This window comes from Thermanaerothrix sp., assembly GCF_056331585.1.
The window spans coordinates 56,630-230,798 of record NZ_JBWGPQ010000001.1 but is presented as its reverse complement, the minus strand read 5'-3'; the positions used below and the strand labels follow the sequence as shown (position 1 = coordinate 230,798).

The following is a 174,169-nucleotide window of genomic DNA, read 5'->3' as shown; positions in this document are numbered from 1 at the left end:
CAACAAGTAGGATGGCTCAATTTTACCCAAAAATTAATTCTTTAAAAAGCCCTAACTCACGCCCACAAAACCTTGACAAATTTGAGACGAGTGATTAAGATAGCGGGCAATTCTACACCTGAGAATCGTTTTTACCCCATATGTCACGGTTCGCCTTTTTCTATTACTACTTTTATTGGGCCCCTCCTAGGAGCAGGTTGCTCCAAGAAGGTGGTTAGCCGTAGGTAGTGGTAGAAAAAGGCAACCCCTGGATTGGTAAAGAATGACGTGGAGCAACCTGCTCCACGTCATTTGTTTTATATCCGGAGGTAGCGTTTATGAACTTGGTTGCAATTCGTGGCGCAATCACTTGTTTTGAGAATACACCCGAAGCCATCTTATCTTCCACTCATCGTTTGATGAGCACACTAATCGAAAAGAATCGTCTTTCACCCGAAAATGTTGTCTCTATTATCTTCTCGGCTACACCAGATCTGAATGCCGTCTATCCGGCACAGGCTGTGCGGGAAATGGGATGGTCACAGGTCCCTATGTTGTGCCTGCAGGAGATGAATGTGGAGAACAGTTTAGCCCATTGCCTGCGCGTGTTAATTCACGCCACACTGCCTCTTCCCCCCCATCATGTTTATTTGGAACAAGCCCAATCCTTGCGCCCTGACTGGGCTCAGGATGAATCTTAAAGCAATCGAAAGGAGGATCGCGATGATCGTGGTTATGAAACCCAATGCCTCTGAGGAACAGATTCGGAAAGTGGCTCAACGGATTGAATCCTATGGGCTTAAGGTGCATTTTTCCCGAGGCACCGAGGTCACCGTTTTGGGGGTCATTGGAGATGATCGTATCATCAATCGTGATCAATTGGTTCACATGGAAGGTGTGGATAAGCTCATCCCCGTGCTCAAACCTTATAAACTGGCTTCACGAGAATTCCATCCAGAGAATACGGTGTTGGAGATTAATGGCATCCAGGTTGGGGGCGAACGTATTGTGGTGATTGCCGGTCCTTGTGCGGTCGAGAGTCGTGAACAAATTCTTGAAGCGGCTCAGAGAGTCAAAGAGGCGGGAGCTCATATGTTACGCGGTGGGGCTTACAAGCCGCGTACCTCACCCTATTCGTTTCAGGGATTAGGTGAGGAGGGCTTAAAGTTTCTCAAAGAGGCCAGCGAGCTCACCGGGCTACCGGTTGTAACTGAGGTGATGGATGTCCAAACCCTACCGTTGGTGGCTGAGTATGCCGACATCTTGCAGATTGGTGCCCGTAATATGCAAAATTTTCCTCTGCTTCATGCGGTGGGTGAATCCCAAAAACCCGTTTTACTCAAACGCGGGATGTCTTCAACTTTGGAAGAATTGCTCATGTCTGCTGAGTACATTCTCACCCACGGCAATCACCGCGTGATTTTATGCGAGCGGGGAATACGTACTTTTGAGAACTTCACTCGTAATACCCTGGACATCAATGCCGCGCCGGCGCTGAAGATGCTCTCGCACTTACCTGTGTTTATTGACCCCAGTCACGGTACCGGGCGGTGGGAATTGGTTGAACCGGTCTCGCGAGCAGCCGTCGCTGCCGGGGCGGATGGGCTGATCATTGAAGTACATCCGCGTCCCGATCAAGCGCTTTCGGATGGTGCGCAATCTTTAACCCCAGAGCGCTTTAGTGCACTTATGAAGAGTCTCGCTCCTGTAGCCCAGGCTGTAGGTCGTTCGCTATGAAATCTCTGTCTGAAACAGACTTTACCATCATCGGGTTGGGGCTAATGGGTGCATCGCTCGCGGCGGCTCTAAGGCCTCATTGTCATAGGATTTGGGGTGTTGATCAAGACCCAGAAGCCCTTCATTGGTGCTGCGCTCAGGGTTGGATTGATCGTGGTCATCAGAGGTTTGAAGATGCCGTTTCCCATTCTGAGGTAATTGTTTTGGCTACACCGGTTCGGACAATTTTAACCCTCTTGGAAGCCATTTCCTCATACCTAATGCCCGGAACCCTCGTTATGGATCTGGGGAGCACTAAAACAAGCATCTGCGAGAAAATGGAACATTTACCTTTGGGAGTGGAAGCCATTGGGGGTCATCCGTTGTGTGGACGAGAGGTTTCCGGTGCTCGTAATGCGGATGCAAGTCTATTTCGGGATCGCCTTTTCGTTCTTGTCCCAACGAAGAGAACATCACCTCGTGCTTTGGATCTAACAATCCAGCTTGTCAAGTCCATTGGTGCTCATCCTGTGCTTCTGGATGCCGCAACACACGATCATTTGGTTGCGACAAGTAGTCACTTACCCTACCTAGTGGCCTGCACCTTGGTTGCTACAGCTTCACGGATCACTGATCCAGAGAACTTTTTATGGCATCTGGTTGCCAGTGGATTTCGAGATACCTCACGTCTGGCGGGCTCGGATGTTCAAATGATGTTGGACATCTTGCAGACTAATCGCCCCAATATCCTTAGAAGTATGAAGACTTTTGCGCAAACCATGAACGATCTTATCCAGATCTTAGAGAGCGAAGACGAGGCACAACTTAAAGCCTGGTTGGAATACGTCCGGGAAGAAAGAAGGAGGCATCTTCAATGAGTCCGGTTCGTGTTTTCCAGTGTTCGAGGCTGGAAGGTACGGTTTATCTCCCGGGGGATAAATCTATCTCTCATCGCGCCCTGCTTCTAGGGGCTATAGCTCAGGGGACGACCACAGTGTCTAACTTTCTGCCAAGTGGGGATTGCCTAGCCACAGCGGGTGCACTACGTGACCTGGGGATTGAGGTGGTATTACCCGGTCTGCATACAGCCATTGTTCACGGACGTGGATTAAGGGGTTTTCGTTGCCCTGAAAAGCCGCTCAATTGCGTTCGTTCCGGAACGACTATGCGCTTACTAACGGGTCTATTGGCGACTCAACCTTTTGAGAGCACCCTTACTGGGGAGGAACAGTTACTTCGGCGTCCTATGGAACGTGTAGCTAGACCGTTGCGGCAAATGGGAGCACATATCTGCACAACGAATGGATATGCTCCTATCGCCATCACAGGGCAGAACCTGTGCGGTGCTCGCTTAGTGTTGGATGTACCAAGCGCTCAAGTGAAAAGCGCTATTCTGCTCGCAGCCATGTATGCCGATTCGCCTACTACGCTCCTTGAAACTGCCCCTGCACGTGATCACACCGAGCGAATGTTGGGGGCCATGGGGGTTAACCTAGACATCCGCAACTCTAAAGGAATACGTGAAATTACCTTGATCCCTCCTGCCCATCCTTTATCACCTTTAGAGATAAAGGTGCCAGGTGACTTTTCCTCAGCGGCGTTCATTCTGGCCGCTGCGTTACTTGCACCTCAATCCCGCGTCAGAATAAAGGATGTAGGAGTAAACCCAACCCGGATCGGGTTTTTAGATGTTTTGTATCAAATGGGTGCAGATATACGGATTACAGGTGAACGCATAATGGCTAACGAGCCGGTGGCTGATCTTGAGGTGCAGACCAGTGAGTTAGAAGCCGTAGAAATTGGAGGCGATTTGGTGGTGCGGATGATTGATGAGTTTCCCGTCCTGGCCGTTTTGGCAACTCAAGCACGGGGACGAACAGTCGTTCGCGATGCCTCAGAATTGAGAGTTAAAGAAACGGATCGCATTGCCACCGTGGTTAAGGAATTAAAAAGGCTCGGTGCTCGCATCGAAGAGAGACCGGATGGTTTTGAGATTTGGGGCCCCTCCCAATTAAGGGGCGTACCGGTTAGCAGTCATGGTGATCATCGCCTTGCTATGAGTCTCTTTGTGTCTGGTTTGGTGGCGCAGGGAGAAACTGTTATTGATGATCTAGATTGTGCTGCCGATTCGTTTCCAGGTTTTCTGACGGTTATGCAAAGCCTAGGAGCGCACTATGTCCAGTATTAATTCCCAGACCCAGATTGTGGGGATAATTGGCTGGCCATTGCATCACAGTTTTTCGCCCGTTATGCATAATGCCGCCTTTTCTCACTTAGGGCTCAATTGGGTTTACCTAGCCTTTCCTTTTCCCCCTCACTATTTAGATGATGCAGTGCGTGGATTACGGGTGCTAGGTATGAGAGGATTCAACGTGACAGCCCCATTTAAACAGGCGATATTTCCCTATCTGGATCAAGCAAGTGAAGTGGCTAAGGCATTGGGAGCAGTTAACACCGTTGTTGTTCGAGAAGATTCGAGTAATGGGAGAAGATGGCTTTATGGAGATAATACCGATGTAGACGGTTTTTTGCGGAGCACTTCTGCCTACCTCGAACAAATTTCCCATGACCACGCTATCATTTTAGGAGCCGGTGGAGCAGCCCGAGCGGTGGCTTATGCGCTTTGTAAAACCGGTTTCAGGGCGGTTTCCTTCGTAACGCGTCATTTAGAACGGGGTCAAACTTTGCTAAAGGAAATTGAGCGTTGGGAATATAGTACCACTTTCGATCTTGTCTCGTTCCAAGAAGTGGATCGGCTTGCTTGGGTCGAAGATGTATCAGTGTTGGTAAATGCCACACCGGTAGGCACATGGCCGGAAACAGATATCTCACCACTACCCGAATCGTTTAGCCTTCCAGCACATTGGCTGGTGATTGACTTGGTCTACAACCCCCAGAAAACGCATCTGCTTAAACAAGCCGAAAACGTGGGTGCTGTTGGAATAAACGGTTTAGGAATGTTGGTGCATCAAGGCGCGCTCTCATTTCGTGCTTGGTGTGGGTTAGATGCGCCGGTCGAGGTTATGCACCAGGCTTGTTTAGAAGCGATCTGTTCAACGAAGGAGGCATGACATGTTGCGGTTGCTCACAGCAGGTGAATCTCATGGGCCCTGCTTGCTGGCTATTGTTGAAGGATTGCCGGCAGGTCTACCTATTGATCTGGATCGGATAAATTTAGAACTTTCGCGGCGTCAAAGGGGTTATGGCCGTAGTCACCGCATGAAAATTGAGCAAGATCGTGCGGAAATTCTCAGCGGAGTTATCAATAAGATCACCACCGGCGCGCCGTTGGCGATACGGATAGAAAATCGCGATTGGGTGAATTGGAAAGACAAGTGGGAACAGGGGCTTTTAGAACCATTGACCGTACCTCGTCCGGGGCATGCTGATTACGCCGGGATGGTTAAGTATCGCTTAAGTGATGCTCGACCAATTTTAGAACGCGCAAGTGCTCGAGAGACGGCAGTTCGTGTTGCAGTTGGTGCTATTGCCAAACAATTATTAGCACAGTTTGATGTTATGGTTGGAAGTTATGTGTGTCAAATAGGGACAGTGGTGGCAAGGATCCCCTTACGCCCATATCCAGAGTTGTGGGTGGAGGCAGAAGCCAGTGAAGTTCGTTGCCCAAATCCAGAGGATGGAGAACGCATGAAATTGGCGATTGATGAAGCCCGCCGCAAAAAGGATACCTTGGGAGGTGTCTTTGAAGTCCAGGCGATCAATGTACCGGTTGGTTTGGGTTCGCATGTGCATTGGGATCGCAGGCTGGATGCTCGGATTGCCATGGCAATGATGTCTATCCAGGCGGTAAAAGGAGTTGAGATTGGTCCTGCTTTTGAAAATGCGGGGCTACCGGGCACCCAAGTACACGATGATATATTTCTTGATTCAAAAGGAGGGGTTACACGTTTCACCAACCGTGCTGGTGGAATCGAAGGAGGCATGAGTAATGGTAATCCAATCGTGGTTAGAGCAGCTATGAAACCCATTGCAACGACCGGTACCCCCCATCAATCTGTGGATGTTGTTAATGGCCGCGCTGCTACGCCGGTATATCAACGCTCTGATATCTGTGCCGTTCCGGCGGCTTCAGTCATTGGAGAAGCCATGTTAGCATGGGTACTAGCGGATGCCCTTTTGGAGAAGTTGGGGGGTGATAGCCTCGAGGAGATGAAGCGATGACGCAGCGAATAATCCTGACTGGGTTCATGGGAACAGGAAAAACAACGGTTGGTAAGCTTGTGGCTGAGAAGATGGGATTGCCATTTATGGATTTAGATGAGGAGATATGCAGGCGTACTGGTCAAAGCATACCGGAGTTTTTTGCTCAAAGGGGAGAGACTGCCTTTCGAGAGCTCGAGTCTCATATGCTACACAAGATTCTAAGGCAAGAGCGGTTGGTATTAGCAACTGGCGGAGGAACTCTTTTAAGGGACGAAAATCGAAAGTTGTGCGAGCAGGCAGGGACTGTGGTGTGTTTGACTTGTAATCTCGAAGTGCTTCAGCGGCGTTTGGATAATAAAGAAATGTCTTATCGTCCTTTGTTAATGAATGATGATTCTAAGAGAACTCTGGTTGAACTTTGGGAGAGACGCCGCGAAGTTTATCGTAAGATTTTCTGGCAAGTGGATACTTCGAGTAAATCGCCTCAACAGATTGCGGATACCATTATCGGTTTGGTCAATGCTTCTGTTGTTGATTTGAATTATCCGGATGGGGTCTGCAAAATCTTGGTGGGAAAAAGATTGTTTTCTTTACTGGATACACTTCTTAATTCCTTTGGCTTTTCAAATGCCATACGTATTGCTGTGATCTCAAACCATACCGTTGCTGTGCTTCATGGTGAACCTTTGCTAGCTGAGTTGCGAAGGATCGGCTATACCCCCTATTTAATTACCATCCCCGATGGTGAGGAGTATAAGAATCTTGAGACCGTTGCAGGCTTATACGACCGATTGTTGGAAGCACACATAGATCGTGGTGATCTGGTTATTGCCCTGGGAGGAGGTGTGATTGGGGACATCGTGGGATTTGTGGCGTCCACGTATATGCGCGGCTTGCCTCTTATCCAAATTCCCACTTCGTTGTTAGCAATGGTGGATGCTAGCATTGGCGGGAAGACCGGGCTCGATCTTCCCAAGGGAAAAAACTTAATCGGTACTTTTAAGCGACCCTTGGCGGTGTTAGTAGATCCAAAGTATTTAGATACATTACCAAGATCTGAGTTCCTTTCGGGGATAGCTGAGATCATCAAACATGCGGTTATTGCGGATCCACGCCTTTTTTCTTGGTTGGAGAGTGGGCCACAGAATGTATGGGTAGGCGAGAATTTGCTCCTGCGTGCTGTGTCGGTTAAGGTAAACGTGGTGCAGGCTGACCCATATGAAAATGGGCTTAGGGCAATTTTGAATTTTGGACATACGATTGGTCATGCATTGGAAACTCTAAGTAATTACACGATTCGTCATGGTGAAGCAGTAAGTATTGGGATGGCTGTTGAAACCAGACTGGCGAAACATCTTGGCCTCATTGCTTCAGATGAGGCGGAACGTATTATCAGTCTTATTAAGCAATGGTCGCTTCCAATCTATCATCCCTTGCTTGAAAAGAAGGACCTATTTAGCGTTATACAATATGATAAAAAACACAAGCAGGGTAAGTTGCGTTGGGCTTTGCCATCACGGATTGGAGAGGTAAGGCTGATTTGGGGAATTGATGAGTGGAGTGTAAGGAAGGCTATAACTTCCCTCAAGGAGGCAGTCAATGCTCAATGATCATTCTTTTCGCATCTTGGTAATGCATGGACCGAATTTGGGATTGCTGGGGCGGCGTGAACCTGAGGTTTATGGTAGTGTTACTTTGGAATGGATTAATAGCAGATTAAATGACTATGCGAATAGTCATAATGCCACACTACGGATTTTTCAAAGCAACTCCGAGGGGGAAATTATTGATCGCATAATTGCCAACATGGAATGGTTAGACGGCGTGCTAATCAACGCGGGAGGATATACCCACACCAGCATAGCCATACGCGATACCTTGGCAGCAATTGGTAAGCCCGCCATTGAGGTTCATCTCTCTAATATCTATGCCCGTGAGCCCTTTCGGCATACCTCCCTACTAGCACCAGTATGCGTGGGGCAGATTAGCGGCTTAGGATGGCGTTCTTATCTCTATGGCCTTATGGCATTGTTGGACCTTCTTACTGAGCGCAATTTATTAATTAACACCTGTATGAGGGAGCAGAATAAACAATGAAACACTTTGTGGTCGAGATCACATACACTTTGCCATTTGAACAAATCGCCCCAGTGGTGTCCGAACATCGCGCCTTCTTACAGGATGGTTACGATAGTGGGATGCTCCTAATGTCTGGGCCGATGAATCCTCGCATTGGCGGCATTGTTATTGCCCGTGCGGAGAATGAAGAACAACTTCGTGGTTATTTTTCACGTGACCCTTATTTTCTCAAGCACGCAGCCACATATCGATTTATCGAGTTTGATCCGGTTAAATACCAAGTGTTTATTGCAGATTGGGTAAACGGAAAATAATCCCGATTCCCAAATTGGTAACCAGAGATATAGTCATCATGAAAATAATAGCCTTTCAAGGTGAACACGGTGCCTATTCCGAAAGCGCGGCTATTGAATATTTTGGTTCTCAAATTGAGACCCTGCCATGCGAATCATTTGAAGCCGTGTTCGACGCTGTCGAACAAAAAATAGCAGATCAAGGTATTATTCCGATTGAAAATTCTCTAGCGGGGAGTGTACATCAGAATTATGATCTCTTGTTGTCTCGTTCGTTGCATATTATTGGAGAATACCATTTGAGGATTCAACACTGTTTGATCGGCTGGCCTAATGCGGATATCAAACACTTAAGAAAAGTGATTAGCCACCCTCAGGCACTAGCACAATGTCGTGATACCTTAAAACGCTTGGGGATTCCTTCTACCGAACCGGTCTATGATACCGCTGGCGCAGTGCGTTTATTACTGAGCCAGGCTGATCCCGCTGTGGCAGCCATTGCCTCGCGACGTGCTGCAGAGGTCTACAACATGGCCATTCTTGCCGAAGGGATCGAAGATCATTCGGCAAACTTTACCCGCTTCTTGATCTTGAGCCGCGAGTCCATTGAGCCTCCTCGTAACCAGGCCAAGACCTCGATTGTTTTTACCTTGATCAATCGTCCTGGTGCTTTGTTTCGGGCTTTGGCTGTCTTTGCTCTCCGCGAAATTGACCTGGCAAAAATTGAGTCTCGGCCAGTTTTTGGCAGACCAGGTGAATATCTGTTTTATGTTGATTTTTTCGGCTCCACAGCCAATAAAGTTGTCGAGCGGGCTTTGGAAAACCTGAATGAATTTGCAACTATGCTGCGAATACTTGGGTGCTATCCTTTTCACCCCCTCCCGTTATCATGATTACTCCCTATGTTGCAATCTATAATAATATGAAGGTGTTTGTTGGGACGGATTCTGCGGAGGGATGATGAAAAATTTGGGCTTTGTTTCCACCCGCTTTGCCGGTACAGATGGGGTGTCTTTAGAAAGCGAAAAATGGGCTATTGTGCTGGAGCGATTGGGGTATTCTTGTTTCTATTTTGCCGGGGAGTCTAATCGTCCGAACGATATCAGTTACATCGTTCCTGAAGCCTCATTTCATCACCCTGAAATTGTCAAGATCAATACAATTGTGTTCGGACACCGGATTCGCCCTCCCATTATAACCAAAGAAATCTCTCGGATAAAAGGTTACTTAAAAAATCATCTAAAACACTTCATCAAGCGGTTTCAGGTTGATATTTTGCTTGTCGAGAATGCTCTGGCCATTCCCATGAACATCCCTCTAGGGCTAGCGCTATGCGAACTTATCGCCGAGTCAGGAATTCCCACGATTGCTCATCACCATGACTTCTTTTGGGAACGTACACGGTTCATGGTGAATTGTGTCTGGGATTACCTTAACCAAGCCTTCCCCCCTAACCTTCCCTTTATTAGACATGTTGTTATAAACTCGTCTGCGGCTCACCAGTTGGCCCATCGAACTGGTGTAGCCTCGGTTTTGGTTGGAAATGTGATGGATTTCGAGAATCCACCAATTTTAGATAGTGACTATACGAAATATTTGCGACAAGATCTCGGGATTCACGACGATGAATTTTTCTTTCTTCAACCCACCCGTGTGGTTCAGCGCAAAGGCATTGAACATGCCATTGAGCTTATCCACCGTTTAGGACTTAAGGCTCGCTTAATCATTTCGCACGCTAGCGGCGATGAAGGACACGACTACGAGCAACACATCCGATGGCTGGCGCAGACCCTCAATGCATCCGTAAACTTTGTCTCTGACATTATTCGTGATCAGCGTGGGCAGACGCCTGATGGGCGCAGGATATACTCCCTTTGGGATGTTTATCCACAAGCGGATCTTGTAACCTACCCATCAACCTTTGAAGGCTTTGGGAACGCCTTTCTAGAAGCTGTCTACTTTCGCCGCCCCATTCTTATTAACAATTATTCAATCTATGCTTATGACATCAAACCCAAGGGCTTTCGCACGATTGAGTTTGATGGGTTTATTACTGACCGCACGATCAATCAAGTCGAGCATCTCCTAACTCACCCTGAGATTACGAGCGAAATGACCGAGCACAATTATCGTTTGGGTCTTAAGTATTACTCATTCAAAGTACTAGAGCACCGACTTAGAGATCTGTTATTATCATGGAATCCGTAAAGTGGATGGAATTTCGTTCGTCTGCATCACTTTGCGAAAATGAAATCCATAAATAGCCAGTGTGATTGCGTGAACAAACTTCTTGGGATATTTTATAAGAGTACGGAAGAGTAAATGCCAGAATTCCCGTCGCTCATCACCTTTAATTCCCAGTTCCCAAATCGCTTTGATAAAAGCCTTTATCTCTCCCCCCTTTATCGGAACACCTATCCGAGGTGGCACATAGTGATCCAAAAAGGTCATGATCCGTCTATAGAAGCCGTGTGGACTATATAGTTCTCTCAAAATATACTGATAACCCTCACGTAATTGATTGAGTCCCATCCTGGGGAGGATATTGGTAGTACCATCTGTGTTATCACCACTGATCTCGGCCTGCAAACGACCTTCAGCCGCCAATCGCTCATATAATGGCGTACCATAAGGGGCCTGAAGCATTCCCACCATTGCTGTAACGATCCCACTGCGTTGGATAAATTCAACCTGCTGTTTAAAAACCGTGGGTGGATCGTTGTCAAAACCTACAATAAAGCCTCCCATAACTTGTAAACCCGCTTGTTGCAAGCGGCGCACGCTACTCAATAAATCTCGGTGCATATTGTGCGATTTATGACATTCGCGTAAACTTTCTTCTAAGGGGGTTTCGATACCAATGAACACAGATACAAAACCCGCTTCACGCATCATGGAAATAAGTTCCGGATCATCCGCAAGATTGATAGAGGCTTCGGTAATAAAAGGGCACCCTATTTTGCCTTTGCGCCAAGTGATCAGTGCCGGTAATATTTCATCTTTTATTTGGCGACGGTTACCAATAAAGTTATCATCCACAAAGAAGATGTTTCGACGCCAACCCAGGTCGTAATACATGGTATTTAATTCCGCGACAATCTGCTCGGCACTTTTCGTGCGTGGGCGATGACCGAAAAGGGCGGTAACATTGCAAAACTCACAGTTGTAAGGGCAGCCACGGGAATACTGGATACTTAATGACTCGTAAGCAGAAATTTTAGCCAACTCCCACGCCGGTATCGGCGTTGCGCTCAAATCCGCATAGGAACTGGCCTGATATAGAGGAGCCGGATTCCCCTTTTCAAAGTCTTCCAAGAATTGAGGCAAAGTGACCTCACCTTCTCCCAGCACCAAATGATCAATCTCCGAGAATCTAAACCATTCTGCTGAAAATAACGGTCCTCCAGCAACAATGCGTTTTCCCGCTCGCCTGGAACGCTTTATGACCTCTTTGGCCGAGGAGCGTTGTACCACCATTGCTGAAATCATCACTATATCCGCCCTAGCGATGTCTTCATCAGTGAGCCGTTCGACATTCATATCCACCAAACGCTTGGACCAATTTGCCGGAAGCATAGATGCTACCGTCAGTAATCCTAACGGTGGCGAGGATGCCTTCCTTCCGATAAATCGCAAAGCATGTTTAAAGCTCCAAAAGGTATCTGGAAATTCCGGATAAACTAGGAGCACATTCATGACCTTCCCTCCCGCAGAAACTTCCCACACTTTGAGTGTAAACTCTTCTCTTGATCAGAGAATAGGAGTGAGGTCATACTTAAGCCCCATTTTCTCAATATGTAAAAAGTTCCGGATGTATAGGTCTTATAATTGAGTCACAATGACAAAAAGCAACCATTATTCTGTTTTCGCGGGCAGCGGGATCCATCTGGCTTTCTCTGTCATGGTGCTAGCGGCATTCTTCACCATGCTGAGCACAGTCCGAGACATTTCTATCCCTATCCTGACCATCACCCTGCTCATCGGAGTAATTTATTTAGGTATCGGGATTTACGGTTATCAATGGATCCTTACACACACTGACCTCTTCCGCCGTATCTTGTACTTTATAATTCAAATACCACTGGGAATGGGACTGGTCTTTCTCGATGGGCAAAGCGGTTTTGATTTTCTAGCCCTTCTCCCGCTTGTGGGTCAAAGTGTTATCTTGTTACAAGGGGTGTGGAGACAGGCAGTAAATGCCATTATTCTTGTCGGGTATGCTCTACTTACAATTATTGTTGGGGGTGGATGGCAAGTGGCTTGGGCAAATGCCCCAGTTTTCCTTGCCGGACAAATCTTTATCCTGGTATTCACTCAAATGGCTTTGAACGAAGAAAAAGCCAAGCAAGAAGTGCAACAATTGGTTCACGATCTTGAAAGCGCGAACCAGAGGTTACGCGAATACGCGCTTCAAGCCGAAGAGTTGGCCATAACCCGAGAACGCAACCGCCTTGCTCGTGAGATCCATGATGGTCTCGGCCACCATCTGACTGCGATCAATATTCAAATTCGTGCTGCCCAAGCTATTCTAGAGCATAATCCCCACCAAGCCATTGACCTACTCAACAAGGCCGAAGTCCTTACTCAACAAGCATTACATGATGTGCGCCAATCGGTGGCAGCGCTCCGCGCACCCTTAGCAGAAGGACCATTAATCCCCCAAATCCAACAGATTTTAGACGCAGGAAGTAACGGCGGCATCAGGACCTCACTCATCGTTACTGGCAACCCTCGCCCCATTTCACCTCAAATTGCCCTAACATTGCTACGGGCGATCCAAGAAGGCCTGAACAACACCCTTAAGCATGCCCATGCCACCGAGTTCCAGGTGACTTTGGACTTTGAATCCCCTTCAGCGATTTCTCTCACCATTCAAGACGATGGCGTTGGTGGAATGACCTCAACACAAAATGGATTTGGTTTGCTAGGGATGCACGAACGCGTAGCGCAACTCAATGGTCAACTTGATATTCAATCTATTGAAGGTCAGGGATTCTCTATTCGTATGGTATTACCGACCGAGGTAAATTATGACCAAAATAAAAATTATGCTGGTGGATGACCAGGCTCTCTTTCGAGAAGGTCTAAAAACGCTCTTAAATTCCCGTCCCGAATTTGAGGTCGTGGGGGAAGCTAGTAATGGCGAAGAAGCAGTTCGGCTTGCTCATTTGCTTCGCCCTCAGGTTATCCTAATGGATTTGAGGATGCCCATTTTGGATGGTGTTCAGGCAACCCAGCGCATTCGCAGCCTCCACCCCGATTGCAATATCCTTGTTCTCACGACCTTTGACGACGACGAGGATGTTTTTGAAGGACTTCGCGCAGGCGCTATTGGTTATCTACTTAAAGATGTGTCTTCGGAAAAATTGTTTGAGGCAATCCGCTCAGCCGCAAAAGGTGAATATTTCCTCCTACCCTCAATAACAGCCAAAGTCGTGGCTGAGTTTTCACGATTACCTCGTATCGCCTCTCATCCTATTGAAGCCGAAAAAATTCTTTCGCCGCGTGAGATCGAGGTTTTGCGATTGGTTGCTACGGGCATTTCTAACAAAGAGATCGCGGAACGTCTTTTTATTTCAGAAGGGACGGTGAAAAACCATCTTTCCAATATTCTGTCCAAACTAAATGTAAAGGACCGCCTTCAGGCAGTTATTCGCGGACGAGAATTAGGGATACTCCCCTAAACATCTCTCAATTATGTCTTAGGAGACCCCCAATAGATCAAAAGACGCATAAACTTAGGTTAATTAGCGTGATGACGTTCTTCCTGGTATCCTAATCATGAACGATAGCGATCTAATCGAGAAAAAGATTCGCCTTCCACCCCCTTGGCAAATAACCATAGGTTCAATACTGGTCATTGCCGGTTTATTAATCCTTGCCGATCCCTATCTATGGCCAGGCCATCTCAGATGGCTGGCTCTGATCATAAGTGGCCTCTTGCTCAGTGGATGGTCATTATGGGCGCGCCGAATTATTTTTTGGGTAGTGGGTTCCTTCCTGTTTAGCCTTGGAATAGTCTGGGAAGGTTATCTGTTTTTAGCTCCCTTGCCCTTTGAATTTATCATCTGGATTGGCGTAATCGCGGGGGGAGTAACGATAAGTGGCTTGATTATTGGTTTACTCACACCATGTTTCTTTACTCGTTCAATCGGGTGGGCGTTCATACTTGCGCCTTTGGGAGCAGTCACTGCTTATATTACTCTTTTTACCCCTGCCAAATTGAGTGATTTTGCATTTTTATTTTCCGTTGCTGGGGGCCTTTTTTTTATTATATTAGGTGTTCGCTATCATTCCGTGGGCTGGCTAATACCGGGTGGTCTTCTCTTAGGCATTGGGCCTGGGATTTATGCTCTCATAAGTCACCTCCCCACAGAACCAACCCTTACCGTGATTGGTTTATCTCTCCTCTGGTTTGCGTTCGGCTGGATCTTAATTTCTCTAACCAGTCGAACGATCAGGCAAAGCGCTCTTTGGTGGCCTCTCATCCCGGGCGGAATATTGGGCATCGCCGGCATATCGCTGTACATCGCAGGCAATCCTTCTGCAACCCCCACCTTGCTCAGCAACACTGGCTCAATTGCAATTATTGTTTTCGGTCTCTATCTTTTACTCATGCGACGCGGCGTGCAACGATAGTAGGATCAGCTATATTGTGACATAGATCACCCTATTTCAATGATAATCGTTCTGCTTTATTATTTGTGAAATTTGTAACAATGTACTAGAATCCATATTGTGAATTTTATCACAGATTATTAGGAGGTATCTGACAATGGTTACAACCACAATTTTCCCTGGACGTTATGTGCAAGGTTATAATGCCTTGGACCTCTTGGGTGATGAAAGCGCTCGATTGGGCTCTAAGGCTTTGTTGTTGGCCGATCCGTTCGTTCACGAAGCAATCCTTCCTGAACTGCTTCCGTCTCTTCAAAGACACATTAACACCCAAGTTGAAAAGTTTGGTGGAGAATGCTCAGACGAAGAAATTAATCGGTTAGTAACAGCAGGCCAAACTTTCGAGGCTCAGGTTGTCATTGGAATAGGGGGTGGAAAAACACTTGATACCGCCAAGGCTGTGGCATATTTTCTGCATCTTCCGGTCATCGTTGTTCCAACCATCGCTTCAACCGATGCCCCATGCAGCGCGCTTTCAGTTATCTATACGCCAGAGGGACAATTCAAACGTTACCTCTTCCTGCCTACCAATCCCAACGTTGTGCTGGTAGACACTCGCATCATTGTTAAAGCCCCAGTACGCTTCCTGATCAGCGGTATGGGCGATGCTCTTGCCACTTGGTTTGAAGCCGAGTCTTGCCAAATTAAACGCGCCCCTAATATGACAGGACGTCTTGGTTCAATGACCGCTTATGCTTTAGCCCGACTCTGTTACGAAACTTTGCTCACCTACGGTGTTCAGGCCGTGACCGCCAACCGCGCTGGCGTTGTATCCCCAGCTTTTGAAAAAATAGTTGAAGCCAACACCCTCCTCAGCGGTCTGGGATTTGAGTCGGGTGGTTTAGCAGCAGCCCATGCTATTCACAATGGCCTAACCGTTTTAGAACCCACCCATCATTACTTCCATGGCGAAAAAGTGGCAATCGGCACCCTAGCCTCCTTATTCCTCACCGGGAAAACCCCTGAGTCTATTGATGAAGTCTACTCTTTCTGTGAGGCGGTAGGACTTCCGACAACCCTCGCTGAAATTGGTCTAAAGAATATCAGTGACGACGATCTAATGCGTGCCGCCGAAAAAGCCTGTGCTCCTGGTGAGACCATTTTCAACGAACTTGGAGACATCACACCTCAATCTGTTTTCATGGCTCTAAAGGCCGCGGATGCCGAAGGTCGCCGCCGTAAAGGATTTTAACCAATTAGTTTAGCAAATTAACCTGCCCCACTCGTTCAATTAAGTTCGAGTGGGGCTTTAATTCCTTAGATATCAACCTGACGAAAAAATGCCCTATCGAATGACACAATGAACCCCACCCAATCTTATGAGTACCGCACTTTAAAAAATCCCCATAAGGCAACCATGACTGCCGAAGCATCAACAACGGTTATTTTTGCCCCTCAATACTTTAATTCTTTACGGCACAGGCCAAGGGATATTAACAGGTTGAGAGTAACCATGCTTTTCAACCGTATAAAGTACCCCTCCAGAGGGTTGAGCACACCCTGGCTCATCTGTAAACGTGTAATTAGTCTGATATTGGTCCGGTAATCCCACAGGCCACCAAATGAGGTTACCTTGTTGACAGACAAATACATCTAACATATACCCCCGATCATCGTCTTCCGTCATCGATACACGACTCCACGACACAGTAACCTGTGTTCCATCCCGGATCGCCTGGACATTACTCGGCGGAGGATATAAAACGCTCGGGCCAGGCAAACGCGGTTTGGTGAAGTAAACCCTGGTAATATCTCCGTTTACATCCACCACAGACGGCGAGACCCAGCAAAAGTAGTTGAGTTTATCGAATTTCACATATAACCAGGAACTATACTGAAATCGTCCTCGTACCGTACCACGATCTCCCGGATACAAATCAGCGGCATGAAGGAAAGCCTTGGCTGGTCCATAACGACAATGTGCTTGCATCTTAACCACAACATCGGGAAAATCAAACGTCGGGGTAAACGTGACGGTAAATGTAGCTGAAGGTGTTGGGGTGATGGTTATCGTAGGAGTTAGCGTCTGGGTGAAAGTGTGTGTTGGCCTCAGGGTTAACGTAGAAGAGGGCATAGGCGAAAAAGAAGGGATGGGCCCAGTGGTTCCTTCAGGAAGTGGTGGAAGGGTATTGGTGCTGATCTTATCCAGAAGATAATCATCCCCTTTAATAGGGGAACACGCAACAAGAAAAAGCAAACCTATAACTGCCCCAATAAGTAAACTTTTAATTCGCGAATTCGTTATCTTGAATCTTAAGTATCTCATGACATAGGCCATTATAACGGCATTTGCCAATTTGACATCTCACAGGCTTCTCTGTATAATCGGGTCAAATCTAATATCCAAGCCGCCAGAAGGAGTAAGTCGGGCAACCTCTGACAGAAAAAGAGGTCATTGGCTGAGAGCCTCAGCAGAGAGACCTGACCGAAGTCGTCTGGCATTATGGCCGAAGAAATCCCGCTTAGGGAGAGTAGACCGGCACGGGTAAGCCCGTTATCGCGAAAACCGGATGGTAGTCCGGGAAAGTGCGCTGGTCAAAAACCGGCGAAATGAGGTGGTACCGCGGAAGAGAACCTTTCGTCCTCATGCGAGGAGGAAAGGTTTTTCATTTCGATATGGGTTAGATTCTGAGAATTCAATGCCAAGAGGTGCACATGTCTGGTTACATTCTGCCCAAAACATATGATTTTTCTGCCATTGAAGAACCACTTTATAAATGGTGGGAAGAACGCGGTTATTTCAAGCCATGGAACGATCCCAACTTGCCCAATTTTGATCCCTCTCACAAACCGTTTGTTATCAGTATTCCCCCACCCAATGTGACAGGTGAACTACACCTCGGCCATGCCATGTTTGTAGCCATGGAAGATTTGATGATCCGTTATCATCGTATGAAAGGGGAACCCACCCTCTGGGTACCCGGCACCGACCACGCCGGAATTGCAACCCAACTTTTAGTTGAACGTGAATTGGCAAAAGAAGGCCTACGCCGCGAACAGCTCGGACGTGAGGCTTTCCTTAAGCGGGTATGGGCGTGGAAAGAGAAATACGGCGGCATCATTACGCGCCAGATTCGCCGTTTAGGTGCCTCGTGCGATTGGAGTCGTGAGCGTTTTACCCTTGACGAAGGACTTTCACGCGCTGTGCGTGAAGCCTTTGTGCGTTTGTATGAAAAAGGGTTGATCTACCGCGGTTTGCGAATGATCAATTGGTCGCCTGGCCTCCGTACTGCAGTTTCGGATCTTGAGGTAGAGTATTCTGAAGAGCCTGGCATACTCTATTATTTCAAATACGTTCTTGATGACGATCCCAATACCTATATCCCCGTTGCTACTACTCGCCCCGAGACCATCCTTGGTGATACTGCCGTAGCGGTTAACCCTCAAGACGAACGTTACACCTCTTTTATAGGTCGTAAAGTTCGAGTGCCCATTCTAGGGCGTCTTATACCAGTCATCGCCGACTCATATGTAGACCCCAGTTTTGGTACCGGAGCCCTCAAAGTCACCCCTGCCCATGATCCCAATGATTACCAGATTGCCTTACGCCATAATCTCGAAATCATCAACATTATGACCGAAGAGGCTCGAATTAATGAGGCCGGTGGACCATATGCTGGTTTAGATCGCTTCGAATGCCGAAAAAAACTTTGGGAAGACATGCGCGCAGCCGACTTGGTCATCAAAGAAGAACCATATACGATAACTGTACCTCGCTCTCAACGTGGCGGCGAAATCATCGAACCCCGACTCTCCGAACAATGGTTCGTTCGCATAAAGCCCTTAGCTGATGCTGCATTACAAGCCGTACGCGAAGGACGCATCCGAATCATACCCGATCGTTTCACCAAAATCTACTACAACTGGATGGAAAACATTCAGGACTGGTGTATCAGCCGTCAACTGTGGTGGGGGCATCGCATTCCGGTTTGGTATTGCGATGATTGTGGAGCTATGACCGTTGCCCGCGAAGATCCTACATCCTGCACCACTTGTGGTAGTCCACATATTCATCAGGATGAGGATGTTTTAGATACATGGTTCTCATCAGGATTGTGGCCATTCTCAACCCTAGGGTGGCCAGAAGAAACCCCCGATTACAAATATTTCTATCCCACCTCAGTTCTGGAAACCGGGTACGATATTCTCTTCTTCTGGGTAGCTCGAATGATCATGTTTGGCCTTGAGTTTACCGGTCGCGAGCCCTTCCATACGGTTTACTTACATGGTCTAATCCGTGATGAGCATGGACAGAAAATGAGCAAGACCAAGGGGAATGTAATTGATCCTCTTGAGGTCATGAAGCAAATGGGCACTGATGCCCTCCGCTTCACTCTGCTAGTTGGTTCAACTCCTGGAAATGATATCAATCTAAGTCTTAAGAAGGTGGAAGCCAATCGGAATTTTGCCAATAAAGTGTGGAACGCCGGAAGGTTCGTCATTGGAGCGCTTGAATCGTGCCCACCAGCCCCACAATCACCCCCCCAATGGACATTAGCCGATTCGTGGATTTGGGCACGCTTGCAGAACCTTCTCCGTGAGGTAGAGCGATTATTTGAATCCTACCAATTTGGCGAGGCCGGGCGACAAATTTACGATTTCTTCTGGTCAGAATTCGCCGACTGGTACATTGAGATCGCCAAACTTCAATTGGCTCAAGGGGGTGATCGGGCGTTTTATACGGCATATACCCTGGTACGTGTCCTTGATACTTGTCTAAGATTACTTCATCCTTTCACCCCCTTCGTCACTGAAGCTTTGTGGGGGCATCTAAAACAAGCTGTCCAATCAAAAAGCGAGTTGCTCGCCCCCAAAGAGGGTTGGGCGGAGGCATTGATCATCGCGCGTTGGCCTGAACCTCACCCCCCCGAGGATTGGGAAGAGGAAAAGACCGAACATTTTGCAATGGTACAGGACATCATCCGAGCGATTCGCAACGTTCGCACCGAGAAGAAAGTTTCTCCCGCCAAGAAGATACCCGCCGTAATTGTGGCAGGCGATCATGCTGAAATGCTTTATGAGCAATCTCAAATCATCGCTGCACTTGCTGGAGTCTCAACGGAAGAATTGCAAATTCTCAAGGATCGGACGAATCGCTCCGGCAACGAAATTGCTTTGGTCGCGAGGGGTATCGAGATTTACATTCCCCTGGCCAATTTGATTGACTTTGAGGAGGAACGGGCGCGCCTGCAGAAGGAATTGGCAGAAGCCGAACAACAAATTTCACGGTTGGAAGCGTTACTTGCCGGACCGTTTGCCGAGCGAGCACCAGCTCAGATTGTTGAAAAGGAACGACAAAAACTTGAAACCTTCCGCGAGACCGCCGCGCGCCTGCGTGATCAACTTCGAGCCTTAGACCAGTAACCCCCTTACCACAGAGCGGCCTCATCAATAATAAGGCCGCTCTGGTTTCTTAAGCAAGTCGTGCTCGTTCGTTGGAAAAAATTCGCTTCAAAATGGCAATGGTTGTTGCATAGGTTGAATCCATGCCAAAATAGGAGAGAGTACCTGCACCCAAATTCTTCCCTTTACTTAGTGGAGTGTCTGAAGCATAATGCAGAATTCCCAAATCAAAAGGAAGATTGTAAAGGCTTACAATCTCATTAACTGGATGCCGCTTAGGATGGGTCATTTCATAAATTGCCGAAAGGTAAGGACCGGCTTCCATCTCAACGTCGGTATAGCCTTCTCGATAGACTACATCCATAATCTGCGCATTTTGTAGAAATGTACCGAAAACGCTCACCGCTTTCTGATTATCTAACACCGTACCGAAAATTAAATAAGGCGCAACATCCGAAGCGCTAAAGCAGTTTTGAAATAGATAGGTGTTCTGGGAATGCTCGTCCTGGACCACATTAGGGATCATTACATCCCCTAAACGCCCATTTAAAGTGGCGGCTTTGCCCATAACATATACCCCCATAATAGGCTCAACATATTCGGCAATGAGAGTAAGAAGATTATATGCCCCAAGACCAAGGGGGTAATCAATATTGAGAATAAGCGCATTGCTTTGCTTCAGATAGTCCATATTTCCTGCACGAATGCGTGGATCAAAATTCGCGCTGTTTAGGGCAGATAACCGGATAACCTGAGCCTCAATATCAAAGTAATTTCCACTCGGAACGCGATATATCCCCCGTTCTTTCTCATACTCCAATTGCTCCTTAAGTGTGTACCGACCTTTTGAAGTTTGTTGATATTTCTTTAGAATGTAATACAAAAAGTTTTCTTCGCCCAAAGACTGGCGCTGTTCAATACTATGCCATTCATCAAGCCAATCTGAAAATTTTTCCTGATTTAGAAACCGAATCAACTCTTCACGCTTGGAAAGAGCATAACCAGAAAGCAAATTAGCCACACTATGAGTGTTACTAGAAATAAAGTAAACCGGCTTTTCCAGTAGCTCAGGATGAGTTCGCACAATATTTTCCCACCACGCTCGGGTGGCACGCCTGTATTCTATCAATGACCCACTGAGTAAACGCACACTTATATTACATGCGCGATGGGCAATTCGCTGTAAATTTACGGCAAACCGCGTTCCCCATACCGCCCGCAGGCGTTCTAAATCCTCCTCGCTTATTTTCAAAAGGTTAGCCAATTCTTGTGATAAAGCTGGTTCATTAACGAGTCTTTCCCAACTGATGTCTGCGGGCCGTCCTTGCAACAGGCGGTGGAGCTTATTCCATTCGATTTGAAAGGCAGTCAGGGTGGGGATCAAATCGTCAATATCCGAGCGACTTGCGATCAAACACGCCAGAGTATCGCGGTGGTTAAAATAGCACCTCCGACGCCGAGCACGGGCAGTAACCTGCTGCCATTTGTCTACATCAGGATAGCCATGTCGCGTAAAAACGTGTAAACTTTGTCCCAAGATAACCGTCTGAACCTCTGAAATACACTCCGGTAATCGGAGGAGACTATAAATAAAGGCCGAAGTGTCAGGCGTGGGCTTCCGTGCATCAGGATGAAGCGAAGAATTAGTGGCTAGATGAACTTCCTCCAATGCTCGAATCTGTACTTTTTCGGTAGATCTCAATAGAGAATAAATTGTTCGCAGGTAAAGGGCAATTTCCCCTGATGCTGTACTTGGGACCGTTCGCTCCATCTATATAACTCCATCAACTAGGAATTGTGAAATTTTAGCATAATGACAAAAATTATTTATAATTTTCGCATCTCCCCAACTTCTTTCAACCCAACTTATCTATACAGAATGGAGATTTGGCTTGTTTAGTGATATATTTATTAATGTGCCTTTTGAAGGGTTGAGAGATAATAGAGGGGAGACTGGACTATGAAGGGGGGCCAATCAGGGAGTTTTCATCTTTGCGCTAACAAAGTGCTTCTAGCCCTTGACACAAATACAACCCCATGATATAAACAGAACCAAGGAAACCAGTAAGTTCGCGGAATAAGAACGGCGGCTCACGGAATTTCCGTGAGCCTAATTGTTTGATCGTTCCGATGGAACAAGCTGAACACCTAAATACCTTTTTTCGCCTGAAGGAGGCAATTTACAATGTCTGAACGTTACATCGGTACGGTCAAGTGGTTCAATGGAAGTAAGGGTTATGGTTTCATCTCCCGCGAAGGTGGAAATGACGTTTTTGTTCATTTTTCTGCAATTCGTGGCGATGGCTACCGCACCTTAGAAGAGGGTCAGCTCGTCGAATTCTCGATCGAGCGCGGCCCTAAGGGTTTGCAAGCCAGCAATGTTGTTGTAAAACAATAAAACAATTCCTTAGAATTACCACAAGACCAAACAAGGCCAGCAATATTGCTGGCCTTGTTTTTTACAATCGCATACCATAGCACCGATTCTCAACTTTTTCGTTGACTATCCACTCCCACATGCGGGTCTTTCGTGCCTTAAGCAGAGAAAAACCAAGACTTTCATACACATGGCAGGCCGCCCGGTTTAAGTTAGTCGTTTGCAAATGAACGCCTGGCACCCCAAGGCAGCGCAAGTAATTTAGATAGCTCACTAATAGTCCTTTGCCAATGCCAAGGCCGCGCCACTGGGCATCCACGTTCACATGGAGATGAGAGGGGTATAGCATCTCATCCACCTTCGGTATCTCTCCTCGAATGAAAGCCAGGGCAACTTCGCGTAAGTATCTTCGCGTTTTGGGTCCAATTTGGTATTCACCTTGCCCAAGCCTTTTTATGACCGCGGGAATAATTTTGTGTGCCATTGTTCTTCGATACCTTTTTGGATCTAGGTTCCCCACTAGAAATCCAATCACCTTCCCATCGGCAACTGCCACCCAAGCATGTTCAGATTCATAGTCTGTGTAATACGAATAAAAGGCATCCAGAAAAAACCTTCGATCTTCCATGTAAGCCTCAATAGGATTACCGAAAAAAGCAGTATCCCCTGCAATCCGAAACAGGGCATCGCGATCATTAGGATAATAAGGATGAATATGCCACCTTGTGCTCATTGTCTATTCTCAAGAACTTCAGCGACTTTTTAATCTAAATCCTCGAAACCTTATCCCAATTTTACCGTTTAGTGCCAACCGATGGGTCCACAATAAAAAGAACAGATTTGCCAATGCTGCGCCATAAATTTCTGCAGTTGCTCCCTTTAGTAACCAATACAAAAGCAATCCGATCATACCAAAAATAACCGACCAGGCATCATGGTCAAAAAGAAAATAAAATATGGTTAGAAGGGAACCTAGAACAATAGGGCCTTCCCACATAGTTGCCCCAGTCCAAACCCCAAAGGTTGTCGCCACGCCCTTGCCACCCCTAAACCCCAAAAAAGGTGAAAATTGATGTCCCAATAAGGGAGCCATCATCACTGCAATTAATTTTCCTTCATTGATCCCCCATACCGAATAAGAAATGGCAACTGGCAAAACGCCTTTAAGGTAATCTAACAACAAAGCCAATATTCCGACCCTCCAATTACCAGCTCGAAAAACATTTGTGGCGCCAGGATTTCCATCGCCAATTTCTCGAATGTCTTGCGATAAGAATAGTTTCCCAATCCAAACAGAAAAAGGCAGACTTCCGGAGAGAAATCCCAAAACAAGAGCCAATATAAACACGCCTTATATCCCTCAAATAAAGCATTAGAATAGTACGATAATTTTTATTGTACTTCACACAATCTTCCCGTTTGTCTATCATGTAAAATATCCCAAACCATGTCAATCAAGAAAGCGAAGAAGTTCCTTTTTCCCATTGGTTTACCAAGGATTGAAGAAATCCTTTTCCTTGCCACATTACTTGGCGTCATAGGAATTGGACCACGATTGTTAAACCAGGACGGAGATTTGGGGCGACATCTAACCCTGGGCTACTATATCTTATCCTCCTACACCATCCCAACCCGAGATTTATTCTCACATTCCCTCTACGGACAACCACTTACCCCTCATGAATGGTTGGCCCAATTGATTTTTGCCCTAATTCACCAATGGGCTGGCTTAAACGGGATTGTCCTCTTCGTTGGAATGGTGATCGCCATTACTTGGTTGTTGATCTATCGCCAGGCGCTTACCGCAAGCCTTTTTCCTCTAACTTCTCTAATGGTGAGCCTCTTTTCATTTTCCGCGGCCAGTTTACACTTTTTAGCCAGACCTCACATTTTTACTTTTCTTTACCTTACGATTTGGTTAGGAATGTTAGAAAACCTTCGCCTCAGACGTCCCCTTCCCCTTTGGCAACCTCTCCTTTTGATGTTGATTTGGGTTAACACCCATGGTGCTTTCATTTCCGGATTTGCCTGTTTTATAGCCTATTGGGCAGAATTTTTTGGGGAGTATCTTAAGCACAGAAAAGACATCCCTTTTTTCCGCAGTCAATTGGCAAAATTCTCCGGCCTCGGAATTCTCTTATTTGTTATCTCCTTGATCAACCCTGTTGGTATCCGGCTCTGGGAAACCAGTATTGAGTACGTAACCAACCGCTACCTCATTAGCCATACACAAGAATATCTTCCCCCCAATTTTCAATCGCTCGCTACATGGCCCTTCCTGATAATGATTTTACTTTCCCTATGGTTAGCCATGTCACAAAGACAGCCTGTTCCAATGGCCCACCGTTTTCTGGGGGTGGGTTGGACAGCATTGGCGCTAATGAGCGCTCGCAATATTCCCCTATACGCTCTAATTATGACCCCAATTCTAAGTATGCAAATAAGAAGTTTCCTAACGGGAACCCGATGGGAAAATCGTGAAAAGGAATTTATCAGCCTGCGAACCAAGATTAGGTTACCCATCTGGGCAACCATAGGTTCATTAATCATTATCTACCTGATTCTATCTTCTCCTTGGTTCAAGGAACACAACCAATTTGATCCCAATGTATTTCCAGTTGAGGCTACAAACTGGATTATTGCTTCTTCACCCAATGGAAACATGATGAATTACTTTCCCTGGGGAGGCTATTTGCTATTCCGCCTTTGGCCAGAATATCGCGTTTTTATAGATGGACAAACCGATTTTTATGGAGAAGATTTGACGCGAACGTATGAGAAAATCTTAACCCTGGACGAAGGATGGAAGTTTTGGCTGGACAAATATCAAATCAATTGGGTAATTTTTCCACAAGATTCTCGCTTGATTATGGCTCTCCGTCAAGACTCGGGCTGGGAATGTCTATATGAAGACCATCTAGCAACGATTTGCCTTAGACACCATACCGCCCAACCATAATTCATGGAGAAACGGTGATGTCTTCAATTCGCGGCACCATCACAGCGACATCAGATTGCAAAACAAGAGCGACTTTATAATTCCGTAGCAGCGGCAAGACCACCCTCTCTACCCATACATTATTCTCTTCTGCAAACGCATCCTTCGTAGGGTCTTTTATTGGTATATTAGGAGTGCCAATAACGATCACATCAAATTTTTGTTGTTCTAGATCATTATAGAAACGACTGAGATAACGAGAATTGTTAGCCATTGCCATTTCCATTAACACCAGTAACTCATATTCTGGCTCCAGGGGCACCCCCTGTATGATCCCAAAGGTCAACAAATGACGTTGGTTAATGAATAATACTCTCCCCCCCTGAGCAGCGGCTTTTTGAGCCCAATCCCGAAGGATTTCAACATCCTGCCAGGCTATCTTTTCATCAGGCTTCATGATGGGATGCGCAAAATACATGTGCCACCCAACCGGCAGGAATCCTAATAGCAACAAAACAGGAATTGGACGCCATACTTGCAACAATCTCCCATCTGCAACGAGACAATGGGTTACAAGATATGCTCCAATTGTCATTAGAAAAATAAGATATGCATCCAAATTATGAATATTACTACCCCCCCCGATCTTAACGCTAACCACTAATCCCCCCACAAAGAAAATCATTATAATAGCCGCAATTCCCGCCCATCGCCAAATACTGATACTGCTAAAGTTACGTAAACCATTGACAGTAATAAGAATCCATAATGGCAAAGACACCCAGACGATACCACGAATAATCCCTATAGGATAGGTCGGGCTAGGGAGAAGACGATACCAAAGTAAATCCGAAGTAAATGTCGAATCATACATCCAGGATGGTTGCCCAGATAATGCAATATATACCGCTTGCGTAGCGAAGGCTACAGCCAAACCCAATATGCCAAATAGAAGAGGCCATTTGGAGTAAAGATAAAGGGGTTGTTCCCCGATAGGTTTTTCAAGCAGCCACAAGAAAATTGCCAGTGCCCCGGGCACAGGAAACCAATTAATACGGCAGACCCCTGCCCAAAGTGAGGTGATTAGGACTACCAACAAAGTACGCCGGGGCTTTTGAGCATCAAAAAATAATAATACGGGGATTACGCACAAGGTGAGGTGATAATATACCGGCCCCTGCAATAGGAACAATGCTCCCCAAATGACAGCCCCAAAACGCGCAAGCCGATTTCCTATTGGCAATCTTTTTACCAGAGCCGCTGAAGTAGCGAGGCTCGTTCCTAACCATAAGGCAATCTGCCAAAACCGATGTACCCATAACGGAAGATTGCCCAATGCAAACGGGATCGCCAACAGCATATAGCGGGCTGGATGAAGTGGCGAAAGAGGCACGGAAACTCCATAAATGCGCTTGGCAAAAAATAGTGAGCCATAATAATAACGACTGGCCTCAGACCAACCTAGAGAAAGAGGATAAGAACTAATCCCCGGTAAATATTGCAATAGGATAAATCCAATACCCGAAACCAAAGCGCTTCCTACCCATCCTAGCCAACCAATCTCATCATTCGTTATCAACGAGATTCCCATTCCACCGAAAAAGATGCTGGCGCTCAATAACATCAATCGTGCTGGAAAAGGTTCCCAAACTTCGGGATGTGGCAACCATCCACTTATGGCAACCACTGGAATCACCATAAAACCCAATGCAATGACAAAACCGCAAAAATGGGCTATCCACGACGTTATGGTTCGTTGTAACCACAAAGATGGTGTGATATCGTGAAAATAAGCAGCAATCAACAATCCTGCCCAAAGAATAGCCAGACCAATAAATCCCCCTAACCCCAATCGCCATTTCCAAGATATAACAAAAAAGCCCAGACCACTAACAGTCTGAGCCCAATGAACCAATCCCCAAACAAACACCAACCAAAGCAGTAGAGAGATAACTAAAAACAAGCGTTGACGTTGTTCGTTTTTGCTCTTCATAGATTCTTTGATCACTTCAACGTGCGTTGCTCAAGGATATCGGTTCCTCTACACCTTCTCGAATAATTCGTCTAACCGTGTATGTAGGCTTACCTTGAGATTCATGATAGGTTCGCACCAGTAATTCAGCAATTAACCCCATTAAAATAGATTGGAATCCTAAAATCCCGATCATCGTTGCCATTTGGAAAAACGGCGAGGTTAACACACCGATGCCAAAGAAAACACGGCGAATGAACAAATAGAGCAATAGCAGAGTGCTAAGAAAAATCAATATCGCGCCGGTGCCACCAAAAAGGTAAATAGGTTTATTAGCATAACTATTGAGAAACTTAACCGTAAACAAATCCAGGATCACCTTGAGAGTACGTTCAAGCCCATATTTTGCTTTTCCGAAACGCCGCGGGTGATGACGAACCGGCACCTCGATAATCTTGGCCCCCACCCCATGAGCATAAACCGGGATAAACCGATGCATTTCACCGTAGAGTTTGAACCCTGTAAGCACATCGCGCCGATAGGCTTTTAGGGTGCAACCATAATCGTGTAAATGGACACCAGTAACCCAAGAAATCAAGCCGTTGGCAATCCGTGAAGGCAAAGTACGAGTAAGAAATGCATCTTTTCGATGCACACGCCATCCGCTAACGACATCGTATCCCTCTTGAATTTTTTCCAGCATCATTGGAATGTCAGCTGGGTCATTCTGCAGATCAGCATCCATTAGGACAATGACATCCCCAAAAGCATGATCTATTCCAGCGGCAATCGCTGCCGTTTGCCCGAAATTGCGTCGCAATTCAACCACTCGCACGTGGTTAGGATCCGAAACGGCCAAAGACTCTAATACTTCCCCACTGCGGTCTTGACTTCCATCATTAACAAACACGACTTCCCACACCCACGGGATAGCCGCCATGGCAGAATAAATCGCCTGATACAAGAGAGGCAGGTTTTCTTCCTCGTTGAAAACAGGCACTACGATTGAAAGTCGCTCAAGTGTGGGCATAAGGAACGGACATTATTATACCCCAACCTGTCATTTGAATAGCAGTGGCAAATAGATTTGATTGCGAAAAGTAGTAGGAAAGATAAAAATTCGTCGAACGGTTTGGAGGTAAGTCTCTTCATTCAGTGTGTTAAGTGAAACATTTCCAGAATCATCCCAAACCTCTGCAAACACTTGGCTCAATTGATTTACCGGTAAACGACTAAAACTTAGAGTAACTGAAAATGGGTTTTCTGTATCTACGCCAAGAAGTTCATAATTATTACTCACGGGGTTCCACCACTGAAATCGCACATAATTTATGTCAGTATCATAAGTTGTGACCCCTAGAGTCACCGTATCCTCTCGCATAATATATATGCTTTCATTCCCTACCGGCTGAATCCAATCGGGAGGTAATGGACGAACGGAGTCAACCTGAATGGTCACTGTTGCAGGGGCTGAATACGCCTTACCATCGTAAGCTCGATAGGTGAACGAGTCGATTCCGTGATAGTCCGGAGTTGGGACATAGGTAAAGTCGCCATTATTACTTATATTCAGTATCCCATGGGTCGGGTTAGTCCAGAGATCTACCGATAAAGTATCTTGCTCCACATCTCTATCGTTTCCTAAAACATTCGGATCACTTACAAGGATTCCCAAGATATTCGCTCGATATGTATCATCAACAGCCACTGGCGGATCATTGATCGGATTTACAGTTAGCGTTACGGTTGCTGGATTCGAGCAGGCTAGATCATCATAAGCACAATAAGTGAACGAATCCAAACCGTAATAGTCTGCGCCTGGGATGTAAATAAAACCGCCGTTGGTGTTGAGAGTCAATGTCCCATGATCTACGTTGCTCACCAGCAAAGCACTCAACACGTCCCCATCTGCATCTTGGTCATTGGTCAATACACCCAGAGTAGTAACACTCAACGTCGTATCTTCGTCAACGGAAAAGACATCACTTAATGCGAGAGGCGCATCATTGACTGGAGTGACGGTAATGCTCACCGTGGCTACATTACTATCCACCTGACCATCACTTATCTTAAAAATGAACGAATCCGAACCGTTATAATCTGGATTGGGTGTGTATGTTAGACTTGGAGGTAGATCACTCAACGTCCCATGAGCCGGTTGGGTCACCACGGTGAATGTCAGTGCATCCCCATCCACATCCGCGCCTGTCAAAACAATGACAGTGCTACCGTCCTCTGCCACGGTTTTCGTTTGTGGGTTTGCGATTGGTGGATCGTTGACCGGGGTCACCGTGATGTTCACCGTTGCCACATTACTACTTAACTGACCATCGTTTGCGACATAAGTAAACGAATCCGTACCATAGTAATTAGCCGTTGGCGTATAAGTGAAACCACCAGTAGTGTTGAGGGTCAGTTCCCCATGGCTAACATTACTCACCAGTTGAACACTCAAAACATCTCCTTCAACATCTTGATCATTGCTCAACACACCAGGGGCAATTATATTCAGAACTGCATCCTCGTTAATCATATAGGTGTCGTTTGTTACTATCGGCGCATCATTGACCGCCGTCACCGTAATGCTCACAGTCGCTACTTCACTGTCTAACTGCCCATCATTGACTTTAAACGTGAACCAATCCAAGCCGAAAAAATTTGCATCGGGTGTGTATATCAAGGATGGAGGTGCTCCAGTTAATGCCCCATGAGTCGGTTGTGTTTCCACGCTAAATATTAATTCGTCATTATCCACATCTGAAGCGGTCAAGACAATCTCAACACTTTTATCTTCGGTTACAGTTATTTCTTGCGGGTTGGCTTTGGGTGGATCATTCACTGGCGTAATAGTTATGGTAACCACAGCCACATTACTATCGGCTTGACCGTCATTCGCTTTGTAAGTGAACGAGTCAGCCCCAACGTAATTTGTATCTGGCGAGTAAGTGAAACTACCATCGTTATTAAGCGTCAAGCTCCCGTGTGCTGGATTGCTGACTTTGATGGCGGTAAGCGGATCGCTCTCTAAATCTGTATCATTTTTCAAAATCCCCGGTGCTGAAACCGTTAAATCCCCATCTTCGGATATCAAGTAGGAATCACCAGATGCAATGGGTGAAGTATTGTTGATCTCGTCAATGCTGAGATTCAATAGCCACAATTTATTCTCATTTAGTGGGTACAATCCCAACTGCACCATCCCGTGATAGATGGGCAACATTAAAGCCAATGTTACTACGAGATACCTAAAGGCTATCTCAAGCATCCTGTGCTCCTAAATTGTTTTCTAGAGTGTGAAGAATTGATTTCTTAAGAAGTGGGAGTCTCTTCCAATGTTAAGGTAGGTTCAGGTGGTGGTACTGTTGGTGGAGGTGTAGGAAGAGGTAGGGTTGGAGACGGCGGGGGTGGCGGAAGGGTTGGTAAAGGGGTTGAGGTCAAGGTTGGCGGTACTGAGGTAGCCGTTGGACGGGGAGTATTGGAAGGCATTACTAAGGTGAAAGTAGGCGTTGGAATAAATGGAGGTGAGTTCTCACGCGAAGGCGGCGTGGGATTAAGAACCGAAGCCGGAACTCGGGCTCTTGTAGGTGTGCGTGTGAAAGTAGCAGTTGGGGTAGGCAAAGGGGGAACATAAAGTATTTCACCCGGACGGATTAGAGTACGTTCCCCTAAACAATTGGCTGATTGCAACACTTCAACACTGATGCGAAACAATAGACTCAACCGCAAAAGCGAATCGGTTGGTTTAACCAAATACGCCACCCATCCTTCTGGTGGATAACATTCAACTGGAACCCCCGAAGTCACCGTTATATTATCTGGCGAATTTACCACCCCCTTGGTCAAACTCATGGCTTCGGTTAACAGTAAAAGACCTTGAGAGCTTTCTCCTGGTTCGTTTATATCGCCCGTTTTGGGTATAATCCCACGACCCCCTATCTCGAATGCGCTCATCCCACCTACCATTAACCCACCAAGGATAAGTAATAAAAAAAGCCCCAAGATCACCCACCGCTGGCGCGTTTGACCAAAACTTGGCAGTAGTAAGTCCTTGGGGAGAGATTGTTCTTTTGATTGCTGATAAACGGGACAATTAACGTAGCGATCGGTTAGACATGATAAACGCTGATGTCTTAAGCTAACCGGTGCTATTGGTCGAGCGTGGTGACAATGGTTGCGCTCACTTGGAAATTCCAATACTGTACTTGGGTCTCGTCTAAGCCCAAGATAAGGACAGATGGACTGGGGCATGGGTTCCTCTCGCCGGGCAACACTAATCTTCGAGTAAGGTCAATTCGTCGGTTTCTTTAGCAATATAGGCATAAGACTTTAAGTTATGATAGTAGTAGTTGGAAATGGAATCCTGAACGCGATTGAGTACGGCTCCCACGACTCTCGCCTTTACTCGATCTAATTGTTCTAGCACCTCCAATGCTACACTTTGTGATGTGCTCCGGGCGCGTAGGACCAGCAATACCCCGTCCACTCGTGAAGCCAAAACGATGGCATCTGAAATTAAGAACGGTGGCCCATCCAAAATTACTTTATCATAGCGCGTTGCTACTTCGCTTAAGAGGTTTGCCATGCGTTCCGAGGAAAGGACTTCAGCCGGGTTGGGTGGCAATGTTCCACTCGTAAGGACATCAATGCCCTCTGTAGTTAGATGATGCAGACTCTCGTCCAGATTACTATGTTCACGCAAAACATCACTCAATCCTAACCGATTGGGTAAACGCAAGCGTTCATGGACTTGCGGTTGCCGCAAATCGGTATCCATCAACAAGACCCGACTCCCGGCTTGCGCCATCACAATTGCCAGATTTACTGCAACGGTCGTTTTTCCCTCATCTGGACTCGGACTACCAATGAGCAGAGTCCTTAACGGACGATCAATTTCCACAAACTCAAGGTTGGTGCGAATAGAACGAAACGCCTCAGTAACTGGAGAACGCGGCTGGGCAACTACATGAGGCGGATAAACCTCCTTGGGTAATTTTCCGTTCATTTCGCTGATGTACCCTAAAACCGGAAGATCTAGATTCTTTGTAACCGCTTCACCATTCCGAATTGAATCGTCCAGATATTCCATTAAGAAAACAATCCCACCTGCCAGGAGCAATCCAAGTATCCCTCCCAAGAGGATATTTGTGGTCGTTTGGGGACGCACCGGATGCGATGGAACTTGGGCTTCTTCCACTTGAACCACCTCTGGGGTGCTTTGTAATCGCGCTAAGCGAATTGCCTCATAATTGCTTAGTAAATTAGCGTAAATCTGCTGGTAAAGGACCAACGCCGCTTGAAGTTGATTATTGGTACCATTCTGGCTACTCTGGTTGGCAGGTGAAAATGACAAATTAACGTAGATTTGTTGATAGATATTCAACAACGATTTCAATTCATCTAAGCGACTGCGCTTCTGAGTAAGTTCAATTTGCTGATCTACAGTCAGCGTTGGCGTTACACGAGCGGGTTGTCCTAAGGCATTGACTCCCAGCATCGTCTCATGATCGGATTCCAGCCGGACAATATCCGCTTGTAATTGGTTAATCTCGGTTTGTATTCCTGAAATTATGTTGGTTACATCCTGTAAGCGTTTTTCGCTAGATTGTTCAGATGTCTGAGCCAATTGTTTTTGCAAATCTGCAATCTGTGCTTCTACTTGCTGTATCTGTGCTTGAAGACTCTCTTCTGATGCCGAGAACCGGCCGGATTGAATCTTGGCGTTCTGCTCCAAAAAAACCGTGACAAGAGTGTTGGCAATTTGAGCTGCCTTCTGAGGATCGTTATCCTCTGCAATGATCTGAATAAGTTGGGCTCCACGAACCTGCTGAACCCGAACCTGACTACCACTTATATAGTAACCTAACCGCTCCGAAGCGGCTTCCAAGACGGGCCGAGTAACCAATAGTTCTGTGAAAGTTTGGGAAAGCAATTCGGCGTTCTGGTTAAGAATGTCACTGAGACTACTTTGAGGTGCTCCCAACACCATAACTTTAGTGGTTGCTCGATATACAGGTTCCTGAACAAGGCTGTAGATCGTCCCCCCTATTAGTCCAATTAAAATACCAACGCCAAGCAACCACGCCCAACGCTTGGCTAAAAGCAAATAATCTCGAGGTTGCATTGTTTCCTTCTTTCTGCTGTGTATGAAAAATTAGGTAAAGTTAGCTAGTGATTCGGTTGCGTTTCAACCAATGTCTCAAAAATCGCCTCAACCACCTCGTCCACTTGGGCTTTTGTAAGCATAGGATAAAGCGGTAATGTAACTTCGCGATTGGCTATCGACTCTGTAAAATGCAAGTCCCTTCCTTGAATAAGGGTTATTCCTCGATAAGCACTGAATTGGTGTACAAGAGGGTAATGTATACTGGTTTGAATCCCTCGACGTTTCATGCCCTCCATAAAGTGTTCACGAGGAGTTTCACGAGGTAACAGGATTGGCATCAAATGATAAGAAGATTGGCCCGGGTGACTTTCAAAGGGCACCTCAATGTTAGGTACGCACTCACGAATTTTTTCCCGATAATATGCCACTAAATCTCCTCGGCGCTGATTATTAGCCTCTAGTTTACGCAATTGAACCCTACCAATTGCCGACCTCAATTCATCCAAACGATAGTTATATCCCAAAGCCACCACATCATAACTCCAGGCATGACCATGGTGGCGATCCCATGTCAAAGCCGTCATACCATGGGAACGCAACACACGGATCTTTTCTGCAATGTCTTGTCGGTGAGTCGTAACCATTCCACCTTCGCCAGTGGAAAGATTCTTGTTTGAAAAGAAAGAAAAACACCCTATGTCACCCCATACCCCTGCTCTTCGTCCTTCCAGGCTGGCGCCAGGCGAGTGCGCTGCATCCTCAATCACAAAAAGGTTATGTTGCCGAGCAATGTTCAAAATGGAGGGCATGTCGCACATATAGCCCCCATAATGCATCACGATAATAGCCCGAGTCCGTGGGGTAATACAATTCACTATGTCTTGGGGAGAAATTGTTAAATCCTTCTCTGAAGTTATCTCCACAAAACGCGGCGTTGCACCAACATAACGAACGGCAGCTGCTGTGGCCACAAAGGTTAGAGAGGGCACTAACACCTCATCACCAGGCCCAAGACCAAGCGCCAAACAAGCCAGGTGGAGAGCCACAGTACAATTGCTAACCGCATACGCAAACGTAGCACCAACATAATCGGCAAATTCCTGCTCAAAGTGCTGGGTCTCTTCTCCCATCGTCAACCAACGCCGGTCAAGGACTGCAAGCACCGCAGCCTTTTCTTCTTCTCCCAAATCAATATCCGCTAGAGGTATTCGCCAGGCACTCATTCTATGATCTCCGGTAAAAATTTTTGACGCAAATTGTGAAAATCCTCTGTTGCTTGTTCATAGTCATCTGGACGGCCCAAATCTTGCCAATAACCATCAAAAAGGTACCCAACGACTTTTTCCCCTTCCCCTAAAAGTTTGTGCACCAAATTAGGAAAATCGAGATACTTTCCCCGCGGGATAAAATTTAGCACCCTTGGCTCAAAAACGTAAATCCCCATGCTGACCTGGTAATCATAAGTAGGTTTCTCGATATACCCCACAACCCGTGAACCACCATCACAAAGAATGACGCCGAGATCAATCTTGACCTTGCGCTGATGCATAGCAATCGTGGCACTGGCGGCCATTTCTCGATGATATTGGATCAAATCACGAATGCTTAAATCCGTAAGCACATCTCCATTCATAACTAAAAAAGTTTCATCCAGACCATCCACTAATGCTAGAGGCCCTGCCGTACCCAAGGGTTGATCCTCAAAACTGTACCGAATCTTCAAACCGAAATGGCTACCATCGCCAAAGAACGCCCGCAACAATTCGGCTAAATGACCTACAGTCAAAATGACTTCGTCTACGCCCGCCCGTCGTAATTGGCGTACGATGACCTCCAATATCGGCATTTCCCCTACCGGCATCAATGGTTTAGGAAGAATCTTTGTATATGGAGCCAAACGCGTACCCTTGCCACCAGCCAAAATGACCGCCTTCATAATGTCCTCCTTCCTGACCCCGAATCCGCTATTAATCTCCGGGTAATCTATCCAGCAATATATTCGGCACTAAATCTCATATTGCCCAGTCTTAAAACGCCCTAAGTTCCCTTTGATCCATTCAATGGTTTCCTTTAAACCCTCACTAAGGGACACTTTAGGAGTCCAACCCAACACTTCACGCGCCCGCCGATTATCCGATAACAACCGTAAAACCTCCGATTTTTCAGGCCGTAATCGCTTTTCATCCTGAATGATCCGAGCGGGACTCCCAGTCAGAGTAAGGATCATTTGACATAATTCACTAATGCTAACCTCATAACCAGTACCCAAATTAAAAACGCCCCCCTCCACTCCACCCGCAACAATAGCACGCACAAAACCCTCAACGGTATCTGTTACAAAGGTGAAGTCGCGTCTAGTAGAAAGATTACCCAAACAAATGGTATCTCTTGTAAGCGCTTGAGTAATGATGGTCGGAATTACAGCTCGTGCCGATTGCCTAGGGCCATAAGTATTGAAAGGTCGGATTGTGACAACCGGTAGATCAAAGGCTCGATGAAAACTTTCGGCCAGCATATCTGCTCCTATTTTGCTCGCTGAATAGGGGGATTGCCCTTGCAATGGGTGTCGTTCATCAATGGGTATGTATTGTGCCGAACCATATACCTCACTGCTCGATGTATGGATTACTCGCTCAACCCCCACATCACGGGCTGCAATCAAAACATTAAGCGTGCCCATAAGATTGACTTGAGCAACCTCAAAAGGATGGAGGTAAGAGTAAGGAATTGAAATTAAGGCCCCAAGATGAATAACAATGTGAGTTCCCATAATAGCCTGACGCACTGCCTCCGGATCGCGCAGGTCCCCGAATATAATCTCTAAAGCCTGTTTCCGCTCAACCGGAAGGAGACTTAACCATCCCACATCGCCGCGCGAGGTGTAGCGCACAAGGGCTCTCACATCTGCCCCCAAAGTCTGTAATCGCTCAACCAAGTGGCTACCGATAAACCCTGCTGCTCCAGTAACCAAAATCTTTTTTCCTGTAAAAATAGTCTCTGTATTCAAAGAATGCTCCTCAAAGGACTAAAGTCGTAAATACATATCATAGAGGTCTTGTGTCTGCTGCGATTTTCATAGCTTGATACGCCCTCTCAAAAACACTTCCCTGGTCTTGAGAACCATCTAAACACGCAACACCCATGATCACCTCAACCCCCAACGGACCACGATCAGTCCAAACTGGAGCACTACTCAAGCGCACCTGTAAGCGTTCAGCCACGAGGTTTGCTCCCTCAATTGAGGTTTCTGGTAAAAGGATCCCGAAAATTTTTTCTTCCAATCGCCCTATTGCATCAATCTCACGAATATCACGCAAAGCCCGCTCAGAAACTGCCTTAAGGATCTGGGCAGTAACTGCTGCTGAACGGGTTGCCTCATTCGGCCAAGCGTAATCAACGCTCATGACGATCAAGGAAAGCGAATTACCATATCGTCTCGCCCTTTGAGTTTCGCGATCAAGCAAACGCAAAAAATGCTGCCGGTTATACACCCCTGTTAGACGATCATAGAGTGTGTTTCTCAAAACTTTTTCCGCCAATTCTTCTCGACTCTGCTCGCCCGTGGGGAAGTGAGCCTTCAAACTATCCAAGACTTCCGGCATTAGAATGAGTCGCGCATCTGTTTGTCGGCAAAGGTCTAGAATTCTTTCACTGTGTTCTGGACGAATATCACTGATGGCAAAAAGGATCAATCCTACATCATACTGTTTCACTAGAGTGGGGATTTGGTCAGTTCGAGCGATCACCGGTAAACCATCAACCAACACCCCAATCTTGCGCGGGTTGTCATCAATGAGTCCAATGGGGGTAAACGCTCGCGCCAGGTCTCCATTTCTAAGCAACCAGATACCAAAGCGGGCCGTCTGCCCTGCTCCTATAATCAATACGCGCTCACCTAACGTCTTGACCCTTTCCCCTCTTACTTGTAACCAACGTGTAACCAGACTACTAACCAGCCGATTCCGATAACGAGTTGCAACAAATCCGATGTAAGCGAACATGCCTGTTACAACCAAGACAATAGGTGGTAATAAAGTTCCACCAGGGAGGAAAAGGTTAATCAAAAAAAGGATCAATGTTACCAGCCCCGTCGAAACCGCCAGATCCATTGCTTCGGCAGCACCAGCATGCGACCACTCAACACGGTTAATTCCCGTTAATGCATTGATCATACTGAACATAAAAGCGATGATGAACGCGATCCCGATTGACAATTCAATACCAAGGTCCAACGGGCCACTCAGCCGCCGCAACACTCCTGCAAAACCAACAGCCGTAAAAGCCACCAAGAAATCTACAAAGAACCAAACGAGATAACGATTTAAAAAGCGCGCCAGTGGTCCCCAATAGAGTAAGTGCTCTGGAACCACATAATTCTTAAGCCGAGGAAGCAACACCACTGCTGTCCAGAATAAAACATCAAAATCTGTCCATAAACTACGATTCCGTACATACAGCTGATCCAAACGTAATTTGCTAGGGAGGATATCCCACAGGTAACGATCCATAACGTTCCGAGATTGGAGCATCTCTTCTTCATTGCGGTACAGGACAGAAGCCGGGCTGGTGATTCCTGGTCGCACCGAGAGAATTTCGCGCCGGATGTCCTCCGGCCAGTGCGAGGCAATTTCTGGGTCTTCTGGTCGCGGCCCAACAAGGCTCATGTCTCCCACAAAGACATTCCATAATTGAGGCAATTCATTAAGTTTTGTGTCTCTTAAAATATGCCCCAATGGCGTAATTCTCGGATCGTCCTTGGCCGTTACCCGCGCGCCATTAAACGAAGCGGGATGTTCATACATGGTACGGAACTTCAGGATCTTAAAAATACGCCCATTCTTTCCCACGCGATGCCCTTTATAAAAAATTGGCCCAGGTGAATCGCGTCGAATCATCATGACAACGAGAAGAAAGAAGGGGGCGAGAACGATCATCCCCATTGCTGAGACGACAATATCCCTAACTCGCCGCAACCCATCATCTAGATGACGCATCATGACCGAAAACCAGGCTTTAATCTCGGAAACTTCAGGTTCCTTAGTGTAAACAACTTTTTCCATTCCTCCCTCCATGCCACTGCGTTTCGTAACCTTAAGAAAAAACAGACCACCTCCAGGTCAAGCACATCTATGAATTCCCCCAAGCTCAAACCCTCACTTCTTAAGAACGATTGCTTTTAAGAGGCCCGTCAAAAATCCCAAACCATAGGCAATGTGCAAAATAGCAAAAGTTGGCGGCAAGCGCAAAAAGTGTTCCCAACCATGGCGGATGGCAATAAGGAGTGATACGCCAAAATTCACCGCGGTATAAACCACTAGCAAACCCAACAGAAAATAACGCATCGGCACAATGAAAACAGATAACACTAATGCCACCACCAAGGCGCCAACGAAAGCAGGTGGAACAAGCTGGCGTAAACTAAATTGTGCCGGATGTTTCTGTAGTACACGAACCTTGAAAAATCCATATTGGAAATACTGCCTCCAAAGGGCTTTCAAAGAACTTCGACTGTAATATTTAGACCGCACATCGGGAGCAAGAAGTAACTTTCCTCCCATTGATCTAAGACGATAGTTATATTCATCATCCTGATTTCTGATCAGGGCTTCGTCAAAAGGACCTGCCTCGCGAAGGGTGCTCATTCTATAAGCCGGGAAAGGGATCGTATCAACATAGCGATGTGAATTGACATAAACCCGAAAAGCCGAATTTCCCACCCCAAACAGAGAAGACATAGCAAGTGCGATAGTCCTGGCTATGGGTGTTTCCCCCACGGTTTCCATTGGCCCGCCGACACCCACAACAGGCTCTCGTTCTAAATAATCCACACAGCGCCGAACATAGTCTGGTGCAATGATGCAATGACCATCTACCCGAACCACAATTTCCCCCTTTGCCTTTGCAATGGCAATGTTTAATCCCACGGGCACTATCTTGCCTGGATTATCCAGGAGATATAAATTAGGAACGTGCTTTTGTTGCTCGCAGACGTATTCTCGTGTTCCATCTTCGGACATCCCATCAACAATCAGTATTTCCATACACTCTCGAGGATAGTCTTGGGCCAACACTGCTTCTAGACTTTGCTGGATATAACCTCTTTCGTTTCTAACCGGCATCACAACGGAAACAAACGGGTACTTCTCACCCGCCATTTTATATACTCCTTTAAACTCTTTTAGATAAATCTACAGGGATAAAGGACTGGAATGATCAAGCAGTGAAATAATGAAGCGAAATTTTCCATTCGGGCCGCGTTGGATCGCATCAACTTTGACAACGTCCACGTCCATATCCTCACCCGCTATTTTCTTAACTCGCCTTACAAGCACATCTACATCGCGATCCGAAAATCCTGCTTCAGGAACTACTCGTATCTCTAGATGATCCAAGGCCCTCTGAACAATCTGAGCTTCACGAACAGGTAAATCCGCCTTAAACACGACGGCAATAACTGCATCTATGCGGCGTCCGTCCGGAGACAAGAGCACATCATCCAAGCGTCCTTTTATTTCGGCTAATACTGGCATTTGTCGCCCACATTCACAATGAGTCGGATCAGATGTCCATTGCCCTCGATCACCAATTTCATAGCGAATCAAAGGCATGATCGGGTTGAGCAACCCTGTCAAGATTAACCTACCAGGTTCAGTTTTATCAGCCGGTATGTCCTCTTCCTCCCTTAGAATTTCAATGACCCCTGCATCTGGCCAGACGTGCATGTGGCCAAATTCGCACTCACTGGCTGCAGCAACAGTTTCAGACATTCCGTAAGTATCCACCACTCGACATTTAAAACCGCGCGATAAAATCGCCCTGATCTCTGGTAGCAAAATTTCGGAGTTTGTGATCACTGCATCTAATTGGGGTAATTGCAAACCCACTTTTTCGGCTAAGCGAACTATTAGAGCCAATGCAAAAGGGTACCCTAAAAGATAGCGTACGCGGTATTTCCATAATGCTTCCACATAAGATGAAACAAAAGTCTCGCTGATATGGATTGCAGAAAGATAAAGTTGGTTTAGCCCTGCATTCCAGACCCAAAACGGCGGGTGCTGTTGAGTTACAGCAATGATGGGCTGCGCACCCAAAATGGCCCAACGGTCATGATATGAGAAACCATTCCATCTTCGAACTCGCGCCTCATAAAGAGCATACCATTGACGCTCTGTTTCTAAATTGCGCCATATTGTCAAGGGTGTGCCGGTAGTACCGCTTGTATGTTCCTCAATCAATGAGCGAAAATTCGCTCCCTCAACCACAAAAGCCTTGGGAAATCGACGCAAGGGTTCTTTTTTGAGTATTGGCCAGTTTTCTAAGTAAGCCCAAGATGCCCGATCGCCCCTTTGACGTCGCTTTTCCCAATATTCACGATAATAAGGCACTTGTTTTACTGCCAATTCAAGCATTTCGTCCAAGCGCGTTTGTTGCCATGACTGCCATTCATCCCAAGACCAATGTTCACGAGAAAGTGCTTCATTAATCCTGCGCTCAAATCTTCCCCCAAAGCGTTGGGCTCGCAAGCGAAAACCATGAAGGCTAGCAACCAGTGACTTCAAAGGGTAAGGAAGGCTTTGGTAAAGGGATATCTTATCCATTCGTTAACCTCATAAAAAGCACTACTCATTCCCCCCTCACAAGACAGCAATCTCACGAAATAGAGATTCCCACTTCAAACGTACTGATTGCCAATCATATGTTTCCGCCATTGCCCGCCCCTTTTCTGAAAGCCGCGAGGACAAGGCTGGATCATCTATCAATCTAGTTACGGCATCAGCCATATCAACGGCATTGTTGTCCTCTGTAAGCAAAGCTGTCTCCTCATCTCGTAACATAAACGGGATGCCACCCACAGAAGTAGCAACAATAGGTAACCCAAACGCAGCCGCCTCAACAACACTGACGGGTGTGTTATCCACCCGAGTGGTGCTGAGATAAATATCGTGGGCGCTAAATTCTTGCTGTTTGATCGTCATATCCATAAATCCTACCAAACGAACATTGGCCTCCAACCTCAATATCCGGATTCGGGTCTTGACCTCATTGAGCCACCCGCGATCTTGCCCTCCCATGGTTAAAATTATCTCCGGCCAGCGAGATCTAAGCCGTGAAACAACCTCTAGGGCTAGTTCTGGATTGTAGGATTTCTCAAAGGTGCGCATCCAAATTAATCGAGGTAAACAGGTTTCCCGGCGGCGATAGGGATAATCATGTAAATTAAGCACGTTTGGAATAACACGAACTAAAAATCCCATGGTTTCAAAATGATGGGCTAAATACGGTGATGGTGAAACCACAGCCGTACCTCGGTCAAGTACTCGATGAACCCAATGGGGGAAACGTTGACTAAACTGTGGCAATGCCCCACCATGAAGCCACATGATTATGGGTGTGTCTAACCGTTGCCCAATTAAACTAGCCATATCCGCAAAGGCAAACCCTGCACCCGAGAAGACCATGACAAGAAGAACATCCACCTGATTTCTCCAGGTGAACATAGTAGTGATCGCAATATCCAAAGCACGACGTAGGCGATTGATATGAGTAGAGGTAAGACGTACCGAATAGCCTGCCTGGGTAAATAAGTTTGCCAGAATTTCACCTTGGCTGGTCACCCACCCCGGGTTAACCCCAAGCATTGGACCCACAAATCCTAGACGAGGACGCCTGTTATTCGTTGGCATTTTCACGCTTTCACTAAACAACCACTTTTGGAAGATTTAGAGCATGGGCGATTCTCTGATATAAGTCAAATACGTTTTTCCCCAAATTGGTATAACTATAAGAAGTTTCCACCATTTGCCGCCCCATTGCTCCCATTGTTTGACGCAACTGTGGGTGCTGAACTAACCATGTCACTTTTTCCACAAAAACATCCTCGTCCTCGTGCGGCACCACAAAACCGTTGATACCATCTCGAACCACTCTTGGGGCATCCCCTACTGGCGTCGTAACCACCGGCAAACCTGCAGCCATAGCCTCCAATAGACCATTTGGAAAGCCCTCATGATCTGAGGTTAACATAAACACATCCATACGCGAGAGAAGAGCCGGAACAGCCTCACAATGGCCTAGAAATTGGACCCCATCGGGAATCAGTCCTAAATCAGTCGCCTGCTGCTCCAAGAGTTTCCTAAGACTCCCATCACCAGCAATAATTCCCCCAACGGTAGGGACATGCTGCCGAACCCGCGCTAAGATGCGTAAGAAGCGGTCCAAGCGTTTAACCTCAATCAATCTCGAAACCGTTGCGATCCAAATACGCCCTTCAGGCAAGCAATAAAGGAAAGTCTGTGCAGCCTGTCGGTCATAGGCATGTAAGTCAATCGCATTTGGTAATACAAAAACCTTCGCAGGATTTAAACCAAAAGTAATTGCCCGCTGGCGAGCTGCATACGAGTTACTTAGAATCACATGGGGTAACCGCAACAACCAAGGCCCCCAAAAACCATTCGCACTTAATTCATACTCAAGATCACTTCGTAGGCTTCCAATCGCTACTCCCCTGGTAAACTTTGAGGCAATAGCAGCATAAAGATTCGTATAAAAGTGAGCAGAATGAATAAAATGCGGACGAAAATCCCGAAGTAAGTTGATCAAAGCAAATACTCGCAAAATTGGACTGCCGGATTGACCAAACCAAACAACCGTTATTCCCTCTTTACGCAATACGCCCTCGTAAGGCTCATCTTGGGTCAAGCAATAAACTCGCACCTCGATGCCGATTTGGGCTAAAGCGTTGGCCAGATACACGAGTTGTTTCTCAGCACCTCCAAAACCTAAAGTGCCAGCGATTATGGCTACGCGCAATTTTCCCGAAGAAGCAACCATTTTTGGGGAAGCCATCCTCAAACCCTTGTTCCTTGATGGGCCATTCGCCTTGTTCGCCTAGGTAAAGGCGTCAGCAAATAAGCATTAATGTGCTGGGGATTCAAAAGAGGAATAGAGCCAGCAACAAGATACCACAGATCTTTCCCTTGAAATTCCTTAGAAACAAACGAAACCGCTAAAACCACAGTTACCAAAAATCCAACGGCAAAGCAATGAGGCTCATGGCTTAACCAACCGTTTATTAGAAATGACCCTACCATGATTGCCATTATTAAAATCCCCTGGATACCATTCTCCGCCAATGTCTTGATCCATCCTGAATGTGCTGGACGAGCCGCGCCATTTTGAATATTTAGCAAAATGGCTCCGGCACGAAAGGAACCCGTTCCAATTCCCAGAGGGCGTTCCTGGAAAATTTTTAATCCAGTAGCAGCAATATCAGAGCGTCCACTTGTTCGTTCAGCCAAAGTATATGTAGGATCGAAAAGACGCTGGATTCGATTAAGCGCATAGGCTTCGCGTTCCCATAATAAATTTGACGCCCAGAAAACAGCAACACTTCCAACAACAAGGAAGAGCGTAGTCCAGGAAATACTACGTAAAACCAGCATGTAATAGACGACCACCACAAAAGCCGTCAACAAACTGCCACGGCTTCCGGTGAGAAAAATCCAAATAATATTGACGGCTGCCAGCAATAATAGGATGGAGCGTCCACGCTTAATTGCCCCTGCACTAGGCAATGCAAGCGCAATTGAAAAGATCGCAGTCATTGGAAACGCAGCCCAAGAGTTTGGGTTAATATAGGGAAGATTACCCAGTTGAAGGTAAAACGCTAATCCTCCTAAAACCCCTGCAAAGCCATTGACCATTCCCTGCCAGTAATAGACCCTGGAATCTCGTGAGGCTTTGACAAAATAGATGAGGATTCCCAACGTTGCTCCAACATTAAGCAGATCTTGCAACCCGTCCTTCAAGTACACACTAAGAGGTAACATTAGCGCTAGAACAATCCAAAAAGCCTCGAGCCATCGTGTGTTGGGATCATTCAAGCGTAGAACTAGTCGAAGGTTCAATAGAACAACAATGATCAACCAGTAATTCAATGTGTTCCAACGCCATAGCCCACCACTTAACAGCAAGTTCCGCGTCAGGGGGTCAAGTGTACAAAGCAATCCAATTCCCAAAAGTCCGATACCAGGAAAGCGAAAACCAAGTATCGCCAATAGAAGGCCAACTATATTAAGCACAAGGACAGAATTAGAGTATCCCCAACCAAAACTAAATCCCCACACGACCAGAAGCAGAAGGATCAACCCACGTGCAACCTTGCCGACGGGGTCCGTTGTGGACTCTTCTATACACAAATGGTCTTTTACTTCTGTTTTTCGAGCTTTCCGACCTACGCGCTTACGCTTAAGAGTTACGACTTCACCCATTGCAACCTTCCATCGGTATAAACCCAACCCCATTGCTCAGCACATAACCGAGCAATCTGGTCAACCCATGCTTCTAAAGTCAGACCTTTCACGAACTGACGACAACGCTTTCTAATTTGTGACCAAGGAAAAGATGAAGAAAGCACTTCTTTTAACCTGACTGTCAGGCTACTTACATCTCCTGGTTCAATTAGCCATCCACGCTCTCCATCCAAACCGATTATTTTCCTTGCCATCCCAACATCACTAGCAATAACAGGTAGTCCATGAGCCATTGCATCAAGCCAAGCCTTGCTCAAACCTTCTGTCAAAGAAGGCTGTACGGCAATATCCATGGTAAGCAATTGCGCAGACAATTCCTTCCGATCTAATTGCCCGGTAAACTCTACATATTTCTCGAGGTTCATAGCTTTAATCAGGGTTCCAAGCATGTTCCGCTGAGGACCATCCCCAATTAGAGTTAAGCGAGGCATAGGATGAAAACCCTCTTCTTTTATCGTTTTTAACGCTTCAAATAAAATAGGAAGTCCTTTTTCCGGAGAAAGACGACCTATGAATACTAGACGGGGTTCAATACTCAAACCACGCTCAAAATTTGGCATTACTGTCTCCAATTCCTCATTTGTGAGGGCTGTGGTAAACAACCAATGCACGTTTGGCGAAGGGGGGTTATCACCCATTCCTGTGGCTAACATAAGATTCCGTCCTCCTGCTAAGCGCCGCATTGTCCAACGCATAAAACGGGTAGAAAGCGTAGTCTGATCATTAACCTCCCAAGAGCCCCCATAGCGTACAATTAGATGCTTCCTCAACCCAACACCCACTCCCATCCCAAGTAATGGCAAGTCCCCCGGCAATGGGATATAGACTACTTGGGATTTCCGAATTTCTCGCCACATGAGCAAAAGATAATTTGGAGCATGTTTCAAGACAAATAATTTTCGTTTCCTCCCCTCCCCGTGAGGTGAAGGCAAAACCACTACCTCGATGCCTGCCGGTAGTTCAATTCCACCACTTCCCTCAGTTACCTTTGTAATCATCAAAGTGGTTTGATCAAATAAAGAAGCCAATGCTCTAATTTGGAGAGGGAATCCTCCACTGGAATACCAATGTCCTTTTGAATCCGTCCAGCACTCTTTATAGGAAACTATACACAAACGCATCTCATCTAACCCTCATGAAGGGTTTTAAGCACAACCGTGCGAGGCAGAACAATCTCCAATTTACCCAATTTTGCCAACTCCTGGACCCGTTCCAGGAAGGGAATGAGTTGCCTCTCGCCTTGAGCCCCATTCCCGTTTAGGGCATGTGGATGTGCAAAACAAACCACGAAACCGTTTTTTTCTATTGCGCGGTCAATGAGATTTAGTGTATCTGCTCGAAAACCAAAAGCATTGGTCCTCAGAGTCGTAACACCTCGAATCATCTCAATTTTGGGGAAGAAGGGCTTACGGTATCCCAAATACAACATCAGTCTCTCATTCAACGGTCTATAAGCCACCCTACAAAACGTAAACCCTTCCTCATATAACACTTGGCACAGAAAACCCAAATCTACTCGGTCACGAGGCACTCCACGGCGTTCCGAAAGGCTGATCGAACCTCGTTCCCAAAAATCAAAGGGCTGGTTATAAGTAGGAGCAAAGGTAGTTACCGGCTGCGAAATACAGGTCTCTAATGCTTCTTTACTCTGCCGAATGATTTTAGGTAGATTTCCTTTTCCCACCCCGGGCAACCACTCATGGTGCATGGCGTGGCTGGCAATTTCATGCCCCTGGGTAGCAATTTCGCGGATTAATCCCGGATCATGATATGGACGCACTCCCGGGAGAGCAACGGCTCCAACCACCGCAAAACACGCCTTAATACCAAATTGCTCTAACAATCTCAATAGCCTTTCGGTGCAACTGAACTCCAAGGGTCCCCACGTCTTTGGACCACTACCAGATCGGGATCTTTCTGCTCCCCACTCGGCATCAAAATCCCAAAAAAGGATTAATTTTCCACCCATGCGGCCTCTTCGCTTCGATCCATAAATTCGAGTAATTTGCCAACCGCGATGGTCTCGGAGAATTGGTTAATATGGCTTCTTATACCCTGTCTCACGCACTCTAATTCGTCCCGTGACATCAACGTAATCCCATCAAAGCGCTCCAAAAATGTTTCATCTGAAAAACGCAACCAGTCCAAAGGCACAATCTCCCTCTGCCCTCCAGAATCGTGAACAAAGGGTATCGCTCCCATGGCAATTGCCTCAACTGTGGTCATGCCAAAATGCTCATTTACGGCCGGAAAGACGTAAAAGCGTGTCCGCGCCAGGGCTTGTTTTACTTCCGCATAAGATGGATTAGGTAGAAAAGATACCCTATGGGCTATCCCCATGCGCTCAGCCTGCGCCTGCAAGGAACGTAAATAGGGTATGCGATGGGGCGGCACTCCCCCCATAATCAAGTAGTGCCATTGAGGATACACCTTAGCCAGCCTGAAGATCCAATTCGGGCGCTTATAATCCACAATGCGAGAAAAGAACGTAACCAAATCCCGTTGTGACCAATCCCCCGGATCGAAATGCCATTCCTCGAGATTAATGGGAGGATAAACAACCGGCAATTCTACGCCGTGGGCTTGAAAAAATAGTCCCGCCGTATAACGGGAATTGATCACATAACAATCTTGCCGATGATATTCATAGGCTGGCCATCGTTTCGACAAGACATGCTGATATCCAGCACGGAATAAGCGCATTGGTAGACCCCGCAATCCTCGTCCGGATTGCTCTAATTGGGGAAGTAAAGGCGGGCCGCTTAAGTACCTAACATGCGGCATACCTGTTGGCACCAGAAACCCATTATGAAAAAGAAAGGCAAAACGGTATTTCCTTTCCATTCCTTCATAACTAATGGTGTTAAAGATCCAGGTGAGATAACGCAATGTATTAGGCAACCGATCAATCCAGAGAGTGGGAACAGGAAACCTCACTTTCTCAAATTTGGCTTGGCATTGCTGTCTCTGCAATAAACTTGGGTTAGGAGGAACATCCCATAGGATTGTTGGCACAATACCCCGCCGGTTCAACCCACGAATCAAAGCAAATGCCACTGACTGAACACCCCCTGGTCGGTCTAGCCGATAGACAACCGCCACATGTTTTAAATCCACAAGATCTCTCCCCCTAATTCCTGGCAAGGTTCAAGAGCATCTGAGAAAGAGGGGCTACAATGTTGGGTTGGGCAAAGGTTGCCAGGACATGTTCTCTTCCTGCTAGGCCCAAAGATTTGCGCATCTCTGGATGACTCAATAACATCACTATTTTTGAGGCTAAATCCTCAGCAGCCTGCTCCCCTAATGGATGAAATTTGATGCCATTGACACCGTCTTCGACCAACTCTGCTGCGCCTCCAAAATCTGGAACAATCACTGCACAGCCCGCCAATTGGGCTTCTAAAATCACCCGTCCAAGCGGTTCCCGCCGCGATGTGAGACAAAACACATCCATTTCGCTCATTAACTCCGCTACATCTGTCCGCGGCCCAAGGAAACTAAGATACTTTTGCACCCCTAAGGTCATAGCAAGCGAACGTAAACCTTGTTCGTAATCTTGCTCAGAATGTTGTGCCCCTCCCACAACGACAAAACGCGCTTGGGGAATCTGCTCTAAGACCTTTGGAATAGAGCGAATGAAAAGATCGGGCTGTTTATAAGGAGTCAACCGTCCTACCCACCCCACAATCAGATAGTTATCCGGGAAAAGAAGCCGACGGTGTGCAACCGAAGACTGCACGCGCGCCAACCAAGCTTCTGCATTAATTGGATCGTAGTTCACATAAATTGGAACTCCGTTTGCCATTGGAGCGATAGCGCCTGCAATATCGCATGAAATCGCCACCAGAGCCCTGGCTTGATGCAAAATTTTTCGGTGTAAGGGAACATCTCGTAGATAATCTCGTATGATAATCACAAGAGGCAAGCCTGCCCATTTGGCGCCGGTCATGACTCGACTGGCGGCAGCAAATGTATTGCACACTATTAACCGAAAATCTTCTTGGATGAGTTTTATAGCCAACCAAAAAGATTGAATCTCATGCCATCCTGGAAAGAGACGACGCGGTGTAGAAATAGGATACGACCAGACCGGTAAGTTCAACTGGCGATAGACATGTGCCAATCGCCCTTTTCCAGGCACCAACATGCAAGCCTGCAGTCGAGGATCCAACCACCTTACCGTATCCACTAAAGCATATTCTGCACCACTGACTATATCTGGTCGGTAATGAGCAAATAGTATTTTCACCTCACACCTGATAATGTCCACCCAAGTGAAAACGCCTCTGTAAACTCAGCGCCAGACGGCTTAGCCAGGTATAACCCGGGATCCGATGAAGACGCTGGGTTAGTGTATTAACCTGATCCTTCAGTTGCTCAATGGCGATCAGGGCGGCATCAAGTTCGGATTGTAGAAAAGTTACCTCTCGCAGACGAAACACAGGATGATCAGGATAAAGCCGTTCCAGATCAAAGGCTTCGCTTGGCCAAGAGACAAAATATTCTGGTGAATCGAGAATTCTGGCTGGGAAACTGAGTGGCTTTCCATGTGAATATTGTTCTCGCCTGATCTTAATCATCGTTTCAATCAATTGAACCAAGCGAGGAAGCGCTGGAGTACGACATTCAAGTGCATCATGTAAACAAAAATCCTGATAAAGCATACGCTCAAGCGGAGGATTACGCAGATCTTCTAGAACGGGCTCAATATGAGAAGGACATTTAATCTCCCAAGCCGCTGAAGTATAAACAGGCACGAGATGGTAATTCAATAAAGCTACAGGCAATCCAACCAGCATGGCTTCTAGTTGGGCGGTAGATGGTGTGGTAATTACAGCATCCATCTGAGGCAGCAATTGGTGTAACTCATCTCCCGTGGCCGAGGTGAATGTATTTTCAACCCCCAACTCGAGATGAAGGCCTTTCGAAAGTCGCCATACCACTTCAATATCTTTGCGGTATTTCAAATGAGCACGAAGATCTCTAAGCGACTGAAGTGTTACCTCGCGTTCTTGGGGAGTGAACCCCGGTGTCCTGGCCGTCATAACCAGCAAGCGCAAAGGTCTTCCTTCAATGGGGTGCGTACGTATGGGATAGCGTTGTAGAACAAGATCATCCAGCCGTGGTGCACCAACGATTTCACACTTGCCTACGTTTCCCCACGACTCATACAAGCGAGCGTCTAAGCGTCCTAAACAGGCAACTTTATGGGTTAAGATAGGTTGATTAAGCGGTCGTTTATTTCCGCCCTTGATTCTAGACCAGGTATTGCGCCACTCCTGAATACCATCCATAACAAGAAGAGTAGCAATGTTGCGGCGAACCATTTCCGCTACCACCAATCCGCGCTGAGGGTTACTGGCCTCAAAAGTAATCACGATATCCGGTTGGTAAGCTGCAATCTTGGTTGGAATATACTCTGCTTCAATCACCATCCGTTCACCAAAGTGACGCAGTAAAGGCTCGGCATGATGAAAGAAACCGCTTGCTCCTAGAACCACAATTTCAGGCATGGAAGGTTACCTCAAAGACAAGACGTCTATGCAACTGGAGATAAGGACGCCGATTCCCAATAAGGGCGCGATACCTTCCAAATCTCCAAAAGACTTTCTAAAAGGGCACTAATCTCGCTTAATGGGACCATGTTAGGACCATCGCTGAGGGCCTTTTCAGGATTCGGGTGAGTTTCCATAAAAAACCCGTCCACACCTACCGCCGCCGCAGCTCGCGCCAAATATGGTGCAAACTCACGTTGTCCACCTGAGCGCCCATTCATCCCTCCCGGCATTTGTACACTATGAGTTAGGTCAAACACCACGGGTGCAAATTGGCGCATAATCACCAATGAGCGCATATCCACGACCAAGTTGTGGTAACCAAAACTACTTCCGCGTTCGGTTAAAAATACCCGCTGATTCCCCGTATCAGTGACTTTTTCCACTGCGAACTTCATATCCTCTGGTGCCATGAACTGACCTTTCTTTATATTCACCACCCTTCCACTGCGGGCGACAGTTTGAATTAAATCGGTCTGACGGCATAGAAACGCTGGTATTTGTATAATATCTGCCACTTCCATTACGGCCATCACCTGGCTGGTCTCATGAACATCCGTTAACACTGGAATGTTCACGTCTTCACGTACTCGTGCCAAGATTTTCAATGCGGGTTCAAATCCAATACTGCGAAACGAGCGGTGAGAAGTACGATTGGCTTTATCATAAGAAGATTTGAACACAAATGGCAAGCCGAGCCGGTTGGTGATTTCCTTCAACGCCCATGCCGTCTCTAGCACCAATTCCGCAGATTCCACAACACAGGGACCCGCAATAATCAAAGGAAAATCCCCTCCAATTATGCACTGTGAATCAATGTTAAATGCTTTTGGATGGGACATGGTTTACCTCGCGCCGAGATAAATATCATGGAGTCGAATCAATCCCAGACAGATACCGCTTTCCCCTTCCACAACGGGTAAGACGGAAATCTGAGAAGGCCGATTTTCCATAATCTCCGCCGCCCGGCCCAATGTCACGTCTGGGGTGATTCGGATTGGGTTCTGAGTCATAATATCCCGTGCATGCAGAGAACGAATATCGTCGAACTTTTGCAGGGCACGTCGGACGTCTCCATCGGTTATCAATCCAATTAAGTGGTTGTCCTCGCCCACCACACAAGCCGCACCCAAGGGATGCTGAGTCATAGCAATAACAACGTCTTTGAGCGAAGTCTCCGGTCTGACCCAGGCGATATCTTGAAATCGGTGCATAACATCGCCTACATGTAAATACAGATTGCGCCCCAACTGTCCTGCTGGATGAAACCGAACAAAATCCTGCTCGGTAAACTGACGCGCTATCATTAATGCGGCTGCCAAAGCATCTCCTAAGGCCAAAGCAACCACAGCACTGGCGGTGGGTACAATGCCAAGGGGATCTGCTTCACGTGGTATCCGTGCGTCTAACACCACATCGGCTTCACGGGCCAGGTGAGATTCAAGATTACCGACAATGGCAATTAGTGCTGAACGAAATTGGCGCAGAATCGGCGTGAGACGGATCAGTTCTTCGCTACTCCCGCTTTTCGAAACCAAGATCGTCGGATCACCAGGTGTATAGACCCCCAAATCACCATGAACCGCCTCTGCTGCGTGGAGAAAGACCGCTGGAGTTCCTGTACTGCATAGAGTAGCGGCAATTTTTTGTGCCACATGTCCAGATTTACCTATTCCACTTACGACCACTTTGCCGGAGTGACTTAGAATGATCTCCACAGCCCGTGAAAGGCTCCCGTCCAAATGAGTAGCGGCAAACTGAATGGCGTTTGCCTCATTGATCATCACAGATTGAGCAACCTCAAACCACTTGGATTGCTTCTCAACCAGCATAACTCTTAATCCTCCTGTGAGAAAACCCCGCGTACGCGTTCTAAGTCTTCCCATGTATCCACAGCAATGGGATGATAAGTTGTTTCTACCGTATAGATTTCGTATCCTGCTTCCATGAAGCGCAATTGTTCCAATTTCTCGGACTGCTCCAAAAGCGAGGGAGGAAATGAGGGATAAGACTCTAGCACATCCCGCCGATATCCATAGACACCTACATGCCCCCAGAACTGCCCAACCTCCAACCAACGGTCAGGGGGAAAATCGCGGACAAATGGAATGGGTTGGCGTGAAAAATAAAGGGCACGACCTCGGTGGCTCCGCGCCACTTTTACTACCGATGAATTAAATAACTCATTAGGGTCCAAAATCTGGTAAACCGGCGTGACAATATCGCATCTTAACGTGAGCCAAGATCGGACCAAATCATCTAGTAGAAAAGGATCCAACAAAGGCTCATCTGCTTGCACATTGAGAATGAACTCCGCGTCAATATCTCTGACCAACGAGGCTACTCGTTCGCTTCCTGAGTGGCATGACGAACTGGTTAATTGGGCCTCCCCACCCCACCCTTTTACCAATTGCAATACTTCCTCGGCATCGGTGGCCACAACAACTTTCTCTATCATTTGGCTTTGCTTAACCCGTCGCCAGACATGCCAAAGCATTGGCCACCCATTGATATCGGCCATAACCTTTCGCGGCAAACGCGTCGAATCAAGTCGTGCCGGTATAACGGCACAAATCCTCATAACCCCTCCTCTCATAGAAAACTATCTGACTAAATTGGAGCGTTGGCGAATCAAATGCCACCAGTTCAATAAGATTTTTCCAACCATGGTGTTCCAGAAATAGGCTGGACGATAATACATTGCCCATAACTGATGCCAAAGCGCCATACCAATGGATCGCGAACGCAAACTCATTAACCAATGCCCTTGACCTCTTCGTGCCCTTGCTACTCTTTTACGCTGTTGTCTTGCCCGCCAATCTCCCCACTCGCAATATAAAAGCGCCTTTTCGTCTTCACGATACATTTCCAGCACCTGTGAACCACGCTTTGAAGCCGCATGAAACCGATCTGCTGCTAGAGGATGATCCAACAAGACCACTCTTCCTAAGCGACACACTCGATACATTAACTCCCGATCCATGGTATATCGAAGATCTTCCCGCACCCAACAGCCAGCCTGGCTTAGGAAGTTCCCTACAAAAAACGTGCTTTGTTGAGGTAGATACCACGCCCTTATATCTAGCAAAGACAGATCTAGCGGGGATTGTGCCTTCAGAAAAGGCTTGCGGGTTTGTAATACGTTCCCGTCCTGATCCACCATTAAAACCCCGCCAGTAATTACGGCAACCGCAGGATCAAAACCCCAAGCCATTGCAATCCAATGCAAAGCACCTGGCAAGTAGTAATCGTCCGAGTTCAAATAAGTGATCAACTCCCCTGTGGATCGCTCCCAGCCTTTGTTTATGGCATGGCTTTGCCCGCGATCAGGTTCGCTCACCCACGAGGTAAGCCAGGGTGCATATTCTTGCAAGATCGCCCCCGTTTCATCCGTGCTTCCTCCGTCCATTACATGAATTTCTAAATTGGGATAGCCTTGGAGCAACAACGAGCGCAATGTGGCTTCCAGGTAACGTCCTTGGTTATAACTCGGTATAGTTACACTGATTCGAGGCCATCTGCGTCCGTTGGGCATAAGAGAAGGAAAGATCAGCACATCTTCAGGCGTCCAAGGCCAGCCTCTTTGATTTGAAAGAGGCGGTGGAAGATTAGTTATGGCGTTCACGCGAACCCTTTTGTTTGAACATTGCATCAATGTGCGAAAAAATTTCTGTTGCCACTCGTTGCCAGTTGTAATAAGTCTCAACCAAACGGCGCGCTTTCTGCCCGAGGGACAAGCGCCTGCTCCGATCGGATGCCAATAACAATAATCGCTCTACGAGGTAGCTCGGATCATCAAATGGAACCAAAAAATCAATAGCCTCCATTTGTTGAAGGACTACATTGACCTGTGGTTGAGGCGTCGCAATAACGGCCAATCCACTGGCCATGTAATCAAAAAGTTTTAAGGGCGAGTTATAGTCGGCAACACCAGGCCGATATAGAACCAAACCGACATCCATAGCGGCCAGCCAATGCGGAAGTTCTTCATATGGTTTGGGGCCATGGTAAATCACATTGGGTGGGGTTTGATCCATAGGGAACGAATGACCAATAACATGAAACGTGATCTCTGATCTATGATCATTCCACAACTGCTTAGCCGCTTCCACCATCAAACCAAAGTGATGCCATGATAAATCAGCACTACCAATCCACACCACTCTAAGCGACGCCTCATCGTGGGGTAACGCCGGAATAAGATCGGGACGAAAATGTTCCGAATCAGATCCATTTGGAACTGTTACAGCGTATTTGATCCCTAAATTAGTTTGGACATAATTCTGCAACGCCTCAGAAACACAAATTGCCAAATCGCAGCCCTGCCCATAAGCCCGAAATTGAGCGATTGATTCCTGGACTGCACGTTCCGAACGTCCCATAATGCGATGAAATTCTGGAATGGTATTAAACTCCCACACATGCCCTGCGCCGTTTAGCCACCACCGACGCGGTGGTACAGCATAACGACAGCTCAACGCCGGCATCTCCTGCAATCGCGTGTAAATGACATCCATCTGACGCAAGTTCCACCATCGTTCTAAGCGTCCTTTGGCTAAGGTACGAAGTCGAGGATACTGCGCTACAGGTTCATCCAGCCAAATCGTATGACCCAACTCTAAAGAGTGGCGAATAAATTGTCGGATATGGGCATTACGCCCGCGGGTGTCCCCCGGCTTGTAGTCGGTATTGGCATAATAAATATTCATTATGATCCTATTGATGTTTATACGAGCAGAAAATCTGCGTCTAAACCGAGAGCATGGGCTTGCTCGCGAATTTCACTTTCATAAATGGGATTCATAATAAGAATGGCATCCGGACGATATACCCTTAGGAAAGAAGGGTCAACAATTCTCTGGCCGCTTCCTGCAACGTACATACCGGTCTTACGGGGGTTAATATCCACCACATATTCGATTTCACTCCTTATCCCCAATGCATTTAAAAAAGTAACGCCTTTTGATCCTGCCCCCCAAATGACAACCCGTTTGCCCTCTGCTTTTAAGTGACCCAGTTGCTGCCGCCAATATGCCACCTTATTCTGAAAATGTTCTTGGAAAGCTTGGACATCTTGATAAAGTTGCGATAATTCCTGAGGTTCTGGGAATCTCGGAGACAAAGCATCTGAACTGGGCTCAACATCCATGATAAGATACTGCCCTTCATATGAGTCTTCCACCAAGAGAACTCTAAAACCATTTGCCGTAAAGAGATAAGCCAATGATCCACGGCTAAAATAGGAATAATGCTCGTAAATAACATCCCACACCGAACGAGACCGCAGCATAAAAAGCACATTCGGAACTTCAAAAAAGGCAATCGTTTTTCGTTCCCCGATACTGCGTCTCAGCATCATCGCAAATTCCGCTGGGCGATAAAGGTGTTCCAGGGTTTGGCGACAGCAAATCAAATCGGCCTGGTAGCGCGCATACTGCTCCGAGTAATAATCCTGGATGAACGTCACACGTTGGGTAGCAGGGATATCACCCGTCTCTACATACCCAGGGTCAAAGCCAATCCCACGATTATTTCCCAACTCGCATAACAATTCTAGAAACTCACCTTTACCGCTTCCTATTTCTATGATTTCTTTGTTGTGTAAATCATAGCGATCTATGAGCCGTTCAGCCATAGTGCGAGCATAGGATTGAAATCGTGATGAAAAATGAAGGGAATTTTCATACCACTTCGAGTAATGCATCAGGTCTGAGGAAAACGTCAAGTTAAAAATATGACCACATTGATGGCAAAAGCCCAACCTGATTTCACCACGAGGTGCACTAAGAGCATCATCGCGTTTCGGCCACATAAGATTACAATGTACCGGCACTTGGCTGATATCAAAGAATGGCTCAACGTTTAAGCCTTTACAAATGGGACATTGGGATCGTAGTGGAGGTTTTACAATTACTCGATGAACAACCATTATCGTCCTCTTTTTAAGCGTTTAGGGGTACTAACTTTGGCCTGAGACCTTGTGAGGCTAACATAGCCTCAATTTCTGTGACATAAACTGGATTCATGACGATCACCACATCTGGTGGCTCCACCAATAAATGCTCTGGCGTCGTAATCCAGTGACCACTACCAGCAATAAATGTGTTTCTTTTATAAGGATTCACATCTACAACATAAGCGATTTCGTCCCCCACCCCCAACGTGGTAAGGAAGGCAACCGCCTTTGATCCTCCACCCCAAAGTACCACCCTTTGGTGATTTTGGTGGTATTCTCGCAAACGATTTCGCCATTTTAGGAGTACCTGAGGAACGGATTGAGTAAAGTAAGCTGTAAGAGGGATAAGAGTTTCCAAATCATTTTCCTGAGGTAAAGGGGGCGTTTGGGCACCTCCAACCCAGGGAATTGCCTCGATCATTAAGTACTGATCATCAAAATCAACCCATAAATCCAATACCTGAAAACCACAACGCCGAAATAATCGCCCTAACGAACCAGGCGTGAAATAGGAGCAATGCTCATAATAAATATCCCAGAAAGCCAACTTCTGAAGAATGCGAGTGGCTTCTGGAATTTGAAAAAACACCACAGCATCGTGGCGCTCACCAACTGCCCTGCGCACCATTCGCATAAATTCGCCCACCGGATGAATATGCTCCAAAGTCATTTTACAGACGTAAAAATCTGCTTCAATCTCACGATATTGTTCAGAGTAAAAATCTGACACATAAGTTAATTGTCCATGCTTTATCTCAGGGGCTCGTTCAGGAACGAAGGCTGGATCAAAACCAATTCCACGGTTTTGGCCCATCTCACATAAAAGGGCAAGAAAATCACCCTTTCCGCAACCGATCTCTAAAATGGTCTTACCATGAAGCTCGTAACGGCTAATCAAATACTCTGCCAATCGCTGGTTAAATGAGTTGAAAGTTGGAGAGAAGGCTTGGGTTTCCTCATAGCGTTCAGAATAGGCGTTCAAACTAAGATCAAAGGCAATGTTTGTAATGAAGCCACATTGCCAACAAAACGCTAAATGAACGTCCCCTTTAGGGTATGCCAACGCCTCTTCACGGCTTTCTAAGCGTAACACACTGTGTGCAGGCACTCCTCGCACCGCATAAAAACCACGCAGCGGAACATTCCCACACGCTGGACAAGGCTGGTGGATTAATTCTTGGGTTCCCAACCGAGTAACCGCAGTAGAACGTTGAGGGGAAATGATTGCCATCATTCACTCATCCTTAAACTATTCGAACTTCAGGTATTGGAACAATGAATTTACCACCCTGTTGACGGTATTCGTTTTGTTGGCGAAACACCTCTTCCGCAAAATTCCATACCAGTAGCAAAACATAATCTGGCATTTCCTCCAAAAGTCGGCTCGTTGGAACAATGGGAATGTGATTTCCTCCCATTAAGCGACCGTGCTTATAGGGATTCAAATCCGCAATCCAGGGAATCAAATTAGAATCAATCTGGCAATATGCAAGTAAAGTAGTGGCTTTTGCTGCGGCCCCATATGCCGCTATCTGCTTTCCGGATGATTTCAATCCTTGAAGCAAGTTCGTCAATTGAGCCCGAATCGTGGCAATGCGTTCAGCAAATGCCTGATAATATTCATATTTTGAAGCCGTCTCGACCTCTTCCCTAAGCAACTCTCGTACTGCGGGCTGAACTCGTTCTTGTTTCTCCACATACAAACGAAGTGATCCGCCATGAATGGAAAGGTGGCATATATCATTCAAGAAAAGCCCATGCCGCCGGAAAAGACGATCTAAGGAAGTGACCGAGAAATAGCAAAGATGTTGGTGATAGATGGTATCAAACTCATTCTTCGTAATGAGATCCACCACATAGGGCATTTCCATCACCGCAACGCCATTGTCCTTCAGAATAATGGCTATCCCCTCAACGAAACCGTTTAGATCAGCGACGTGTGCTAGCACATTATTGGCAATCACCACGTCAGCAGATTGACCTCTTCTCGCCAAATCCTGGGCAAGAGTTAGAGTGAAAAATGTATTTAGGGTTGGAATTCCTGCCGCAAGAGCAGCTTGGGCTGGCCCAGGTGCCGGATCTATACCTAGGACAGGGATGCCCCTTTCCACAAAATTGCGTAACATATAGCCATCGTTGCTGGCTGGCTCTATGACCAGGCTTTGCGCCCCCAAGGTGCGACGCTCAATCAATTCCAGAGCATTTTCACGAGAGTGCCGGAGCAATGTCGGTGAAACGGATGAGAAATACGGGTAATCCCGTGCAAACAACACGTCGGGGTCTACAGTGACATCAATTTGAACCAGAGCGCACTCCGAACAAAAAACCAAGTTCAGTGGTGCAAAAGGCTCAGGCTCTCCCAAGGTTTCCGGCTTAATAAGGCGATCCGCAAGTGGGGTGTCACCGAAACGAACAATGGGTAACAAATGGGGAGAGCCACATGACCGACAAGCTGTTTCGGTACGATAAAGTGAAACCCAAGTTTCTTTAGCAAGAGATGATGTCATGGGACGTTTTCCTGTTCTAAACTAAAATGCAATTGGGGCATCAACTTTAGTAACCCAGCGTAAATTCGGATCAATTTTTCCCTGTGCCAAAAGTTCTTTAATATGCGCAATGCGCTTAAAACGCGGTCCTTCAAAATCCTCAACCTGAATACCAACATGTTGATAAGCGGTAAACAATTCCTCCGCACCGCGACGTGCGTCCCACTTAGGCTTAAATTCAGGTAGTACACGCTGTATCTTGGAACAATCTACTCGATAATTGCGCTTATCGGGGCCAGCATCAGGAGCATATTCGATCCGTGTTCCGGGTATCGTTTCTGCAACAATCTCCGCCAATTCACGGATGCGGTAATTCTCTTCCGTGCGACCCACATTGAAAGCCTGATTATGTATCTTCTCTTCGGGGGCTTCCAAAACCACGCAAAAAGCTTGAGAAATATCTTCAATATGGACAATCGGCCGCCAAGGGGTGCCATCGCTTTTAAGGTAAACCCGCCCTGTTGTTACCGCCCAAGCCACAAGATTATTCAGTACCAAGTCAAACCGCAAAAACGGCGAAACCCCATAAGCCGTCGCATTACGTAAAAAGACCGGGCAAAAAGTTGCATCAGCTAGCCGACTAACATCTTGCTCAACCAATACTTTGGATCGCCCATAGGGGGTTACAGGATTAAAAGGCGAATCTTCGGTTAAGAAATCATCACCTCCAGCCCCGTAATTACTGCACGAAGACGAAAAAATAAATCGTCGGACTCCAACCTGTTTTGCCAATTGCGCAAGTCGAACCGAGGCTTGATGATTTATTTCATAGGTCAACTCGGGATTCAAATCACCCAATGGGTCATTGGATAATCCCGCCAGATGCAAAATAGCATCAAATCCTTCCAAATCCTGTGAGGTTACATCCCGAATATCTTTGGTGATAGATGGGACTATTACCACAGGTTGATCCCCAAAACGGCTTCCTTCAAACAAATCACTATCTAGCCCTACAACGTCATGACCACGTTCAAGAAGCATGGGGACTAACACCGAACCAATGTAGCCATGATGTCCGGTAACTAGTACTCGCATCTCATTCCTCCCATATTTTCCAAGGGGCTTGCCCTGACTGCCAGATTGTTTCAAGTAAGTATTTTTCCCGCAGTGTATCCATGCACTGCCAAAACGAAGCGTGCTTATAGGCCATCAATTGACCATCCCGCGCCAATCGTTCCATAGGTTCTCGTTCCCAAACTGTCTCGTCACCTTCGATATAGTCGAAAACGCCAGGCTCTAGGACAAAAAAGGCGCCGTTGATCCACCCTTCCATCAATTGAGGTTTCTCCATGAATTCCACAACTTGATCACCAACAAAATGCATATACCCATAACGCGCTGGGGGACGAACCGCTGTCAGGGTGGCCAGTCTCCCGTGAGCACGGTGAAATGCTAATAGATCATTTAAATTGACATCTGAGAGCCCATCTCCCCAGGTTAACATAAAGGTTTCACCACCCAAATAAGGGGCAAGGCGCTTAATTCGCCCCCCGGTTTGTGTTTTCAAACCCGTATCAACGAGTTCTACGACCCAATCCGGCCTAGGACCATCGTGTGGTATGACTTGATTGGTGCGAAAATCCACCGTCATATTCGTGGTGGTCATGCAATAATCCGCAAAGTAACGCTTGATCATTTCCCCTTTATAACCTAGTGCTATAACAAAATGATTGAATCCAAATGCCGAATAATAACGCATAATATGCCAGAGGATCGGGCGCCCCCCAATTTCGACCATCGGTTTGGGACGAATTTCGGTCTCTTCAGCCAGACGTGAACCAAAACCACCGGCTAAAATAGCAACTTTCATCATTGCCTCCGTTTCTTTCTTCTAACTCTAACCGAGAGAATCAATAGTCATAGGCAAAGGGGATAGATTGGATTGGACGCATTCTCTCCAGCCAGCCCATGGCAAAAAGGACTCTTATCTTTTATCCACAAAATACTGTGCTACCATCTCGATCGTTATCATCGCTCCTAAATGTCGCGTATGGTTGCGTGTCCCTTGCATATGCTCATCAATCGCCTGCCGAACTGCCTGTGGACGAAACCAGCCACGCTCCAGAAATGGAGACTTCAGTAATGTATCCTCAACCCACTGACGATTGGGTTTTAACCGCAACAGATGATGCATATTTGCGAAAGTAGAGGAAGGCGGTTCCAAGTGGGCATTCCCTAAGACATTCAATCGCCGGAACCCCCACTTTAACCTTCGCTCAAGTCGATCGTATACGACCTCCAAGGAACTGGGTTGACTCAAAGGACCACCCTTAATCCATGCCAATTGTGGGTTCACATAACTCAGTGCCTTTTTCTCTAAATAGCGTTTTGCCCTCAGGTTTGGGGGTAACGAGAGCATAAGCATCACCAAATCGCGATCCAGATATGGTTCGGTATATTCAAAGCGAGGGCGAACGACACTAAGTCCGTGCAGGATGTAATCCACTTCATAGAAAAAAAGACGATGTGTATCCAACTTTAGAGACAACGAAGCCCCCGGGGTTTGCGCCACTTCTTCTTCTATGCGTTGCCTTGGTAAATCACGATAACGATGGACAAACCCTGGGGTAAACCAGTGTGACCACTCAGAAAACTTAAATAAATCATTGATATAGGCTAAATAAGCCTCAAAAGGATCCGAAATCGCTTGAACTTCCGAGGAGTAACTCGCATCGGCAGTATTTAGAAATAAATCAGCACCATTTCCCAGAACTAGTACTTGGCAGGAAGAAGGCAGGCTATTGAGCGTCCAACCATGCGAGTCAATAACGTTCAGGTATCCCTCCGAACGCTCAACGCAAGCCCTGGCAAATTTCTTGGGATATTCTTCATCCAGAAACAAAATTTGATGGGGATAGCCAAGAGTTTTTCCCACCTCTTTGGCCCGTTTAACATCTCGGCTCGATCGTTCGCCATACGTAACTAAAGGCAATACCTGCTGAAGTCTTGTGGAAACCAGCCCCAGCAACAGACGCGAATCCAATCCACCACTGAGGGGCAAAACATATCCTTGAGGATTGTCCAAACGCCGTTGCAGGCTTTGACCCAACGTCTCAATAAAAGCCTCAACCCATTGAGATTCCGACCAACTCGATAACTCCTCGCTATAACCAAGATGAATGTAGGGGTAAACTTTGGTTTGCTCCCCCTCCCATATCAATACCGAACCCGGAGGCAAGCGTTTGATATCCTTAAAAAGGGTGCGGTCACCATCTAAGACTTCAAAGGCCAACCACTCAGCTAAGGCCTCCTCATTGATGGAAGGTTGGATCCATCCCAAAGCCAAAAGGGCTTTGATTTCACTGGCAAAGGCCAATCGCCCTGGCTGCTGGAGATAGAATAAAGGTCGTAGCCCCAAAAAATCGGTAACCAGAGAAAGGCGCTGTACATCCCTTTTCCAAACCGCTGCACACACACCGCCATTGAGGTGTCCTAACGCTTCACATCCTCCCTCACGATAGGTCTTCGCTAAAAATTCATTCGCTCGCTGAGGATCACGGCAGTCTGCCGTCTCTCCATCTGCCATGAGCCACGTCTCTTTGTCTACCCGAAGCGGCTGGCCTTTGGGAAGAATGTAAGCCAACACCTCGCGTCCCCACCCCAACCGTTTCGAATCATCCAGCCACGCCTCAGAAATACCTGGAATAGCGGGCTTAAGGGCATTTGCCATAGGAAGAAGATCAGCAAATGTAATAGGTCTCTGATTACTCAAAATACCAAAAAGGCCAGGCATGAAGACACCTACTAATTTCTCTGGTAGGGGTGAGAAGTTATCAACGTATCCCTCTCACCCCTTGACCGCTCAGATTAGCGAAGCACTAGGGGGATAAAGACGCGATTCGTTGAGAAAGTAGCCGAAACCACCTTTGGCCCATTCATCACAACCGACCCAGATGGATTCGTGCCATTCAAATCACCGCTCCAATTTGCAAACGTATAGCCCGGGTTAGCATTTGCTACCAGCCCTACGGTTTGTCCACAATTGTATTCCCCTAAATCCGGCGCTTTGATAACGGTACCCCCACCAGTTGGATTGACGTTGATTGTCAAGGTATTTCTCAGAGCGTCCTCATCGGATATTGGGCTGGTCAAATTCTGGAAATAGTCAATCTTGGCCGTAAATTCTGGAGAATTACTCCCATAGGCATTTCCTGCATATAACCCCACCCGTGCTGCCTGCACCAAGAATGGCACGTTGACCACTGTTTGCCAATTAGGATCAGAAGGCCCCTTTATCGAAATAATCCAACGGCTGCCATACCGTTCCATCCGTAAATATAGCGGCGCTGGGTTCCCTTCAATAACCGGAGCATCAAACCAAACCAACTTCCCTTCTTCGCTTCCTGAACGAACATTGAGGGCACCCTCGTAGGTGGCAACGTATAATCTCGTGCCATTTCCCTGACTGTAAAAATCAGCCCGAATCCAGCGCTTAGCCGGGCTAGCATTCTCTTCTACCATCATTCCTTGGAAGGGCCTTATGTTTGAAGACGAAGATTGGACTGAACTATCAAATTTGGCTTCGAAGATAAAATCAGTATCGTTGATCATCTGCACAATGCGCATGGTTTTATTTCCACCGCTATCATCGCGTGCATTCATGTCATGCTCAACACGTGCCGGCAGCGATAGGAACAGGTGAGCATCATTAGTAAAGGGCTGCCCAATACCCTGACTACCATCTCCCACAGGATTAACCAACGTCCACCGTGTTGTATCCAAAGAACACATGTTGAAATCGTCAGACTGAGCGCTAGAAACCGGTAGATCAAGTCCCAATGGAGTCACCGTAACATTACTAAAGGTAGCATCTACATGATGGGCCAATAACACCACCGAACCGGAAATGGGATCACCTACTTGTCCCTCTCCTTCCAAAGACCAAACTTCAGGCTCTGGATCAGATTTCTTCCACACCTTGAGCGAATATGCCGGACGGCCGTCGCTCAACGTCTGGACGCGCATTTTATAGGTCAAAGTATCAGTACCTGGACTAAACGTTTTCTTGATTGGGACCAAAGGATTGTTAATGAGCAATTGCAAGGTGATATCTGACAGATTCGTCTGATCCTGCCACCGCAACCACCCAATCGCACCATAGGGCAAATAACCACATTTTGGTGCCACAAGTTCGCCCTCTGGATAACAATGACGCCCCACATCAGAATATGGTTCATCCGTATGGCCTGTCCAGCGCAAGAGCAACCCCACCCCAGGACCATTACTTGGTTCGTTAAATCCATTGACATTGTCAACATCGTGGATAGTTACATCCACCTGAACCTCATAATCCCGCCACCCCATATCTCCAATGGCGATCATTCGGTCATATCCTACCTGGCTTGTTTTAACGCTCCCCGCCGCAAAATCCCATTTTCCGGTTAATACCTGCGCTTGTCTTTGCCATGTGCCATTATCTGCGCTCCACGTTGTCGTTGTTGGCAACGGCCACTTTTGATTGTGTGCGTAGTTAATAACCACAGCCCTTTCGGTTGTATTTTCCAAATTATCTCTTGCTCTAAGCACCAACGTATTTGTCCCCTCATTGAGTTCACCGTCGAATAACTCAACAGCAAAATCACCCGCACCATACAATAAGCGAGGGCCATTAGGGGAGGCGGGAAACGGTCCCAATTGGAGCAACTCGAAAGCCCCATCATTTAGAGAAAAAGCTAAACTCTCCACCCCATCTGGATCGCTAACGTTTCCCAGGATATAAATCTGTCGCCCCGGCAAACCCGGGTCACCAAAATACTGAACATCACCGTACCAAACATCTATTTTGGGTCCCCCCGTTTCAGCAGTAACTTGAGATAGGGGTAAAAACCAAAAAAGGCTAAATAAAAGGCTTACCAGAATTAGCCTCTTTCCTGCTTTTGCCATCGCTTGCGCCTTCTTATTCATTTTTTCCTCCTGAAAAAATCGTATTGGAACCCAACCTGTCTGGGCTGAGAAGTCACATTACTAATAAGAGTTCCTATGTGATGTAACTCGTCCCCAATGCCATATCCAACGCAGTAGTGAATAGATGGGTCGCGGAAGTACTCGAACGCTATTCCACATCCAAGAACGGGCCTCTAGTGCCAATAACTTACGTCGCCACATTCCCCACTGAACTACTCCGCTTGTCCCTCTAATCCGCGTCACTAACGGCAACGGCAATTGCCACAAAGAGCGCATAAACTCGCCCCATAATCGCCATTGCACGTAACGACGCGATTTTTTCATGGTAGGATCAAACCAGGTGGCCCTTTCTGTAGGCTTCAACGCTCGTACACTAGAACCGGGGTGATCGCGACGATAAAAAAGCACCTGGGGAATTTCCACCATCTTTCCCAACAAAACCAACTCCCCCAACAATGTAATATCCGACGACGTAAACCGATCAATAAGACGTGTTCTACGCAATGGCTCCAAACGAATTAGCCCAAATACCGCGTTACATTTATCTTTGCGACGGAAACGATCTAGAAAGCAGCAAAATCGCTCTGCCGGATCACTCTGGGTCAAATTCAACTCGTCTTCATAAAGGCCTAAGGGCTGCCCGTTCTCATCAACAATTTGGGTAAGGGGATAGGCCAGAACTACAGTATGATCAGACCGAAGAGGAGCCAGGCAGGACTCGAGGAACGTAGGTGCAATCCAATCATCCGCTGCCGCCCACTTGAAAAATTGGCCTTGCGCCAATGCCACTGTCTGGTTGTAATTGAACGCTGCGCCACGATTTACCGGATTGCGTACGTAACGTATCCGCCGGTCACGCTCCATGTAGGCTCGGCATATCTCGCCAGTTCGGTCCGAGGATGCATTGTCACTAATAATCAATTCAAAGTCATCCCAGGTTTGATCAAGGATAGACTCTAAGGCTTGCTCTAAATAGACTTCACCATTGAAAACCGGCAGGCCTATCGAGACTAACGGCGTAAATGTGCTCATCGAAAGGGGCCTTTTTAAAAACTTGAACGACCATTCCAAGGGTCGGGATCCGTCAATTGGGTTTCCCATTGAAGATAGGGACGAATAATCCCCGGAAAATGCCCCACAAACCCCATACGACTGCTTGGCCCTAACCCTGGGCGTTCAGTCACTTGAAAAGCCACTGCATCCGGTTCATAGAGATGTAGGATCTCCGGATCTTCAGTACGAATGGAAGGTCCTACGATCATTGTCCCTTCGGCTAAGAAATTACCCGGTATCCAGGCCATACTACGGTAGCGCCCCGGTTGGCGTGGTTTACCATCCCACTCGGCATCGGTATCGAGTGAAGCAAAAAGCCATTGACCTTCATCGTTGTGTAAACTAAATCCGGCATGCAAGGGGTAACCACCTTTCAGAACAACGTATTCCATTTCAATCCCCACAGGTTCTCGAATATCAAACGTATCGGTTACCTCACCCCGGTTATTTCGAATACGAATCGCCAATAAACGCACTACCTCATCGCCTGGTGCATGATAAAAATCAGGCCACTCACGAGATGGAGTCGTACCTAATGCTTCGGTCAAATATTCGCTCACGAGTTGATGGGCCGGACCTTCACGGTAAATTTGACCATCTTGCAACCAAATGGCCCGTTCGCAAAGGCGCACAATTGAGGGCATATGATGAGAGACAAACAAAATCGTTCGACCAGCACGCCCCACTTCTTCCATCTTATCCAGGCACTTTTTCTGGAACGCTGCATCGCCAACTGCCAAAACCTCATCCACCAACAAAATTTCGGGATCTAAATGCGCTGCTACGGCGAACGCCAGACGCATGGCCATACCACTCGAATAATACTTAACTGGCGTGTCAATGAAGCGCTCAACCTCAGAGAAAGCCACAATCTCATCAAATTTTTGATCAATTTCGGCTTTTTTCATTCCCAAAATTGCACCGTTGAGATACACATTTTCTCGGCCAGTAAGTTCCTTATGGAAACCAGTGCCTACTTCTAGCAAGGATCCAACTCGCCCCCACAAATCCACGCTGCCTTCGGTTGGCACCGTGATTTGGGTCAAGATTTTAAGCAACGTACTCTTCCCGGCCCCATTTCGCCCAATGATGCCCACAACTTCACCCTGATGCACCTCAAACGAAACACCCCGCAGCGCCCAAATATGAAACGCCTCTTCATTCCGCTGAATCCCATTTGGGTCTTTTGAAAAACGCAACCAGCGCAGCGGTTGTGTTGCAAAACGCGAAATTTGGTCGCGCAACGTCTGATACGAAGCCTGAGCCCCTTGACCAATGCGATAAAGTTTTCCCAGGTTTTCCACCTGAATCGAAATATGCCGTTGACGTCCTGAGGTCATATCAGATCCGCAAAGGTGTCTTCAGTGCGGCGAAAATATATGACGCCACTAACTAAAAAGACGATCGAAACAATCGCCGAGATCAGGATCATCAACTCCGGCGGTCTATCTCCTAGCAACGCCCAACGGAACCCCTCAACGACGCCTACCATGGGATTCAATCCATAAAAGGTGCGCCAGGGCTCACCTAAGAGACTGCTGGGATAAACCACCGGGGTCGCGAAAAGCCAAAACTGGGTCAAAAAAGGGATTAAATAGCGCACATCACGATATTTGACATTTAGCGCCGCCAACCACAGCCCCACCCCTAGCGCGGTTGTCAGTGCCAGCAATAAGAACAATGGCAAGAGGATGATGTATATCGTGGGGGCATAACCATAAAAAATCATCATTCCGATCAAAACCAGAAAGGCAAACGCAAAATCTACTAGACCTGAAAGCACACTCGATACCGGAACAATCAGGCGCGGAAAGTACACCTTAGTGATCAATCCCCCACTGCCCACCAGGCTATTAGCAGCTAAAGAGAGTGCCCCAGAAAAATACGTCCAGGGGAGCAAGGCTGTGTAACTAAAAATCGGGTAAGGATAACCATTTGAAGCCATTTGGGCCATCCGCCCAAAAAAGATTGAAAACACCACCATAGTAAAGAAAGGCTGAACGATAGCCCATGCCGCGCCTAAAAGCGTTTGCTTATAACGCACCTTGATGTCTCGCCAGACCAGAAAATACAGCAATTCCCGATAGCGCCAAAATTCTTTTAGATTGAGTGGAACGCGCCCCTGATAAGGTTCTATATGAACATGTTCAATCTCCCCGTTTTCTAAAGAGGGGGGCGATTCCGGTAACCGTATTAAGGCTGTTTTCATTGGGGTACTAATTTGGGCTCCCAAAATGAGGTTCGAAAATAAACTGGAGGAAGGAAGTTGGCATGCTCCGCCCTTTCGACATAGAAGAAACGCTCGAAAGGGAGAAGTTTTTGTTTTTTCGCCTAGATTGCTTGATATAAACAATAACCAAGCGTTCTAAACTGGCTAAAAGGAGCACGCGACCAAAAAGAATAGCGAAAGATACAACCTCATCATAAAGAATTAATTCCTTCTGGTTACTTAGGATTTGGAAAGAAATCTTTTGAATTCTTAAAGAAAGGCTTAAGAACAGAAGCGCCGGTAATATCCGGCGCTTCGCGATTACTGCATTAACAATATTGGCAATGTCAATGACTAACTAATGGCAAGAAAAGAGAATATTGGCAACCACTAACCTCAAAGGGAAAACCACTTTCCAGAGTATAACTGCCACCATGGAGCGGGAAAGAACTGACTATTTCACCGGTTGTAAACGTTATCCTCAAATCACCGCTCGTCAGATTTCCACTTCCACTAACCCATTGAGATATCAGGGACCATGATTGGGCATCGGATCTCACCTGACCGGCAATTAACCCCAAGCCCAAGCAGGCCAAGACCAAGCCCGTAAGGATGTAGTGCGTTTTCATCCTTCCCTCCTAACGTCCGGTGACAATGAAATTGAACCCACAAAAACCAGGGCTTAAACTCCCATTAGCATATATGTAAACATCAAACTCTGGATGACCCTCAACATTAACAACTGGACTCACAGCAATTAAGGGTATCGTGTTCATACCGTTAGTATTGTCATAAATGGGTGTAACTGTAGCGATTAACAACATATCCTGGATGAGATTTACATCCAAAATAACACGATAATGATCACCATCAAGAGAAACCTTATCTACCCCAAAGTCACCAATTAATTGTTCTTTTCCTATATCAGGATCCCAAACCTGTCCCCATGCCACAATTCCGTTGTCTCGATAACGCTCACCGATTCCAATGGTTTTACTCCCACCAGCATCTCGATTAAATTGAATAACGGGTTCGTTGTCGCTATCGCTATACAACGTCACGGCTGGCACGTTATTTACAATCAGATCCCAGGGTTGGTTATTAGTGCTCCCCAAGCGGGCCTGATCTGAATCAATATTGTTTCCCCCCAAACCCCAATAACGCGCATCCAATTCTCCCGTGTTCAATGCAAAAGTTGTTCCGGTTAGAGTCAATCCACTGCCAGCTGTATAAGTCGTATTATCGTCACCATCTTGCAACCCACTGGGTACCCCAATAATACCACTCCATGGCACCGATTCTGCATGATCGGCAGAGGTTGCACTCTCTGCTCTCGCAGCAATATCAGCCTGCCAGGCATAAGGTACACGGGTCAGCGCTTGGCGAGGCAAGAGAACGACAAAATCACTCTCTTGATCGCTTTCTGCCGGTCTCACCGCGATTTCAAGATAACCTGGCTCACCACCCAACGAACTAGAGGGAAATGTAAGCAAAACGCTAAACCAGCCCTGATTTACGGTCACGTTTTCATGAAGGTCTTCGGCGATCAAAGTGCCATTTTCCTCGGCATCATAAAGACGAAAGCGCAGATCATAATAACCTTGCGCTGGTTGTCCTCCCTCTTGTAACCGCCCTTGATAAGTGAACGTCACCGGGGGCGGTTCTTGAAACGCTCCGCGCGCAGAAGCACGCACGAAAAAACCCCCTAAAAAAGCGAGCACCATCAATACGGGCAAAAGCCCCCACCAGAAACGCTTGCCGATCATAATGACCTCCGTTTGATAGGATTTAGATGCACACCGGAACAACAGAAAGCAGCCTTTTATTCCCCCATTCAGGTGCTCGCCGTTGTAACAGCCCAGATAGAGAATAGAAAGAAAATATCCTCGATAAGCATACAGCAAACAAATCATACTGTCAAACAAATCATCGGGCGAATATCTCGCAGACTCTATTGATTGTAAGTAGGCTATAATTGGCACAGTTCGCACAGGAGAACTGAATATGACAACTTATCGCACTCTCGAATGGCGTGACAATTCCCTCGTTTTACTCGATCAGCGCGTACTGCCTCATAATGTCAGGTACCTCACCTTAACTCGCGTTGAGGACGTTGCCGAGGCGATTCGCAACATGACCGTGCGAGGCGCCCCTGCGATTGGCTCTGCCGCAGCCTATGGCATGGCTCTGGCTGCCTTACAAAGTCGTGCTTCATCCGCGCAAAAATTACGTCATTTTCTGGAGCAGGCCGCAAATCTCTTGAAAGCCTCTCGTCCTACCGCCGTAAATCTAGCCTGGGCAGTGGACCGTATTCTTGACCGAATAAAGACCAACCCAACTGCTGATTCAGATGCAATTTTTCAAATTGTCCTGCGGGAAGCTCACCGGATTGCAGAAGAAGATGTTCGTACAAACCGCCAAATCGGCCTTAATGCCTTGCCTCTTTTGCCCCATAAAGTGACCTTTATTCACCACTGCAATACCGGAGCCCTAGCAACAGTGGATTACGGCACGGCTTTAGGGATTATCCGCACGGCGCATGAGCACGGGCACGAAGTTTTCGTTTACGTTGATGAGACGCGCCCCCGCTTACAAGGCGCACGTTTGACGGCATGGGAATTACAGCAATTAGGGATTCCATTTCAAATCATCGTAGATGGCGCCTCGGGTTTTATCATGCGCACCCGAAAGGTAGACGCGGTGGTTGTTGGTTGCGATCGAGTTGCCCGTAACGGTGATACTGCAAACAAGATTGGCACTTATAACCTGGCAATCGCTGCCCACGCTCATGAAATACCGTTTTATGTCGCCGCACCCACCTCAACCATTGATCTTTCCCTTCCCAATGGTGAGGCCATCCCAATTGAAGAACGGACCGAAGATGAGATAACCACAATTGAAGGCTACCGCATTGCTCCTGAGAACGCATCGGCTTACAACCCCGCATTTGACGTGACTCCTGCCAACTACATCACCGCAATTATTACAGAAGCAGGCGTCGCCTACCCGCCTTATGATGAAAGTCTACCGTCCCTGGTTGAATTAGCCCAACAATGGCGAACAACTCTTGCAGAGCAAGACTAGAGAAAAATCATCTTGGTATATACCTTATAAATTTACGCCCCAAGCACAAGTCTGGGGCGTAAAATTTTTATCAATGATTTACCTTCCAATTTTTCCACTCAAAACCGTATTATTTCCCGGCACCCCTTTACCTCTTCACATATTCGAGCCGCGTTATCGGAGAATGATGAACGAGGTGATACATACCAACGGTTTGTTCGGGGTTGTACTTATCAAGCGAGGCATTGAGGCTATGGGTCCGCTGCCTGAACCCCACAGCATAGGATGTGCTGCCACAATCGCAAATATTGAACACCTTCCTGACGGGCGGATGAACTTATTAGCCATAGGTGAAGAAAGGTTCCGCATCTTAAAGTTAGATCAAAGTGGACCCTTTCTCAAAGCCTGGATTGAAATGATGCCGATAGAAGATCCTCAAACCCTAAGTGTATCTCGCGGCATTCGGGGTTTAGTGCCTTGGATTGAGGCATATTTGAAAACACTCACGTATACGGTTGGCGAAAGAATAGAATTAAAACCTCTCAGCCTCCCCACCGATCCCTTGCCCTTACTCTATTTTGCTGCATCATTACTCCATATTCCATTGATTGAAAAACAAGACTTGCTCGAATCCGAGAGCAGCGCTCATCTCCTAAAAAAGGTGGCCCGGTTGTATCGGCGGGAAGTCGTACTTTTACGGCATCTGGTCACTTTGGCTGAACACCAGACCGAACACGTGTCACGACTAAACTAATTTGATGATACAATCTCTAACATCTTTTAGCACATTCCCGATCTTAGTACGGCGCAACCGTGACGTCTCAATGGAAATTACCTTTTGGCAAAACCGCATTGACCCTAACGCTACCCCCAGGTCAATCGGCTGACTTGATTCTTCCTCGGTCACAAAAGCCACATCCGGCTCCGGAACAAGCCGTTATTGAAGCCTTGTCCAATCCAATTGGTCATCCCCCGTTAGAATCTATTCCCCGTCCTGCGTCAGTCGCCATTGCCATCAATGATCCAACTCGCCCTCTTCCTCTCAACATCCTCCTCCCACCTCTCTTAGGATATCTCAACCGGATTGGGATTAATCCTGATCAAATCACCATTCTTATTGCAACTGGCACCCATAAACCCGTGGACGCTATTACGTTGAGGGAATTCATACCCGCCGAAATCTTAAAAAACTATCGGATTTTCAACCATAATGCTACCGATTTTAACGCCTTGGTTTACTTGGGCCGCACCACACGCGGAACGCCCGTTTATGTGAACCGTTTATTTTATACGGCGGAATTGCGGATCGTGTTAGGTAATATTGAGCCCCATCACTTTATGGGTTATTCCGGCGGTGCCAAAACTGCCGCCATCGGCCTAGCGGGGTATGAAACGATTACCTATAATCACCAAATGCTCACCCACCCCAACACCCAAGCAGGTATCTTTAGCGGTAACCCAATGCGCCAGGATGTCGAAGAAATCGGTCGTATGATGGGTATCCATCTTGCGCTAAACACCATCCTTAATGAAGAAAAGAAAATCGTGCACGTCCTGGCTGGCGAGCCTTATCGCGTTATGTTAACTGCAATACCTCTCGTCCAAGATGTTTACATGGTTGACACCGCCACAGATTATGATCTGGTAATTGCCTCCGCGGGTGGTTACCCTAAAGATATTAACCTTTACCAGGCCCAAAAAGCGCTTACCCATTCAACCATGTTCGCCCGCCCGGGCGGCGTAATTATTCTTTGTGCTGCATGTCCAGAAGGCAGTGGTCATCCGGAATTTGAGGCCTTTTTAGATGGGGTGTTGAATTACCAAGAGGCTTTGGCTAAATTTGAACGGATGGGTTTCCGACTGGGGCCCCATAAGGCCTTCCAGATTGCCCGTCAGGTGGCACGCAATCCTATCATCTTGGTTTCCCAAATGCCTCAACACTTAGTTGAAAAATGCCTACTTTCATACGCCCCCGATTTACCAACGGCTTTGAATATTGCCTATAATAAAAAAATAGAGCATCCACCCAGGGTGGCCATTTTGCCCTATGCTACGCACACTTTACCTTTGAAAGATTCATTGCGGAATGAAACTCCATAACTCATCAACCTGGATCATCAACTCTCACCTCAATGGAAAATCATTCTTCTGGCCGGGTGGCGAGACAGGCGTTTTACTAATTCATGGGTTTACCGCCACAACGGTTGAGGTTCAACCTCTGGCTCGCTTCCTAAACCAAAACGGCCTCACCGTTGCTGCACCATTATTACCGGGTCATGGAACAAATCCCATTGAGACCAACCGTACCCGTTGGAAAGATTGGTTCGATAGCGCCGCCACGACTCTCCAATCTCTGCGTAAAGCCTGTCGAATTGTGTTTGTTGGCGGCGAATCAATGGGTGGCTTGCTTGCCTTGTTACTAGCCTATCAATTCCCAAATATTCAGGGGATTTTGCTTTATGCACCAGCATATCGCGTTCCAGGCCTTTGGCGCGCACGCTGGTTATCATTGTTTGTGCAGATTTTTCCCAAAACGTACACCAAGGATCAAAATGAAGAACCCTATCCTTGGCAAGGATATGGAGTAGTCCCCTTGCGAGCAGCAAGCCAGTTACTGAAATTGCAACAATTAGCCCGCAAACATGCACCTGCTATCACTCAACCTGTTCTCATTTTTCAAGGGCGACAGGATAAAACCATAGATCCGATGGGCGCCGAACACCTCTTTCATGCCCTGGGTTCTGCCCAAAAACACCTAGTGTGGTTAGAAAACTCACGGCATTGTGTCATGATTGACCACGACTTTGAACAGGTGGCTAATCTGTCTCTGGAATTTATTCACCACCACAGCGCCTAAATCAATTTTTTACGCATCTGAGCGCTCAAAAAGTCTAACGCCCATACGACAATGATGATCGCAAGTAAGGCGGTACCCGCCTTGCTATATTCAAAGGCATTGATACGCTTTGAAAGATAATCGCCAATACCACCGCCGCCCACAAATCCGATAATAGTAGAAATACGCACATTGATATCCCAGTGATAAATTGTGAATGAAAGAAAATCAGGCAAGATTTGCGGGACGACACCATACCAAATCACCTGAGCCTTATTTGCACCTGTTGCCGTAATAGCCTCAATTGGTCCAGGGTCAATGCTTTCAATAGATTCTGAAAACATCTTGCCCAACGATGCCGTGGTCACGATGATAAGGGCTAAAATACCAGCAAAGGGGCTTCCAAATCCTACAATGAGCGCGAAAATGGTCGCCATAACCAACGGCTCATAGGATCGGATAAGATTAAGCAAGGTACGCACCAAATAATAAATCAGACTGCCGACTCGTCCACGGCGTGTTATATTTGAAGCAGCCAGAAAACTAAGTGGAATGGCCAGAACGGTTCCCAAGGTTGTCGCCAACAGAGCCATGAAAATAGTGACAAACATGGCATCTATAACATCCTTAAGTGCTTGGGAAGGCACAAGACGCCCACCCGGCAATACCACCTCAGCCTCAAGCGCAGCGGGTTTACCTTCTTTTGTCGCCACGATCGGGCGCACCTGAACTTTGATCTCAAAATTCCCTTCTGTATCTGTGGTCAAACGTTGAATTCCCAGGGTATTTCCATCAGGCAAGCGCCACCGCAGGGTAACTTGGACTTCTTTGCCCAGTTCTCTTCCACGCACTACCACGGTTTCTCGTTCTTCCGCACACCGTGGTTCCACCTCTAATCGCGGACCCGAAGATACGAATTCTCCTTCCGGTGCGCTTCCACAAGGTACTGGCAAGGCAATACCAAATGTTGTCACTTCCGATTCTCGGGTAAATAGGTCGGGCCTGAGCAGTTGACCTAAAACTTGTCTGGCTTTGGGTGCTGCCATTACCAACTTGACAAAATCAGGTTGAGTCACCTCAACACTAGCATAAAGCGCAAGGGCAATCATTATGGCTACGAATCCTTGAATAAATAGACGGATTAATGGTGACCGGTTTCTAGTATTATTCATCTTAGACTAACCGCTCGCGAAGTTTGGCGCTAAAGAAATCCAAGACCATCACCACCGCAGCGATGGCAATAAAGGACGCACTCACTGCTCTAAAATCTCCAATGAGGATCCATTGGTAAAGGAAAAATCCAATGCCACCTCCCCCAACAAAACCTATAATCGTTGAAGACCGGACATTGATATCCCAGCGATAAATTGTAAGTGCCGTAAAGGGAGGGATTATCTGGGGAATAACAGCATAACGAATGACCTGTAAGGGATTTGCCCCAGTGGCACGAATCGCTTCTATGGGGCCCGGATCTATTGCCTCGATCACCTCCGAATATAATTTTCCCAGCGCGGCAGTGGTATGAAGCGCCAAGGCAAGCATCCCCGGGAATGGCCCTAACCCAACGATAATCACAAAGATAATGGCTAAGATCAGCGATTCTATTGAGCGAACAACATTTAAGACAGTGCGTACAATAACATAAATTCCCATCAAAACAGGATGTCCGCTCATTAAATTACGCGCAGCAAGAAACCCAAAGGGAATTGCCAGAATTGCCCCTAAGACGGTTGAAAGCAACGCTAAGGCCAGAGTCTCATATATGCCTCGAATGACATACTGACCATTCGTCGAAAGCGTCATTCCCCCTATCGGCCGGGTTTGAGTGAGATAAACCCGGTGAGGTAAAGGCAAAGTTGGATCGGGAGCAGCAGCCAGCGCACTTCCGGGCACCTGAATAACCGCACTGAGATGACCAGTTTCATCACTCTGTAAAACCAGCATCTGGTTGTTGCCTGGTCCGAGCAATTTCACATCACCGATTGGGGTCATCCAGGTGATTTCAGTGGGAGCATTTGGCCACAATCCTTCTGCAGTTACAATCAAAGTCTCATTCAAATTTCCGCAATCGGGTTGGACTCGAACGGTAATATCTCCCACCGTCTTTTCAGCTTTCGGTGGATTGGGCGAACATGGCACCTGCACTTCAACCCATCCTTCGTGCTTTTCCTTGCGCTCGGTTAAAAAGTCCGGCTGGAGCATGGGCCGGATAATGGACTGAGCCCGTTCAGCATTAGCCAATAATGCCAAAGGATTGACCTGGGTAACTTGCCAACCTATACCGTAAGCCATTGCCAACCAAAACAAAACCACCAGGGAAACTGGCGCCCCACGGGGCAATGTTACGGCGTCCCAGATGTTCCATCCCCATAAAAGTACGATCAGGATAAACCACTCGTTTTTCCCATACCAAAGAACAGTCACCAGCGCAGTCGCAATGGCCAAGAAAATACTTAATCCTCGCTTCCAATCTTTTTGCAGGGCTTGCCCTAAACCCGGAAGCAATAAGGACAGCAGTGCTGCTACGACTTTATTTAACCGTCGTTCTACCTTGTCCATAGAGCCCTTCAAGATTATGGTTACAAACTGGCAGCCCGAACTTCCTGGGCTTCTTCACCGTAAATCTCTTTAAAGCGAGCCCGGTCAATCTCACTAGGCAGTCCATCGAATACCTTTACCCCATCTTTTAACCCTATAACGCGGGTTGCATACCGATGGACCAGATCTAAAAAATGCAGGCTACAGATGACAGTAACCCCCTCTTTATTTAACTGCTCTAGATATTGCAAAATGCTATGGGCTAAGACAGGATCCAAACTGGCAACCGGCTCGTCGGCGAGCAATAGTCGCGGATCCTGCATCAGCGCTCGAGCGATTCCTACCCGTTGTTGCTGTCCACCAGATAAAGTATCAGCCCTTTGGTGAGCCTTATCCGCAATTCCAACGCGTTCCAAGGCCTGAAGGGCCTTCTGGCGATCTTCAAATGGCCATATCCCCAAGAGGGATAACCACGGATTGGCATACCCCAAACGTCCACTTAACACATTTGTCAGCACACTGGAGCGTTTAACCAGGTTGAACTGCTGAAAGATCATTCCAATTTGGCGTCGGATTCGACGCATTTCACTGGGTGAGGCGCTGGTAATATCAACCCCGTCCCAATATATTTTTCCAGAAGTAGGTTCGATTAACCGGTTAATGCAGCGAAGAAGAGTGGATTTACCTGAGCCCGATAACCCGATGACTACCAAGAATTCACCATCGGGCACCTCGAAACTTACATCCCGTAACGCCACAGTGCCGTTAGGATAAACCTTAGTCAAGTGCTCAACACGCAACACGGATTTACCTCTCAGACAAAAATCACATTGGGGGTGAGAGATCATCTTCTCCCACCCCCAAACCAAGTCTTCACTGACTTATTTTACCAGGCTGGTGATATCCACTCCAGAGGCCTCAAGGTACACACGGAATTCATCATAGAAGGTGTCGTCCACAACCTTAAGCCCCTCGATTTGGTATACCGCCTTCAAAGCAGCTTTGCCTTCCTCAGTTTCAGCAATTTTCAAGAATGCCTCGTTCAATTTGGTGCGCATTTCCTCCGGGACAGTAGCAGCGTAAGACACATTATCATTTGGGATGATCGGGTCTGTGCGCCAAATAACCACAATTTTATCCATTACATCAGGGATATCCTTCTGCAAGGCAGAGGAAGTACGAGCGTCAATGAAGGTTGCACCAAAATCGCAGATACCCTTGGCATAGAGCGCGCGCACAACCGTTGGATGGCCCTGAACAAAGGCCGCCGCCTGGGTCTTAATCCCATATTTGTTCAGATAACCAACCGGGATTACATACCCTGAGGATGAAAGTGGATCAGTCCAGCAGGGTTTCTTGCCTTCGAATTGAGCCAATGCTGTCGCCGCATCAGCCGTATTTTGGTTGGTTTGAGGATCGAAGTACGGGGTAAATCCACTATCTACGTGAGCAATGAATTGAGAGCCGTAGTGGTCAGCACCAAAGCGGAGAGTGATCAATCCCACATCTGCATAACCCTTCTGGTGTGCAACGACGTATGCAAATGGGGGCAGCCAACCAATGTGCGCGTTACCTGCGCCCATGGCTTCCACCAGTGCACCATAGGAATTCGGAACCGTGGTCTTAATGGTATAGCCGGTCAAATCCGATAGTTGTTTAGCAATGGCTTCACCACTGGCGATCAACTCTTGGGCTGTTGCTGAAGGGGCCAAAGCCATAATAAGTGGATTTTCGGGGCTTCCTAACGGTACCGCCGTAGGTTCGGGGGTGAGAGTGGGTTGGGGTGGCGTCGTGGGCTGTTCAACCTGTGCCGGTGGCTGCGTTGGTTCTGGTGTTGGAGTAGCTGCTGGTTGGCAGGCTGCTAATACCATTGCCAGGGCCACCATTGCCACTAAGGCAATATACGATACATGGGTTCTCTTCATAAAAACCTCCTTTTGGGGAATACAGGGGTTTAAAAGAAAGCGGGCAGTTTGCTCGGAACGTGGACTTTCAACATGGAACAGCATCAAAAGCACCTTATCCCAAAACTGCCCAATCTAGAAACAGTTTACCATAATACCCTCAATCAGTAATGGCGTTTTGGTTATGAGTTGGTTAACATTTTTAGGGTGATATTTGGCACAAAAACCAGAGACCTGTTTATAACAGGTCTCTGGTTTATTCGAGCATGAAATATCATTCTCTACTCCATTGGCGTTAATTGAAGGTAATCCTCAAGCGAGCCTCCATCTAAGCAGCACTGAATAATTTGGCGCCCCAGGGGATCCAGATCGGGTCGCAAGAAATCCTGCAAACAACGGTGGAAGAAATCCGCAAGCATCTTTGCACCTTGATCATACCCTTCAGGACCAACTTCGGGTTGTGTATCTACCTGCAAAAACCAGCGTGGTATCTGCTGACCTTCAACGTGGAGGGTATGCATTGCATAGCCTAAAAGGGGACAGCGTGCTGGGCGAATCTGGTCGCTGCGAAAACGGGCGCTCCCACGACGTGCCAAATACTCACGCGCAATCCATTGGGGCATAAACCCAACCCGCCAAGCCCCGATATGTTGATTGGGAATAAGTACATGGCGTGTACGCGGGTACTTGAGAATTTGCTCCAGAAGCAAATTTGCTTGCGCCACCTTCCGTCCTGGCGCAAAGGGCCAATATGAACCTACTCCCTCACTACTCATCCCTTGGGTATCCACGATACTGGGATTCTCATGACCACGTGGTGCTACCAAGCGCCATAACCACGCTAAGGCTGGTGGAAGTAAATGGAACAGACCAATAATTCCATAACTTGGACGCTCGCGCGTGCAAGGTGGTGTGCGCACTCCAAATGAACGCACATCAACCGCAACGACGTCATTGACCACATTAGGAATGATCTCACGTGGAACCACTACACGCGGGTTAGGGCATGGTTTTCCGGGGGCATCCTGAATATGTTCCCAAATTAATGCACGACTACCAGGAACTGCATCAATGTTCAAGAAGAGGAGCGGTTTGCTTGGCTGCGCCGTTAAGCGTTCGAGATAAGGATCCACACCATAACGATCAATATGATTGACGCGTACAAACCAAGCACGCTCCGCATCGACCAAACGCAATTTCCCGTTCGGCTGCTGAATTGAAGGATGACAAAGTGCCATGTCATCATTGACAGGATGGAGTTCACAGGTGCGGGGGATCTGTAAATAGCGCCGCTCCCCCGTGACCAAATTTTCGCCCAACAACAGACGGCCGTCCGGCTCGCGATGGACTTGTTCAAGCATTTCGCTCTTGCCACCTCCACTGGCCCCTTCATGCATAATCGTGAGAACATTATCATAGGGAGTAACCACTTGCACGGTGGAACAGTGAGGTGCAACCCAACCCTCACGTTCACCGGTTTCAATCAAGACTCCATAAATGCCCTTCTTCGCGCTCGGCCCCGGATAAAGGTTGAACGAGAAGATCTCATAAACCTTATCTCCACGATAGTGCACTACAACCTGCTTCCCCCCAAAGTAGATATGACGAAACGTTGGAACACCCAAAACCACAACCCGAGGCTTAAACCCATCCGGTAATTGTTCAGGAGGGATAATCCCTTGCAACATCGCCAGCGCCAAGGCAAAAAAACCCGCGTTTGCCGGAACGATAGCAAGGGCATCCGGCCCCATACCTGGGTACCCAGCAATAAAACCAAACACGGCCAATTCCTGAGTTTTTAGCCAGGCCAATGCCTCCTGTCGAATAGGGGCAAAGTCACGCCCGAAACGTTCTCGAAAACGGGGTTGATCTGTTGGGCGATCATCACCCACGACTAATGAATCAGGGTCCCGGCGACGCATGTAGGGCTCAGTGTAATTTACCACCACCCCATTGCGCACTCGGGCTACTGTAGCTTCAATGACGCGCCCCTTACTGGGTACATCATAAACCACTTCGTAATAGTTGCTTTCTGGACCACCGCAGGCCAGGTCAATTAACATTTCCACAGAGGTGGCCACGATAACCTTTGGCGCCGCAGCTAATACTTCAGCCACTTCTGTGGGTGGATTAAACACGTGCCAGGTAACCCCTTCCGCAGCCAACTCGCTTTCCCTTTTATTCCATAATTGACCGCTCCTCATGCTTGCCTCCTCATGGTAATAACCCTTTTCGTACAATCAACTCAGCATTATAAATCGAGGCCCCCGCTGCGCCTCGGATTGTATTATGGGATAAAACCACCATTTTCAAATCCAGCACCTCATCGGCACGCACTCGCCCTACTATGGTGCTCATACCTCGTCCTGTCATTCGATCCAAACGAGGTTGTGGACGGTCATTTTCACGCCGTACCATGATTGGAGGCCTGGGAGAAGAAGGTAAATTAGCCAGCCACTCAGGCAAAGCAAACGCCTCCAGAACCTGAATGGCTTCTTCAGGCGAAGGTCGTGTCTCACACTCTATGTTCAGACATACCATATGTCCATCCAATACCGCTACGCGATTAGTCTGTGCCGAAATAGTAAGAGGATGAAATTCAATATGCCCATTCTTTAGAGCGCCTAACATCTTGCGTGGTTCTAAGGATACCTTCTCCTCCTCGCCACGTATGAAAGGGATCACGTTATCTACGATATCCAAGGAAGCCACACCCGGATAACCCGCGCCGGAGAGCGCCTGTAAGGAAACCGCTATCGCACACTTGACCCCAAAGACTTGATCCAGAGCCTTTAAAACAACGGTCATCCCAGTGCTGGTACAGTTCGGATTGGTCACGATTGCCCCTCGCCAACCTCGATGTTGCCTTTGCTGGTGAATCAGTTCCACATGTTCGGCGTTAACCTCAGGTAAAAGTAACGGTACATCTTCATCCATACGATGGGCAGAGGCATTTGAACACACCACACATCCTTTTTCCGCTAGTGCGGGTTCCAGATCCTGTGCCACTTCCGCCGGTAGGGCCGAAAAAACAATTGGCTCATTAACAACCTCCAAAATTGTAGGCTGTAAGATCATTTCTCTTGCCCATTCGGGCATCGGACTATCTAAAAGCCAGCGGCAACCCTCCACATAAGTTTTACCAACTGAACGATCCGAAGCGCACAATGTCGTAACTTTGAACCAAGGATGATGATCAAGCAGCTGAACAAATCGCTGCCCAACAGCCCCCGTTGCACCCAGAATGGCCACTGGAATCGGTTCCATAACTCCACTCCTTAGATCTTTATTAATTCATGCAAGGCGAGCAGCCCTAACTTTAAGTCCTCAGCCTTCACCACCAGACTTATGGAAACCTCAGAGGAGCCTTGAGCAATGGCAATTACATTGATTCCCTTTGCTCCTAATGCGCCAAATACACGCCCTGCTACCCCGGGCGTATGTTGCATACCGCTTCCAACAACGGTAAGAATAACCACTTCATCCGATGCCCAAACGCGATCAATATCTCGGCGTCTGATCTCTTGGGCAAATTCCTGTTCCAACGCCGCCACAATTTTATCGGCCATATCAGCAGGCACGGCAAAGCAGATAGACTGTTCCGAAGATGCCTGACTGATTAAGGGAACACTAGTGCCTGTGCGTGCGACAGCGGTAAATGTGCGGGCCGCTACACCCGGAACTCCTAGCATACCGCGTCCTTCCACGGTGACCAGGCGCTGATGACGGACCGCAGTGACTGCTTTGATGACTCCATCGAGTATCGTCGATTCATCTCCCACAATCTCGCTTCCGGGATGGGAAGGATTAAACGTATTCAAGACACGCAATCGAATTCCTGCCTCGATAATTGGGCGAATCGTTTTGGGATGCAAGACCTTCGCTCCAAAATAAGCTAACTCGGCCACCTCCCGATAAGTGAGGCGGGGAATGGTTTGTGCCTCAGGGATTAATCGTGGGTCGGCTGTCATCACCCCATTAACGTCCGTCCAAATCCAGACCTCATCTGCCTGTAATGCAGCAGCCAGTATCGCTGCCGAATAATCACTCCCGCCTCGTCCCAGGGTCGTAGGAATTCCTTCCGGAGTCGCACCAATATATCCAGTGACTACCGGCACAATCCCATTCATTAAGCGAGGGCGCAAAAAATCATCCACCTTAGCTTGCGTGGCGGCCATGTCAGGATGGGCAGATTGGAACTGATCATCAGTTACGATGATATCCGTTGCATCAATGGCTTCCGCCTGAATTCCGCTCGCCTTGAGAGCTGCAGCGAGAATACGAACACTCATCCGTTCCCCCATTCCAGCAACAGCATCTAAGGCACGGGGCGAAGCCTCTCCCAATACAGCAATAGCCTGCCATAAAGAGGCCAACCGCTGTAAAAGCTGATCAATCTCTCTCATAACTGCCTGTTGCATTTTCTGATCCGACACAAAAGCGATCAGTAATTGCTGGTGGCGCTCACGTAAATACTGCAAGGTGGTCTCAACTTCACGATCATCACCATGAGCCACTTTATAGGCTTGAGAAAGAAGCGTTTCAGTGACCCCGCTAAGGGCCGAAGCGACCACCACCAATGCAGACCAGGCAGCCCGAGCTTCACGGACAATATCAAGAACATACTGAACTGCAGCTGCATCACCGACCGAGGTGCCCCCGAATTTCATCACTAATAAACCGTGGGAATGTGGATGCATTGACATTGCCGCTCCTTTACCTTTGGCGCCGAAAGGGGTATTAAGGGATTTTTAAATTGTGGGCAATTATACGCATTTCTTCTCTTTTTGGGTATAGGATAACGTAAAATCTCAATTCGATAACAAGTGGGCATTTTTACGGGCCACAATTTTTCAACAGAGTTGCTTGACAATTTATTGGCTCGAGACTATATTTGGCTTGTGTTTTCGAGAAGCCGAAAATGAACGAGATTGCCGCTTTAGATTCCGATTACCACAGTAATATCCCGCCCTGGGCCGAATGAGCGGTTGAAGTTCGGGTTAACCTAATTGATGGCTACCTCATGCCCCGCACTTCAACCCTGGCGGGGCATTTTGTTGGAGGTGGCATGGTTACCCTTCGCGATTTACTTCTACCCAAACCTCGCGAGGAACGCCTTTTTACTCCGGGGGATTTTATTGTCTTCATTCTCATTGCGGTATTGCTTTATGCTGGCGTGACCTTAGCGGTTAAGGCTCCACCAAGCGTAAAAGGCCCCGCGATCTCCCTTGCACCATCGGCTTTGCCCTGGTACGCTATACTTTCAGTTGGACGAATGGCAGCTGCTTATGCTCTTTCGTTAATCTTTACTCTTCTCTATGGGCGGGCTGCCGCTTATAGCCCACGGGCAGAACAATTATTGATGCCACTTTTGGATGTCCTTCAGAGCGTTCCTATTCTTTCATTTCTTCCTGTGGTTCTGCTTAGTTTAAGTGCCATTCTACCCGAAACCACTGCCGCCGAACTCGCGTCAATCGTTTTGATATTCACAAGTCAAGCCTGGAACATGACGTTTGGTTGGTATCAGGCCCTTAAGACCATTCCCAAGGAGTTAAATGAAGCCAGTAGAATTTTCCGCCTAAACACCTGGCTGCGCTTTCGTCTCCTGGAATTACCATTTGGTATGATCCCACTAATCTGGAATAGTATGATGAGTTGGGCTGGGGGGTGGTTTTTCTTAATGGCCGCAGAGATTTTCACCGTGGGTGATCGCGACTTTCGCCTTCCCGGTTTGGGTGCCTATCTCCAGGAAGCAGCCAACCAGGGTAACTACCAGGCTATTTTTTGGGGATTACTGACCCTTATATTAACCATCGTGGCCCTGGATCAACTCATCTGGCGCCCGTTACTTGCCTGGTCGGATCGGTTCAAATTGGAAATGGTCGAAAGTGATAACCCACCCACATCATGGTTTTATGATCTACTCAACACTGCCCGTTTCGTTGCCTGGTTGCGTGACCGAATAATTGCACCACTTAGTTCCCACCTCGACCATTGGGCAGTCAAACGCTTCCCCTTTCAGGAGCACGAACCAGGCCCCTCGCGCCTAACCTGGCGTGAGACTCTCGTGGGAATTGTGGTGGCAGGAGCACTGCTTTATGGCATTGGTCGTGCTATGCAAATGTTATTATCTCTTCCGGTGCATCAATGGTTAAGTATTGGGTTAAGCGTTAGCGCAACCCTTATTCGCGTCCTTGTCTCACTTCTCGTTGCCCTCGCCTGGACCATTCCGGTCGGGGTTGCTATCGGGACACAGCCTCGCTTGGCAGCAGTGTTGCAGCCTATCGTTCAAATTGCTGCCTCGGTGCCTGCCACCGCTATCTTTCCTGTTATTTTGCTTTTCTTCTTATCCCTCCCTGGTGGACTCAATTTAGCCGCCGTTCTCCTGATGCTTATGGGCACCCAATGGTATTTGCTCTTCAATGTTATTGCCGGTGCTACTGCCATTCCTCAAGACTTGAAATACACATCGGCCTTATTGCGCCTAACCTCATGGCAACGCTGGCGAACATTAATCTTACCCGCACTGTTTCCTTACCTTATCACCGGTGCCATTACTGCGAGTGGCGGCGCCTGGAATGCCAGTATCGTGGCTGAGTACGTCACATTTGGGGGAAGCACCCATTCCGTTCTTGGAATTGGATCCCTCATAGCCCATGCCACAGCAAAAGGTGATTATGCATTATTGCTGGCGGCCACCCTAAGCATGGTGGCTACTGTTGTGTTGATCAACCGCCTGTGGTGGCGACGATTATATATGATCGCCGAAGAAAAGTATCGCATGGAGTGAAATGATGACCGACCAAAAACCCCTGCTCCAATTGATTCATGTCCAACAACTCTACACAAGCGGCCAACGTCGCTTTGTAGCGGTTCAGGATGTTAATCTGGCCATCCATGAAGGCGAATTTGTTGCTCTTTTAGGCCCGTCCGGATGCGGTAAAAGCACCTTGCTTCGTATTATTACGGGTCTTCAAAAGCCCTCTGAGGGGCAAGTGCTCTATCGTGGAACACCTTTACACGGGGTTAATCCTTACGCCACCATTGTGTTTCAAACCTTTGCTCTCTTTCCTTGGCTAACGGTTAAGGAGAATGTTGAACTAGCCCTGATAGCCCGTGGTGTACCCGCAGAAACACGCGTCTCGCGCACTCTTGACCTGATTGACCGCGTAGGTCTGGATGGGTTTGAGACCGCATATCCCCGAGAATTATCCGGTGGAATGCGCCAAAAAGTCGGTTTTGCCCGTGCTATGGCGGTAGAACCAGAACTTCTCTGTCTGGATGAACCCTTTTCTGCCCTCGATGTCTTGAGTGCCGAAAGTCTGCGCGGTGAACTATTAGAACTTTGGCTCAGCGGTAAAATCCCAACGCGCGCTATCCTTATGGTCACGCACAATATTGAGGAAGCCATTCTAATGGCAGATCGTTTGATTATTATGGATAAGGACCCCGGACGCATTGTAGCCGAAATGCCGATCACCTTGACACATCCTCGTCAGCGCAAATCCATTGAATTCCAAGATTTGGTAGATCAGGTTTACGCTCTGCTCGCAGGTCAGACTCAACCCGAACCCATTGAGTTGGGTTCTGCACCCGGTGAGCCAGGTAAGACTCGCGCCTTACCAAGAATTACAATTAATGACCTGGCCGGATTCGTTGAATATCTAAATGAGCAACCCGGACGCCGTGCGGATATTTTTCAACTTCCTGAAGACTTGGGGATTGATTCAGACCATGTCTTGCGCTTAACCGAAACAACTGAGTTGTTAGGATTTGCAACTATTGAGAAAGGGGATATCCAACTCACACCTCTTGGGGAAACTTTCGCCGAAGCCAGTATCTTGGCGCGCAAAGAGATTTTCGCTACGCGGATACGCCGCCTGCCGTTAGTGCGGTGGCTACTCAATCTTCTGCGCCGCGCCGAAGAAAATCGGTTAGATTGGGATTTCGTGCTCGCCGCGCTCGAATTAGAGTTTCCACCAGATGAAGCCGAGCAGCAATTGGATATCCTAATTGATTGGGGACGTTATGCCGAGATCCTATCCTATGACGATGATCAGGGTGTGATCATCCTCGAACCTGTAGCTAATTCTGAGCGAGCTATGTAATACGTTTTAGTTACTTGAGGTGGATGTGCTTGTTGTTTGCTCTCCAATAAGCATGGCAATTAGATGCAACCCTTGATCCACAAACGCCTCTGCCGGAGGAATAGGTCTCATACGATTGCGTTGATAAGCTAATCCGTAAATAGCCCAACTGACTGCCGTTGCAACCTGCTCCGGACTGACCATCGATCTCAATGGCCAGGTGCCTTCGTCTAACCAATGCAATACAAGATTGAATATTTGAGTTCGAATCTGTTCCTCGATTAGAGCGTTGAATTGTTGATCGGCATTAAAACAATGCCGATTATGATTCTCTACAAACTCACACACGGTAAGCATTAATTGGCGCAAATTCTCAGTACTATAATGGCAAGCGTTCAACACTCGTCGTTCCAATTCCTCCTTGAAAGCCTCACGGACAGCAAAATTGAGCAAGTCATATTTATTTGTGAAGTGCGCATAAAACGTAGCGCGGTTAATACCGGCGCGTTTTGTGATGTCCTGAACGGTGGTGGCATGAAACCCCTTTTCTGACAACAACTCCATAAATGCCTGGCGGATCCAGTTGCGCGTTCGCTTAACACGTGGGTCTACTTTTTTAGTAGATTCTGATTCTGAGGGTAACGACATTTTTTATCTCCTGTTGATTTCTCAACACTTTGCCAATTTTGAGGGTTGACTAAGTTAAACAACATTTGTTTAATAAGCAACGGTTATTGCTTAGACCATATTATAACCACTTCCCGTGGATAGCGTCTATCAAAGGATAGCGTCTATCAAAATTTTGAGATTTTCAAGGAGGTAGAGCGATGGAAGCAATCTTTCTCATTGGTCGTCTAATCGTTGGCGTGTACTATTTGTTCAATGCTGCCAATCATTTTTTCCAAATGAAAACGCTTAGCGGCTATGCGCAATCCAAGGGGGTTCCCGCGCCTCAAGTTGCCGTATTAGGCTCAGGAGTCCTTTTGCTGATAGGTGGATTAAGCATTCTCACAGGTTTCCAACCCACTTTTGGGGTTTTAGCTCTGGTTGCATTTTTCCTGCCCGTCACATTTATCATGCACGCTTTCTGGAAAATTCAGGATCCCATGATGCGCACCATGGAAATGGTTAATTTTATGAAAAATCTTGCCCTCATGGGTTCGGCACTGATGTTTCTGGCCATCCCCCAACCTTGGCCATTTCGCCTTTTTTAGTTCTGCACGGCAAAAGAGTTTTCTATTGCCACCCTTATTCCTGGGGTGGCATTTATTTTCTCTCTGAATAGCAACCTGAGAGAGTACTGGGGGGATATAATGACCAAGATCTATTTAGTCAGAGTTATTAACGCGACGCCCTTACTGACTAATAAATCCAGCCCCAACCAACGTAAATTATCTCATACTTCCATCGTGGTTGGAATTTATCAACCGCCACCGCACCTAAGCCGCCTTACCGACGCTTCAGGAAAATGATCAACGCAGCAGGGGGGCGAAAACATCACCATGTACATAGTAAAAAACGATCTCATTAATAAGCGGTCAAGATGCGGTTATGCTCATCCCCCAAGCGCTGCTCAATGAGGTGACACATACCATTTTGATCACAGTTGTCACGTCAATGACGCACACACTCAATAAACCGAGTAGACATAAAAATTCCCCCCAATTTCAGTTGGCACACGTATCTGGGGGTGCCTCAACCTGCTCTGGTGTGATCGCTTGCAAGGCACTATAGGCATTGAGGCGCCCCAATAACCGCCAGCGGTTGGCAACAAACGGCAAATATAACCGCCACTGGCTATCATTAGGCGTCATGGTCACCTCATTTAGGGTTACATTACCAAAGAGGGTAACCGGATCCGTAGTATACCGCAACGCCCACCACACCTCGGTGTTTTTCCAACCGGGATACCGACTCCAAATCAACCCAGCCACGCCTGCCACATGGGGTGCCGCCATAGATGTACCAGTCAAACGCATGTATCCACCCTCTAAACCCGTGCTGAGGATGTTAGACCCAGGCGCCAACAAGTCCAATGTCTCGTCACGTTGCGAGAAATCTGTTTCCATATCATATTGGTTAACCGCGCCCACGGATAGCACGCGCGGTGAACGAGCCGGATAAGCCATTGAGGTCTTGGAGCCACCGTTTCCACTCGCAGCAATAATCAATACTCCTCGTTCAAAAGCCGCATTGATCGCGTTCGCCAACGTTTGAGAACAATTCTTTCCGCCCAGGCTCAAGTTAATCACCCGTGCCCCTTGTTCAACAGCGTAGTCAATCCCCCTTACCAATATGTCATCTGTTCCCCCACCCCCATTATCAAGAACTTTGATTGGCAAAATCCTACACTCAGGACATATCCCGGCAATACCTTCGCTATTATTCGTAGCCGCTGCCGCAATCCCTGCCACATGCGTACCGTGACCGTAATCATCCATGGCATCATCATCGCCGTTAACAAAATCTTTGTCAATTTCCGTTAAGACTTTCGCCCTTAAGTCAGGATGGTTATAATCCACCCCAGTATCTAAAACGGCAAGAATCAGGTTGGGACTTCCGCGAGAGAGTTCCCACGCCTTGGGAGCCTCAATTTTAGGTAGCGCCCACTGATATGACCAATACGGATCATTAGGATAGTAATCTAGAGCTTGATAAACATGATTTGGTTCTGCATACTCAACAAAATCCTGGGCCCGGAAAATGCGCAGCACCTCTTCTAAATCAATTCCCAGGTCCAACTTAATCACAAATACTCGTTCCAGTCCTCCAAACTCTCGTCTCTTAGCGCCATTTCCAGATTCTGGCCTAAGCAAGGGTTGCATACTGCGCACTTGCAGATTCTGGTTTACCCTATCTAATCCACTTATCCCGGTTGCAGATGCTGAAAGCTCATTAACGCGTAGGTAGGGCATATAACCGGGTTTAATAGCCACTAACACTTCATCGGGCACAACATCCCGGTTTACCCCAATCCCGCCTGTTGTCACTTGACTGGCATGAACTAAGGCAGGATATGGGATCAGGGCAAGCAGTAATGTGATAACGACCGTAATTAAAGAACGGCGAAACATAAACCTGTTTTACCCCTTTTACAAATAAAATCATCGGTGAATTTCAAGGGTGCAAGAATCGGGCCGTGGTTTATTCAAATCCCAATTCACGCCGTACCATTTGCGCCCCAGCAACCATAGCCCTTAACTTAGCTCTGGCTGCCCAGCGCGCTGTCTGGCTAAAACCGCAATCTGGAACAATTATCAAGTAATCCGGAGAAACGTAAGGTAAGAATAACCGAATGCGCTCAGCAACATCCTCAGGGGTCTCAACATAATAGTTTTTCACATCTACCACTCCCGCCGCCAGGAACTTCCCTGCCGCTGCCACCTCACGTGCAATCTGCACCTCTGCCATTTCACGATTGGCAAACTCTAAGGCTAATTCATCCACATTGGCGTCTAAGATGGCTGGAAACAAAGGATGGTATCGTCTCTGTGCCACCGGGCGCCCCATAAAATTACCAAAACACAAATGTATTCCCTTGCGAACGCTAATCCCTTCTAGCGCACGCGACAACAAATCTAAAAACGTGCGTGGGTCACTAACATGAACCGCCATGCTGGGTTCATCTATCTGAATGAATTTTGCACCTGCTCGCACCACCGCACGTAGTTCGGCGTTGATGATCTCTGCCAAAGCATATGCAATTTCAATTCGATCCCGATATATTGCGCCTGGAAGTATCCGACCTGCAAGTGTAAACGGACCGGGGCAGGTCACCTTGATGGGTTTCTGCGTGCGCTCACGTGCATAGCCAAATTCTGCAACCAATCCCAACCCATTAGGAGCAGTAATGGGCCCCACAGCCTCGTACCGTTCACGTTGATCATGTCCAGGAACGCCCAAACGTCGCTCCGGTGGTAGTTCGCGTAAACCCTGCAATCGCCCATAAAACCCGGCGGTGAAAAATCCCAATCGCCGCATTTCACCATCGCTGACAATATCTATGCCTGCCTCTTCCTGCTCGTGTAACGCCCAATCCACCGCATCATTGAGCGTTTCTTCAACGTCTTTCGCGCCAAACTCACCACGGCGGATAGCCTCCACAGCCCATACGTACCAAGAAGGCCACGCATAGCTACCAATCACGCTAGTTGTTAATGGCTTCGAGATAAGCACTTAATCATCTCCTACTTTACGGATTCCATACCAGCACTTGATTTTTACCCGCTTGTTTCGCTTTGTTCAAAGCCAGGTCAGCAAATTGTACCAATTGCTCCACTGACTTAAATGACCAATTCAGTACAGCAACACCTTGGCTAACTGAAATGGGGATCTCCTTGCCGCTAACGGCTAAGGGATTATGAACAATGGCTTCTCCCAATCGTCCTGCAATTTGTACAGCCTGTTCTTGGTTGGCTTCAGGAAGTAAGGCAATAAATTCATCACCACCAAAACGTCCAATGACATCCATTTGCCGCAACAATTTCAGGCACGTTTGAGCCACCCTTTGGAGCACCATATCACCAACCAAATGGCCATAAGTATCATTAATGGGCTTTAAATTATCAACGTCCATTAGAATAATAGCCATCGGCCGCTGATAACGACGGCTGCGTTCAAACTCCAACTGAGCAATTTCAAAAAAGTGACGGCGGGTGAAGAGTCCGGTTAATGTGTCTCGGGTCGCCAAGCGCTGGGCTTGCTCAAAGCGACGAATATTCTGGATTGCAATCCCAACCTGCCGTCCCACCATTTCGGCCAGAATACGATCCCGCTCCGAAAAATCACGCAGCGGAGAAAGTTTAAACAGGTTCAGAACCCCAAGTACCTCATCACCAGCAATAAGGGGAACCCCTAAATAACCATGAGTGCCCATATGTACCCATTCATCCAAGGCTTGTGGATGTTCAGCGTACTCCCGAAGTACTAGTGGCGTCTTGTTTATCAGCACCTCCCATGCTACACCCTGACCCTTGGTAAGTCGGGCTTGAAAAATAGGCCGCGGTAGGTTATACGTGCTGGCGATGAGAACAACCTCATCTTCGGGGTTATACAAGCCCACAGTTCCCATATCCGCTGACACCAATTGTGTGGTCAGCCTTAACACCGATTGCAACATACTCCCCAAATCTGAGGTACTGTTGATCTCACGAGAGATCTCATTTAGTCGCTGTTCACTGACGAGCGCGTGAGCGACTTCGTCAAAAAGTCGGGCATTTTGAAACACCCGGCCAATGGCGCGCGCATAGGCAAGGGCTATATCAAGAGATTCCTCCTCAAAACCGTGAGGCTCATTCCATCCCAATGATAAGAAACCAACCACTTGTTCCCCAAAACAGATAGGAATCCCCATCCAAGAGCGAATTCGAGTGCCTTGTTCAATGGAAACCCACGTGGGTTCATTCAACGTATCCCGAATTAGAACAGGCTTTCCTTCACTAAGAAGTGGGGTTAAGAAAGGAACTCGATCTCCAGTTATAGGGGGAATTGGTGGTTTCCGTTGAAGCTTGGTGGCCGCGCGTGCCAGGTCTAGAACGCGTAAAACGACCAGATTATCCCTCTCCAACCATACAATACTCCCCCAATCAAACTGAATAATCTTGTATAAAAGGCTTAATGCCCGATCCAGCACTACTTCCCAATCCATGATTGAACTTAGAGTCAGCGTTGCCTCAAAAAGAAACATTGCCTTTTCATGAGCCTCTGCCTGATGCTTGAATATGTTTGAAAGAGCGTTGCGGGCATCTTGATTCAGTAAAATCGCTCCCAATTGCCCGGCAATCGCACGAGCATAATAAATCTCTTCTTCCGACCACGTCTTTTCCCTGGCACAGGCGTCAATTTGTAGGATTCCCCACCAAGCCCCACGAACAAAAACGGGTATAACCATTAGTGAGCGAATGTGAAGCGCACCAAGAACGGCACTCTGGCGTGCTGGAAGGTCGCGCACATGGGCTTGCACGACTTCTCCGTTCCTCAAATAGCTTTCCCACAAATCAAGTCCCCAACCTGTCAGTGATCCTGTCTTTTCCCATATCTCCGGCTTAGGTTCACTAGCATTCTCCCGGATTTGCCACCCGTATTGCCATCGAACTAGCAGACGTCCTTCCCGCGAGAACAGCGAAAAGAACAAGACTCGATCTGCGTCCAGGCGTTCTCCCATTTGTCTCAACACTTCATTGACATTCTCATTTCCAGGTTCCACTAACCACGAAGGTAAATCCATCGAAGGGAGACCTTGAGTGGTCAATGGATAAGTTACTTGCTGAGTTTCTAATTCTTGAACGCAACGAAGTTCAAGCAAATAGGCCGGGGCTCCCCGCCAAGTGACAGGATGCACTCGAATCTCATAGGGCATAGCATCCTGTCTTAAGTGGCATATATTGGCGGACAATGTTTCTTCTTTCACAAGTACTTTTAAGTACTTTCCCACGGGCGATTGTTGAGGGTATAAAAATCGCTCCATCAAAGGTGTCGCAAAAGTAATTTGCCAATCCGGCTTGATGACCATCACCGGTTTAGACCAACCGCCCCCCTCACTATAAAGCCATGCCTCTAAATAACTTTGTCTGATTTCCTGAAGCAACCCTTCTATAGGAGTAGACTCTATTGACATAGCACCCCTTATATTAATGCCACTCCATGCCGGATCGACTTTCATTCTTCCCCCGGGCGTGCAAACCAGTAACCAACACCCCACTTGTTCCGTATGTACCGAGGACGCCCTGGATCATCCTCAATTTTTTCACGCAGATAACGAATGTAAAGGGAAAGGGTAGGTATCGCGTCAATGTATCCCTCACCCCAGACCTTACGTAATATCTCCTCGTGGGTTAGGACTTTTCCTTGGTCGCGCACTAGACAAGCCAGCAAACGAAACTCGGTCGGGGTTAATCGTATGGGCTGCCCTCGACGATATACTGCTTGTAGATTTAGATCAATGCGCAGATTTCCGTCATCAAAGATTTCGGATAATTGGGCGCTTTCGCCCCGATTGCGCCGTTTAAGTAATGCCAGAATCCGGGCCTCGAGTTCCCGTAGGCTGAAAGGTTTACGCATATAATCATCAGCGCCTACATCAAAGCCTCGCAACACATCCGTATCGCGACTTTTTGCAGTTAAGAATAAGATGGGCACATCGGTCAAGGCACGTAAACGCCGACAGACCTCATACCCATCCACGCGTGGCATCATAATGTCCAAGATAATAACATCTGGGTGAACCTGATAAGCCAATCGTAGCGCTTCTTCCCCATCCTCAGCGCAATAAACAGCGAAACCTTTTCGTTCTAAATTAAGCCGTACTAGTTCGTTTAAGGTCGGATCATCATCAACCACCAATATCTTAGGACTCATGGCCCACCTCCTCAGCTAACGGGAGGGTAAACGTAAAACGGCTTCCCTTACCTAGTTCACTCTCTACCCATATTTTACCCCCCATTGCCTCTACCAATATCTTTGCAATATAGAGTCCCACACCATGACCGTAAACCGTTTGAGCATCGCCTGCATCCGCACGGTAGAATCGGTCGAATAAGTAAGGTTGATCCTCAGGCGCGATACCTGGTCCTTGATCAATAACTGTAATCTGTGCTGATCTATCCACACTCTGATCAAAGACAACCCAAATGGGATTGTCAGATGGAGAATACTTAATCGCATTCTCAACAAGATTGTTCAATACCGAGTAAAACGCACGTTCATCGGCTAACACCCACACTGGTGACGAACTCCCTAAAACCTGTATCTCTCGTTCTGGATTTATCATACGCCAATGTTCCACAACTTCTGAAATCAAGAAATCAGCCGGCATTGGGCGTAGTTCAACCTCAATTTCATGCGTTTCCATGGCATAAATATCCAGAATACGATCCAAAAAATCGGCCAAACGATCGCTTTCCGAAATTAACAGGTGTAAATACCTCTCATAATCCTTAATTTTTCCCTCGTCATGTGCACCCGAAAGAATAAGTTCCGCTGCGGATCGAATTTTAGTTAGCGGTGTGCGCATTTCATGGGAAAAGGCAGAGATTAGTTCATCCTGCAGACGGGTCAACATTTCCTTTTCGGTGACATCCCGCATCAAAATAACTGCCCCCTGCTCATCAGCTTGTATCAATGGCGCCAAACTAAGGGAAACGACTCGACGCGTACCATTTCCCTGACGAATGACAACACCCTCTACAACTAAAGGGTGACGCTCAATCAGGACATGCTGTAATGCGGTATAAATGCGCCTTTCAACTTCCTCTCCATCAAAAATGACTCCTATAGGCTGGCCCATCAGAGAGTCTGCATCTAATCCCGCTTGTTCTATAGCGGCTGCATTTGCAGACAATACAATCCCACGCTCATTAACAGCCAGCAATCCTTCCTTCATTCCCTCTACAATCAGACTCAAACGATGTTTATCTTTCTTGATGGTATGGAACAAATAGGCATTTTCCAGTGAAGTCGCAGCATGATCAGCTAGCAGTGATACCACCCATCGAGATGTCTGATCAAATGCTCTTTCTTCATCTGACTCTAGCACAATGATCCCCCAAAATCTTTCTCCAGTACGAATTGGGATGACCAATTGTGACCTCGATGAAGGGAAAAAGTATAATGGTTGTGATGATTTTGCCCGTTGTCTAGTATCGCGATCCGAGGCATACATATCATAAACCTGCTTAAGACGACCGCTCATCTCGGAAAAATTCACAACAGAAGCCCGTGAATGCATCGAAACTTCGTTTCCATCTAAAACAATCAGCCCAGCTTTCGCTTGAATCAAGGTCATGGCAGTTTCCAGTGTGAAATCCACAATTTCTTGGGGATCTAACATTTCATTGAGCCTCTGAGAGGCTTTTTGGATCATCCCCAACTGACGAACACGCTGCTCTAAGGCTTGATCTGTAATCGTGTGTAAGCCCGCCTGTTCCAGAGCCTGCTCTCCTAATTCCATAAGCGTCTGAAGACGAAAAATATCGGTATTGTCAAAGAAACCATGGCCTTTCTTGTTGAATAGAACAAACATCCCAATCAACTCACCCGTTGATCGAACAAGCGGAATGCCCAATATAGAATGCAACAAATATCTTTGGCCTTGCTCCAGGAAGCCTTTTTGAAAATCCAATCCATTCAAAAATAGCGAACGTCGCTGTTCTACCAACCACTGGGCCAAAGAATTCTGGTAGGATGTAGAAGTCAATGGTTCTCGGCGCCAATAACCGCTTTCTGCAAATCCTATTGCTTCCCATTCTTGGGAAACCGGGTCCCTGATCAAAAAACCACCACCTTCTGAAGGCAACTGTCTCAGTGCATACCGATAAAGCAATATCAGCACATCTTGCAAATTCAGCGTGCGCCCCATTAATCTCAGACTGGCTTCAAAAGCACTTTGCAATTCAGCCCGCCTTCGCAGGCTTTTTGTCGTATCCCCAATAATCATTGCCAAAAAAACGAGAGCAATCGTCACCCCTCCCATTTCAAACACAGGCCGCCACCCCAAAGCAGAGTCATACAGCATAATCATGTGCACGACGAAAACTACGCTGTAGAAAAGAGCAATGACCAAAGCCGGCAATGTTCCCAGGAAAGCCGCAGCTAATAAAACCGGAATGAGGCTGAGGTATATTAGAGGATTAGGGTAACCGGCTCTAAAGGCAGGTCCACTCTGGAATAGTACCAATATGACCACGCAGGATGTAAGAAGAGTGATCCCTTTTCCCAACTGATTATCCCTGAAGCGAGAGCTGGTTTGATCCCAGGTGACAATTTTGCGTTTCATATCCGCAATACCCAAACTAAAGAAAAAGTAAGTCCGAAATTAGCTGCAATTCCAAACAATGTAGAATGTTCATGCAGCCGAACATAAGTATTCAGACAAGCTATTACTATCCGATACCCCAAAACGACCATTCCCATTGGCCATAACCAAATAACCAATCCAAGGGGCAACCAGACTAATGCGCTAAAAATAGCATTTGTGGTTAGAATTCTCCACTTGTGGAACCCCAACCGATCTTCTAATAATTGGGTTACGCGTCCCCTCAGGGCAATCTCTTCAGCAGGCGCTAACAGCGCGCCTGCCACCGCTCCCCACCAACAGATCTTTCCTAAATTCTCATTCCGTAAAAGGATATCCACTAGTGGGAAATAATGGTTAGATAAATAGGCTAAATGTACACCTAGGGTGATTCCTGCTATTCCTCCACTTAATAGATAGAAACCCCAGTTATATGAGCGTAATCCTAGAACTCGGAATGCTGATGGCACCCCTCCTATAGAGAGGAAATATACCGATAAAGGAAGCACAAACAAGCCTATAATGATCAACCAGAACCGACCTGACAAGATAAAACCATCTCTTATGGGATAACTAAGACCCGCTACAATGCTCATCAGTGTAGTGATTAAAATCACCAACATTAAGAGTAGTTCCGGATTTTGGTGCCCTTCTGTGATTAATTCTTCTATCCCAAAGTAGAACAGAAATGGTGCAAAAACGGACATCCCCCCGATGATTCTCCAATGGATATCAAGGTCACCCGCCAAAGAAGCCAAACCCACAATATTCCCCAGGATAAGGGCTATCACAAGCAATCGAATTTTTTTGCGGGCAGAACAATATTGGAAATTTTTAACCTTCTCCCATTCGGGGTTGACCTTAGTAAACAGAACATCAATCACTTAAGGACCCGCCCTTTCTCCAAACCCAATCCTGCTACCTTACTTTCAGACCCAACCAAGCCATAAATAAAAAAATACTGTCTTTGTCAAAATTATACCAGAGGAGAGTGTTGAAAAGTCATATAGGCGCACCTTTACGCGAAAAATAGGCTTTTTACCCTTTATATATTTAGAGGGACGGTTCTGTTTTTCAACACTCTCCTTTTGTTTTTCAACACCCTCACCAGAGGGGTTTTGCATTTTCGAGCAGAAGGCGATAGAATAAACGATGAACAGGCGGCACCACAACAGCACCTGCTACGGGAATCATTGATTTAGGCAATCTAGCGATGGCACCTCATCATCTGGACTTGGGGGCTCTTGTACAGGCTTTACCCATCCCCGCTTCGATTGAAGATCGACAGGGTTATGTATTAGCTTGGAATACTAGCGCTGCGAATCTGCTAGGATGGTCAGCGGAAGAGATATTACAGCAACCAGCACCCTATTGGGGTAATGAATTCATAATACGCGAAACATTGTGGGATTCTAACCCGCCGGATCGGTTCCCCCTTCGCGTGGCGCTAAAAACCCAAAGTGGGGCAATGAGGCAAGTCCATCTCCGCGCTTCACTTCTATCGTTGCTTCCACAGAATGACATCCTACTTTTAACCTTTGAACCCATTCCGGAAGATCAATCCCCACTTGAGCCATTAACATCTAGTCAAGCCACTCTAAGCACCCTTCTTGCCAATCTACCTGGCGCGGCCTATCGTTGCCGAAACGATTCCCAATGGAGTATGGAATTTATCAGTCCGGGTTGTTATGCCCTTACCGGGTACCCACCCGAGGATTTTATCCAAAACCGGAAAAGGTCGTTCGCAGAGATTATCCTCCCCGAAGATCGCCAGCAAGTTTGGGAACAAGTGCAAATAGCGATTGACCAGCATCAACCCTACCAATTGATCTATCGCATCCGCAGTGCAGATGGTCATATACGTTGGGTCTGGGAGCAAGGACGAGGCATATATGATCCCAACGGACATCTCGAAGCCCTTGAAGGTTATATCAGCGATATCACGGACTTGAAGCAACGAGAGGAAGAACTTGAAATCATCACAAGTCTTAGCCATGCACTGAGGAGCGCACGTTCTCGGTATGAGGTATATCCCATTATCCTCGCCCGTCTTAACCGCCTTTTGAATGCCGAAGGGATGGCGTTAACTATTTACAACTCCGAGGCTAACGAGATCATCATCGAGAAAGCGTTAGGATGTTTTGAGCCCTTATCAGGAAAACATCTCTCTCCCGAGCATGGTATTCTTGGTAAGGTAGTATCGAATGGGCAAATGCAATTCATTGAACAAGTAACCTCATCTATTGATCCTGAACTCGCCCTTCCTGCTACAGTTCATTCACTTTTAGCGATGCCGTTGATAGATCATGAGCAAACGTTAGGAGCAACGATCATCGCACGTAATCGCTCTTTTACTTTGAGTGAAGTGCGTCTAGTCAATGCCATAGCCGATATCACAGCAGTGACATTACGTCGGGTTATGCTCGCTGAGCAAACCGAAAAACGACTCAACCAAATGAGTGCGCTTCGCACCATTGAAACTGCCATCAACACTAATCTTGACTTGCGCTTCACTCTAAATATCTTGCTCGATCAGGTAATCCATCGTCTTAACCTGGACGCCGCCGATGTGTGGCTCTATCACGAACAAAGTGGCCGTTTAAGTTATGGTGGGGGGTATGGCTTTCGCGGACTAAATATACGTACCGCTCCTCTTCAGTTAGAGTATTCTCTTCCTGGGATGGTGGCCAAAAACGGCTCTCCACTCTTTATACCTGACTTACGAGAAAGCAACATTTCTATCCGCCACACAGTGCCGTTGGAAGAAGAGGGCTTTATTGCTTACTATGGCTTGCCGCTCATTTCACGCCGTCGTTTACATGGTGTTCTCGAACTTTTTCACCGTAAACCCCTGTTACTAAGCAACGATCAAAAAGAATTTCTTGAATCCCTGGTATCCACTACAGCAATTGCCATTGATAACGCTCGCCTTATCGAAGATCTAAAACGCACAAACGCAGAATTGGTCCAAGCCTATGATGAAACTATCTTAGGTTGGTCACTCGCTCTTGAGATGCGCGACTCGAGCACGGAGAACCATACTCGACGTGTTACAGAAATGACAGTGCGCCTCGCTCAGGCCATGGGAGTCACTGGTGAAGACCTAACACAAATTCGTCGCGGTGCAATCCTTCACGATATTGGTAAAATGGCTATACCTGATCATATACTACGCAAGACTGGCTCGCTTACCGAAGAAGAAGCCGCAATTATGCGCTTGCACCCTCTCTTTGCCCGCCAAATGCTCGAGTCCATTGCATTCTTACGCCCTGCCCTGGCCATCCCCACCTACCACCACGAACGATGGGATGGAACGGGTTATCCCTTCGGGCTCAAAGGTGAAGAAATCCCTCTTCCGGCACGGATTTTCGCCGTTGTGGACGTCTGGGATGCTCTTAGGCATGATCGCCCCTATCGAACGGCCTGGCCCGAAGAAAAAGTGCGCGCCTATCTGCGTGAGGAAGCCGGTAGCCATTTTGATCCTAAAGTGGTTGAATGCTTCTTGCAGTTACTCGATAATCTCAAGGGTGAAGATTTATAAGATACTCTCACCGCTTAGCCACGCGGACACATTCCTAAATTGGCAGTAATTTCTGAAAGAAATAAAGCCCCTGGCAGACTGGCTAGCATATAAAGTAAACGCATCAGAGTTGCCAAAACCAGCGCGGCTTGAGGCTCCACTCCCCCAAAATGGGTGAACAGGAAGGTAAGGGAAAACTCTTGAATTCCTAGCCCATTAATGGATATAGGAATCAGTGTAACAAAATAGGCCAGGCTCCACAAAGTCCCCACTTGAAAAAACGATATAGCCTGTTGCATGCTCCCCAAGAGCACCCATGCCGCTAGAAATGTAAATGCCATATGACCATAGGTCGCCAAAAGAGCCAAAACAATGCCATAAGGGCGTTTCAACCAAATATCGATAGTTTCAATTACACCTTTCACAAAGCGACGGCTTCGATCAACAACATCTGACCAAGTTCTCACCATTACTGGTAGAGCCCACCCCGTCACAAAAAAGCGTTCAATCGTTGGCCAGATCATTGGAATTCCCCAAGGCAACAACGTCGCCATTCCGATAGAGCCCACAATGCGATCCATTAGTAACGAGGCCACCCCTGTGCTGGCTTTCATCTCATGCTGAAGAACACCGATCAACCGCACAGCATCACCCCCCACCGTGGTGGGCAAGAAATTTGACGCAAATAGTCCCATAAAAACCAAGCGCAGTGCGCGCCGGAGGCTCATGCGTACTCCCGCCGCACGCAAGAGGGCTAACCATCGAAGTGTTACCATGAACCGCGAAAGAAAGGTGAAGATCAAAGCTAAGAGGAAAACACTTGACGGAACCGATTTAAGCATACGGAGAAATTCATCTAACCCATAAGAAAACAGTAGATAAATCGTCAATGCTATCCCCAGGAGCGTGCCAATCAACCGCCATAGCGAGAGACGCTTGGGTGCATTTGTGAGTTGAGAATTCTTTTCGTCCATTGGCAAGATGAATTTTATGCATTATTCTTCACCCTGACCAGGGCGGAAATTCCTCCTATTATCTACCTCTTCCACCTCAACCGGAGTATAATCCGTGCGAGCACCAGCGACCACGCTGGCAATTGTTGTGAATTGGAGGCCAACGCGAATGGAGCAACGACACGTCAACTTAATTCTCATCGCTATTCTCCTTATTGCTGCCATCTGGATAGACCTTCCCCAAAACCCCGGTATCAAGATAGGTAATTTTGAAAAACGATTTGAAACCGTCTTGGGACTTGACCTGCGTGGTGGTATGCAGGTCATCCTCAGCGTTCCTCCGGAGATAGCCGTAACTCAACAGAACCTTCAGGATGCCGCTATTATTTTGGAAAACCGGAGTAATGCACTGGGAGTTAGTGAGGTGGTTTTTCAGACCGCAGGCGAACGAATCATTGTGGGAGAGTTCCCCGGAGCAACCAATGCTGAGGACGTTATTAACAAAATTCGCCAGGTCGGTCAACTGGAATTTGTAGACTTTGGCGACACTCCCGTGCCAGAAGGCACTATCATCGAGACTGATTTCGGTATAACGACCAGCACAAGTACCGAGACTCCTGCTCCTACGGTAACTCCTTCAACTGGTGAAACTCCTACCCCGGAAACCACTGCGGAGAGTTCACCCACTCCAACATCTACACCAACCATTCGTTATCATACTGTGCTCACCGGACGTGATTTGAAATCCGTGGGCGTAAGCCGTGACACTTTAGGACGCTATGTTGTGGATATCGAATTCACCGACGAAGGGGCTCGCATTTTCAAGGAATGGACAACCCAAAATGTCGGTAAGTACTTGGGAATCGTATTGGATAAACGCGTCATTTCCTCCCCGGTAATTCGCGAACCCATAACCGAAGGCCGAGGCCAAATTGAAGGTAACTTCACTAGTGAGAGCGCCAATGCCTTGGCCGTTCAGCTACGCTATGGTGCACTTCCTATCCCGCTAAATATCGAGCAGATTCGCGTTGTCGGTCCAACCCTGGGGCAGGATTCCTTGCAGAAGAGCTTACTGGCGGGAATCATTGGCTTCATCATTGTGATGTTATTTATGGGTATTTATTATCGTTTACCGGGAATAGTTGCTAATCTCGCCCTGTTGACATATGCCGCGATTACCTTTGCCGTCTTCAAGATCATTCCGGTAACCTTAACTCTACCGGGTATTGCCGGATTCCTGCTCAGCACGGGTAGCGCTCTGGATGCCAACATCCTCATCTTTGAACGCCTCAAAGAAGAGTTGCGAAACGGTCGCAACCTGCGCCAAGCTCTTGATTTGGGTTGGAAACGCGCGTGGTCGTCTATTCGCGATTCCAACATCTCGGCACTGATTACCAGTGCCATTCTATTCTGGTTTGGCTCAACCTTTGGCGCCAGTTTTGTTAAGGGTTTTGCGCTAACCTTAGCCCTGGGTGTTATGGTCAGTCTCTTCACGGCCATTGTTGTCACCCGGGCACTACTTGAGACAACTGTCTTCGATCTCTTTAAGGACGTGGATAAAAAACCAGGCTGGTTTGGTCTCTAGAAGGAGTCCCCATGTTAGATATTCTTGGAAAACGCTATCTTTTCTTTGCCCTCTCTCTCCTGGTCATTATCCCAGGGTTAATCATCCTCGTTGTTAATGGTCTCCCTTTAGCCATTGACTTCAAGGGTGGCTCCATATTGGAATTGCGATTTCCCAGCGGTAATTTGCCAGACACCGAATCGGTGGTCAATCTCTACACCGAACTCGGATTCAAAGAAGTACAAGTTCAAACAGCGCTCAGCCCTAGTGGCCAACGTGATCTTCTAGTTATTCGTTCTCCTTTCATAGATGATGAGACGAAAATCAAAATTGTTCAAACCATGCAAGAACGGTTCAACGCCCCGGATATCGTCGTCAACCGATTTGATAGTGTGGGCCCGGTGATTGCTCAACAAGTGACCGAACGAGCAGCGCTAGCTGTAGCCGTAGCGGCCTTGGCTGTTGTCTTGTACATCACCTATGCATTCCGCGGTATCCCCCATGCTTTCCGTTATGGGGTATGTGCTATTATCGCCATGATTCACGACATCCTGGTCGTGTTCAGCTTAGTTGGAATCGGCAGTATCCTCTTCGGTTGGCAAATGGACTCGCTTTTCTTAACGGCGTTGCTTACCGTAGTTGGATTCTCAACCCAGGATAAAATCGTGGTATTTGACCGCATTCGTGAGAACAGCAGCATTTACCGCAAATTGCCTTTTGAGAAACTTGCCAATCACTCGATCATTCAGACCCTCCAACGCTCCATTAACACCCAATTGATGACGGTTGAATTTATGCTGCTCTCGTTGGCGCTCTTTGGAGGTGTTACCTTACGCGAATTCGCGGTCATTTTATTGGTTGGGTTATTCAGCGGTACGTATTCTTCGATCTTTGTTGCTGCTCCTATCCTAGTGGTATGGGAGAATCAAGAGTGGAAGACGTGGTTTAAGCGGCAGGCTACTGCCTAACCATTCCACCTCATCAACGAAAGCCGGTGGCTAGGGTTCTGGCCGCCGGCTTTTTGTTTCCGAATGGTGTCAATTATCAACAAAAGTCAAGAAATCTGGCGAATGACGACACGCTATAAGATGGCTACAATTATATTGCCGTTGGGAAACGGCCAATTTATCCATTCGAAGATAACTCTTGAGAGGAGAGGATGTTCCATGCGCAAAGAGGTGGTTTTGATCACAGGTGCCAATGGCGAGATGGGCCATGGCCTTATTCAGTATCTTGGACAGCAAGGCACTTACGACATTATCGCCCTGGATGTTCAACCCCTGGATGATCACCTTAAGCCTTACTGCTTGCGTGCAATTCAAGGGGATATCTTAGATACGATGCTTCTTGGCCGTTTAGTGGCTGAGTTTGAGATACGCACCATTTATCATCTAGCCTCCATCCTTTCTACGAAGGCCGAATACAACCCTGAAGCAGCTCATCGAGTAAACGTCGAGGGGACTTTGAACCTGCTGCGGCTGGCGGTGGAGCAGTCCCAATGGCAAGGCAAGCCGGTAAAATTCCTTTATCCTAGTTCCATTGCCGTCTACGGTCTCCCTGATCTCGAGACCAAATGCTGTGCTGGAAAAGTAAAGGAATACAACTGGCTTGAACCCACCACCATGTATGGCTGCAATAAGCTTTATTGTGAACACCTCGGGCGGTACTATGCTCGTTACTACCGTCAATTAGCAGCGGATTATGGGCAAAGTAGCGTGGATTTCCGCAGTATTCGCTTCCCGGGGTTAATCAGCGCAGTTACTATCCCGACCGGAGGCACGAGCGATTATGGCCCCGAAATGCTCCATCATGCCGCTCAAGGGCTCCCTTATAAGTGCTTTGTGCGCCCTGATACACGCCTGCCCTTTATGGCAATGCCCGATGCCATTAAGGCTTTGCTTCAGTTAGAGGCCGCTCCGCGCAGTGCCCTCAGCCAATATGTCTATAACGTTACTAGTTTTAGCATTAGTGCTGAAGAATTTTATCAGATTGTCAAAAAAGCCTTTCCAGAAGCCGAGATCACTTTCGACCCCCATCCCAACCGTCAGAAAATCGTTGATTCCTGGCCAGAAGATGTAGACGACTCCGCAGCCCGCCAAGATTGGGGCTGGCAACCCGACTATGATTTGGAACGCGCCTTTTCAGAGTATTTGATACCAGCGGTACGCCAGCGGTACGAAATGACACGCCAAGTCAGATAACCCCTCTATTCCTGGACATATAGGCTTACTCTTGGTCAGACTATGAATTTTACCGTTGTTAACACCTCAATCATGTGATCGGAGGTAAAACAATGGTCGAATCAACTCATGAGGCCAACCTTCAAAGCCAAACCCTAACATTTAAAGCTGAGACGCAACAACTGCTCGACATCTTGATTCATTCACTTTACACGGAACGTGAAGTCTTCTTACGCGAACTAATTTCCAACGCCGCCGATGCCCTAACACGGATGCAATTCATCCTCTTGACCGAGCGCGAGGTAGTTGACCCCGAGATCGAATTAAAAATCACCATCATCCCAGAGCCTGAGAAAAGGATTCTGCGCATTATTGATACCGGCATTGGCATGACCGCCGAGGAGATGATCGAAAATCTGGGAACAATCGCCCGCTCAGGAGCGCGGGCCTTTATCCAGGCTGTTAAGGAGACGCAGGCTAATCCTAATGATATCATTGGTCAATTCGGAGTTGGTTTTTATTCAGCCTTTATGGTTGCCGATCAGATAGAAGTGATTTCATGCTCTTACCAACCTAATGCCTCAGCAGCCCGTTGGTATTCAAGAGGACAAGAGACATTCCAAGTCGAACCCGCCGAGAAAACCAACCGCGGAACGGAAGTTATCCTTTACCTGAAGGAAGACGCGAATGAGTTTACCCAGAACGTTCGCTTGCGTGAAATCATCAAAAAGCACTCCGAATATATTCCCTATCCAATATATCTTGGGGACGACCAACAACCCGTCAACCGTCAAAGTGCTCTTTGGCGTCAACCCGCAAAAGAGATCAAGCCTGAAGACTACGAGTTCTTCTACAAACAACTTACGTTGGATTTCCAACCGCCGCTTTTCCATTTGCACCTGATCATTGATGCACCGGTCCAAGTTTACGCCCTTCTGTATATTCCAGCCTCACCTGAGCGCGGCTTGTTAAGCGCCCGCAAGGAGGAAGGCTTGAAGTTATATGCCCGCAAGGTCTTGATTCAAGAGTACAATCGCGATCTACTTCCCTCGTTTTTGCGCTTCGTGGATGGTGTAGTTGACTCCGAGGATTTACCACTCAATGTGTCTCGCGAGTCAGTGCAAGCCACACGTCTCTTAGCCCAATTGAAACGCATCCTTACTACCCGCCTTATCGAAGCCCTGAAAAACTGGGCCAAGGAAAAACCGGCAGATTACATCACTTTTTGGCAACGTTTCGGTCGTTACATCCGCGAAGGCATTGCGACCGATGAGGAATTCGGTGAATTGCTCACCCCACTGCTCCGCTTTCCCACACTCTACAAGCCGGATCAGTGGCTTTCTTTAGATGACTACATCCTCACCATGCCCGCCCGTCAAAATAAAATCTATTACCTGATTAGTGATTCGGTCGGAAGTGCGCTCACCAGTCCTCATCTCGAGATTTATCGCCGTCACCATTACGATGTGCTGTTGTTGACCGACCCAATGGATCCCCTTATGATGCTTCGCCTCAAGAAATACCAAAACCTTGAAATTGCCAACGCAGCCACCGAAGAACTATCACCACTGGATAAAACCTCTGAAGCGCAAGAAACTGAAAAAACCTCACTTTCCGCTGAAGATGAAGCGCGCTTGATCTCGCGAATTAAATCCATCCTTGGTGACCGGGTTGCCGATGTCCGCACAACCCAACGCTTGGACGAATCACCCGCACGTCTGGTCGGGAGGCGGGGTGATCCACCTCAAGAACTCCAACGCCTCTACCGCCTGCTGAATTCTGATCAGTCCGTCCCTCAATTGGTCTTAGAGATCAATCCTTTTCATCCGCTCATCCACTATCTAAATACTCTCCCTGAGACCGATCCACTATTCCGTTTAGGTGTGGAACAAATTTACGAGGGTATGCTAATGCTGGAAGGTCTCCATCCTAATCCTAATGACATGGTCAAACGCCAATATGAGATCCTTCTTCATGCTCTCAAAGCAAAACACCAGCAGGAGTAATTCAGATGACAAAACCGCTGGTTTTTATTACCCGACAAATCGCTACTGATGCCATCGCGCGCTTGCAGGAAGTGGCTGATGTGAAAGTATGGCCCCAGGAAGACCCTCCCCCGTTAGGTGTGCTGTTAGATAAGATCGCTCATGTCGATGGGATTATCACCATGCTCACCGATCCGATTAACGCCGAAGTTATCAAAGCCGCCTCGCCTAGATTAAAGGTCATCAGTCAAATGGCGGTTGGCTTTGACAACATAGATGTCGCAAGGGCAACAGAACGAAAAATCCCCGTGGGTCATACCCCAGGTGTGCTCACCGAAACGACCGCAGACTTCGCCTGGGCGCTTATCCTCGCTGCCGCTCGTCGTGTTGTTGAAGCAGACCGCCAGGTTCGACGGGGTATCTGGAAACCTTGGGGCCCCGATGTACTTACCGGCTTTGATGTCTATGGCGCTACTTTAGGCATCATTGGGTTCGGGCGCATTGGTCAAGCCGTTGCGCGGCGTGCCAAAGGTTTTAATATGCGCATTATATATCATAGTAGACAGCGCAAACCAGACGCCGAGCAAGAACTTGGCGCCAGTTATGTATCTCTCGAGGATACCTTCCGCTTTTCTGACATCCTCAGCTTGCACTTGAACTATACACCAGCGGCATACCATTTGGTAAATCGTGAGCGATTATCCTCAATGAAACCATGGGCAATCTTGGTCAACACCTCACGCGGCGCCGTTGTGGATTCAGAGGCACTGGTGTGGGCCTTACAAAACAAAGTCATTGCCGCCGCTGCGTTAGACGTGTTTGACCCTGAACCGATACCCCCCAACCATCCATTACTATTCATGGAAAATGTCGTCCTTACCCCGCACATCGCCAGCGCAAGCCGCGAAACTCGGCGTCGTATGGCTTTCATGGCAGTGGATAATGTTGTTGCGGCACTAGCAGGTAAACCCATCCCCTATTGCGTTAACCCCGAGGTTTATCAGTGACTTATCCCTCATTTGTGATAAATGACCCACCAAATCGGTACATTTGTTCAGACCAAATGCGGTTAAAATTCGGCATGTTTACGACTTCAGAAATGGGAGGACTATCGTGACCCAAGACGTCTTAACTAGCTTAATACGTCCGCGCAGTGTGGCGGTTATCGGCGCTTCTACGCAACCCGGAAAGATTGGTTACACCGTTGTTAAAAATCTGATTGAGGGGGGGTTTTCTGGGCGCATTTATCCTGTCAACCCTAACGCCTCAGAACTCCTTGGACTCAAGGTCTATCCCAATGTTACCTCAATTCCCGACTTCGTCGATGCTGCCATTATCACCATTCCGGCAAAGGCCGTACTCCCTGCGGTTGAGGAATGTGGACAAAAAGGGGTCAAGGGGTTGATCATTATCACGTCAGGTTTCAGCGAGATTGGCCAAAAAGACCTGGAACAAGCCCTCGTCGCAACAGCCCACCGCTACGGGATGCGCATACTTGGGCCCAATATCGTAGGCGTTCTCAGTAATACCGACCGTTTTAACGGCTCTTTTGCCCCCTTCCTTCCTCTTCCCGGCAAAGCCTCCTTAGTCTCCCAGAGTGGGGCATTACTGATCGCAATTGACGCCGCGACGTTTATTCGCCGCGTTGGGTTCGATAAATTGATCTCAATCGGAAACATGTCGGACGTTGATTTTGCCGACTTGATTACCTGGCTGGACCAGGACGAGAACACCTCTTGTATTTCCCTATATATTGAGGGTTTCAAAGAAGGACGTCGTTTTATTGAAGCCGCCCGAAATGCTCGTAAGCCAATTATTGCTCTGAAAGCAGGGGTGTCCGCACATGGCGCCGCTGCTGCGGCTTCGCACACCGGCTCCTTGGCTGGCGCCGCTCGGGTTTACGGCGCCGCCTTCCAGCAGGCCGGTGTTGTCCAGGCCAGCGACTTGGACAATCTCTTTGATCGCACACTTGCCCTCTCTCTACAGCCTCCAATGCGTGGCGATCATCTTTTGATTATCACCAACGGTGGTGGGGTAGGCGTTCTAGCCACCGACGCCGCTGAAAAATACGGCTTACCTTTACAATTTGCACCAGCGGATCTTCAGAATGAATTGCGTCAATACATGCCCGAATTTGGTTCGCCCAAGAATCCAGTAGATCTTACCGGAATGGCCGGCGCTGATTGGTATTTCGATGCCATTCGCCACGCTCTTCCTCATTCCTGGGTGGATGGTTTGGTCGTTCTCTACTGCGAAACCGCGATGACCAATCCCCAAGAAATTGCCGAAAGTATCCGCCGAGCGGTAGACGAAAGCCGCGTTACCGACAAACCCGTCGCCGTCTCATTTGTTGGTGGGGAACGTTCCGAAGATGCCATGCGCTGGTTAGTCGAACACGGCATTCCTGCCTATGGGGCCCCGGATATTGCCGTAAATGCCTTAGCAGCACTACGTGAATTCGCGCGTATGAAGGAAACGCTAAGCGAAAACTTCGCCACATGCGATGCTAACAACCCAGAGCGTGCCCGCCAGATCATCGCCCATGCTCGAGCCGAAGGGCGTGATGTTCTCACTGAAATCGAAGCGAAAGAAGTATTTGCAGCCTACAATCTCCCGGTAGCAGAAACCCGCCTGGCAACCAGTGAGCAGGAAGCCATACAAATTGCTCATGAAATCGGCTACCCGGTTGTAATGAAGATCGTTTCACCCGACATTATTCATAAATCGGATGCTGGCGGAGTAAAGGTCAACATTAAAGACGATGTGGGAGTGCGCGAAGCATACCGCACCATATTGAACAATGCCAAATCCTACAAGCCCGATGCACGTATTCACGGGATTGCAGTGCAGGAAATGGCTCCCTGGGGTACTGAAGTAATTTTGGGTTCGGTGAATGATCCCACCTTCGGCCCCACGGTTATGTTTGGTTTGGGTGGGATCTTTGTCGAGGTGCTCAAAGATGTAACTTTTCGCGTTGCACCAGTTTCGGCAACCCAGGCTCAACGTATGTTGGATGAAATCCGTGGCGCCCCGGTTCTGGCAGGGGTTCGTGGTGAAGGGCCGCGTGATCGCCAGGCATTGGCCGAAACCATTTGCCGTTATGCGACCATGATTCTCGACCTCGCTGACGAGGTAAGTGAATCAGACGCCAATCCTGTACTGATTTATGAGATTGGTAAGGGGGTTAAAGTTGTAGATGCACGGATAATTCTCAAGAAAAAACCGTTGAAGTAAAAGTTGCTTTAGAAAAGGCGAGGCCGGTGAGTTAACCGGCCTCGCTGTTCTTCTGCCTTTTTTCCACCTCCATACGCACCAATTCGCGACGCAAAACCTTTCCCACAGCAGTGCGTGGCAAAATATCCACAAATTCAATCTCCTCCGGCACCTTATATCGTACAAGATGGCCCGAACACCAACGTTTTAAATCCTCAGCCTTTAAACTTATTCTGGGGTTTAGTACAACCCAAGCCTTAACCATTTCTCCTTTCTGAGGATGAGGCACACCCGCGACAGCAACCTCTTTTACCCCGGGGTGAGCTGAGAGTACTTCCTCAATTTCACGTGGCCAGACCTGAAATCCCCCCACTTTTATCAAATCTTTCTTTCGGTCTACCAAGTAGAAATAACCCTCTGCATCCATGTAAGCAATGTCACCCGTATATAACCAGCCATCACGCAATGTAAGCGCTGTCTCTTCAGGACGTTGATGGTATCCTAGCATGACCTGTGGCCCACGGATGATCAACTCACCTGGTTCCCCCACCGGACACAGTGTGGTTCCATCTTCTACATTGACAATTCGGCAGTCCACATCCGGGAGAGGCAGGCCAATAGAACCGATTCGATTCTCGCCTTGCATTGGATTACAATGCGTGGCAGTTGGTGCCTCGGACAATCCATAACCCTCCATTACTCTTCCGCCGGTTAACCTTTCGAACTCCAACTTGGTCTCACGGAGCAGCGGTGCAGAACCTGAAATGCACGCCTTCACCGAAGAAAGGTTTACCTTACCTGCCAACACTTGGGGATGGCGATTGATGGCTTGATACAAGGATGGTACACCGGGGAAGAGTGTCGCGCAATACTTTTGGATGTTATAAATAACAGTCTCGGTATCTCGCGCATCCGGAACCAACACCAGGCTTGCGCCTAAGGCAATTCCCACACTCATCGCAATCACCATGCCATAGACGTGAAATAGTGGGATGGCGGCTAGAACCACCTCTTCCCCATCGCGCAATCCTACCAGCCAATGTCGAAACTGCAATGTGTTAGCGACCAAATTACGATGTAACCCAATGGCAGCCTTGGGAATTCCGGTAGTACCTCCACTATATTGAAAAACCGCAGCATCCTCCAAGTTCAACAACGGCAAGAGGACAGCATTGCCCGGATGAATTCCAAGTAGTTCAGAAAGATGTAATTCACGCCGCCCTTCTATCGTCGCTTGCTTGCTTTTCAGGGGTTGTGCCCATCTCTCCAAAGGGTCTAAATCTTCGTCATCGGTTAAAATCCAGCATTCCAGCGGCGTGTAATCCGCCAGAGCTGTAAATACCCCAGCCAGTTGCCGTAACCCCACCACCATTCGAATTCCCGCATCAGTTATTGGGTAGGCCAGTTCACGTTCTCGATATGCTGGGTTTAATGCCACCACAATACCACCGGCCTTAAGAACGGCATAGAAGGTAATCACAAACTGGGGTGAATTGGATAACACAACCCCAACCCGATCCCCCTTCCGAAGCCCTAAGGCGCACAGCCATCGCGATAAATGGGTGCTTAGTGCGTCCACCTGAGCGTAGGAAAGGGTTCGGTCGCGATAGATGGTGCAAGCCCGCGAAGGATAGTGCTGAGCTGCTTGGTCTAAAAACCACGGTAAAGCAACTTGAGGATAATGGATCGTATGAGGTACGCCTGGATCGTAGTAATTTAACCAGGGTCTTTCCATAGTAGCCCTACCCCCTTTTTTCTGTGTCCTGAGATTGGAGTGCGGCTCCACTCTCCTCTGAGTAAGTTAGCCACGCCGTTTTATCTTCAACCAAGGCCAAAATCTCATTTACTGTCCCCTGATTGACCTCAAGCCAATGAATCCGGGAGTCATCTTCACGAAACCAAGTGGCTTGTCGGCGCACGAAATCACGTGTTCGCCTTTTCATCAGGGTAATTGCTTCATCCAAGGTTATTTCACCTTGCAAGTAGCGAATAATTTCATGGTACCCAATTGCAGTAAGCGGCGGCAATTCAGGCGAATAACCCTTAGCCAGCAATGCCTTAACTTCCTCAACCAACCCTTCATGAATCATTTTCTCTATCCGTTCGTCTATCCTTTGATAGAGTTCCGTACGCGGACGCTTTAACCCCACGATCAGCAAGGAATAGGGCACCTTTCCACGCCGCCGTTGTTCTGAAAATCGCTTTCCTGTTCCCAAGATAACCTCGAGGGCACGGACTGTGCGTCGGATGTTGCGTGGATCAATGGCCTGAGCTGCAACCGGGTCAAGGAGTTTTAATTTCCGGTGCAATTCCTCAACACCAATCTCTTCTGCCCATCGTTCCAAGGTCTCTCGTAAACGGTGATCGGGTGCCTGAGGAGGGATCTCCCAACCTTCGATGATCGCTCGCACATACTGACCGGTGCCACCTACCAAAAGGGGCAACTTATCGCGTTGATGAATCTCCTCAATAATTCGAGCAGCCTCTTGCTGGTATAACGCCAAACTCCACACCTCGTCTGGTTCGGCAACATCAATCAAATGATGAATAACGCGCTGGCGTTCCTCCAATGAAGGTTTAGCCGTGCCAATATCCATACCTCGATAGAAGAGACGCGAGTCCGCCGAAACAATCTCTGCATCTAAGCGCTCGGCAATCTGGATAGAAATCTCCGTCTTGCCCACCGCGGTCGGCCCAACAATAACAACAAGCGGTCGGGGAATTTTACGCCACGACATTTTCAATCCATACTATTTCTGGGGATCCTTTCTCCCGAGAATGCCGAATTGCAATGACATCCACGCGCCAGTTTCCCTCAAACTCAGGGTGTTGTTGCAGATAATATAATGCAGCATTAAGGAGATGTGCTCGTTTTTGCCTAGTAAAGGCTAGTTCCGGCCATCCAAAGGTATCCGAAGATCGAGTTTTGACTTCCACAAAAACCAAGTCATCAGCTCGTTTTACAATCAGATCAATTTCCCCATAAGGTGTGTGAAAATTCCTTTCTACCATCACAAACCCACGAGCCGCTAAATAATCTATTGCCTGTTGTTCGCCCCAGGCGCCTAAAGCCCGATTATGGGATATCATTCGCAATCTCGTCCATGATTTTACCCCAGCCAATTCGGGATTTCAAAATCACTTTTTGTTTCTGCCACACCAGAATTCTATGCTAAACTCAGATAGCGAACAACGTATGCGCGCAATTCAGCCTTTTCTGCTATCGCTCTTTCTATTGATGTTAGTAGCGTGTGTAAAACCAGGACCCCCTTGTGACGATCCTGCGGGCTGTTACGTGATTTATCATGGCGAAACCATACTTTTTGGTGTTATCGCCCCATTGAGTGGTGACCAATCGTGTTCTGAAGTTCGCACCACACTAGCTAATCTTCAGAGAAGCGTATCTGTGAAAAAGATCAAAGGACATCCGATAGGTCTCAGCATATGGGATACTTATAGTACTGATAAGGCCATCGAAAATGGTTTGGTGGCATCCTTTTCTCAGCCTACGCTAATTGCTTCGCTGGTATTAATGTGTGATTCCTCTTCGCGCAGTGAAACTTTGAGAGCCTGGTTAGATAACAATTTTTTGATTTTGACCGATCCGTCTAAACTCATCGAAGGCATCAACCAATTAGATCAATTTGCGGTTGAACACGAAAATTTCCTTTTTATTCCCCGCAACGCTTGGATGGTGGGTATAATCGGGAAACAACTAAAGTCAACGGAAGGTTATGACGAACGCTGAAGTAATTGCCATTGGTACCGAGTTGCTCCTAGGCGAGATACGGGATTCCAATATCCAGCTCATTGCACGCATCTTGCGAAATTTAGGTATTGACATGTTCCGCGCCACCTTGGTGGGAGATAATGTCATTCGTATCGCCAATGCAGTGGGCGAAGCTCTGCAACGAGCGGATATCGTGATCACTAGCGGTGGTTTAGGGCCCACCGTTGACGACCCCACCCGTGAAGCTATAGCCATGGCTTTGGGGATGCCGCTGGAATTTAGACCTGAACTCTGGCAACAAATCACCGAACGCTATCATCGCTTTGGTCGCCAACCCGGAGAAAACGCCCGTCGCCAGGCTTATATTCCCCAAGGAGCAGTTCCCATTGAAAACCCGGTTGGAACTGCACCCGGCTTTTATTACGAAATTGGTTCACGTGTTGTCATCAGTCTACCTGGCGTTCCAAAGGAACTCGAATATCTCATGAATACTAAAGTAGTCCCTTACTTAAAAGAGCATTATGGTCAACAGGGAATCATCAAGACGCTTGTGCTCCGAACCGCCGGAATTCCCGAATCTCAGATTGATGAATGGTTGGCTGATTTTGAGCGCTCGATCAATCCCACCGTTGGGCTTGCCGCCCACCCTGGAATGGTGGATATTCGACTGACCGCCAAAGCCACTACCGAAGCCGAAGCCGACCAAATGCTCGAGAACCTCGCGGCCCAAATCCGTCCCCTCTTAGGTGACTCTATCTATGGGACGAACGAACAAACACTGGTTCAGACCGTTGCCGATTTACTAAATAAAAAATGTTGGTCACTACACGTACTTACCTATGGCTTTGACAGTAACTCGCTGACCAATATGTTGATCAACGGCCACTTTGAAAATATTGCAATATCCGATGTTCAAGCCCCCTGTCTAGAGTTAAAACCCACAATCGAGGTAGAACTCTCCCAATTTGATCATCTGGCCGATGTGTTCTTAGTTGCAATTATGCAAGAGAATGGGCCTATCGCCGAATTGTTACTACAAACCAGAACCCCAACCATTATGATCTCGGATAAGCGTTATTTTGGTGGTCCCCCTGCCAACCGCTCAATTTGGGCAATCAATACAGCCTTTGATTTCATCCGTCGCGTGCTGATCACCAACCCGATTTAAATTCATACCCACACAGGAGAGCAATTATCTATGACTGCCGCCGATTTGATCCTCAAAAATGCCATCATTCTTACCATGGATGAAGCCTTCCACATTTACGAACCCGGCGCCATCGTCATCCGGGGCGACACTATTGTGGCTGTAGGTTTAGAAACCGAGATCTTAAATCAATATACCACACTTCAAATGATAGATTGCCAGGGTAAAGTCCTAATGCCCGGCTTGATCAACGCCCACACCCATGTACCGATGACGCTGCTTCGTGGACTAGCCGACGATTTACGCCTGGACGTCTGGCTCCTGGGCTATATGATGCCTGTTGAGCGTGAATTCGTATCGCCTGATTTTGTCCGCCTGGGTACTCAAATCGCCTGTGCTGAAATGATTCGGAGTGGTGTTACGACCTTCGCCGATATGTATTACTTTGAGGATGACGTCGCAAGGACGACCGCAGAAATCGGTATGCGTGCCGTTTGTGCCGAAACAGTCTTAAAGTTTCCCACCCCCGACGCTCAATCCTTTGAAGAGGCCCTAGCGTACACCCGTGATTTTATTCAGCGCTGGAAAGGGCACCCCCTCATTACACCAGCCGTTGGACCTCATGCCCCTTATACCTGCACCGCGGAAATGCTGCAAGCCGCCGCCGAACTGGCTCTGGAGTTCGATGTCCCTCTCCATATCCATGTTTCAGAAACCCAACAAGAAGTTGAAAACATGCGCCTCGAGCAGGGAATGCCAGTGGTGCCTTATATCAAAAAGCAAAATGTGCTTCAAGCAAAAGTGATTGCGGCCCACTGCGTTCATGTCGATGAAGGAGAGATTCGTACCTTGGTGCATCACAACACCGGTGTAGCACACAACCCCTCTTCCAATTTGAAACTGGCTTCCGGTATCGCGCCAGTGAAGCGCATGCTGGAACTGGGCGTTAACGTGGGAATCGGCACGGATGGACCCGCTTCTAATAACGACCTTGACATGTTTGAGGAAATTCGGTTAGCCTCATTCCTGGCAAAAGGCGCCAGTAGTGATCCAACAGCACTACCTGCCCGCCAAACTTTAGCCATGGCAACCCGGCTGGGAGCAAAAACCTTGCATATCGGCGATCAGGTTGGGTCCCTCGAACCCGGTAAGCGTGCTGATTTAATCCTCGTGGATTTGCGCGCAATTCATAATTCCCCTCGGTTTCGCCGCGACTCTCAGGGGATCTACGCCCAAATCGTCTATGCGGCAAAATCCACCGATGTTACCGATGTGATGGTCAACGGCCGCTGGCTCATGCGCGATCGTGAATTACTACGCATCAACGAAGCCGATTTAATCCGCGCCAGCCAGGACTATGCCCGACGAATTGATTACTTCCTCATCCAACGTGAACAATCCCTGCTTTCTAAACTGCTTGCTTTGGGTGAAGAGACCGCCGAGGAAGAATCCTTTGAGGTGCAAGCAAAGGTTGCTGTTGACGATCCCACATTAATCCGCCAGATTATTGAAAGTCATCCCAATATTGAAATTCTTCGTCAACGCCATTACCAAGAATATGATACCTACTTCCTGTTTGCTCCCCCGGAAAACAGCCGCTTGCGCTTCCGCGAAGATCACTTTGTCGAGCCCGATGGACGAGTCTCCCGAGTTCGTACACGATTAACCCTGATCGGTCCTAGCCGCGAAGGGCAATTTGCGAAACAAGTTTTGCTTTCTCGCAGCCGTTACCTGGCCACAGCCACTCACAGTTTGCGCTTTTATCGCGAATACTTCAAACCCCAACAAATGATTGAAATTGAGAAAGAACGCTATCGCTATCTGGTGCGTTTTCAGGGCACAGAATTCTTTGTCAATGTAGATAGTTTGACCCACCCCCCTCTGGGCCACTTCCTAGAGGTCAAAAGCCGCACTTGGAGTCGCAAAGACGCCGAACAAAAATCCCAGCGGGTGGTAGACTTGATCCAGTTACTGGGTGCCTCGCCGGAAAAGACCATCTCTCAGGATTACATCGAGATGATTTTGCAAGACGCCCCTTCAACTCACACTTAATAAAAGCGCAATGCCAGAACAGGCTTCATCTCGTCTTGTCCGGGTACTTTTCCTTGCCGCAGAAGCCGCACCATTGATCAAGGTCGGCGGGCTTGCTGACGTAGCCGGCTCGCTCCCACGCGCTCTGCGGCGCTTAACGTCTTCATCATGCGATGTTCGATTAGTGCTTCCCATGCATGCGGACATCGGTCAAAAACTGGACTCCATTCAAAAATTCACCGAGTTCGAGATTGAAACGGCCGATGGCAGAGCATTACCCGCCACCATATTCCAAAGCGAATTTCAAGGCGTTCCTCTCTACTTGATCAGCGGTTCACCAATTCCGCCGGATGCCCCCATTTACACTGGTAGCACAACCGATGGGGATAAATACGTTTTCTTCTCCCTTGCCGCTCTCGCTCTGACTCAATACCTTGCCACAACGTGGGGCGAAACCATTCTTCATGCGAATGACTGGCATACGGCTTTAGCGGTTTACATGCTGCGAATGCAGCAAATCACGCACCCCAGCCTTAGAAAAGTGCGGTCTTTGCTGACCATTCACAACTTGCCCTACATGGGACAAGAAGCTCAACCTGTGCTTGATTATTATTCAATCCCACCTGCCCGGTCTACTGCGTTACCGGAATGGGCGCAGACCCTTCCGCTTCCCATGGGGCTCTGGGCAGCTGACCACATCAATGCTGTTTCTCCAACCTATGCCCAAGAGATCCTGACACCCGAATTCGGTTGTGGGCTGGAGATATTCCTTCAAGGACGCAAGGACCACCTGAGTGGGATCCTAAATGGCTTGGATGAAGAAGAATGGAACCCAGCCAAAGATTTCACCCTAGCCGTTCCCTATGATTGGCAGCATTTGGTAGCACGACAACACAATAAAGAAGTCTTAATGCGTGAAGTGCAATTGGATACTGAACATCACGTTCCATTGCTCATCATTGTCAGCCGTCTGGATCGGCAAAAAGGAATTGACATTGCCTTGGAAGGCCTGGCCTTGTTGCCTGATCAGCCATGGAATTTGATCATCCTAGGACACGGGGATATCAACTTAGAAAAAATGTGTACTGACTTTTTGCAAACCTATCCTGATCGGGTCCGGTTCTTCCCGCGCTTGGATGTGACATTAGCCCGCAAACTCTATGCAGCGGGTGACATTTTGCTGATGCCATCGCGCTATGAACCCTGTGGGTTAACACAAATGATTGCTATGCGTTATGGATGCATTCCAGTTGCCCGTGCTACCGGAGGCCTAAGAGACACTATTGAGGATGACCCCACCCTACAGCGCTCAACGGGTTTTCTTTTCACAGTTCCTACCCCTCAGGCCTTTGCTCAAAAACTGCGGGAAGCACTAAATTGTTATCACAACCCCAATCTTTGGGTGGAAATTCAAAAACGGGCAATGCAGAAAGATTTTTCCTGGCAGCGGTCCGCACAGGCGTATTTTGAGCTTTATCAGAAATTACTCGATACATAACCCAGTTCAGCACATGGAGAATCACCAATGGAATTTTCTCGTGCCTCAGGTATCCTTTTGCACCCAACCAGCCTGCCGGGTCCATATGGAATCGGCGACCTCGGCCCAGAAGCCTACCAGTGGATTGATTTTCTTGCCGAATCACAGTGCACGCTCTGGCAAGTGCTCCCTTTGGGCCCAACCGGTTACGGAGACTCACCCTATCAATGTTTTTCAGCCTTTGCCGGAAATCCATATCTTATCAGCCCGTTTCTTCTATATGAAGAAGGACTACTCCAAACAAACGACTTGAGCCAGCGACCAGCATTTCCAGAAAACGCTGTAGACTACGGTGAAGTAATCCCCTGGAAGTTGGGACTGCTTGACCGTGCTTTTCAAGAATATGAAAAGAACCCCGCTCCATGGGCGGAAGAATTCGAGAGGTTCAAATATGAACAGGCCTATTGGTTAGATGATTTTGCACTCTTCATGGCTTTGAAAACTGCACACCAAGGCGCTCCTTGGAATAAATGGGATCCCGCACTTCGTCAACGCCATTCTCAGGCTTTGACGGAATTCAAGGAAAAAAACTCCAGGCGTATTGATAGTTTTAAGTTTTCTCAATTTTTATTCTTCCGGCAATGGAATGCTCTGCGTGATTACGCCCACAGTAAGGGAATCCAGATCATTGGAGATATTCCTATTTTTGTCTCGTACGATAGCAGTGATGTGTGGGCAAATCCCAATTTGTTTTACCTGGATACAGCCGGAAACCCAACCGTTGTCGCTGGCGTTCCACCAGACTATTTCTCTCCTACCGGCCAGTTATGGGGTAATCCACTTTATCGCTGGGATTACCACGCCCAAGGGGGGTATTCCTGGTGGATTGAACGCATTCGTTCTACACTTCAACTTGTTGACATCATCCGTTTGGATCACTTCCGTGGGTTTGCAGCGTACTGGGAAGTTCCCGCCGGTAACTCTACGGCAGAGAAAGGACAATGGGTATCTGGTCCTGGTCTGCACTTCTTTGAAGCCGTGCAGAAAGCACTCGGCGACTTACCCTTTATTGCCGAAGATCTGGGGGTTATTACCCCAGACGTTGTCACGTTACGGGAGCACTTCGGCTTTCCGGGCATGAAGATCCTCCAGTTTGGTTTTGAGGGAGGGCCCGAGGATCCTTTCCTGCCTCATAACTATGAGAAAAACTGTGTGGCTTATACCGGTACTCACGATAACGATACCGCTCGCGGATGGTACAACCGCGTTGACGAAAAAGCCCGTGATTACGCCCGCCGTTATCTGGCTTGTGCCGATCACGACATCGCTTGGTACATGATACGAGCGATTTGGTCTTCCGTGGCCATTATGGCTCTTGCTCCAATGCAGGATGTGCTTAACTTGGGAAACGAAGCACGCATGAACTACCCAGGGCGCCCCTATGGGAATTGGACCTGGCGTATGAAAAACAATGACCTCAATCCTGCATTATCAGAACGTTTAGCGGAGATTAATTACATTTTCCGCCGTAATTCTTCCGAAAATTCGCCTCAACCGTCAGGGAAGGTAGATCTTCAACCTAACTAATTTGGCGTGGAAAGGGTAGAACGGGAGGCGAGGTAAATTCCAGTAAGAATGATCCCGCCTCCCACAACTTCCCCCCAGGTAGGCAATTCTGCCAGAAATAACGAGGCTAAAATCATCGTTCCCACCGGCTCACCTAGTAAACCAAGGGTTACGAAAGAAGCCGGCAAAAAGCGCAGGGCCCAATTAAAGGCCGAATGTCCCAAAATCTGTGGTCCGATCGCCAACGCTCCTAAAATGATCAGGGCCTGCCCCGAATAAGGCCATAGACGTTGGTGGGCGATCCCTACAAAGCCCAGTAAACACACTGCTGCGACGCCATACACGATCGTAATATATGGTAGTAATGAGATTCGGGGACGAAAATACCGGCCTACCAACATATAACCTGAAGCAAAAAGGGCCCCGGATAGGGCGAGGAGATTACCCACCAAGTAATCTCGTTTTTGGATCGAATCTCCCATAAGGCAGGAAATACTCATCCTCTCAAAGGCGCAATTTCCTTGCAGGCCGATCCAAATGCCGCCCACCATTGCCATAATCAACCCTAACCAGACAGATGAACCGGGTTTCTCATGCAAAACCAAAGGGGACAGAAGTGCCACCCAAAGCGGCGTCGTGGTTACTAGCACCACCGAACTGGCAACAGTGGTATGTTCCAAAGAGGTGATCCACGCCGCAAAATGACAGGCCAGAAAAAAACCACCCAGAACGAGCCACACCCAATCTTTGCGCTTGAGGTTAGCGATGTATTTGCGTTTCCACCCTAGGGGGAATAAAAGCAGTGTTGCAATGCCTAAACGATAGGCGGCAATAACTAATGAGGGCACCTCGTGCTGGGCGAAACGAATCAGGATGGAGGCAGTGGATATTGCCAAGATGCCTAGAAGAAGAACAAAAACAGGGATTATTTTCCGAGAGTGCTTTTCCAACCCAAAGGCCTCACAAGGATGAATCTCCTTCAGATTTCTGGGAATATTCCATCTTAAAAATGCTCCCAAGGACGGTTTTCCTCCTCGGGAGCATTCCTGATCGGTCTCTCATGAATCAAAAATCGGCCGTGAGCACATCTTGAATGTGCGGCAAAGCCCAATCAATAATATCCCGGCTAATGATCAGAGGCGGTGCAAAGCGAATGACGTGCTCATGAGTGTCCTTAACCAGGATACCTCGTTCGCGCAACGCTTCACAATATCGCCGCACGTTGCCCAATTCATGCTTCATCTCTACCCCGATCAAAAGTCCCTTACCACGCACCTCTTTGATATTCCGTTGAGGGATTTCCGCCAATCGTTCCAAGAAATACTCCCCCATTTGCGCCGCATTTTCGATTAAGCCTTCTTCTACAATTACGCGTAAAGCAGCGCGGGCAATCGCTGCCGCCAACGGATTCCCGCCAAACGTAGAACCATGCTCTCCGGGTTGAATTAAACCCATTATATCGCGATCGGCAAGCACAGCTGAAACGGGATAAAAACCACCTGAGAGTGCCTTCCCCACAATCATCATGTCAGGACGCACCCCCTCATGATCGCAGGCGAACAACTTACCGGTTCGACCCAAGCCTGTTTGAATTTCATCGGCAATGAAAAGCACATTATGAGAACGACAAACGCGGCTAACGTCTTTCAAGTAGCCTGCAGGTGGAATTCTAACTCCACCCTCTCCTTGAATAGGCTCTAGCAATACCGCCGCGGTATTCGGTGTTATTACCCGTTCAATAGCCTCGGCATCACCAAAAGGAACGATCACGAAACCCGGGGTAAAGGGACCAAAGTCCTTTTTGTAAAGTGGTTCAGTGGAGAAGGAAATAACCGAAATGGTGCGCCCATGAAAGTTGCCCTCGGCCACAATAATCTCGGCTTCATAACGTGGCACCCCTTTGACCTGGTACGCCCATTTTCGGGCAACTTTGATCGCCGTCTCAACCGCTTCTGCACCGCTATTCATGGGCAACACCATCTCGTAGCCGGTCAACTCAGTAATCTCTTTGTAAAATAGGGGCAATTGATCATTTCGGAACGCTCGCGAGGTGAGGGTAATCTTTTTAGCCTGTTCAATCATCGCTTCAAGAATGCGCGGATGCACGTGCCCCTGGTTGAGCGCAGAATAGGCACTCAAGCAATCCAAATAGCGCTTTCCTTCCACGTCGTATACCCATACCCCTTCACCTCGTGTGAGCACCACATCCAGGGGATGGTAATTATGAGCGCCATGCAGTTCTTCTAACTCGATTAATTCCTGAGTTTTTGTCAGCATATTTTTATCCCTTAAAACTCCAATTTCAACTCGCTAGTAACTTCACCAAGATCGCCTTTTGAGCGTGTAAACGATTATGCGCCTGAGGGAAAATGCGCGAGTGCGGTCCATCTGCTACTTCGTCCGTCAATTCCTGCCCGCGGTGGGCCGGCAAGCAGTGCATCACAATGACATCGGGCCGTGCTTCGGCGACCAAAGCCGCATTGACCTGGTAAGGAGGGAATACAGCCTCACGCTTTTTGGCTTCAGCCTCTTGTCCCATGCTGGTCCAGGTATCGGTATAGATGACGTGAGCATCGCGCACTGCTTCGTGAGGATCTCGCAAGAAGCGTAAGCGGCTCCCGCTGGTTGAAGCGAAGAAACGAGCCAGTTCAACCGCCTGAGGCGGTAAATCATACCCTTCTGGACAGGCTATGGTGAAATTTGCCCCTAATTTGGTGCAAATATGCATCAACGAAACGGCTACATTGTTTCCATCGCCCACAAAAGTGACATTAAGTCCTTTCAAACTGCCAAACTCTTCCTGAATGGTCAATGCGTCGGCCATGGCTTGGCAGGGATGGTTGTAATCACTCAGCCCATTGATAACAGGCACGGTTGACCACTTAGCCAATTCCAGCACATGGTCATGAGCAAATACTCGTGCCATTATAGCATCCACATATCCTGAGAGCACGCGCGCGACATCGGCTATTGATTCACGCTGGCCCAACCCGATCTCATTGGGAGAGAGATAAAGCGCATCGCCTCCCAAATGACGCATGGCCATATCAAAACTTACCCGTGTCCGTAGACTCGGTTTCTGAAAAATCATTCCCAAGACTTTACCTTTGAGCAAAGGCGGATTACCACCCGCTTGCCATTCTTTTTTGAGTTGCACGGCCAAATCCAGTATGGTTTGCAACTCGGTAGCAGAATAATCCGAAACGTGAATGAAATCTCGCTTCATGGTTCACTCCAAGTATTATGGGATTGATGAGGTTATGTCCAAAGTATATCATGGGCGACAATGACTTCTCCAGGGTTACAGATCAAGTAAAAATTGAGACCCCTCATGGACACTGAATAACTCCCTGAGCCCAAAAACACCCTCCACAAGTAGGGAAGGTATTACGCAAACAATCCTCTTCATTAGCCTCAGATAAATCACACCCTCCGCAAAATGTGCAGGGAGAGAAGGAAAAAGCATGTACGCGTTCACGAAATGCCACATAGTCCGGAGATTCCCAAATTTCTTTCAAAGGCAAGGAGTTCAAATTTCCTACGTGATAAGCCCGCACTGATTTGGGTTTTCCATGAAGATAAGTGGTGTGCGAGCGTAAAAGCACCAAGCATGGGCTAACCCATCCATCCCAGCCGATCACAACCGCACCGCGCTCGATAAATGGGCAATGGTCGCAGGTCTGGTTTAGATTTATGCCACCAAACTCGAGATTCCAAAGGCCGCTGAGCGCCAGATGCAGCCCTTTTTGAGTTTCTTCCATCGTTTCAAAATCCATCTTAGGAAATCGCAACACCGGTATCCACGGAGACTTGAAATAGGCGATATTTTTAGGCGAATGAACGTATAATCGTTCTTCATCCAAATCGGCCGAATAAGGGTACACGTTGCTGACGATGAAGTAAATCACTCCTAATTTACGCCCCAATTCCAAGACCCCTGGCAACTCGTGGATATTGCTCTTCATCGCTACGAATACGAGACCTATCTGTGGTCTGGGTTTATGACTGGGCGGCCGCAACGCTTTAAAATTTTGGATATTTTCAATCGCTTGCTCCCAGACCGCTCCGCTTCGAATTGCCCGATATTGCTCGGGATCAGCTGCATCTAGTGAAAACCACAGGATATCTAATCCTGCCTCGATCAACCTTTTTGAACGTTCACGTGAGAGCAATGTGCCATTCGTGATAATCTCAACACTTGCTCCGACCTGCTTCAACCGGTGCACCCACTCGACGACCTTTGGATGAAAAAGGGGTTCTCCCAATCCACTCAAACAAACGGATGGCTTAGGTTCAATATCCCGCAAGGCCGTTTCTAGTTGCGTAAAGGTCTCTTCGCTCATGAATCCAACCGGTTCATGCCAGGTACGTCTTATGCACATCGCACATGAGAGGTTACACTGATTGGTGACCTCTAAGTAAATTCGGTTCAATTGCCAGACAGAACGATTTAAGCGAAGCGCAGTTTGTTCTTCCGAAACAACAAACTTCGCCCCGGGTTTCAATCCATACACCCGAGCAAGTTCATCGGGTATGACCAAACGTCCCTCATTATCCACATAACCCCATTTGGCCATTTGATACCACCCTTTGCGGAAGAAAACACATTCAATCCTTCTAATCATCTTATCGAATCCATTATGGATCGAATAAGTGCCAAACATCATCCCGAATTCTGCCAATCTTCCACACTCCATTCCAAATTAATGTTATCCTTAAATCAACTAAGGAGGTTTCATGGAACGTAGAGCAAAAATCGTAGGCACAATTGGTCCTGCATCTGAAAGCGAAGATATCCTACGCCGCCTCATCGAAGCGGGCTTGGATGTCGCTAGACTTAATTTCTCCCACGGCACTCACGAAGAACACGCCGCCCGAATCGCTACTATTCGTAGAATTTCTCAAGAGTTAGACAAACCGATTGCCATTCTCCAGGATCTCCAAGGCCCTAAAATGCGGGTGGGGGATTTGCCAAAAGAAGGCATTCCTCTTAAAGAGGGCGAACGAATATTGCTGGCCCCAAGCGAACAACTACGGGATTTTGCCTATCGTTACAGTGAACATACTCTTATCCCTATGGAAGTGCCCAACCTTGCCCAAGCGGTGAAAAAAGGCAACCGTATTTTGCTGGATGACGGCCACCTCGAACTGGAGGTCTTGGGCGTCAAAGATGGTATCATTGAGGCCGAAGTTGTTCTGGGAGGGATCCTATATTCCCATAAGGGTGTAAATCTGCCTGGTGTATCATTGGGAATTCCTTGCTTTACCGAAAAAGACCGCACGGACTTGGAATTTGGTCTCCAAGCAGGGGTTGACGCAGTAGCCATCAGCTTTGTTCACACTGCAGAAGACGTTGAAACCGTACGTGACGCCGTTCGTCAGATAGCCCCCGATAAAGCCGACACGCCTATTATTGCCAAACTCGAGCGTCCCCAAGCCATTGAAAACCTGCACGAAATCATGCACGCAGCCGATGGGGTCATGGTTGCACGGGGGGATTTGGGCGTGGAAACCTCGCCCTCTAGCGTTCCGATTGTCCAGAAACGAATTATTGATATGGCCAATCGTCATGCCAAATACGTGATCACTGCTACTCAAATGCTTGACTCTATGATCAATAATCCACGCCCCACGCGCGCTGAAGCCTCAGATGTGGCAAATGCCATCTTTGATGGGACGGATGCTGTGATGTTATCAGGTGAGACAGCCAGTGGTAAATACCCGGTTGAAAGTGTAAAAATGATGGATAGCATTATCCGTGAAGCCGAGGCGAACGCCAAAACCTGGGGACATTACACCACGAGCCCTACCGACGCCAGTGAAGAAGATGCCTTTGCCATCACGCGCGCAGCGCGAGAACTGGCTCACGACCGTAAAGCCGCCGGGATCGCAGTATTCACCCAAACCGGGAAAACCGCCCTTTTGATGTCAAAATCTCGTCCCGAGGTACCCATCCTGGCATTTACCCCTGAAGAACGGACCTATCGCCGTTTAGGGATGTACTGGGGCGTTACCCCCTTCTTGGTTCCCTTCGCTTCAACCGTGGAGGGGATGATCCTTAGTCTCGAAGCCGCCATTCTTTCTGCTACCACTATTCAACCGGGTCAACAAGTTGTTGTTATCACCGGCTTTCCGGTTGGCTTACGTCGCCCTCCTAATTTCGCGCTACTCTATACCATTGGGGAATGGGGCGCAATTCGTTCTCATCCTCGGGTATAATTTTCTTATCTTTGGTTTATGAAAGGAATTATCCCATATGGTTATTATTGTTGCTGATACCACCTCAACAATCCCTACTGAAGAAGCCAAGCAACTAGGCATTCCTTATATTCCTCAGATCATCGTCATCGGTAACGAAACCTACCGTGATGATTATGAAATGGACTCCAAAACTTTCTTGCAACGGCTGAAAACCTCTCCAGTACTCCCCAAAACAGCAGCTCCACCCCCAGCTCTGTATTACCCCATTTATCAGGAATACGCTAAACCCGGCAACACAATTATTGTGCTCGCCCCATCAGCGGAGGTAAGCGGTACCTATCGTAGCGCTGAGGTTGCTGCGCAAGATTTTCCTCACGCTGACATTCGCATCGTGGATACTCGAACCATTGGTGCAGGTCTTGGCACCTTAGTACGCTTAGCCCATCAATGGGCTCAATCGGGCATGGGTGCTGATACTATTGTGCAGAAGGTCAAAGAGTGGGCGGCTCGAGAGCGGGTTTACTTTGTAGTAGATACGTTGGAATACCTGCATAAAGGGGGCCGCATCGGAGGGGCGCAAATGCTGGTGGGAAGCCTGCTTCAGATCAAGCCAATTCTCCAATTTAAGAATGGTCGCACCGAGCCGGTTGAATCCCAGCGGACTAAGCGCCGCGCAATTGAGCGGTTAAAAGAACTGGTTTATGCAGACTGTCCGCACAATGATGAGGCATACCTTGCAATCATGCATGGTGATGCCTTGGAAGAGGCTCAAAGGCTGGCCGAGGAGTTTAAGACCCATCTTGGATTGAGCCGAGTCGCCATTTGCGATCTTCCACCCGCGATCTTGGTTCATGCGGGACCCGGCGTCCTGGCAGTGAGTTACTTCACTCAGGGATAAGTCACAACGCGTCTTCTAAAATCGCCGTAAGTTCATCCGATGTCAGTGGGATCGGGTTTCCTTTCATACTACTGGCGCGGAGACTTCGCTCCACTACCACCGGGATATCTTGCCACGTCATTCCATACGTGCCCAGACCGGGGATTCCGAATTGGCTGACCATCTGCTCCAACCATGCCACCCCATCCTCAGGTTGAGCATTTGGGCGCTGAGTTAACCAACCCGCGATGTCACGATATCGCTCAAGCGCAGGGTTTTCAGGCTGGCGATTCCGCAAGGCTTTGAGGTTTGTTCGCACCACTAGTGGTAGCAAGCGAGCACAAATTGCCCCATGTGGTGCTTTAAACATTCCACCAATGGGAGCTGCCAGGCCATGCACAGCCCCTAAACCGGCATTGGCCAAGGCTAAGCCACCCAACAGACTTACCCACGCCATTGTTTTACGCGCCTCTTGATCTGCACCATCCTTGAAAGCAGCGGGTAGCGCTTTACTTACTCGTTGTAAACCTTCTCGGCAAAACATATCCGTCATCACATTGGCACGCACAGAAACATAGGGTTCTAAGACTTGGGTCAAAGCATCCATGCCAGTATAAGCCGTAATTGAAGGGGGTACAGAACGAGTCAAAGCAGGATCCACTAAAGCCACGGCAGGCAACATAAGAGGGCTACGTAAACTCACCTTGATCGCAACATCAGGAACCCCTAAAACAGCGTTACGCGTAACCTCAGAGCCAGTTCCAGCTGTGGTTGGAATCGCAAGGCATGGTGCCGCCGGTACTTCTAAAGTTTTACCTGCGCCGATCACTTCTAAATAATCTTCCAATTGTCCCGGGTTAGTCAACATTGCCGAAACTGCTTTGGCCGTATCGATAACGCTACCGCCACCAAAACCGATCACACAATTACAACCAACCTCTTTAGCCTGGGCGACGGCTTGCTTGACCAAATCAACCGTGGGTTCACCATCAACAATAAATTCGTGAAATAAGACCTGATTTTGACGAAGAAGTTCTCTCAACCTATCCTGATCTGGGTGATATTTGCCCCGGACTAAAAACGCAACGTTCCCCAGCATGCTGGCAATGCGACCGCTTTCTTCAAAGACACCCCATCCAAAGCGAATGCGATGCGCTGTGGCAAACTCAAAGGTCATCATTGCCATTCCTCATCGCTTGGGAAGAGGTTAAGGTAACGAACCCCTTGACGAGGTTCTACCATCATATCAGCCACAGTGTCGCGCCATTTTTGGTAATGGGTGGTTTCCCGATGTTTAGCCTGGTCCTCAGGTTGACGATAGACTTCAACTAGAACAAAACGGGTGGGATCTTCTACTTGCTGCAGGACATCAAATCGCACAATCCCCGATTCTTGCACACTATGACGGGCATTTTCTAGCGTCACTTGAATAAAATCGTTAACGCTTGTTTCCTTGACGTGCACATGGACCAAAACAATATGCATGGCCAACCTCCGACTCTGCTGTGAATATAACATCACTACAATTTTATCTCAGAGTCCTGTTGAGGGTCTGATAAAATTTTGGTAGGTAAATGATGAGGCGCTCTAATGGAACATATTGAGATCCTCTACGTCGATGAGGACATATTGGTCATTAATAAACCCGCTGGAATCCTGACCATCCCAGATGGTTATGATCCCGAAAAACCCTTTCTAACTCACCTTCTCAGAGAAGAATTTGGACGGCTGTGGACCGTCCATCGCTTGGATCGGGATACAAGCGGCGTCCTGCTCTTTGCACGCACCCCACAGGCACATCGTGCTCTTAATGGTCAATTCGAGCAACGACAAGTGCAAAAAATTTACCATCTTGTCACCTTTGGTCGCTTGCCACATGAAGAAATCGAGGTCAACTACCCGCTTATGGTAAATGGCGACCGACATCATCGCACAGTCGTAGACCTCTCTCGTGGTAAGCCAGCCCGTACGATTTTTCGCCATTTATGCTCTCTAGGAAGGGAATTTTCATTGGTAGAAGCGCAGCCCTTAAGTGGCTACACGCACCAAATTCGCGCCCACCTCACGAGCATTGGTCTTCAAATCCTTGGAGATAAACGTTATAAACCCCATCCCATATCGGAAAGATATCCCTCATTTCCTTTACCCACTGATACCCCTGACTTTGAGCGGGTTGCCCTTCACGCGTATGCTATGACCTTTTGCCACCCTTCCCAATCCTCCAGAGAGATTACTGTGGTTGCATCGTATCCTACTGACCTCTCAACCCTGATCGAGATCCTTAGATGTAAATAAAGCAACATCCCGGCCATTGTCAACCGGGATGTTGCTATTCGTCCTCTCGTGAAAATTTACTTAGATGCCTTATTCTAGTTCAGGGACAGGGCGCTTGCTTTGGTAAATGGCCCAGACCATTCCAGCAAACAAAATCACAATGGCTACCCAGATGATCGGATCGCCCAGCCGCGCCCGCACAATCAACGGCGCCGCCAAGAGGCTGACCAGATTGACCACCTTTATCATCGGGTTAAGCGCTGGACCAGCCGTATCCTTTAGAGGATCACCAACGGTATCACCGACCACACCAGCCTTATGCCGCTCTGAACCCTTGCCAGTATTTTGCTCTAAATTGCGTGGTTCGTCCTCAATAGACTTTTTGGCGTTATCCCAAGCACCGCCAGCATTAGCCATAAAGACTGCCAGTAACTGACCGCTGAGGATGACACCCGCCAGATATCCACCGAGGGATTCGACTTGCAAGATCAAGCCCACGAGTAACGGCATCGCAATAGCGATCACAGCCAGTGGGATGAGTTCCTTCTGTGCCGACCGTGTCGAGATCGATACCACGCGTGCATAATCGGGTTTCCGTGTCCCTTCCATGATGCCGGGAATCTTAAATTGATTACGCACCTCTTCCACAATTTGTCCCGCTGCGCGCGAAACCGCGCGAATGGACAGAGAACTGAAGAGCCAAGGAAGAGCCCCACCCAAAAGGAAACCGATGAACACAGTGGTATCCGAAACCCGGATGGACTCCAAAGCACCGGGCATGACTCGATTGACATCGGTGATATAAGAGGCAAAGAGACTAACCGCCGCAATCACTGCTGAAGCAATCGCAATCCCCTTGGTTATGGCCTTAGTCGTGTTGCCCACAGCATCCAAATCGGCCATAATTTGCCGCGCCTTGAGTGTGACCTCATCGGTCATGTCGTGCCAGGCCATCTCGGCAATCCCATTGGCATTATCGGAGATAGGACCATAAGAATCCATGGCGACGTTGTTACCGGTATGGCTGAGCATACCGATGCCGATCATTGAGACTGCGTATAAGACAAACTGTGGACCATCTGCCTGGTAAATAAGCAGCGCACCAACAAACGAAATCGCAATCACCACCAGTGCCCAGACACTTGATTCCATCCCAACGGCTAAACCGGAGAGAATTGTAGTGGCAGGGCCGGTCTTGGTTGCTTTGACAATTTCTTGCACTGGTGCTCGCTTCGTTGACGTAAAATAGGAAGTCAACGGATTGAATGCTACCGCCAACCCCACCCCCAACGTGGTCAGCAATCCCAAGCGCCAGTCATGGGCATAGAAAATAGCTAGCAGGAACGAGAAAAGGATGGTGTTGACGCTGGAGACCTCGTAGGAACGGAACATCGCCTCTTCAGCATCGTGAGCACGCAAAAACTTGAGCGGGAAACGCTCCCAAATTGGCACCGTGAAGGTACCAATGATCGAACTAATGACACCAATGGCACGAATAAGTAATGGATAGACAATCCACTTAATTTCACCTGTGGTTTCAAATAACGCCAACCCCAGGATCAACGCCGAAACAATGGTTACCTCATAGGATTCGAAGATGTCTGCCGCCATTCCGGCACAATCTCCCACGTTGTCCCCCACCAGATCGGCAACCACTGCAGCGTTGCGCGGATCATCTTCGGGAATATCCTTCTCAACCTTTCCAACCAGGTCGGCTCCAACATCTGCGGCTTTGGTGTAAATACCGCCTCCTACACGCATAAAGAGCGCCAATAGTGTTCCACCGAAGCCAAAGCCCAGCAAGGCATCCGGTGCAGCGCGACCAAAGACGATAAAAATGAGCGTTCCCCCCATGAGGCCCAAGCCGTCCGTAAGCATTCCGGTGATGGTTCCGGCGTAGTAAGCAACTGTCAGAGCCTCATTAAAACTACGTCGCGCCGCAGAAGCCGCGCGCACACTGGCCTGAATCGCCATGCGCATTCCCAATTGCCCAACGAGAAGAGAGAATGTAGCCCCCATAATAAAGGCTACCGTTCGGCCAACGGCAACAATTAGCACCACATTGCGCTCGCCCAAGTGGCCAAATTCACGGGTAGCCTCAGGGGTTGGTTCCACAATTGCCACACTCAAGAACAAGGCAATGGTCAAAAGCGCAATCGCGGGCAGTATTGTCCGCAACTGACGATTGAGGTAGCCTTCAGCCCCTTGTCGAATGGCTTCCCAAACCTCCTGCATTTGGGGCGTTCCTTTATCGTAACGTACAACCTTGGAACGCAGGAACCAAGCATAAAGCAAACTAATGACGGCGACAACCAATACTCCAAGCACGCCCAGTTGTTCAAACGGTGTCGTCAATCCGTGCCTGGAAAGACCCAGTATATCCATACTAGCCTCCAAAAAATGATTGGGTTTCGGTTAAGCAAAAATCGGTTGAGTTAATGTGCCCCCCGATTTTCGCCTTGTGCCAGAGTTTATTGTAATCACCCGGCCCTCCCTGTCAAATCACAGATGATCATATCTTATCGCACCGTCGTTTCAACGCTAACCGGATTGCTTAACTCACCAATGCCCTCGATGGTGATACTAACAAGGTCGTTTGGATAAATTGGTGATACACCTGCTGGTGTACCAGTAAGGATAACATCGCCAGGCTCCAGAGTCATAACTGAGGAAATAAAAGCAATCAACTGGGCTACCGAGAAAACCATATCACGAGTCGAGCCAAATTGACGGACTTCACCATTCACTCGACAGATAATAGGCAAATCTCTAATATCCAGATTTGTTTCCACCCATGGTCCTAAGGGACAAAAAGTATCAAAACCTTTAGCGCGTGTCCATTGTCCATCACGGCGTTGCAAATCACGCGCAGTTACATCGTTTCCAATGGTATAACCAAACACATACTTATCCGCCTCATCCGTACTGATCCACCTTCCCCGCCGTCCAATAACGACCGCAAGTTCTGCTTCATGCTCAACTTGTTGCGACTGGGGTGGCAAGACGATATAATCTCCTGGACCTATCACCGAAGAGGGGGGCTTAAGGAATAATAAGGGTACCTCAGGCACTTCGACACCGTGCTCGTGAGCATGTTCAACGTAATTTCGCCCTACGCAAATAATCTTGCTGGGTTGAACCGGCGCCAATAGTTTAACAGCGGTAATCGGCAACCGTGCTTCCAGGCGCCGATATTCACTGAAAGGATCCCCTTCAATTGGCCCCACAAAATCTCCGTACACCCAACCATATTGAATTTCCCCCTCGTGAAGATAACGCACCAGACGCATCCATGACCTCCGTAATGACGCGGTTGCCAGACTTGACAACATATTATATAATAAAAATGCCAAGGGGATGAACGGCTTCGACGGAAGAGGCTGATCCCGAACGGCGAGCCGAGAGGCGCCGACCTCGTAAAATCAGCGCAAAAAATAAGTGCCAACCGCACGAATTACGCTGCTCTGCCCCTGGCTGCGTAAGCCAATAAGGGCGAGCACCCTGGCCTCCCAAGTGTGAGGCCACGTCTGCCTACCCCGCTGCCTGGCCGGTGGTAGAGCGGGCGTGAGAAAGCCAGGCTGCCGCACAGCAAGCCGCGGGCTGTGCGAAAGATAAAGCGGCTAGCGTGGCTCCCGTTCTGTTGGTCGTCGGGAGTAGCGCGAAAAGCAAAGACCAACTACGCTCGTAGATGTTCGAGGGTCGAATCTTTCGGACGCGGGTTCGATTCCCGCCATCTCCACTTCAAAAAGCGAGCCAGCAACGTATGCGCGGCTCGCTTTTATATCTCAACCACCAAGCCTTTTAGATAAAGCCCTTCGGGAAAGTTTAGAGCCACCGGATGATCTGGAGCCTGATACAGGCGCATAAGAATACGCCCCTCGACCCCTGCATCTAGTGCAGCATCGGCGACGATTTTCTGAAACAATTCCGGAGTCACGCCCCCCGAGCAAGAAAATGTGACTAAAAGTCCGCCAGGCCGGAGAAGCCGGAACGCCAACCAGTTGATGTCTTTATACCCTCGCGCCGCCCGGGCAATTTGTGCCGTCGTGGGTGCAAATTTCGGCGGATCAAGGATGATCAAATCAAATTTGCGCCCCACATCCCGGAAATGCCGCAACACCTGGAATACATCCCCCTCTACCCATTCATGTTGTTCAGGATCGAAACCGTTCAACTTCAAGTTCTCTTGAGCCAGCCGTAACGCTTCACCTGATACATCAATCGAACAAACCGATTTGGCACCCCCAGCCAGGGCATAGACCGAAAAAGCCCCTGTATAGCAGAAAGCATTCAATACCTCTTTTCCTGCCGCTAGGTGGCCTACTATGCGCCGGTTCTCGCGCTGATCGAGATAAAAACCGGTTTTCTGTCCATGCTGGATATCCACCCAGAAACGATGCCCATACTCTTGAATTTCGACCACTGGTGGAGGCAAAGTTTCCCCGCAGGGGCCAACTCGCAAGGTTAAACCTTCCAGCGATCGAACTTCAACATCCGAGCGCTCGTAGATATGATCAAACCCGGTTGACTGGCGCAAACTCCTGAAAATAACATCGCGCCAGACCTCCATAGTCACAGTCAAGATTTGTACGACCAACCAATCTCTGTAACGATCCACTATCAGGCCGGGCAAACCATCCGATTCGGCGTGGATCAGCCGGTAAGCGGTAGTAGATGAAGCACTTTGAAGATGCCACCGCCGCGAAATAGCTTTTGCAATCCGCCCCTCGAAAAACTCGGGCCTAATCGCTTCGTTTACATCCCAACTCCAAATGCGCGCCCGGATCGAGGAACGTGGGCTATAGCCAGCCCATGCTAGCCACTGCCTTTGGGAGGAATAAATAGCGACCGTCTCACCAGGCTCTAGCTCACCTTCAACCTTCTCAATAGCCCCCGAGTAAATCCAGGGGTGCTTTTGAAGCACAGACTTCTCTCGCCCCGGCTTTAGGATAAGTCGTTTGATGCCCACTTATTTACGGCTCCGAGCAGATGAATGTTCAACCATAGCGATTAATTCCTCTTCGGTGAGGATGGGCACACCAAGAGCCCGCGCACGTTCAAGTTTTGACCCCGGATTCTCTCCCACGATCAAATAACTGGTGTTCCGTGATACGCTTTCGCTCACCTTACCGCCGTGGGATTGAATATACTCCTTAACTTCTTCGCGTGAGAAACGTTTGAGCGTACCGGTCACGACAAAGGTTAAACCAGCCAAAGGAAGCGGAACCTCGGGAGCAACTTGTTTCTTCTCAACCGGCCAAACGCCAGCGGCCTTTAGTTTTTCAAGAACCTTACGGTTAGTCGGGCGCGAAAACCAGTCCACAATGCTTTGGGCAATATTTGGGCCAATCCCTTCAATTTGCTGTAACTCATCTTCAGTTGCTTGAGACAAAGCATCCAGGTCAGGATAAATCCCCGCCAGCGTAGCCGCCATTACCTCTCCAACCCCGTGGATTCCTAAAGCATTTATCAAGCGCGCCAAAGGGCGACTCTTTGAGGCTTCAATTGCCCGTAGAATGTTATCTGCCTTTTTGTCTGCAAAGCCCTCAAGGGTCAACAAATCCGCCTTTGTTAAATAATATAAATCTGCAACATCGTGAACCAGTCCTTTTTTAACCAATTGCTCCACAATTTTAATACCCAAGCCGGTGATATCCATCGCCGAACGCGATACAAAATGCTCAACATTCCGAATGATTTGAGCCGGGCAGGCGGCGTTAACGCAATACCATGCCACTTCACCTTCGTAATGTTGAACCGGCTGTCCACAGGCCGGGCATGTCTGAGGGGGCTCAAAAATGCGTTCTTGCCCGGTGCGTGCCTCAACGATAGGCCCTACAACATAGGGGATCACATCACCGGCGCGTTTCACCAACACCCGATCCCCTATACGGATATCCTTTTCGGCAATGTAATCAAAGTTATGTAGCGTGGCTTGCTTAACGATAACCCCACCAATCTCAACCGGCTCTAAGACCGCTGTGGGTGTTAACACTCCCGTTCGCCCTACACTGACTTCAATATCACGCAAAATTGTGCTCACCTCACGCGCTGGGAACTTAAAAGCCAGCATACCCCGCGGATCCTTGCCTACCACCCCAAGCGAATCTTGTAAACGTAAATCATTGATTTTGATCACAATCCCATCCGCCTCAAACAGCAACGTATCCCGTTTATCCAGCCAGCGTGCACAAGCCTCAAGCACTGCATCAAGATCGGCACAATACTCCGCATCTTTTGATACTGGAAATCCCAATTCCTTGAGATACTGCAGAGTCTCCCATTGAGTCGTCGGGACTGAGTCGCTGGCATCAACAATTGCATAGGTCAACAGTGTCAAAGGTCGAGAAGCCGTAAGCGAGGGATCTAACTGGCGCAAAGACCCGGCGGCTGTATTACGCGGATTTAGATAGGGTTTTTCACCGGCCTCAATCAACCGCCGATTGAGTTCCTCAAAGTCTTTAATGGTGATAAAGGCTTCACCTCGCACAACTAAGCGTTCTGGTGGCTTTAGCGCTGACTCTTGAACGGGGATACGCAAGGGCAAGGCACGTACTGTGCGCAAATTCGCCGTAATGTCCTCGCCCACCTCCCCATCGCCCCGCGTTGCCCCCAAGACAAACTGGCCATTATGATAATGAAGCACTACGGTTAGACCATCAATTTTAGGTTCAACCACGAAATCAGCCTGGCGTACGCGTTCATCCAGGCGCACCAAGCGTTCGTACCAAGCCCGCACATCGTCTAACGTAAAAGCATTGGCCAGGCTGAGAATTGGGCGAGGATGGTGCACCTTATTGAAGCGCTCTAACGGTGGACCCCCAGAACGCTGACTAGGCGAGTCCGGAGTCACCCAATCGGGATGGGCTGCCTCAATTTCGCGTAAGCGCGCCATCAACCGGTCGAATTCATAATCGCTGATCAGAGGGGAATCTAGAACATGGTAACGATAGTTATGGTAATTAATCTCGCGCTTCAAGCGCTCATATTCATCGCGCAGTGCTTCCAGAGATGTCGTTTCCATAGCTATCTGCCCTCCTCTATTTATTATAGCAGGCCGATTAGACTCCGCCCTTTAAAGGTCCTCATTGGCGAAGATGAGTGTGACAATTCTGCAAACCAATGTGAGGTTAATCCAATTGTGCCCGACCAAGAAGCATGCTACACTAATCCTTAGAGTTTAGGCTCGAGGAGAAAATGCAATGAGCGCTGGAAAGATTATCGCTTACATCGTAGCCGCTATCTTGATCTTCTTCGGGGTGCTTTTTATCTGGGGGGCAACCGGGGATCAAGGTGACCTGATGTGGATTCCGGTGGGACTGATCACCATTGCCCTAGGGTTAGTGCTGATTTTTTGGGCTGCGCGGCGCCCCAAGCAAGATGTAGCCCCACAGGTAACTCTCAAGGTGGATCTTCCCGGTAATATCAATCTGGATACGCTTAAGTGCAAATCCTGCGGCGGCGCGTTGAAAGCCGAAAACATTAAAATGGTAGCCGGAGCCCCTGTGGTAACCTGTCCTTATTGTGGCACGACCTACCAATTGACCGAAGAGCCAAAGTGGTAAATTATTCACTCCAGTATGTTATTAAATTGAGTGGAACAATGAAACGGTGGGGATTTCCAATTTTCATTCTCTTTTGGCTGATATGTCTATTGGGATTTCAATCCCCAATCGCCTTAGCACAAAGTTATGCCTTTGAAGTCCCGCGTCAAGAGGTTGACCTTTACGTTAACCCAAATGGAACGATCACCCTCTATTACGAAATTGAATTTCGCAACCAGCCCGGAGCCAGTCCCATTGATGTCGTGGACATCGGCCTTCCCAATGAAAATTACCGCCTTTCAAAGGTAAAAGCCGAAATTGACGGTTTTCCTCTAACGGACATTGAACCCTCTCCTTATGTGCAACCGGGGATTGCCATTGCATTAGGTAACCATACCATTTCACCGGGATCCACAGGAACGCTTAAGGTAACCATCGCCGATATTGAGGGAGCAATTGGCAAATCAACGCTAGACCTATCCGAACCTTACGCTAGTATTGTCTTCAGCCCCTCATGGTTTGATAAAGCCTTCGTCCGAGGAAAAACCGACTACACAATGACCATCATCCTGCCACCCGGTCTAACAACGGAAGAGCCACGATATCACAAACCCAGTGGCAATTGGCCGGGTAGTGACGAACCTTACACCAACCTTGATGCTCAAGGGCGTGTTTATTACACCTGGCGCTCAGCCGAAGCCAATGTCTATACGCAATATATCTTTGGTGCCAGCTTTCCGGCACGGTTGATTCCTGCCACTGCCATTGTTGCCACCGAGGTTCCCAATCCGCGTTCTTTCCAAATCAATGAGGACATAATCGGCCTTCTCTGTTGTCTGGGTTTTATGGGCTTCATTGTGGCAATCGCCTACGTGGGTTATCGCTCGAGCAAAAAACGGCGTTTGCAGTACCTGCCTCCCAAGATCGCCATTGAAGGCTATGGGATCAAACGCGGCCTAACTGCGGTCGAAGCCGCTATCTTAATGGAACAACCAGTGGACAAAATTCTCACCATGATCTTGTTCTCCGTTCTCAAAAAAGGGGCAGCCACAGTCATCAAACAAGAGCCACTTGAACTCGAGATTACTCAACCCCTGCCCGAAGGTTTACAGCCTTATGAGATTGAATTTCTTGAGGCCATGCGGCGTAAAGAGACCAAGGAACAACAAAAAGGCCTACAAGAGTTGATGATTAACCTCATCAACACGGTTTCGGAAAAAATGCGCGGTTTCAGCCGTAAGGAAACCGTTGCTTATTACGAAAGCATCGTCAAGAAAGCCTGGGATCAAGTCAGGGCTGCCGAAACTCCAGAAGTTCGTGCTTTAATCTATGACGAAGTGATGGATTGGACCATGTTAGACCGGCGCTGGGAAGACCAAACCCACGAGGTTTTCGCTCCTGGACCGGTCTTTGTGCCGACTTGGTGGGGACGATATGACCCAGTCTTCCGCCGTTCTATGCCAGCGACTCCGGTTTCCACATCGGGTGGCGGTTCAAAGACCACCGTCAACCTTCCCAAACTGCCAGGATCCGATTTTGCGGCCTCGATGGTGCGTGGGGTTGAGGCCTTCTCAGCCAGCGTTATCGGCAACGTGACCGAGTTTACTGGCAAGATTACCGCCCGCACCAATCCTCCCCCACCCCCAACCTCTTCCTCAATGGCGCGTCGGGGTGGAGGGGGTGGCTCATGTGCTTGCGCCTGTGCGTGCGCTTGTGCAGGTTGTGCATGCGCGTGTGCGGGCGGTGGACGATAAGGGTAAAAAATAACCATGGGTTGGTGGAACGCGCTCTCCCCCTCGCAAAAAGCCCTTGATTTGCCTTTACCAGGGATCTATCACTTTTTATGCCAATCCTCTGAGAACAAAGTGCGCATTCATTTGCGTATTGAGCCCGGCGGGCAAGGCAGTCTTTTGATAAACGCCAGCCAGATTTATCATCTTAATGCAACCGCAGCGTTAATGGCTTATTTTATCTTGTCTGGTTATCCTGAGAATGTGATCATTAAAACCCTGGTTGCCCATTTTAGAGCCCAAACCACTCAAGTTAAGGCAGATCTCGACGATTTCCGTTTACACCTCAACGCACTCATTAAACCCAACAGCGTGTGCCCCATTTGCGACCTGGATTTAGAAACACTCCCGCCGTTTTCTTCCCGCTCTAGTGCCCCTTATCGAATGGACCTGGCGCTCACTTATCGCTGTAATAATGATTGTGCCCATTGCTACAACGCCAGACCTCGGACTTATCCGGAGCTAGAAACCGAAACCTGGAAACAGGTGATAGATCGCCTATGGGAGATAGGAATCCCCCATATCGTTTTTACCGGCGGCGAGCCCACTTTGCACGAAGATTTACCTGTGCTGATCGCCCATGCCGAAAGTAGAGGACAAATCACAGGTTTGAACACTAACGGACGACGACTGCATGATCCCCGCTACCTTGACGCTTTATATGAAGCCGGTCTGGATCATGTCCAAATCACCCTCGAATCTCACGATCCTACCATCCACGATCGCATTGTGGGTCGCCCTGGAGCCTGGGCACAAACCGTCCAAGGTATTCGTAATGCCCTGAGACCCCCCTTTTTTGTCATGACCAACACCACTTTGCTCTCTTCAAACGCCCCCTACCTTGCTCAAACCCTGGACTTTTTGGCCGAATTAGGGGTACCCACGGTGGGCATTAACGGCCTAATCCACTCCGGAGGAGGTGCCACGGTTAATACCGGCATTCCCGAAACACAATTGCAAGATTTGCTTGCCTTGGCCCGCGAAAAAACTGCTCAGCACGGCCAGCGTCTAATTTGGTACACCCCCACTCGCTATTGTCATTTTGACCCTGTGTTGAATGGCCTAGGGCTTAAGGGATGCACAGCGGCTTGGTATAACATGTGTATTGAACCAAATGGCTTCGTTTTGCCTTGTCAGTCTTACTACCATCCTTTAGGACATATTCTGAATACCCCATGGGAAAGCATATGGAATCACGATCTGGCTGTTGCTCTGCGTGAACGCCATTATGTACCTGACGCGTGTGAGAAATGTGCGTTGCTCCAGGAATGCGGGGGTGGGTGCCCACTAACCTATGCCTTCAATCAGGCTGTTTCACCCAATCCAAACCCCTAAAACTCCATTGGTGGAGGCAAATATGAAATTCAGATGGCGTGAATGGATTGACCAATTATTTCCACCCCCATTTAATCCGCTTCCACCCGGTGTTTATAACTGGCAATCGCCACCTGATGCACCTCAACCGCACCGAATGCACCTGCGAATCGAATCTAATGGAGAAGGCATCCTGATTTTAGATGCCTCAACCGTTTTACATCTAAACCAGACGGCTACCGAATTTGCCTATCATCGTATCAAAGGTACACCATTGGAAGAAGTGAGCCGAGAAATTTCAAAGCGATACCGCGTATCGAAAGCTCAGGTTCAGGCGGATTACACGGCATTTTTAGAACGGTTGGAAACACTACTCACCACTCCTGATTTGGACCCCGAAATTTATCTGGATATGGAACGACATACTCCTTATCAGGAATCCCTAAGCGCTCCTCTACGCTTAGATTGCGCTTTAACATATCGAACCGAGGATGAATCTATTCGCCACGTCGCCCCGGTCGAACATGTGCGACGCGAACTGATCTACGAAGAATGGCAGCAATGCTTGCGCAAAGCCTGGGAGGCGGGTATCCCGCACGTCATCTTTACCGGCGGTGAACCAACATTACGGCCAGATTTGATTGACCTAATTGCTTTTGTAGAATCTCTGGGAATGGTCAGTGGTTTGCTCACCACTGGCCTACGGTTGGTTGAAAAAGAGTACCTCAACCGCATCTTAGCCAGCGGCTTAGACCATGTCATGATCGTCCTTGATCCCATGAACGAAATCTCGTGGGAAGCCATTCACGATGTACTGGCTGCTGATCTCGCTCTTACAGTGCACTTAACTATTACCCCAGAAAATAAAACCCAAGTCCAGGCTCTCATCGAACACCTTGCACGCATGAAAGTTGCCCGAATGAGCCTATCGGCCAGTCATCCTCACCTTGGTGAAACCTTACAACAAGCCAGGGACTTCGTAGCCCGTTTGGGCCTGCATCTAGTATGGGATCTACCCGTTCCCTATTCACACTTAAACCCGGTTTCGCTAGAAATTAACGTATCACCCGAGTCCCTTCCCCAGGGAGCTGGTATAGTATGGCTCTATGTAGAACCAGACGGCGATGTATTACCATTCCAAGGGGCAACAGAGGTCCTGGGAAATTTACTTACTGATCCCTGGGAAATGATTTGGAAACATGCCAAACAACGTTGATCTATTGTTTTGGCATCAACGATTCCTCACCCAAGCGGGGTGGAGTGCTCAAATTCGACAACACCTCCTGAAAGAAATTGGAAATCACTCGATTCGACGAATTCTCGAAGTGGGTTGCGGCACTGGAGCGGTTCTTTCAGATTCTATTTGGGAGCCTTATCTCTGTTACGGCCTGGATATACAATTTTCCTATTTATCACATGCCAAACACCTGCTTCCTTCTAGCCATTTGTGCCAAGGTGATGGCTATAATCTACCCTTTGCAGCGAACACATTCGATCTTTGCTATACGCACTATTTTTTATTATGGGTTAACCCAGAGCACGTAATGAGAGAATTGATGCGTGTCACTCGACCAGGCGGTTTTATTGCAGCCCTAGCCGAACCGGACTACGGCGGACGCATTGACTATCCCTCTCCTTTGGAAACACTAGGTCAATTACAAATTACCGCTATTCAAAAAGCAGGCGGCGATCCCTTCATAGGGCGAAAACTGGCTTCATTGTTCTCAAATAGCGGGCTTATCAATCTTCACGTAGGTGTCTTTGGGGCATATTGGAATTACCCTCCCGATCTCGAGATCACCTCAAGTGAGTGGTTGGGATTGAGAATTGATTTACAATCCATTCTGCCTGCCAAAGATATAGACTACTGGCAAGCGCTTGACCTCAACGCCTGGGAAAAAGGTGAACGTGTCCTTTTTGTGCCCACCTTTTTTGCTTATGCCCAGAAACCTTAAAACTTTCATAATTTCTCGTTTTCCCTTGACAAGATAAAAAATCCCCTGTAATATTGCGCCATTATTTTTTTCAAGCACCTGACAAGTGAATAACGGGGAAATAGCGACTGAACCTTTCAGGACTTTACTGGAAGGCGACGAGGTGGAGGTTCCTCTCCGCGAGGAGAGCGCTAACCCTGCGGGGGAATAAATGCAGGGGAAAATCGGATAGATCAGCGGATGCCTCTGCAGCCCGACCACAGGCTTCTTTCTCCCTTCGGAAAAAGGTGGGGGTTCAAACGCGAGACGATCTCTCGCCCAAAACCCCACCAGTGGTAGTCAATTCGGGTTTTCACCTGTAATTGGCTTGATACTTACAGAAGGGCACCCATTCACCGCATTAATGGGCATGCCAGGCATGTCCATAAACTTTTTAAGCCAAGGAGGATAGTGTTATGGATACCGAAGAGATACTTGCCCGGGTTAGAGAAGATAATGTCAAGTTCATTTCTCTCCAATTTGTGGACGTGGTTGGTACTGTTAAGAGCGTAGATATCCCCGTTGAACAATTAGAAGGAGCGCTTGAAAACGGGGTCTGGTTCGATGGCTCTTCAGTCGAGGGTTTCGCCCGAATTCAAGAAAGCGACATGCACTTACATGTTGATCCAGATAGCTACGCCGTTCTACCTTGGACACCCACCGATATGCGTCGCGCACGTTTCTTCTGTGACATTTATCAACCCGATGGCACGTCCTTCCCCGGCGATCCACGTGGTACGTTAAAGCGCATCTTGGCAAAATTACGTGAAGAGCGTGGATGGGTGTACAACGTTGGTCCTGAACCGGAATTTTTCCTTTTCCGTCGTAACGGTCCCGAAACCATTCGTCCGGTCCCACATGACGTTGTTGGATATTTTGATTTTTCCTCCGATGATGAGGCTGTGCGAGTGCGCACCGAACTAATGGCAGCCCTGAAAAGCATGGGGTTAGAGGTTGAAGTTGGACATCATGAGGTAGCTTTAGGACAGCATGAGATTGATTTTCGCTTTGCGGATGCGCTACGCACCGCTGACAATGTTCTCACCCTCAAATATACTGTCAAGGCGATTGCCGCCCAGCATGGATTAATCGCTTCGTTCATGCCCAAACCTATTTTTGGGATTAACGGCTCAGGGATGCACTGCCACCAATCGCTGTTCGACTTGCAGGGAAATAACCTCTTCTTTGATCCCAACGATGAATTTCATCTCTCATCGGTAGCCTATGGTTTTATCGCCGGTCAACTTGCGCACGCACGCGCCTTAGCGGCTATCGTTGCCCCCACGGTTAATTCCTATAAGCGACTAGTTCCTGGCTATGAGGCGCCGGTCTATATTTGCTGGGCACAAATCAATCGTTCCGCGCTCATTCGGATTCCTCGCTATACTGCCGGACAGCACAAAGCTACTCGGGCTGAGTTGCGTTTCCCTGATCCCTCGGCTAATCCTTATCTGGCATTTGCCGCCATGCTCGTCGCAGGGCTAGATGGCATAGATAGCCAAATTCCTTGTCCCCCCCCTCTCAACAACGTCAATGTCTACGAATTAAATCACGAAGAAAGGGAAGAAATGGGAATCCGCGAACTGCCTGGCTCTCTCTATGAAGCCCTTCAGGAACTTGATCGCGATGAGATTATTAAAGGTGCCTTTGACCCCACATTGTATCAGGCATATCGCCGCGCCAAGTTAACCGAGTGGGACGAATTCCGTATCCAGGTGACCGATTGGGAACTGTCACGCTTCCTGGAAACCGCATAAGATCTCAAATCCGATACCATAAAAATATTGAGGGTGCGAAGGATATGCGCACCCTCAATTTTCTTCTTCTACTTGTTTACCCCAGGTATTAACTTCTAGAAGACTCGGCAGACTGCTCTTGAAGCGAAGGTTCTTTTACCTCATCTGCCCGCCGAAACACGGGTTTCGTATCACCTTCCTGATAATCCACGATAATCTTATCCCCAACCCGGAACTGGCCGGAGAGAATGCTCACCGAAAGCGGACTCTCGATGTATTTCTGAATCGCTCGCCTCAAAGGTCGAGCCCCAAAACTTGGATCGTACCCAATCTCTGCCAACCAACGCCGTGCCGCTGGAGTGAGTTCAACATCCAACCCGTGTTCTAATAACCGCTGACGCACCTCTTTCATCTGAAGATCCACAATCTTATACATGTGCTCCTGTGTCAGTGGCGAGAACATGATGATCTCATCAATACGGTTGAGAAACTCGGGTCGGAAGGTGCTCTTGAGCGCCTTCTGAATTTTTTCCTGATTCAACCGATCTTCGTCATTGTGACTTTCGGGCAAAAAGCCCAGTGTACCACCCCGCCGCACAAATTCAGTGCCGAGGTTGCTGGTCATTATGAGCACAGTGTTGCGGAAATCAACCACGTGGCCCTGCCCATCTGTCAGGCGACCTTCGTCCAAAATCTGCAGCAGAGCATTCCACACTTCAGGATGAGCCTTCTCAATTTCATCGAAGAGTATCACCCGGTAAGGTCGCCGTCGCACAGCTTCGGTTAACTGGCCACCTTCCTCATAGCCAACATAGCCCGGTGGAGCACCGAAAAGGCGCGATACGGTATGCTGTTCTCGATATTCACTCATATCCAGGCGTACCAAGGCATCTTCATCGCCAAACAGAAACTCGGCTAATGCCTTGGCCAATTCGGTTTTCCCAACGCCAGAAGGTCCAATGAAGATGAAAGATCCAATCGGACGACGGGGATCTTTAAGCCCCGCCCGGGCACGTCGGATTGCATCCGCAATGGCTTTGATTGCTTCTTCCTGTCCAATAACGCGTTCGGACAGCCGTTCCTCCATGTGCACCAATCGCTCCGCTTCTGACTCCATCATCTGGCTGACCGGGATTCCCGTCCACTGAGCCACAACCTCGGCAATATCATTCACATCCACCACTTCATCCAACTTGTGTTCGGCTTCCCACTGATCTCGTAACGTTTCAAACTGTTCCTGCAGGCGTAACCGTTCAGCTTTCTTGCGCGCCGCACGTTCATAATCTCGCTCTAGCCCAGCCTGTTCCTCTTCAGCTTGAAGACGGTCAATTTCGGATTTCATTTTCTTCAACTCTGGAGGAAGCGAATACAAGGCCACTCGCAACTTAGCAGCGGCTTCATCAATAAGATCAATAGCCTTGTCTGGCAAATGGCGTTCGGTCACATATTGAGCCGATAGACGCGCGGCCGCTACCAAAGCCTCATCGGAAAAACGCACCTTATGATGCGCCTCATACCGATCACGCAAGCCGCGTAACATCTCAATCGTTTCCTCAATCGAGGGTTCATCCACATAGACGGGAGCAAAACGACGCTCTAGCGCCGCATCTTTCTCAATATACTTGTGGTACTCATCCAGAGTGGTCGCCCCAATGCATTGCAGTTCTCCCCGTGCTAATGCCGGCTTGAGCATGTTCGAGGCATCCATAGCGCCCTGTGCCGCTCCGGCCCCAACTACGGTGTGGAGTTCGTCAATAAATAGAATAATCTCGCCCTCCGAACGTTGAACTTCTTCGATTGCGGCCTTTAAACGTTCCTCGAATTCGCCACGGAAGCGGCTTCCGGCAATCATTGCCCCCAGGTCAAGTTGTACCACCCGCTTACCCATTAAGATTTCCGGCACATCGTTTGCCGCAATTTTCTGGGCTAGACCTTCTACAATGGCCGTTTTACCCACACCGGCTTCACCAATCAAAACCGGGTTGTTTTTGGTTCGGCGGGAGAGAATCTGCATCACCCGTAAGATTTCCTGGTCGCGCCCGATCACCGGATCCAGTTTGCCCTCGCGTGCTAATGCAGTCAAATCCCGCGAGTACTTCTCCAATGTTCGATAACGCGTCTCGGCCTGCGGATCTGTCACCCGCTGCCCCCCGCGAATCTGCATGATGGCGTCTAAGACACGCTCGCGGGTAATTCCAGACCCCTCCAGCAAACGCGCCGCGGGTGTATTGCGTTCGCTCAGGATGGCCAAAAAGATGTGCTCCGTAGAGATATACTCATCTTTAAGCCGATTGGCCTCTTCGTTGGCCTGGTCAATTATGCGTTTCACCCGAGGCGTGATAAAAATTTGGCCCGCTCCACCTCCAAAAATGCTGGCTTTAGGGCTGGTGCGTAAGATATAATCCAGGCGGTCTGCCAGCATGCTGGCATCCACCTTAAGAATTTCCAAAATTTGTGGGATCACACCCTGCGGCTGTTCAATCAGCGCCAACAGAATGTGCTCGGTGTCAATCTGGTTATGGCCATAGCGCTGAATAATCTCAGCCGCGCGCTGCGCCGCTTCTTGCGCTCGTTCGGTAAATCGGTCAAATCGCATCATAGGCGTAACATCCTTCTAATAGCCAGAGTAAAATTATCTTAAGAGGATTATAGCACCTCTCGATTAACAAAATAGAAGCCTTGCATAAGAAATTTATATACGAAACAAACGATAAACGAGGGGGTTGACGGGAGCAGGAGTAAAATACCCTTATGACCGGAAGCATGATCAACGAGAAAACTCACCTTCGCCCTCTGCGCTTACCCCAGGATACTCAAGCCGTTGCTGATTTAATTGAGATCTGCTTTGCCGATACTATGGACCCCGATGGATGGGAATATTTGAGGCGCATGCGGGTTTGGGGAGCTCTACCTAATGGAAACCTCGGTCCATCCGTGAGTGGTTTTGTTTGGGAAGAGGATGGGCGTATTGTAGGCAATCTGGAGATCATTCTTCCCAAGACAACTTCACGTTATCCACTTATCGTCAATGTTGCTGTTCACCCCAACTACCGACGTCGCGGCATTGCCCGCCGTCTGACGGAAAAGGCCATCCACTATCTAAAATCCTGGAACTATCCTGCCGTTTGGTTACAAGTTCGCGCTGACAATCTTGTAGCGCTACGCCTTTATGAAAGATTGGGCTTTCAAGAGCGTGCTCGGCGCACTACATGGGTCACCAATCCCACTATCGTATTGCAAACGCACTTTTCTTTCTTATCTATTAGACCACGCCGTGCCCATGAATGGCCTTTGCATTCTACGTGGTTAAACCACATTTATCCCGAACAGGTCGCATGGAATCTATCGTTGGATTTTGAGCGCTTTAGACCCCGCTTTCTCAATGCCTTGCGCAATTTACTGGGGGAATTACCTTTATGGCATTTTACAGCGTTCGAGCAGAAGGAGTATCTTGGATTCTGCACTTGGGAGGCCACATCTCATTACGCCGATTGGTTATGGATTGCCCCTAACCCTCAAAAAACACCCCAAGCGCTACGTGTATTGCTTCCTTTAATGCGCCAAAAATTTGGTCGGCGTCGTCCTCTATCCATTAATTTTCCGGCGGGTGAATTTGATGAAACTTTTTTAGACTGCGGATTTTATCCCCAACAAACACTCATTTGGATGGAATTACCCTTATAATCACCCTAGAAAACTATTTTTTGGAGGAAATAGCAATGAAACGTTTCATTGTTCGCTTGCTGGTGACTGCCTTAGCCTTTTATGTTGCTGTCGCCCTGCTCAGCCCTCAATATATCCAGCCCTCATCCGATAACTGGTTGAGCTTTATTTGGTTAGCATTGATCTTTGGCATTATCAATGCAATCGTCCGTCCCATCCTGGTGGTTTTAGGTTGCCCTTTTATCATCCTGACCTTAGGGCTTGGAATTCTGGTGATCAATACGGCTTTGTTCGCCCTAGCCGGCTGGGTTGGAAACCAATTTGGAGTTGGCTTCACGGTCAGTGGGTTTTGGGGCGCCTTCCTCGGCTCGTTGATCGTCAGCCTTATTCTCTTTGTTAGTCAATTCTTTATCGAGGATATGCGCAAAAAGTAAACCCTCAAGCAGGGGGTTCACAACTGTTCATTTATCCAGCACATCAGCCAGGCATTGGACGGTTGTGGTTTCTAGATCAGAATGGGATACTGGTTTTTCTTTTTCATTTATCATTAGAGCCGCATCCCACTCCCAGGTATAAAGATCAGACAAAACGCGGTAAGCAGTCAGGTCAAGGTATAAAGGGGTCACAGACACGTAACCCTCTGTCAAAGCCCCTACGTCAGTCCCTGGTTCTGGCACACCTGTTGGAACATCACCGCCAATCCAATAATATGGCTTACCGCGCGGATCAATCCGTTCATCCAAACGATTATGATAAACGCGCAATCCCTGCCGGGTCACTCGAATACCCCGAATTTTGTCAACAGGCAGTGCGGGGATATTTACGTTCAATAAGACGTCTGATGGAATACCATACTTGAGAACTTGAGCCACAATCTTAAAGGCAAATTGAGCCGCCGGTTGGTAGTCTACGGTAGTCCTTCCATTTTCACAAATCTCTAGCGAAAATGCCACCGCCGGCACTCCAGCAATAACCGCTTCCATGGCGACGGTTACTGTGCCGGAGTAGGTAACATCATGCCCAAGATTGGCACCCTGATTGATTCCCGATACGACCAAGTCTATAGGTTTTTTGAAGAACCCCAGAAGTGCTAAGGACACGCAGTCAGAGGGTGCACCATCGCCAGCGTAGGCCAAAGCACCACCTACCAACCGGTATTCTCTGACACGCAAAGGGCAATCAAGAGTCTTTACATGTCCTCCACCTGACCAATTGCGTTCTGGTGCTAAAACACTTACCTCCCCTAGAGGTTGCATAGCCTGAACAAGAGCTAATAACCCTGGCGCTAACACACCGTCATCATTGGTTACTAATATGTGGGGACATCCTCGATTTTGCTCATTCATCTTATATTTACCTCTTTACTCAACAGCATACCTTTAAAGCCTTAACGCCCCTTTGAGGGGGTGTTAAGGTTAAATAAACGAATAGATAAAATTTGATCAAAAAGTTAGGTAGTTAAGCTCACAATGTTTGATCAGGGCAACACAAAACGTAAAAGCACATGGTTCCCGGCATCGCTGACCCAAACTCGCCCTTGGGAATCCACTGCTATTCCGGAAGGTAGACCAAAACCATCCGTTCCCGTGCTGTAGTCCCCCCATCCCCGCACAAAATTGCCCTGTGCATCAAATTCGAGCACTCGATAACCCTCAGGATCCGTTACAAACACATGCCCTAAGGGAGATATTGAAAGAAAAGGTTTATTGTCCAGCGATTGACCATACCACCCCGAAATCTCCCATTCGCGAACCGGGATAAAGAGGTTATTTGAAAAATCAGGCTTAATGACTTGGACACGTTGATTCCAAGTATCTGCTATGTAAATGTTTCCTTCCGTATCCACGTCAATACCTACGGGCTCATCAAACTTGCCGGCCTCTACCCCTGCACCGCCAAATTGGGCAATATACTGTCCCTCTGATGTGAAGATGACAACTCGCTTATTTCCTGTATCTGTAACAAAGACACGTCCTTGTGCATCCACAGCCACACCCCGCGGCCCCCAGAAAGCATCAGGACGCTCAGCCTGACCAAAATAACCCCACATGGTCACAAATTGACCATCTGGGGTGAACTTTTGAATGCGGTGATTCCAGGTATCGGCAACGTAAACACTCCCATCCGGTCCAACAGCTACACCCCAAGGCTCATTGAACGTGCCACCCGGTGCTTCTCCGGTAGAACTATCCGCAAAACTTCCCCATACCTGCAAAACCTCACCTCTCGCGCTAAGATGCTGAATGCGATGGTTGCGCGAATCAGCAACGTAAATTGAACCATCTGGTGCAATGGCAACGCCTCTCGGATTCTGGAACTGCCCTGGCTGATTCCCTGCCAAACCCACTTGTCCTATTACCAGGTCCGGCGTAAGTTGCACCATTCCCTTTTGATAGGGGTCCACCTCGACCGTAGGTACCTGCTCTGGCAGTACCCCATAATTCCACATCTGAGCCACAACATCCTTGCGGACATAAAAACGCAATTTTGCACTCGGTTCCCATTTCTCCAATGTCAGGTTCTGATTTCCGGTTAATTGCGCATATGCCGTATAATCCCGGTTTAGCCAGATTTGGAAAACTGCAGCGCGCATCTTGGGATCGCGGATAGCCCCCCAAATACGATCCCAAGTTAGGTTGTAATAATCCTGCATGGGCCACCACAGGCGCATATACTCAAACTGAACAAACTCACCTTTGGTAATCGCATCCAACTTGCTCCAATTGGCGCTGTTACCTGCGATGATGATTGGCACATCGCGCAAATCCCGCGTGGGGTTATCTGCAAAATAGCGTTTGTTGGGATAATCCCGGAAATACCACCAGTAGGGATAAAGGGCATCATTATCATAAGCCACCTGAATATCCAATCCACGCGTAAGACGACGTGAGATTTCTTCTACCTGCGCCAGGATCTCTTTAGGTCCGCTGGCTGCATGCGCATATACCAAAAATTCTTTTGCCGTATCATAGTTGATATAAGCTGCCGTTGCCGCAGTTCGAAAGGTAAGCACCCCTAAGAAACCAAAGGTATATAAGACAATTAACTTGATCCAATCTAATCTGCGCCATCCTCGGAAAACGTAAAATATTCCCCATCCACTTAGCAAAGCCGTCACACTTGCAAATAGAAATGTCGTCGTCACCTGAAGGTGTTCTAACGTATAACCACTAAAAGGCACCACCGGTCCGAGCCATGCCATAAGTGCGCCGACAATTGCACTAAGAAAAACTGGTATTAGTAATAAGCCCACCCATGCGCTACTCTGCTTCAAAAGTGACCAAGGGATACGATCTACTAACGCCCCTAACCCCCATCCTGCACCTAATAACAGGGGCAGAGCAATATGAACGGTCAGCCAAGGCATCTTTTCGCCCGCCAGAGAATAAGCCCCTAGACTGGTTACTCCCCAAAAGACCAACAAACCAAGAACGGGTAGGCTTTCCTCGACGGGTGGCTTTGTAAATTCAACCTTTGCAACATCTTCCGAAACCCTGGGAGTCAGATTTGCATCTAAATTTAATTGCGGATTTTCAGTAAAAGGTACTTCGATTGTTATAGGAGAGTCCCCTGGCAACTGGCTGAAACGGTGATACCGCCAACCGAAGTAAATTGCGAGCAGTGTTCCCAGTGCCGCGACATATTCATACATGGGAATTTGCAAAAAGGCGTAATAATACCACGGTTGAGTACCCCGATTTACTCCCTGTTGCTCCAACCAGTATCCAAGTGATCCCACAATTCCTGTAAAGAATCCAAATCCATTGGTAAACACCGTGGTGTAGAGCACAGTAAATATGCCATAGAATAGGACGAAATTCGTTAACCAAAGCCGCGGCTTCCACACCAGGCCTATGCCCAAAGCGACCAAGGTTAAGATCAGTAACACAATGCCACTACGGAGGATTCCCACCGATGAGTAATCCAAGGGATTCCAATTTTGCCCTAGAAGTACCCCAAAAATCTTGACCGGAAAGGCCGTCAATTGAGGCAAAATCAACGTACCGATCAAGAGGAGCATATCCAGGCTTCGTTCTTGTTTCAAAAATTCCCATCCTACCTCACGCAGCAAGATAACTCCGGCCATACCGCCTAAAACCACCGCCACTAACGCTAAACCGGCTTCGATGATCTGAAGCGGGTTTGCCCCGCCCGCCTCTGCTGGCGCACCAGAACGATTCGTAATAGCATTCCACCCGGCTAAAACGATTGCCAGAACGAGGACAAACAAAGCCCCGGCCAAAGCCAGATTAAACAAAAAGTGTTTCCGTGCTTCCGGCCAGGGGAAGTGTACACTTCTTACCATAAATAGGAGTGCCAAGAAGAGAAGCAATTGGGCGGTATAAATAAAGGCCGTTTCTTTGGTCGCGAACTGTAACGCAGTTACTGCAGTTAAAATGTAAAGCCAACGCCTTTCCCCGGCTTCCAGATATTTTAAAACCGCAAGTAAGGTGACAACCCCCCAAAAGGCAACAAACGCCTCATTACGTGTGTAACGGCCATAAAAAAGCATATAAGGGGAAATCAGAAAGAGAACCCCCGCAATGATGGCACCATTTCGTCCGAGATAACGTCGGAACCCCAATGTCACCGTCATAATGGTTGCCACGCTAAAAAGGGCCGCCGGTATTCGGGACGTAAAATCATTATCTCCAAACAAGAAATAGGAAAGAGCAACCACATGAAACTGAAATGGTCCATGGGTGATCGGATCATGCCGATACCCTCTCCCCATGTAGAGCTCCCAAGAAGGCACAACGTGATTGACCTCATCATGGCTCATCACCCGGTCACCCAGATGGTAGAAACGGGTGAAGAGAGCCAAACCCAGAATCACAATTATTATAAGCGTCTCCCAATGGATTTGAGGGAAAGCTTTCCATACCGGCCGGTCTAACCAGTGAACATTTTCAGCATGTTGAGCGTTCATCTTTGTGCGATCCTCAGATTGCAGGTTTGAGGTAGAATTTCAAAGCAGGTCTACATATGGCTGCCCAAACTAGCGAAATTATACTCTCATCTACTTCCTAAATCCCACCCATCCTGATGACCACTCACTTTCCATTAACGCCTTTTCTACCTGACGCCTACTGGGTTGTCCCTGATAAGTTTCTCGCTGGCGAATATCCGGGTGACCCAAATCTGAATCGCTCGCAGCAACGCCTGAATGCCTTGTTGGATATAGGGATTCGGGAATTCATAGACCTGACCTGGGAAGGTGAGCTCGAGCCTTATCGTGATCTGCTTTTTCAAGAAGCCAAGAAGAGAAACTTTGAAGTAAGCTACACTCGCTATCCAATCCCTGACCTGGGTATACCTACCCGAGTTACGATGCGAGCTATTCTTGATCATATAGACCATGTGATCTTAAACGAAAAAAGGCTATACGTACACTGCTGGGGCGGGGTTGGTCGCACCGGAACCGTGGTGGGCTGTTACCTGGTACGCCATGGCCTTAGTGGACCCGCAGCCCTCGAACGTTTGCAAATCCTGCGCCGAGAAACCGCAAAGTGGTGGCGTTCTTCACCCGAAACTGATGAGCAATGGGCGATGATTCTCTCATGGCAAATCGGTGAATAAATAGGAAAACGCTCATGATCTCCATTCTCCCGTTCCAACCAGAAGATTGCGAAGAAGCTATCGCCTTGTGGAAAACGAGTCCTGGGGTTGGCTTAAGTCAGACCGACACTCCCCAATCCTTAGCCCATTTTCTAGAACGCAACCCGGGCCTGAATTGGATTGCGAAAGACGAAAGTAAAATTGTAGGTACATTGCTATGCGGTTTCGATGGGCGGCGCGCTTATTTGTATCATGTGGCGGTCCATCCCGAATATCGCCGTCAAGGCATTGGCACAGCCTTAGTAACTCGTTGTCTAGATGCCCTAAAAAATATGGGGGTCGAGAAAGCCCATCTTTTCGTCTATACGGACAACGCTGATGGGATTGCATTCTGGACATTCCTCGGCTGGTATCCCCGCAATGAACTTCTCATCATGTCCTACAATCTCTAAATCTGACATTCAAAAAACCACTCCGTTGCAACCAAAAAATCGATTGAATAGGTTAATCTCTTTTGAGAATCAACCCATTCACCTAGTGGTTCCTCAAACCAAGTGCCAAAAAACAGATCCCCTGCCGGATAATTCAAGCAGGGGCTAGGTCAGATTGGTTCATACCTTCTCAGTCGGGGCGCCCGGATTTGAACCGGGGACCTCTGCGACCCGAACGCAGCGCTCTAGCCGGGCTGAGCCACGCCCCGTGGATTGATTATGATTATACCGCAAATGCTCTAAACCGCAACCTTTTTATTCCTCATTTTGGGGTAAATAGATTCATCACTAATTGAACATAAGTGCTATAATGTAAGCAGCCTTGTTTTGGAGAGTACGCTTATAATTATTCCATCCATTGTGAGAGGAGATATATCGATATGCCGCGCAAACCTGTTCCCCCCGCTCAGCCCCTTCCCAGTCACTCTGACTCCAATCCGGGCATGGACGAGGCCAAACGCGCCGTTTTGGATAAGGCATTGAGCGAGATTATTAAGCGCTATGGTGATGGCGCTATTATGCGCATGGGTGAAGCCCAGCACTTAACCGTAGAGGTCATCCCAACGGGTTCCCTGTCACTTGATATCGCATTAGGTGTGGGAGGAATCCCACGCGGGCGGATCACTGAAATCTTTGGCCCTGAAGCCTCGGGAAAGACAACCTTATGCCTGCATCTGGTCGCCGAAACCCAACGTATGGGCGGCACAGCGGCTTACATTGATATGGAACATGCGCTAGATCCCAGTTACGCCGCACGGGTGGGTGTCAATATTGAGGATCTGCTCATTTCACAGCCCGATACCGGCGAGCAGGCATTGGAAATTGCTGAAACACTGGTGCGCTCCGGTGCAGTAGACTTGGTCGTTATTGACTCAGTAGCCGCTTTAGTTCCTCGCTCCGAAATTGAAGGGGATATGGGCGATGCGACCATGGGAATGCAAGCCCGCCTTATGTCCCAGGCACTGCGTAAACTTTCTGGCGCCATTAACCAAACAAAAACGGCGGTGGTGTTTACCAATCAGTTGCGCCAAAAAATCGGCGTTATGTTCGGCAATCCTGAAACCACCCCTGGAGGGTTAGCCCTGAAATTCTATGCGTCAGTGCGCTTGGATATCCGCCGCATCCAATCCATTAAGGTTGGCGCCGAGGTAATCGGCAACCGTGTCCGCGCTCGTGTAGTTAAAAACAAAGTGGCGCCACCTTTCCGAACCGCCGAGTTCGACATCATGTATAACGAGGGCATCTCCAAGTTCGGTGATATTCTTGATTTGGCTACCGAATACGGTATTATCCAGAAACGCGGTGCCTTTTATTCCTACGGCGACATGCGCATCGGTCAAGGACGTGAGAACGCCAAGGAATTCTTACGCCAAAATAGCGAATTATGCCAAGAGATCGAGATTGCCATCCGTCAACGGGCTCTGAGCGGTGAGATTCCACTATCTTTGGCAGGCGGAGCTGAGGAAGCTGACCTTGAGGAATTGTGAACGCTAACGGTCATCCGAGACGCTTTCGATGCCCAACCTCCACCGGCTCTACCTGTTACTAGCCCTCCTGGGCGGGATTCTAACAGGTTGCAAAAACCTTGCACCGCAACGTTCCGTCGTTGATTACTCTCGCTCAACCCCATTCATTCCGCCCATTATTCCAACCATACCGGCCCAATCGAACAATCCCGCTATCGAGGCTACACCAACAAATCAATGTGAAAACAATCTCTCATTTATCAGCGACCTTACCATCCCTGATGGATCACAAGTTCCAGTTAATGCCATCATTGATAAAAGATGGGAAGTCATCAATAGCGGGACCTGTGATTGGGATGCCCGCTACCATTTGCGTCTAATTGCCGGCTCCATTTTAGGTGCAAACGCTTCTGAACAACCGCTTTTTCCCGCCCGCCGTGGTGAGCGTGCCGTATTGCGGATTTTCTTTCAGGCCCCGTCCAAAGAAGGACGCTATCGTAGTGCTTGGCAGGCGTTTGATCCTAACGACCTTCCTTTCGGTGATCCTATTTTCATTGACATTGAGGTCGTTTCCGCACCTCCAACACCATAATAAAAAGCCTCTGCTTTTAAATCACATACGTGCAGAGGCTTTTTTCGTTTCAGAGGATTGAATTAGGTTCCTTCCTCCCATGAACTCAAATAGGCTATTTGTTGTGGTGTCAGTGTATCAATTTCAACTCCCATAGCCGCCAGTTTTAGTCGAGCAATTTCACGATCAATCTCTTCGGGCACGCTATACACTTTTCGTTCCATTTTTGCTGCGTTCTTAACCAGATACTCCAGGCTCAGCGCTTGATTCGCAAAGGACATGTCCATCACACTAGCCGGATGGCCCTCTGCTGCTGCCAGATTAATTAAGCGCCCTTCACCCAGCAAAAAGATCGAACGCCCATCCTTCAATTCATATTGCTCGACAAAAGGACGCACAAGCCGTTTGTTAACTGCCATTTCCTCAAGTGCAGGAATATTGATCTCCACATTGAAGTGACCCGAATTCGCCAATACAGCGCCATCTTTCATCACTTCGAGATGATGCCGATCAATGACGTTAATGTCCCCGGTCACAGTACAAAAGATATCGCCAATCTTGGCAGCCTCAATCATTGGCATCACCCGGTAACCATCCATAACGGCTTCTAGGGCTTTGAGCGGATCCACCTCAGTCACGATCACATTGGCACCCATACCGCGCGCCCGCATAGCCAAGCCGCGACCACACCAACCATAACCAGCAACCACAAAGTTCTTTCCGGCCAAAAGGATATTTGTTGCCCGGATAATCCCATCAATCGTAGATTGCCCCGTGCCATAGCGGTTATCAAATAAATGCTTGGTCAAAGCATCATTGACCGCGATAATGGGATACGCCAATGCCCTATCCGCTGCCATTGCGCGCAATCGAATGACGCCGGTTGTGGTTTCCTCGGTTCCACCGATAATGTTGTCCAGCAAATCCCGCCGCTCTTTATGCAATGTGCTTACGAGATCAGCCCCATCATCCATGGTTAGGTGAGGTTTGTGATCCAGCGCTGCATGGATGTGTTTGTAATACACAACATTGTCCTCGCCCTTAATAGCAAAAACGGGAATTTCGTAATGGGTGACCAAGCAGGCGGCAACATCATCCTGAGTTGAGAGGGGATTCGAAGCCGTAAGGACAACATCCGCCCCTCCAATCTGAAGGGTATGCATCAGGTTGGCTGTTTCTGTGGTGACGTGAAGACAGGCTGAGATGCGTAATCCTTTAAGAGGTTGTTCTTTTGCAAACCGCTCACGGATTGAGGCCAATACCGGCATTTCGCGGGCCGCCCATTCAATACGCCGACGCCCTCCCTCAGCAAGTTTCAAATCCTTAACGTCGTATTTGATCATGGATTCCTCCGCGTCATATCGATAGAATCTTCAAGCAAGCTGACCAACGCATCATTTTCCCCAAAGTTTTGGCGAAAGCGCTGGACAAATTCCTCACGGGTAAAGACGTGGCTTTGAGGACCTTTTCGTTCTAGGCAGTATGCCGCTGCCAGAGCCCCCATTTGTCCACACGTCATCCAATCCAACCCAAGTTGAAAACCACGAATAAATCCGGCGCGAAAGGCATCCCCCACACCGGTTGGATCCGCAATGTGAGTGGGTTTAACCGCTTGAATTTGAAATTCCTTACCCTCAGCATAAATAATAGCGCCCTTTGCCCCCAAGGTTACCACAACTAAAGGAACGCTCGCGCAAATGGCCGCGGCGGTTAATCCGGTGTGTTTTTGGAGCAGTTCAAACTCATACTCATTGACAAAGAGTCCAAAGGCTCCTTCCACACCACGGCGTAATTCTTCGCCACTGACGCGTACAACCTGTTGGCTGGGATCATAAAAATACCGCACTCCCAACGCCTTACATTCCTCAACATAGCGATCCATAGCTACCGGATCGTTAGGCGAGATAATTACCAAGTCCGGAAGCCCTTCTTTGAATTCCATAAGGCTGAAATCACGCGCATAGGTCATTGCACCCGGGTAAAACGAACAGATCTGATTGTTGTCCAAATCGGTATTGGCAAAAAATGAGGCGGTAAATACCCCGGGGACAACCCGAATATAACGTGTATCCACACCAACGCTTTCCAAAAACTGACGATACTCCTCAAAATCCTCCCCTACAGTACCGAAAACAATAGGACGATCCCCCAACAGAGCCATGGTGTAGGCGATATTTGTAGCCACGCCCCCCCGTTGGCGTACCATCGAATCCACTAGAAAAGAAAGACTGATGGAATCCAACCGATCAGGCACAATGTGTTCGCGGAAATGACCCGGAAACGTCATTAGATAATCATAGGCGATTGAACCGGTGCAAATGGTTTTCATCTTCTCACGGCTAGGCGAAAAAATTTTGATTGCCCACTGTCTTAGGCTTGGCAATTATACCCCATTTAGGTTCATAGTTTTATGAATGCCACTGTTATAGAACAGCCTTATGGAGTGAGGGTTTGCGGATCATCGGATAGGGAGTAAAATCCAAACACCCAATAAAATCCTCACCAGGGAGAGAAACGATGATCACCATTTATCGCAGCCGAGAAGGTGTTCTTGAAACCGTTCCCAACATCGTCAGCGGATGTTGGATAAACGTAATTGATCCCACTAGTGATGAGATTGAAAGACTAGTTTGTGAAGGGATTCCTCAGGATTTTCTCACTTATCCCCTTGATTTAGATGAACGCTCTCGCACTGAACGGGAAGACGATGGCAAGATGCTCATCCTGCTTCGTATTCCTTATTTCCAAAGCCAAATGGTGGATGTGCCCTATATAACAATCCCATTGGGGATCATTCTTACCGATCAATTTATTGTCACTGTGTGCCGATACCCCAATGAGGTGATCAATGAATTCACCTCAGGTCGCATTCGCCATCTTTCCACTGCCAAACGGATCCGCTTTGTGTTGCGCATTTTGCTAAACACCGCCAATCTCTACCTCGCTTACTTGCGTGAGATAAACCACACTGTGGAAGCGGTCGAAGACCAATTACAACTTTCTATGCAAAATCGCGAAGTAATGGAACTCTTAAAATATCAAAAAAGCCTGGTTTACTTCACCACCGCCCTAAAATCCAATGAACTTTTACTCGAACGCCTACAACGAGCGCAATTGTTTCGCATGTACCCCGATGACGAAGATTTGCTTGAAGATGTCATCACTGAAAACCAGCAAGCCATCGAAATGGCGAATATCTCCAGCAGCATTCTCACCAGTATGATGGATGCCTTTGCTTCGATTATCTCGAATAACCTCAATGTTGTAATGAAATTCCTAACTTCGGTGACAATTCTACTCAATCTTCCAGTTATTGTGACTGGATTTTACGGTATGAATGTAGATCTCCCCCTTCAAGAGTATTCATTTGCCTGGCAAGTCATTTTAGTTATCTGCGTCTCCATGATCGCAATCACAGCAATTTATTTCTCCCGCAGGCGCTGGTTTTAGAAGTTACTCCTATAAATCTTTTCCAGTATAAAAATAATTGGCATGTTGATTCGAAAGCAAAGCATCTTTCAAAAATAAATCCCTGATTGGGAACCCAATATCCTTATGTTTACCTAATGAAGAAAGCCGGGTGAAAAAAATCGAGCCCGCTGTAAATCCGTGGAAACATGCGGTTTAAGTATGCCTGCCTGGAAATAAATTTTACCTCGGGTGCGAACCCTGCATGCCTTGGAAACCTTATAGAAATTGCCTGAGAGGATGAAATCAACACCTCAGGGGATACTGAAGACAACCGCCGTCCTTGGTCATCCAGCTAGATATTAGCCACCACATAATTGAGAAGGAAGCCGCTAAAGCCATCTTGGATGCTGCCTTGTGGGTGCGTGACGCGGTCGCGTTGGAAAGCCGACTGGTGGAACTGGAACAAAAACTGAATGAGGTGCTCAATGAACGAAGAAAAACTCAAACGGATTGAAAAACGACTAAACCAAGTGAGAGGCCGACGGTGCGGAACGTGCGGCTACCAGCCGGGTGGCAAGGTGCGCTTTATTGTGCACTTCAGCACATATGGTGACCCACCGCAACGGAACGAATATTGCCCGGAGTACGGCCGCCCGACCGTGGTTGTGGTCACGTGGGGTGACGTTGCGGATGAGGACAACGGCGGCGGCGAAGAGGGTGAATAACGCCCTTCACCATACGGCAACGAAGGCCCCCAAATTGCCCCTAGGACGCGCTAGGAAGCCCGGAGAGGGGCTTTTCTGTGCCAGAAAGGTAAAAAAAAGACCTGTACAGTTCAGAACGGGTGTTCTGGGGCTTTTTTACAAGTGATCCACCGGTGAGTGCCGCCGGTGCGCTTCCAGTAAGTCGTCATCCAGCCACTGGATATAAGCCCTTGTGGTGGCAATGTTCGCATGCCCCAGAAGGCTTTGCAGGCTGACGAAATCCATGCCGTTTTTGAGCGCGAGGGTGGCGAATGTCCGCCGCAAGGCGTGAGCCGAAAAGCGCACCCCCGACTTGTGGGATAGCCGCCGTAAGAGGACTTGCAATCCGTAACCGGTGAGGGGTTGTCCGTTTTCGGTCTGGATGGCGGGGGCGTCATCGGCTTGATTGGGGCATTCGCGCCAGTATTTGAGCAATGTTCGACGGGTGGTTGCGCCGACAACCGTTATCCGGTCTTTGCGGCCTTTGCCCTGCCTGACGCGCACCACGCCGGTTTGCAGGTCAATATCCGACCGCTTCGGGTTGCAGACTTCCTGACGGCGCAAGCCGCTATCCACTATCAAAAGCACAACGACTCTCTCCCTGAGGGTGCAAACGTTCAAAACCTGCTTGACCTATTCGGCGGTGAGGAACGGCAGGCGCTTCGGGCGGATTTTGGGCATGTCAAAGGTGACGGGGTGCAGAAGGTAACCCTCTTTATGCCAGAAGCGGAGCAGAGTACGGATGCAGCTGGCAATGGTATGGGTGGTTTGGCTTTCGGCGTTTTGGAACAGGGCCAGGTACTGGCGAACGTGCCGCGCGGTGACCTGGTCAGGTGAGGTGGTGCCCTGACGTTCCAGCCAGGTGATGAATTTACCCAGTGTTTGGGTGTAATTGGCAAGGGTTTTTCAGGAGCATTGCATGGCCTGACGCGAGAGGACAAAATCCGTCCAGGCATCACCCAAGGCCACAGACGCAATGTTAAAGGATTGGTTTTTGGAGAGATGAAGTCGTTGGGGGAGTGATTGAGACATAAAGACCGCCATATTTGGAGATTTGGCGGTCAAAACGGGGAAGAAACCGTACCTGTGGGCGGAACGGGACTCGAACCCATGACCTCCTCCTTGTAAGGGAGGCGCTCTAACCTACTGAGCTATCCGCCCAATAGCGCTTCCAAATTATAACTCAATTTCAAGGATTAAGCCTGCTACCCATCGCTTAGATCCGCCACATAATCGCCCACTAAGTTCTCAAAGTGAGCCCGCAAGGGACGCAGAATGTTTTCTTCCCACCATTTTAACACATCTTGAACCTCGCTCAAATCCACGCCATGATGCCAAACTCGAAACAGGCTACCGGTGCAGGTGGGTTCAATGCGGATTTCGACCTGCGAGGCATATGCAGAGGTTTTGCCACGAATCTGCCAGGTCATCTCTAAATGGTTATAAGGAACCAACCGCCGTAATATTCCGGTGACCTCTCCGCCAAGAAGCGATAAGTTCCCTCCAACGTGAGGGACGATGTGTGCTGGTTGACAGGTAATTTTGGCGAACTCAAAACCATCTAACCAAGCCCGAAACACTCGTTCCGGATACACTGGCACTTCAACCGCTAACTCAATGGTTGCAAACATTGTACACCGTCCTTTATGACCTTTAACTTTATATCCAAATACTATGGATTAGCCATAGGAAGCGAAAAGAAGAAAGTACTCCCCCGGTTAACCTCGCTCTCAGCCCAAATTCTTCCACCATGAGCCTCAACAGTATGACGCGCAATCGAAAGGCCCAAACCTGTTCCACCTCCCGAACGTGACTGATCGGCTTTGTAGAAACGCTCAAAGATGCGGGGTAAAGCCTCAGGACTAATCCCTACACCAGTATCTTTTACGTAAAAAACAACCTCACCATCTCGACGCTGAGCCCCAAGTTCAATCCGACCACCAGGTGGAGTGAATTTAATGGCATTGTGGAGCAAATTAATCAATACTTGTTCAATTCGTTCCCGATCTGCCAACACCATTGGCAACTCGGGATTTGTTAGTACTTCTAAGGTCAACCCTACCCGTTCGGCTTGTAAGCGCATACGAGATGCTGCATTTTCCAATAGCATCGATGGGGAAATCGGCTGCCGATTAAGCGGCACCTTACCCGATTCAATCCGTGAAAGTTCAAGCAACTCCCGTACCAATTGGGTCATATTGTCAATTTCCTTATCCATTTGCTCTAGGAAACGCCGCGCCATGAGAGGATCTTCCAATGCCCCTTCTTGCAACGTCTCGGTGAGTGCTTTCAATGTTGCTAGTGGGGTACGTAATTCGTGGGAAACATTGCTGATGAAATCTCTACGCACTGTTTCTAATCGCCTCACTCGGGTTAAATCCTGAATAACCAAAAGCACGTTATCTTTTAGTGTTCCCCCGAGTGGTGTTGCTATCGCCTGGACGAATGAACGATTGGGTGTCATTTCCAAGGTCAAATTGTACTGGCGATCGTGGTTGAGAGATTTTTGCCATAGATCCACTAATTGATGATGACGCACGACCTCAATCAACGATTTTCCTACCGATCCCCCCGGACGGCCCTCAAAAAGGCGTTCTGCAGCCGGATTCATTAAACGCACCTTGCCCTCGGCATCAACAATCACGACCCCATCTGTCATATATTCCAAAACTGCATCAAACTGAACTCGTTCAGTAGCCAAAGCCTCAATCTGAGAACGCAATTCGTTGGCCATAGCCGAAAATGCCTGAGCCAATAAGCCAATCTCATCCTTTCGGCTCTGAATCGAATCAAGGGAGGTTTCATTACCTTGCCAATTGCGAATGCGTTCCGTAAGATATTGCAGTGGTTCGGTAACCCATCTCGAGACGAGAAGCGTTACCCCTAATGCAGTGATCACCATTACCCCACCCAGTAGGATCAATAAATACGTGAATGATTTGAGGGCTTGATCTGCCTTATCCAAAAAAATGGCTACACGCAAAACCTCGATCGTTAAGGCATTGTCACCATTCTGCAGTGGAACGGTGGCAATTCCTAACCATCCCAGTGAACTGTTGACAAACTTAACCCCCGCTTCATCTGAAATAGCGCCAGATTGGACAATAGCACGTACACGATCAATCCTTGGAAAGGTCCATGATTCCCCCCATCCTTCCACTTTTATGTTGCCATTTGGATCGCAAATAGCCCCCCATGCCTCCACAGAACGGGAGAATTCCAATAGAGCGGATTGAGCCCTTTCTTGATTCCCTTCTCGTCGCAGATCCTCTAACTGACGAGCAAATATCTGCGCTTGGGATAGCAAATATCTTTCGTGTTGCTGTAACAACAGATGTTCAAATGATAATCGTACGGTTATCCCTCCGACCACTGCCACTAAGACAGCCCAAGCCATAGCAGACAGCGTAATTCGCCAAATCAATGATGGACGCATCTAACCCTCGAAACGATATCCTGCTCCTCGTACAGTTACAATTCGGCGCGGGTTGGCGGGGTCAGGTTCGATCTTTTCCCGCAACCATCGAATATGAACATCTACTGTGCGAGAATCTCCAATGTATTCCCATCCCCAAACTCGCTCAAGAATCTGCTCTCGAGTAAGTACCTGCCCCCGGTGCTGGGCTAAATAAAGCAAAAGATCGTATTCCTTGGGCTTTAGCGGGAGCGGACGACCATCCAACAGGGCTTCACGGCGCGCATTATTAATCACCAGATTACCATATTGGATAACTGGTTGTGGAGATTCAACTTGACCATGTCCCATACCAATCTCTTCCCGTACCATTCGTACGCGACGTAAAAGAGCCTTTACCCGCGCTAATAATTCGCGCATTGAAAAGGGCTTGGTTAAGTAATCATCAGCGCCCACTTCCAGACCAACCACCCGGTCAATCTCATCATCCCGTGCCGTCAACATGAGCACCGGTGTAGTCATTTCCTGGCGCAAAATGCGACAAACCTCAAACCCGTCCATTCCCGGTAACATAATATCCAGGATGATAAGGTCAGGGCGAATGCGGCGCGCAACATTCAAAGCGGCCTGGCCATCACCCGCCAATTCGACATCATAGCCTTGACGACGCAGGTTATAGGCAAGCGCCTCCTGTAACGTTGTCTCATCCTCAACAATCAAAATTTTCTCACCCATCCTTCGCCACCTCCTCAAAAATTTTCATCATTCGCCATGCCATTTGATCGCGGCGAAAATTCTCTTCGACACAATGGCGTCCTGCCATACCCATTTGCTTAGTTAACTCCCTATTCTCAGCCAAATATAAAATGGCTTTCGCCAGAGCCTGCGCATCGCCCGGTGGGACAGCGATACCCGCACCCGCCTCTTCCACAACTTGACGAATGACCCCATCGATCGCAAGGACCACCGCTCGCCCCGCTGCCATGTAATCAAACACCTTATTAGGATAAGTGGTTTTATAAACCTCTAACGGCTTAAGAATAGCAACGCAGGCATCGGCTGCCGCCAACACCTCAGGCATCTCACGTTTGGAAAAGGGAGGGAGAAATACCACATTTTTCAGGCCTTTCGCCTCAGTCTCGCGCATCAGGGCCGATTTCTCCTTTCCATCACCCACAAACACAAATCGAATCTGAGAATGATCACGCAGAAAGTTGGCTGCGTCCAACACTACTCCCAGATCGTTTGAAAGCCCATGAGCCCCAGCATAGAGAACCACAAAGGACTCGTCTAGGCCATAACGGCGACGAAAACCTTCACCGCTAAGGGTTGGGTCAAACATTTGAGGGTCTGCGCCATTGGGCACCAATTCAACCCACTTAGCCCCGCGAGTTTGAACATGAGAGATAAATCCGGGTGAATTTACCACCACTCGTTTAGCCCGACGATAGAGAAACCGCTCCAATCCTTCGGAGGCTTTAATAAGCACGGGATTGCGCAGAACCCCCACCGCAACAGCAAACTTGGGCCACAAATCCCGCACCTCAAAAATGAAAGGTACTCGTTTAAAAAATGCCAATAGCCACGCTGTTGCGGCTTGAAAAATTGGAGGAGAAGTTCCCCACACCACATCTACGTCCGGAATACCTAACCCAACCCAAAACGATGAGATCATAAAACTCATGAACGCCAATGTGCGGTGAAAGAAACTGCGGTGAAACGCCGGATAGGTATAACATCTCAAAATGGTTAACCCGGGTTCAATTTCCCTTCGACTAACCCAGCGCCTTTCTGAGGGATTGGGGGGCTTTCCGCTTAGATAGTTAACCGGGCTGGCAATCACAGTAACCCGATGTCCTCGGGCAACCAAATAACGCGCCATCTCCTCGTGGCGAGTCCCACCTGGTTCATTCAAAGAAGCATAGGCTTGATGGATCAATAAAATATGCATCAGACCTTATTTTAACGATTTCCCGCTCTCTCAACCACAATTGAGGTCACAATCTTGCATGGCACCGCGTCTTTCCAGGTCAGCAAAAGCGATAAAGCAGGAACACGATGATGATAAGTAGGAGAATACCAGCCTAAGTACTCAAAATTACCCGCCGGGCCAAAAATGGCTTTTCCTTGGCGTATAAGTCGAACGATTATGGGGAAAAAGGCTATGTTGTCCCCATTAAAACTCCAGTGTAGCCTCATCTCTAATCCGAATTGAGAATATTTGATCTTCAACTGTGTAATGTCAATTTCCCATTCCCCATCACGTATCAGCCAATGCAAATCAAACTGATGCTGTGCTGATCCCCTTCTGTTCACTGGTAAGATTTCGTCTGTAATCTCCCATTGCCCTTCTCCCAGCCACCCCAATGAACGACGGTGCACCACGCCAAATCTTATATAACCATCATGAAAAGCCGTCCAACGCTGCTCCGGACCGGAAAGGTGTCCGAGAAATCGCACTTTCCCGCCCTTGCTCCAAAGAAACTTGCTCAAGCGTTGTAGTTGATCTTGACCATCAACCACTAACGTATTATGGACCAGCGTCCCTGCCAGACCGTTATTCCAGGGAGAGGGAAGATTATAGGTATAGGTTCCCGCGTCAAGCAACAAGTTAATCCCATGAGACCACAAATCCACGTGGAGAAAATCGGCATGAGCGATGCGTCCCTTGCACGAACCTCCATACATCATAGCCCAAGATGATTGCCCCGATGGTTTGATAATCCCAGGGGATGAGGTGATACAAGGGAAGTCTTGAGAAGGCCCTTTCTTTACCCCTAACCACAAACTGAGTTCATCCCATGGACCAGAGGGCAAGGGACGACCTTGTCCAAAACATTGACCTGCAGCTTGCAGTGTGGGACGATAATCCATAATGCTATGACTGCCAAAGGGCAAGATATTACTACCATCATTATGCCCGTAATTAGGCACTCCTCCTGACCGTACATCCATCCGTTCCCAAAGCCAATACGCTGCCATTTTTAACCGTTCCCGTGTTAGATCGGGTAGGTCACATCCTTCAATTGCTAAGGCACGGACGAAAAGCAAAGCAAGTTGAAGCATCAAGCGATGGTAATTATGGCTGTTTTGGACATAACAGCCCGATGAAGCTATTTGATGCTGAAAAGCCCAATTTAACCAGCGCCAACCGATATCTCGCCACTGTTTAGATTCTGGCCACTCGGGCAACAAAACACCCACCAGATACAACCCCAAGGCTTCGCTTATCAAATGATTATTGTTCTGAGCGCGAGCGTAGATAAACGTTGGTGGAATACGTCGGGCATGGGTAAGGATGGAGGAGATGAGAAAGCGCCGATCCTCGCTTAACCAAGAGGATGAAGATTGGAATACCTGCAGGGCAAACAATAAGGCAGGGATGCGTAAAGCCACTTCCTGACCCGAAGCCCAGTTTGGTCCATATCCCGGCGGGTTAGCCTGTAAAAAGTGCTTAAGATGGCTCAAACAGGTTTGGGCATACCGCTCTTCCCGGCTCAAGGTGTAAGCCCGTCCCAAGGTAAAAACCCATCCCAACCGTGCTGGTTCCCACACAATTTTGATATCCTCACCTGCCACATTGTCCCGATAAACATCCCAAGGCTTCAGTGGGCAGGGAGGATCTAAAACCAAAGGTGCAGGGTCGCCGCCAAAGGGGCGAAACATTCCTTGGCAAATCTCATCCGCTAATGCCAAAATCCTGTCAGTTTCTTCAGCGCCTAAAAGGTTTTTCAAGTGGTCTGGAGAGGGAACAACAAATAACTCCCCCCTTAATTCTGGAACCTTATCAGGATCAACCCCAAAATTTTGAGAGACTCGTCGCCACCACCCTACCTTCAACCCTAACCGATAGATGAGAAAAAGGGCAACCTGACCAGCCCCTACGGTTATGAGCGTTTTCCAGAGCTTTTCCCACGAGTTCACGGATCACTAACCCAAGTTCCTTATCTTTAAAATATTTCAGTCCGGCGGCGAGTTCTTAGCGCCTCCCGGGCAGCCAAAGTGGCCTTTGTAACTCCAAGGATCTGGTCGTATGGAATAGGAGGTAGACCTGTGGTCGTAATCGCCTGCATAAAGGCCCCCCATAAGCCACGATGTCCCTTATCCTGGCGCAACGGTTGACGGAATACCCGGCGACGACCCTCCACCACTATTTCCAATGTTCGAAAATCATCCAAAACGGCAATCTTCCCTTCACAAAAGACCTCTATTCGTTCTTTGGGATACGATTTGTCCCCATTAGCAAGATAAGATACAAGACCTACCGAACCATCCGCAAACTCATACATGAGCGTAAAATTATCTTCATGATAGACCCCGTTATCGGGCAGCGACACGGCTTCAACGCTTATGGGCGGATTCCCAATAAGATAAACTAGGAAGTCAACGAAATGGCATCCTTCACCAATGATACGCCCACCTCCCTGGTGAGGATCATGCAACCAGTGATTAGGCGGTAAATACCCGGCGTTAACGCGGTAGTAAACATGCATCGGCTGACCACAGTTGGTGAGAAATGCCTTTAGGCGTTCCGCCAAGGGCGCAAAGCGACGATTGAAGCCTACAGTTAACAAAGGCAAATCCTCTAAACGAAGCAACGCCTCCAGCCGTTCTACCTCCTCCAAGGTTATGGCCAGAGGTTTCTCACAAAAGGTATGCTTACCGTGGGTTAATGCCTGTTCAACCTGACGCGCGTGATGATTATGGCGGGTTAGAATGGCAACTGTATTGATGGTTGCATCCCGCCAAATCTCATTCTCATCTGAACTTGCAAAGGCAAAACCAAATTTCTCGGCAGCATGTCGCGCATGCAATCCGCTCATCGAAACAATCCCCACTTTCTCAACCTCATGGAAAGCTTGAATCATCGGGAGAAACACCGCCGTGGCATAATTCCCCGCCCCCAATACCCCTAATCTAACCTTTGATACTAAAGGTTCCTTCGATGGTCTTAAATTAATCCGTTTGGCTGAGGGTAAGAATTGTTCCGATTGCGGGTAGGTAATCAGTACACCCAGACTTGAGTCTGCCCCTTTCGTAGTAATTAGCGTATATGCTTGGTCAGCGGCCTCAATCGGGAAGCGGTGTGTGATGAGCGATTTCACATCTAAGAGGCCTGCCCCGATCAGATTAGCCACAGCTTCAAGGTTGCGCCCCTCGGTCCAACGCACATAGCCCAGCGGATAATCCTGACCCTTTTCCTCATAGGCGGGATCATAACGCCCAGGTCCATAGGAGCGTGATACAACGAACGATAATTCTTTCTCATAATAAAGCTTGCGCGGTAATTCCAAACCCACCGCCCCTACGGCTACCACCCGTCCACGATCCCGAGCTAAATGTCCTGCTAATTCAACCGGATCATTGGTTGGGGTATCGGCACAAATAATAACTGCATCAAATCCCCGACCTTGTGTCAAGGCACGACCGGTTGACTCAGCGGCAGAGCGGGGCACGGCCATTAAGCCAAGCATGCGCCCCTTCTCCACACGCCAGGGATCCACATCAATCCCTAGCGCCTGGCATCCGCTGGCTTTGGCCAACTGTAATGTCAACAAGCCCAAAACCCCCAATCCAATAACTGCCACCGTCTCACCGAGTTGGGTGTCTGCCAGGCGGTAACCGTGCAATGCAATCGCCCCTAGAGTCACAAAAGCACCACTTTCAAAATCAACACCCTCTGGGAGACGCGTGACCAGTAAACGAGGCACCACCACATATTCTGCATGCACGGCATATCCACCACCCGCACACGCCACGGGGTCTCCCGGATGAAGATCACGAACGCCTTCCCCTACTTCCACCACGATTCCTGCCGATGAATACCCCAGGGCGATGGGTTGGTCCAAACGATTCAACGCCGTCTCCAATGCCGTGACCACACCCTCACGACGCACCTTCTCCCACACCTGACGCATCAAGTCCGGTCGGGCGCGCGCTTTTCCCAGCAGGTTCTTCTCGGCAAATGCAACCAGCATCCGCTCAGTGCCTACCGAAACCAGCGATGCAAAATTACGCACCAACACCATCTCCGGACCAGGTGTAGGCACCGGTACATCCGCCACGATTGTGCGCCCATCCCGCAGGTTCTTCAATACTTGTTTCATGGGTTATTTGGCGTAATCTACCGCTCGGGTTTCGCGGATCACGGTGACTTTTATTTGTCCCGGGTACTGCATGGTTTCTTCGATCTTCTTAGCCACATCTCGCGCTAAGCGCAACGCCGCCAAATCGTCAATTTCTTCAGGGCGTACGATGATGCGAATTTCCCGACCGGCCTGAATGGCATAGCTCTGGCTAACTCCTTTGAAGGAATTAGCAATTTCTTCAAGGGCACGCAGGCGCTTGATGTATTGCTCAAGATCCTCGCGCCGTGCACCCGGACGAGCCCCTGAGATCGCATCCGCTGCTTCCACAATAACCGCTTCAATGCTCTCTTGCTCCACCTCGTGATGATGAGATGCAATAATGTTCACCACTTTCGATGGCACACCGTAACGGCGGGCAAATTCGGCCCCGATCATTGCATGGGTGCCATCGGTATTATGATCCATCGCCTTGCCCAGGTCGTGAAGCAGACCACCCATACGAGCGGCTTCTACGTCCGCGCCCAGTTCCGCCGCCAGGACAGCCGCCAATTTAGCAACCTCAACAGCGTGCGCCAATTGATTCTGCCCATACGACGTGCGGTATTTGAGACGCCCTAATACCTTAATAATCTCAGGATGGAGTCCGGTGACCCCGGCATCGTAGGCAGCTTGTTCGCCCGCCTCAACAATGGCTTTCTCAACCTCGCGCTGTTCTTCGCTCAATATTTTCTCAATTTGAGCCGGGTGGATACGACCATCACTGATCAAGCGCTCTAAAGAGCGCCGTGCAATCTCACGTCGGATGGGATCAAAACAGGAAATCGTCACCGTCTCCGGCGTGTCATCAACGATAACATCTACTCCTGCCGCTTGCTCAAAAGCGCGAATATTCCGACCATTACGACCCACAATGCGTCCTTTCATTTCTTCGTTGGGCAGCGAGATTACCGAAGTAGTAACACTGGAAACGTGATCCGATGCCACACGTTGGATGGCCTCAGCGATTAACTCGCGAGCACGTTTCTCGCCTTCTGACCGTGCTTCGGCTTCAATCTGCCGGATCACACGCGCCATGTCCGCTCGTGCTTCCTTCTCAACCTCTGCCAACAGCAAACTACGCGCTTCTTCCACCGTCATCTGAGCAACACGTTGGAGTTCTGCCATTTGTTGCTCATACAAGCGCTCAATCTCATTAGCCCGTTTATCCAGGGAGGATTGGCGTTTATTGAGCGCTTGCTCGCGCTGTTCCAAGCGCTCAATACGATTATCCAATTCAAGGCGGCGCTTTTGTAAGCGGTCCTCTTCACGGGCAATCTCCGAACGCCGACGGTTGATCTCAGCTTCGGTTTCTTGGAGAATTTTGAGCGCTTTGTCGCGCGCCTCAATCTCGATTAACTTGGCTTGTTCTGTGGCACTGGCGATGAGGCTATCAGCAATCTCTTTCTGCTCGCGCTGAATTCGAGCCACCAAAGAACGCCGTAAGAAGTAAATGACCACCCCCACTAAAATCGCATCTCCAAGTAAAAGCAACAACGTCATTAACCAGAAATTTCCATTTGCACCCATCTTTAAACCTCATTCATGTCATAGTGTCGTGGGTGGCCTGAATCTCATCCCAGATGCGCCGCACGGTTGTCACAACCGTTCCATAGGCAAAACCCCGCCGCTGTAAGAAGCCAGCCAGTCGCCGCTGGAACGTTGCAAAATCCAAGTTTTTCAAGCATCGTGCATAACGCATACCAGCCTGATAGGCCAGTTCAGTATCCTCGAGATTGGCCACCGCTTGTTGAATACTTTCTTCTGATATTCCCTTCTGGCGAAGTTCAAAAGCAATTAGGCGTCGGCTGCGCGGACGGCTCAGACTCCGACTTTCCGCCCATAATCGGGCAAAATGGTCATCACGCACCAGCCCTTCTTCGGTTAGACGTTGAAGAGTGGCATCAATGACCGAGGCATCAAACCCTTTGCCCTCAAGTTTATTCCGCAACTCGGCCTCGGACCGAGGGCGGAAGTTTAAATAACGAAGCGCTGCCTGATAGGCCACCTCACGCGTTTCTTCGGCTTGGAGACTGGCAATCTTCTCATCGCTTAGGGTTTGTCCAACCCGCAGCCAAGCCGCAACAATGCGTGATAGGCCAAAGGCAAACGATCCGTCGAGGTAGACATTAACCCGATTTGGGTTACGTTTCTGAACGCGCAGCGCCGTGATTTTGTGCTCCATTTTGCCAAATTTCAATGCGCTGCTTCGCCCGTCTTTTCGGCTCGCTCACGTCCCTTTCACGGGATGACCAGAATGGAAAGAATGGGCAAAAGAGCGGGTCGCCAAGATGATCAATCACCCGGTCCACAACACTTGACAACCCCGGCCAATCCAGAAATCCTTTTCTCTGAATCAGTCTTTAGACTACCCATCTGTCGTAATTTTCTGGTCGGTGAGCATTTTTCTTCAGTCATAATTATCAAAACCCTAATACTAAACTGTGTTGCCTTTCACGGCACACAGAGCCATCTTGACTAGGCATAGCAGCGAAGGAAATATCAGAATTTGTTAATCAATTATACACGATCCCTTAACAAATAAATAGAAGTAATCTGGCAACAGTAATATCCCAATTCAGACCAACTCATCAAAATTCAGTAAGGCCAACACATCTTGAAGCGCCGCATCAAACACTTCCTGGAGGATCGTTTCTTCAACCTGATAACTTCCTCCAAATACACCGTCACCAAATATGGCCCGTGTTTCCTCGGCATTAAGCAACCCCTGGTAGCCCTGCACGTGTTTCTCGCCTTGGGGCAGCTCCGCCACCCGGGTAAATGGGAACGCCTCTGCCCATCCCGCATGATAAACTTTAATCCCATAGCGGGCCGCCACAGCCTCAACACTGTGAGATTGCCACCAGGCGTACCACGCAACTTTCATGCCTGGTTTACGATTCGCCAGTTCAACCAGAACATTCTGGGCAGCGATGTTACCCCCATGGCCGTTCAGCACCAAAAAACGCCGAAACCCCTGTTCATATAAGCTGGTTACCACGTCTTCAACCACTCGGATAAACGTCTCAGTGCGCAGGGAAATCGTACCTGGATAGGTTAGAAAATACGGTGATACACCAAAATTCAACGAGGGTGATACCAACACCCCACTCTGGCGACTGGCGGCATCGGCCAATGCCAATGGAATTTTCACGTCGGTTAAAAGGCTCAAATAGCCATGTTGTTCACAAGCCCCTAAGACCACCATAACTCGATTATCCCGTTCTAAGTAGCGTTCAACATCCATCCAGTTAAGTTCTTCAAAACGCATGGAGATCCTCCCTTACTAAAGACAAATAAGAAAAGGGCGCTGCTCTATAGATATAGGCAGCGCCCCATCAGGCTTAAACCACAATGCTGACCAATCGCCGCGGCACATAGATGATTTGCTGCGGTGATTTTCCACCCAAATAACGCTGGACGATATCGCTTTGCAAGGCCAGCGCTTTAACTTCTTCATCACTAATCTCTGCATTCACCGTTAAGCGATCGCGCACTTTTCCGTTTACCTGAACCACAATGGTGATCATTTCTTCTTTAGCCGCCTCTTCATCTACCTGTGGCCATGCTTGGGCATGGATCGAGTAGGGCTTACCCAGTAATGCCCAGATTTCCTCGCTGATGTGCGGGCATACCGGCGCCAGCATGCGCAGATAAATATCCACTGCCTCATCCCAGGCCATACTGCCCCAGGCACCATTTTGTTTGGCTTTGCTCATCTCATTCAGCAGTTCCATGAGTGAGGACACAATGGTATTGAACTCAAACTCACGAAAGTCATGCGTCACCGAGCGCAAAGTCTGATGCACTTTGCGACGCAATTGGCGCAAGGTTGCCTCATCGGCTTGATTCTGTTCATTAACCGGCTCTAGGATCACTGACCATACCCGCCTCAACCAGCGATGTACGCCTTCAATGCCGCCACTGTTCCACGGCCCACCTTGATCCCATCGGGCAAAGAACATCAAGTAGGCGCGCACCGTATCCGCCCCGTAGCGCGCTACCAAATCATCCGGGGCAATCACATTTCCTCGGCTCTTGGACATTTTTTCTGAATCTTCGCCCAAGACCATTCCTTGATTGCGCAGTTGCAACATGGGTTCATTGCCTTTGGTAATCCCAATATCTCGGCATGCTTTATGGAAAAAGCGCGTGTAAATCAAGTGCATCGTTGCATGCTCAATGCCCCCAGTATAGGTATCCACCGGCATCCAGTAATCATACTCGCGCGGATCAAAGGGCCATTGATCATAATGAGGACTCAAATAACGCAGGTGATACCATGACGAACACACAAACGTATCCATAGTGTCCGTCTCCCGCTCGGCTGGCCCTCCACAGGTTGGGCACGTGGTGAATCGCCAGGTGGGATGTAACTTTAACGGGCTCTCACCTGTGGGCCGCCATTCCACATCGTCTGGCAACAGCACTGGCAATTGATCTTCAGGAACGGGCACAGTACCGCACTTCGGGCAATAAATGATAGGAATGGGCGCGCCCCAATAACGCTGCCGCGATATCAGCCAGTCGCGGAGTTTGTAGGAAACCTCAGCCCGTCCTAATCCATGGGCTTCCAGGTATTCAATAACCTTACGAATGCCCGGATCATTATGTCCTTTACCATTGACATAAGTGCCATTTAACGGCCCACTGTTAATCATGTATCCCGGCCCGGTATAGGCTTGCTCCATTGTGTCACCATCCAACACCATGCCTTCGGGTTGAATAACGGGAATAATGCGCAAGCCATATTTACGGGCAAAGGCGAAGTCACGTTCGTCGTGGGCCGGAACCGCCATAATGGCACCGGTGCCATAACTCATCAGTACGTAATCCGCAATCCAAATTGGGATACGTTCACCATTAACCGGGTTGATAGCATACCCACCGGTAAACACCCCCGTTTTTTCACGATCGGTGGCTTCACGTTGAATATCCGATTGGCGGAGAGCTTGATATATGTAAGCTTCAACTGCCGCTTTCTGTTCGAGGGTGGTCACCTTCTCGACCAACGGGTGCTCTGGAGCAAGCACCATAAACGTCGCTCCCCATAGCGTATCCGGGCGCGTGGTGAAGACCTCGATAGAATCCCCTTGTTCAGTCCGAAATGTTACCGCCGCCCCTTCAGAACGTCCGATCCAATTAATTTGCAGTGTACGCACCCGCTCTGGCCAGTCGATTCCCTCAAATGAAAGCAACTCCTCAGCATACTTTGTCAGGCGGAAGAACCACTGCTCTAGATTTTTCTTGATCAC

140 protein-coding genes, 2 tRNA genes and 1 other RNA gene (1 of these 143 only partly in view) are annotated in these 174,169 nt (G+C 48.3%); 56 read left to right on the top strand and 87 right to left on the bottom strand.

What is annotated here, in order from left to right; genetic code table 11:
• The first annotated feature begins 317 nt into the window (after positions 1-317).
• The 11 genes from aroH (at position 318) to AC01YT_RS00970 (ending at position 10,439) form a co-directional block, all read left to right on the top strand.
• Positions 318-680: a chorismate mutase gene (aroH, locus tag AC01YT_RS01020; RefSeq protein ID WP_476672274.1), complete on the top strand. Its 363-nt coding sequence runs from the start codon at positions 318-320 to the stop codon at positions 678-680.
• Between the two features lie 22 nt (positions 681-702).
• Positions 703-1,716 (top strand): 3-deoxy-7-phosphoheptulonate synthase, encoded by a 1,014-nt coding sequence (gene aroF, locus AC01YT_RS01015; RefSeq protein WP_476672272.1) that lies wholly within the window; start codon positions 703-705, stop codon positions 1,714-1,716.
• Positions 1,713-2,573 (top strand): prephenate dehydrogenase, encoded by an 861-nt coding sequence (locus tag AC01YT_RS01010; protein WP_476672270.1) that lies wholly within the window; start codon positions 1,713-1,715, stop codon positions 2,571-2,573. The genes aroF and AC01YT_RS01010 overlap by 4 nt, the downstream gene beginning before the upstream one ends.
• The gene (gene aroA, locus AC01YT_RS01005; RefSeq protein WP_476672268.1) at positions 2,570-3,883 is read left to right on the top strand and encodes a 3-phosphoshikimate 1-carboxyvinyltransferase; all 1,314 of its coding nucleotides are present in this window, start codon (positions 2,570-2,572) and stop codon (positions 3,881-3,883) included. Before AC01YT_RS01010 ends, aroA begins: the two co-directional genes overlap by 4 nt.
• Complete coding sequence (locus tag AC01YT_RS01000) at positions 3,870-4,766, top strand: shikimate dehydrogenase (protein WP_476672267.1); 897 nt, start codon at positions 3,870-3,872, stop codon at positions 4,764-4,766. Before aroA ends, AC01YT_RS01000 begins: the two co-directional genes overlap by 14 nt.
• 1 nt (position 4,767) lies before the next feature.
• The gene (gene aroC, locus AC01YT_RS00995) at positions 4,768-5,877 is read left to right on the top strand and encodes a chorismate synthase (protein ID WP_476672266.1); all 1,110 of its coding nucleotides are present in this window, start codon (positions 4,768-4,770) and stop codon (positions 5,875-5,877) included.
• Complete coding sequence (aroB, locus tag AC01YT_RS00990; RefSeq protein ID WP_476672265.1) at positions 5,874-7,469, top strand: 3-dehydroquinate synthase; 1,596 nt, start codon at positions 5,874-5,876, stop codon at positions 7,467-7,469. The genes aroC and aroB overlap by 4 nt, the downstream gene beginning before the upstream one ends.
• The gene (gene aroQ, locus AC01YT_RS00985; RefSeq protein WP_476672264.1) at positions 7,459-7,956 is read left to right on the top strand and encodes a type II 3-dehydroquinate dehydratase; all 498 of its coding nucleotides are present in this window, start codon (positions 7,459-7,461) and stop codon (positions 7,954-7,956) included. Before aroB ends, aroQ begins: the two co-directional genes overlap by 11 nt.
• Positions 7,953-8,252, top strand: a complete 300-nt coding sequence (locus AC01YT_RS00980) for a YciI family protein (RefSeq protein WP_476672262.1) — start codon at positions 7,953-7,955, stop codon at positions 8,250-8,252. Before aroQ ends, AC01YT_RS00980 begins: the two co-directional genes overlap by 4 nt.
• A gap of 38 nt (positions 8,253-8,290) precedes the next feature.
• Entirely contained in the window at positions 8,291-9,124 is an 834-nt protein-coding gene (pheA, locus tag AC01YT_RS00975) for a prephenate dehydratase (protein WP_476672261.1), read from the top strand.
• A 64-nt stretch (positions 9,125-9,188) separates the two neighbouring features.
• On the top strand, positions 9,189-10,439 hold the full coding sequence (locus tag AC01YT_RS00970) for a glycosyltransferase (protein WP_476672259.1): 1,251 nt from the start codon (positions 9,189-9,191) through the stop codon (positions 10,437-10,439).
• On the opposite strand, the gene AC01YT_RS00965 is transcribed toward AC01YT_RS00970, so the two are convergent.
• The gene (locus AC01YT_RS00965; RefSeq protein WP_476672257.1) at positions 10,425-11,927 is read right to left on the bottom strand and encodes a B12-binding domain-containing radical SAM protein; all 1,503 of its coding nucleotides are present in this window, start codon (positions 11,925-11,927) and stop codon (positions 10,425-10,427) included. The two genes, AC01YT_RS00970 and AC01YT_RS00965, sit on opposite strands and share 15 nt — an antisense overlap.
• A gap of 142 nt (positions 11,928-12,069) precedes the next feature.
• Between AC01YT_RS00965 and AC01YT_RS00960 the strand changes: the two genes are divergently transcribed.
• From AC01YT_RS00960 to AC01YT_RS00940, 5 genes are all read left to right on the top strand, one after another.
• Complete coding sequence (locus AC01YT_RS00960) at positions 12,070-13,293, top strand: sensor histidine kinase (protein ID WP_476672256.1); 1,224 nt, start codon at positions 12,070-12,072, stop codon at positions 13,291-13,293.
• Positions 13,262-13,915 (top strand): response regulator, encoded by a 654-nt coding sequence (locus tag AC01YT_RS00955; RefSeq protein WP_476672254.1) that lies wholly within the window; start codon positions 13,262-13,264, stop codon positions 13,913-13,915. Before AC01YT_RS00960 ends, AC01YT_RS00955 begins: the two co-directional genes overlap by 32 nt.
• 256 nt (positions 13,916-14,171) lie before the next feature.
• Positions 14,172-14,870 carry a hypothetical protein gene (locus AC01YT_RS00950; protein WP_476672252.1) on the top strand — a complete coding sequence of 233 codons (699 nt, stop codon included), beginning with the start codon at positions 14,172-14,174 and terminating at the stop codon, positions 14,868-14,870.
• Positions 14,871-15,006: 136 nt separating this feature from the next.
• Positions 15,007-16,101 carry a glycerol dehydrogenase gene (locus AC01YT_RS00945; protein WP_476672251.1) on the top strand — a complete coding sequence of 365 codons (1,095 nt, stop codon included), beginning with the start codon at positions 15,007-15,009 and terminating at the stop codon, positions 16,099-16,101.
• A 1,463-nt stretch (positions 16,102-17,564) separates the two neighbouring features.
• Positions 17,565-20,273 (top strand): valine--tRNA ligase, encoded by a 2,709-nt coding sequence (locus AC01YT_RS00940; protein ID WP_476672249.1) that lies wholly within the window; start codon positions 17,565-17,567, stop codon positions 20,271-20,273.
• Between the two features lie 49 nt (positions 20,274-20,322).
• On the opposite strand, the gene AC01YT_RS00935 is transcribed toward AC01YT_RS00940, so the two are convergent.
• Positions 20,323-22,023 (bottom strand): DUF6909 family protein, encoded by a 1,701-nt coding sequence (locus AC01YT_RS00935; protein ID WP_476672248.1) that lies wholly within the window; start codon positions 22,021-22,023, stop codon positions 20,323-20,325.
• Between the two features lie 414 nt (positions 22,024-22,437).
• Here AC01YT_RS00935 and AC01YT_RS00930 point away from each other — a divergent pair, with 414 nt between their 5' ends.
• Entirely contained in the window at positions 22,438-22,650 is a 213-nt protein-coding gene (locus AC01YT_RS00930; RefSeq protein WP_476672246.1) for a cold-shock protein, read from the top strand.
• A gap of 61 nt (positions 22,651-22,711) precedes the next feature.
• On the opposite strand, the gene AC01YT_RS00925 is transcribed toward AC01YT_RS00930, so the two are convergent.
• On the bottom strand, positions 22,712-23,362 hold the full coding sequence (locus AC01YT_RS00925; protein ID WP_476672245.1) for an N-acetyltransferase family protein: 651 nt from the start codon (positions 23,360-23,362) through the stop codon (positions 22,712-22,714).
• 18 nt (positions 23,363-23,380) lie between these two features.
• Positions 23,381-23,977, bottom strand: coding sequence for a glycerol-3-phosphate acyltransferase (locus AC01YT_RS00920; RefSeq protein WP_476672243.1), 597 nt, complete (start codon positions 23,975-23,977; stop codon positions 23,381-23,383).
• A gap of 99 nt (positions 23,978-24,076) precedes the next feature.
• Between AC01YT_RS00920 and AC01YT_RS00915 the strand changes: the two genes are divergently transcribed.
• Complete coding sequence (locus AC01YT_RS00915) at positions 24,077-25,588, top strand: hypothetical protein (RefSeq protein WP_476672242.1); 1,512 nt, start codon at positions 24,077-24,079, stop codon at positions 25,586-25,588.
• A 1-nt stretch (position 25,589) separates the two neighbouring features.
• Here the strand turns inward: AC01YT_RS00915 and AC01YT_RS00910 are convergent, their stop codons facing one another.
• The 35 genes from AC01YT_RS00910 to AC01YT_RS00740 form a co-directional block, all read right to left on the bottom strand.
• Positions 25,590-27,560: a hypothetical protein gene (locus tag AC01YT_RS00910; protein ID WP_476672240.1), complete on the bottom strand. Its 1,971-nt coding sequence runs from the start codon at positions 27,558-27,560 to the stop codon at positions 25,590-25,592.
• A 16-nt stretch (positions 27,561-27,576) separates the two neighbouring features.
• Complete coding sequence (locus tag AC01YT_RS00905; protein WP_476672238.1) at positions 27,577-28,569, bottom strand: glycosyltransferase family 2 protein; 993 nt, start codon at positions 28,567-28,569, stop codon at positions 27,577-27,579.
• Positions 28,570-28,599: 30 nt separating this feature from the next.
• Positions 28,600-30,804, bottom strand: coding sequence for a cadherin-like domain-containing protein (locus AC01YT_RS00900; RefSeq protein ID WP_476672236.1), 2,205 nt, complete (start codon positions 30,802-30,804; stop codon positions 28,600-28,602).
• Positions 30,805-31,809: 1,005 nt separating this feature from the next.
• Positions 31,810-33,660, bottom strand: a complete 1,851-nt coding sequence (locus tag AC01YT_RS00895) for a polysaccharide biosynthesis tyrosine autokinase (protein ID WP_476672234.1) — start codon at positions 33,658-33,660, stop codon at positions 31,810-31,812.
• 44 nt (positions 33,661-33,704) lie between these two features.
• Positions 33,705-34,865, bottom strand: coding sequence for a DegT/DnrJ/EryC1/StrS family aminotransferase (locus AC01YT_RS00890; protein ID WP_476672232.1), 1,161 nt, complete (start codon positions 34,863-34,865; stop codon positions 33,705-33,707).
• Entirely contained in the window at positions 34,862-35,578 is a 717-nt protein-coding gene (locus AC01YT_RS00885) for a nucleotidyltransferase family protein (protein WP_476672230.1), read from the bottom strand. The genes AC01YT_RS00890 and AC01YT_RS00885 overlap by 4 nt, the downstream gene beginning before the upstream one ends.
• Positions 35,579-35,647: 69 nt before the next feature.
• Positions 35,648-36,649 carry a GDP-mannose 4,6-dehydratase gene (locus tag AC01YT_RS00880; protein ID WP_476672229.1) on the bottom strand — a complete coding sequence of 334 codons (1,002 nt, stop codon included), beginning with the start codon at positions 36,647-36,649 and terminating at the stop codon, positions 35,648-35,650.
• Positions 36,650-36,686: 37 nt separating this feature from the next.
• Complete coding sequence (locus tag AC01YT_RS00875; protein WP_476672227.1) at positions 36,687-38,702, bottom strand: sugar transferase; 2,016 nt, start codon at positions 38,700-38,702, stop codon at positions 36,687-36,689.
• Positions 38,703-38,795: 93 nt separating this feature from the next.
• A complete protein-coding gene (locus AC01YT_RS00870) occupies positions 38,796-39,797 on the bottom strand; it encodes a glycosyltransferase family 2 protein (protein ID WP_476672226.1) in 1,002 nt (333 codons plus the stop codon).
• A 33-nt stretch (positions 39,798-39,830) separates the two neighbouring features.
• Positions 39,831-41,240, bottom strand: a complete 1,410-nt coding sequence (locus AC01YT_RS00865) for a phenylacetate--CoA ligase family protein (RefSeq protein ID WP_476672224.1) — start codon at positions 41,238-41,240, stop codon at positions 39,831-39,833.
• A gap of 36 nt (positions 41,241-41,276) precedes the next feature.
• Positions 41,277-42,281, bottom strand: a complete 1,005-nt coding sequence (locus tag AC01YT_RS00860) for a glycosyltransferase family 4 protein (protein ID WP_476672222.1) — start codon at positions 42,279-42,281, stop codon at positions 41,277-41,279.
• Between the two features lie 58 nt (positions 42,282-42,339).
• Entirely contained in the window at positions 42,340-43,488 is a 1,149-nt protein-coding gene (locus AC01YT_RS00855; protein WP_476672220.1) for a glycosyltransferase, read from the bottom strand.
• A 2-nt stretch (positions 43,489-43,490) separates the two neighbouring features.
• Positions 43,491-44,912 carry an O-antigen ligase family protein gene (locus tag AC01YT_RS00850; protein ID WP_476672219.1) on the bottom strand — a complete coding sequence of 474 codons (1,422 nt, stop codon included), beginning with the start codon at positions 44,910-44,912 and terminating at the stop codon, positions 43,491-43,493.
• Complete coding sequence (locus AC01YT_RS00845) at positions 44,897-46,075, bottom strand: glycosyltransferase (protein ID WP_476672217.1); 1,179 nt, start codon at positions 46,073-46,075, stop codon at positions 44,897-44,899. Before AC01YT_RS00845 ends, AC01YT_RS00850 begins: the two co-directional genes overlap by 16 nt.
• A 5-nt stretch (positions 46,076-46,080) precedes the next feature.
• On the bottom strand, positions 46,081-46,923 hold the full coding sequence (locus tag AC01YT_RS00840; RefSeq protein WP_476672215.1) for a polysaccharide deacetylase family protein: 843 nt from the start codon (positions 46,921-46,923) through the stop codon (positions 46,081-46,083).
• Entirely contained in the window at positions 46,908-48,071 is a 1,164-nt protein-coding gene (locus AC01YT_RS00835; protein WP_476672214.1) for a glycosyltransferase family 4 protein, read from the bottom strand. Before AC01YT_RS00835 ends, AC01YT_RS00840 begins: the two co-directional genes overlap by 16 nt.
• Positions 48,072-48,084: 13 nt before the next feature.
• Positions 48,085-49,203, bottom strand: coding sequence for a glycosyltransferase family 4 protein (locus AC01YT_RS00830; protein ID WP_476672213.1), 1,119 nt, complete (start codon positions 49,201-49,203; stop codon positions 48,085-48,087).
• 1 nt (position 49,204) lies between these two features.
• Positions 49,205-50,467, bottom strand: a complete 1,263-nt coding sequence (locus AC01YT_RS00825; RefSeq protein ID WP_476672211.1) for a hypothetical protein — start codon at positions 50,465-50,467, stop codon at positions 49,205-49,207.
• 26 nt (positions 50,468-50,493) lie between these two features.
• Positions 50,494-51,351, bottom strand: coding sequence for a 3-deoxy-8-phosphooctulonate synthase (kdsA, locus tag AC01YT_RS00820; RefSeq protein WP_424911486.1), 858 nt, complete (start codon positions 51,349-51,351; stop codon positions 50,494-50,496).
• A 3-nt stretch (positions 51,352-51,354) separates the two neighbouring features.
• Entirely contained in the window at positions 51,355-52,341 is a 987-nt protein-coding gene (locus AC01YT_RS00815) for a KpsF/GutQ family sugar-phosphate isomerase (RefSeq protein WP_476672209.1), read from the bottom strand.
• Between the two features lie 5 nt (positions 52,342-52,346).
• Positions 52,347-53,090: a 3-deoxy-manno-octulosonate cytidylyltransferase gene (gene kdsB / locus AC01YT_RS00810; RefSeq protein WP_476672208.1), complete on the bottom strand. Its 744-nt coding sequence runs from the start codon at positions 53,088-53,090 to the stop codon at positions 52,347-52,349.
• A gap of 21 nt (positions 53,091-53,111) precedes the next feature.
• The gene (locus AC01YT_RS00805; protein WP_476672206.1) at positions 53,112-54,134 is read right to left on the bottom strand and encodes a glycosyltransferase family 2 protein; all 1,023 of its coding nucleotides are present in this window, start codon (positions 54,132-54,134) and stop codon (positions 53,112-53,114) included.
• The gene (locus AC01YT_RS00800) at positions 54,118-55,218 is read right to left on the bottom strand and encodes a glycosyltransferase family 4 protein (protein WP_476672204.1); all 1,101 of its coding nucleotides are present in this window, start codon (positions 55,216-55,218) and stop codon (positions 54,118-54,120) included. The genes AC01YT_RS00805 and AC01YT_RS00800 overlap by 17 nt, the downstream gene beginning before the upstream one ends.
• A 17-nt stretch (positions 55,219-55,235) precedes the next feature.
• Positions 55,236-56,438 (bottom strand): class I SAM-dependent methyltransferase, encoded by a 1,203-nt coding sequence (locus AC01YT_RS00795; protein WP_476672203.1) that lies wholly within the window; start codon positions 56,436-56,438, stop codon positions 55,236-55,238.
• A gap of 13 nt (positions 56,439-56,451) precedes the next feature.
• The gene (locus tag AC01YT_RS00790; RefSeq protein ID WP_476672201.1) at positions 56,452-57,558 is read right to left on the bottom strand and encodes a class I SAM-dependent methyltransferase; all 1,107 of its coding nucleotides are present in this window, start codon (positions 57,556-57,558) and stop codon (positions 56,452-56,454) included.
• 151 nt (positions 57,559-57,709) lie between these two features.
• Positions 57,710-58,972, bottom strand: a complete 1,263-nt coding sequence (locus AC01YT_RS00785) for a methyltransferase domain-containing protein (protein ID WP_476672199.1) — start codon at positions 58,970-58,972, stop codon at positions 57,710-57,712.
• A gap of 21 nt (positions 58,973-58,993) precedes the next feature.
• Positions 58,994-60,046, bottom strand: coding sequence for an NAD-dependent epimerase/dehydratase family protein (locus AC01YT_RS00780; RefSeq protein ID WP_476672281.1), 1,053 nt, complete (start codon positions 60,044-60,046; stop codon positions 58,994-58,996).
• A gap of 1 nt (position 60,047) precedes the next feature.
• The gene (gene rfbF, locus AC01YT_RS00775) at positions 60,048-60,821 is read right to left on the bottom strand and encodes a glucose-1-phosphate cytidylyltransferase (RefSeq protein WP_424914389.1); all 774 of its coding nucleotides are present in this window, start codon (positions 60,819-60,821) and stop codon (positions 60,048-60,050) included.
• A 114-nt stretch (positions 60,822-60,935) separates the two neighbouring features.
• Positions 60,936-62,744, bottom strand: coding sequence for an asparagine synthase-related protein (locus AC01YT_RS00770; protein WP_476672198.1), 1,809 nt, complete (start codon positions 62,742-62,744; stop codon positions 60,936-60,938).
• A 74-nt stretch (positions 62,745-62,818) separates the two neighbouring features.
• Complete coding sequence (locus AC01YT_RS00765; RefSeq protein ID WP_476672197.1) at positions 62,819-64,915, bottom strand: InlB B-repeat-containing protein; 2,097 nt, start codon at positions 64,913-64,915, stop codon at positions 62,819-62,821.
• 60 nt (positions 64,916-64,975) lie between these two features.
• Positions 64,976-65,947 carry a glycosyltransferase family 2 protein gene (locus AC01YT_RS00760; protein ID WP_476672195.1) on the bottom strand — a complete coding sequence of 324 codons (972 nt, stop codon included), beginning with the start codon at positions 65,945-65,947 and terminating at the stop codon, positions 64,976-64,978.
• A gap of 14 nt (positions 65,948-65,961) precedes the next feature.
• Entirely contained in the window at positions 65,962-67,308 is a 1,347-nt protein-coding gene (locus AC01YT_RS00755; RefSeq protein WP_476672194.1) for an ABC transporter ATP-binding protein, read from the bottom strand.
• On the bottom strand, positions 67,305-68,177 hold the full coding sequence (locus AC01YT_RS00750) for an ABC transporter permease (RefSeq protein WP_476672192.1): 873 nt from the start codon (positions 68,175-68,177) through the stop codon (positions 67,305-67,307). Before AC01YT_RS00750 ends, AC01YT_RS00755 begins: the two co-directional genes overlap by 4 nt.
• Positions 68,178-68,524: 347 nt before the next feature.
• Positions 68,525-68,806: a hypothetical protein gene (locus tag AC01YT_RS00745; protein WP_476672190.1), complete on the bottom strand. Its 282-nt coding sequence runs from the start codon at positions 68,804-68,806 to the stop codon at positions 68,525-68,527.
• Positions 68,807-68,815: 9 nt separating this feature from the next.
• Positions 68,816-70,168: a hypothetical protein gene (locus AC01YT_RS00740; RefSeq protein ID WP_476672189.1), complete on the bottom strand. Its 1,353-nt coding sequence runs from the start codon at positions 70,166-70,168 to the stop codon at positions 68,816-68,818.
• Between the two features lie 13 nt (positions 70,169-70,181).
• Here AC01YT_RS00740 and mtnA point away from each other — a divergent pair, with 13 nt between their 5' ends.
• The 4 genes from mtnA to AC01YT_RS00720 are packed head-to-tail and all read left to right on the top strand — an operon-like array spanning position 70,182 to position 74,097.
• A complete protein-coding gene (gene mtnA, locus AC01YT_RS00735) occupies positions 70,182-71,261 on the top strand; it encodes an S-methyl-5-thioribose-1-phosphate isomerase (protein WP_476672187.1) in 1,080 nt (359 codons plus the stop codon).
• Positions 71,245-71,994 (top strand): LON peptidase substrate-binding domain-containing protein, encoded by a 750-nt coding sequence (locus tag AC01YT_RS00730; RefSeq protein WP_476672186.1) that lies wholly within the window; start codon positions 71,245-71,247, stop codon positions 71,992-71,994. The genes mtnA and AC01YT_RS00730 overlap by 17 nt, the downstream gene beginning before the upstream one ends.
• Before the next feature lie 59 nt (positions 71,995-72,053).
• Positions 72,054-73,340, top strand: coding sequence for a nickel-dependent malate racemase, LarAH5 family (gene larAH5 / locus AC01YT_RS00725; protein WP_476672185.1), 1,287 nt, complete (start codon positions 72,054-72,056; stop codon positions 73,338-73,340).
• Positions 73,327-74,097 (top strand): alpha/beta hydrolase, encoded by a 771-nt coding sequence (locus AC01YT_RS00720; RefSeq protein WP_476672184.1) that lies wholly within the window; start codon positions 73,327-73,329, stop codon positions 74,095-74,097. The genes larAH5 and AC01YT_RS00720 overlap by 14 nt, the downstream gene beginning before the upstream one ends.
• Here AC01YT_RS00720 and phnE (AC01YT_RS00715) read toward each other — a convergent pair.
• From phnE (AC01YT_RS00715) to AC01YT_RS00685, 7 genes are all read right to left on the bottom strand, one after another.
• Positions 74,094-75,185 carry a phosphonate ABC transporter, permease protein PhnE gene (gene phnE, locus AC01YT_RS00715; RefSeq protein WP_476672183.1) on the bottom strand — a complete coding sequence of 364 codons (1,092 nt, stop codon included), beginning with the start codon at positions 75,183-75,185 and terminating at the stop codon, positions 74,094-74,096. The genes AC01YT_RS00720 and phnE (AC01YT_RS00715) overlap by 4 nt on opposite strands.
• Before the next feature lie 64 nt (positions 75,186-75,249).
• The gene (phnE, locus tag AC01YT_RS00710) at positions 75,250-76,635 is read right to left on the bottom strand and encodes a phosphonate ABC transporter, permease protein PhnE (RefSeq protein ID WP_476672181.1); all 1,386 of its coding nucleotides are present in this window, start codon (positions 76,633-76,635) and stop codon (positions 75,250-75,252) included.
• Positions 76,636-76,655: 20 nt separating this feature from the next.
• The gene (gene phnC, locus AC01YT_RS00705; RefSeq protein ID WP_476672180.1) at positions 76,656-77,417 is read right to left on the bottom strand and encodes a phosphonate ABC transporter ATP-binding protein; all 762 of its coding nucleotides are present in this window, start codon (positions 77,415-77,417) and stop codon (positions 76,656-76,658) included.
• A 78-nt stretch (positions 77,418-77,495) separates the two neighbouring features.
• Positions 77,496-78,539, bottom strand: a complete 1,044-nt coding sequence (gene phnD / locus AC01YT_RS00700; RefSeq protein ID WP_476672179.1) for a phosphate/phosphite/phosphonate ABC transporter substrate-binding protein — start codon at positions 78,537-78,539, stop codon at positions 77,496-77,498.
• Between the two features lie 260 nt (positions 78,540-78,799).
• Complete coding sequence (locus tag AC01YT_RS00695; protein ID WP_476672178.1) at positions 78,800-80,722, bottom strand: DUF4914 family protein; 1,923 nt, start codon at positions 80,720-80,722, stop codon at positions 78,800-78,802.
• A 10-nt stretch (positions 80,723-80,732) separates the two neighbouring features.
• Positions 80,733-81,785 (bottom strand): aspartate-semialdehyde dehydrogenase, encoded by a 1,053-nt coding sequence (asd, locus tag AC01YT_RS00690; protein ID WP_476672176.1) that lies wholly within the window; start codon positions 81,783-81,785, stop codon positions 80,733-80,735.
• An 11-nt stretch (positions 81,786-81,796) separates the two neighbouring features.
• Positions 81,797-83,224 (bottom strand): aspartate kinase, encoded by a 1,428-nt coding sequence (locus tag AC01YT_RS00685; protein WP_476672175.1) that lies wholly within the window; start codon positions 83,222-83,224, stop codon positions 81,797-81,799.
• Between the two features lie 362 nt (positions 83,225-83,586).
• Here AC01YT_RS00685 and AC01YT_RS00680 point away from each other — a divergent pair, with 362 nt between their 5' ends.
• Together AC01YT_RS00680 and AC01YT_RS00675 are read left to right on the top strand one after the other, a co-directional pair.
• Positions 83,587-85,308, top strand: a complete 1,722-nt coding sequence (locus AC01YT_RS00680) for an ABC transporter permease (protein WP_476672174.1) — start codon at positions 83,587-83,589, stop codon at positions 85,306-85,308.
• Positions 85,309-85,312: 4 nt separating this feature from the next.
• Complete coding sequence (locus AC01YT_RS00675; protein ID WP_476672173.1) at positions 85,313-86,626, top strand: ABC transporter ATP-binding protein; 1,314 nt, start codon at positions 85,313-85,315, stop codon at positions 86,624-86,626.
• A 6-nt stretch (positions 86,627-86,632) separates the two neighbouring features.
• Here the strand turns inward: AC01YT_RS00675 and AC01YT_RS00670 are convergent, their stop codons facing one another.
• Entirely contained in the window at positions 86,633-87,253 is a 621-nt protein-coding gene (locus tag AC01YT_RS00670) for a TetR/AcrR family transcriptional regulator (RefSeq protein ID WP_476672172.1), read from the bottom strand.
• Positions 87,254-87,432: 179 nt separating this feature from the next.
• Between AC01YT_RS00670 and AC01YT_RS00665 the strand changes: the two genes are divergently transcribed.
• Positions 87,433-87,819: a DoxX family membrane protein gene (locus tag AC01YT_RS00665; RefSeq protein ID WP_476672170.1), complete on the top strand. Its 387-nt coding sequence runs from the start codon at positions 87,433-87,435 to the stop codon at positions 87,817-87,819.
• A gap of 453 nt (positions 87,820-88,272) precedes the next feature.
• Here AC01YT_RS00665 and AC01YT_RS00660 read toward each other — a convergent pair whose 3' ends face one another.
• From AC01YT_RS00660 to AC01YT_RS00635, 6 genes are all read right to left on the bottom strand, one after another.
• Entirely contained in the window at positions 88,273-89,679 is a 1,407-nt protein-coding gene (locus AC01YT_RS00660; protein ID WP_476672169.1) for a S8 family serine peptidase, read from the bottom strand.
• Positions 89,680-89,749: 70 nt separating this feature from the next.
• Positions 89,750-90,781: a uroporphyrinogen decarboxylase/cobalamine-independent methonine synthase family protein gene (locus tag AC01YT_RS00655; RefSeq protein WP_476672168.1), complete on the bottom strand. Its 1,032-nt coding sequence runs from the start codon at positions 90,779-90,781 to the stop codon at positions 89,750-89,752.
• 16 nt (positions 90,782-90,797) lie between these two features.
• Positions 90,798-92,963: a diguanylate cyclase gene (locus AC01YT_RS00650; RefSeq protein WP_476672167.1), complete on the bottom strand. Its 2,166-nt coding sequence runs from the start codon at positions 92,961-92,963 to the stop codon at positions 90,798-90,800.
• A 299-nt stretch (positions 92,964-93,262) separates the two neighbouring features.
• A complete protein-coding gene (locus tag AC01YT_RS00645; protein WP_476672166.1) occupies positions 93,263-93,961 on the bottom strand; it encodes a response regulator transcription factor in 699 nt (232 codons plus the stop codon).
• Positions 93,951-96,377, bottom strand: coding sequence for an ATP-binding protein (locus AC01YT_RS00640; RefSeq protein WP_476672164.1), 2,427 nt, complete (start codon positions 96,375-96,377; stop codon positions 93,951-93,953). The genes AC01YT_RS00645 and AC01YT_RS00640 overlap by 11 nt, the downstream gene beginning before the upstream one ends.
• Positions 96,374-97,279: a hypothetical protein gene (locus AC01YT_RS00635; RefSeq protein WP_476672163.1), complete on the bottom strand. Its 906-nt coding sequence runs from the start codon at positions 97,277-97,279 to the stop codon at positions 96,374-96,376. Before AC01YT_RS00635 ends, AC01YT_RS00640 begins: the two co-directional genes overlap by 4 nt.
• A gap of 329 nt (positions 97,280-97,608) precedes the next feature.
• On the opposite strand from AC01YT_RS00635, the gene AC01YT_RS00630 reads away from it, so the two are divergent.
• Positions 97,609-99,936 (top strand): HD domain-containing phosphohydrolase, encoded by a 2,328-nt coding sequence (locus tag AC01YT_RS00630; protein WP_476672162.1) that lies wholly within the window; start codon positions 97,609-97,611, stop codon positions 99,934-99,936.
• Positions 99,937-99,950: 14 nt separating this feature from the next.
• Here AC01YT_RS00630 and AC01YT_RS00625 read toward each other — a convergent pair whose 3' ends face one another.
• Positions 99,951-100,889, bottom strand: coding sequence for a lysylphosphatidylglycerol synthase transmembrane domain-containing protein (locus AC01YT_RS00625; RefSeq protein ID WP_476672160.1), 939 nt, complete (start codon positions 100,887-100,889; stop codon positions 99,951-99,953).
• Positions 100,890-101,037: 148 nt separating this feature from the next.
• Here AC01YT_RS00625 and secD point away from each other — a divergent pair, with 148 nt between their 5' ends.
• The 6 genes from secD (at position 101,038) to AC01YT_RS00595 (ending at position 109,831) form a co-directional block, all read left to right on the top strand.
• Positions 101,038-102,453, top strand: coding sequence for a protein translocase subunit SecD (gene secD / locus AC01YT_RS00620; protein WP_476672159.1), 1,416 nt, complete (start codon positions 101,038-101,040; stop codon positions 102,451-102,453).
• Between the two features lie 11 nt (positions 102,454-102,464).
• Positions 102,465-103,400 carry a protein translocase subunit SecF gene (secF, locus tag AC01YT_RS00615; RefSeq protein ID WP_476672158.1) on the top strand — a complete coding sequence of 312 codons (936 nt, stop codon included), beginning with the start codon at positions 102,465-102,467 and terminating at the stop codon, positions 103,398-103,400.
• A gap of 198 nt (positions 103,401-103,598) precedes the next feature.
• On the top strand, positions 103,599-104,633 hold the full coding sequence (locus AC01YT_RS00610) for an NAD-dependent epimerase/dehydratase family protein (protein ID WP_476672156.1): 1,035 nt from the start codon (positions 103,599-103,601) through the stop codon (positions 104,631-104,633).
• Positions 104,634-104,725: 92 nt separating this feature from the next.
• Positions 104,726-106,618 carry a molecular chaperone HtpG gene (gene htpG, locus AC01YT_RS00605; RefSeq protein ID WP_476672154.1) on the top strand — a complete coding sequence of 631 codons (1,893 nt, stop codon included), beginning with the start codon at positions 104,726-104,728 and terminating at the stop codon, positions 106,616-106,618.
• Between the two features lie 5 nt (positions 106,619-106,623).
• Positions 106,624-107,604, top strand: a complete 981-nt coding sequence (locus tag AC01YT_RS00600) for a 2-hydroxyacid dehydrogenase (RefSeq protein WP_476672153.1) — start codon at positions 106,624-106,626, stop codon at positions 107,602-107,604.
• 106 nt (positions 107,605-107,710) lie between these two features.
• Positions 107,711-109,831 carry an acetate--CoA ligase family protein gene (locus AC01YT_RS00595; RefSeq protein WP_476672152.1) on the top strand — a complete coding sequence of 707 codons (2,121 nt, stop codon included), beginning with the start codon at positions 107,711-107,713 and terminating at the stop codon, positions 109,829-109,831.
• A 31-nt stretch (positions 109,832-109,862) separates the two neighbouring features.
• Here AC01YT_RS00595 and AC01YT_RS00590 read toward each other — a convergent pair whose 3' ends face one another.
• Genes AC01YT_RS00590 through AC01YT_RS00580 form a run of 3 tightly spaced genes read right to left on the bottom strand, consistent with a single transcriptional unit; the run spans position 109,863 to position 112,900 of the window.
• Positions 109,863-111,545 carry a long-chain-fatty-acid--CoA ligase gene (locus AC01YT_RS00590; protein WP_476672150.1) on the bottom strand — a complete coding sequence of 561 codons (1,683 nt, stop codon included), beginning with the start codon at positions 111,543-111,545 and terminating at the stop codon, positions 109,863-109,865.
• Between the two features lie 7 nt (positions 111,546-111,552).
• Positions 111,553-112,548 (bottom strand): tRNA (adenosine(37)-N6)-dimethylallyltransferase MiaA, encoded by a 996-nt coding sequence (gene miaA, locus AC01YT_RS00585; RefSeq protein ID WP_476672149.1) that lies wholly within the window; start codon positions 112,546-112,548, stop codon positions 111,553-111,555.
• The gene (locus AC01YT_RS00580) at positions 112,535-112,900 is read right to left on the bottom strand and encodes a YraN family protein (protein WP_476672147.1); all 366 of its coding nucleotides are present in this window, start codon (positions 112,898-112,900) and stop codon (positions 112,535-112,537) included. The genes miaA and AC01YT_RS00580 overlap by 14 nt, the downstream gene beginning before the upstream one ends.
• Positions 112,901-113,216: 316 nt before the next feature.
• On the opposite strand from AC01YT_RS00580, the gene AC01YT_RS00575 reads away from it, so the two are divergent.
• Genes AC01YT_RS00575 through malQ form a run of 5 tightly spaced genes read left to right on the top strand, consistent with a single transcriptional unit; the run spans position 113,217 to position 119,782 of the window.
• Positions 113,217-113,558, top strand: coding sequence for a hypothetical protein (locus AC01YT_RS00575; protein ID WP_476672145.1), 342 nt, complete (start codon positions 113,217-113,219; stop codon positions 113,556-113,558).
• Positions 113,545-114,708: a competence/damage-inducible protein A gene (locus AC01YT_RS00570; RefSeq protein WP_476672143.1), complete on the top strand. Its 1,164-nt coding sequence runs from the start codon at positions 113,545-113,547 to the stop codon at positions 114,706-114,708. Before AC01YT_RS00575 ends, AC01YT_RS00570 begins: the two co-directional genes overlap by 14 nt.
• 30 nt (positions 114,709-114,738) lie before the next feature.
• Entirely contained in the window at positions 114,739-116,739 is a 2,001-nt protein-coding gene (locus AC01YT_RS00565) for an amidohydrolase family protein (protein WP_476672141.1), read from the top strand.
• Between the two features lie 10 nt (positions 116,740-116,749).
• Positions 116,750-118,216 carry a glycogen synthase gene (locus AC01YT_RS00560; protein WP_476672140.1) on the top strand — a complete coding sequence of 489 codons (1,467 nt, stop codon included), beginning with the start codon at positions 116,750-116,752 and terminating at the stop codon, positions 118,214-118,216.
• A gap of 27 nt (positions 118,217-118,243) precedes the next feature.
• The gene (gene malQ / locus AC01YT_RS00555) at positions 118,244-119,782 is read left to right on the top strand and encodes a 4-alpha-glucanotransferase (RefSeq protein ID WP_476672138.1); all 1,539 of its coding nucleotides are present in this window, start codon (positions 118,244-118,246) and stop codon (positions 119,780-119,782) included.
• On the opposite strand, the gene AC01YT_RS00550 is transcribed toward malQ, so the two are convergent.
• The 4 genes from AC01YT_RS00550 to AC01YT_RS00535 all read right to left on the bottom strand — a co-directional run bounded on the left by AC01YT_RS00550 (position 119,779) and on the right by AC01YT_RS00535 (position 124,338).
• Complete coding sequence (locus tag AC01YT_RS00550) at positions 119,779-120,711, bottom strand: DMT family transporter (RefSeq protein WP_476672136.1); 933 nt, start codon at positions 120,709-120,711, stop codon at positions 119,779-119,781. The two genes, malQ and AC01YT_RS00550, sit on opposite strands and share 4 nt — an antisense overlap.
• A gap of 115 nt (positions 120,712-120,826) precedes the next feature.
• Entirely contained in the window at positions 120,827-122,038 is a 1,212-nt protein-coding gene (gene rocD, locus AC01YT_RS00545; protein WP_476672134.1) for an ornithine--oxo-acid transaminase, read from the bottom strand.
• A gap of 25 nt (positions 122,039-122,063) precedes the next feature.
• On the bottom strand, positions 122,064-122,987 hold the full coding sequence (gene argF / locus AC01YT_RS00540; RefSeq protein WP_476672132.1) for an ornithine carbamoyltransferase: 924 nt from the start codon (positions 122,985-122,987) through the stop codon (positions 122,064-122,066).
• A 103-nt stretch (positions 122,988-123,090) separates the two neighbouring features.
• On the bottom strand, positions 123,091-124,338 hold the full coding sequence (locus AC01YT_RS00535) for a radical SAM protein (protein ID WP_476672131.1): 1,248 nt from the start codon (positions 124,336-124,338) through the stop codon (positions 123,091-123,093).
• Between the two features lie 160 nt (positions 124,339-124,498).
• On the opposite strand from AC01YT_RS00535, the gene pyk reads away from it, so the two are divergent.
• A complete protein-coding gene (gene pyk, locus AC01YT_RS00530) occupies positions 124,499-125,980 on the top strand; it encodes a pyruvate kinase (RefSeq protein WP_476672130.1) in 1,482 nt (493 codons plus the stop codon).
• A gap of 37 nt (positions 125,981-126,017) precedes the next feature.
• Positions 126,018-126,860: a DegV family protein gene (locus AC01YT_RS00525; RefSeq protein ID WP_476672129.1), complete on the top strand. Its 843-nt coding sequence runs from the start codon at positions 126,018-126,020 to the stop codon at positions 126,858-126,860.
• 1 nt (position 126,861) lies between these two features.
• Here the strand turns inward: AC01YT_RS00525 and AC01YT_RS00520 are convergent, their stop codons facing one another.
• Both AC01YT_RS00520 and AC01YT_RS00515 read right to left on the bottom strand, forming a co-directional pair.
• Positions 126,862-128,019, bottom strand: coding sequence for an iron-containing alcohol dehydrogenase (locus tag AC01YT_RS00520; protein ID WP_476672128.1), 1,158 nt, complete (start codon positions 128,017-128,019; stop codon positions 126,862-126,864).
• Positions 128,016-128,324, bottom strand: coding sequence for an antibiotic biosynthesis monooxygenase (locus AC01YT_RS00515; RefSeq protein ID WP_476672127.1), 309 nt, complete (start codon positions 128,322-128,324; stop codon positions 128,016-128,018). Before AC01YT_RS00515 ends, AC01YT_RS00520 begins: the two co-directional genes overlap by 4 nt.
• Positions 128,325-128,429: 105 nt before the next feature.
• Here AC01YT_RS00515 and AC01YT_RS00510 point away from each other — a divergent pair, with 105 nt between their 5' ends.
• Complete coding sequence (locus AC01YT_RS00510) at positions 128,430-129,134, top strand: RluA family pseudouridine synthase (protein ID WP_476672125.1); 705 nt, start codon at positions 128,430-128,432, stop codon at positions 129,132-129,134.
• 69 nt (positions 129,135-129,203) lie between these two features.
• Here AC01YT_RS00510 and AC01YT_RS00505 read toward each other — a convergent pair whose 3' ends face one another.
• Positions 129,204-131,498: a sodium-translocating pyrophosphatase gene (locus AC01YT_RS00505; RefSeq protein WP_476672123.1), complete on the bottom strand. Its 2,295-nt coding sequence runs from the start codon at positions 131,496-131,498 to the stop codon at positions 129,204-129,206.
• 134 nt (positions 131,499-131,632) lie between these two features.
• Positions 131,633-132,403: a fumarylacetoacetate hydrolase family protein gene (locus tag AC01YT_RS00500; protein WP_476672121.1), complete on the bottom strand. Its 771-nt coding sequence runs from the start codon at positions 132,401-132,403 to the stop codon at positions 131,633-131,635.
• Positions 132,404-132,466: 63 nt separating this feature from the next.
• Between AC01YT_RS00500 and ssrA the strand changes: the two genes are divergently transcribed.
• Positions 132,467-132,855: a transfer-messenger RNA gene (gene ssrA / locus AC01YT_RS00495) on the top strand.
• A gap of 36 nt (positions 132,856-132,891) precedes the next feature.
• On the opposite strand, the gene AC01YT_RS00490 is transcribed toward ssrA, so the two are convergent.
• Positions 132,892-134,076 carry a class I SAM-dependent rRNA methyltransferase gene (locus AC01YT_RS00490; protein WP_476672280.1) on the bottom strand — a complete coding sequence of 395 codons (1,185 nt, stop codon included), beginning with the start codon at positions 134,074-134,076 and terminating at the stop codon, positions 132,892-132,894.
• A 6-nt stretch (positions 134,077-134,082) separates the two neighbouring features.
• Positions 134,083-136,137, bottom strand: a complete 2,055-nt coding sequence (ligA, locus tag AC01YT_RS00485; protein ID WP_476672119.1) for an NAD-dependent DNA ligase LigA — start codon at positions 136,135-136,137, stop codon at positions 134,083-134,085.
• 178 nt (positions 136,138-136,315) lie between these two features.
• On the opposite strand from ligA, the gene AC01YT_RS00480 reads away from it, so the two are divergent.
• The 6 genes from AC01YT_RS00480 to glnA all read left to right on the top strand — a co-directional run bounded on the left by AC01YT_RS00480 (position 136,316) and on the right by glnA (position 143,491).
• Complete coding sequence (locus AC01YT_RS00480; protein WP_476672117.1) at positions 136,316-136,678, top strand: hypothetical protein; 363 nt, start codon at positions 136,316-136,318, stop codon at positions 136,676-136,678.
• Between the two features lie 38 nt (positions 136,679-136,716).
• Positions 136,717-138,411: a hypothetical protein gene (locus tag AC01YT_RS00475; protein ID WP_476672115.1), complete on the top strand. Its 1,695-nt coding sequence runs from the start codon at positions 136,717-136,719 to the stop codon at positions 138,409-138,411.
• A gap of 15 nt (positions 138,412-138,426) precedes the next feature.
• Positions 138,427-139,782: a radical SAM/SPASM domain-containing protein gene (locus AC01YT_RS00470; RefSeq protein ID WP_476672113.1), complete on the top strand. Its 1,356-nt coding sequence runs from the start codon at positions 138,427-138,429 to the stop codon at positions 139,780-139,782.
• Between the two features lie 22 nt (positions 139,783-139,804).
• Positions 139,805-140,977, top strand: coding sequence for a radical SAM protein (locus tag AC01YT_RS00465; RefSeq protein ID WP_476672111.1), 1,173 nt, complete (start codon positions 139,805-139,807; stop codon positions 140,975-140,977).
• Complete coding sequence (locus AC01YT_RS00460) at positions 140,961-141,716, top strand: class I SAM-dependent methyltransferase (protein WP_476672109.1); 756 nt, start codon at positions 140,961-140,963, stop codon at positions 141,714-141,716. The genes AC01YT_RS00465 and AC01YT_RS00460 overlap by 17 nt, the downstream gene beginning before the upstream one ends.
• Positions 141,717-142,150: 434 nt before the next feature.
• The gene (gene glnA / locus AC01YT_RS00455) at positions 142,151-143,491 is read left to right on the top strand and encodes a type I glutamate--ammonia ligase (RefSeq protein ID WP_476672107.1); all 1,341 of its coding nucleotides are present in this window, start codon (positions 142,151-142,153) and stop codon (positions 143,489-143,491) included.
• 88 nt (positions 143,492-143,579) lie between these two features.
• On the opposite strand, the gene AC01YT_RS00450 is transcribed toward glnA, so the two are convergent.
• The gene (locus AC01YT_RS00450) at positions 143,580-146,066 is read right to left on the bottom strand and encodes an ATP-dependent Clp protease ATP-binding subunit (protein WP_476672279.1); all 2,487 of its coding nucleotides are present in this window, start codon (positions 146,064-146,066) and stop codon (positions 143,580-143,582) included.
• A 155-nt stretch (positions 146,067-146,221) separates the two neighbouring features.
• On the opposite strand from AC01YT_RS00450, the gene AC01YT_RS00445 reads away from it, so the two are divergent.
• Together AC01YT_RS00445 and AC01YT_RS00440 are read left to right on the top strand one after the other, a co-directional pair.
• A complete protein-coding gene (locus tag AC01YT_RS00445) occupies positions 146,222-147,154 on the top strand; it encodes a GNAT family N-acetyltransferase (RefSeq protein WP_476672105.1) in 933 nt (310 codons plus the stop codon).
• 35 nt (positions 147,155-147,189) lie between these two features.
• Positions 147,190-147,567, top strand: coding sequence for a phage holin family protein (locus AC01YT_RS00440; RefSeq protein WP_424911376.1), 378 nt, complete (start codon positions 147,190-147,192; stop codon positions 147,565-147,567).
• Between the two features lie 27 nt (positions 147,568-147,594).
• On the opposite strand, the gene surE is transcribed toward AC01YT_RS00440, so the two are convergent.
• Positions 147,595-148,479: a 5'/3'-nucleotidase SurE gene (surE, locus tag AC01YT_RS00435; RefSeq protein WP_476672103.1), complete on the bottom strand. Its 885-nt coding sequence runs from the start codon at positions 148,477-148,479 to the stop codon at positions 147,595-147,597.
• A gap of 131 nt (positions 148,480-148,610) precedes the next feature.
• Positions 148,611-152,063, bottom strand: coding sequence for a flippase activity-associated protein Agl23 (locus tag AC01YT_RS00430; protein WP_476672102.1), 3,453 nt, complete (start codon positions 152,061-152,063; stop codon positions 148,611-148,613).
• Between the two features lie 116 nt (positions 152,064-152,179).
• On the opposite strand from AC01YT_RS00430, the gene AC01YT_RS00425 reads away from it, so the two are divergent.
• Both AC01YT_RS00425 and AC01YT_RS00420 read left to right on the top strand, forming a co-directional pair.
• A complete protein-coding gene (locus AC01YT_RS00425; RefSeq protein WP_476672101.1) occupies positions 152,180-152,713 on the top strand; it encodes a protein-tyrosine phosphatase family protein in 534 nt (177 codons plus the stop codon).
• 14 nt (positions 152,714-152,727) lie between these two features.
• Complete coding sequence (locus AC01YT_RS00420) at positions 152,728-153,144, top strand: GNAT family N-acetyltransferase (RefSeq protein WP_476672100.1); 417 nt, start codon at positions 152,728-152,730, stop codon at positions 153,142-153,144.
• A 173-nt stretch (positions 153,145-153,317) separates the two neighbouring features.
• On the opposite strand, the gene AC01YT_RS00415 is transcribed toward AC01YT_RS00420, so the two are convergent.
• Positions 153,318-153,392: transfer RNA gene (locus AC01YT_RS00415), tRNA-Pro, on the bottom strand.
• Positions 153,393-153,626: 234 nt separating this feature from the next.
• On the opposite strand from AC01YT_RS00415, the gene recA reads away from it, so the two are divergent.
• Both recA and AC01YT_RS00405 read left to right on the top strand, forming a co-directional pair.
• The gene (gene recA, locus AC01YT_RS00410; RefSeq protein ID WP_399389869.1) at positions 153,627-154,670 is read left to right on the top strand and encodes a recombinase RecA; all 1,044 of its coding nucleotides are present in this window, start codon (positions 153,627-153,629) and stop codon (positions 154,668-154,670) included.
• 28 nt (positions 154,671-154,698) lie between these two features.
• A complete protein-coding gene (locus tag AC01YT_RS00405) occupies positions 154,699-155,241 on the top strand; it encodes an NBR1-Ig-like domain-containing protein (protein WP_476672098.1) in 543 nt (180 codons plus the stop codon).
• A gap of 62 nt (positions 155,242-155,303) precedes the next feature.
• Here AC01YT_RS00405 and ahcY read toward each other — a convergent pair whose 3' ends face one another.
• Together ahcY and AC01YT_RS00395 are read right to left on the bottom strand one after the other, a co-directional pair.
• A complete protein-coding gene (ahcY, locus tag AC01YT_RS00400; protein ID WP_476672096.1) occupies positions 155,304-156,563 on the bottom strand; it encodes an adenosylhomocysteinase in 1,260 nt (419 codons plus the stop codon).
• Entirely contained in the window at positions 156,560-157,549 is a 990-nt protein-coding gene (locus tag AC01YT_RS00395) for a carbohydrate kinase family protein (RefSeq protein WP_476672094.1), read from the bottom strand. The genes ahcY and AC01YT_RS00395 overlap by 4 nt, the downstream gene beginning before the upstream one ends.
• Positions 157,550-157,737: 188 nt before the next feature.
• On the opposite strand from AC01YT_RS00395, the gene AC01YT_RS00390 reads away from it, so the two are divergent.
• The 3 genes from AC01YT_RS00390 (at position 157,738) to AC01YT_RS00380 (ending at position 159,356) form a co-directional block, all read left to right on the top strand.
• Positions 157,738-158,670 (top strand): magnesium transporter CorA family protein, encoded by a 933-nt coding sequence (locus tag AC01YT_RS00390; protein WP_476672093.1) that lies wholly within the window; start codon positions 157,738-157,740, stop codon positions 158,668-158,670.
• 301 nt (positions 158,671-158,971) lie between these two features.
• Complete coding sequence (locus AC01YT_RS00385) at positions 158,972-159,145, top strand: hypothetical protein (RefSeq protein WP_476672092.1); 174 nt, start codon at positions 158,972-158,974, stop codon at positions 159,143-159,145.
• Positions 159,117-159,356, top strand: coding sequence for a hypothetical protein (locus AC01YT_RS00380; RefSeq protein ID WP_476672090.1), 240 nt, complete (start codon positions 159,117-159,119; stop codon positions 159,354-159,356). Before AC01YT_RS00385 ends, AC01YT_RS00380 begins: the two co-directional genes overlap by 29 nt.
• Before the next feature lie 135 nt (positions 159,357-159,491).
• On the opposite strand, the gene AC01YT_RS00375 is transcribed toward AC01YT_RS00380, so the two are convergent.
• The 14 genes from AC01YT_RS00375 to leuS form a co-directional block, all read right to left on the bottom strand.
• Positions 159,492-159,995: a tyrosine-type recombinase/integrase gene (locus AC01YT_RS00375; RefSeq protein WP_476672088.1), complete on the bottom strand. Its 504-nt coding sequence runs from the start codon at positions 159,993-159,995 to the stop codon at positions 159,492-159,494.
• Positions 159,996-160,007: 12 nt separating this feature from the next.
• Entirely contained in the window at positions 160,008-160,232 is a 225-nt protein-coding gene (locus AC01YT_RS00370) for a hypothetical protein (RefSeq protein ID WP_476672277.1), read from the bottom strand.
• A gap of 48 nt (positions 160,233-160,280) precedes the next feature.
• The gene (locus tag AC01YT_RS00365) at positions 160,281-160,406 is read right to left on the bottom strand and encodes a hypothetical protein (protein ID WP_476672087.1); all 126 of its coding nucleotides are present in this window, start codon (positions 160,404-160,406) and stop codon (positions 160,281-160,283) included.
• A 55-nt stretch (positions 160,407-160,461) separates the two neighbouring features.
• A tRNA-Val gene (locus AC01YT_RS00360) sits at positions 160,462-160,535 on the bottom strand.
• 44 nt (positions 160,536-160,579) lie between these two features.
• Positions 160,580-161,005, bottom strand: coding sequence for an SRPBCC domain-containing protein (locus AC01YT_RS00355; protein WP_476672086.1), 426 nt, complete (start codon positions 161,003-161,005; stop codon positions 160,580-160,582).
• Between the two features lie 41 nt (positions 161,006-161,046).
• Positions 161,047-162,810 carry a sensor histidine kinase gene (locus tag AC01YT_RS00350; protein ID WP_476672085.1) on the bottom strand — a complete coding sequence of 588 codons (1,764 nt, stop codon included), beginning with the start codon at positions 162,808-162,810 and terminating at the stop codon, positions 161,047-161,049.
• A complete protein-coding gene (locus tag AC01YT_RS00345; protein ID WP_476672084.1) occupies positions 162,811-163,524 on the bottom strand; it encodes a response regulator transcription factor in 714 nt (237 codons plus the stop codon).
• Entirely contained in the window at positions 163,517-164,740 is a 1,224-nt protein-coding gene (locus AC01YT_RS00340) for a glycosyltransferase family 4 protein (protein ID WP_476672083.1), read from the bottom strand. Before AC01YT_RS00340 ends, AC01YT_RS00345 begins: the two co-directional genes overlap by 8 nt.
• An 11-nt stretch (positions 164,741-164,751) precedes the next feature.
• Positions 164,752-166,455, bottom strand: coding sequence for an alginate lyase family protein (locus AC01YT_RS00335; protein WP_476672082.1), 1,704 nt, complete (start codon positions 166,453-166,455; stop codon positions 164,752-164,754).
• A 284-nt stretch (positions 166,456-166,739) separates the two neighbouring features.
• Complete coding sequence (locus AC01YT_RS00330; RefSeq protein ID WP_476672081.1) at positions 166,740-168,896, bottom strand: bi-domain-containing oxidoreductase; 2,157 nt, start codon at positions 168,894-168,896, stop codon at positions 166,740-166,742.
• A 3-nt stretch (positions 168,897-168,899) separates the two neighbouring features.
• Positions 168,900-170,444: a ribonuclease Y gene (gene rny / locus AC01YT_RS00325; protein ID WP_476672080.1), complete on the bottom strand. Its 1,545-nt coding sequence runs from the start codon at positions 170,442-170,444 to the stop codon at positions 168,900-168,902.
• Between the two features lie 13 nt (positions 170,445-170,457).
• The gene (locus tag AC01YT_RS00320; protein WP_476672079.1) at positions 170,458-171,099 is read right to left on the bottom strand and encodes a regulatory protein RecX; all 642 of its coding nucleotides are present in this window, start codon (positions 171,097-171,099) and stop codon (positions 170,458-170,460) included.
• A gap of 393 nt (positions 171,100-171,492) precedes the next feature.
• Positions 171,493-172,185, bottom strand: coding sequence for a creatininase family protein (locus AC01YT_RS00315; RefSeq protein ID WP_476672078.1), 693 nt, complete (start codon positions 172,183-172,185; stop codon positions 171,493-171,495).
• Positions 172,186-172,258: 73 nt separating this feature from the next.
• On the bottom strand, positions 172,259-174,169 hold the 3' portion of the coding sequence (gene leuS / locus AC01YT_RS00310; protein WP_476672077.1) for a leucine--tRNA ligase. 561 nt of this gene lie beyond the right edge of the window; 1,911 of the gene's 2,472 nt are visible here — the last part of the coding sequence; its start codon lies beyond the right edge, outside the window — the gene reads right to left on this strand; its stop codon occupies positions 172,259-172,261.

Excerpts from the sequence above, each read along its gene's own strand:
- aroH (WP_476672274.1), top strand. The coding sequence starts at position 318 with ATGAACTTGGTTGCAATTCGTGGCGCAATCACTTGTTTTGAGAATACA.
- aroF (WP_476672272.1), top strand. The coding sequence starts at position 703 with ATGATCGTGGTTATGAAACCCAATGCCTCTGAGGAACAGATTCGGAAA.
- AC01YT_RS01010 (WP_476672270.1), top strand. The coding sequence starts at position 1,713 with ATGAAATCTCTGTCTGAAACAGACTTTACCATCATCGGGTTGGGGCTA.
- aroA (WP_476672268.1), top strand. The coding sequence starts at position 2,570 with ATGAGTCCGGTTCGTGTTTTCCAGTGTTCGAGGCTGGAAGGTACGGTT.
- AC01YT_RS01000 (WP_476672267.1), top strand. The coding sequence starts at position 3,870 with ATGTCCAGTATTAATTCCCAGACCCAGATTGTGGGGATAATTGGCTGG.
- aroC (WP_476672266.1), top strand. The coding sequence starts at position 4,768 with ATGTTGCGGTTGCTCACAGCAGGTGAATCTCATGGGCCCTGCTTGCTG.
- aroB (WP_476672265.1), top strand. The coding sequence starts at position 5,874 with ATGACGCAGCGAATAATCCTGACTGGGTTCATGGGAACAGGAAAAACA.
- aroQ (WP_476672264.1), top strand. The coding sequence starts at position 7,459 with ATGCTCAATGATCATTCTTTTCGCATCTTGGTAATGCATGGACCGAAT.
- AC01YT_RS00980 (WP_476672262.1), top strand. The coding sequence starts at position 7,953 with ATGAAACACTTTGTGGTCGAGATCACATACACTTTGCCATTTGAACAA.
- pheA (WP_476672261.1), top strand. The coding sequence starts at position 8,291 with ATGAAAATAATAGCCTTTCAAGGTGAACACGGTGCCTATTCCGAAAGC.
- AC01YT_RS00970 (WP_476672259.1), top strand. The coding sequence starts at position 9,189 with ATGATGAAAAATTTGGGCTTTGTTTCCACCCGCTTTGCCGGTACAGAT.
- AC01YT_RS00965 (WP_476672257.1), bottom strand. The coding sequence starts at position 11,927 with ATGAATGTGCTCCTAGTTTATCCGGAATTTCCAGATACCTTTTGGAGC.
- AC01YT_RS00960 (WP_476672256.1), top strand. The coding sequence starts at position 12,070 with ATGACAAAAAGCAACCATTATTCTGTTTTCGCGGGCAGCGGGATCCAT.
- AC01YT_RS00955 (WP_476672254.1), top strand. The coding sequence starts at position 13,262 with ATGACCAAAATAAAAATTATGCTGGTGGATGACCAGGCTCTCTTTCGA.
- AC01YT_RS00945 (WP_476672251.1), top strand. The coding sequence starts at position 15,007 with ATGGTTACAACCACAATTTTCCCTGGACGTTATGTGCAAGGTTATAAT.
- AC01YT_RS00940 (WP_476672249.1), top strand. The coding sequence starts at position 17,565 with ATGTCTGGTTACATTCTGCCCAAAACATATGATTTTTCTGCCATTGAA.
- AC01YT_RS00935 (WP_476672248.1), bottom strand. The coding sequence starts at position 22,023 with ATGGAGCGAACGGTCCCAAGTACAGCATCAGGGGAAATTGCCCTTTAC.
- AC01YT_RS00930 (WP_476672246.1), top strand. The coding sequence starts at position 22,438 with ATGTCTGAACGTTACATCGGTACGGTCAAGTGGTTCAATGGAAGTAAG.
- AC01YT_RS00925 (WP_476672245.1), bottom strand. The coding sequence starts at position 23,362 with ATGAGCACAAGGTGGCATATTCATCCTTATTATCCTAATGATCGCGAT.
- AC01YT_RS00915 (WP_476672242.1), top strand. The coding sequence starts at position 24,077 with ATGTCAATCAAGAAAGCGAAGAAGTTCCTTTTTCCCATTGGTTTACCA.
- AC01YT_RS00910 (WP_476672240.1), bottom strand. The coding sequence starts at position 27,560 with ATGAAGAGCAAAAACGAACAACGTCAACGCTTGTTTTTAGTTATCTCT.
- AC01YT_RS00905 (WP_476672238.1), bottom strand. The coding sequence starts at position 28,569 with ATGCCCACACTTGAGCGACTTTCAATCGTAGTGCCTGTTTTCAACGAG.
- AC01YT_RS00900 (WP_476672236.1), bottom strand. The coding sequence starts at position 30,804 with ATGCTTGAGATAGCCTTTAGGTATCTCGTAGTAACATTGGCTTTAATG.
- AC01YT_RS00895 (WP_476672234.1), bottom strand. The coding sequence starts at position 33,660 with ATGCAACCTCGAGATTATTTGCTTTTAGCCAAGCGTTGGGCGTGGTTG.
- AC01YT_RS00890 (WP_476672232.1), bottom strand. The coding sequence starts at position 34,865 with ATGAGTGCCTGGCGAATACCTCTAGCGGATATTGATTTGGGAGAAGAA.
- AC01YT_RS00885 (WP_476672230.1), bottom strand. The coding sequence starts at position 35,578 with ATGAAGGCGGTCATTTTGGCTGGTGGCAAGGGTACGCGTTTGGCTCCA.
- AC01YT_RS00875 (WP_476672227.1), bottom strand. The coding sequence starts at position 38,702 with ATGGAAAAAGTTGTTTACACTAAGGAACCTGAAGTTTCCGAGATTAAA.
- AC01YT_RS00870 (WP_476672226.1), bottom strand. The coding sequence starts at position 39,797 with ATGGCGGGTGAGAAGTACCCGTTTGTTTCCGTTGTGATGCCGGTTAGA.
- AC01YT_RS00865 (WP_476672224.1), bottom strand. The coding sequence starts at position 41,240 with ATGGATAAGATATCCCTTTACCAAAGCCTTCCTTACCCTTTGAAGTCA.
- AC01YT_RS00860 (WP_476672222.1), bottom strand. The coding sequence starts at position 42,281 with ATGCTTGGGGTTAACCCGGGGTGGGTGACCAGCCAAGGTGAAATTCTG.
- AC01YT_RS00855 (WP_476672220.1), bottom strand. The coding sequence starts at position 43,488 with ATGGCTTCCCCAAAAATGGTTGCTTCTTCGGGAAAATTGCGCGTAGCC.
- AC01YT_RS00850 (WP_476672219.1), bottom strand. The coding sequence starts at position 44,912 with ATGGGTGAAGTCGTAACTCTTAAGCGTAAGCGCGTAGGTCGGAAAGCT.
- AC01YT_RS00845 (WP_476672217.1), bottom strand. The coding sequence starts at position 46,075 with ATGCGTTTGTGTATAGTTTCCTATAAAGAGTGCTGGACGGATTCAAAA.
- AC01YT_RS00840 (WP_476672215.1), bottom strand. The coding sequence starts at position 46,923 with ATGGGTGGAAAATTAATCCTTTTTTGGGATTTTGATGCCGAGTGGGGA.
- AC01YT_RS00825 (WP_476672211.1), bottom strand. The coding sequence starts at position 50,467 with ATGCCTGAAATTGTGGTTCTAGGAGCAAGCGGTTTCTTTCATCATGCC.
- kdsA (WP_424911486.1), bottom strand. The coding sequence starts at position 51,351 with ATGTCCCATCCAAAAGCATTTAACATTGATTCACAGTGCATAATTGGA.
- AC01YT_RS00815 (WP_476672209.1), bottom strand. The coding sequence starts at position 52,341 with ATGCTGGTTGAGAAGCAATCCAAGTGGTTTGAGGTTGCTCAATCTGTG.
- kdsB (WP_476672208.1), bottom strand. The coding sequence starts at position 53,090 with ATGAGGATTTGTGCCGTTATACCGGCACGACTTGATTCGACGCGTTTG.
- AC01YT_RS00800 (WP_476672204.1), bottom strand. The coding sequence starts at position 55,218 with ATGAATATTTATTATGCCAATACCGACTACAAGCCGGGGGACACCCGC.
- AC01YT_RS00795 (WP_476672203.1), bottom strand. The coding sequence starts at position 56,438 with ATGGTTGTTCATCGAGTAATTGTAAAACCTCCACTACGATCCCAATGT.
- AC01YT_RS00785 (WP_476672199.1), bottom strand. The coding sequence starts at position 58,972 with ATGACATCATCTCTTGCTAAAGAAACTTGGGTTTCACTTTATCGTACC.
- AC01YT_RS00780 (WP_476672281.1), bottom strand. The coding sequence starts at position 60,046 with ATGCGAGTACTAGTTACCGGACATCATGGCTACATTGGTTCGGTGTTA.
- rfbF (WP_424914389.1), bottom strand. The coding sequence starts at position 60,821 with ATGAAAGTTGCTATTTTAGCCGGTGGTTTTGGTTCACGTCTGGCTGAA.
- AC01YT_RS00770 (WP_476672198.1), bottom strand. The coding sequence starts at position 62,744 with ATGCCTGGCCTTTTTGGTATTTTGAGTAATCAGAGACCTATTACATTT.
- AC01YT_RS00765 (WP_476672197.1), bottom strand. The coding sequence starts at position 64,915 with ATGAATAAGAAGGCGCAAGCGATGGCAAAAGCAGGAAAGAGGCTAATT.
- AC01YT_RS00760 (WP_476672195.1), bottom strand. The coding sequence starts at position 65,947 with ATGAGCACATTTACGCCGTTAGTCTCGATAGGCCTGCCGGTTTTCAAT.
- AC01YT_RS00755 (WP_476672194.1), bottom strand. The coding sequence starts at position 67,308 with ATGACCTCAGGACGTCAACGGCATATTTCGATTCAGGTGGAAAACCTG.
- AC01YT_RS00750 (WP_476672192.1), bottom strand. The coding sequence starts at position 68,177 with ATGAAAACAGCCTTAATACGGTTACCGGAATCGCCCCCCTCTTTAGAA.
- AC01YT_RS00745 (WP_476672190.1), bottom strand. The coding sequence starts at position 68,806 with ATGAAAACGCACTACATCCTTACGGGCTTGGTCTTGGCCTGCTTGGGC.
- mtnA (WP_476672187.1), top strand. The coding sequence starts at position 70,182 with ATGACAACTTATCGCACTCTCGAATGGCGTGACAATTCCCTCGTTTTA.
- AC01YT_RS00720 (WP_476672184.1), top strand. The coding sequence starts at position 73,327 with ATGAAACTCCATAACTCATCAACCTGGATCATCAACTCTCACCTCAAT.
- phnE (WP_476672183.1), bottom strand. The coding sequence starts at position 75,185 with ATGATTGCCCTTGCGCTTTATGCTAGTGTTGAGGTGACTCAACCTGAT.
- phnE (WP_476672181.1), bottom strand. The coding sequence starts at position 76,635 with ATGGACAAGGTAGAACGACGGTTAAATAAAGTCGTAGCAGCACTGCTG.
- phnD (WP_476672179.1), bottom strand. The coding sequence starts at position 78,539 with ATGAAGAGAACCCATGTATCGTATATTGCCTTAGTGGCAATGGTGGCC.
- AC01YT_RS00695 (WP_476672178.1), bottom strand. The coding sequence starts at position 80,722 with ATGAGGAGCGGTCAATTATGGAATAAAAGGGAAAGCGAGTTGGCTGCG.
- asd (WP_476672176.1), bottom strand. The coding sequence starts at position 81,785 with ATGGAACCGATTCCAGTGGCCATTCTGGGTGCAACGGGGGCTGTTGGG.
- AC01YT_RS00685 (WP_476672175.1), bottom strand. The coding sequence starts at position 83,224 with ATGTCAATGCATCCACATTCCCACGGTTTATTAGTGATGAAATTCGGG.
- AC01YT_RS00680 (WP_476672174.1), top strand. The coding sequence starts at position 83,587 with ATGGTTACCCTTCGCGATTTACTTCTACCCAAACCTCGCGAGGAACGC.
- AC01YT_RS00675 (WP_476672173.1), top strand. The coding sequence starts at position 85,313 with ATGACCGACCAAAAACCCCTGCTCCAATTGATTCATGTCCAACAACTC.
- AC01YT_RS00670 (WP_476672172.1), bottom strand. The coding sequence starts at position 87,253 with ATGTCGTTACCCTCAGAATCAGAATCTACTAAAAAAGTAGACCCACGT.
- AC01YT_RS00665 (WP_476672170.1), top strand. The coding sequence starts at position 87,433 with ATGGAAGCAATCTTTCTCATTGGTCGTCTAATCGTTGGCGTGTACTAT.
- AC01YT_RS00660 (WP_476672169.1), bottom strand. The coding sequence starts at position 89,679 with ATGTTTCGCCGTTCTTTAATTACGGTCGTTATCACATTACTGCTTGCC.
- AC01YT_RS00650 (WP_476672167.1), bottom strand. The coding sequence starts at position 92,963 with ATGCCCTATGAGATTCGAGTGCATCCTGTCACTTGGCGGGGAGCCCCG.
- AC01YT_RS00645 (WP_476672166.1), bottom strand. The coding sequence starts at position 93,961 with ATGAGTCCTAAGATATTGGTGGTTGATGATGATCCGACCTTAAACGAA.
- AC01YT_RS00640 (WP_476672164.1), bottom strand. The coding sequence starts at position 96,377 with ATGAAACGCAAAATTGTCACCTGGGATCAAACCAGCTCTCGCTTCAGG.
- AC01YT_RS00630 (WP_476672162.1), top strand. The coding sequence starts at position 97,609 with ATGGCACCTCATCATCTGGACTTGGGGGCTCTTGTACAGGCTTTACCC.
- AC01YT_RS00625 (WP_476672160.1), bottom strand. The coding sequence starts at position 100,889 with ATGGACGAAAAGAATTCTCAACTCACAAATGCACCCAAGCGTCTCTCG.
- secD (WP_476672159.1), top strand. The coding sequence starts at position 101,038 with ATGGAGCAACGACACGTCAACTTAATTCTCATCGCTATTCTCCTTATT.
- secF (WP_476672158.1), top strand. The coding sequence starts at position 102,465 with ATGTTAGATATTCTTGGAAAACGCTATCTTTTCTTTGCCCTCTCTCTC.
- AC01YT_RS00610 (WP_476672156.1), top strand. The coding sequence starts at position 103,599 with ATGCGCAAAGAGGTGGTTTTGATCACAGGTGCCAATGGCGAGATGGGC.
- htpG (WP_476672154.1), top strand. The coding sequence starts at position 104,726 with ATGGTCGAATCAACTCATGAGGCCAACCTTCAAAGCCAAACCCTAACA.
- AC01YT_RS00600 (WP_476672153.1), top strand. The coding sequence starts at position 106,624 with ATGACAAAACCGCTGGTTTTTATTACCCGACAAATCGCTACTGATGCC.
- AC01YT_RS00590 (WP_476672150.1), bottom strand. The coding sequence starts at position 111,545 with ATGGAAAGACCCTGGTTAAATTACTACGATCCAGGCGTACCTCATACG.
- miaA (WP_476672149.1), bottom strand. The coding sequence starts at position 112,548 with ATGTCGTGGCGTAAAATTCCCCGACCGCTTGTTGTTATTGTTGGGCCG.
- AC01YT_RS00580 (WP_476672147.1), bottom strand. The coding sequence starts at position 112,900 with ATGATATCCCATAATCGGGCTTTAGGCGCCTGGGGCGAACAACAGGCA.
- AC01YT_RS00570 (WP_476672143.1), top strand. The coding sequence starts at position 113,545 with ATGACGAACGCTGAAGTAATTGCCATTGGTACCGAGTTGCTCCTAGGC.
- AC01YT_RS00565 (WP_476672141.1), top strand. The coding sequence starts at position 114,739 with ATGACTGCCGCCGATTTGATCCTCAAAAATGCCATCATTCTTACCATG.
- AC01YT_RS00560 (WP_476672140.1), top strand. The coding sequence starts at position 116,750 with ATGCCAGAACAGGCTTCATCTCGTCTTGTCCGGGTACTTTTCCTTGCC.
- malQ (WP_476672138.1), top strand. The coding sequence starts at position 118,244 with ATGGAATTTTCTCGTGCCTCAGGTATCCTTTTGCACCCAACCAGCCTG.
- rocD (WP_476672134.1), bottom strand. The coding sequence starts at position 122,038 with ATGCTGACAAAAACTCAGGAATTAATCGAGTTAGAAGAACTGCATGGC.
- argF (WP_476672132.1), bottom strand. The coding sequence starts at position 122,987 with ATGAAGCGAGATTTCATTCACGTTTCGGATTATTCTGCTACCGAGTTG.
- AC01YT_RS00535 (WP_476672131.1), bottom strand. The coding sequence starts at position 124,338 with ATGGCCAAATGGGGTTATGTGGATAATGAGGGACGTTTGGTCATACCC.
- pyk (WP_476672130.1), top strand. The coding sequence starts at position 124,499 with ATGGAACGTAGAGCAAAAATCGTAGGCACAATTGGTCCTGCATCTGAA.
- AC01YT_RS00525 (WP_476672129.1), top strand. The coding sequence starts at position 126,018 with ATGGTTATTATTGTTGCTGATACCACCTCAACAATCCCTACTGAAGAA.
- AC01YT_RS00520 (WP_476672128.1), bottom strand. The coding sequence starts at position 128,019 with ATGATGACCTTTGAGTTTGCCACAGCGCATCGCATTCGCTTTGGATGG.
- AC01YT_RS00515 (WP_476672127.1), bottom strand. The coding sequence starts at position 128,324 with ATGCATATTGTTTTGGTCCATGTGCACGTCAAGGAAACAAGCGTTAAC.
- AC01YT_RS00510 (WP_476672125.1), top strand. The coding sequence starts at position 128,430 with ATGGAACATATTGAGATCCTCTACGTCGATGAGGACATATTGGTCATT.
- AC01YT_RS00505 (WP_476672123.1), bottom strand. The coding sequence starts at position 131,498 with ATGGATATACTGGGTCTTTCCAGGCACGGATTGACGACACCGTTTGAA.
- AC01YT_RS00500 (WP_476672121.1), bottom strand. The coding sequence starts at position 132,403 with ATGCGTCTGGTGCGTTATCTTCACGAGGGGGAAATTCAATATGGTTGG.
- ligA (WP_476672119.1), bottom strand. The coding sequence starts at position 136,137 with ATGGAAACGACATCTCTGGAAGCACTGCGCGATGAATATGAGCGCTTG.
- AC01YT_RS00480 (WP_476672117.1), top strand. The coding sequence starts at position 136,316 with ATGAGCGCTGGAAAGATTATCGCTTACATCGTAGCCGCTATCTTGATC.
- AC01YT_RS00475 (WP_476672115.1), top strand. The coding sequence starts at position 136,717 with ATGAAACGGTGGGGATTTCCAATTTTCATTCTCTTTTGGCTGATATGT.
- AC01YT_RS00470 (WP_476672113.1), top strand. The coding sequence starts at position 138,427 with ATGGGTTGGTGGAACGCGCTCTCCCCCTCGCAAAAAGCCCTTGATTTG.
- AC01YT_RS00465 (WP_476672111.1), top strand. The coding sequence starts at position 139,805 with ATGAAATTCAGATGGCGTGAATGGATTGACCAATTATTTCCACCCCCA.
- AC01YT_RS00460 (WP_476672109.1), top strand. The coding sequence starts at position 140,961 with ATGCCAAACAACGTTGATCTATTGTTTTGGCATCAACGATTCCTCACC.
- glnA (WP_476672107.1), top strand. The coding sequence starts at position 142,151 with ATGGATACCGAAGAGATACTTGCCCGGGTTAGAGAAGATAATGTCAAG.
- AC01YT_RS00450 (WP_476672279.1), bottom strand. The coding sequence starts at position 146,066 with ATGCGATTTGACCGATTTACCGAACGAGCGCAAGAAGCGGCGCAGCGC.
- AC01YT_RS00445 (WP_476672105.1), top strand. The coding sequence starts at position 146,222 with ATGACCGGAAGCATGATCAACGAGAAAACTCACCTTCGCCCTCTGCGC.
- AC01YT_RS00440 (WP_424911376.1), top strand. The coding sequence starts at position 147,190 with ATGAAACGTTTCATTGTTCGCTTGCTGGTGACTGCCTTAGCCTTTTAT.
- surE (WP_476672103.1), bottom strand. The coding sequence starts at position 148,479 with ATGAATGAGCAAAATCGAGGATGTCCCCACATATTAGTAACCAATGAT.
- AC01YT_RS00430 (WP_476672102.1), bottom strand. The coding sequence starts at position 152,063 with ATGAACGCTCAACATGCTGAAAATGTTCACTGGTTAGACCGGCCGGTA.
- AC01YT_RS00425 (WP_476672101.1), top strand. The coding sequence starts at position 152,180 with ATGACCACTCACTTTCCATTAACGCCTTTTCTACCTGACGCCTACTGG.
- AC01YT_RS00420 (WP_476672100.1), top strand. The coding sequence starts at position 152,728 with ATGATCTCCATTCTCCCGTTCCAACCAGAAGATTGCGAAGAAGCTATC.
- recA (WP_399389869.1), top strand. The coding sequence starts at position 153,627 with ATGGACGAGGCCAAACGCGCCGTTTTGGATAAGGCATTGAGCGAGATT.
- AC01YT_RS00405 (WP_476672098.1), top strand. The coding sequence starts at position 154,699 with ATGCCCAACCTCCACCGGCTCTACCTGTTACTAGCCCTCCTGGGCGGG.
- ahcY (WP_476672096.1), bottom strand. The coding sequence starts at position 156,563 with ATGATCAAATACGACGTTAAGGATTTGAAACTTGCTGAGGGAGGGCGT.
- AC01YT_RS00395 (WP_476672094.1), bottom strand. The coding sequence starts at position 157,549 with ATGAAAACCATTTGCACCGGTTCAATCGCCTATGATTATCTAATGACG.
- AC01YT_RS00390 (WP_476672093.1), top strand. The coding sequence starts at position 157,738 with ATGATCACCATTTATCGCAGCCGAGAAGGTGTTCTTGAAACCGTTCCC.
- AC01YT_RS00380 (WP_476672090.1), top strand. The coding sequence starts at position 159,117 with ATGAACGAAGAAAAACTCAAACGGATTGAAAAACGACTAAACCAAGTG.
- AC01YT_RS00365 (WP_476672087.1), bottom strand. The coding sequence starts at position 160,406 with ATGTCTCAATCACTCCCCCAACGACTTCATCTCTCCAAAAACCAATCC.
- AC01YT_RS00355 (WP_476672086.1), bottom strand. The coding sequence starts at position 161,005 with ATGTTTGCAACCATTGAGTTAGCGGTTGAAGTGCCAGTGTATCCGGAA.
- AC01YT_RS00350 (WP_476672085.1), bottom strand. The coding sequence starts at position 162,810 with ATGCGTCCATCATTGATTTGGCGAATTACGCTGTCTGCTATGGCTTGG.
- AC01YT_RS00345 (WP_476672084.1), bottom strand. The coding sequence starts at position 163,524 with ATGGGTGAGAAAATTTTGATTGTTGAGGATGAGACAACGTTACAGGAG.
- AC01YT_RS00340 (WP_476672083.1), bottom strand. The coding sequence starts at position 164,740 with ATGCATATTTTATTGATCCATCAAGCCTATGCTTCTTTGAATGAACCA.
- AC01YT_RS00335 (WP_476672082.1), bottom strand. The coding sequence starts at position 166,455 with ATGTTTCGCCCCTTTGGCGGCGACCCTGCACCTTTGGTTTTAGATCCT.
- AC01YT_RS00330 (WP_476672081.1), bottom strand. The coding sequence starts at position 168,896 with ATGAAACAAGTATTGAAGAACCTGCGGGATGGGCGCACAATCGTGGCG.
- rny (WP_476672080.1), bottom strand. The coding sequence starts at position 170,444 with ATGGGTGCAAATGGAAATTTCTGGTTAATGACGTTGTTGCTTTTACTT.
- AC01YT_RS00320 (WP_476672079.1), bottom strand. The coding sequence starts at position 171,099 with ATGGAGCACAAAATCACGGCGCTGCGCGTTCAGAAACGTAACCCAAAT.
- AC01YT_RS00315 (WP_476672078.1), bottom strand. The coding sequence starts at position 172,185 with ATGCGTTTTGAAGAACTTAACTGGATGGATGTTGAACGCTACTTAGAA.